The organism is Williamsia sp. M5A3_1d (assembly GCF_053345315.1).
Genome location: NZ_JBKEZX010000002.1, coordinates 1 through 230,686, shown reverse-complemented (window position 1 = coordinate 230,686; position 230,686 = coordinate 1). Strand labels below are relative to the sequence as shown.

The window sequence follows — 230,686 nt, the reverse complement described above, 5'->3', positions numbered from 1 at the left end:
ACACCGGGCTTATGGCGTGGACTTGAACTCAACCGCGGTCGAACTCGCTGAAGTCTCGCTTTGGCTCAACGTGATGCACCCCGGACTACAGGCGCCGTGGTTTGGACTTCATCTTCGTCGCGGCAACTCTTTGATCGGCGCGCGCCGTGCCACCTACAATTTCACATCACTTGGCAGGGCGAAGAAGAGCTGGCTGAAGACTCCGCCGGTCGACCGCCCGCTGTCTGAGGGGCCCATCGGCGATGGCGAGATTCATCACTTCCTTTTGCCCGCGGACGGTTGGGCCGCGGTCGCAGATGCCAAGCAGGCCAAGGAATTGGCGCCGGACGAGGCTGAGGCGTTGAGGAACTGGCGCAAGTCGATCACCAAGAAGCCCGATGCGAAGCAGCTCAATCGTTTACGTGCGTTGGCCACGCGCGTCGAGCGACTGTGGGCGCTGGTTCTTCGACGCCTCGAGATCAGCGAGCAACAAATCTCGCGACAAGTTGACGTGTGGGGCGCCGACTTCCCTCTGGTTTCAAACTCGGTCGACCGTGTCAGGGTCGAAGAGGAGCTGCACGACCCGGAAGGCCCCTACGAAAGATTGCGTCTGGCCATGGACGCCTGGTGCGCTCTCGGGTTCTGGCCAATTACCCGTTCGGGGAACGACGACGCCACTGGCCAGGCCCGACCACCCGACATGAACGAGTGGATTCTCACTTTGGAGGAGCTTCTCGGTGCTGCGGGCGTGAAGAAGGTGGACAACGCTCAGGGGACGTTCCAGGACATGGCGGAGGGGTTCGACGAGCTCGCGCTGATCGATGATCGGGATCGCGAATTCTCTGGGATGCGGAGAATTCCGGAATTGCTAACGCGGCATGATTGGCTTGGCGCCGCACGGCAGGTCTCGCAGGAACAGGGGTTCTTTCATTGGGAATTGGACTTTTCAGCCGTATTCAGGAATGGGGGTTTCAATCTGCAAGTCGGAAATCCTCCTTGGGTCCGGCCGACATGGAACGACGGGAATTCGCTGGCAGAGAAGGACCCGTACTTTAGCCTTCAGGAGAAGATCTCTGAACGAGTCTTCAACGCGCGTAGAAAAATTGCTCTAGCTGAGACTGCTACTTCGAAAGTATATCTCGAGGATCTTGCAGGCTGGGCTGGAACATCTGCTGCGTTAGCGTCACCTTCGGAGCACGCTACACTTTCTGGCCTGCAGACCAATCTTTATATGACGTTTATGGAGAGATCGTGGCGAAGCCGCGCCAGGGGCGGCGTGGTTGGACTGGTTCATCCTGAAGGCCATTTCACAGATCCGAAGGGCGCGACTCTCCGACGCGAGACCTATCGCCGACTTCGGCGTCATTGGCAGTTCGTAAACGAAATGCCAATGTTCGAAGAGGTTCACCACATTACATACTTCGGTATTCATGTTTACGGTGACTCGCGCGAACCTAAATTCACGCAAGCATGTGGACTTATAGAGACAGCAACGCTCGACGCCTCGTTTGATGCGCCCGGAGGCTCGCAGCCGCCTGGAATCCAATACCCTTGGGGCGGCTGGGACATGCGACCGCATCCTTCCCGTATTTACACAGTGGCAGAACAGCAATTGGCCGAATGGGCAAAATTGTTCGATCCGCGAGGCGCGTCTGGTGCATCGGCTCGTTTGGTGCGACCACTCACGCGAGAGCACGTCGAGGTCCTTGGGATCTTATCGCGGCAAACCGCGAAGCGACTGTCGGAAATCGATTATAAATGGACAGGGGGATGGCATGAGAAGGGTGCTAAGCAAGACGGATATATCGAATGGCGCACTGAGACGCCAGTCGTGATGAATGACTTGGTTTTGCAGGGGCCGCATTTCACGGTCGGAAACCCCTTCGCGCGTCAGCCGAACGAGAACTGTCAGAACAGTAGCGACTACTCAACATGGGATCTCGAAGATCTTTTGCCGTCGGCAATTCCCAGAACCAATTATCAGCGAAGCTGCGATGCCGACGTTTATAAGGCGGGAATTGCGCAGTGGGATGACCGGCCCGCAACCGACTACTGGCGCGTCGCGTGGAGAAATATGACCCAGCCGGGACTTGAGCGGTCATTTCACGCGGCGCTTATTCCCCCCGGTCCTATGCACGTTCACACCGTCTGCTCGTTGGCAATGCGCGGTGCAAGCGGGTTGCTCGAACAGTTCAACCAGGGGCGAGGTACCTCATCTCTACGTAATACGGCGATTGTGGCCGGACTCTGGGCGTCACTCCCGTACGACTATCTGGTGAAGGTGAGCGGTGCGAGCAAAGTCAATACGGAGATGGCTGATCGGCTTCCGGCGCCAGTTGACCATCCGGCGATGGTGTACTTACTGCTTAGATCGTTGCGACTTAACTCGCTTACTCACGCGTATCAGACTTTGTGGGATGGTCTCTACCATAGTGATTTCGCATCTGATAGTTGGACTTCTGCGTTCGCACTGATGCTGGGCCCGTTAGGGGTTGAAGACCGGGAATGGTCGGTCAGCTCTGCTTTGCGCACCGATTTGGAACGCCGCGCCGCTCTGGTTGAGATCGACGCTCTCGCCGCGTTAACGCTGGGGCTCAGTGCCGATCATCTGGCGCTCGTGTTCCTTACGCAGTTCCCGGTGCTCCGAAAATACGAGTACACCATGTTCTTCGATGCGAACGGGCGGAAGATCGCTAAAGATCATCAGACACACGGAGTTCGACAACTTAAGGACGATTACAAACTCCTGCAGGAATGGATGAACGGAAACGACAGTGGAGACCTGCTGGAGCGTTACACGCCGTTCGACCCTGACGAGGATCATGACGAACCGTGGTTCTACAAGCCGGACCGTGAGGCCGAGATGCGCGCTGCCTACGCCGACTTCGAACAGAGACTTGCCGAGGCATGACAGTTCACGAACCCACGTTTCCGTCCCTCCTCGCTGAGGACACGCGTAGCTCGATCGTCGAATATCTGTCGACGACTTTCGCGTTGTCGGACCCTACGGCTCAAGTTGCATTGCGCGGCTTCCTGGCCAGCCCGGAGACCGGAATTTTTCGTGGCCCGTACGTGAAGATCCGAACGCCCTACCAATCCGTTGGCCAGGGTTGGCAGTCCCCGCTTGAATGGCTTCCTGAGGGGTTCAGGCCTTTTCAGCACCAAGCCGAGGCCTTCCAGCGGTTGTCGACGAAGGGCAAGCCTGCGCAGCCCACCATCGTCACAACAGGTACGGGCTCGGGAAAAACCGAGTCGTTCTTGCTTCCAATACTCGATCACGCACGTCGAGCTGCGGCCCGCGGCGAAACGGGCATCAAAGCGATCATCTTGTATCCGATGAACGCTCTCGTGACCGACCAGGCACGCCGGCTGGCCGAGTACATTTACGACGATCCGCGTCTCGCGGATGTGACTGCTGGCGTCTACATCGGCGGCAACGGTAAGCGTCGCCGCCCTACCCAGCACGCTCTGATTGACCACCGAGACACGTTGCGGCAGAACCCTCCCGACATCCTGCTCACCAATTATCGGATGCTCGACCTGCTGTTGTTGCGCGCGGCTGACACAGGCCTATGGTCTGATGCCGCGACCAGCCTTCAATATTTGGTGCTCGACGAGTTCCACACATACGACGGCGCTCAAGGAACTGATGTCTCGATGTTGCTCCGCCGGTTGGGTGCCAAGGTTGGAGTCGCGGGCGAGGGAAGGCCGCTCGGCCGCGTGACGCCGGTCGCCACGTCGGCAACGTTGGGAGGTGGCTCGCGAACGAACGAACTCCGTGCGTTCGCCGAGACCGTCTTCGGGACGCCGTTTGAAGCCGAAGCGCTTGTAACTGAGACCGCGCTGACTGCTGTCGATGTTGTTGGCGACGTTGACTTCACGCTCGAGATCCCGACGGTCGGCGACATCTTGAATACGCCGACACCAGAATCGTCCGACCCTCAATCATGGGTGCCGTTGGCAGAAGCTGTCCTGAACGCGGCAGGTCACCCTGTAAACGGGAAAGGCCCGGATTTCACGGACCCCGTGGTGGTGGGCGAGAGTCTTCGTAGGCATTTCCTCACCAGGGTGGTGATCGACGTACTGGGTGGTCACCCCCGGTCCATCTCAGATGCCGTGACGGGGATCGCGCAAGCGGGCATCCTGCCGTGGGGAGTCCACAACACCTCTCGGCCAGAAGAAGTTCAGGCCGCTTTGTTGAAGTTCCTCGCCTTGCTGTCGGTCGCCCGCGTACAGGATCCGCACGGCACGCTCCGGCCGTTGGTGAATGTCCAGGTACAGGTCTGGGTTCGCGAGGTCAGCAGATTACTTCGCGCCGTGGCTCCGGATCCAGAATTCCACTGGTGGCACGACGGACCCGGCGAGGGGCCGCGGACGTTGCCCGCGGCCTACTGTCGGGTCTGCGGTCGCGCCGGGTGGACGGCAGCGACCACTGAACTCGGCGACAGCCTCTCCGGGGAGCCAGTGGCAGTCTGGCGCAACAGTGCTCGACCGACATCTCGAGCGAAGACGCGGGTGTTGCTCGCTGCTGACGCCACGGAAGACGGAGTTTCGCACCTCGATCCGGAAACTCTCGAACTACAGCCCAAGCCAGGGCATGGGTTGCTGCCGGTGCATGTCTCAGCGACAGGTGAGGACGCAGCGAATGAGGTGTGCCCTTCGTGCGGGGCCCGCAACGCGATCCGATTTGTCGGCTCGAGCGTTGCCACGCTGCTGAGCGTCGGATTGACGACCGAGTTCGGCTCGAGCGTCCTGGCGGATGACGAGAAGAAGACGCTGGTGTTCACCGACTCTGTCCAAGATGCCGCTCACCGGGCGGCATTTATCGAAGGCCGCGCATTCGCGTTCAACTTCCGATCTGCTCTGTTCCGATCGGTGTCCGCCGGCGGATCCGATCTTGCTTCCGTGGCCGAACGTCTCGCTGACAGCACCTCGACCGACGATCTCTATGCCATCACGCCTCCCGACTTCGCTCGCCGCCTAGCGGTCGATGCCGACTGGCTCGACCACGATTCCGGCGGTCGGCTTCGTTCACTCCTCGCAACGCGATTGGCCTTCCAAGCGCATCTGGAGGCGGGACTCAATGCACGCACCGGTCGGACCCTCGAACTTACGTCGGCTCTATCGGTGGAAGTCGATGTCGATCTGACGTCATTCGCCGGCTATAGCCGCGAAGCGCATCAGAATCTCCCGCAGCTCAGCTTGGCCAGCGCACTGCCGACTGGACGTTATGAGCCGTGGTTACTGGGTCTGCTCGATCACCTCCGCGTCAACGGCGGGATAGTTCATCCCTGGCTGCACACCTACATCAAAGAAGAAGGTAAGCGCTGGTCGATCTGGGGCGGGAGTCCCGACGGCATGACGAATTTCCCCCGCGGCCGGCCTGCACCATCGTTCTACACGACGGGCGTCGCCGGCGACAGCGACCTCCAGTCACTCAATCCGCGCGGCGAATCCTGGCTCACTGACTGGACGAAGCGCTGCCTCGCAGTGACGCCGGGCGAGGCGCGAGCGTTGCTCACCGCTGTCGTCGATCAGCTAGCGAACGCCGAAGGACCGCTGCAGCGTCGTGCAGGTGAACGCGGTGCGCACATCTACGGATTGGACGCTGCAGCTGTACTCCTCGACGGCGCCGACGTCGCCCGTCTGGAATGTCCTGTGTGTCATCATGTCCAGCCATCCGCTGCCACCCGCGTAGCGATCAGGGAAGGTGCGCCGTGCCCACGGATGCGGTGCACCGGCCGACTCGGCGCCGTGGAGATCGAGCCCACGAACTTCTATCGCGATCTCTACCGCAGCGGAAGGATCCGCCGCATTGTCAGTGCGGAGCACACCGGGCTCCTGGACCGGGACGAACGAGAACTGGTCGAGGCTCGATTCAAAGATGGTGGTTCTGCCTCGGACCCCAACATCTTGGCGTGCACTCCAACACTCGAACTCGGTATCGATATCGGCGATCTGAGCACAGTTGCCCTCGCCTCGCTGCCGCGGTCGACGGCCAGCTACCTGCAGCGTGTAGGACGTGCAGGGCGATCGACCGGTAACGCCTTCGTGCTCGCCGCCGTCCCCACCTCTCCGCGCGACCTGTATTTCTTCGCAGAGCCGGAACACCTCCTCGCCGGCGAGGTCTTGCCAGCTGGCGCTTACCTCGACGCGACCGAGCTTCTCCAGCGCCAATACTTGGCGTTCTGCCTGGACAGGCTCGCCACGGGAATCATTTCGCTCCCGCAACCCATGCCCGCCAGACTGGCCGAGTGCCTCGACGACGGCATGGCTGCTGGTCACTGGCTGCGATCCGTGGTCGACGAATGCATTGCCCAATCTTCCGAACTCGGTTCTGAGTTCCTGGCGCTCTTCGGCGACCATGTCGGCGAGGACTCCCGCGTAGGACTTCGCATGTTCGCTGATGGCGGTCTCCGTACCGTTGTCGCGGAGACGGCGGCACGGTGGGCGGGTGAGAGCGACGAGATCCGTTCGCGCCGTAATGAGCTGGCGAAGACGATGGACGAGATAGACAAGCACGGACATCTCGGCGATCTCGAGAAAGAAGATCGCAAGCGCTGTGCCGGCGAATTCAAAGCCCTCAGCGATCAGCTCTACGAACGAAGCAAACTCGAGACGTTGACCGGCCTGTCGGGCGTGGGGCTGCTGCCGAACTACAACCTGCTGGACGACTCGACCACTCTCGACGTCCACCTGTGGTGGACGACCGGCACCACACCCGGTGGCAAGCCGCAGGCCGAAGCGCTGGACCTCACCTACGAGCGAGGTAGCTCAACCGCGCTCACCGAACTCGCTCCCGGCGCCTTCTTCTATGCCGGTGGGAAGCGGGTGGAGATCGACGCGGTGGACATCGGCCCGTCGTCCCGACCCCACTGGCTCGCCACTCGCCTGTGCCCTGACTGCGGATGGGGGACAACCGATTCAGCATCGGTGGCTTCATGCCCGCGGTGCCATTCCGCGGCGGTGTCGGACTCCGGCGCCGTGCACGACGTACTCGAACTCCGAAAGGTGTCCGCGGTACATCGTCTCGACGACGTCCTCATCGACGAGGAGGCCGAAGACCGCACACGAACCTTCTTCAGCACGACCACCAGCGTGGACATTGATCCCACGACGATCACCAAGGCGTGGCGACTGAAGAACAAGGCATTCGGCGCCGAGTACGCGCGGACGGCGGTGGTCCGCTCCATCAACACCGGACTCGGCGACGCGCCCGGTGAGGATGTCACCATCGCCAGCGAAACGAAGAACGCCGCCGGCTTCACCACCTGTGCCCACTGCGGCGTCGTCGTACGTCGAGCGTCCGCAACTGCCGATGCCCGTCATCGCGGGTATTGCGCAACGCGTCGCGGCACCGCCGAGAAGTGGACTCGACTGTTGCTCTCCCATGAACTCAGCACGCAGGCAGTTCGGCTACTGCTCCCGGTGTCGTTGCTGCACTTCGAAACAACCCTTGCCTCGTTCAAGGGTGCACTGTTGCTGGGGCTTCGAAAGGACTTCGGTGGAGACCCGCAACACCTCTCGGTGGTCGCCTCGAGCATGACGGACTCGACCGGTGCAATCCGGCGGTTTCTAGTACTTCACGACACCGTTCCGGGTGGCACCGGCTATCTTGACCGCTTCGGCGAGTCAGACCGGCTGAAGCACATCCTCGCCCTTGCGCGAGATGCTCTGACGCAGTGCCCGTGCCGAACCGAGGAGCGCGCCGCATGTCACCGCTGCCTCTATGGAGTGCTTTCGCCGCGCGAGATGCCCAACGCGTCGCGTGCGTCCGCCCTGCGGTTGCTGGACGACTTCCTCTCTGAGTGGGACGTCGAGACCATCCCAACCGTCGCCGGCGTGGACATCGGGAAGGTCCAACTGAGTGAGCTCGAAATCCGGTTTCGTGAGGCACTCAAGATGCACCTTGACCAGCGCGAGGGCGCGTCGTTCGAGGTGTCGATCGGCTCGAACGGGGAGGAGCTCGACATCCGCCTCCCTGGCGACGGCGGCGACCTCCGACGCTGGAGGATGCGCCCACTCGTGAAGGTCGTCGAGCTGGGGGTCGCCACCGAACCCGACTTCATGCTGACTCGCGTGGACGCGCAGACCGCTGACGTCGCGGTCTATCTGGACGGAAAGCAGTTCCACGCCAGTCCAGCGCACAACCGGACGGCCGACGACGCGGTGAAGCGGGACGCGTTGCGTCGCGCGGACAAGCGCGTCTGGTCGATCTCGTGGGACGACGTCGCGGCGTTCGAGGGACTGTCCGCAAAGCTCACCACGCCCGACATGCTTCACCAACATGTCAAGAACGAAGCCGCCGCGTCCCTGTCCGACAATCGCGTCCGCCACATGTGGGATAACCCGATGACCTTCCTGGTCGAGTATCTGTCAGACCCGGACGTAGATGTGTGGGGCGCAGGTGCAGCCGCCACGGTGCTGCAGATGGTCAGCGGATCGGCGAAACACGGAACTGAGCCGCCGGTTCAGACCACGGGAGCCGAACTCGGCGCGACGCTTGTCTCCTTGGCGGAGGGCGACAAGGCCGCCGGGGACGCGAACGGAAACGTGCTCGTCGTCCCGCGCGTTGGGTTGAGTGGCCTTCCGCTCTGGATCTGCGCTGAACCTGAGAACTTCGAACACACCCTGGGGGTGGCAACTGTTCTCGACGATTCTGATTCGGTGGTCGGGGGTCCGATCCACGACGCGAGATGGCGGGACTGGCTGCGGTGGTCGAACATACTGCAGTTCCTCACCATGCCAAAGTTCGCCGACACGATGCCGCGTCGAATGGCTGCCGTCTGGACCATGCAGTCGCTGGGGAAACTGACCGAGCAGCCGTTGCCGCTTGCGGGCGGTGGATCAGGTCGCACCGACTTCGGATTCAATTTGCCCCGGGAGTGGGAGGTGGTGCTCAAGTTCACGGATCCAGTTGCGGCAGATTTGATCTCGTCACTCGCGCGCCGTGGAGTCACCCCGCCCGAGCCTGGATTCGAGATCGGGCCGGACGACTCGGTGTGGCAGGTGGAGATGGCCTGGGAAAGTTCGAAGGTGGCCGTCGTGGTCGATGCGGACGCCGAGCGTGAGAAGTGGCTGTCAGACCATGGATGGACAGTCACGAAGATCGGGGACGTCGCCGACCCGGCGCAGACCGCGGCGGACCTGGACGCATCGATCACGGAAGGAGCGCGATGACGACCCACGTCCTCATCCACAAGCAGTTCGAGGATTCCTACGATCGCCTGGACGGGAGCATCAAGAACAAGGTGCTCAACTTCATGGTGCGGTTGCAGAGAGAGCCCGAATCTCCGGGCCTGGATCTGAAACGCCCCCAGGGTGCACCGAGCTACGTCCGAACGGGGCGGGTCTCGGACAACTTCCGCGCCGTCCTCGTCACGTCCGGAGCCGATGGTGACACCGAGATGTTGTCGCTGATCGCGGTTAAGAAGCACGACGACGCCTACGAACTCGCGAACTCGCTTCGGCTCGAGGTCAACTCGAAGACCGGTGCCGCTGAGGTCTACGAGCCCTCCGTGCTGCAGCGCGCCGTCGACAGCGCCCCCACGACTGCGACGGAGTCCGAACCCACCTTCATGCCGCGTTCCGTGCGTCAGATCGACCTGGAGCGCTTCGGCGTCGAGCCGGAAATTGCCGCCAAGTTGCTCACCGTCGTTGGTGAGGAACCCTTCCTTGCCATCGCAACCGCCCTTCCCGATACGCAGGGGAGTGCGGTCCTCGACCTCGCATTCGGCAAGAGCCCCGACGACGTTTGGCGGGACTACGGGATCGACGACTCCGGTCCGATCGATGTCGACGATGTCGAGAAGGCGTTCCAGCGTCCCATCACGCGTCTCAACTTCACCGCGGCCGCAGCCGACAACGAGGAGGAGCTCCGGGCGGTGCTCGAGGGCGACTTCGCCAAGTGGCGAGTTTGGCTCCATCCGCTCCAGCGGAAGTTGGCGTATCACGATGGGTGGAACGGCCCGTTCCGAGTCACAGGTGGCGCCGGCACCGGAAAGACGGTGACCGCGGTCCATCGCGCCCGTCATCTGGCCGAACGGCTCGATGCCGGCAAATCTCCGTCCAAAGTGCTTCTGACCACCTTCACCACCAACCTCTCTAAGGCGATCGAAGCCCAGCTCGTACAGCTGGCAGGCGCAGATGTCGTGAAGCGCGTCGAGACGTTGAACGTGGATTCTCTCGCCCGCAAGATTTTCGCGGCTACGGATGCGGGACGCGAGATCCTCAAGAACGCGAGAGTGCTTCCGGACTCGGATTCCGGTGTTTCCGAACTCTGGAGGACGGCAGCCAAAGTCGGATCAGAAGATTGGGATGCGGAGTTCCTGGCGGATGAGTGGTCGCTTGTGGTCCTGGGTAACGCGATCGACGACGAGGCGTCTTACCTCCGCGTGGCGAGAAGTGGACGTTCGCGAAGGTTGAGTCGTCCGCAGCGCGCCGACGTGTGGCTTGTCATTGAGCAGTTCCAGAGGCTGATGCGGGCAGAGGGTCGAATCACCTTCACCGAACTCGCCGCGCGCGCCGCGACTGCGCTTGAGAAGGACCAGGGACTTCGGAACCTGTTCGCATACCGCCACGCGGTGATCGACGAGGCGCAAGACCTCCACCCCGCCCACTGGCGGATGCTTCGGGCTCTGGTGGAGCCGGCCACCGACGACCTGTTCATCGTCGGAGACGCGCACCAGCGAATTTACGGCCGACCGACCCCGCTGTCGCGCTACGGCATCGAGACTCGTGGCCGCTCACGGCGCCTCACGATCAACTACCGGACGAGCCGCGAGATCCTGCAGTGGACCCTGAAGGTCGCGGACCCGGACGTCGACGATCTCGACACCGAAGCCGACACGCTCCAGGGCGCGCGATCAGTCTTCGGTGGTCCGGAGCCCGAGACCGCCACCTTCGCGAATGCGGCCGCTGAGAGCGCGGGCATCGTGGAACGCATCCAGCGTTGGCAGGCCGAAGGCGTGAAGAAGGCTGACATCGCCGTGTTCGCCTACGAGAAGAGGCATGTCGACGAGGTGTCGGACGCGCTGCATGCGGCGGGGGTCGAACGCGCTGTCGTCGGGCCCGACACACGCGAGGAGAAGCTGGGTGACGTGGTCCGGGTCATGACCATGCACCGCGCGAAAGGTCTCGAGTACAGAGGGGTGATCCTCAGCCATCTAGGCGCTCGGGACTTCCCCCCGAAACGTGTGGCGCGGCTGACTGGTGAGGCCAAGGGTCGCGAGCTGAAGAAGCTGCGAAGCGTGCTGTACGTCGCAGGATCTCGTGCAAGGGAACGAATGGCCATCACGTCCACTGGAGCGCCGACAGACATCATCGCGAATGCTCATGAAGGAGGTTGAAGGCGGCGCCGTCGAACTCGACGCTGACCAGCTAGCGGTTGTCGAGAAGCCAGCTGAGTCACGGATATTGGTGACCGCTGGCGCAGGCCAAGGGAAGACTGAGGTGGTAGCAGCAAGAATCGATTATCTCGTCGAAGACGAAGGTCTCTCGCCCTCGCTGGAGATCCTCGTGCTGAGCTTCTCGCGAGCTGCGGTCACCGCGGTTCGACGTCGTGCCGCGGACCGGGCCTTAGGTACGCCCAACGTCCGTACGTTCGACGCGTTTGCGTCTTTTCTGCTGGTCGAGAACGACGTTGAACTTCACGGTAGCTTTGACCACCGCATCAGGGAGGCCACGCGTCTTCTTCGTGATCGCGATGACGTAACCGGAATCGACGACCTCCGTCACGTGGTGCTGGACGAGGTGCAGGACCTCGTCGGAGATCGGGCGGAGCTGGTCATCGCGCTGTTCGACAGACTCGATCATGAGGTCGGGTTCACCGCTCTTGGTGATCCGCTGCAGGGGATCTACGACTTCACCCTTGATGACTCCAGAAGCAAGCGGACATCAGAGAAGCTTCGCCACGAGCTGGTCGAGACCTACGGCGCGAACAACATGTCGTTGTCTGCGCACTACCGAGCCCAGGGATCGCGCCCGAAAGATGTTGTCAGACTCGGCAAAAAAATGCGCGCCGAGTCGTCGAACAAGGCCGCCGCGACCCACCTCACCAACATGGCCAACACGCTGCCCCATTCCGGCGTAGTCGCGGACTGGTCGTTCCTCGCAGAACGCGAGGGGACCGCCGCAATTCTGTGTGCCACCAACGGCGAGGTGTTGAGAGTCTCCAGATTGCTCGCTGCTCAGGATATTCGGCATGTGGTTCGCCGAAACGCGCAGGACTTCGGGGCGGCCCGCTGGATAGCAGACGTGTTCGACGGAGTGGCCGGCCCCGAGGTTGCTCGGTCGGACATCGAGTCACGGATCGAAGATCAGCTCGACGGTCTTCTCCAGGAAGAGGCCTGGTTTCGGCTGAAGGCTGCCGAGGCGCGGCCGAGATCGATGAACCAATTGAATCTGCAGCGTATTCGCGGCCTGATCACCAGCGGCGGTCTGCCCCTGAATCTGACCGAACCTGATTCGGTCGACATCGTCGTCTCGACCATCCACCGGGCCAAAGGCCTGGAATTCGACGAGGTTTTTTTCGTCCATCCGGACTGGGTCAACGGTGACCCGGCAGCGTGGGTTCGTCTGCGCCAGCACTATGTCGCTCTGAGCCGAGCGCGACACGAGATCGCAGTGGTCGACCTCCCGCGGGATTACACATGGTTCAAAGAACATGAGGGGCGGCTGCGAGAACACAAGAAGAGCAGGAACGGAAAGCGATACACCCGGGCGTTCGAGGCCAAGCCGTTCGACGCGGTCGTCGTTGATCTTGCGCACCTGAGTTTCGTGCCTGTTGTAGAAATTCAAAACGCGCTCAGGGAGGTCGAACTCGGGACGCCTGTGACCGCGGTGGCAGAGCCGGCGCTCTTTCACGGCGAGGATGTTCCGGTGTTCATCTTGACCTCGGCGTCGGGTGCAGAGATCGGTGTAACCGGGAAGTCATTCGGTCGATACATCAACTACGAGTTCGGGTACCGGTTCAGGGACAAGGGGTGGGAGGGCATCTCTGTCGAGGGCTTACGCCTCACGTCTGTGGAGACGGCGGCCGGGGATCCGCGGGTGACCGAAGCTGCCGGCCTGGGGCCATCCGGTCTCTGGCTGGTTCCGCGTCTAGGCGGTCTGGTCGCACCGGTGGACAAATAGATCGCTCTGAGATGATCGAAACCCACACCTACACCGCCGACGTCGAAGCCACACGGCGCAGGCAGACCGCGTACGACAGCTACATGGCGTCGTCGGTGTTGACTCGCGAACACGAGTTCGTCTGTCGGTCGCAGGCGGCATGCCGGACGCAGGCACGCAATGCCAGTGAAGTGGGTTTCTTCCACCCGGCACAGCTCGGCTTCATAGGCGATCGATTCGACCTCGCCATCGATGGGACACCGTTCCGGATTCTCTGTGTGGGAATGGATCTCGGTGGATCATCCGACCCGCCGTCGCTCATCGACAGGGCCACGCGTGCAGCTGGTCACGACCGGGCTCGCGACCCTGAGGTGCGGGGACACCACCCGCACATGCGTGGAATCGTTCTGGCCCTGCGTTATCTGCTCGGCTTGGGAGTCATGTCGGATGCAGAGGACATTGCTGTGAACGGGGACGTGGCTCACCTGCTCGAGTGCTACGCAGCGGTGAATGCCCGCCTGTGCTCGGCGACGACGACCGAGCGCGGGCGGACGTCGATCGGCACCACGGGGATGACGCACAACTGCTTCCCGCACCTGTCAGCCACCATCGCGATTCTGCAGCCGCATGTCGTGATCGTGCAAGGAGCGAAGATCCGGGACGACTTGCAACGTGTCGTAGGCGGTTCTACAGAACTACAGATCGACAAGGCCAGTCTCGTCAGGGCGTCGATCGACGGGCACCAAACGTCCGTCGCATATTTGACCCATCCGTTGGGACGCCACGACGACCGGATGGGCGCCTGGAATGAGGCGGCTGATCCGTACGTGCATGAGGTGTTGCGGCCTATTCTGCGACGCGCAGTGGAGGTCGTGCGGTTCGGTCGATAATGACGTTACTTTTGCTTGCAGCGGTCGATCAGCTCTGACGCCGTCGAAACCGTGTTCGCAACTGGTCCAACGTTTCGTTGGTCCGGCCCACCCGCCAATCACGCCAACCGTTGCGTGACGTACCGGTGGCTTGTCCGAGTGCCATCGACGGGCTGGTGAATTCGCGCCCGCCGAGCAAAATCTTGCCGCCCGGGCCAATCCGCGCGGTCACGGAGGTGCCTTTTCGAACCTGATCGTGGAAGATCTCATCGCCTTCGGCAAGCAGTCCCGCGTCGATGAGGTCTGCGATCGATTCGCCCGGTGGATTTCGCGTCGATCGCGGAGTGCTCGTTTCGTTCTGGTTTCCAGAGATCAGCGGTCGCTGGCTTCCGACGACTTCGCCAATCTTTTCCAGGAATTGTTTGTCGCCGATCGTCAGCAACTCCACGCCATCTACTTGCGAGATCAGCGTAGCTTCGAGATCCGCCAGTTCGTCGGCTGTCAGTGCCAACGCGTCAACTCGCAGGGCGGTGCCGATCGGGAGGTCCGCCAGACGATCGCGTATGTCGTCGACTGCCTGCCGCGCGACCGACGAAACAGCTGATCGCGCATCGCTGCGGTTCAAGACGGTCTGAGGGTGCGGCCAGCGTCGGCAGAATGCATCAGCGAGAGCTGCGGCGCGGGCCGCGACGGCAGCATCTGAGACCTCTGATAACGCCACGGCATTGACCAGGAATCGGTCCGTGGCAAAAAACGCGCGGCGCTCCTCCCATGCGACGGCGTTCGCGATTCCGCGTGGGCGAGGCGAGGCAACCAATCCCAGGTTTCCGAGCGACCCGCGCAGATTCTCGTTCAGTCCGTCGTCGCCGACGCTGAGCTGCGCGACCTCGAACGAGTCCTGCGGTGGCTCGTCGCCAGTACCCGTCGCGAGCAATAGGCCCGCCTCGCAACCGCGAAGCACGAGCTTGCTGCGCGCGCGGGTGAGGTTCTTGTAGAGCGGACTGGAGATCAGGACTTCGCGCATCTCGTCGTCTGTCGGCCATCGGCCGGACTCAGACGTGTTCGACAGCAAGAACGCTTCGACCATCGGCCCGAACGGAGCTTCGGCGTCACGGAGAGTCTTCAGGAGGTCGAGCAGCATCCTGTTGTAGTTCTTGCTTGTGGAGCGCAGTACGGCGCGGCGAACCAGCCAAGACTCGATGTGCGCGTATGCCGCAGATCGGTCGCCGGAATCGGCATGCTGTTCCAGGTAGAGGACGACAGGGGCGAGCACTGAGGTGTCCAGTGCATCTGCGACCTCCATCAGCTTCTGGTGATCCGCGCCGGCCGACGGCACGATGATGCGTCGGTACGCCTCGCTGTTGGCCGCGATGTCTCGCACTCGTGCGATGAGCTCGTCACGACTGGACTCTGCGGTCAACGTCTTGAACGCTGTGAAGAGCTCAGTCGACAGGATCTCGTTGCCGGTGCACATGGTCAGGTAATGCGCGAAGAACGCATCCAGCCGCGATCGAATGAGTCGCCCCTGTCGGATCTCTTCCCGCCAGAAGTCTGTTTCGAGACGGCGCCAATGGTCGTCGAATACCTGCTCGACGTCGGCGCCGGAACGTTCCAGGAGCTGAAACAGCGAGTTCTTGACCAGGTCGCTGGGGAGCAGCGGCGTCCCACGGTCGTTGAGGCTCTCGAAGATGACCTGCGCATTGTCGGTCGCCGAGAGTTCGATGACCACAAGCTGCAGCCCGGTTCGAAGCACCTTGACCAGAGCGGCGACCCGCTCGGGCTCTGCTCGAGACTCCTCGAGCCATCCCAGACAAGCTTCCAGGAAGTAGTCGTACGCGTCTCGCAGCCGCGAGTCGGCCGGCTCGGAGTCATCGCCGTTCACGATCGATTGAAAGGCGGCACGGTCTCGAAGCGTGGGCCACACCTTGAAGGGCGCGAAGTCCGCATCAGACAGACCCTCGTCATTGCCGGTCAGGGAGCGCAGGACGCGAACGAACTTCGGCGGCACGTCGGTCGTGGTCATCGCGTCCCGGACTGCGCACAGAGCGATCTGAAGCGTTGTGACGCGCTGCTGACCGTCGATGACTTGCCTGACGCTTATTTCCGCCGAATCCTTCTCTGTGGCATCCAGCACGACGGCACCGAGGAAGTGTGGCTCCGCGTTGACATCTGCGGCGAACCGGTCCGCCATCTCGACGATGTCGTTCCAGAGCGGTTCCCAGTTTCGAGTGCGGGTCCACACATAGGGTCGTTGGAAGACCGGGACGACGAGACATTGTTCTCCCTCAAACAACTCTCGCAGAAGAAGGGCTTCGGCCTTCAAATCGATGACTCCGTCGGTGGTGACTGATCTAATCCAAGAGGACGGTATCCGACTGATCGGACAAGGGAGTGGCAATGCGCGGTGTCGCGATCGCACTCCTCACGGAGCTGACCCGCGTAGGGCCTCTGGCTGTCGAGGACCTCGCGGGACGTCTGGGGCAGCCTTCCGCGGCTGTCGAACAAGTACTGGTGGACAACGACTTCGTTTTCGAACCCACCGGGCCCGATCAGATGTGGCGGGTTCTGTCGACCGAGTCCTTCGGAAGGGCCCTGTCCCTGAACCGACCGCTTCGACAATGGCAGGTGGAGGCTCTCCAGAAGTGGTTCCTGAGTGGGCGCGCCGGTGTGGTCGAAGCGGTCACCGGAGCCGGCAAGACCGATGTGGCGCTCGCTGCGATCGTCGAGGCTCGCCGCAGGGGGTTGGCCGCGCTGGTGGTCGTTCCCGATCGGCAAACAGCCGACGCCTGGTTGCGTGCTCTGGCAATCGCTATCCCGTCGTCGATCGTGCACCGTGTGGATGCAGGCACTGGTCCGGTTGATGCGTTTCCGATCTTGGTGGCCGAGTCGTCCATGTTGGGGGACAGGAGATTGCGTTTCGGATCACGGGAGCGGCTACTGGTGGCCGACGAGGTCCACCGGCTCACGGTTGCCGACTACGCGAGTCTCTCGACGATCGGAGCGACCCGGGACAAGCTTGCGCTCACCGCGACCTATGAATGGCCCGACCTTCGCGCAGAGCGGGTTCTCAAGCCGTTTTTCCGCGAGGTGATAGACGGCTGTGACTACCAGCGAGCAGTCAAAGACGGCCTTCTCGATCCCCCCGGAGTGATCAATGTGGGCGTCCACTTCTCGACAACCGAGTCAGACGACTACCGCGCTGCTTCCGACAAGGTCTCCGCCGCAGCGCGTGTCCTGCAAGATGCCGGGGACGGCGCGCCTGACGGCGTGGTCGTCCTGGCGCGAAGGCTCGACGCCGATGCGGCACCCGGGCCGCTGACGGCGACGGCGCGGGCTCTGCTGCATGCAGACCGCGACAGGCGGCTGATCCTCAGCCGATGCGCTCAGAAGGTCTCCGTCGTCGCAACCGTTCGACAAGTGATCCGGAGAACGGGATCGATCGGTGTCTACTTCGACTACAACGGCACCGAGGTCACTGACCGAGCCGAGGTGCCCGCGTTCGGGACCGAGCCGGGTCAGCATCGAGTCGGTGTCATCACCGCTGCACCCAAGACTCGCGCAGCGATGACGTCTCAGATGTCTCGAGTTCTTTCCCTCACGGCTCACACTCCATCATTGTTTGTCTGCGTGTACGTCAACGGGACGATCGAAGACCCCGAGGTCGACTCGCACGCGGTTGATTTCTCCCCGTTGCGCGAGATCGCCGGCGCAGTCAGCGACGTGAGCACCAGCGACGTCGCCGCGACGCTGACAAGTCGAATCTACGAAACGCCGTCTGGTTCGGAACGAGCCGACAAACCGGTCGCTGATAAGGAGGTGCCGCTCGAATCTGCGGACACGTGGTCGGTGACCGATGCGATCTACGACATATTTGACGAGCATCAAGGCTTTCCTCTGTGGAGCGAGGTCAAGGAGCTCCTGCCGGACATCGAAGCGGACCAAGCGCTTCGGGGCGGTGTTGATGGAGTCTCGTGGATGCCTATCGGTGCGGCGATCGTGGGTTCGGGTGGACTGAAGAAAACAAGTCGTTCCGAACGGTTGATCGCACTGGCAGCCCTAGCAGAGTTGTTCGAAGCTCTTGGCCACAAAGACGTCGAACTCAGCGATCTGACCGACACGCTGGTGGGCGAGTCCCGTCTCTTCGAGCGTCTGAAGACGGGCAGGATCACCGAGCTGTGGCGGGCGATGGGAGGACAGCTCGTCGCCCCTCGAGCCCGACAACGTGACCCTTTCGTGGCTGCTGGGGAGGACGTGGCTGGAGCTTTCGCCGAAGCGGATCTGGACCCTGCGCTACGACGCGTACTTGTCGCTTTCACGACAGCGGTCCAGGCGCGCGGTGGGACGGTTCGGGATCTGGGCGGCTCACGCAAGGACGAGGTCGAGGTGACCGATGCGCGCGGTGTCCGTCGCCACGTCCGGCTCGCAACGGACTCAGGCGGTACGTGGAACCTGCCGAGGTCAGAGCTGAACCAGGCCAGTGGCGCTGTGCGCGTGTTCGTGAACCCCCTCAACCACAAGACTTTCTACATATTCACCGCCGCCGAGTTCCGCGAAGTCGCACGTGATTCTGCCAGGAGGTCGTCCGCTCGTCCGCAAGGGAAGGCGAAGTCAAAGTTCGTCAATCTAGAAAAGAGTGCCCTCGTCGCAGGACTCGACCGCTGGGACAAATTGGGAGCGTTGGCATCAGAGGGCGCTGTCCCGAATGTCCGTGATGACCAATCGCCCGAGAGATCCACCCCGGCGAGAGTTCGTGTGACACCAGTGGTCGTCGATTCGCCCCGTCCGACCGGTAAGCCGCGGAATGCACCCGTTCCCCGTGTTCCAAAACCGGCAGCCCCTGAGTCGTCTGGTCATCCCGTCTTCGACAGTGTGGGCCGTGTCCACGTCTCCTTGACGACAGAGGCGGGCACTGTGCGCGGGTTGTTCGACACCGCTACGGGTCATCTGGACGTCTCCGAAGCGCCGGTCGCCAGCAGGTACGGCGGCAAGCAGTTCAGAAACGCTGCGACCGCCAGCGCTGCGATCAGATCGATGTCAGAGCGACGAACCGTCTTCACAGACGGCCTGACCGACTGGCTTGTCGAGGGCACGAATGGCCAGCGTCTTGTTGACTACTTGTCGCCGGAGAGTTGGCTCGTCAAGGTCCCGAGGAAGTAGCCCGTCCTACCAGCTTAGGCCGTCCAGGTGCATCTGATGAGCCTGCGCCACCGTGATCAGCTGGCCCACAGTCAGCCCGCTGGCGTTGATGTAACGGTATATGAACGCAGGATCGAATCTGTTGAAACCGGTGGCCGGCTTGACGATCTTCGACTCGCCGGGCCAGACTTCTTCGGCAAAGTCGAACGCGAACAGGCGCACGTTATCGATTCCCCACGTGACGCGCTCGTTCTGACGATCGGTGGTGCGTCCCGCCTTCGTCGGGATGTTCGCGAACAGGCGCAGCTGATTTCCTTGCAACTGCCAACCAACGGCTGTCGCCAGTTTCGTGTTGCTTCTGCGATAGAAGGTCTCCACGATAGGTTGGGAATTGGTCATCCCTGAGCTGGTGGAACGCGGCTGTGTCGACGGCGTCAACGTTCGAGCAACGTACTGGGCGACGGCATCTGCGCGGAGCTTTCGTAGAGATCCGTATATCTGATTCGCGAACGGATCCGATTGGTTCGAAGGGAAATTCGGAAACACAAGCGATTCCGGTTCGATGGCGGCCATATCCTCCGCAACCGACGAGAGTGTCTCGACAAGCGCGCAATACCGCGCGACCGTGGACCACTCGTATGAGGTCGACGAACTCGGGATTGAGCTGCTCATCAGTTCGGCGACACGGCGGTATGAGACGTAGTGCCAAACGACTGCTGGGTCGCCACGGCGTCCTCTGGACTCGTAGCGACCGTCAGGCCACGACGGATCAGCAAGACTGAGGAGAACCGGTCGTGCGTGTCCCAAACTCTTCATCGAGCGTAGCTTGCCCGAGTACTCATCCAATTGCTCGGTTCGCGGAATGCTGAACACCTTGTTCTCGATGACTACGCCACGCGCCTTGTCGTCGAGGATCAGCAGATCAAATCGGTTCTTTTCTCTTTCTATCCGTGAGATCTGAGACGGGGGGTCGGCCAGCCCGGCCAGCGCCGCCAGCGTTCTCCTGGCGGGTTCTCCCATGGTCTCGAAATACCATGCCAGCAAGTTCGAGTGAAAGAGTTCTCGCGACCCGGGCATGAGTCGTGCAAGCGTGTTGGAGCGAAGCTGCTCGATTGCCACCTGGGTCCGTTCGACCACGGAGTCCGCGCCATTCTGAGCGGTGGTGGCCGCGACACCTACTTCACAGCCGCGCGTCGCGTCTTGCGGCTGTAGGCGACTGGTGAGGGACTCGAGTGGCCTGCCGGGACCACGTCTGCGTGGTTCTGGGCCCTGTTGGGACGCAGTCATGCCGACGACCATGTCACATCCGTCCCAGAAATGCGGAGACACCTGTCGACCGGGTCCGGACACCCGGGGAACCTGGCCCGAGATCTCGACCCGTGCGAGGATCGAAAGATGGCTAATCGCAGACCGACCGGTGTCTTTTGTCTCGAGGGCGAATGGGAGGAGGCATTGGAAAGCCGACTGAGCATGGAGCCTGCCCTGCAGCTCCTGCAGGACAGCGGCGACATTCGACTGGTTCACCGCGACGTTGCGACCGAAGCGGAGTTGCGCTATTACCTGGAGCGACTTTTCAAGAACAAGCGGGCTGGCTTAGACATTCTTTACCTCGGATTTCACGGCAGTTCCCAAACCGTGTACCTAGGCCGGGACGAAGTTTCCATCGGGGATCTTCAGGAAATGCTGGAGGGTCGATGCGACGGGCGGGTGATCCATTTCGGTTCGTGCGGCGTCCTCCGCGCCAGTGATGAGCTACTGAAAGATTTCTGCAAAGTCACCAAAGCTCGTGCAGTGCTAGGTTACACCCGTGATGTTGATTGGGTGGAAGCTGCGGCCTTCGAGCTTCTGCTCGTGAAGCGTCTTGCATGGTCAACGAATATGAAGCCGGTCTATGACTGGTTGACCGCCACCTATCCAGATCTGACCAGCCGTCTCGGCTTCAGGATGGCTCATTCGAAATGGGCGTCAGATCGCAACGTCGCAGTCAGGGCCGCGCGCGATGCGTAAGCTCATGTGGTTTTCGGAACCTTGAGATGGTGGAGTGCCTGCAGATGCAGTGGGCTTGCGATGAGTCACCGCCTCGTTCAGTGCCTGCAGAACCGAACGACCCACGGTTGCCGGCATGGCGACGGCGACACGGAGAACTTGTTCCGCGAGCTGGATCGTGCGGGCGGTCGCAGGTAGGCTCCGGAGTGTTGTTTGCACTGTTATGAGAACGGCAAGAATTCGTGCCGTCGGATTTTGGGAATATGATCAAGCGGTTGTAGACGCATCCCTTCGAAGGTCTCGGAGGTTTTCTATTTTAGAAATGACTTCGCGCTCTTTGCGGTTGGGTTCGCCGTCCACTTTGGCAACGTCGTTTGCAAGCTCGGCAATATCGTCAAAGGTTCCGGACTCGGCTGCGAACATCTTTAAAACATCCGCCTCGGACACCTCGACCAGTTGCGAGAGTTCCTCGTCGATGACTTCGTGCTGATCGCCCACGACTCGAACCAAGTGCCTCATCAAGAGGGCCTCTTCGTCCGATATCTTTCCGTCTGCTTTGATGACAAGCCATGCGACCCACAGTGCCAGCCTTGGATGCGCTGTGCGCATCGAAAGCTTATTTGCAAGCTCGAGTATTTCTGCCTCATTGCGAAACACTACACGGGCGTGGCGGCCCGCCACGAGGGTTGTATATCGATTCACCACCACAGAAGTGGGCACCCCAACCAGTGGGATGCCAATTTTGATGACGTTCCGTTGCAAAAGAAATTTTCCGACAAAGGGAAGTCCTCTTGCCGCATTCAATACGCCCCTGGCGTAGAAGCGTTTGATCAGGGGGCGAATTGCAACCGGAACAGCCTTGACCACGCCTTCGCGAGCTACCTCTCCACCTTTTATGGTGAACGCCACACGTATTAGTTTCCACAGATCATCGGGATCGTCGAGGTCCAACGGAACGCGATAGAGAACCGCGATGTCGTAGGCAAGGTGTAGCTGGAGTCGCGTGATATAGGCGACGTCTATCATCACAGTGACAATTGCGGCCGGTACCGTCGCGGGGGACGCGCCGCCCAAAGACCCTATCGTTGCAGCGATTACCGCAGTGTAAGCGCTTGCGGACAGACCGCCTTCAATTGCGGCGTACCGCGAAGCCATCTTGATTCGTTGATCGACAATGGCGTCTGCGGGGACATTCTTATACTTTGTCTGAAAGTACTTCCAGTCAACTTGTTCGGAGTAGGCGCTCAAAGAAGAAGCAAGCAACTTTGTGAACCAGCCGCCCGACTTGATGTCGTCGCCACTCAATTTCCCTACGAACTCTCGAATTTCCGTACGATCGCGTTCTACAGCTTCGCGGTCTTCGGCATCGATATTCACCAATTTGACACCGTCATCTACCCGTCGACCAACCCTTGCCACGTCGGCTCCTCATCTACCTACTGCGCCTGAGATTTCGCGGGCGATCAGCCCTGCAACAACTCCCACGCTACATAGTGGGCCGCCCGACCGGGCCACCTTGGGATAGGGCGGCTTGCCCGACCGTCCGTCGCCTTCCGCCTTCTGGCGTCATACGTCCCCGGGCGTGGGATTTTCATCGCTCGGGCCGTGGAGCTGTCGGTGGCGATGCCTGCCATTCTCATCTGCATGACCACGCCGCTTCTTTGGACGCACCGCCAGCCGAGACAACCGCAGTGTTGACCTCCTGGCGCCGCTGGCGAGACGCGCTGGCCGCAGCCGCGCGAGCCCGAGCCGCCGGCGATGCAGTGCCGCCGGTCGAAGAGATGATCACCATGCTGCGCACACGGACCGCGGACCGTACTGCCAGGTCTCGAGTCGATGCTCGACGCATGTCAGGTCGCGTGCATGGATGCGGCGCTCGTGGATCAGCCGTAACGCGACCTGTAGGTCCGTGGGTCGGGGGACCTCATATCGGACTTCTCTCCGCTTGGTCGACCCGCCGCCGTCGTTCCGAACGAGTACTCAAGGCCGCGGTCAGAAGCGTGACGATTATCGGGATAATCAACGCTGCTCCCACGAGCAAGATGTAAGGCCAAATCGGTGCCGCGCATGCGACGAGAATGCCTGCGCCGACTTGGCGCACGGGACCTCTTATCAGCAACAGAGCGCACGCCCCGGCGGCGATGCTGATGAACAACCCTCGCGACATCCACTCATTCGGTGCGGTGAGTAGCAGCGCGACAATCACCACCGCTGACGTGGCGATGCCTGTCCACCCGAACCACTTGCGCAGAACCAAGGCCGCCCGTCGGAACGGGTTGCCGCGCGCCGCAACAGCTCGGTCTCGCACTCCTCGGGTTGCGATGGTGACGCCGATCGGGGTCCAGATCAGCCACAACCCGGCGACTCGCCCGGCGAGTGAGCCGTCGGCTCCCGCCACCGCGATCAGTGCCGAAAGTGCCCCCGCGATTACGAACGTGGGGAGGAGCAACATGTCCACTGCGCGCGTCGACAAAAGCGGTGGTGCGGCTGCGGACCGCTCGGGGTCGTCAGATGTCATGCCGGGGGTTCCTTCGGCTGCTGGGGAAAATACAACTCCCCAGGTCTCAGAACACGCCCGTCGGGAGTGACGATGTCGGGGATCCACTTCGGGTCGGACAGTGCAGCCCCGCCCGCCCCGATGTCGTGGTGGCCCTGCAGGTTGATGAGCGGCCCGTAGCTCGAGCCGGTTCCAAAACCCTGCGGATTGTCCAGCGACAGCGTCGCCTCGCGGCCGTCAGGAAACGACTGATACGCCTCGAACCACGGGAAATCGGTGCGCGTACCTCCGATTTGGGCCCCTTGCGCTGTGGGAGTAAAGGTCATGTCCCCGTTGACCGACCATCCTGCAGAGCGGGAGGGGCCCCCGGCTCCAATCGGATCAGCGGCGTCGAAGCGCATTCTCACGGCGCCGTCGTCAGCTTGCTGAACAGAAACATGAGGCTCACCCGCTTCGACGTGGCCGGAGCTACCGTCCGCCTGTTGAACCACAGAGGGATTCTGCCTAAAAACGACGAGACCTCGCTCGTAGTCGATGTAGGCAGCGACTCGTGAGTTCTCAGGATCGAAGTCTTGTTGGAAGTCCCTGTTGTCGCCCTTGTTCCTGCCGGCGGCGTTGTCCATCGAGGGGTCGACGACATCGCGCTGTTTGATGAACTGGTTGGTTCGCACGACTCCCTGACCTGGAACCGGCTTGATCGGAACCGTGACGATGTTCGCGTTGACGCCCTTGCTCTTGGGGTCGTAGCTGTGGGGGTCGAGGACTGCGGCCATACGCCAATCATTCGTGGTGGTCGGATCCTTACCGTAAGTCTTTCGATACGCCGCAACCTGGTTCGCGCGGCGGTCGGCGAGGTTGACGTTGGTGCCCTCACCCTTGGGTGTCAGAGGAATCGAACCGTCGGCCGCGTTGATGGCGGCGGCGAGGTCATCGTCGAAACGCTCGGCGGCGGTGATGATGTCGTTGACTCGTGCCTGCACTTCGTCGATCTCCGCGTAGTAGGTCGCCTTGTCGGCATCGGCCCAGCCGCGCATCACCGGCGGGTCGGGGTCGGTGACCGTTCCGGACACGGAGTCGATGACGAAGCCCTTGGCGTCGGCATCAGCCTGTACTCGGGTTGCTGACGCCTTGAGTTCCACCGCCTCGTTGTAGCAATCGCGTGCTGCCGCAGCGACCTTCCACACCTCGTTGCCGTGGGCGTCGAGGTCGACGCGGGCTCGCCCGGCCGACTTCTTGGCGGCGTCAGCGGCGTCGCCCTGCCACCCTTCGAGGTCGGACAGTTTCTTCACGTGACCATCGAGCGTGGTGCATGTCTGCTGACGAGCATTGCAAGCGGTGAAGATCTCCTGGATCTGCTCTGGGTCGAAGTTGAGGATCTCGCCGAACGCGACCACGTCAGGCTTTGAGGTTCAGCTTCGGTTGGCCGTCGTCGCCGGCCCGATATAGCGCAGTACTCGTGTCGCCGTCGGTGGTCTCGTAGAGCGCCGCACTGGTGTGAAGGCGGGTTCCGTGGTCGTCGATGGCGGAGGTGATGTCGGCGGCGCGAGTCCGCCAGGTGTCGGCCTTCTGCTCCATGGCCGAGCGGGCTTTCCCGAACAGGCCCGCAGCGGCAGCGGTCAGCTGACCGTGCTGGGCAACGAACGCCTCTCCGCCCTCTTCGGCGCCCTGATTGAGCTGACGACCGACGTGACGGAGCGACACGGGATCGACCTCGAGATTGTCCGGCATCTGACCTCCTGACCTGGATGAATCGATACCCTATCGGACGTACGGGACGTGTCGGCGACGATGGCTGTACCTCGGGACCAAATCACGTAGCTCGTACGTTGGTAGAGGAGATGCCGCAGCCAGCGGTGTTCCAAGGAGGTATTGATGACCACGAAGTACGCGAAGACGAGCGAGGCCGTGAGCCGGCTGACGCCCGATCAGTACCGGGTGACTCAGAAGGACGGCACCGAGCCGGCGTTCGCCAACGAGTACTGGGACAATCACGAGCCCGGGATCTACGTCGACGTCGTGTCGGGTGAGCCGCTGTTCTCCTCGACCGACAAGTACGACAGCGGCACCGGTTGGCCGAGCTTCACCAAGCCGATTGAGTCCGACGCGGTGACCACTAAGAGTGACCGCAAACTGCTGATGAAGCGCACCGAGGTCCGCTCTGCGAACGCCGACAGCCACCTGGGCCACGTCTTCGGCGACGGCCCGCGCAGCGAAGGCGGACAGCGATACTGCATGAACTCCGCGGCGATGCGGTTCGTCCCCGTCGACGAGCTCGAAGCCCAGGGCTACGGCGAGTACCGCACCCTGTTCACCACCCCCACCACCACTGAGGAGCACACACGATGAGCACCGACACCGGCCAGGTCACCACCGCCACCGGCACCGAGACCGCCGTTCTGGCGGGCGGCTGCTTCTGGGGCATGGAAGACCTCATCCGTCGCCGCCCGGGCGTGATCTCCACGCGCGTCGGCTACACCGGCGGCACCAACGCCAACGCCACCTACCGCAAGCACCCCGGCCACGCCGAGGCCGTCGAGATCGTGTTCGACCCGTCGCAGACCAGCTACCGCGACCTCCTGGCGTTCTTCTTCCAGGCACACGATCCGACCACCAAGGACCGTCAGGGCAACGACCGCGGCTCGAGCTACCGCTCGGCGATCTTCCCGCAGTCACCCGAGCAGGAGAAGGTGGCGCGCGAGACCATCGCCGACGTCGACGCCTCGGGCCTGTGGCCGGGCAAGGCCGTCACCACGATCGAGCCCGCGGGCCCGTTCTGGCAGGCCGAGCCCGAGCACCAGGACTACCTGATCCGCAACCCCGGTGGTTACACGTGCCACTACGTGCGACCCGACTGGGTGCTGCCCAAGCGCGACGAGGCCAACGCCTGATCCGTCGCATCGGCGATTCGACGACGCCCATCGTTCCCTCCGGAACGGTGGGCGCTGTTGTGTGGCAAGCGACGCGCGCGGCGGCACGAGCCACCTGAAGGTCCTCTGAAGTTCTCGCGGACAAATCCGGCGTTCTCAGGTCCGACTCAGCTTCGCGGGCGAGGTTGGCCGTGCATCACAGCGATGACACGTGAGGAGAACGATGACAATCACCGGACACACCACACTCTGGACCCGACGGGTGGGCGCCGCGGCGGCCATCGCGGTCGGTGTGGGACTGGCCGCGGGGATCCCCGCCGCCACCGCCTCGGCCGCTCCGGCGCAGTGCACCCCGCAGGCTCGCGCGGCCGCTGTCGCGCAGGCCGCACCTGCGATCGCCGGCGTCCTCGCCCGCCACCCGGACCTGGCCGCTGAGCTCGCCCACGTACGCACCCTGCCGAAGGATCAGCGGCGCAACGAGATCCGCGCGTTCCGCAAGACCCACCGCGAGGAGTTCAAGGAACTCCGCCAGGCCCGCACGCCGATCCGCGACCACCACCGGGAGTGCCACCCCAAGAAGTGACACGCCACCGCTGCGCCCGGTCGACCTCCGTCGGCCGGGCGCAGTGCTGTCCACTCAGGCCTCCATCACCTTCTCCGCGGGCAGATCGCCCAGCGGACACTCGGCGACGCCGATGGTGTCGCGGGTGATGGCCTCCACCGCCCGCTGCGTGGCCTCGGCGTCGGTGACCCAGTTGCGGTAGAAGTCGAACGGGCACTCCGCGACCCCCTTGTCGCCGTCGCCGCCGGCGAAGACGCCGGTGTATCCCCGGTGTAGCAGTTTGAACAGATGGTTCTGCGACTGATCGTATTTGCGCGCATCGCGGATGGTCGACAGCGACAGCTGCGCGTACTGGATCCCGTACTCCTCCTCGCCGCATTCGCCGAGGGTGCGCCCGTCGAACCCGATGATCGAGCTGTGGCCGAAGTACGAGTAGACGCCGTCGAAGCCGGTCGCGTTGGCGACCGCGACGTAGCAGTTGTTGGCCCACGCCATCGCCTTGGCCATCAGCACCTGCTGCTCCTTGGCCGGATACATGTAGCCCTGCGGACGCACGATCAGCTCGGCGCCCTTCATCGCGCAGTCGCGCCAGATCTCGGGATAGTTGCCGTCGTCGCAGATGATCAACGAGATCTTCAGACCTTTCGGTCCGTCGCTGACGTAGGTCTGACCACCCGGATACCACCCCTCGATCGGCGTCCACGGCAGGATCTTTCGATACTTCTGCACGATCTCGCCCTCATCGTTGATGAGCACCAACGTGTTGTAGGGCGGCTTGTTCGGGTGGTCCTCGTGCCGCTCACCGGTGATCGAGAAGACGCCCCACGTCTTCGCCTCGCGGCACGCCGCGGAGAAGATGTCGGTCTCGTCGCCGGGGATCACCGACGCCGTCTCGTACATCTCGTCGGAGTCGTACATGATGCCCTGCGTCGAATACTCCGGGAACACAACGAGATCCATGCCCGGTAGACCGCTCTTCATGCCGACCACCATCTGAGCGATGGACTGCGCGTTCGCCAACACCTCGGCGCGGGTGTGCAGCCGCGGCATCTTGTAGTTGACCACCGCCACGCCGACGGTGTCCGGGCTGGAAGAGATGTCTCCGTGTCGCATGTGCGCTCCTGACGAGGCCGTGGATGGACGTGCACCTCACGCTAGAGCGACCGCCATGACCGTGTTGTTACCGCGAGGTTTGCGGTGGGTGAACGACTTTCACCCGCTGCGCACGCGTGGCGACTGCTCTAGGTTCGAGGGGCAGGGAACGGAGGTCGCGATGTCGGGTTATATGAACGAGCGGTTCCGTGCTCTCGACCCGACCGCCGGATTCCGGCTCGGTGACCTGCGCTCGCCCGAGGCACTCGGCGACGGGTTGCGCGCAGCAATCATCGGCCAGGACCATGCCGTCGACGCGGTGGTGCGGGCGATGACCATTGCCGCGGTCGGCCTGCGCGACCCGCGACGACCGATCGCGTCGCTGCTGCTGGTGGGACCCACCGGTGTCGGGAAGACCGAACTCGCTCGCCAAGTGGCGCTGCACGTGCGCGGCAGCGCTGACAACCTCTGCCGCATCGACATGAACTCCCTCGCCCAGGAGCACTATGCGGCGTCGCTGTCGGGGGCGCCGCCCGGGTACGCCGGCTCGAAGGAACAGTTCTCGCTGTTCGACCGCGAGACGGTGGAGGGCACGGTGTCGCGGCCGGGAGTGGTGCTGTTCGACGAGGTGGAGAAGGCGCATCCGACGGTGCTGCGGGCGCTGCTGCAGATCCTCGACACCGGCACCCTGCGCCTGGCGTCGGGGACGTCGACGATCGATTTCCGCAACGCGATCATCCTGCTGACGTCGAACCTCGGCTCGCGCGAGGTGCACGACATGCGGCGGCCGGTTGGTCGCTCACCGGTTCGGCTGGCCGAGTCGGTGCTGCGCCGCGTCCGTGACGGGTCGCGATCGGAACGCGACGTGGTGCTCGATGCGGTGCGCAGCTTCTTCGATCCGGAACTGCTCAATCGCTTCGACGAGATCATCACGTTCACATCTCTCGACGACGGGCACGCGCGTCGTGTGGTCGATGCCGAGGTCGATCAGCTCGTGACGGCACTCGCGGCCCGCGGGGTGAGCGTCACGATCACCGATGCCGCCCGCGTCCACCTCGTCGAGTCGGGTTTCGATCCTCGTTACGGGGCCCGCGCTCTTCACCGCGTGGTCCGCACCGAGCTGATCGCGCCGATCGCCGCGATACTCGCCGCGGATGAGGGACATTCGTGTGCACACGTGATCGTGGATGTGGATGCGACCGGGCTGTCGGTGACGGAGTCACCTGCGCTGGTTCCCACGCCCGACCGATTCTCGTGACAGACGACGACGCCCACCGACCTGGAGGCCGGTGGGCGTCATCGGTGAACCTGTTGCGTATCAGGCGTTCTGGGTCTCCAGCGACGGGTAGTCGGTGTAGCCCTCGGCGCCCGGTGCGTAGAAAGTGGCCTGGTTAGGCTCGGTGAGCTCGGCACCCTGCTTGAGGCGCTCCACAAGGTCGGGGTTGGAGATGTACCAACGGCCGACCACGACGGCGTCGGCGGTGCCGTCGGCGACGAGCTTCTCGAGCTGCGAGAAGTCGGACTCGATGGCGAAGCCGGTGTTGAGCAGGAACGGGACCTTGATCTCGGGACGCAGCGTCTCGAGCACCGGGTCGGTCGGCTCGATGAGGAAGTGCACGTACGCCAGCGGGATGTCGGCGATGGCGCGCAGCAGCTCCTGGTGCACGGGCACGGTGTCGGCCTCGTTCATGCCGTTGGCCTTGTGGCCGGGGCTCAGGCGGATGCCGACCTTGTCGGCGCCGATCTCGTCGACCACAGCCTTCACGATCTCGACGACGATGCGGGCGCGGTTGGCCGGCGAGCCGCCGTATTCATCGGTGCGCTGGTTGCTGTCGTCACCGAGGAACTGGTGCAGCAGGTAGCCGTTCGCTCCGTGGATCTCGACGCCGTCGAGACCCGCGTCGATGGCGCGGCGGGCCGAGCTGCGGAACGCGTCGACGATGCCTGCGATCTCGCTGGTCTCAAGCGCACGCGGCGTCACCAGCGGCACGCTGCCGTTGGGTCCGTGGGCCTTGCCCTCGGCGGCGATGGCCGACGGTGCGACGGGGTCGCCGCCGGGCAGGTCGGGGTGCGCGACGCGACCGACGTGCCAGATCTGCACGAAGATCTGACCGTTCTCGCTGTGCACCGCGTCGGCGATCTCGGACCACTTGGCCTGCTGGGCGTCGTTGTGGATGCCCGGGGTGTTCATGTACGCACCACCGGCGGAGGCGCTCGACTGGGTGGCCTCGGTGATGATCAGTCCGGCACTCGCGCGCTGGCGGTAGTACTCGGTCTGCAGATCGGTGGGCGTGCCGTCGGACTCGGCGCGAAGGCGGGTCAGCGGCGCCATGAACGCGCGATGAGGCGTGTGGATGACACCGGAGTCGAACGGCTTCAGCAACGGTGAATCAGCATTGAGCGTGTAGGTCATGCACGGGTCAACACGCCGGGGGTTCGCGGACAATCCCCGATGCGACGCACGTCACGTTCGTGTGGATCGCAGCGGCCCTGTTCACCGCGTCTCGCCGGTGACCGCCGGAACAATGCTCGCGACGGTATCGAGAAGGGAATCCGAGAGCGGGAGCAGCGCAATCGGCGGGTGGCCAGGTCGGTGATCGGCGACCCACTGAGCTGCGTGCGACATCGCGGTGTCGATGTCGATGTCGACAGACTCCCGCAGGACAATGCCGAGTACCAGCTCCGAGGCCTCCTGGGTTCCGAGGCCCATCTGGAACAGGTAGGCCCGATCGATCTCTGCAGTCGCAGCGACCAGATCGCGGACCACGCGGCGCAGCTCGATCGGAGGCTCCTCGGCGGGCGCGCCGATGAACGTCTGGCTGCCGGCCGGCACCACGCGCTGGAGGCCGTCGCTCGCCATGCGCTGCACTTCAGCCGGCGGGATCATCAACCCCGGCGCGTCATCGGTCGGATTCAGCGACAACACGAGATCGCTCGGCCACTGCTCGGCGAGTTGCCGGCCCGTCAGCATGGCTGCAGGACGGTCCCGAAGATGGGTCAGAATGCGTTCGGGAGTCGTGAACACTGCTGCGCACGAATGTGATCCGTACGCGAAGACGCTCAGCGCCGAGCCACTCTGGTGCGTCTGTTTCACTGGAACCGCCACCTCGGCAGTCTGCAACTCGCGCAGGAAGTCGTCCTGTGACAGTGCTCCCGTGTCGAGCATCGAGACCGCGTCATCGAGGTGCATGTCTCGCCTTTCGTCTGGTTGTTGTGGTGCGGTGGAGACGAGCACGGCGATGCTACTGAAACTGGTAGCTGAACGACCGCGCGATCCAGTGTGCCGCGGGTTGGCGCGGGCCCGGAGTGAGCTCTCGAAGGCGACGTTCTCTGTGACTTGTGCCTCGGCGAGAGCCTTTGCGATCCAGTCGATCTCGTTCTCCACCGACCTGCTCTGCCTGTGTAGCAGGTCGATCATCCCAAGAATCTCTCCGTCCCGTTCTGGGCCGAGTCGCAGGTTCGCTCACACCGCGTTGACACCCGGGGCGCGTGTACGTGTTTTCTGGCGCGTGAACGCATATGCAATTCCCGCGTTCCGACAGATATGACATAGACGCCCGCAGGCTCGGTCGTCATACCGGTCTAGTCGTAGGCTCCGTCGCGTGAGTGCTTCGCCTAATTCACCCGGTAGGTGAACCATCGGGCGATTCATTGTCCGGCGCGCTCGGACAGGCCTGCGTCGTCCTCTTGAAGGCGGCGTGCGACGAAATGCTGCGCCCATCCCAAGTCATGGGGATACCAATCGGTCTCCTGTTCGATCGGCGTGGTTTGCTCGCACAGTGCGTGGATCACACCTGCGACCTCGCGCGCCCTGTGCCGTCCTTACTCGTCCACCATGTCCACCATGTCGATCGTTGGCACCGCACCGACAACATGAGAAGCGTTGGCGAAGGACCACTCGATCTCCCCCGAGATCCCGCTAATCAGCTTCATCGCTTCACGAGCCGCCGGGGAGCGGTAAACCCTCGATGCCGACAGCGTTGAGTTGCTCGAACGTCATTGTGAGGAAGTGGGTCGGACTCGGGAAACGAGAGTCTCCGACGTAGTAACGGTCCGAGGTCTCATCGCTGCCATAGATGAATTTCTTGACAGCGGTGCCCGGGACCGTGTCCATTTCCCGCCAACCCTTCGCCACACCCTTCTTATCGAATTGCGCGGGAAGGCTGGGTAATGAGTGAATGCTGCCTCTCCGGATCGTGTTCATGACGTGGATCGGCAGGACGTACTTTGCTGCGAACTCGAACGTGCCAAACGCTGCGATCTGCTCGCCCAGTGCATCGACTCCGCGTGTGCGGCGATCGCGGCGGAGGCTGTACCCGTCGGCCTCGCGGCTGATGAACAGCAACTCGTACCCGTCGGAATCTTCGGCTCGTGACGGGCCATTGGTGAGGACGATGCGATCATCTTCGATCTGAGGATCCGCGAAGAAGAGACCCTGATGGCCTCGGGGTCGACTGCCGCTCAGTTCGGAGTCAATTCTCCGCCATAAGGCGAGGGCGTCCGTGAATTCCGGCACGCCGGACCAGCCGTCAGCCGTCATATCTGCATCAGTGCACCCTTCAGTTCGGTACCGCGCGTATCAGTTTGTCGACCAGTTGCTCAACTGGAACGGGGACTGCGGAACCCCCCGATGTGTCCACCACGAGCCATTGGAAGCCACCGCCGGGTTTGCCGAAAGCTGGTGCGATTGGTCCACTCCGAACCTCCCAGCCCGGCACGGAGTCTCCGGTTCCTTCGTAGCGATAATACGGAGCCGATTTGCCCGGGCACAGAGCGCGCTCGCCATAACTATCTCCCTGCCGACCGAGAAACTCGCCCCGCTCACCGCCGATGCGGTCGATCTGGGTCCCGCTCGGGATCGAGTGAGAGGTGCTGGGCGGCCCGTCGAAGCCTGATTCCTTGGGATACTGCCAACCACCATCTTCTTTGTTCCAGTATTTCTCCACGATCTGAGTCGGGGAGTCGTGTGCGTAAGGGTTGTTTCGCAGAGCATCCTCCGCCGTCTGTCTTGGTACACCATTGGCGACCAGATCATCGTGCAACTTTTGTGGGTTTAGCGCCCTGTCGAGTTCAGGGTGGGCCCACTCGGGTAACGAGGACTTCGCACGGGCAAGATCGTCCGCGAAGGCTTGGCCAGACCGTGCTGCGCTTGTCTCTGTTCTGGCGGCGAGGCCGACCTTCTTCACCGCGCCCTCGGCCAGCGGCTTGAGCTTGCCCAAGACGTCGAGCGCTCGCGCGGCACCCGCTCGCACACTGGCCGCCACAGCGCGGGCGGCCTCGATCAACACCTCGATGACTCGGCGGATCTTTGCCGCCGCGCTGGCGATTCGGGCTGCGACCGCCGCTTGGGCGGCGATCTCGTCGAGACCCGCTGTGAAGAACGCGAGCGCGGCGCCGCCGGCCTCGATGGCTGCGGTCTCGACGATCAGTTCCTTCAGCGTGGAGATGATCTCGTGGTGCGCCTCGTCGAGGTGCGCCGCGTACTCCGAGCACGATGCGCCGATCTGTGTGAACACCGATGACAGCTCGCGAAGATGGTTGCCGGTGTCGGTACACGCCTGTGCGGCGGCCGCGGCCTCGGGGCTCTTCTGGGCCGCCACCGCCGAAGCGGCAGCGCTGGTGGGGGCAGCGGCTGACTCCAGCTGCGCTGCAGCCGCTTTCCAAGCGCCGTCGGCGGCATGCAGACGGTCCTGATGACCGTTGGGCCAGACGTAGCCGACGACACCCTCGACGAGTGACCAGCCCGGAGGTTCGCCACCACCGCCACCACCGCCGCCCGCGGCCGAAGGCGGAGACGGCGCCGACATCGTCGGGGGAGTGGGGGCACCGGGAAGCCCACTGTCGCCGCCGCCGATGGTCGCCGATGCATCGGCGTGCGCGTGATTCTCGCCGGTGGCATGCAGGCGGGTGGCCACATTTCCTGAGGCGCCAACCGCCGCCGCCGCAGCCTGAAGTGCCGCTCGAGCGCCATCGTCATAGCTGTTCGACCATTCGACACCGGCGTTGTCGGAGCCACCCATCCCCGACGACGCGCCCAACTCACCGGCGAGAGAACCGATCGCAGCATGTGCCGATCGGGCCACCTCGGACATGTTCGAGGCGGCCTGCGCATACTGCGCCGGGTCGACGACGAGAGTGGGCACCTACCCCCACATCTCCGTGTTCGCCGTGACCGCAGCGGTGTAGTTCGTGTGCGCGGTGTCGCCGGCCTTGCGGAGATCGGCCACCGCCGAACGCATCTCGGCCGCACCCCTTGTCCAGCGGTCGTGGGCTGCGCGCTGGGCGTCGGCGGCCTCGCCGGTCCAGGTGGTGTGCAAGGAGGCGACGGTCTTGTCGACGTCGGAACAGACCGACTCGGCGTCGGAATCGAAGCGCGCCATCGCGGAGACGATGTCGGCGAGTTCGTCGGTGTTGACCGTGAACGGTTGCGCCATCAGAAGTCCAGGTTGAGCAGTGCCGAACCACTGGCCCCGATGGACGATGCGTTCGACGACTCCTGGTCGGCGTAGCGGCTCGCGCTCGAGGCGAGCAACGACGACGTCGAGTCGAGACCGCCGACGACGTCTTTCGCGCCGTGCAGCCATTGCTCCCAGTCTTTGCGGAACGCGTCGGCGGCCTGTCCCTTCCACCCACCGTTCAGCAGTCCTTCGACGCGTTCGGTCAGCGAGCGGACACGGTCGTCGAGGTTGTCTGCTGCTGCGCGAACGCTCTGCGAAGCGCGACGGACCTCGTCGGTCGACACCTTCAGTTCGGACATCGGGCCTCTTCTCGCGTCTGCCGGGCATACGTGCGAATCGTGTACGGAGAATACGGTATGCAAGGCGAAGGAGCGACCCTGACCTGCGGCGATTCAGGCAAACCGGACGCAACTCGTCTGGTCTGGACCGCGACACCGCGCGTACTGCGTGCCGTGGGCCGGAGCCACCTCGAATCCGAGAGGATCCGGGTAATCTCTCGGGTCGTGACGACTGACTGGCGCGAAGACCTGGTCGCGACCCTGCGGGGTCTCATCACCGATGCCCATGGCGATATCAAAGAGGAGATCAAGTGGCGCAAGCCCTCGAATCCCGATGGCGTGCCCACATTCTCGTGCGACGGTCTCCTCTGCACGGTCGAGACCTACAAGGACAAGGTGAAGGTGACCTTTGCGAAGGGCGCGTCGCTGCCTGATCCGGCGAAGCTGTTCAACGCGAGTCTCGACGCCGGGACCCGCCGTGCCATCGACATCAAGGCCGCCGACGCCCTCGATCAGGCCGCGTTCGGTGCGTTGATCCAGGCTGCGGTGGCGCACAACCGCAGCTGACCTGAGATCAGCTCAGAGCAACGCCGACACCAGTCGGCCGGCCTCCAGTGACAGCGGGTCGTCGTAGAGGGCGGCCAGGGCGTCGCGCAAGCGGACGACGTACTCGGTGGTGGCCTCGTCGGGCGTGGTGAAGACCGGACGGTCGTAACCGTCGGGATTGATGCTCGCAGTGGTCATGGTCGGACCTCGAATCGCTCGTCGAACGCCGTCGATGATGCAGCCCGGCGGCGTGAGTGGGCAGATCGCTTTCCGTCCGACGCCGTCGTGGGCAAGCGTCGGGAATGTTCCCGACGGTAACGAAGTCCAGGTCAGGCCGCAAAGGGATACGCGCCCGGCGCGCTCAGAGTCCCGGGTGACCGGTGTCCTCGGGCGGCACCGGGTCGGGCTCGTCGGACACCCCGCGCGTCACCATCTGGATGATCACCAACGGCGGATCGGAGCCGTCGACCACCTCGCCGGCCGCATCGACCACGAGCCACCCGCCGTCGAGAAGTCGCAACCGGATGCCGTCGAGTGCTGCTCGACGCTCGGTTCCGCTGAACACGCCGCTCGCGACCTCGAAGATGCGTCGCACGTCGTCGGGATGCGGCGCGTCGCGGTTGTCGCGGCGCCCCTTCCACGCGACGCCGCCGGGCGGATCGGTGAGCCAGCGCAGCACCCGCATCTTCTCCACGTCCATCACCACCACGTGGATGTTCGACACCCGCGCGATCGAGTTCATCGCCAGCGATTCGACCCGCGTGGTGACCGGCAGGTTCGGTGCTTCGAAGATCACCCCCGACAACGACGTCGGGCTCGTCGGCAGCATGCTCGTCGACACCCGCGTCGAGTCGCTGGAACCCGGTCGCAGCGTCGCGGTTCCCGTCCATGGGCCACGGTCGGGGACGAGCAGCGTCTGCACCAGCCCGATGGTGTCGTCGACCTCCACGAATCGCAGTGCATCAGCGCTGAGCACTGTCGACGGTTCGGTGCCCGTGACCTGTCGGCCGACCAGCGCCGCCGATTCGGCGGGGACGCAGAAGCGGCGTTCGCCTGAGTCCCAGGTGAAGGCGGCGGCCGCGGGCGGCTGCGAGGTCTCCGAATCGGCCGCGACCCAGGCCGCGGCGACCTCGAGGGTGGTGCCCGGCACCGGTACACACCGGACGGCGTCGACGACCAACTCAGCGGGCTTCTCCGCGCGGGACACCCGCGCCCACCGGTCGAGTTCCGTCGACACCGACCGCGCGCGGCGGGCGCCGAGCTGTTCGGTCAGCGCGCGACTCAGCGACGTCCGTGCCCGCGGCAGCCCGTCGCGGCTGAGCACGGCCGGACGTCCCGGCTCGCGGAGATCCGCCAGCACCCAGTCGACATTCGCCATAGGAAAGAAAATACGTGAGTCTCGGCAAGGACTCGGGATGCGGTCGGTCATCGGTACGGCACAATCGGAACGCGTGACGCCCCAGGCACCCCTCGAGGTTCGCACCGCCCACTCGACCACCGAACTCGATGCCTGCGCGGCTACCCTGGCCCCGGCGTTCGCCGACGACCCGCTGATGTCGTTCATCTGGACACGGGCCGAGCAGCGGCACGCGGCGCTCCCGCGATACTTCACGGCGACACTGCGATACGAACACAGCCGCATCGGCGTGGTCGATTACATCGCCGACGACACCGGGCAGCCGATCGCGGTCGCGGCGTGGGACGGCCCCGACCGCGGTGGCACGGTCGCCGGTCTGGCCCGCACAGTGCGTGCCGCGCCCCGAACGCTCACAGCACTCCGCGGTCGGGTGGGCGCCGGTCTCGATGTGCGACGCCGTCTCGACGCCCACGCGCCGCCCGAACGACACTGGACGCTGGTGAACCTCGGCGTCACACCGACCGCGCAGAAACGGGGACTCTCGCGTGTCCTGATCAACCATCGCCTCGCCATCATCGACGCCGCCGCGCACCCCGCGCACCTGGTGTGCACCCGCGCTGAGAACGTCGCGCTGTATCGACGATTCGGGTTCACGGTGGCCGACGAGTTCGCCCTCGCCGACGGGACACCGCTGTGGTCGATGGATCGCCCACCCGCACAGCGGTGATCGGCGGTCACCACTCGTGGCCGCAGGCCCCGCAGTGGCGGGTCGGGTCGTCGCCCATCACAACGCACCCCGCGGCGATCGTGCCGTAGGGCGGGGGCCCCACCGGCATGCCCCGCAGCACCCAGAACGTGCGCTGCTCATGACAGGCAGGGCACGCCGGCCGGTTGCTGAACATCAACTCGTCGAAGCTCGGCCCGAGCGGCTGGTGCACGATGTCGTGGCAGCTCGGACACAGAGCGACATCGCGGAGGTCGCCGAACGGCTCGTCGACCATCCGTTGTCGTTGCAGACGCGGACCGGTCTTCCGGGCCCACTCGCGACCACACCCGTTGCATCCCCACGAACTGTCCATCGAGTCCACACCCATCGTGTCGACATCGGCACAGGGCGACGGGAGCGCGAACCACGGGGTGGGTGAGGTGTTCTCGGCCGCGATCGCGGCGATCACCGCTGCGCCCTCGGTGCGATGCAGCGACCGCGGTTCGACGGTGACCGCAGTACCTGCGCGTCGGGTGATCGCGGCCGCGGCCAGCGGCGTGGACACCCGGGGCTCGGCGGTGTCGAGATCCCGGTCGTCCTCGTCGTTCCCCATGCGCAGCACCGACACCCCCAGGACCGCGGCTTCGCGTCCCTGCACCACGGTGACGACGGTGTCGCCGTCGGCGACGTCGTCGGGGAAGGTCCACCAGGTCTCGTCGGTGGTGCGTCCGGATCCGTGGCTGTCGATCGACTGCCACGGCGCGGCGAACACGATGTGCACAGGCCGGTGGGGATCGACGGTGGGCTGGGTGCTGATGGCTGGGCTCCTCGGGGTGGGCTGCTGGTCTGGGCCTCGGGGCGCCGACGATACGGCCGAGGTCCGACAAACTGCCCTGTGAGAGTGTGAGTCGATGAAGCCGTTCTTCGAGGTCATCTCCCACGATGGTGAGGTCGCCTACCGCGCCAACGATCACGCCCAGAGCGCCTGGGGTGACGACCACGTCGCCGGGCCCGCGGTGGTCGGTCTGCTCGCGCAGGTCCTCGAGGACGAACAGCACGTCGACGGGTTCATGCCGGCGCGCACCACCTTCGAACTGCTGCGAGCGTTCAAGACCGCACCCACCGTCGTGCGCACCGAGGAGATCCGCACCGGCTCGCGCATCAAGGTCGCCCGCGCCGAGGCGTTCCAGAACGACACCCTCGTCGCCACCGCGATGTACGTGCAGTACCGCATGTCGCAGAACGCGCCCGGCGACCGGTGGCGTGCCGACGCCACCGTGCCCGCGCCGCCCGTGGACACCGAACCCGACGCCGTCACCTGGTACCACTCCGACGCGACCGGATGGACCAGCGAACTCGAGAAGCACCTCGACGCCGACCGCAGCACCGCGTGGTGGAACGTACTCCCGATGACCCCCGACCGCCTGCCGAGCCCCTACGTCCGGGCCGTCACCACCGCCGAATGGACCAGTCTCGTGACCAATCTGGGGACCGAGTGGGTCGGGTACATCAATGGTGATCTCACCGTCGCGCTGTCGCGACTGCCCGAGGGGGACTGGGTGGGTGTGCGCGAGGACTCCCACATCGACACCGCGGGCATCGCCGTCGGCACCACCACGATCTACGACCGCCACGGACCCATCGGGTCGGGAATGGTGACCGCGCTCAACAACACCCGGGCGTTCTCGTGATGCCACGTCCGGTCGCGGCGTTCCTCGATGTCAACGACACCCTGTCCGACCTCGCCTCGGTCGGTGGCGCGTTCGAGGCCGCCGGCCTCGCCGCCGCCGATGTCCGCACCTGGTATCTCTCGGTGCTCCGTGACGGTTTCGCGGCAACAGTGCTCGGCGACAACGCCTCCTACGCGGCGATCGGCGCCGACGTCGCACGATCGATGATCCACGCCGCCGATCCGAACCGGTCCGACGCCGATCTCGACGCCGCGGCGCAGTCGATCATGACGGCCATGGTCGCCGCGCGACCACACGACGATGTCGTACCCGGGATCATTGCGTTGGCGCAGACCGGTGTCCGCGTGATCACCCTGAGCAACGGGTCGACCGATGTCGCACGAAAACTGTTGGGCGACACACCGGCCGGCGAGTTGATCGACTCGTACCTCTCGGCCAACGACGCCGGCGGGTGGAAGCCGTCCGCGGCCGCGTATCGACACGGGTTGCGGTCAGCCGGTGTCGCCAACATCGAGGCGCTGATGGTCGCGGTGCACCCCTGGGATCTCGAGGGCGCCCGCCGCGTCGGCATGCGCACCGCGTGGATCAACCGCACCGGCGCAACGTATCCCGCGCACTTCGGCACCCCCGACATCGAAGTGGCGTCGTTCGTCGACCTCGCCGATCGCCTCTGACAGAACGCGCCGAGTCGGTCGTCAGACCGCAGGCGGGCGCCGCTGGTCGGGCGGGGTGTCGCGTCGCGGTCGATCATGGCCCCGCATCGTGCGCAGTGCTCGGGTCATCAGCGCGATCGTCTGGCGCCAGACCTGCGCCTCGTCGCGACAGGCCTTCGCCTCGTCGACATCGCCCTCGGCCGTGGCCCATTCCGCCGAGGCGGTCAGGGAGCGCACCTGCTTCAGGCAGAACCTGGCGTAGGTCATTGCTCGCCGGCGGTTGTCGTCGCACAGCCCCATCACCGTCTCCGGCGTCGGCGGCGGACCGTAGCGGGCGAGGTGGTGCAACCGCGCCAGGGCGGGAGGTATGGCCCCGGGCTCGAGGGCAGGTGTCGGCGATCTCATCGCCGACACCGCGGTCTCGATCGTCGGGACGTCGTCGGTGAGGAATTCGATCCATGTGCCCAGCGCGGCAACCAGATTTGCGGGATGGAACGTCGCGCATCCCACACGCAGCGTCGCGTACATGTGGGTGTCGATGAGACGGAGTCCCACGCGGGGCCACCGGGCGGCGTGCGTGGCGAGGTAGAGCGCCGCACCCGCGACATCGGGCAGATCGTCGACGATGCACGCGAAGAACTCGAGGTCCGGTTCGTCGTCGCACACGCGCAGCCACGTCCCGATCCTCTCGACGGGGACCTGGATGTCGCCGTCGGAATCGACCACCACGGCATGATCGGACACCTCGGAGAGTGCGTCGACGGCCAGGGCCCGGAGTTGGTCCTTCGTGCGCACCACGACGCCGACGGCGATCTCGGACTCGCGGGGGACCGGGGTGGGATCGCCGACGAGGAAGCCGGGGTGCAGGACCTCCCAGATCTCCCGCAGCGCGGTCTGCGCCTGTAGGGCGAGGGCGTCGACCTCGCGACGACCGCACTCGATGACGTGGCGGCCCTTCGCACCACGCAGCCACCGCCATCCGGCCGTCTCGAGTCGCTGCACCTGATCGAGGTGGCAGTCGGGGGTGGTGTGCAGATCGGCGGCGTCGATGGTGCACCGCACGCGATGACGGGAGGTCACCGTGAACGTGAGCCGACCGTGGGGGCCATCGGGCAGCTCACGCGTCGACTGCACGACCTCGAGTTCGTCACCCCGCTGCAGCCGGGACAGCCGATCGGCGAGATCGATGCGGAACGTGCGCCACGCGGACTCGACGGCGGTGTCGTAATCGAGTTCGTCCACGCCTGCCTCCTCCCGTCGTGTCCCGCCGATGGTCGGCCGCGGATCGTCGGGCAAGAGTACGACCGCGCTACGACAGGTCAGGCCGGACGCACCGGCGACGGGTAGTCGGGCAGATCGATCTTGTCGGCGGGCGGCGAGGAGAAGCGCGCGGCGATCGATTGGACGGGCTTCGAGGCGGCCACACCCGCGGCCGCGTTGAGCACACGGACACCCAGGCGCGACCTCGGGTTCGCGACCCGCGGCGTGCCCGGCGGAAGCTTCTGGGCCTGGTCGACATAGGGCCGCATGATCGACTCGTACCGGCTCAGCGCATCGCCGCCGGCGATGATCTCGTGGGCCAGCACATACGCACCGACCAGCGACAGGCTCGTCCCCATGCCGCTGACCGGGGACGCGCAGTACGCCGAATCCCCCAGCAGCACAACGCGCCCGTGTCCCCACCGCGGGAGTCGCACCTGGCCGATGCCCTCGAAGTAGAAGTCGTCGGCGGCGTCCATGCCGTCGAGCACACGGGGGATCTCCCACCCCGCGTCGGCGTAACGCCTGCGCAGCTCGGCCTTCTGTCCGTCGATGTCGAGGGCGTCGAGGCCGCGGTCGTCGGTCATGAACGACAACGCCGCCCGGGTGGTCCCGTGCGTGTCGGGTCGGATCAGCGCCGAGCGACTGCCCGGGAACGAGCACCACGAGGCCCACTGCGTGTCGGATGCGGCCCGCGGGATCGTGAAGTACGAGGTGTACATGCCCAGCGACCGGATCGCGTCGGAGTCGTCGACGACGAGTCGTCGTGTGCGCGAACGCATCCCCTCGGCGATGATGACGTGGTCGAACGTGCGGGCCGTGGCGTTCGCGAACGTGACGTGGACCGCGGTGCCGTCGTCGTCGAGGTCGGTGATGGTGTCGCCGAAGACGGTCTCGGCGCCGGCGGCGGTGGCCGCGTCGAACACGATGCGCGCGAGGTCGCCGCGCAGGATCTCGAGCTCGGCGGTCGGTCCGTTGCCGTCGGCGAAGTCCGAGGCCGCGAACGCCGCCTTCACGTTCCCGCGGGTGTCGACGAACTGCAGGCCCTCCTCGCCGGTGCCGCCGGCACGGATCAGGTCCTCGACACCCATGCGTCGCGCGACCGTGCGGCCGGCGCCGCGGACGTCGACCGATTGACCGCCGGGGCGGAGTTCGGCGAAGCGTTCCACCATGGTCACCTCGAACCCGGCGCGCGCCAGCCAGTAGGCCGCGGTGGGTCCGGCGATGGAGGCGCCGGAGATCAATACTGTGGTCATCGCCCTCGTCCTGACGTCGGCTAGTAAGCTTCTCGATGAAGTAACTTCACAATCAAGGTATCTAGGGCGGGCGAGACTGTCAACGTGGACGAACGGAGGTGGTGATGGGCGAGGGCACCGGCGGTCACCGCGAGCGACTGCTCGACGGATTGCAGAGGTATGGGGCCGATTTCAACCAGTTCGGACGTCGCTTCGCCGATTCACTCGGCCTGCACACCACCGATGCCGAGGCCCTCATCGACATCGTCTACTTCGAGGACCAGGGCACGCCGCTGTCACCGGCTCGGCTCGCCGAGCGCATCAACCTGACGTCGGGGGCGACGACGTCGCTGCTGAACCGTCTGGAGGCCGCGGGCCACATCGTGCGCACGCGTGAGCATTCCGATCGCCGGGTGGTCACCCTGCGCAGCGGCCGGTCGGTGCACGACCACGCCGACGCGTTTTTCGGCCCGCTCGGCGAGAGCATCGACGAGATGATGGCCGACTATACGCCCGAGATGCTCGAGCAGTTCGAGCTGTTCCTCGCCGATCTGCACCGCACGATGATCGAGCACATCGAACGCCGCGATCGCAGCTGATCGGTCGACCCGACGGGCGCGTTGGGCGCGTCCGATCAGTGTCGTTGCGCGACAGCGCGATCCTCGCGCAGTGCGGTCTCGGCCATCACGGCCTCGCCCTCGACTGCGGGGACCTCGGTGACCGCGCGCTCGGCGGCGGCGCGTTCGTGCGATTCGGGCTGTTGCTCCTCGGTGTCGGCGTCGGTCAGCGCACCGTGCACCGTCGACAGCACCACCGCGGCGACGAGGACGGCAGCGGCGCCGAGGATGAACGGCACGTGATCGTTGTAGTGCTCGACGAGTTTGCCGGCCGCGAACGGCGCGAGGCCGCCGCCGATGAAGCGCACGAAGCCGTAGGTGGCCGAGGCGACCGACCGCTGTACCGGCGCGATGCTCATCACCGCGGTGGTGACGAGGGTGTTGTTGAGTCCCACGAAGATTCCCGAGGCGATGGTCGCGCCGATGACGACGGCCTGACTGCCCGACCAGATGCCGATGACCAGGCAGGCCAGCGCCATGCCGACGAGCGCGCCGTAGAGGGTCTTCGGGGTGCCGAAGCGGGACTTGAGGACCGGGGCGCCGAACACGGCGAAGATCGCGACCAGGATGCCCCAGCAGAAGAACACCGCGCCCAACTTCAGGGCCGACAGGTTCATGAGGAACGGCGCGTAGCCGAGGATGGTGAAGAAGCCCCAGTTGTACAGCAGGCCGGTCACACTCGTCGTCGCGAGACTGCGGTGCCGCAGGGCTCGGATGGGTTCGAGGATCGACGACTTCTCGGCCGGTTTGGGCGTCGACGGGACGAAGGCGATGGTGGCGACCAGTCGAGGCGCTCTTGTGCGCGGCTCGAGCGGTGGACCAGATCCGCGCGCTCGAAACGGCGTGGAGTTCGGTGACGGCTTCGCTCCGCGACGACGCGTGGGTCGCTCTCGCAGATGATCCCGTGCGGTGGTCGAACGAGTTCGTGGCCGAGCGCATCGAGTCTCCGGTGGTCGCCAGGCCCGGTCGCGAGATGAGCGACACCCCCCACTCGCGGTACCTGAGCTTTTGCCTCGATGACCGGGATGTTCCGGCGCGCCGATCACAGATCTCCGGAGAGTGGCTTCCGGGCCTGACGTTCGATCGCATCGAACGCGCGGTCGCGGGCATGTCTGACGAGTCGATCATCGACTGTGCCTCACGATGGCGTTACTTCGCCGCGGTTCTCGACCGCTCGGTGGACCCCGTCGCCGACCTGCTCGATGCTCGCTGTGTCGGAGATGTGTCGGTGGAGTCGACCGGACTCGTCTCCATCACCGAGATCTCGAAACAGGTTGCTGCGCAATGGCGGATCATCGGTGACGCACTGCATTGTTTCGGCCTGGGAGTTCGCGGCGCGAGTGCTGCGGTCGCCGGTCTCGCCGCCGATCGCGCTGCGGCAATCGCGCAGTTCGCAAGCCATTTCGACCTGCTCGCCCAGCAGCCGATGGTGATGGAGACCTTCGAGCGTCGATCTCGGGCGGTGTTCGACGAGCACTACTCCGCCGGACTCTTCGCCTTCGCCGCGGGGATGCGAAGCGCCGGTGACCCCACTGTGGCGTTGTGCACAGACCTGTCCGGTGAGCGCGATGACTGAATCGTCGGCCTGGAAGATGTCAACCGAAGAGTTCGTAGCACTCTGGGAGACGCAGAGGGGTGCCGCCTTCCCCGTCGAGCTGGCCCCGATGGGGACGACCGAGTACGCCGACGCCGACGAAGAACATCTGGCTCGTCAGGCCACTCTCCAGCATCTGATGGGCGAGATGAACTCCGCCAAGCGTGAGGCGATGAGTGCGCTGACCCGCCCGCGCTACACGATCGCGATCTCCGGCCTGGATGCCCGTAAACCGCTGCAGGACACGAGTCACCACATCGGGATCGTCAGCGCGTGGGGTGGCAGCGGCGACGTGGCGTTCACGGCTCGGCAGCGACCGGGTCCGTCGGCTGCCAGGGGCGGTGCGGTCGAGGTGACACGACACGTCTTGACGAGGTGGAGCGCAGATCTCGTGCGAATGCTGCCGCGCCCCAGTGGCGCGGGTCGTCTACCGCGGGACATGGACGTCGCATTCGACGAGATCCCGGTCGAGTTCGGGACACTGCGGAAGGTTTCCCCCTCCGTGTCGACAGCGACAGCCGCCGCATCGTTCGCGCACCGATCGCCCACCACCTGTGGATCGATTCGGGTTCAGGTCGGCTCCGAGGCCGATGGGCGTCGGCCGACGACAACGATGCTGCATTATCGGGATGTCGCCGACGACGGTCGCTATCTGCTGGTGGAGGATTCGCCCGGCTCGGCTGCAGGTGTGGACGATGCGACGATGGCCTCTGCGATCAATCGAGTGATCAATGCGGCAAAGAGAGTTCATGATTCACGCGTGGGTGCGGGATGGGAGTGACGATGAATGGCGGTCGGGGCAAGATCACGGTGGCAAGTCTGGCGGCGGTGGTGGCCGTGGTGGCGAGCGCCTGTGGTGGCGGGGATCCGGGCGGGTCAGCTGCTTCGTCGGTGGCGCCGTCGGTGGCAGGCGTGTCGTCTGTGCCGGTACCTGCCGGCGTGGCCAAGGACTCTGTACTCGACCTCAACTCGACCAAGGACATGACCGGCGTCGTCACCACGGTCCCGATCGGCGAAAGCCCCTACGACGAGAACATGCCGGATATTTGTCCGTTTATTCCGCAATCAGCGATGGACCAGTTGGGAATGGGGCTGAAAGAAAAGAGTTTTTCTGGACGAAAGCTAGTTACACAGTCTTGTATCCTGAGCCGTCCGGGCGTTACTCAATACGATGAACAGTATGACGCGACTATCTCCGTAAACAACTTCGCAGAGTACAAGACCAACCCTCGTTTTGTCTTTGTGCGAGAGAATTTTCAGATATCGAGCAAGTTGACCGGTTCGGTGATCAGGAATCGCACAGTGGATTTTCCACCCAACGTCTCGCGTTGCGAAGTCTCCTGGGGGACCTTTTACGGCACTGCCTCAGTCGCTTTCCTGAACGCGAAGTCTGATTCTGAAATCTGCGAAAGAGCAGAGATCGCGGCCAAGGTTTTGGCGCCAGGTATGCCTAAGTCGCCGTCAGAAATGCGGGCCACGTCGTGAGCGGACCTTTTGGCGCGACCGAAACTCTTACCTTTGACCCGGTTGGTGCGTCGAGACTGGTTGCTGCCTGCTCCGACCTGGCGGGAGCGGTGACGAAACAAATCGGTCAGATTGCGCGTCTTACCGAGGTGTCAGCGAGCGGCGCGTTTGGGTCGGGGGGCGCAGTTGACGGACAGCTTTCTCACATCGGGCAGCTAGCGTCAATCGCTACAAATCGTTTGCGTCAACTTGCCGAGGAGGCAGCGCAAGCGGCACGCGCAGCTGGATTGCGGCTCATCGACCAAGACGACGAGAATCAGAAACAGATCGCCGCGGCTCTGAACTCGCCTGACGGTCGTGATCCGGCTGCATCGCAGCGTGATGTGTTGTCGTCGGGTGGCACGGATACGTCGCAACCGAGTCTGGTCGATCAACCGACGACGCCGGTTCGCCCCGAGGGCGAACCAGCTGCAGGAACGTATCCGTTGGGTGTGGCTCCGGAGAGCATCGGCAATTTCACCATCGACGCGGCCGCGGCGGCACTCGACCCTGCGCTGCCCGACACGCTCCACACACTCGCTCAGCAGTGGCTGCAGTTGGCGAACTCGCTGAACTCGGCTCTGTTCACTTTCGACAACCAGTACTCGTCCGTTCTGGGGTCGAAGCAGTTCTCCGGCTACGCCGCCGATCAGATGAAGAGCGCGCTGACCGCGTTCTCGGCGAGTGGCAAGCGCGTCGCGATGGAGGCTCAGGTGAACGCTGCGGGGGTCGCGATGTGGGCCGGTGCCGTGCAGCAGTCGAAATCGCAGATCGAGTCGATGAAGAACAGTCGTGACGTGGCATTGGCGACGCTGCCGGCGGAGCAGAAATTGACCGCCGTGCGTCAGATGGACGCCATGGCGCAGATGCAGCTGCAGACAACGTGGAACGCTCCGTTGGCCGCGCTGAACGGGGCGTTGGCGAACATCTCCGATCCGTCGAGTCCTGTCGCGGGCACACCGATCGGGATCGGCGTGTTCGGCGGTGGCGGCTCAGGGGGTGGGGCAGGCGGGGCATTCGGGTCCACGTCGTCCGCGGGCGGTGCCGGCGGCGGCGGCGGATCGGGTGGATCTGCAGCGTCGAATGCCACGAAGGCAGCGCAGGCGGGCGCGGGTGATCCGGCGGGAACTTTGAAACGCGCCGGCTCGGGCGACCCCGTGGCCGCGAGTGGCAATGCCGCCAAGAACGCAGCAGCACAGTCTGGTTCGCAGAACCCGGCATCGGCAGCGCAGTCCGCCATGTCGAAGGCGGGTGAGGCCGGTCGCGGACTCGGAGGTGCGTCCACTCGTTCATCCGGTCTGCCGTCGTCCATGTCTGAGGCGGAACGGAAGGCTGCAGCGGCCGCGTCGGCGGCGAAGGCCGGTGGTGCCGGCGGCGGCGCCAAGGGAGGCGGCGGTGCAGGTGGATTGGGCGGAAAGGTGGGAGCGGCCGGACCGGAGGGGTCTCTGAGTTCTCGTTCCGCGCCGGGACTGTCGGCCGCCGAACGTGCGATGGCGGGCGAGCAGGCGGCCACTCGGGCCACGCCGGCGGGCGCTTCGGGATCGCCGATGGGTGCTCGTGGTGCGGGTGGCCAGAAAGAGGAGGACGGCAAGCACAAGGCTGCCCGCTATCTGCAGTCCTCGGAGAACGGCGAGGAGATCGTCGGTGAGCTCCCTGATGTCGCACCGACGGTGATCGGTGGTCTCAACCTCGACACCACCGATGACACGGAAGAGAGAAAGAAGCCACCGCAGACGGAGTGAGTTCGCGGCTCGTCGCTTGCCGGCGAACGCCTCGCATGCTGCTGGGACCGTGCGAGACGTCAGCGAGCATGCGAGGGGTCAATCAACCTGCGAGACCCTGAGGAGACGCCACGGGCCGGCGTCTCCGCGTTGTGCAGAAGCCGCCGGCCCCTCGGTGGACGACAGTGGATGCCGTCGGGTCTGGTGTCAGATCAGCTGGAGACCTTGCGGCGTCCGGTGATCGAGACGTAGGCGAAGATCAGGACCGCGGCCACGATGATGCCGACGATGAACGGCACGACCTTCCAGCCGCCGTTGTCGTTGCTGTAGCCGAACTGGTAGGTGAGCCACGATCCGATGAGGGCTCCGAGGATGCCGAGAACGATCGTCATGATGACGCCGATGTTCTGCTTACCGGGCAACACGAGACGGGCGAGCGCGCCGATGATGAGGCCGCCGATGACGGCGGAGATGACAGTCCACATGGTGAGCTCCTTCGGGATTCGCAGCGATCGGAGATGCCGATCGCGACGAGGAAGGGGATCTCACTGCTGAACGCCCCGAGACTTCGTACTTCGTGTGCCCCTCGGTGTAGCACCTGCGAGCGCGTGACCGTTCGCGCTTCGCGCGGGTGACGCACAACCGTGTCGATACCGCGAGGTAGGTCACGAACGTATAGCGACTTACGGTCGGTGCCCCGTGGTGGATTCGGACATCGTTCATCGACCGCAGGCATAGTGGGGGAGACAGCATCACGCCACCAGTCGCGAGGACCGAGATGACCGAGTTCAAGCAGTACATCGCCGAAGAGATCGCCATCGACCACGCCGATGGCATGTTCGGGCGTCGAGAGGCGATGCGGCGCCTCGGGCTGCTGGGGCTCTCGGCCACCGCCGCGACCGCGGTGCTCGCCGCCTGCAGCACCGACAGCAGCGACTCCGGTACCGCCTCGGCGACGTCGTCGGGCAACGCCTCGGCCGCGACCCCGAACGCCGCGGGCACATCATCATCGAACACCGCCGGAGCACCGGGTATGTCGACCGCGGTCGACACCGAGTCGATCACCTTCGCCGGCCCCAGCGGAAACCTGCAGGGCGCGTTCGCGGCGGCCGCCGAACCCAAGGGTGCGGTGCTCGTCATCCACGAGAACAAAGGCCTCACCGACCACATCCGCACGATCGCCGGCCGGCTTGCCGGCGCGGGCTACTCGTCGCTGGCCATCGACCTGCTCTCCGAGGAGGGCGGCACCGGCACCTTCGACGACCCCGCGCGGGCCACCGCGGCGCTCGGCAACGTGCCGCAGGCCCGGTTCGTGGCCGACATGAAGGCCGGCATCGCCGAACTCCGCAAGCGCGTCCCCGGCAAGAAGATCGGCGTCATCGGGTTCTGCTTCGGCGGGGGACAGGTGTGGTCGCTGCTGGCCTCCGGCGACACCGACATCGCCGCGGCGGTCCCGTTCTACGGACCACTGCCCGAGGGGGCCGACTTCGCCGGGTCGAAGCAGGCCGCGGTGCTGGCGATCTACGCCGGTCTCGATCAGCGCGTCAACGCCTCGGAGCCGCAGGCGCAGGCCGCGCTGAAGGCCGCCGGTCTGGTCAACCAGATCGAGACGGTCCCCGGCGTCGACCACGCCTTCTTCAACGACACCGGCACCCGCTACAACCAGGCCGCCGCGGAGAAGGTCTACGGCCAGGTCCTCGACTGGTTCGGTCGCTACCTCGGCTGACGGGAACGCGCCCGCAGGGCGGCGAACGCGCCGGTGCACCACAGCGCCCACGCGATGAGCAGGGGCTGGAAGAACAGCCGGATGAGGCGACCGGTGTCGGTGTCGAGTCCGAAGGCGTCGGTCCCGGTCACGTACTGCGAGATGTTGCCCGGGAACACCGCGACGAAGAACGCGGCGACGACCCAACCGACGACGACCCGATGGCGGTACAGCGCGACGAGGGCCACCCCCAACACCAGTTCGACGACGCCCGAGGCGAGCACCACGAAGTCCTTGCCGAGCGGAACCCAGTCGGGGACCTGCGCCTGAAAGGTGTCGCGGGCGAAGAACAGGTGCGCGGTCCCGGCGAAGATCAGGAATCCGCCGAGCAGTCCGCGCGCGGCGTTGCGGGGCCATGAGCGGGTCCGGGCGTCACTGGGCTGGGTCACCCCCTGATCGTGCCCCACCGCGGTCACGAGCCGGAGTGCGACGAACACGTCACATGTTCCGGCCAATTTCAGTGAACAGTCGTACACTGAGCCCCATGAACGAACTGGCCCAGCAACGGCGCGCCGAGGTCCGCGAGATATCCCGCCTCGCGCTGGCCGAACTCGGCGACGCCACCGCCGGCATCGCCAAGGTCCACTCGGCCTTCTCCGAACACATCTTCGCCGGACTGCGCCTGGGTCTGGGCGACTTCGTGACACCGTCGAAGATCCTGCACGACTCCATCGCCGCCGGGACGTACTCGGTGATCACCGCGGTGTGCGACACCGCGTCGGAGATCGCCGGGCAGACCGCCGACGGCTGGGGACGACCGCCGTCGCAGACCTCGAAGGGCGCGTTCGCCATCGCTGCGGTCAACGGCCTCATCGGCGACCACCTCGACGCACAGGGCAGCCCCCTGGCCGAGGGCATGACGATCCGCGTCGACGGCGTCCCGATCGCCCCGACCCGATCGGCACTGGCCGAGGCGTTCCCGCGGGCCACCGGCCGCATCGTGGTGTTCCTGCACGGATTGATGGAGACCGAGCTCGCCTGGCGTATCGGCGGCCGCGCGACCTACGGCGAGCGGCTCGGCGACGACCTCGGCGCCACCGAGGTGCAGATCCGTTTCAACACCGGCCGCCACATCTCCGAGAACGGTCGCGAACTCGACGACCTGCTCTCCCGCCTGGTGGACAACTGGCCGACACAGATCGACGAGATCGCGTTGGTCGGCCACTCCATGGGCGGACTCGTGGTGCGCAGCGGATGCCACACCGCCTCCCTCGCCGACCACGAGTGGGTGTCGCGGGTGCGGCACGTCGTGTCGCTCGGTACGCCACACCTCGGGGCGCCGCTCGCGCGGTCGGTGCACTACCTGTCCGCAGCGCTGGACAAACTGCCCGAATCGCGGCCGTTCGCGCGTCTGCTGCGGCGTCGCAGCGCCGGCGTGCGTGACCTGTTCCACGGATCGTTGGTCGACGAGGACTGGTCGGGCCGCGATCTCGACGCGCTGCGGGTCGCCGCCGTGCAGGAGGTCCCGCTGCTCGAGGGCGCCACCCACTGCTTCGTCTCGGCGTCGGTGACCCGCAACCCGCGCCATCCGCTGGGTCGCATCATCGGTGACGGACTGGTGTTGGTGCCCAGCGCCAACGGGCGCGACAAGAAGCGACACATCGGTTTCCGTGACGAGGACGGCTTCGCGATCACCGCGGCCAACCACTTCACGCTCCTCAACCACGACGAGGTCTACGACTGGCTCCTCGCCCGCCTCGACACCTCGCCGAGCGTGCCCATGCAGAAACAGCTCACCGCGGGTGCCTCCGCAGGCCCGAGCCCGGTCAGACCGCCCTCGTCAGATCTGGGCCGCTGCTAGCGGTCGAGTTCCTCGGGATTGGGCCGCGTCTGATCGGTCCACGCCGACCCGTCGTGGAAACGCTCGATCGACGGGTCGTGCAGATCGGGGTACCAGCCCTCAGGGATCGGTGGCGGCTTCTCGCGTGACGCCCGAACCAAGGCGATCACCACCCCGACGGCGACCACCACGACCACGACGACGATCACCGTCACCAGCACACCCATGGTCGTGAGTATGTCCGCTCCACCGGCCCGCGCGCGGCCGCACCCACGAAGTCGCAGGTGACCGGCGGTGTCGTCGGTGGGCATCGCCGGGAGGTACCGAACGTGCGTCGACCGCGGTTCGATCGCGAGACAACGGCAATTCGTGCTGTACGCATGTTAAATTCACTCGTCTGTCACCAGAATCGAAGAGGGGTCCATTCCGTGCTGCGCAGAGTTCTCGCGGTCGTCGTCACCGGTTGTGCACTGGCACCCATCGCGATCGGGGCCCCTGCACTCGCGGCGCCGGCACCGCGGGTGGTGCTGCCGAGTTCGGGATGTGCCAACGATCTCCCCCAGCCGCCGAGCCCGGGCAGCCCGCTGCCGCAGGTGCCGCCGCGGATCGATTTCAACGTCCCGTACCTGAAGCTGCAGCCCGTCCCGCAGTTCGGGCCGCAGAACTCGCGCAAGCGCATCCCCTCGCAGCCGGCGCCCAAGGACCCCTGCAAGGACCCGTGCCCCGACATCACCGATCCGCCGAAGCCCGCGGCGCAGGTGCCGACCGGTTCGGGCAACATCCCGATCCCCAAGATCACGATCACCCCGCGGCCGTTCCTCACGCTGCCGGTGCCCGTCCCCGGTGGCACGCCGCCGCCCGGACAGGCCCGTCCGCCGCGTCTCATCCCCGGCACCACCCCGGGATCGGTGACGCCGAAGCTCGCGAACCCGCGTGCCGGCGGCCTGAACTACGTCGCGCAACTCACCGGTAAGGGCTCCACCAGCCGCACCGACAAGCGTTTCCAGGTCAACGGCACCGACCTCGGCATCATGTGGAAGGCCACTCCGGACAAGGTCGCCGTCGCGTTCGGCGACACCTTCGGTCGCGGGTTCCGCCCGCCGGGAGCCAACGGTGGCGACTGGCGCTCGAACACCCTCGGCTTCAGCGAGGACACGAAGCTGCGCGACGGCATGTCCATCGACACCATGGTGCAGGACAGTCGTTGCCACGCAGCCGAACTCATCGCCAGCCGCAAGGTGAACTACGCTGAGCAGACGACGATCCCGACCTCGGGCTTCGCCATCGGCAACCGGCAGTACATGAGCTACATGTCGATCAACAACTTCACGCTGCCCGGCCAGTGGTTCACCAACTACGGCGGTCTGGCGTGGTCGGACGACGGCGGCTCCACGTGGACCAACTCGCAGTATGCGCGCTGGGACAACATGTTCGGGCTCGCGAACTTCCAGGTGTCGTCGATGGTCCCGCAGGGCGACTACGTCTACATGTTCGGTACGCCCAACGGGCGGCTCGGCAGCACCGGTCTGGCGCGTGTGCCCACCGCGGACGTGTTGAACAAGTCGGCCTACCAGTACTGGATCAACGGCAACTGGGTTCCCACCAACAACGGCGAGAACGCCTCACCGATCTTCGGCGGCCCCACCGGTGAGCTCTCGGTGCGCTACGAGGAGAAGTCCAAGCTCTGGCAGGCGACCTACCTCGACGTGCTGCGTGGCGCGATCGTGTTGCGGCAGTCGAAGTCCCCGCAGGGACTGTGGTCGGAGCCGACGAACCTGATGTCGAGTGCGAAGTACCCGCAGCTCTACGGCGGGTTCATGCACCCGTTCTCGACCGACAAGGACTTGTACTTCACGGCGACGACGTACACCTCGTACAACGTCGACCTGATGCACGTCCGCACCAACTGAGAACGGTTCAGCCCAGCATCTTCTCGTCGGTGTCGGTCGTGTCGGCGGTCTGTGCCTTGGCCAGTCGCGCGTTGCGGCGGCCGTAGATCAGGTACACGGCGAGGCCGAGGGCGAGCCACACCAGGAACCGCGCCCAGGTCGCGACGACGAGGTTGAGCATCAGGTAGATGCACGCCAGCGCCGAGAGGATCGGGACCACCGGGCTCAGCGGAACGCGGAACGGCCGCTTCAGGTCTGGCTTGGTGTGCCGTAGGACGGGCACCGCGATCGACACGATGAGGAACGCGAACAGCGTGCCGATGCTGACCATCTCCGACAGGTCGGTCAGAGGCACCAGCCCGGCCAGGATCGCCACGAAGATCGTGGTGCCGATGGTGAACCGGAACGGGGTGCCGAACCGTGGCGACGACTTCGCGACCGACTGCGGCAGCAGACCGTCGCGGCCGAGTGCGAAACCGATGCGGCTCATCGCGATGATGTCGACCAACGTGACCGAGGTGAGCCCGGCGACCGCCGCGATGGCGATGAGGGTGCCCGCCCAGCTGGCGTCATTGGCGTCGAAGGCCTTGGCGATCGGGGCGCTGGAATCGAGGTCGGTGTACTTCACCATGCCGGTGACCACGAAGGCGACGAGAACGTAGAGCGTGGTGCACAACCCGAGCACGATGAGGATGGCGCGCGGGATGGATCGCGCGGGGTTCTTCGTCTCCTCGCTGAGGTTCGCGACGGCCTCGAAACCGGTGTAAGCGAAGAAGACCACGGCCGCGGCGGTGACCACCCCGGAGACGCCGAACGTGGCCGGCTCGAATCCGCCGATCCACTGCAGCAGAGGCTGATCGAGCGTCTTGACCTCGGTGGTCGTCTTCTCCGCGCTCGGGATGAACGGGATCAGGTTGGCCTTCTTGATGAAGAACGCACCCACGATGATGATGAAGACCGAGATCGCGACCTTCACCAGCACGAGCGTGTTGGTGACGCGCGCGGATTCCTTCACCCCGACCGCGGCGATCACCCCGAGTACCAGCACGAGGGCCACGGCGCCGACGTTGACCGTCGACTCCTCGGTGAACAGTGACGGGGGAAGGTCGAAGAGATCGGCGAGGTACCCCGACCAGCTGCGCGCCACCACCGCGGCGCCGAGGGCGAACTCGAGCACCAGGTCCCACCCGATGATCCACGCGAACACCTCACCGAGGGTCGCGTAGGCGTAGGTGTAGGCGCTGCCCGCGGTGGGGACCGACGAGGCGAGCTCGGCGTAACAGAGTGCGGCGAGCATGCTGACGACGCCGGCGATGAGGAACGAGACGACCACCGCAGGCCCGGCGTTCTCCTTGGCCTGGATGCCGGTCAACGTGAAAATGCCGGTGCCGATCACGATTCCGACACCGAAGCCGACGAGGTCCCGGGTGCGCAGCGACTTGCGCAGGCCACTGCCCTCGCCGTCGCCCGCACCGGCCGCGGCGTCGCGCGCGATGGCCTCGACCGTCTTGGTCCGCAACACGCTCATCTCTCTCATGCTCATCACCTGACGCTAGCCCGACGCCGATCGGCCCCGACACCGAACCGCCCGTCGGGTTCCGGCGCATGTCCGGTTCGCCTGATCTCAGGAGGCGGGGCGTGGGACGAACAGCTCCGCCGGACGACCGACGTCGGCGGAGGAGAACTCGCCGGTGCCGACGAGGAACGGGAGCATGCGACGCCGGAAGGTGTCCTTGGGCAGTTCGCGGTCGGCCACGGCTTCGTGCAGACGGCGCAGGTCGAGCAGTGTGAACCGTTCGCCCAGAACGTGATCGGGGTCGGGGCGGTCGGCGTAGCGGGCACGTAGATCGGTGACCGCAAGGGCGACCATCGCGTCGTGGTCGAAGGCTAGGTGCTGTGTGGGCCGCCCCTCGACGACCGCGACGAGACGCGTCTTCGGGGGGAGTGCTCCGGCGGAGACGACGGCGCCGTGGGCCATCGACAGCACCCACCCGCGGTCGTCGCGCTCGGGGTCGTCGTGCATCGCGAGTTGGTGGAAGTCGAGGTCGCTCACCCCGACCTTCGTCCGCAGTGCGCGCACGGCGGCGTCGGCGAGGCGCTCGCCGGGGTGCAGGAACGTGCCGGGGAGCGCGAGGCCGTGCGGGCCGTCGACCACCACGACGTGCAGGCGGTTCTCTTGCAAAGCCCCGTCGGCGACGGTGAGCACCGCGACGTCGACGGCGACCGAGGGGCGCGGGTGATCGGTCAGCGCCCTGCCGAGGTCGTCCCGCCACACCATCGCTGGACTATAGCGCGACTCTGCGCTAACTTTTGGCGCAGAGTTGAGCTAAAGCCGGTCGAGGTCGGCGGAGAAGAGGATCGGCATGGAACTGACAAGTACACAACGGGATCGCGCGATCGCGACCCTGATCGGTAGCGCGGCCGGCGATGCGCTGGGCGCCGGGTACGAGTTCACCTACCCGGCCGACGACGTCGTGATCGACATGATCGGTGGGGGTCCCTTCAACTGGGCGCCGGGGGAGTGGACCGACGACACCTCGATGGCGGTGTGTGTGGCCGAGGGGCTCTCGCCCGGTGTCGCCGACCTCGACACCATCGCCGCGGCGTTCGTGCGCTGGTACGACACCTCCCCGCCCGACATCGGGAACCAGACGCGGTCGGTGCTGAGCCGACGCAGCCCGTCAGCCGCTGCCATGACCGCGGCCGCCGCGGCGGTGCCCGGCCGCACCGGGGGCAACGGATCGCTCATGCGGACCGCCCCGGTCGCACTCGCCTTCCTCGCTGACGCACCCGGCTGCGCGCACGCCGCGGGAGCGATCAGCGATCTCACCCACGCCGACGTCCGCGCCCGCGAGGCGTGTCAGATGTGGTCGGCCGGGATCGCGCACGGCGTGCGCACCGGCGCCCGCGACGGGGTTCGCCTCTGGCTCGCCGCCGCCCCGGCCGACATCGGTGACTTCTGGAACCCGCTTCTCGACGCCGCCCAGTACGGCACGCCCGCGGACTTCCCGAACAACGGCTGGGTGGTGCACGCACTGCAGACGGCGTGGTGGGCGATCTGCGGGGCCGACGGCGACGTCGTCGAGACGCTGGAACGGTGCGTACGCGCGGGCAACGACACCGACACCACCGCGGCCATCGCGGGCGGGTTGGCCGGAGCGTGCGCGGGCACCGCCGCCATCCCCGAGGAGTGGAAGCGCCTGCTCCACGGATACCCGGGCCTGACCACCACCGATCTCGTCGCCACCGCCGACCGCATCACCGGCGCCGCGACCTCGAAGGAGACCCCATGACCGTCATCGACGTCGTACGAGGCGACATCACCACCCTGCGCAGCGACGTCATCGTCAACGCGGCCAACTCGTCGCTGCTCGGCGGGGGCGGGGTCGACGGCGCGATCCACCGCGCGGGCGGCGCCGCGATCACCGACGAATGCCGACTCATCCGGGCGACCACCCTGCCCGACGGCCTGGCCACCGGCGCCGCCGTGGCGACCACGGCCGGGGATCTCCCCGCGCGCTGGGTGATCCACACCGTCGGCCCCCGTCACTCGTCCACCCACGACCGGTCGCACGTGCTGCGCCTGGCCTACGCGCGGTGCCTGCTGCTGGCCCACTCGCTGGGCGCCACGTCGATCGCGTTCCCGCTGATCTCGGGCGGCTCCTACGGGTGGCCGATCGGTGACGCTGTCGCACAGCAGGTTCGCGCGGTGTGCGAGGCGGAGGTGTCGGTCGACCTGGTGAGCCTCGTCGCCTATTCGACGCAGATCGAACGCCTGACGCGCACCGCCGTCGACCGCGCCGGGCGGTAGGGGCAGAATCGAGCACATGGCTGGTGATAGACCGCATGTCCTGATCATCGGCGGAGGTTTCGCCGGCGTGTTCGCCGCTCGGCGCCTCAAGCGGGCGAACGTGTCGGTGACCCTGCTCGACCGGGGCACCTCGCACGTGTTCCAGCCGCTGCTCTACCAGTGCGCGACCGGGTTGCTGTCCGAGGGCGACATCGCCAGCCCGCTGCGGCACCTGCTGCGTCGGTGCCGCAACCTGCGGGTGTTCCTCGGTGAGGCCTCGGGTATCGACGTCACCGCCAGAACGGTGACGGCGCGCCGATTCGACGGGTCGACCTTCGACATCGATTACGACTACCTGATCCTCGCCGCCGGCGCGCGGCAGTCGTATCACGGCAACGAGCAGTTCGAACAGTTCGCGCCGGGCATGAAGACCGTCGACGACGCGCTGGCCATCCGCCGCAAGATCATCTCGTCGTTCGAGATCGCCGAGACCCTCCCGACCCCGGCCCTCCGCAAGCCGTGGCTCACCTTCGTGATCAGCGGCGGCGGCCCCACCGGTGTCGAGATCGCCGGGCAGATACGCGAACTCGCGATCCGCGCACTGTCGAAGGAGTTCGACTCGATGGATCCTGTCGAGGCGCAGGTGATCCTGGTCCATGGTGGCGAGCGGGTGCTCGAGTCGTTCCACCCGCGGCTGTCGGGCAAGGCGCAGAAGACGCTCGACAAGCTTGGCGTCACCACCGTCCTCGGACGCCACGTGACCGACGTGACCCGCGATCACGTGATCACCACCGACAAGAAGACCAAGGCGACCGAGCAGATCGACACCCACACCGTGCTGTGGACCGCCGGGGTGGAGGCCGTCCCGTTCGCGGGGGCACTCGCCGGGGCGACGGGTGTCACCCCTGCGCGCGGCGGGACGATCCCGGTCGGCCCCGACCTCCGCGTCGCCGGACACGAGAACATCTTCGTCGTCGGTGACGTGATGAGCCTCGACAAACTTCCCGGTGTGGCCGAGGTCGCGATGCAGTCGGGACACCATGCCGCGGTGCTGATCTCACGGGCGGTCGGCGGGAAGGCCAAGGCCGACAGCCCCTTCCGATACCGCGATCTGGGGACCGCCGCCTACATCTCGCGTTACCACGCGCTCCTGGAGTCGGGACCGATCCGACTGTCGGGTTTCCTCGGCTGGCTCGGATGGGGTGGCATCCACATCTTCTTCCTCGCCGGCAGCCGCAACCGCGTGTGGACCCTGGCGAGCTGGGCGTCGACCATCATCGGCGGCAGCCGCGGCGAACGGGCCATCACCTACGGCGACCCCGAGACCGCCCGGCGGCCCTACCCCTGATCGGAACCGGCGGACTCCCCGCTCCCGTCGGGGTGATCGACGATCTCGTAGGTCGGGTTGATCATGATGACGCCCTTGCGGCCCTGACGGGCCTTTCCGCTCGCGCGCACCACCTGACCCGGCACGATGTCGGTGCCACCCGCGGCCTGATCGTCGTCGGGTGCGAAGCGCAGCCGTAGCAACCCGCTGTCGTCGGTGATCTCGACGATGTGGACCTCGTCGTCGTCGATGGTGCGGTCGAAGGTGTCGCGCACACGACCCTCCACGGTGCCGCGGTGACCGGGCAGCAACCCGCCGATCGCCAGAGTCGACGCGGGCGTGGGTTCGTCGTGGTCGCGGCGCGCGGACTGGTCGTCGCGCGCGATACGGGCCTGCAGTTGCTCGACCCGGCGCGTGAGTCGTTCCTCCACCACATCGGGGAAGGCCTTGCGGATCTCGGCCTGCACGTCGAAGGGGATGATCGTCGCCGCGGCGTGCGGGATCTCACTCACCGCACGGGAGATCTTGTCGGCGCTGCGGTCGTGCAGAAGTCGACCCAGCAGCGGTGCGTAGGTGCGTCGCGGCAGCAGCACGGTGACGTGCGATCGCGGTGCGGCGCCGAGTGACTCGACCACGAGGCGCTGCACACCGCGGGTGAGACGGCGGTCGGGGCAGTCGATGATCGTCAGCGGCGTGCGCAGCCCGTAGTGCTCCCACCGCTTCCGGAGCTTGCGGGCCTGCTCGGCGTCGACCATCAGGTGCACGGCGGTGAGCTCGTCGGCGCGCAGACCGTGGCCGTAGCGCAGGGCTTCGAGGACGGCGAGGTCGACCGCGCTGACCAGCACGAACGCGGTGTGACGCGCGTAGTTGACCTGCTCGGGGCGGTTCGAGCGGAACTCCTCGAGGATCGCGGCCTCGGCCCGGTACTCGCGGTTGAGGCGGATCAGCCCGAACACGAGCAGCGGGAACACCACGACCACGAGCCAGGCGCCCTCGGTGAACTTCGCGATGGCGAAGATCGCCACCACCACCGTCGAGACGATGCCGGCGCCGAGGTTGATCGCCAGCTTGTGTCGCCACCCGTGTTCCCGCAGACGGAGGTGGTGCTTGGTCATGCCGTAGCCCGCCATGGCGAAACCGGTGAACACGCCGATCGCGTAGAACGGGATCAACGCGTTGACCGAGCCGCCCGTCGCGATCAGCAGGACGACGGCCAGCAGCGCGAGCACGATGATGCCGTTGGAGAACACCAGCCGGTGTCCGCGTTTGCCGAGCTGTCGCGGCAGGAACCGGTCGGCGGCAACGAAATTCGCGAGTGCCGGGAATCCGTTGAAGCTGGTGTTGGCGCCGGTGAACAGGATCGCCGCGGTCGCGATCTGCAGCAGGACGTACAGCGTGGAGCCGAGTGCACCGCCACCGAACACCCGCCGCGCGATCTCCGACAGCACCGAGGGGTAGCCGTCGACGTACGGCGTCGCGTGGGTCTCGTAGGCGAGCCACGCGACCCCGGTCAGCAGGATGCCCAGCACGCAAGCCATCACCGTGAGCACCCGGCGGGCGTTGGGGCCCTCGGGCTTGCGGAAAGATCCGACCGTGTTCGAGATCGCCTCGACTCCGGTCAGCGACGAGCCGCCGTTGGCGAACGCGCGCAGCAGGATGAGCAGGGTCGCGCCGGCGATCAGCCCGTTGCCCTGGTGGACCTCGACGGTGCCGGGCAGCTCGGACGGCACGTATTTCGCCAGACCGGTGGTGGCCTCGCGGACCACGCCGACCACGATCATCAGCAGCACCATGCCGGTGAAGAAGTAGGTGGGCATCGCGAACGGCCGACCGGCCTCGCGTAGTCCGCGCAGATTCGCCCAGCACATCAGCACCACCACGGCGATGGTGATCTCGAGGCTGTAGGGCCCGAGCACCTTCACCGCCGACACCACCGCCACGGTGCCCGCCGACGCCTGCACCGCGACGGTGACGACGTAGTCGATGAGCAGGGCGGCCGCCGCGATCTGCGCCACGCGCGGACCGAAGTTCTCGCGCGCGACCACGTACGACCCGCCCGCGCGGGTGTAGGCCATCACCACCTGTCGGTAGGAGGCCGCGACCAGGATCAGGATGCACAGGATCACCCCGGTGATCGGCAACAGCAGCGAGAACGCGGCGAGACCGGCGTAGGGGAGCAGCTCGACCAGGATCAGCTCGCTGCCGTAGGCGGTCGAGGAGATGGCGTCGGGGGCGAGCACGCCGAGCGCGACCGGGTTGGTCAACCGCTCGTTCTTGAGCTCGTCGGTGATCATCGGCTTGCCGAGCAGCAGACGTTTCGCGGCGTATCCGACGGACTCGGGCACGTTGCGCGACAACTCGACGGCGGGCGCGTCGGCCGGACTGCCGACGACGTGGGGCTCGGTGCGGTCGGACACGGTGACTTCCTCCTGCGACACGACGCCCGATCGCCATCGGTGCGGATGATCGTCAGCTTAGGCCACGACCGCCTCGCGACACCGCGGCAACGGTCGAGATCGACAGTGCGACAACGACAAAACGGACAGAACGCCTTCGTGTCGGGCGCGGGCGTGGGTGGACCCCGCGACACCGCCGCAACGGCGCCCCGCAGACGGATCGTCATGCGCCCTCGACCATCTCGCCGCGCTGCTACTCTCGGCTTTTATGTCTGCAGCCCCTTCCGTCGAGCGCCCGGAGACAGACCCTTCGAGCCCGTCGGGAACGTCCACACCGCGGCGCCGGGGGACCGGTAGAGGTGGTTCCGAGAGAGCCGCGTCGGCCCGGACGGTGGCCGCCGAGCGCATCGCGCAGTGGTCGGGGCGGCTGCTGACCCTCGCCGCGATCGTGTCGCTGCTGGCGATCCCGTTCCGCCACGTCCGCGTGTTCGACTGGGCGACCGACCTCGTCAGCGCGTTCAACGTCCCTGCCGACCCCAGCCTGTTCGTGGTGCTGTTGGTCCTCGCCCTCGCCGGGGCGGTGCGGCGCCGGTTCAAGGCCGCGCACACCGCGCTCGTCGCGGTGATGATCCTCGCGGTGATCGACGACGCGAACGTCGCCGTGCTGCTCACCTTCTATTCCGATCAGGTGTCGTTCCGCGCCGACCACGGCATCCACGTCGCGCGCGTCATCGCCTGGTCGGTGCTCGCGGTCGGCGCCGTGACGCTGATCGTCGTCGCGTGGTCGCGACGCGCGTACACCGCGGAACTCGCGCGGCGGTCGGTGCGGGTGGCCCTCGGTGTCCTGTTCGGCGGGTTGCTCACCTCGTTCGTGATCACCTTCGCGCTCACCTCGGTCTTCCCTCGGTCGCTGCGCGGACTCGACGAGGTCGCACTGTGGAGTTTCCGCTCGACCCTCGGTGACCGGGCCCGACTCGACACCCCGCTGCTCGAGGGTCACGAGGGCCACCACCTGATCTACGTCCTCGCCGGCTCGATGTCGGCGATCGCGCTCGTGCTGGCGATGGTCACCCTCTACCGGGCCAATCGCGACAACGAGTTCGTCGACGCCGACGAGGAACTGCGCGTGCGGCAGTTGCTGCTCTGCCACGGCGAGGACGACTCGCTGGGCTACTTCGCGACCCGCCGCGACAAGTCGGTCGTGTTCTCCGCCGACGGCAAGGCCGCGGTCACCTTCCGCGCCGTCGGCAGCGTCAGCGTCGCGAGTGCCGACCCGATAGGTGCCGTCGAATCGTGGCCCGGCGCGGTGCAGGCGTGGCTGGAGAACTGCCGGACCCACAGCCTGCACGCCGCGGTGCTCGCCGCCAGTGAGGCCGGGTCGAAGGTGTATCGCGCCGCCGGCCTCAAGTCGTTGTCGATCGGCGACGAGGCGATCATCGACGTCGACGACTTCACCCTCCGCGGGACGTCGATGAAGCCGGTGCGACAGGCCGTCAACCGCGTCACCGCGGCCGGCTACACCATCTCGATGCGTCGCCACAGCGAGTTGTCGCCCGACGAGCTCGCCGAGGTGCAGCGACTCGCCGAGGCCTGGCGCGGCGAGGAGACCGAGCGCGGTTTCTCGATGGCGCTCAACCGCGTCGGCGACCCGGTGGACGGTCGCTGCCTGCTCGTCGCCGCGCACGACGCCGACGGCACCATCCGCGGATTCCTGTCGTTCGTGCCGTGGGGCCTGCGCGGGGTGTCGTTGGACCTGATGCGTCGCGACCGCGCCGCCGAGAACGGCATCAACGAGTTCCTCGTGGCCCGGCTCATCGAGGCGGCCGGCGACCTCGGGATCCGCCGGGTGTCGTTGAACTTCGCGGTGTTCCGGTCGGTGTTCTCCGGTGCCGAACGCGAGGGCGCGGGCCCGGTCACCCGTGTCAGCGACGCGGTGCTGAGCTTCGCCTCGAAGTTCTATCAACTCGAGTCGCTGTACCGATCGAACCAGAAGTACCACCCGCAGTGGGTCCCCCGGATGCTCTGCTACCACCCGTCGTTGACGGTGATGCGGGCCGCGGTCGCCGTCGGTGTCGCCGAGGGTTTCCTCCCGCACATGGGACCGAAATTCCTGGTGGGCACCAAGACCCCCGACGAGCAGCCCGTCCGCGACGATCCCGCGTTCGTGCGTGCCGTTGCCGAACTCGAACGCGACCTTCTGGTGGCGCGCGCCCCGGCGCCGAAGCTCAACGATCAGCAGCGCACCCGGCTCGACAAACTCGCGACCATCCGCGCGTCGGGCCACGAGGCGTATCCGGTGTCGGTGGAGCGCACCCACCGGGTCGCCGAGATCTGTTCTGCCCACACCGGTCTCGCAGCCGGAGCGCGAACCGGCGAGACCGTGTCGATCGCCGGCCGCGTCCGCGCGATCCGCGACCTCGGCGGCGTCGAGTTCGCCGTGCTCGAGGACGACCGCGCCCGCATCCAGATCGTCTCCGACGCCGACATCGCGACGACCGGTGAACACGACCGTTTCCGACGCAGCGTCGACACCGGAGACCTGATCGCGGTGACCGGTGAGGTGATCGCGTCGCGCACCGGCGAACTCTCGGTCGCGATGTCGCGGTGGACCATGGCCGGCAAGTGCCTCAACCCGATGCCGCAGCTGACCGCGGAACTGTCCGACGACGTCCGCGTGCGTGACCGGCCGCTCGATCTGCTGACCAACCCGTCGGCGGTCGAGTTGCTGCAGAAGCGATCTCATGGCGTTCGTGCTCTCCGCGACACGTTGCACGCGCACGCGTTCCTCGAGGTCGAGACGCCGATGCTGCAGACGGTGCACGGCGGTGCCTCGGCGCGCCCGTTCAAGACCCACATCAACGCCTACGACCAGAAGCTGTTCCTGCGCATCGCCCCCGAGCTCTACCTCAAGAGGTTGTGCGTGAGCGGGATGGGCGCGATCTTCGAGCTCAACCGGAACTTCCGCAACGAGGGCGCTGACGCGACCCACAACCCGGAGTTCACCTCGCTGGAGGCGTACCAGGCGTACGGCGACTACAACTCGATGCGCGAACTGACCCGCGAGCTGATCCTCGCGATGGCCGTCGCGGTCAACGGAGAGCCGGTCGCCCTGCAGCGCAGCGAGTCCGGGGACGTCGAGAAGGTGCGACTCGACGGCACGTGGCCGATCGTGACGGTGCACGAGGCGGTGTCGCGGGCGTGCGGTACGTCGTTGTCGTCGGCGAGCACGGCCGCCGAGGTCGCCGCGGTGTGCGCGCAGCACGGTGTGGAGACCACCGGCGACATGCCCGCCGGGAAGATGGTGATGGAGCTCTATGAGGCGCTCGTCGAGAAGCAGACGCGGTTCCCGACGTTCTACTGCGACTTCCCCATCGAGGTGTCACCGCTGGCGCGCAAGCACCGGTCGGATCCGCGACTGACCGAGCAGTGGGATCTCGTCGGGTTCGGCGCCGAACTGGGCACCGCGTACTCCGAGCTGACCGATCCGGTCGATCAGCGTGAGCGGCTCACCCGGCAGTCGATGGCCGCGGCCGGCGGCGACCCGGAGGCCATGGCCCTCGACGAGGACTTCCTCCACGCGCTCGGCTACGCCATGCCCCCGACCGGCGGTCTCGGTCTGGGCGTCGACCGTCTGGTGATGATGCTGTGCGGTGTACCCATCCGCCCGACCCTCACCTTTCCCTTCGTCCGCCCCCAGACCTGACCGCCGAGCGTGCCAAAACCGGCCGTCGAGCGTGCCTAAACCGGCCGTCGAGCGTGCCGAAACCGGCCGTCGAGCGTGCCAAAAACGGCCGTCGAGCGTGCCAAAAACGGCCGTCGACTGTGCGACTGTCCGGGCCCGTTGCGTATCGGCACGGTCGGTGTCGTTCTTCGGCACGGTCGGCGGGTGTTTATGGCACGGTCGGCGTCGTATTTCGGCACAGTCGGCGGGTGTTTATGGCACGGTCGGCGGGACTTTTCGGCACGGTCGGGGCGTCGGTGGCGGTCGCCACTGCGTCGGGACAGATCCGCGTCGACGTCGGCGTCGAATCACCGGTATGAGTTCTGACACCCCGGGGGCGGTGCGGCCTGCGCTGCACTGGACACAGACCCCGCCCGCACCGACGGCGGTCGTGTTGGTGCTGCACGGCGGCAAGGTCGCCAGCACCGCACCCGCCGAGACCAGCCAGCTGTCGGCGGCCCGCCTGCGACCGTTCGCCCGCGCCATCGCGAAGAAGATGCCCGATGCCGCGGTGGTGACGCTGCAGTACCGGATGCGTGGCTGGAACGGTGCCGACCGATCCCCGGTCGCCGACGCGCGCTGGGCGCTCGAGGAGATCCGCACCCGCTTCGGCGACACCCGCGTGATCCTGCTCGGACACTCCATGGGCGGCCGCACCGCCGCCGCCGTGGCCGACGACGCGTCCGTCGACTCCATCGTCGCGCTCGCCCCGTGGTGGCCCGACGGCACCGAGACCGACACCCTCTCGACCGGCCAACATCTGCAGGTCCTGCACGGTCGACTCGACCGATGGACCAGCCCGCGACTGTCCCTGAGGGCGACGATGCGCGCGGCCGGTCGAGGCGTCGACGCGAGGTGGGTGTCGATGGGCCCGGCAGGACACTTCATGCTGATGCGATCGTGGGTGTGGACCCGCCGGACGGTCGCCGCCGTCGGCGCCGCGTACGCCCGCATCGCATCCGCGCACGACGACGACCGCTCTCGACAGGAGAACCGACGATGACGACCACCCCGACCCTGCGCGGTCGCACCACATCGGGGGCCGCCGGCACCGTCGCCGAGCTCCTCGCGCCGTACGTGGGCGGCGAGCTGCCGGTCCATCTGACGGCGTGGGACGGCAGCACGGCCGGCCCCGCCGACGCGCCGAAGGTGATCCTGCGCAGCCCGCAGGCGCTGCGGCGACTGCTGTGGAGCCCCGGCGAACTCGGCGCCGCGCAGGCCTACGTCACCGGCGAGATCGACGTCGACGGCGACCTCAACGAGGCACTGACCCACGTGTGGCGCGTGATCGGCGAACGCAACCTGTCGCGGATCGCGATCACCCCGACCCGCGTCGCGCAGCTCGTCCGCGCGGTGTCGAAGCTCGGCGTCCTCGGTCGGCCGCTCCCCGCCCCGGCCAGCCAGGCCGTGGTGAAGGGCAAGCTCCACACCCTCGCCCGTGACCGCGCCGCCATCAGCCACCACTACGACCTGTCGAACGACTTCTACTCGATGGTCCTCGACCCCAACATGGCGTACTCCAGCGCCTACTTCACCTCCGACGCACCGGATTACACCCTGGAGCAGGCGCAGCGCGACAAGCTCGACATGGTCTGTCGCAAGATCGGTCTCGACGCGCGTCCGGGCATGCGTTTCCTCGACGTCGGCTGTGGCTGGGGATCGCTGAGCCTCTTCGCCGCCGCCGAATACGGCGCGCAGGTCGTCGGTGTGACGATCTCGACGGAGCAGAAGGCGTTCATCGACGACCGCATCGCCGAACGCGGTCTGGGTGACCGCGTCGAGATCCGCATCCAGGACTACCGCGAGATCCCCGACGGCCCGTTCGACGCCGTCGCCTCGATCGAGATGGGCGAACACGTCGGGCAGGAGAACTACCCGACCTACACGAAGGCGTTGCACGACAACGTGATCGACGGCGGTCGGGTGCTCATCCAGCAGATGTCACGCAAGAAGGGCGACAACCCCGGCGGCGGCCCGTTCATCGAGCAGTTCATCGCCCCCGACATGTTCATGCGCCCGGTCGGTGAGACCGTCGCGATGATCGAGGAGTCCGGTCTCGAGGTCCGTGACGTGCACGCGATGCGCGAGCACTATGTCCGCACCGTCGACGTCTGGTACGACACCTTCGAGAAGCGGTGGGACGACGTGGTCGCCATGGTGGGTGAGGAGACCGCGCGCGTGTGGCGGCTCTACCTCGTCGGCGGTGGCATGGCCTTCCGCGACGGTCGCATGGGTGTCGATCAGATCCTGTCGGTTCGCCCGGACGCCCGTGGTCGCTCGTCGATGCCGCCCGTCCGGAACTTCTGACAAGCTGGTCCGATGACCTTCGACTGGAGCCAGTTCGGCATCGTCACCGGCGCGAGCCTGGCCGGTGTGATCATCCTGCTGGCGATCACCGCGGTGATCGGGTTCTCCATCGGTCGCCACAACGTCGTCGACGTGACGTGGGGGCTGGGCTTCGTGGTGATCGCGGTGATCACCGCGATCCTCGGAAACGGAGACCTGTGGCGCCGACTGCTGGTGCTGGTGCTCATCGGCCTGTGGGGCCTGCGGCTGGCGACGTCGATGTTCCGACGCTCGCGCGGCAAGGGCGAGGACCCGCGGTACGAGAAGCTCCTCGACGACGCCGGCGGCAACCGCACGCTGACGGCGATCACGAAGATCTATGCGACGCAGGGCCCGGCGCTGTGGTTCGTCTCGCTGCCGCTGCAGGTGTCCTCGGTCGCGCACGGCACCCTCTGGTACCTCGCCGTCATCGGTGTGCTGGTCTGGCTTCTCGGCGTCACCTTCGAGACCGTCGGCGACCTGCAGATGGATCGGTTCAAGGCCGATCCGTCCACCAAGGGCACCGTGATGGACAAGGGGCTGTGGCGCTACACCCGCCACCCCAACTACTTCGGCGATGCCTGCGTCTGGTGGGGGACCTTCCTCGTCTGTATGACGTTCTGGCCGACCGTGGTCACGTTCCTGTCGCCGATCGCGATGACCTACTTCCTGGTGTTCGCCACCGGCGCCCGACTGCTCGAACGCCACATGGAGCAGCGCCCGGGGTACCGCGAATACCAGCAGCGCACCAGCTACTTCATCCCCCTGCCGCCGAAGAAGGCCTGAGCCACCCCACGATGCAGCCGCCCACTCGACGAGGGGTGTGGGCGGGATGCCCGTATCCGCAGGAGCGTTCGTCCCTCGTTCACCGACCGGACACCTACCGATAACGGGCGTGCCCGGCGGGTGCCGTGATCTACATGCATGGTCGTGAATCCGTTCAGCAGTGGCACATCGAGGGTCAATCCGGCGGGGGAGACCGTCGACACGGGGGTGCCGATGTCCGCGGCGGCCACGATGACGACCGCCGAACAGTACGAGTGGCACCAGAACAACCTGAAGCGGCACTCGGTCTCGCGCCGTAACTTCCTCGCCGGCAGTGCCGCGGCCGCGGCGGCCGCCGGTGTCGGGAACCTCGCGTTCTCGGGCATCGCCTATGCCGCCGACGCGCCGCTCGCCGTCGGCGGACGCCACGTCTCGTTCGGCTCCGACGCCGCGAGCCAGCTCCGGTTCTCCGCGCAGCTGTCGCGGAACCCGGGCGCCACCAAGGTGTTCCTCGATCACGGTCCCACCCCCGCGCTGGGTGCGACGACGGTCGCCGAGGTCCGCAACCTCGTGAGCCAGGTCCCGATCAGCAGCGGCGGAATCCTCGGTGCCGAACAGTTCTACGTGCACGCCCCGGTCGACGGTCTGCCCTCGCGTGTCCCGCACTTCTACCGGTGGCGTACCGCCGACGGCCGCACCACCGACGTGCGCAGCGCGGCACCGGCTCTGGGCCGCGGACGCAGCGCGCCGTTCCGTTTCACCATGATGGGCGACCAGGGTGTCGACGAGACCCCCACGCAGCCGCCGGGTCTCAAGGCCGGCGACTACGACGACCTCTACTACAAGCCCGACAACCAGCCGAACGTGAAGCACGCGGCCAACATCGTCAACCAGATCGCCGCCCGCAACGGCGCGTTCCACATCCTCGCCGGCGACATCGCCTACGCCGACCCGTCGGGTGCGGGCAAGCCGCCGAACTTCGTACCCAGCGGCAGTGCGCCCACCGGCTTCGACAAGTTCAACCCGTATGTGTGGGACGGCTACTTCGCGGCCATCGAGAAGACCGCGTCGCGCACCCCGTGGATGTTCGCCACCGGCAACCACGACATGGAGGCCCTCTACGGCCCGCAGGGTTACGGCGGCCACGCCGCGCGCCTCGACCAGCCGACGAACGGACCGGCGGGTTGCCCGTCGGTGTACTCGGTGGTCTACGGCAACGTCGCGGTGCTCTCCCTCGACGCCAACGACGTCTCCTACGAGATCACCGCCAACACCGGTTACAGCGGCGGCCGACAGACCGGCTGGGTCGCGAGCACCCTCGCGAAGTTCCGCGCCGATCCGAACATCGACTTCATCGTCTGCTTCTTCCACCACTGCGCGTACTCGACCACCGACAGCCACGCCAGCGACGGCGGTGTGCGGGCGGCGTGGAGCAAGCTGTTCGACCAGTACCAGGTCGACGCCGTGTTCCAGGCCCACAACCACATCTTCGAGCGCACCGATCCGATCCGGAACAACCAGGCGCGCAAGCCCGCTCCCGACGGATCCACGGTCTCGGCCAAGACCGACGGCACCGTGTACTACACCGTCGGTGGCGGCGGACGGCCCCGTTACGGGTTCCAGCCCGGTGAGTCGGAGAGCTACCGCGGCAACGTGGTGAAGGACAACACCGTCCCGAACAGCTACGTGTGGACCGCCGACGGCAAGAAGCAGGCCGAGAGCGTCGAGTGGTCGCGGGTCCGTTTCCGGAACTACTCGTTCATCAGCATCGACGTGGTCCCGGGCATCCCGGGTATCACCAAGAGCCGCATGGACATCTCGGCCATCGACGAATACGGCCGCGAGTTCGACCGACTCACCTTCACCCGCGCCATCTCGATCGGCGGGGTCCCGTTCGGTTCCTGACCGTTCCTGTCGCACCCGCCCCGCCGCAGCGACACCGGCGCCCGCGAGGGGGCCGTAGTCTGTAGCCATCATGCGGAACTCGGTGCGGCCGGCGATCGATCGCGCACTGCGGTTCCTGGTGGTGTCCGATCCGGGGCAATTGCGGTTGCGCAGTGCCAGCCAGACCACGCTCACACTGGTGCTCGCGCTCAGCGTGCTCGTCGCCATGACCCGCGTCCTGGGCGAGGCCATCACCGTCGCCATGCTCGGTTCGGTGGTGGCGATGTTCTCCTCGTTCGTGGTGAAGGACCGCACCGCCCGCGGTCGCCTGCTCACCACGGCGCTGATCGCCCTGCCCGCCGCCACAGCGGTCACGGTCTCGACGTTCCTCGCCCAGTACGGCGTGCTCGCCGACATCGGCTTCGTGGCGGTGTTGTTCGGGGCGGTGTGGGTTCGCCGCTTCGGGCCGCGCGGGTTCGCCCTCGGCATGGGCTCGTTCATCGCCTACTTCTTCGCGCTGTTCCTGCGGGCGACCCCCGGCCAGATCCCCGAGCTCATCGGGTCGGTGCTCGTCGGTGTCGCGTGTGCGCTCACCGTCCGTTTCGCGTTCCAACACGAGTGGGCCGGTGCTGAACTCACCCGACTGACCCGCGCGCTGCGGGCATCGTCGCTCGTGGTGGTCGATCTCATCGCGCCGACGATCGCCCCCGGCGCCGCCCCGGTCGGGCGGCACGAGGAGTCCGCGTCGAGTAACGCCGTGCGCCACGCGCTGGAACGTCTGGCCAACACCGCGCTGATGATCGAGGACTGGCTCGATCGCAACGTCGCCTCGGCGCACGTGTCGGTGACCGGGAAAGATTTGTCGCGCCGCATCTTCGACGCCCAGCAGGCCACCGAACAGTTGGCGTTCGCGATGCGTCCGAGGGCGGGGACGGCGCGCTCGGTGCTCGCCGAGCACCCCGCGGTCGCCCAGGTGCTGCTCGCGGTGCGGTCGGTGCTGCGCAACCACCCCACCACCGAGGACCTCACGGTCGCGCGCCGCATCGTCACCCGCGCCGAGGCCGCGGCCACCGACAGCGACCAACACTCGATCGTGATCCGCGCCGCAGCGCGAACGGTGCGTGCGCACATCGCCGTTCACCGCGTGACCGCCCATGCGTTGGCCACCGCCGAGGCCCACGAGTCCGCTGCGATCCCGCCCACCCGCAACGCCACCACGCCTCCGGTCGAGGCCCCCGAGGGTCCCGTGACACCCGAGCACCGCGGCCTGCGCGCACGGTTCGATCGACTCGAGCCGAGCACCCGCACCGCGATCCAGGTGGCGATCGCGACCTCGGTCGCCACGGTGCTCGGCGAACTGGTGTCGCCGAACCGGTGGTACTGGGCGGTGCTGTCGGCGTTCGTGGTGTTCACCGGCACCACCACTCGCGGCGAGATCCTCACCCGCGCAGGTCATCGCATCGTCGGCACCGTCGGCGGCGTCTTCGCCGGTGTGCTCCTCGCCGCGGTGGTCGGCAACCGCGCGCCGATACAGCTGGCCCTGATCGTGGTGTGCGTGTTCTGCGCGTTCTACCTGGTGACGGTGGCCAACGGGCTTCTGGTCTTCTTCGTCACCGTGCTGCTGGCGATGCTCTACGGACTGCTCGGCACGTTCTCGATCGCCGTGCTCGAGCTGCGCATCGCCGAGACGTGCGTGGGCGCCACGGTCGGTATCGCCGCGGCCTACTTCATCCTGCCCACCCGCACGAGGGAGACGGTGCGCGAGAAGGTCGACGCCTACCTCGATGCGCTCGGCGACGTCATCGACGACTCGATCACCTCGGTCGTCGAGCCTGGCAGCGGTGTCGACCTCGTACCGGTGGCGCGTCGGCTCGACACCGCTCTGCAGGAACTACAGACCGCCGCACGGCCTCTCGGGATGGGACCGGCGAGCCGTGCCCGCCGCGGGACCGCACGACTGGTGCGGGTGCTCGAGGCCTGCGACCGCGCGGCGCATGCACTGGTGCGTGCCGGCATGCTCGCGGCGGCGGCCGACCCGGCCAGCGGACCCACCGGCGACCTCGCGCGTGCGGTGGTCGACGGCGCCGACGGTGTCCGCGCGTCGGTGATGTCGCTGCGGTCGGTGGTCCGCGGCGAGCAGGGGGAGTACGACGACGGCCTCGCCGACGCCAGCCCGGTCGCGCAGGTGCTGTCGCGTGACGCGCAGGAACTCTCGACCGCCACGATCGTGGCCGTCCGTGCGCTCGACCGACTCGATCACTCGGCCGCGCTCACACGCGTCCCGGTGTGACGCGAGGGTCAGGTCAGGACCGGCGGACAGCCGCCAGCACGAGACGCGCGATCGCGGCGTTGCCCTCCTGCGTGGGGTGATCGGACAGGCCGTCGCCGCGCGGGATCTTGCCGTTGAACCACCGCACGCCGTCGGGCGTGCATGCGTCGTGTCCGACCGCGGGGCCGGCGACGTCGACGAACACCGCGCCGTGGCGACGCGCGGCGGCCGAGAGCACGCCGTTGAAGCGGGTGAAGAAGTCACGCACGAACAGTGCGTCGGCGGAGCTGAACGGGGCGTCGGGGTAACAGCCGCGCAGTCCGTAGTAGCCGCCGTGACCGACGACGAGGACCCGGGCCCGCGGCGACTTCGCGTCGACCACGTTCAGCACGCGATCCATCGATCCGCTCAGCGCGGCGAGCTTCTCGGTGATGTTCGTCGCGACGGTCGCGTTGGTGCGGCAGCGCGCATCCTTGCCGGGCGTGAAGGTGAAGCACGGCCCGATCAGCGAGCCCCAGTTGATGTCGTTGCCGCCGATGGAGAGCGTCACGAGGGTGGTGTCGGGGCGCAGGGCCGCCGCCTGGACGGGCACGCTGCGCACGATCGGCAGCGGTGTGGTCTGGCGACGGTCGGTGATCTCGGCGGTCACCGCACCGCGGCACGCGACGGTGGTGAACGACGCCGGGCGCAACGCGCGGGCGACACGCTCGGGGTAGCCGCCGCCTCCGCGACCGCAGCCCTGGGGATCGAACGACTCGACGATGCCCGCACCGATCGCGCGCGAGTCACCGAGCGCGACGTAGCGGACCGGCGTGGCCGCCGAGGCGGGCGCGACGACACCGAAGCCGAGCAGCGCGGCGATCGCCACGACGACGGTGATGGCCGACCGGACGGGTGCACCCGACCGGATCGAACCGAGTGTTGAGTCCGTGCGCATGACGCTCCCCGCCATCTCGTCGAGCGACGACACTGCCACTCGAATCGAAGCAATGATGACTCATCGGCGGCGAATGATCACGCGCGGGCCGGGTGTGCCGCCGGAGGGGTCGATCGGTGCATCTGCACGCACGATGGGCTGGCCTCGAGGGACCGTCGTCGCACGGTTGCTAGCGTGGGTGATCCGGTGATGCAGGCCGCCGGGGAGAGCGTCCGGCGCGCGGCGAGAGCCGCCCGACCGAGGGCTCGAATCGAACCAGAGACACCGCCACAGGGCGCAGAACGGGAGCCGACATGTCACGGATCGCCATCGTGGGAGGCCACGGCAAGATCGCACTCATCCTGGCGCGCCTGCTGACCGACGACGGTCACCAGGTGAGTTCGCTCATCCGCAAGCCCGAACAGTCCGACGACATCACCGGCGCCGGCGCCGCGCCGGCGATCATCGACATCGAGAACGCCTCCACCGAGGAGATCATCGAGGCCTTCGAGGGGCACGACGCGATCGTCTTCGCCGCCGGCGCCGGTGGCGGCAACCCCGACCGCACCTACGCCGTGGACCGCGAGGCCGCGATCCGCTGCGTCGACGCCGCCTCGGCCACCTCCATCAAGCGTTTCGCGCTGGTGTCGTACTTCGGTGCATCGGTCGATCACGGTGTCTCGCCCGATGATTCGTTCTACGCGTACGCCGAGGCCAAAGGCGACGCCGATCAGTACCTGCGGGCGAGCGACCTCGACTGGACGATCGTCGCGCCGAGTTCGCTCGCCGACGGTGAGGCCACCGGCACCATCCGCACGAAGGAGGACGGTGCCGAGGCGGGGACCGAGGTCGCGCGCGCCGACGTCGCCGAGGTGATCGCCGTCGTCCTGCGCACGCCGTCGACCATCGGCCGCATGATCGAGTTCACCGGCGGCGACACCCCCATCGAGACGGCGCTGGGCGCCTAGACCCGCCCGGCCCCTCGGGCCATCACAGCCTCTCGATGATGGTGGCGTTGGCTTGACCGCCCGCCTCGCACATGGTCTGCAGGCCGTATCGGCCGCCGGTCTGATGCAGGGCGTTGACCATCGTGGTCATCAGCCGGGCGCCGCTGGCGCCCAACGGATGTCCCAGCGCGATGGCGCCACCGTTGACGTTCGTCTTCGCGAGATCGGCGCCGGTGTCGTGGGCCCAGGCGAGCACCACCGGGCTGAAGGCCTCGTTCACCTCGAACAGGTCGATGTCGCCGATGGTGAGACCGGCCTTCTCGAGCACCTTGTGCGTGGCCGGGATGATGCCGGTCAGCATGAGGATGGGATCCGAACCCACCACGGTGGTCGTGTGCACGCGCGCCAGCGGCGTCAGACCGAGTTGCTGTGCCTTCTCCGCCGACATGATCAGGAGTGCTGCGCTGCCGTCGGAGAGCGGGCTCGAGTTGGCGGCGGTGATGCGCCAGTCGATGTCGGGGAAGCGGCGTCCCATCGCCTCGTCGTAGAACGCCGGACGCAACTGCGCCAGACCCTCGATCGAGCCGCCGGGGCGGATCATCTCGTCGTGGTCGAGTCCGGCGATCGGCGCTAGTTCGGTGTCGAAGAGTCCGGCCTTGGTCGCGGCTGCCGCCTTCTCGTGGGAGGAGAGTGCGAACTCGTCGAGCTGGGTGCGGCTGAGATCCCATCGCGCGGCGATGAGTTCGGCGCTGTATCCCTGGGGGATGAAGCCGTCGGGGTAGCGCTGCGCCAACGCCTCGCCGAACGGGTTCGCCCCGGCGCGGATGTCGGACATCATCGGCACCCGGCCCATGGATTCGACGCCCGCGGCGATCACCACGTCGTACGCGCCGGACATCACGCCCTGCGCGGCGAACGACACCGCCTGCTGGCTGGACCCGCACTGCCGGTTGATGGTGGTTGCCGGCACCGACTCGGGGAAACCGGCCGCGAGTACCGCGTTGCGGGCGATGTTCTGGCCCTGCTCGTCGGCCTGGGTGACGGTGCCGGTGATGACGTCGTCGACCAGTGCCGGATCGATGCCGGTGCGGTCGATCAGCGCGCGCAGGCTGTGGGCGAGCAGGTCGACCGGGTGGACGCCGTGCAGTGCGCCCGAGGCCTTCCCCTTGCCGATGGGGGTGCGAACGGCGCCGACGATGACGGCGTCGGTGCGTGGGGTAGCGGCCATGGTGTGTTCCTCCACTCGATGTGTCGCCGGCCAGTGGTCTGACTAGCTCTATCACTAGACAACTGTCTACCACCTGACTTGCTTCCCGATTAGCCAGGGTCGCGTCTGTCGCTGTCATCGCCGGTACGGTTGTCGTCGTGATCCGCAAACTTGCCGCCACCGCGAGCGTCGGGGCCGTCGGGGCCTTCACCACCGGTCTCGCCGCCACCGGTTCGGCGACCGGTCGGGCCTTCGGGGCGTCGCCCGAGGCCATCGCCCCGCACATCAGCGCCTCGCCGAACCAGCGCGACGGGTTCTTCGCCAACCGCGAACCGTCGATCGCCGTCGATGTCGACCGCACCGGTGCCGTCGACATGATCCGGGCACGCCGCCGAGGTGACCCGGGATCGACGGTGCCGGTGTACGACCCCCTCTTCACCGCACCCGGGTTCGTCGACACCGCCGCCGCTCTCGCCGTCACCTGGCTCGGTCACGCCACCGCGCTCGTCGAGATCGACGGCCGCCGCGTGCTCACCGACCCGGTGCTGTCGAAGCGCTGCTCCCCGTCGCAGTCCATCGGCCCCGCCCGCATGCACCGCGCGCCGTGCACCGCGTCGCAACTGCCCGCGCTCGACGTGGTGCTGATCAGCCACGACCACTACGACCACCTCGACATGGCCACCGTGGTGACCATCGCGCGCGAGCAACCGGATGTGCACTTCGTGGCCCCGATCGGTGTCGGTGCGCACCTCGAGTACTGGGGTGTTGCCCCCGACCGCATCTCCGAGGCCGACTGGGGGCAACGCGTCACCCACGGCGACCTCACCTTCGATTGCGTTCCCGCCCGGCATTTCTCGGGTCGCGGCGTGGTCCGCAACCTCACCCAGTGGGGCAGCTGGGGCGTCCGCGGTCGGCAGCACTCGGCGTTCTTCACCGGCGACACCGGCTACACCGAGGCCTACCGCGACGCCGGCGGACCCTACGAGCTCACGCTGGTCCCCATCGGCGCCTACGACCGCATGTGGCCCGACATCCACGTCGACCCCGAGGAGGGCGTCGCACTGCACACGATGCTCGCCGGCGATTCCCTCGCCGACTCGCTGATGGTGCCGATCCACTGGGCGACCTTCAACCTCGGCCTGCACACCTGGGACGACCCCGTGCGCCGGATGCTCGCCGCGGCCGAGAAGGCGTCGGCGGTCACCGCGACACCGGCACCGGGAACCCGCATCGACGTCGTCACCCGCACCGGCGCCGGCATCGACCACCCCGACTGGTGGCACGGCATCGCCCAGAGCTGAGCGCCCCGGGAAGCGGCTGGGTCCTCGGTTCGGGAACCGGACATCGATGCTGATCGTTGGAGTGGCATCAGCGCCGCACCGCGGACGCGGCGCACCGACGAGAGGACACACACATGGACTTCAAGCAGCTGACCAACAAGGCCAAATCACTGGTGAGCAAGAACTCCCAGTACATCGACAAGGGTGCCGACGCGATCGACAAGGCGACCAAGGGCAAGTACACGAGCCAGGTCGCCAAGGGTCGTGACGTCGCCAAGGATGCCGCGAAGAAGCTGGGCGATCAGCCCAAGTAGGCGATCGATCCGGGTAACGGTCATCCATACTCTGCGACGCGGGCAGTCGGCGATCACTCGCCGGCTGCCCGTCGTCGTGTCCCTTGCCGCCGTGGTCGCGGTCGGCGTCGCGGGCTGCGCGGCCGAGGAGAACCCGGGCGTCCGACCGTCGTCACGGCCGAGCGCCCCTGCGACGGTCATCTCGGCACTTCCGCCCGCCCCCGACACGGCCGACCGTGGCGCGGTCGTGGCACGCTCGGCGATGACCGTCGATCCGGGCGGCCCCCTCGCCGACGTCTCGGTCACCCGCGTGGTCTATCGGTCCAGCGCCGGCTACGCCCCGGGTGATCCCGACGGAACGTTCGGCACGCAGGTGTCCGGGGTCGTCGCCGTCCCGTCGGGCTCGCCGCCACCGGGCGGATGGCCGATCGTCGCCTACGGCCACGGGACCACCGGCACCGCCTCGAACTGCGGCCCGTCCGGGTATCCCGACCTGCTCGGCGGCGCCTCCACCATCGCCTCGCTGGTGAACCGCGGCTACGTGGTCGCGGCATCGGACTACCAGGGCCTCAGTGGGCCGGGTGCGTCCGCCGACGCCCGGGTCACGAGCGTGCCGCACCCTTACCTCGACACCGACACCGTCGCCCGCAACATGATCGACATGGTGCGGGCCGCGCGCTCGGTCGTGCCGCAGGCCGGGACGCGGTGGGCGTCGATGGGTGCATCCCAAGGGGGACAGGCGGCCTGGGCCGCTGGTGAGGCCGCCGCCACCGACTACGGATCGGGACTGCAGTTCGTCGGTGCTGCAGCGCTCGCACCCGCGGCCGATGTGTCCCCGATCGCCGACGGCTACGACGTCGCGCCCTACACGGCACCGACATTCACCCAGATCCAGATCGCGTTCATCCCGCTGATCGTGGACGGTCTGCGCGCGGTGTTCCCCGATCTGCCGGTCGACGAGTACATGCGCGGCGGTCTCGCTGCGGGTGCGCAGGCGCTGACGTCGTGTGGGTCGGGCAGCGCGTTCTCGAAGTACTCGGCACTGACCGGGGTGAAACCCGGCGACGCCGCGATCCGATCGGCATCAGCTCTGCGGCAACTCCATTCGATGCTGGCCGCCGACGCTCTGCCTCAGCGGCGATCTGCTGCACCGCTGTTCGTCGGTTACGGCGACTCCGATCAGATCATCACCCCGAGCTGGACCGCCGGTGCCGTGGCGAGGGCGTGCGCGATGGGCGACACCATCGAGCGGACCGTCGCGGCGGGCAAGGGACACACCAACACCGGACTCACGCCGAGTGCGATCGACTGGATCGGTGACCGCTTCGCCGGCGATCCCGCCCCGAACACCTGCCCCCGCTGACCGCCGCTGCGCTCGCCCCACTTCGCCAGTTGGGCCGTTGTTTCCATGCGTTGGGCCCTTGTGGGAGTCGTCGCGAGACGACGGCCCAACTGGCGCGAACGACGGCCCAACTGGCGTGAACGACGGCCCAGCTGGCGGGGGTGGCGGGGGCGACTAGCGGGGGCGGGCGTCGGCGCGGCCGAGGGCGCGGACGACCGGTGCCAGACGCGTGTCGGCGATGCGACGCAGCAGGTAGGTGGTGAGCGCGTCGTCGAGGTCGTCGATCGGGAGCACGGCGTAGTCCTCGGGGTCGAGGGATGCCACGGCCTCGGATTCGATCGGGACGATCGTGAAACCGGATGTGCTGCGCAGGAACATCATCAGGCCGCTGGTGTCGCTGAAGACCGTGTCGGCGTCGACGACGGCGCCGGCCGCGGCGAGTCGATCGGCGCGACCCTGCCCCAGATCCCAGTGCCGGGGCCCGCGGATGTAGCGCATGCCGCGCAGGTCGCTCAGCGTCAGTGACGTCCGCCCGGGGAACCGCGACCCATCGACGACGGCACCCAGCGGCTCGCTGTAGAGCACGAGGGTGGTGAGACGCTCGTCGGTGGTGCCGACGTGTGCGATGGCGAGGTCGATCGAGTTGCTCAGCAGTGCCGATTCCATCTGCAGCGACGGCATCTGTCGGATGGAGAACGAGAACGTCGCATCGAGATCGCGGATCGATGCGCTCAGCGAGCGACGATGCGCCGGGTTGAGCACGTCGGGAATCGCCAGACGCACCTCCAGGCGGCCGGTCTCGGGGCCGACGAGTCCGGGGATGGCGTCGAAATCGGCGACGACCGACGACGCCAGCGGCACCAGCGCCTCGCCCGCCGCGGTGAGCCTGGTGTGGTGGGTGGAGCGCTCGAACAGTGGCGTGCCGAGTTCGTGTTCGAGGGTGCGGATCCGCTGGCTCAGCGGTGGCACCGACATGTTCAACGATTGCGCCGCCCGTGTGAAGTTCAGCTCGCGCGCGACGGCGAGGAAGTACCGCAGGTGATGCATCTCCACGGGACACGAGCCTAGACCGGTGTTATCGCTGTGGACATACCGATCTGAGCCAGACGGTAATTCTCTTACCTCGGGCAACGACCTACCGTCGAAGACATGACCACCACAGACATGAACGCAGAACCGACCTCCGGCCCCCTCGCCGGCGTCACCGTGGTCGACATCTCGACCGTGGTGATGGGCCCGTACGCGACGCAGATCCTCGGCGACTTCGGCGCCGACGTCATCCGCATCGAGCCGCCCTTCGACACCGCGCGGACCTCCCCGGCCAACACCGGTCGCAATCCCGGCATGGCGCCTCTCTACCTGCAGGTGAACCGCAACAAGCGCAGCGTCGCCCTCAACCTCAAGGACCCCGAGGGCCTCGCCGACCTGTTCGCGATCCTCGCCGATGCCGATGTGCTCGTCACGAACATGCGTGCCGGCGCGCTGGCTCGCCTCGGCCTCGACTACGACGCCGTCCACGAGCGCTTCCCCCACCTGATCTACGCCCACGCGCAGGGTTTCGCGCCGCAGTCGTCGCAGGGCAACCGCCCCGCCTACGACGAGGTCATCCAGGCCGTGTCCGGTCTGGTCAGCCTGCAGGACCGCGCGGGCGACTCCCTGCAGTTCATGCCTACGTTCATCGCCGACAAGACCGCCGCGCTGTACCTGCTCAACGGAATCCTCGCCGCACTCTTCCACCAGCAGCGCACCGGCGAAGGCCAGCACGTCGCGCTCGCCATGGCCGACGCGATGATCGCGGTGAACCTCGTCGAGCACATGGCCGGCGACGTGTTCGTCCCTGCCGCAGGCGATGTGGGCAACCCGCTCAGCCTCACCGGCGCCCACGCCGCGATGCGCACCAAGGACGGTGGCGCGATCGCCGCGGTGCCCTACACGAACGAGGCTGTCCGCAAGCTGCTCATCGGAGCCGGACTCGACGACGACGCAGCCGACCCGGCCTGGCAGTCGCCCACCATCGACCGGCCCGTCTTCACCGCGGGGATCGAAAAGGTGTTGGCGCACTCGACGAACAAGACCACCGCGGAGTGGGAGGCGTACCTCACCGCCAACGACATGCCCTACGGCGTCGTCGTCGACATCGCGGACCTGCCGAACGACCCGTACGTGCGGGAGATGGACCTCATCACCGAGGTCGAGCACCCCACGGAGGGCACCATCCGCGTGATCGCCAACCCGCTGCACTTTTCGGCGACCCCGACGAGCTACCGCCGTCACGCCGAACGCGCCGGCGCCAGCACCGACGAGGTGCTGAGCAGCGTCCGCGCGCACGCCTGACCCACAGCCCCCACACGACGACTCCGCCCGAACAAGCAAGGGAGAGAACCATGGACCTCGAACTCTCGAGCGCCGACATCGAGTTCCGCGACAGCCTGCGCGAGGTGTTCCTCGGCGAGATCCCCGCCGACATCCGTCGCCGCAGCGCGCTGAACCAGACCACCCACGACGACATCGTCACCAGCCAGCGCGTCCTCAACCGCCACGGACTCGCGGTGCCGCACTGGCCCGCCGAGTGGGGCGGCAAGGACTGGACCGCGACGCAGACCCACATCTACGGCTCGGAACTCCAGCGTGCCGCGGTGCCGCAACCGTTGGCGTTCAACGTCTCCATGGTCGGTCCGATCATCGCCGAGTTCGGTACGCAGGAGCAGAAGGAGAAGTTCCTCCCGGCGACGGCGAACCTCGACATCTGGTGGTCGCAGGGCTTCTCCGAGCCCGAGGCCGGCTCCGACCTGGCGTCGCTCAAGACCACCGCCCGGCGCGACGGTGACCATTACGTGCTCAACGGCCAGAAGACGTGGACCACGCTGGGCCAGTACGGCGACTGGATGTTCGTCCTCGCCCGGACGGATCCCGACGCACCCCGCAAGCAGCAGGGCATCTCGTTCCTCCTGCTCGACCTGACCACGCCCGGCATCGAGCGCCGGCCGATCCGCCTGTTCGACGGCAGCGCCGAGGTCAACGAGTTCTTCTTCGACGACGTCGTCATCCCCGCCGAGAACCTGGTCGGCGAGGAGAACAAGGGCTGGACCTACGCCAAGTTCCTGCTCGGCAACGAGCGCAACAGCATCGCGCAGGTCGGGACCGCCCAGCGGATCTACGCCGATCTCGCCGCGTCTGCCGTCGAGACCGACACCGGGACCGGCACTCTCGCCGACGATCCCGCGTTCCGTGGATCCATGCACGCGCTGAAGACGCGTCTGCTCGCCCTCGAGGCGACGCAGCTGCGGGTGACCGGGGCATCGGAGAACGGGCAGGCGAGCCCGGTGTCGTCGCTGCTGAAGATGGAGGGGACCCAGACACTGCAGGAGCTGACACGACTGCGGATGACCGCGGCCGGCTCCGACGGCGCGATGGTGACCGCCGACGGCGACCTCGTCGCCGACCCGGCCGCCACCGCCTCGGCGGCCCAGTACCTCAACCTGCGCAAGCTCTCGATCTTCGGCGGTTCCAACGAGATCCAGCGCGGCGTCATCGCCAAGACCATCTTGAACCTCTGATATTCAGGGGACTCTGAGGGATAGGGAGAACATCATGAACCTCGACTACAACGACGACCAGCAACTCCTGTTCGAGACCGTCGACTCCGCCGTCGGCCGCGACTACACCATGGGCGGACGCGCGAGCGCGACGTCGTCGAACCTCGGGTGGAATGCCCGCACCTGGTCCACCCTCACCGAACTCGGGCTGACCGGGCTCACCATCGACGAGGACCACGGCGGTGTCGGTGCCGGTCCGGTGGAGCTCTACGCGAGCCTGCAGGCCATCGGCCGGCACGCGGCGACCGAGCCCCTGCTCGACGGTGTCGCGATGCCCGGCTGGGTGATCACCGATCTCGCCACCCCGACGCAGGCGAAGGAACTGCTCGGCGCCCTGGCCGCCGGCGAGACGACCATCGCGGTCGCCCACGCCGAGCCCGGTCGCGCCTGGGATGCCGCACCCGCCGTCACCGTCGCCGACGACGGCACGGCCACGGTGTCCGGTGTAAAAGCACCCGTCGCGCATGCCGATCAGGCATCGCACCTGCTCGTCACCGCGGTCGACGCCGACGGGCGCACGCAGGTCGTCCTCGTCGATTCCGACGCCAGCGGCGTGACCCGGGCCGACGGACGTACCGCGGACTGGACCCACGCGTCCCAGGTGACGTTCACCCAGGCGTCTGGCGTCCTGCTCGGTGACGGCACCGCCGACGCCGCGAGCGCACTGCGTTCCGCCTTCGCGAAGGCGCGGATCGCCATCACCGGCGAGGCCGTCGGTCTCATGGAGTCCGGCCTGTCGATGACGGTGGACTACCTGAAGACCCGCAAGCAGTTCGGCGTCCCACTGTCGACGTTCCAGGCGCTCGTCCACCGCGCCGCCGACCTGTACGCCCAGGTCGAGCTCGCGCGGTCGATGGCCCTCTACGCCACGGCCACCGCCGAAGCCGTCGCGAACGGCACCGCCGACGTCGACGTCCTCACGTCGACCGCCGACGATGCGTTCGTCTTCGTGTGTGACGCCGCGATCGGCGTCGCCGAGGAGATCGTCCAGCTGCACGGCGGCATCGGCATGACCTACGAGTCGGAGATCGGCCACCACGCCGCTCGCCTCGTCGGGCTCACCGCGACACTGGGTGGACTGGAGGCCGCGCGCCGTCGGGCTGTCGCAGCCGACACCGTGCTCCGCGCACCGAGCGCGCTGCTCAACAACGCCGACGCAGCGTAGGAGGTAGAGATGTTCGACCATCTGTTGGTCCTCGACATCGTCGGAGGTGCCATCCGCCGGGTCGACCTCGACGGCGCCGTGAGCACCGTCGTCACCGACACCGGGCCCGCCCCGGACGGCATCGTCCGTGACGCCGCCACCGACCGGATCTGGTGGACCCTGATGGGCCGTCCGAGTCGCGGCGACGAGGGATCCGACTTCACCGCCCACAACGGTGGCCTGCGCTCGGCGCGGACCGACGGCTCCGAGGTCACCACCGTCCTCCCCGACGGTGCGATCACCACCGGCAAGCAGCTCGACCTCGCCGACGGCCACCTCTACTGGGGCGACCGCGAAGGCGGACGCATCAGCCGCGTGGCCGTCGACGGTGGTGCGGTCACCGACCTGGTGGTCCGACCACGTGATCCCGAGACCGGCCTCGTCGACATCCACGACCAATGCGTCGGTGTCGCGGTCGATGTCGCCGGTGGCCACCTCTACTGGACACAGAAGGGCCCGGCGAAAGGCGATGCGGGACGCATCTTCCGCGCCGGCATCGACATCCCCGACGGCGAGACCGCGGAGACCCGCACCGACATCGAGACGCTGTGGTCCGATCTGCCCGAGCCCATCGACCTGTGGTTCGACGCGTCGTCGTCGACCCTGTTCTGGACCGACCGCGGCGCGGCCCCGTTCGGCAACACGCTGAACAGCGCGCCCGTCCCCGCTGTCGGTGAGACCGGCGTCGAGCCGACGGTCCTCGCGAAGGACTTCGCCGAGGCGATCGGACTCGCCGTGGACACCGAAGCGGGTATCGCCTACGTGACCGCCCTCGACGGCAGCGTGCGCGCCGTGCCCATCCGCGACGGCGGCCCGGCCGAGCGGGTCGTCGCGACCGTCGACGGCAGCGCGTTCACCGGGATCGTGGGGGTGACGTCATGAGCCGCGGCAGCACCAGCCAGACCATGGCCATCGTGGGTGCCGGCGTCATCGGCCTGTCGTGGGCGCGCCTCGCCCGTGAGCACGGCTGGACCGTCGCCATCACCGACCCCCGAACCGATCTCGCCGAGACCGTCGCCGCCGAGTTCGGTGACGACCCGTCGGTGCGCGCGGCCGACAGCCTCGCCGACGCAGTCCGTGACGCCGACCTCGTCCAGGAGAACGGACCCGAGCGTCTGCCGGTCAAGCAGGAGCTGTTCGCCGAGATCGGTGCTGCGGCTCCGGCGACCGCGATCCTGGCGACCTCCAGCTCGTCGATCACCGCGTCGGAGATCGCCGTCGACCTCGACGCGGACGTCGCTGCCCGGCTCCTCGTCGGGCACCCGTTCAACCCGCCGGAGCTGATGCCGCTCGTGGAGGTGTTGCCCGGCACGCGGACAGCGCCCGACACGACCGAGCGGGCTGTCGCTCTCTACCGGGAACTGCGACGCGAACCGGTCGTCATCGCGAAAGAGCTCCCCGGCTTCGTCGCGAACCGACTGCAGGGGGCCATCTCCCGTGAGGCGCGGTACCTCGTGCAGCAGGGCGTGGTGTCACCCGCCGACCTCGACACCATCCTGCAGAACTCGCTGGGTCTGCGGTGGGCGACCATCGGGCTGTTCGAGGGCAACGTGCTCGGTGGCGGCCCGGGCGGCATCGCCCACCTGCTCGCCGGAGTGGGTGCGCAGACCGGTGGCATCGAACCCGGTGTTCCCGCGACCGATCCCGAGTCGATGCGTCGGCTCGTGGCAGCCGTCGAGGAGACCTACGGCTCCGGCCAGGAGGTGTACGAGACGCTCGCCCGGCGACGCGACCGCCGTACGCGTGCGGTGTTGGCGGCCCTCGCCGACACCGAGTGACCGCGCGCTGCAGTTGTCCGCCGACCAGCGATCCCGCCACCCGCAGATGGCAGCGAACCGTTTATGGTGTGCGACATGGCCTCAGTGAGTGACAGCGTCGTCGTATCCCTCAGCCCCGACGCGGCATGGACATGCGTTTCCGATCTCTCCCGCTACGACGAGTGGCTGACCATCCACGACGGGTGGCGCAGCGACGTCCCCACCGCGGATCAGCTCTCCAAGGGCACGAAGATCTCGTCGGTGGTCGCCGTGAAGGGCACCCGCGTGCGCTTCGAGTGGACCGTCGACACCTTCGACCCGCCGAAGGTCGTCAGCCTGAAGGGCAACGGCAAGGGCGGTGTGAAGGTCAAGCTGTCGCTCAAGGTGACTCCCTCCGGTGACGGGTCGACGGTGAAGTTCGATCTCGACCTCGGTGGTCTCCCGATGATCGGCCCCGCGGGCAAGGCAGCGGCGAAGCTGGTCTCCTCCGACCTCCACGAGTCGCTCGCGAAGTTCCAAAAGGTCTTCGCGGAATAGTCGCGCCCCGGCGGGTCACCGCCGGATGCGGTCGCCGCACGGCCCATCAAGGCCGGTCGCTGATCGGCGACCAATCCGGCGCGCAACGCTCTCCGAACCACACGACGTAACGGGTTCCTCCTCTGCGGCGACGTACGGGTGACCGAACGGCGTGTGACGAGGAGGGCGGGCATGGCTGGCTCTGTCGACAAGTCCTCCCTTTGGTCTCGTTCGACCTCGATCGCCGTCGACCTCCGCGGCTCCGTGGACCGGGAGACACTCGACGACGTGATCTCCGTCCACGCCCCGGTCTGCGCCGCGTCGGGGATCGACGCAGTCCTCATCGATGCGGTGGGTGCTGATCGCACCGTCGTGATCGTGACCCACCGCCACCCCGATCCGCTCGGACCGCTGCGCGCGATCGCCGCCGCCTACGCCGCCACCCGGACGGTGGGATCGCCGGCCGGTGACGCTGCCACCGGCGACGTCGACGCCGGATCGGCCTTCGCCTCGTATCGCCCGAGCGACACCGCGGCCGCGACCCTGTCGGCATCTGTCTCGCGGGCGCTGCGCCGGCACGCCCAGCACGACGGTGTCGATCTCGCCGACGTGATCGCGGCGTCCTGTGTCGACGCCGGCTTCGCTGCACGGGTGCAGGTGCTCTCCGATGTCGGTCCGGTGTCGTTCGGCGACCTGTGCGGAGAGGTCGCCGTCCTCAGGGGCGCCCTGGACACACGGACCGACCACCCGGTGGACGGCGCGTCGGTGCGGGTCTACCAGGCCCGCGGCGATCGCCTCCACATCGATCTCGTCGACGCGGACGCCGATCCGCGCCGCGGTCTCGATCGTCTTGTCGCCGTTTTCGCCTCGCCCTCCGCGGCACCTGTTCCGCTGTTGTGGAACGACGCCGACGAATTGACGGTGCCGGCGACCGTCGTCGACCTCGTGGACCTCGCGTTGGCGCGCGACCCCGACGCGGTCGCGATCGAGTTCGGCCGGGGCGGTGCACCCCTCACCTACGGCGAGTTGGACAGTCGCGTCAACCAGGTCGCTCGTGGTCTCGTCGCGAACGGGGTCGGCACCGATGTCGTGGTCGGGGTGATGTGCGCCGATCCGGTGTGGGCGACCATCGCGACCCTGGGCGTGTTCCGCGCCGGCGGGGGAGTGCTACCGCTACCCGTCGCCGGCGCTCCGGCACTGCTGTCAGGGTTGATCGGTGCGGCCGACCCCGCCTGCGTGGTCACCGACCGTCTGCTCACCGACGACGATCTGGACCCCGACGCGGTGATGGGTGAGTTCGTCCGGAACGCAGACGTCGCCGAGATCCTCGGCACCACCGACTCCGGATACGCCACCCAGGCACACGACGCCGCCCACCAGGGTCACGACACGTCGTTGGCGCGCAACGGGTTCGACGTCATCCCGCCGTGGGTGACCGTGATCGCCCTCGATCCCCTCGAGATCGCCGAGCACTCCGACGACCCGATCTGCCCGGCCGAGCTGCACGGGCCCGCCCGTCTCGGTTCGACCGCTCTGGTCGGTTGGGTCGGTCCGGGAACCGCTGCCCCCGTGATCATCTCGCATTCGTCGCTGGCCGCCCGCCTGCAGTGGACGGCGTCGCAGACCGGCGACGTCGCCACCGACCTACCCCACCCCCGGGACCTCGACGCGGACTGGGTGGCCGCGGTGCTCACGCCGTTGACGATGAGCGCGACGCTTCGCGCCGACGGCGAGTCCGTTCCCTGCGGCGTCACGCCGGAGCGGACGGCACGGTTGCGGGTCTCGCCGACCCACACCCTCACCCGGTTGGCCGAGGGGTGCGGTGCGATGTCCGCGTGGACCACCGAGATGTACGTCCTCGACGACAGATTGCAGGCTCTGCCCCCGGGTGGCGTCGGTGAGCTCTACATCGGCGGCGCCCACCTCCCGCGAGGGCACGCGGGACGCTCGGCGTCGACATCGTCGCGTTTCGTCGCCAACCCCTTCCGACCCGGCGAACGCATGCTGGCCACCGACATCCGGGTCCGACGCAGCCTCGACGGCTCTCTTGTCGAGGTCGAGTCGGGTGTGGTGGTGCACCCGACGGTGATGGCGCCGCAATCGCCTCGCCGGCTCGATCGGACAGACCGCGCCGTTCGCCGCCTCTGACGTCGAATCTGCCTGTCAGGCATCACGTCCTGCGAAGACGACACCGCCCGTGAGAACGACAACTCCTGCGAGAACGACAACGGCGGTGAACGCGGCGCTGTTGCGCCGGTCCACCGCCGTCGAGGTCGGTACCTGCCGAGCGGGTTACAGGATGGTCAGCATCTCGTTGTAGGTCGGCAACGGCCACAGGTCGTCGGCCACGAGGGTCTCGAGGGTGTCGGCGGCGACGCGGACCTCGGCCATGGCCGGGATGAGCGTCTCGAGGGCGTACGTCGACTCCTCGAGTTCGGACTCGCCGTGGAACGATTCGATGCCCTTCTCCAGCGTCGCGAGCGACGAGCCCAGAGCCGAGACCGCAGCGCTGAGATCGGTCAGCAACGGGTTCGACGCGTCGAGCCCTGCCGACTTCACGTTGACCGCGATGCCGGCCAGCTCACCCTGATAGCGCAGGGCGGCAGGGAGGATCATGGTCTTGGCGATCTCGACGGTCTCCTTGGCCTCCACGAGGATCGTGAGCGCGTACTGCTCGAGTATGACGTCCTTGCGGGCTTCGAGTTCGCGGGCGGACAGGACGCCGTACTTCTCGAAGAGGTCCTCGTTCTCCTTCTCCGCCATGAACGGCACGGCGTCGACGGTGGTGCGCAGGTTCTTCAGCCCACGCGAGGCCGCCTCCTCCTGCCAGGCGTCGGCGTAGCCGTCACCGTTGAAGATGACGGCGCCGTGGTCGGTGATGACCTGCTGCAGCACGGTCTGCACGGCCGTGTTGAACTCGGTGCCGTCGGCGGTGAGCTTCTCCAGCTCCGTGGCGAGGTAGTCGATCGAGTCGGCCAGGATCGTGTTGATCGCGACCATCGGATCCGAGATCGACTGGTTGGAACCCGGCGCACGGAACTCGAACCGGTTGCCGGTGAACGCGAACGGGCTGGTGCGGTTGCGGTCGCCCGGGTCGGCCTTGAGCGGCGGCAGGCTGTCGACACCGAGTTCGAGCACGCCGGATTCCTTGGATTCCGTCGCGCCACCCTTGGCGATCTGATCGAAGACATCCATCAGCTGCTCGCCGAGGAAGATCGAGATGATCGCCGGGGGAGCTTCGTTGGCGCCGAGGCGATGGTCGTTGCTCGCCGACGCGACCGATGCGCGCAGCAGCCCGCCGTACTTGTGGACGCCGCGGATGATGGCCGCGCAGAACACCAGGAACTGGACGTTCTCGTGCGGGGTGTCACCCGGGTTCAGCAGGTTGCCCTGGTTGCTGTTGCCGAGCGAGAAGTTGACGTGCTTGCCCGAACCGTTGACCCCGGCGAAAGGCTTCTCGTGCAGCAGACAGGTCATGCCGTGGTTCTCGGCGACCTTCTTCATGATGGTCATCATCAGCTGCTGGTGATCGTGAGCGAGCACCGAACGCTCGAAGACCGGGGCGAGCTCGAACTGGCCGGGGGCGACCTCGTTGTGGCGGGTCTTCGACGGGATCCCGTGCTTGAACAGCTCGCGGTCGAGATCGATCATGTAGCCCAGCACACGGTCCGGGATGGCACCGAAGTAGTGGTCGTCGAACTCCTGGCCCTTGGACGGCTTGGCGCCGAACAGGGTTCGCGAGGTGGTCATGATGTCGGGGCGCGCGTAGTAGAAGTGCTCGTCGATGAGGAAGTACTCCTGCTCGGCGCCCGCGTAGGACACGACCGTGTCGACATCGCTGTGGCCGAACAGCTTCAGCAGACGCATGGCCTGCTTGCTCATCGCCTGCTGGCTGCGCAGCAGCGGGGTCTTCTTGTCCAGGGCCTCGCCGGTCCATGAGATGAACACCGTCGGGATGCACAGCGTGTTGCCGGCCGGGTTCTCCAGGATGTAGGCGGGGCTCGTGACGTCCCAGCCGGTGTAGCCGCGGGCCTCGAAGGTGCCGCGCAGGCCACCGTTGGGGAAGCTCGACGCATCGGGCTCGCCCTGCAGCAGGGTCTTGCCCTGGAACTCCGCGAGCGAGGCGCCGGACGAGTCGGGCTCGAGGAACGAGTCGTGCTTCTCGGCGGTGAAGCCGGTCAGCGGGTAGAAGACGTGCGCGTAGTGCGACGCGCCCTTCTCGATCGCCCAGTCCTTCATCGCGTTCGCGACGACGTCGGCGATCGTCGGGTCGAGCGCCACACCCTCGTCGATGGTGGCCGAGACCTTCTTGAAGACGCTCTTGGGCAGTCGGTCCTTCATGGCCGACTTGTCGAAGACGTTGACTCCGAAGAGGTCGGCAAGCGGCGCTTGCGCCGTGGCGCACTCCGGCGTGCTGTGGGCCGTTACCGCTTTGATCGCCTCACGGCGGGAAATGCTGCCACTCATGGGTCACTCCTGGATGGTCCGATCCACCCCCGATGGGCTGGATGCAACGTGAAAGAACGCTCACGCGACGCTATGGGTGACCTGTCGCGGGGGCGTTTCCATCGTGTGACGCCCAGGAAACACAGGAGGCAGACCCCGTTTTCCGGCTCTCCGGGTGACGAGGAGGGGGCTGCGGGGGCCAGGATCGACCGAAGTGATTCGTGAGGCTATCGACAGCCGGCGGTCTCGGCAACCGCACCGAACTCGCTCGCGCGTCAGAACGGTGGTGGTTCGTCGTCCTCCGCCTCGCGGGCTGCCCGTTCCTGGGCCTCGGCTTCGCGGGTGCGGCGGTTGTGTTCGCGCTCTGTCTGTCGGCGGGCGTGTTTGTCTGCCAGGCGTGGGCGGCGTCTGGTCGGTGCAGGCTCTGAGCTGTCGGGGTGGGTGGCTGGTGGTGCGTTTTCGGGTGCGGTGAACTGGATGTCTTTCAACGCCGGGAACAGGTCGTCGCCGGTGAAGGCGGGGCCGTCGACGGTGAGGCCTTCCGGGGTGATGATCACCCGTTCGGTACGGCCATCCCGGCTGATGGTTTGGTCGTCAAGGAATGTGGTGTGGGTTTTGAGGTTGTGGCGGAACCGGCACTTCGAACCGGTGTTTCCTGGACACGTTTGTCCGCCGTGTTCGGGGTGGTCGTGGTCGTATTCGCGGGTGTGGTCGATGTCGCAGACCCATGCGGCGCGGTCGCAGCCCGCGACGTCGCAGTACAGGGATCGGGCCCGCACAACGGTGTCCAACGCCGTCGACGGCCGATAGGGGTTGCCGGGGGTGTGTGGGGCGATCGGGTCATCGAGATGCCCGATCGGTTTCACCGACACCCCGGGCTCTGCGAGTAGGTCGTCGAGGTGGGCGGGGGATATGACGCCGTAGCCGTCGAGGAAACATGGTGTCTCCCCGTCACCGGCGACGGTCTCGAGATCGCAGATGACGTGCAAGGTCATGTTGCTGCCGGTGCCGGGGACCTCGCGCACCGCGGGCGCATCCGGGTCGGGGACCGTCGGCGCGTCGCAGTCGTCGTTCCCGCACTGGCATTCCCAGGCGACACCCATGACGAGGCTGAAGTGGGCATCGGACTTCCGTGCCGCCAACGACCGATCATCGTTCTTGCAGACCGCGCGGGCGAGGGTGTCGACGCGTCGGGAGATCTGGATGGCCTTTTCGGCGGTCGAGGTGGCTTCGACGCGGGCCATGCCGTCCTCGAGGCGTTCAGTCCAGAACCCACGCGCATCCACCGCCGCTTTACGGCGGGCCCGGACGGCGTCGGGATCGACCCGGTAGACACTGCGGTCGACCATGTCCCGAATCCGTGACGGTGACCAAGAACCCCGCCTGCGCAACGCCGCCGCGACCTCGGTATCTACCGCCTCCTGCGCTTCGCGGTCGAGGAGGAGGTCGGTGCGTTCGACGATCGTCCGCACGTACCGCGGCGAGAGACGCCCGTCTCGCAAACACTCGGCGACTTTCGGCAGACGATCCCGTAGCGCGACTGCGGTGTCCACGAGTCGTTCGGCGGCGCCCTGCGACATCGAATGCGTCAGCGCGATCCGCGCGGCGCACTGCATCAAGGCATCGAACGTCCGCCGGTCCGATGTCTCTTCGGGCACCACCAGTTGTCGGTGGAGTTCCCCGGCGTCACGGTAGCGGGTCCACTCCAGGAACGCCTGACCTGCGGCGGCGTGAACCATGTTGCCCAACAACGAGTTCACCGGCGCGTCGACGTGGTCGGTGAGCAACCCCACCGACCCCGTATCCACCCCAGCCCAACCCCTGTCGACCATGAGCCAAGCCTAGAACAGGGGTACGACAACGAGCCGATGCTGTCGTGAAGGTGCAGAACGAGGGCGTGATTCCGCACTCGGTCGAATGCGCGGAAGGCTCCGATAGACTCAGGTCGTTCCGGGTGATGTCAGCCGATCCGGTGCATGCCTTCGTAGCTCAGGGGATAGAGCAACCCTCTCCTAAAGGGTAGGTCGCAGGTTCGAATCCTGCCGAGGGCACAGATACGACAAGACCCCCGCGTCACCGCGGGGGTCTTGTCGTTCGGGCGTCGCTGTCAGGCGGCAGCAGAGGTCGTCGGGGTCTCCGACTTCGTGGCGGTCGACGGTGCGGCGCCTGCCGACGGCGACGGGGCGGTCGCCGTGGGGCTCGGAGCCGTGATCGCCGGGCTCGACGCGCTGGGCGTCGTCGAGGTGGAGGCCGGAGCCTCGACGGTCGAGGTCGACGATGACGTCGACGACGTATCCGTGTCGGTCTTCGTGCCGGTGTCGGTCACCCCGGTACCCGCCGTGGTCGATTCGACGGCAGTCTGCTTCTGCACCGGTGCGACCTGTTCGGTCGACTTGCGTGCGCTCACCAGGGTGTTCGTGGTGGTCGTCGTCTCGACCGGAGTCTGGGTACCCGAACCGGATCCGCCGAAGAGACGGAGGTAGGTGTTCACCAGGTTCAGCAGCGGATCGTTCGCGGCAGAGACCGTCGACGGTGTCGGGGTGCCGAGGTTTCCGTTGCGGTCGTAGGCGGCCTCGATCTGCGGACGCAGGATCGCGTCGAGCGGGGCGGCCAGGAACGACGGCATGAAGCGCAGGATCGGCAGGGTGTTCTTCACCGTGATGAAGCGGGTGTTGCCGACCGTCTGATCGCGAAGGATGTTGTCCTTGTTGTCGATGTCGACGCCGAAGTAGTCGCCGTGATCGAAGTACATGCCGAGCGCGGTGTTGATCATGACGAGCATGTTGGTCGGGTTGCTCGGGTAGTCGCAGAAACCGTCGTACTGACGGCACACGTCGGTGATCTTGTAGTCCGACGCGCCGAGCGGCGGCTGGAAGTCGACACCCAGCGGTGGACCGATCTTGTAGCCGGGGTAACGGGTGAAGAAACCACCGTTGGGGCGCATCGGGTTACCGAAGAGAACGAAGCTCAGGTCATCGGTGGACGGCGTCGATGCCTTACCGGCGTCGCCGGTGTTGCGAGTCGCCTGCAGGGCGTTGATCTGCCGGCTGACCACCGAGGCGCTCGACGAGTAGCCGACGATGACGATCTTCTCGCCGGGCTCCTTGGTCGAGTTGGTCGAGTTGAGGGCCGCATTGATCTTCGCGAGGCCCTCGTCCTGCGACACATTGAACAGCGTGCCGTCGGCGCCGGTGCTGATCGGCGTCTGCGCCGACCACTTCACGGGTGTGAAAACGTAACCGGGGTAAGGGGTTCCCGGAAGACCCGTGAACCGGTTGTTCAGTTCCTTCTCCATGTTCACGGCGTCGGGATTACCGTTGCCGCCCATGACGAGGAGGGTGTTCGCGGTCAGCGCCACCGTCCCGGTCGACGGCGTCGTCGTCACCGTCTGGCCGAACAGGATGGCGGTTGCCGACATGGCCAGGACAGCGGACATGGCAGATTTGTTGATGAGCTTCATGTTTCCCCCACGATGTGCCGGCCACGCGTCGACCGGCTACCGATGTTGATGTGACTCCCCCGAACCGTGATCAGCATCTCACACCTAGAGATCGATGAACACCCAGTTCATCGGCGCTGTCCACCGTTCAGATGAATTGGCAGACTCTGACTGTTCGCTGTACAGAAGTACCGCTGCACCTGTTATAACTATGCTTAATCTGCGGCAAACGAGGTAATTACTAATCCGCAGTAAATCGAAAGCGGTATTCCTGTGTCCATGCTTCGTCCCCGCCCTTTTCCTTTCGCCAAGACTGTTGTCTCGTTATCTGCGCTCACCATGTTCGGTGCATTCGGCGGGCAGGCATTGCTGCCCAACGGTGAGCCGGCGTACTCGATCCTCAACGTGGCCAAGGTGATCGAGAAACCGACCACCCTCGGTGTCGCCGACAGCGACCTCACCAACATGAGCCAGGAGGATGTCAACAAGACTCTCGACAAGCTGCAGTCCATCGGTGTGAATGATGTTCGTCTGTTCATTCCCTGGGCCGATGTCGAGACGAGCAAGGGTCAATACGACTGGACCAAGATCGACAAGATCATGGACGCTGCAAAGAAGCGCGACATGGGCGTCATCGCGACCATCACGCACTCGCCGAACTGGGCGGTCGCCGGCCAGACGTATCCCGCGCGGATCAGCCCGCCCGACAACCCCGCGGATTACGGCGATTTCGCGGCCGCGGTGACGAACAGGTACAAGGGCACCGTCTCGGGGTACGAGATCTGGAACGACACGAACTCCGGTTTCGTCTACGGCGGCAAGGCGGATCCCCAGGGCTACACGGCTCTGCTGCAGAACGCCTACGAGAAGATCAAATCCGTCGATCCGTCGGTCACCGTGATCGCCGGTGTCTTCGGGGCGGTCCCGACCAGCTCGACCGATCTGAACGCGCCGACGTTCCTCGACCAGATGTACGCGAACAACGCGAAGGGGTACTTCGACGCGATCTCGTACCACCCGTACCAGTACACGACCCCGTACTCGCAGGGTGGTGACCTGCAGGGGTCCCCGCTCAACGAGGTCAAGCAGATGCGGGCGATCATGGCCGAGCGCGGCGACGGCACCAAACTGATCTGGGCCTCGGAGTACGGCTTCCCGACCTCGGCGACCGGCGGCGAAACACAGCAGGCGGCGTACATCGCCGACTTCATCAAGGCCTGGAGCACCCAGGAGGGTGCGGGCCCGATGTTCATCTACACCACGCGCGACACCTTCGCGTCGACCACGATCCCGGCCCCCGGCCCCAACGCCACGCAGGCCGAGAAGGACGCGTACTACGAGAACGTCTTCGGCATCTACCGGTATGACTGGTCGGCCAAGCCGGCGGCGCAGACGATCGCGGACTTCATCGCCTCGCAGAAGCCGGTGGCCGCGCCGCCGAACGTGCTGGCGCTGTTCCTGCAGAACTTCGTCAACTCGATCACGCAGGCGTTCACGAACTTCACGTCGATCTTCACCAACGCGATCAACTCGTTCTTCCAGGCCATCCAGCGGATCTTCGCGCCGCCGGTCGCGGGCCCGCCGGCGAACACCGGTGGCCCCGGATCGGGCGGTCCGGCGCCGCAGAACAAGATTGCCGCGAACACCTTGCGGATCGCGGCGACCACCGAGGCCGCCCCGGAGTCGACCGAGAAGTCCGCACCGCAGGCACTGATCGCTCCGACCGAGGAGTCCACGTCGGAGGCCCCGGCACCGCAGACGACGACCCCGCCGACCACGGAGTCGAGTGCCCCGGTCACGCCGAGCACGCCGGTCACGCCGATCACCCCGAAGTCGAAGGACCCGGTGTCGACCGGTTCGGGTTCGGCGGTCACCCCGTCGGCCACCGAGGATTCGACGACCCCGTCCACGGAGTCGTTGACACCGTCGATCATCTCGTCGCCCAGCACGACGCCCGAGAAGCAGACCGAGACGGTGGGCGCGGTCGGCTGACCCCGACGCAGAAGTGACGCCACGGGCGGTCACCGCAGCCTCACGGCTCGGTGGCCGCCCGTTCGCGTGCGAGCGCCTAGAAGCCGAGACCCATCCAGTCGGTCTCGGTGAACGTCTTCTCCAGGAACGCCGCCTCCACCTTCACCACATCGGCGTCGGGATCCTCACCCGCGGTGGCAATGTCGCGATCGGCGATGGCCTTGAGCGCGCCGGTGACGCCGGCCTCGTAGGTGGGGTAGGCGCCGATCACCTCGCTGTCGGTGTGCCGGTCGTCGGTGTCACGCCACCAGGCCCACAGGGACATGCCGTCGGGAGACGGGGAGAAGCCGACGGTGACACCGTCGCGGGTCAGCGTGGGGCAGTCGTCGGGGAAGCGCTCACTCATGGGCGAACGGTAGCGCGCACTTCGGACAGTTCTCGCGCGCACAGGGATTCATCCACAGGCGCGCTCAGATCAGGGTCGACCAGTAGTACCAGAACCGCTCACCGATGAGTGCGATCACGACGACGTAGTAGGCGATGAGCGCGAACCATGCCTTGTCGACCACGCGCCACAGGGCGGGCACCGATCCGAGGCGGGCGGTGGTCTGCGCGGCGATGACGAACAGGATCGGCGTGACCGTCCACACCGCCATGCAGTACGGGCACAGCGCGTTGATCCGGTACAGGCTCTCGACGATCAGGTAGACGACGAACACCATGCCCGCGCCCAGGCCGGCGGTGAGCCCACCCCAGAACCAGACCGGCAGATCGATGCGCGCAAGCATCAGTACGCCGATCACCAACACGACGCTGAACGCGCCGATGCCGATGAGCGGATTGGGGAAGCCGAAGAACTGCGCCTGCTTCGTCACCATCACCGACCCGCACGACAGCACCGGGTTGAGGCTGCAGCTCGGGCGGTACGACGGATCCTCGAGAAGCTTGAACCGCTCGATGGTGAGCGTGACCGCGGCCAGCAGACCGATGGCGCCGCACACGAGCAGCACGATCGCGGTCGCTCGTAGAGGCGCCCACGGTGGCTCGCCCGCGGGGGAGTCGGCGTCCGTCGACAACTCGTCGGACACCGCGATCGACTCGCTCACGAAAAGGCCTCCTCGGTTCCTGCCGCTGTGCCCCGGGTCGAGGGCGAGACCAGGCTACAAGTGCCTGCTGAGTCGCGGATGAGACGCAGCGGAGTCGGCTACAGGACCTTCTCGATCTTCCCGGTCAGCGCCTGCGGCTTCGTGGTCGGCGGGAACCGGTCGACGACCTGCCCCTCCCTGTTGACGAGGAACTTGGTGAAGTTCCATTTGATCCGGTTGCCGAGGATCGTCGACTTCTCCGAACGCAGCCACGCGAACAGCGGGTGGGCGTCGCTGCCGTTGACGTCGACCTTCTCGAACATCGGGAAGCTGACGTCGTAGTTGAGGTTGCAGAAGTTCTTGATCTCCTCGGCGTCGCCGGGCTCCTGGTGGCCGAACTGGTTGCACGGGAAGCCGAGCACCACGAGGCCCTTGTCGGCGTAGGCCTTGTTGAGCTCCTCGAGACCGGTGTACTGCGGGGTGAACCCGCACTGCGACGCGGTGTTGACGATGAGCAGGGGCCGGCCCCGGTACTGCTCGAGGCTGACCTCCTCACCGTCGATGGTGGTGGCGGTGAAGTCATACGCGGTGGTCATGACTCATATTCGTAGCGCATCTGCGGCCGGATGGCGTCATGGAGGTGCGCAAGGCCACCCCCTACAGTGATCGGCGTGACCTCACCACGCTCCACCAGCGCCGTGTCCAGGACCGTTCTCGTGACGGGTGTGTCCAGTGGGATCGGCCAGGCCGCCGCGCGTCTGCTCGTCGACGCCGGTCACACCGTGATCGGGACCAGCCGCAACCCCGAGGGCATCGCCGAGGCCGACCGCGTGCCCGGTGTCCGCTACATCGCTCTCGACCAGACCGATCCGGAGAGCATCGAGCGCTGCGCCCGCGAGGCCGGCGCCGTCGACATCCTCGTCAACAACGCCGGCGTGAGCCACATGGGTCCGCTCGAGGACACCCCGATGTCGACGATCCACGAGGTGTTCACCACCAACCTGTTCGGCCCGATCGCGCTGACGAAGGCACTGCTGCCCGGGATGCGCGAGCGCCGCTTCGGGCGCATCGTGATGGTCGGATCGATGCTGGGGAGCTTCCCGCTGCCGTTCCGGTCGGTCTACGGCGCCACCAAGAGCGCCATGCACGCGTTCTCCGACGCCACCCGCCGCGAGTTCGCGCCGTTCGGGATCGCGATCAGCACCGTGGAGCCGGGGACGATCGCCACCGGTATCGCCGACCGACGCATCTACACCGTCGCCGAGAACTCGGCCTACGCAGCCGATTACGACACCGTCGCCGCCGCGACCCGACGCAACGAGGCGAAGGGGCTCGCCGTCGACCCCGTCGCCGAACTCGTGGTCGCTGCGGCCCTGGCCGACAACCCGAAGACGCTCTACGCCCGCGGCAACATGGCGCCGATCGTGTTCGCGCTCAAACGGATCCTGCCGTCGCAGTCGATGCTCGACGTGATGGCCCGCTTCCACGGATTGAAGCGCGCCCGCCCGTGACCACGACCGAGACCGCGCGCACGCTCCGCGTGATCGGCATCGGCCCCGGCGACCCCCGACAGGTGACCATCGAGGCCGTCGACGCCATGGGCGGTGTCGACGCGTTCTTCGTGCTCGAGAAGTCGGCGCGCGGGAAGGGTTCCACCACCGACACGCTGATCGGGGTGCGTGAACAGATCTGCGAACGCCACCTCGGCGCCGGCAACTACCGCTTCGTCGAGGTCGTCGATCCGCCTCGTCGATCCGATCCCGAGGACTACGACGCCGAGGTCCGACGCTGGCACGACGAGCGTGCCACCCGCATCGAGGACGCGTTGGTCCGTGAGCTCCCCGACGACGGTGTCGGGGCGATCCTCGTGTGGGGTGATCCCGGGCTCTACGACAGCACCCTGCGCATCGCCGATGCGATCGTCGAACGCGGCCGCGTCCCGTTGCGGATCGAGGTGATCGCGGGCGTCACCAGTGCCTCGGCATTGACTGCGGCACACCGGATCCTGGCCAATCGCATCGGTGAACCGATCCTCGTCACGACCGGTCGGCGCCTCGCCGACACCCCGCCCGGGATCGACACGAACCAGATCGTGATGCTCGACGCCGACTGCACCTTCCGCCACACCGCCGCCGCCGAAGACCACATCTGGTGGGGCGCCTACCTCGGCACGCCGCACGAGATCCTGATCAGCGGCACCGTCGGCGAGGTCGGCGACCGCATCGCCGACGAACGCGCCCGCGCCCGCGCCGAACACGGCTGGATCATGGACATCTATCTCCTCCGCAAACCCTGACCCGGGCCGCAGGGAAGGTCAGAACAGGTCACCGAGGGCCGACAGCATCTCCTCGGCGATGTCGGAGCGACAGATCACGAAGTCGCGGACGTAGGGTCGCGACCGGTTGTAGACGACCGGCGACCCGTCGAAGCGGCTGCAGTGCAGTCCCGCGGCGAGGGCGACACCGATGGGAGCGCAGTTGTCCCACTCGTACTGGCCCGTCCCGTGTACGTACGCGTCGGCGTCGCCGCGCACCACGGCCATCGCCTTCGCGCCCGCCGAGCCGACCGAATACGGGGTGAGCGACAGCCGGTCGGCCACCCACGCCGTGTCGTAGTTGAGGCCGTACCGCGAGACGACGAGTCGCCCAGACGGCTCGACGGCCTGCGACACCTCGTCGGAGCGGAACAACTCGCCCGTGGCGGGCAGGGAGACCGCACAGTCGGTCGGCTCGCCGTCGACGGTGAGTGCGATGTGGACCGCCCAGTCGTCGCGTCCGGACGCGTATTCCCTCGTGCCGTCGAGGGGATCGATGATCCACACCCGTTCGCTACGCAGGCGTGCCCCCGAGTCGCGGGCTTCCTCCGACAAGATGGCGTCGTGGGGACGGTGGGTGGCCAACGCCGCGGCGATCCAGGCCTGGGCGACGGCGTCACCGACGTCGCCGAGCACGGTGCCCGTCAGGACCGAGCGGTGTCGTGCGGCGACGAGCACCTCGCCGGCTCCCTGGGCGAGACGCGCAGCCAGTTCCACATCGGACAGTCGCGATCCGCGCGGCGGTGCGGCGCTGTGCGATCGCATCGACGTCCTCTCCACCCTCGGCCCCGCTCTCGACCCGGCCCGTGACCCGGCCGCATGGGGCGTTCGGCGAACGTTGCCCGCCACCTTCGGCCAGACTAGTGACCATGCCGGAGTTGCCCGAGGTGCAGGCCATCGCCGACTACGTCGACGGACGTGCGGCCGGACTACCGATTCGTCGCGTCGACGTGGCGTCGCTCGCCGTGCTGAAGACGGCCGACCCGCCGTACTCGGCGCTGGCCGGCCGGATCGTCGCCGGTGTCCACCGCATCGGCAAGTACCTCGTCATCAGCACCGATCCGGCCGAACCGACACCCGCCGATCCCGGTGCCGAGCGCGACGTCATCCACCTCGTGATCCATCTGTCGCGCGCCGGGTGGTTGCGGTGGTCGTCGAACCTGTCGCAGACGCCGCCCCGGCCCGGGGGCAAGGGCCCCATCGCGTTGCGTGTCCACTGCGGGCTGCCGGGCGAGGGTTTCGACGTCACCGAGGCCGGCACCCAGAAACGTCTGGCGGTGTGGATCGTGCGCGACACCGCCGAGGTCGAACGGATCGCGACCCTCGGTCCCGACGTCCTGTCGTTGACGCGCGACGAACTCGCCGCGATCCTCGGCGGCACCGGGGCCCGTATCAAGACCGTCCTCACCGATCAGCGCGTCATCAGCGGCGTCGGCAACGCCTACAGCGACGAGATCCTGCACACCGCGCAGATCTCCCCGTTCGCGACGGCGAAGTCGCTGTCCGACGACCAACTCGATCGGCTCTTCGTCGCGGTGAACGCCGTCCTGTCCGACGCGATCGTGCGACTCGAGGGTGCCGAGGTCGCGACCATGAAAGGCGAGAAACGGTCGGGCCTGCGGGTGCATGCGCGCACCGGCATGCCGTGCCCGGTGTGCGGCGACACGGTGCGCGAGGTGTCGTTCACCGATCGGGCCTTCCAGTACTGCCCGACCTGCCAGACCGGTGGCAAGATCCTCGCCGACCGTCGGATGTCTCGCCTGCTCAAGTAGCCCTCGGCGCCTCAACACCCGTGCGTTAGCATTCTCGTCAGGTGCCGCACACTTTTGCGGTCGCGTACCGGCCGTGACGCGTCCTCGCCGGACGCCGCACGATCGGGACGCATCACGGGGGGCTGACGATGGTGGTGGATCAGCGGTGATCCGCGTCGGCGTCGCACTCGGTCAACTCGGGTGGGCCCTGTCGCACTGGTGGAAACGACAGGACCAGTACGCCTGGTTCAGCAGCTATCTCGCCGATCGCCAGCTCATCGAACCCAGTCGCATCATCCTGGCCCTGTCGGCCGCGATGGTGACGCTGGTGCCCGTCGTCGTGCTGATCGACGCCGACCTGACCCCGTCGCTGCTCGCCATGCTCGTCACATCGATCGTCCTCGGAGCGGGGCTGTCGTTGATGTGGCTGCTGCTCCCGTGGCCCTCGCCGGCGCGGTCGCGCGCGTGGGTGTGCGTCTGCGACGTCACGATCCTGCTGGGGTCGCTCGCGCAGTACAAGACGCTCGGCGGCCTCTACGGATGCGCGGTGTTCGGTCTCGTCGGCGGTTACATCGCCTTCTTCCACGGTGCGCGGCTGCTCGCCGCACACCTGGTGTTCTCCCTGCTCTCGGCGGGCGTCATCGCCGGCTTCATCATCGCCGACGACGGGGCGGCGACCTCGAGCGCCGCCGTCGGCGTCATCCAGGCCGTGCTGATCGGGATCTCGATCCCCGTGGCGACCCAGTTCCTCATGGAGGCGTTGGCGTCGGATGCCGCGGCGGCCGAACTCGACACGCTCACCGGTGTGCTGAACCGACGCGGTCTCGAACGCGCCCTCGATCGGCTCAACAGCATGGACCCCGACAACGTGCACGGTCTCGCGGTGATCGTCGCCGACCTCGACAACTTCAAGGAGATCAACGACCGGTACGGCCACCGCTACGGCGACCGTGTGCTCGCCGAGATCGCCACCCGCCTGCGCGCGGCCCTCGGTGTCAGCGGCGTCGTGTCGCGGATCGGCGGCGACGAGTTCGTGGTCGCCGACAGCCTGCGCTGGACCGAGCCGATGCGCCTGGCCAACCAGGTGCTGCACACCATCTCGACAACGAGCGATCCGCCCGTGACCGCCAGTGTCGGGGTCGTGCACCTCACCGGACGTCTCCCGGGGCATCGGTCGTTGATGACCACGCTCCTGTTCACCGACCTCGCCGACGCCGCGATGTACGAGGCCAAACGCGCGGGCGGCAACACCGTCCGCACCCGGTCACACGACTACGGCGCCGCCGTGGTCATCGACCCGTCGCCGCCGCCACGTCCGGCGCAATGGCCGCACTGACCGGCTGCGAGCGGAGAACTCAGCCCGTCGTGGCCGGCGAGGATGCCGGTGCGACCGGCGAACCGTCGGACCACACCACGGGCGCGGCCTTGTAGTCGGCCGAGGGATCGGTGGAGGTCTGCGCCCAGTAGATGACGCGGTCGAGGTCGACGCCCTTGTCGGCCACGGCGACGAAGCACGTCGCGTAGGAGTTCCCGCGTCCCAGGGTGCGCGGGGCCTTCGTCGCCCGGCACTTGTCGAAACCATCGGGCGGGGTCTCGGTGACCGAGGCGGTGCGGCCGTCGCTGCTGCCGGCCAGACCCACCACCGACGGCACGTCGAGTTGGCGGTTCGCGAGCTGGGTGACGGTGACGTGGACGTAGAACGGAGTACCGCCGTGGGTCACCGACTCCGGCAGTTCCGACGACGATCCGGGTTCGATGCCGGTGACGGTGAACATGGCGAGCTGACCGGCGGGGCGGAACGCGTCGGCGGGCAGGTACGCACTGGCGCCGAACGCGAGTGGCGTGCCGGTGGGGGTGCGATCGACCAGGCCGGCGGGGGCCACGACATTCGCCGACACCGGCACCGACGTGCTGGGGCGGGCCGGGGAATCGACACCCGCCGTCTCCGACCCGGACGAGCAGGCGGCCAGGACCGCGGCGGTGCCGACGAGCGCGAGCGCGGAGGTGACAGCGGTTCTCAACGTGACCATGTCAGTGATCGTATGCACCGGTCACCATGGATCGGCGACAAGTCCCCGCCGCGCCGCGACCGCGGCGCCGAGTTCACCCAGCCGATGGCGATCCATCGCGATGCCGCGACCCGACCGACCCGGCGTGACCAGGGTGAGCGTGATGCGTCCCGCCGACCGGCCCGACCACAGGCGCACGACCGTCCGCGACGGCGTGTCGGTGGGTCGGGGCGCCACCGACCGCACCGCCATCCCGGATGCGCGGTGCCCGCCGAGCTCGTCGAACACCCCGCCCAGGTCACCCAGCGGCGACACCAGCGCCTCACGGCCACCGGGATCGGGGACCATCGCGTGTGCGACACGGTCGCCGACGAGCTGCAGGAGTTCGGCGGGCATCCCGCCCGGCGGACCCAACCCGGATCCGGTCGCGCCGGCGCCGGCCGCCGCGTAGGCCGCACGGAGTTTGCCCGCGCAGGTGGCGGGGTCGTCGGCGGCGTCGATCACCGTCTCCGCCATCAGCAGCTCGCCTGCCTCGTCGCCGCCCGCCATGGGGACGGCGATCTCGACCGGTCCCGTGCCGCGGATCTCCTGCACGAGGTCGGCCGCGAGTGCGGCCGTGAGTGCGGTGGAGGTGGCGCCGCTCTCGGCGACGACCCGATCCCAGTGCGCCGCATCGACATCGAGCACCGCATGTACCTCCCGGACGGGCGGGCCGGATGCGGTCGGGGCCGGTCGCGACGGCGGTCGGGCGGCCGCCAGGAGCTCCGCCCGCACCTGCGGATCGACCACCGTCCGCGCGAGACTGCGCACCACACCCCACACGACGTGGATCAGCAGCAGCAGCGCGTCGACGAGGTCGTCCCGCATCCGTGGCGGTGTCGTGGGGGTGCGCACCGCGCTCGGGTCCGATCCGGACAGGGCCGCGCGGGCGACGCCGATCAGGCCGAGACCCTCGGTGACGACGTGCGAACAGCTGACCGTGACCGCCGAGCCGCCGTCGGTGACCGGACGCATCGCGATCTCCCACACCGGTCCGCGGTCGACGTCGAAACCCGCTGCGGCGCGGTCGTCGGCCCACGCCACCACCTCGTGCGGTTCCACCGGCTCGGTGTCGACCCGCAGCGGCGCCACCACGGCGTCGGCGACGAAACTGCGACGTGCGAACGGGATACGGGGGGTCGCGACCCGCCGCGTCAGGTCGCTGGTCGCGAGCAACCGGTGGAGATCGGCGAGATCGTCGGGCGCGATGGGTTCGGTGAAACGCCACACCCCCTGCATGACGACCTCGGCACCGCGGCCGTGGTTGCCGCGATAGAAGATGTCGTCGAGCACCGACAACCGGGCCGCCGCCGCGCGGTCGTGCAGGCGCGGTCGGCCGGTGCCGGTGGTGCGGTCAGACGTCGCGTCCACGCTCTCCTCGATACCACCGGATGAGGAAATCGGTGGACGAATCGTCCTGCGGGGCCGGGGCTGCCGGGTCGATGAGGACCTCGAGCAACTCCTTGGCCTGGGTCTTGCCCAGCTCGACACCCCACTGGTCGAAGGAGTTGATGCCCCAGATCGCGCCCTCGACGAACACCTGGTGCTCGTAGAGAGCGATGAGCTGCCCGATCACCGACGGCGTGAGCTTCGGCGCCAGGATCGACGTCGAAGGCCGGTTACCCGGCATCACCTTGTGTGCCACCACGTGCGAGTCGACGCCCTCGGCCGCGATCTCGTCGGCGGTCTTGCCGAACGCCAGGACCTTCGTCTGCGCGAAGAAGTTGCTCATCAACAGGTCGTGCATCGACCCCGACCCGTCGGCGTCGACGGGGAGATCGTCTGTCGGGGAGGCGAATCCGATGAAATCGGCGGGCACCATCCGAGTGCCCTGGTGCAGCAGCTGATAGAAGGCGTGCTGACCGTTGGTGCCCGGCTCGCCCCAGAAGATCTCGCCCGTGTCGACGGTGACGTGATGGCCGTGGGCGTCGACGGACTTACCGTTCGACTCCATCGTGAGCTGCTGCAGGTACGCCGCGAAACGCGCCATGTCGTTGGAGTAGGGGAGCACCACACGCGACTGCGCATCCCAGAAGTTGTTGTACCAGAGGCCGATCAGGCCCAGGATGACCGGCGCGTTCTGGTGCAGCGGCGCCGAGCGGAAGTGCTTGTCGACGATGTTGAAGCCGTGCAGGAAATCGGCGAACGCCTCCTTGCCGACGGCCGCCATCACCGACAGACCGATCGCGGAGTCGACCGAGTAGCGGCCCCCGACCCAGTCCCAGAACCCGAACATGTTGTCGGTGTCGATGCCGAAGTCGGCGACCTTCTCGGCGTTGGTGCTGACGGCGACGAAATGCTTGGCGACCGCGCCGTCCTCCGCGCCGACCCCGAGCCGCTCGAGCAGCCAGGTGCGGGCGGCGGTGGCGTTGGTGAGCGTCTCGAGGGTGGAGAAGGTCTTCGACGCGATCACGAACAGGGTGGTCTCGGCGTCGAGATCGGCGAGGGTGCCCACGAGGTCGGCGGGATCGACGTTCGACACGAAACGACAGCTGATCCCGGCGTCGACGTAGTGCCGCAGTGCCTGATAGACCATGGCCGGCCCGAGATCCGACCCACCGATGCCGATGTTGACGACGGTCTCGATGCGCTTGCCGGTGTGCCCGGTCCACTCGCCGCTGCGCAGCGCGTCGGTGAACGTGCCCATCGCCTCGAGCACCTCGTGCACGTCGCCGACCACGTCGCGGCCGTCGACCTTCAACGTCGCGTTCTGCGGCAGCCGCAGCGCAGTATGGAGCACCGCGCGGTCCTCGGAGGTGTTGATGTGCTCGCCCCAGAACATCGCGTCGCGCTTGCCCTCGAGATCGACCTCGCGGGCCAGCGACACCAACAGGTCGAGTGTCTCGCGCAGCACGCGATGCTTCGAGTAGTCGATGTGGAGATCGCCGACGTCGATGACGAGTTCGCGGCCCCGCTTCGGATCGACCGCGAAGACCTCGCGAAGGTGCATGGCGTACACGTGCGGCTGGTGGGCCGACAGTTCCTGCCAGGCGTGGGTACCGGTGATGTCGTGGTCGGTGGTGTCGCTCGTCATGGTGGACCTCTCGGCTCTGGCGTCGCGCGGGCTCGTGACCCTCTCCGCGATCAGCCTAGTGGCGACCCCGCGACCCCTTGACGGTGGCGCGCCACCCGCCCGAGCCCGCGCTTCCCTAAGGTGGTCGCCATGACGGGGTTCTCCGGCCGGGCGCAGGCGGGGCCCTGCTGCTCACCGGCCGCGGCCCGCGAGCGACCGATCCAGGAGCCCGCATCGATCGCGGCGACCGGTGACCATCCGGTGGCGCAACGCCCCCTGGCCGGGGGCGCCTTCGAGATGGGTGACCCCTATACCGAAGGCGTCGCCACCGACGGTGAGACGCCCTGCCATCCCGTCACCGTGGCCGCGTTCTCGATGGACGAGACCCCGGTCCGGAACCGCGATTTCGCGGCGTTCATCGATGACACCGGATATCGCACGACCGCCGAGAGAGCGGGATCGTCGGCGGTGTTCCACGCGCTCGTCGATTCGGCGTCGGCCGATGTGCTGGGTGTCGCACCGGCTGCGCCGTGGTGGTGGGAGGTGCGCGGTGCGCACTGGCGACACCCCTTCGGGCCCGGCCCACACCCCGACGCGGCCTCCTTCGAGCTCGCCGACCACCCCGTGGTGCACGTGTCGCACGACGATGCGCTCGCCTACTGCCGGTGGGCGTCGCGCGCGTTGCCGACCGAGGCGCAGTGGGAGTACGCGGCGCGCGGCGGACTCGCGGGCACCCGCTTCGGGTGGGGTGACGATCGCACGACACCCTCGGGCGCCGAGCTGTGCCACACCTACGACCCCGCGGTGTGGGGATCGCCGTTCCCGGCGCGACCGGGCTCGCGGGTGGGTGTCGCGCCGACGCTGGCCGTCGATGCCCTGCCGCCCAATGGGTTCGGGCTACGGCAGATGTCGGGCAACGTGTGGGAGTGGTGCGCCGACCGCTTCGACCCGCGGTGGTACCGACGCAGTCCGACGGCCGACCCCGCCGGTCCCGAGCGCGGCGCCACCCGGGTGTTGCGCGGTGGCTCGTACCTGTGCGACGACTCGTACTGCCGGCGCTACCGCGTCGCGGCGCGCTCGCACAACACCCCCGGATCGTCGGCGGGCAACACCGGTTTCCGCACCGTGTCCACACCCACGCCCCGGCGCTGAATCGTGCACTCGAGCGGGTGGGGCTACTCCGTCGAACGCAGTTCGCGCTGCTCGCCGCGGGGACGGCGGGAGGGGAGCGTCCGCCGGTCCTGGCGGGCGGCCTCGGACTGCAGCTGACGATGGTGTGCGCGCATGAACTCGGTCGCGATGGCATTGCCGACCGATTCCTCGGGGAGGTCGTCACCGGTGTCCGACCGCCAGCGCGCCAGTCGCGCGGCGAGGTCTGCGACGACCTCGGCGTACGCGGGGTCGTCGACGAGGTTCACCCGTTCGAGCGGGTCAGCGCGAAGATCGTAGAGTTCGCGCTCGGGGCGCGGCAGATCCTGCGAACCGTCGAGCGCCATCGCCGACGGACTGTCGAGGATGTCGAGCGGCAGACTCAGCGCCGGTCGGCGGGCGTAGTTCTCGATGTAGCTGTAATCCCGGGTCCGCACGGCGCGGATCGGGTCGAAGTTGTCGTGGTAGGTCTTCTCGGTGAACACCTCGGTGCGCACGGTCGAAGTCCCTGCCGCGCTGATCAGTTCGGCCGCGTGGGAGAAGCCCTCCATGTCGTCGGGCACGTCGAGGCCGAGGAGGTCGAGGATTGTGGGACTCAGGTCGACGCCGCTGAAAAGGTCGTCGTAGACCGCGGGGGCGATGTGTCGCCCGGTCGGCGGTCGGATGATGCACGCGACGCCGGTGCCCTCGGCGTACAGCGTCGACTTGGCCCTGGGGAAGGCCACGCCGTGATCGGTGATGAACACGACCCACGTGGTCGCGTCGAGTCCGAGGTCGGCGAGGGTGTCGAGGAGTCGTCCGACCGCGGCGTCGGCGGCGGCGATCGAACCGTGGAGGCCGGCGAGGTCCTCACGGACCGGCCACGCGTCGGGGAGGAACCCGGGCACGGTGATGGTCGCCGGATCGGCCGGCGGGTACTCGTCGGCCGGGTAGGGCCGGTGGGTCTCGAAGAACCCGGCCGTCAGCAGGAACGGCGACTCGCTGCCGTGCTCGGTGAGCCACTGCGAAGATCGGTCGACGACGTAGTCGCACAGGGAGTCCGAGACGTCGACGGTGTCGAAACCGAGTCGGGCCGGGTCGCTGCTCTCGTGCTGCATCCCGAACAGGGCGGTGGCCCAGCCGGCGCGGCCGAGGATCGCGGGCAGGGTGGCGACGTCGTCGTGGTACTCGAACCCGTGGTGGGCGAGGCCGACCAGCCCGGTCGAATGCGGATACCGGCCGGTGAACAGGGCTCCGCGCGCCGGCGAGCACAGCGGCGCCGCGGCGTGCGCGTCGGTGAGACGGATTCCGTCGGCGGCGAGTCGGTCGAGCACCGGGCTGTGTACGCCCGTCGCCCCGTAGCAGGCGAGGTGGCGTCCGAGATCGTGCCAGTGGACGAGGAGGATGTTCTCGCCGGACGTTCGCCCGGTCACCGGCCCAGGGGCCCGCGGCCGAGACGCAGCAGCATCATCGCGAGGGTGTGACCCTCCTGGCCGAGTTCGGAGAACCGCTGGAGGACCTTCATCTCACGGCTGTGCACCAGCCGCGGACCGCCCGACGCCATGCGGGTGCGTCCGACCTTCTTCGAGATGGCCGTGCGGCGTTTGATGGCGCCGAGGATGATCGCGTCGAGCCGGTCGATCTCGCGTCGCAGATCCTCGATCTCGTCGGGGAGGTCGTCGACGTCGGACGAGAGTCCGTAGCCGCTCAGGTCGATCGGCGAGCCGGCCGCATCGTCGGAGGCGTTCATCCGACCGATCTTGCCATGTGTGTCCGCCGATCCCGGGGTGGGCGACTGGTACCAATGAGCGATGGCGCACCCGACCCGTACGACCCCGGCCCGTCCGGTCGGCGTGCCCGTCGAGGGGTCACCGGTGCGTTCGGGTCGCGGACTGCTCGTCGCCCTCGGGGTGGTGCTGGGTGTCCACCTGCTGCTGCGCGGTTATGTGGTGGTGCGGGGCGACTTCTACTGGGACGACCTGATCCTGACCTCGCGCGCGGGCGCCGGCGGGTTCTTTGCGCCGTCTCTGCTGTTCGACGACCACGACGGCCACCTGATGCCGGCCGCGATGGCCGTGAGAGACATCGTCACCGCCGTGGCCCCGTTGAGCTGGCCGGTGGCCGCGGCGACACTGCTCGTCGGGCAGCTCGTGGCGTCGGCGTCGGTGGCGCGGATGGTCGTCGTCATCGCAGGGAGACGACCCGCCGCACTGGTCGCTCTCGCGTTCTATCTGCTGACGCCGATGGCCGTCCCGTCGTTCGCATGGTGGGCATCGGGTCTCAACAGTCTGCCGATGCAGGCGGCGATGGCATGGGTGGTCACCGACGCCGTGCTCCTCACGCGCGATCGGGGCACGACCACGGCACGCGGTCCTCGCCCTCCGACGATCATGGTTCGGACGATCGTCGTCCGGTCGACGGTGGTGTTCGCGCTCGGACTCGCGTTCTTCGAGAAGTCGGCGCTGATCCTGCCGGTCGCCTTCGCCGTCGCCGTGCTCGGCGTGCGGATGACCCAGCTCGCGCGCGATCCGGGAGAGCCGACCCGCGCATTGCCGGTGGTGTGGCGACGGGCGCGCGGTCTGTGGGTCTCGCTGGCGGTGGTGGCCGTGATGTGGGCCGTCGGCTTCGCGGTGATCGGTCGTCCGACCGCGGGCGAACACTCGCTGCGACAGACCGCCGCGCTCGTGTGGCGGTCGGTGTCACAGGGCATCGTGCCCGCCATCGCGGGCGGACCCTGGACGTGGGATCGGTGGATTCCCAGCCCGCCCTTCGGCACACCCACCGTCGGACTGCAGATCATCGGCTGGCTCATCGTCGTCGGGGCGGTCGTCGCGGCGATCCGTGCGCGTCGTGGCGCGGTCGCGGTGATGGCCTGCGCGGCCGTCTACATCGTGGTGGCCCAGGGGCTGGTCAGCTGGAACCGCAGCGCCACCACCACCGCGCTCGAGTTGTCGCAGACCCTGCGCTACCTCCCCGACACCGCCGTCGTGCTCGTCGCGGCGGCAGCGCTCATCATCGCCGCGCCTCCGCGTGCGGGCGGTGAGGCGACCCGTCGGGTCCGGGTGGTGGGAGCGGTGGTCGTCGCGTTCTCGGCGATCGGATCGGTGGTCTCGACGGTGACGTTCGCCGCGTCGTGGTCACACGACCCCACCGGCGACTACGTCGCGACCGCGAAGGCGTCGTTGGCCGCGTCGGCCGACACCCCGATGTTCCAGCAATCCGTGCCGCTGGAGGTGCTGACCCCGGTCGCCTACCCCGACAACCTCGTCGGGAACGTGTTCGCCGGCCTGTCGAAGCGACCCGAGTTCGGCGACTGGACGGGCGATCTGCGCGTGCTGAGCCCGAAGGGGACCATCACGCCGGGGGCGGTGACCAGGGCGCGGGTGTTCGCCGCCGGTGCGGGTGCCTGCGACCGCCCCGAGGTCACCGGACCGACCACCATCCCGCTCGACGGTCCGCTCATCCGGTGGCGATGGACGGTGCAGTTCGCCTACTGCGCGAACGCCGGCGGCGAGGTCGAGGTACGGATCGGCGACAGCACCCCGGTGATCGCGCCGGTCGAGGCGGGACTGCACGGACTGTGGGTGCAGGCCTCGGGCACCGGGACGACGGTCTCGGTGCGTCCCCGCACGCCCGGACTGGCGCTACATCTTGCCGCCGGTGTGGTCGGCGAGGTCTACGACCCCGCGCTCATCCGCTGATTGGTGGCGGGCCGCTCGCTGAGCGACTAGAACACCTGTGCGCATGGCGCGGGCATCGTGTCCGACCACGCGGGTAAGCTCTTGCCCTGATGACACCCCCACCGCAGCCCTCTCTTCCCGGCCTCACCAGGGGCGATCCCGCTGTCTCCGGGATGTCGGGCGACGCCCTCACCGATCGGGCCCGCGAGCTGCTGGAAGGCCTCAACCCCCAGCAGCGCGCCGCCGTGATGCACACCGGCGGCCCCCTGCTGATCGTCGCGGGCGCCGGGTCGGGCAAGACTTCCGTGCTCACACGACGTATCGCGTACCTGCTGGCGCAGCGCGACGTCTCGCCCGGCGAGGTCCTCGCCATCACCTTCACCAACAAGGCCGCCGCCGAGATGCGGGAGCGGGTGATCGAGCTCGTCGGCCCTCGCGCGAACCGCATGTGGGTGTCGACCTTCCACTCGACCTGCGTCCGGATCCTGCGCGCGCAGGCCGCGCTCATCGAGAGCCGCAACTCGAACTTCTCCATCTACGACGCCGACGATTCCAAACGGCTGCTGGCGATGATCGTCCGCGATCTCGATCTCGACCCGAAGAAGTTCAGCCCGCGCGGTTCGGGCATCCACATCTCGAACCTGAAGAACGAGTTGATCAGTCCCGAGTCGGCGGTGGCGACCGCAGCCGAGGCCGATGACGACACCGCGACCACGCTCGCCGACATCTACACCCGTTATCAGGCACGTCTGCGTGCGGCCAACGCCTTCGACTTCGACGACCTGATCGGCGAAACCGTTGCGCTGCTGCAGAATCACCCCGAGGTCGCCGAATACTACCGTCGCCGCTTCCGCCACGTGTTGGTCGACGAGTACCAGGACACCAACCACGCCCAGTACGTGCTGGTGCGCGAGCTGGTGGGCACCGGCGAGGGAGCGGTGACCCCGTCGGAGCTGTGCGTGGTCGGTGACGCCGATCAGTCGATCTACGCGTTCCGCGGTGCGACGATCCGCAACATCGAGGAATTCGAACGCGACTTCCCCGACACCGAGACCGTGCTGCTGGAACAGAACTACCGCTCCACGCAGACGATCCTCTCTGCAGCGAACGCGGTGATCGCGCGCAACCCCAATCGGCGCGAGAAGAAGCTGTGGACCGACGCCGGCGAGGGCGAGCTCATCGCGGGCTACGTCGCCGACAACGAGCACGACGAGGCGTCGTTCATCGCCCGCGAGATCGATTCCCTCTGCGACAGTGGCGAGTTCACCTACTCTGACGTCGCGGTGTTCTATCGGACGAACACCGGGTCGCGATCGTTGGAGGACATCTTCATCCGCCTCGGTATCGCCTACAAGGTCGTCGGCGGCGTGCGGTTCTACGAGCGCAAGGAGGTCCGCGACATCGTCGCGTATCTGCGGGTGGTCGCCAACCCCGATGACACCGTGAGCCTGCGGCGCATCGTCAACACCCCCAAGCGTGCCATCGGCGACCGCGCGCAGGCGTGTGTCGCGGTGTACTCCGAGAACGCCGGCGTCAGCTTCTATCAAGCGCTGATCGACGCCGCCGCAGGCAACGTGCCGCTGCTCAACAGTCGTGCTGTGAAACAGATCTCGGGTTTCGTCGATCTCATCGAGGGGCTGCGCAACGATTTCCTCGCGGTGTTCGGCGAGTCCGACACCCCCGACGCCGACACCACCACCATCGACGCCGGCTCGGAGAGTGCCGACATCGGTGAACTCGTCGAGGCCATCGCCCACCGTTCGGGGTATCGCGACGAGTTGGAGGGGTCGAGCGATCCGCAGGACGGGGCGCGTCTCGACAACGTGAACGAGTTGATCTCGGTGGCAAGGGAATTCAGTGCCGACGCGGCCGCCCTCGATCCCGCCGACCGTCCCGACCCCGAGGAGGGGCTCCCCGAGCCGGGTTCGCTCGCGGCGTTCCTCGAGCGGGTGTCGCTGGTCGCCGACGCCGATCAGGTGCCCGACAGCGCCGCGGGCATGGTGACGATGATGACGCTGCACACCGCGAAGGGACTGGAGTTCCCGGTCGTGTTCGTCACCGGCTGGGAGGACGGCCAGTTCCCGCACATGCGTGCCCTCGGCGACCCTGCCGAGCTCAGTGAGGAGCGGCGGCTGGCCTATGTCGGCATCACGCGCGCCCGCAAACGGCTCTACGTCACCCGGTCGATGGTGCGGTCGGCGTGGGGCCAGCCGGTCTCGAACCCGGAGTCGCGGTTCCTGCAGGAGATCCCGCAGCATCTCATCGACTGGCGCCGCACCGAGCCCCGACGTCGCGAGCGGTCGTTCGGCAGCTCCGGCGGCTTCTTCGGCTCCGATTCGTTCCGCTCCGGGGGTAACGGCAACGGCAACGGTGAGCGCAGTTCGGCCCGCGGTCGCAGCTCGTATTCGGCGAGTCCCACGCGGGGACGCAACAACCAGGTGTCGGTGGTCGTCGGCGACCGCGTGAACCATGCGAAATACGGCATGGGCAAGGTGGTGGCGAAAGAGGGTTCGGGGGCCACCGAGCGGGTGACGTTCGATTTCGGCAGCAGCGGTCGTATCACGCTGATGTCACTGGGCGGCCTGCCCGTCGACAAACTGTGAGGGCTGAGGCGGGCAAGCTGTAGAGCTGAACGGGGTGGGGCGGGTGCGCTATCCGGTGTAGTTCGACAGCGGCACGCCGTGCTCGGGGAACCAGGGCATCGGATCGACCTTCATGCCGTTCACCCACCGCTCCACGTGCACGTGCGGACCGGTGGAGAACCCCTCGTTGCCGACGCGTGCGATCACCTGGCCGGCCATCACCTTCTCGCCCTTGGTCACGAGCACTCCGCTCGACGCCATGTGGCCGTACATGAAGATGCTGCCGTCGGCCGCCTTCACCTGGATCCAGTTGCCGAAGCCCGACGCCGGTCCGGCCTCCACCACGACACCGTCGGTGGCGGAGTGGATCGGGGTGCCCAGCGGGGCGGCGAAGTCGATGCCGCCGTGGAAGGCGCCCCAGCGGTAGGCGAAGCCCGAGGTGAACTGGTAGAGCCCCATGTCGACCGGCGAGGCGTAGAGCGGGGTGCGTGAGGCCGCGTCGGCGGCCTTGGCGTCGCGCGCCATCTTGTCGCCGGTGGCGAGCTGGTCGGTGAAGTCGTGGAGATCGGTGGGCGCGGCGCCGGGTGCGACGGCCGCGTCGCCGGTGACCGACGGGTCGAGAGGGGTGACCGCGGCGGCCCGGTTCACCGAACCTGCGGCGGGTTGGGCCTTCTGCGGCGCCTCGGTGGTCGATCCGGTGTCGATCTGTCCGCTGACGGCGACCACGGCCGCTCCGGCGGCGACGGCGAGGAGTGCGGCACGGCCCTTGAGGGCGGTGGGCGGTGCGGCGACGCGGTGCTTGCCACGCGAGCGCGGGGCGCGGGTCTGCGGGAGGCGCTGGGGCGCGGGCTCGGCGTCGGCCGGATCGAAGTGGTCAGGTCGGGCGCCGGTGACCGAGAACGGGTGGTGATGAGCCGTCTCGTCGAATTCGATCTCGGCGATCAGGATGTCCTGGGTGACCTCGGCAGGCAGCGAGCGCCGGCGCGGGGTGTCGCGCACAGGGCGGTCGGTCTCGTCGGAGGTACGGGAGTACCGCTCGTTGGTGCGGGCGTTGGAGGCCGCGGTGTACGGGTGGGCGTCGGCTCGAGACGGGTCGGCGAACTCGGCGTCGAGGTCATCCCAGTCGATGGGGATGATCGAGGTGATCTCCTCAGGTCGCACCCGTACTCCCAAGACTGCACCTTCCGAATTCGACACACAGCCACCACCGAAATTTCTCGGTACTGGGCGTGAGCTGCGCCTTTCGGCGACGATCCCCGTTTGAGTTCCGTTGGCGTTCCCCGCGGGGGGATGTGGTCGTGACCACGTGCCTTGGAGACGGTAACGAAATGATTGCAGCGTGTGCAACCGCGCGCGAACAGTTCGTCATCGATGTGAGCTGCATCACAAGACCGGGTGGCCAGGGGGAATCGGGAGGAAACGGACCCGAACGATCGCTCGTGCGGCACCTCTCCTACGCTGGGTCAGTGATCTGGGGCACATGCGTCGGGACTGTCCCCGAGCGCTTCACACCTCGGCGATACAGTCCGTTGGGGCTCGCGACCGCAGACGATCCTCGCGGGAGAACAACTATCAGGAGCGGGCAAACACTAGAGATGGTGAGCTGAATGGATCTGTTCGAATACCAGGCGAAGGAACTCTTCGCCAAGCACGAAGTCCCCACATCGGCCGGACGTGTTACCGACACGGTGGCCGGGGCGACGCAGATCGCCGAGGAGATCGGCAAGCCCGTCATGGTCAAGGCTCAGGTCAAGGTCGGCGGCCGCGGCAAGGCCGGTGGCGTGAAGTACTCGAAGGATGCCGCGGAGGCCACCGCCAACGCCGAGGCGATCCTGGGACTCGACATCAAGGGCCACGTCGTCAAGAAGCTCCTCGTGGCCGAGGCCAGCGACATCGCGGAGGAGTACTACATCTCCTTCCTGCTCGACCGCACCAACCGCACCTACCTGGCGATGTGCTCGGTGGAGGGTGGCGTCGAGATCGAGGTGACCGCCGAGGAGAACCCCGACGCGCTCGCCCGTATCCCCGTCGACGCCGTCAAGGGCGTCGATCTCGCCTTCGCCCGCGAGATCGCCGAGGCCGGGAAGTTGCCCGCCGAGGTCCTCGACGCCGCGGCCAACACCATCCAGAAGCTGTGGGAGGTGTTCATCAACGAGGACGCCCTCCTCGTCGAGGTGAACCCGTTGGTTCGTACGCCGGACGATCAGATCCTGGCGCTCGACGGCAAGGTCACCCTCGACGCGAACGCCGACTTCCGCCAGGAAGGTCACGCCGAGTTCGAGGACAAGGATGCGACCGATCCGTTGGAGCAGAAGGCCAAGGAGAACGACCTCAACTACGTCAAGCTCGACGGACAGGTCGGCATCATCGGCAACGGCGCCGGGCTGGTCATGTCGACCCTCGACGTCGTCGCGTACGCCGGTGAGAAGCACGGCGGCGTGAAGCCCGCCAACTTCCTCGACATCGGAGGCGGTGCCTCGGCCGAGGTGATGGCCGCCGGTCTCGACGTCATCCTCGGCGACGATCAGGTCAAGAGCGTGTTCGTCAACGTCTTCGGTGGCATCACCGCGTGCGACGCGGTCGCCAACGGCATCGTCGGCGCGTTGAAGAAGCTGGGCGACGACGCCAACAAGCCGCTCGTCGTGCGCCTCGACGGCAACAAGGTCGAGGAGGGTCGAGCGATCCTCGCCGACGCCGACCACCCGCTGGTGACGCTGGCCGAGACCATGGATTCCGGCGCCGACAAGGCCGCCGAACTGGCGAGCAAGTAAAGGACTGCTGACTCATGTCGATTTTTCTGACCAAGGACTCCAAGGTCATCGTCCAGGGCATCACCGGCGGCGAGGGCACCAAGCACACCGCCCTGATGCTCAAAGCCGGCACCCAGGTCGTCGGTGGCGTCAACGCTCGCAAGGCCGGCACCACGGTGAGCCATGATGGCGGTGTCGAACTGCCCGTGTTCGGCTCGGTCTCCGAGGCCATCGAGAAGACCGGGGCCGACGTCTCCATCGCCTTCGTGCCGCCGAAATTCGCCAAGGACGCCATCATCGAGGCGATCGACGCGGAGATCCCGCTGCTGGTCGTCATCACCGAGGGCATCCCGGTGCAGGACTCCGCCTACGCGTGGGCCTACAACAAGTCCAAGGGCGAGAAGACCCGGATCATCGGGCCCAACTGTCCCGGCATCATCACCCCCGGCGAATCGCTGGTCGGCATCACGCCCGCCAACATCGCGGGCAAGGGTGAGATCGGTCTGGTGTCGAAGTCGGGCACGCTGACCTACCAGATGATGTTCGAGCTGCGGGACATCGGTTTCTCCACCGCCATCGGCATCGGCGGCGACCCGGTGATCGGGACCACCCACATCGACGCCATCGCGGCGTTCGAGGCCGATCCCGAGACCAAGGTGATCGTGATGATCGGTGAGATCGGTGGCGACGCCGAGGAGCGTGCCGCCGACTACATCAAGGCCAACGTCACCAAGCCGGTCGTCGGCTATGTCGCGGGATTCACTGCGCCGGAAGGCAAGACGATGGGCCACGCCGGCGCCATCGTGTCCGGCAGCTCGGGCACCGCCCAGGCCAAGAAGGACGCCCTCGAGGCGGCGGGGGTCAAGGTCGGCAAGACGCCGTCGGAGACCGCCGAACTCGCGCGCGAGATCTACAAGAGCCTGTAGCCCGACTCTCGTCCACGGCCGAGCCCCGATCGTCACCAACGACGGTCGGGGCTCAGTCGTCTCCTGATCAGGTCCGCGCGGCGAGGATCTGCTCGCGGAGGATCTCGGCGTGCCCGCAGTGCTGGGCGAGCTCGCGCAGCAGGTGGAGGTACGTCGTCCACAGCGGATGCGGTGTGCGGCCGCGTACCTCGGTGTCGAGGTCGAGTTCGGCGGCAACAGTTCTCGAGTGATCGCACGCTGCGCGGTGACCGGCTTGGATGGTCGCGATGGTGTCCTCGGGACCCAGCACCCAGGAGTCCTCGACCGATTCGGGCAGGCCGATCTCCGCGCGCGAACGGCCACTGATGTCCTGGTCGAACCAGACGCGCTCGGCGAAGGTCACGTGCTTGAGCAGGCCGAGTGGGGTGGTGGCCGACGGGACGAGAGACCGGCGCGCCTCGTCCTCGGTGAGTCCGTTCAGGCTGTCGTGCAGCATCGTCCGGTGTTCGTCGAGCAACTCGTCGAACCGGTGCCGGAAGCCGTCGGACGCAGGGATCGTCATCGCCCCAGCATCACCGACCGCCCGGCCCGTCGCAATGGGTGTGCGTCGACGACGCCCGGACGCTCTGCCCTTTCGATTCGACGGATCGAAACCTGCGCCCGCCGTGTTGCTGCTGGTCAGATCCGTGTTGCACTGTCGGGCAACGCATCTGTGACCGGTTGGATGTCCGCTTCGTGCCTACCATCTCCATGCGCCGCGATCATCGGCGCGCACGTGAGCCGGCGATCCCGGCGTGGAGAAGGACATGGCAGTGCATCTGAGAACAGCGGGTTGGAAGAAGTTGGCGGTCGCGGTGCTCGCGACCGTGTCGGTGGTGGGGAGTGTGGCGGCCTGCGGGTCCGACTCGGACTCCGACACCGTGAAGATCGGTGTCGCCGACGCCGCGGAGAGCTACTGGAACGTCTTCAAGGAAAAGGCGGCCGATGACGGCATCACCGTCGACCTGGTGAACTTCACCGACTACAACCAGCCCAACCCCGCGCTGGCCGAAGGCGAACTGCAGCTCAACGAGTTCCAGCACATGCTCTACCTCGCGACGTACAACCAGAAGAACAACCAGAAGCTCGTCCCGATCGGCGCCACCGCGGTCTACCCGCTGCCGCTGTACTCGACCAAGCACACATCGGTGTCCCAGATCCCGCAGGGCGGGTCGGTCGTCATCCCCAACGATCCCACCAACCAGGCCCGTGGGTTGCTCGTCCTGCAGCAGGCCGGGCTCATCTCACTCCGCAACGGTGGCAACGGGTTCTCGACCATCGCCGACATCGACAAGGGTGCGTCGAAGGTCACGGTCACCGCCGTCGACGCCGCCCAGACCGCGCAGAGCCTCGACTCGGTCGACGGTGCGATCGTCAACAACAACTACGCGACCTCGGCGAAGCTGGGCGAGGACAAGATCATCGCCAAGGACGACCCGAACAGCGACATCGCCAAGCCGTACATCAACGTCTTCGTCGCCCGCGACCAGGACAAGGACAACGCCACCTACAAGAAGCTGGTCTCGATCTACCACGATCCCGAGGTCGAGGCGGCGGTCAAGAAGTCGTTGGGCGGCAACGGGGTTCTGAAGAACAACGACCCCGCCGAGTTGCAGCAGCTGACCGTCGACCTGCAGAAGCAGGTCGCCAGCAACGGTGGCTGAGCACGCGAACGCCGCCGCGATCTCTTTCCGGGGCGCCACCCGCCGTTTCGGTGGGGGGCGTCGCCTGGGTCGGTCCGACACTCCGGGCACCGCAGCGGTCGACGGCGTCGACCTCGACATCGCGGCCGGCACCGTCACCGGCGTCATCGGCTACTCCGGCGCCGGCAAGAGCACCCTGGTGCGCCTCATCAACGGTCTCGAACGACCCGACTCAGGCCAGGTCATCGTCGACGGTGAAGACATCAGCACCGCGGGCGAGCAGCAGTTGCGACGCGTGCGTCGCGAGATCGGCATGGTGTTCCAGCAGTTCAACCTGTTCTCCTCTCGTACGGTCGCGCGCAACGTCGAGTTCCCGCTGCGCATAGCGGGTGTCGCGAAAGACGAACGGGCGCTGCGGGTCACAGAGCTCCTCGAGTTCGTGGGTATCGCCGACAAGGCGAAGCAGTACCCACGTCAGCTGTCCGGCGGGCAGAAACAGCGGGTCGGGATCGCTCGGGCGCTGGCCACCTCGCCGAAGATCCTGCTGGCCGACGAGGCCACCAGCGCACTGGACCCCGACACCACGTCGGAGATCCTGTCGCTGCTGCGTCGGGTGAACCGTGAGCTGGGCACCACGATCGTGGTGATCACCCACGAGATGGACGTCATCCGCGAGATCTGCGACCGGGTCGCGGTTCTCGACGGCGGCAGACTCATCGAGCAGGGAGACGTGTACGACGTGTTCGCGCATCCGCAGTCGGCGATCACCCGTCGGCTGGTGCGCAGTGCGGTCGGCGACGTCCCGTCCGACGAGACGCTCGCCCGGCTGCGAGAACGACACACCGGCCGGTTCGTGACGGTCGCCATCCGGGATTCCGGCGCCGACGGTGCCGGCACGGTGGACGTCGCCGACCACTTCGCGCAGGCCGGCGTGGGGGCGTCGATCGTCTATGGCGGCATCGTCGAGCTGTCGCGACGTCCGTTCGGTGCGTTCACCGTGGCACTGCAGGGCGACGACGCCGACATCGATGCCGCGGTCGCCGGTCTGCGCGCGGTCACCGACGTCATCGAACACACGAAAGTGGGTGTCTGACCATGTTCCTCGGAGACATCATCACCCCGGAACTGCGGCCCGTGTTGTGGGACGCGGTCATCGAGACCTTCCAGCTCGTGGGGTTCACGCTCGTGATCGGCGGCGTGTTGGGGCTCGGCCTCGGCGCGCTGCTCTACGCCACACGACCGACGAACCTGCTCGCGAGCCCGGTGGTCTACACGGTGCTCAACGTGGCGGTGAACATCGTGCGCCCCATCCCGTTCATCATCTTCATCACCGCGATGGCGCCGGTGACTCGCGAGGTGATGGGCACCCGGATCGGCACCGAGGCGGCGATCTTCCCTATGACGGTGATGGCCGTGTTCGTGATCGGCCGCGTGGTGGAACAGAACCTGGTGTCGGTCGACCCCGGTGTGGTGGAGGCCGCCCGTGCGATGGGGACGGGCCGGCTGCGCACGCTCGCAACGGTTGTCGTGCCCGAGGGGTTGGCGCCACTCATCCTCGGCTACACGTTCATCTTCGTCGCGATCGTCGACATGTCGGCTATGGCCGGGTACGTCGGCGGTGGTGGACTCGGTGACTTCGCCCAGCAGTACGGGTATCAGCAGTTCGACGCGAAGCTGACCGTCGTCGTCATCACGATGCTCGTGGTGCTGGTGCAGCTCGGCCAGTGGCTGGGTAACACGCTGGCCCGCCGGGCCCTGAAGCGCTAGCGAGCACACTGAGATCGTCCGGTCCGGGCGCCGCCGTGGACACTCCGTCCACGGCGGCCTCCCAGTCGGACGATCTCGGTGGGATGCGACAGGCCTAGCGCGGCGCCTCGTGCTTCGGATGGCGGATCGCTTCGCGCATCTCGTACTCGCGCTCCTCGTCGGCGAAACCGCCACCGAGGTTGTTGCCGTCGAACATCGGGTCGCCGCGGAACTGCGTCTCCATGTCGTCGACCGAGTAGCGACCGGCCTGCACGAGGGTGTCGGACTCGTCTGGGCGGTCGGTGTCCGCGACCTCGTCCTTCTCGATCGGGTTGGCGTCGGAGTCGAGGCCGTGTGCGGTGAGTATGCGTTCGCGGTCGGCCATGCCCTTGCGCATCATCGCGCCCTGGGCGGCGGCCATCATGGTCGTCTTGCCCGCGAGGATCCGGTCGAACTCCTTGCTCTCGCGCCACCGCTTGCCGACCAACATCGTCACGATGCCCAACAGGGCGTAGCCCGCCGCCAGCAGCAGCGGCTGCCAGAGCGGTTCGCCCACGCCGTAGAGCTCGCGCTTGATCATCTCGGTGATGCCGTGACCGACGACGAGAGGGTTGAGGTCGCCGAAGATGCGGGGCACCATCCACGTCGGGTAGGCCGCACCCGACGACGGGATCGACAGGAACACGAACATCAGCAGCGCGACGGCGGTGACGAAGCGGCCGAAGAAGTACGAGAGGCCGTTGACGGCGAGTCCGATCGCGAGAACCCACAGGAACGAGATCCCGATCATCGGCAGCAGGTGGTCGGAGGAGTACACACCGATCACCGGGCCGGCCAGCAGGTTGGTGAGGACCGATGCGACGACGGCGCCGCCGGCGAGGATGCCGACGCGCGTGCGGTGGCTCAACGGCGCACCCATCATGCCGATGAACATCGCGACCATGTAGCCGCCGATGCACCACGACAACATCAGGTACATCGCGCCCATGCCGTACGAGTCGCCCGCCGGCAGCGGGGCGATGTCGTTTATCTGCACCGATGAGCCGCTCTGGGCGAAGGTCTGGGTGAAGGCGCTCTTCATCAGCGAGGCGGCCTGGAACTGGTGCGCACTGGCGATGGTCACCATCGGCTTGCCGCCGGCCTGCGACGGAAGGCTCAGCGAGGCGGCGGCGCTACCGTCGCGCACGGCCTCGGTCGCCTCGTCGGCGGTCTGGTAGAGCCGGAAGTCGAACATGCCGGGCTGCGCCTTCGAGAACTGGTCGGTGAACGTCGACGCGGCGGGGGAGTTCACGACCGCGACCGGCGCATCGTGGATCTGCGGGGAGTGGAACGCTCCGAGGTAGCAGAAGCAGAAGGCGATCATGAAGAAGACCGGCAGCCACAGCTGCAGTCCGATCATCTGCAGCGCGGGAGGCAGCGAACCGTAGAACGCTCGCCACCGGGTGGTCAGGGCCTTGGTCATGGCAGCTCCCCTTGTCGCCGGAATAGTAGATGTATAGCCCAACTATATGCAGAGCGCATCTATTTCCGGATCGGGGGAGAACTTCTCACACGGCGAGCGAACCGCCGAAGATCTGCCACGCGAGGAGCGACTTCGCGACCAGGCTGAGCACCAGATACGTCTTCTCGCCGAACGCATAGCTGCGCCACGGGCCGATCTCCCGATACTGCAGCCACTGGTTGATCGCGAAGGTCGAGAAGAAGACGAGCAGCGACACGAAGATGCCGATCACGAACGAGGGCACCCTGTCGCCCGCACCCACGAAGTTGACGACGATCGCGACCCAGGGGGCCGCGCCCGCGACGCACCCGAACCAGAACGGCAGCATCGTGGTGCTCGCGCGGCCGGGTGGGTTCATACGTTCCTGCAGCCACCCGAACAGGATCATCGCGATGTTCGCGCCGCACACCGCGATCACCGTGCCGATGTCGGTGAGACCGAAGTAGAAACCGATCAGCACGATCATGATCGTCGCGCTGATCGAGTACTCGATCCACCGGAACCGGTTGATGCCGCGCCGCAGGTCCGATTCGTAGGCGCCGCGTGCGAGCGTCGCGGTGAGCAGGTGGTCGCCGGCGGCGAGGAACAGGAACACCGCGATCGCCGCACCGATCGAGACGTCGACCAACGACGACGGTGGCGGCTGGGCGGCACCGGGCGGACCGGTGGGGAACGACGAGTTGATGGTGATGGCGAAGCCGTTCCCCAGCAGCAGTATCGCCACGGCCTGCGCGGCGTGCAGCACGGTGAGGCCGACGTTCCACCGGCGCAACCCGGCGAGCGCGGAGTCGGTGACCCCGGTGGCGACCGGGGCGGCGGAGGTGCGAGGTGCGGACATGGTCGCGACGCTACGGCAGGAGCGTGCTGCGAACGCGTGAACAGTTCGCCGAATCCGGGCCGGAGGACGTCGGGGCCGTTACCGTGACGAACATGTCTGCGAACAATCGGCGCCGTGGTGTCGGAACCCTCTCGGCGCTGGCTGCGATGATCCTGGTGTGCGCTGCGTGCGGATCCGACGACGGCGCGACCCCCGCGCGCACCGTGACCGTCACCGCGTCGGCGTCGACGAGTACATCGGCGGGGGGTGACCCGACGGCATCCGAGAATTCGTCGGATGACTCGACCACCGGCGAGACGACCTCCGACGGCGACGCGACCACCGCTCCTGCGGCGGCAGGGCTTCCCGCGCAACCTCCGACGACCGGCTCCCCCTCGAAGTGCGCGGGCATGAAGGTCGCCGGATCCGGAGACATCACGCACCCATCGTGGGGGCCGACTCGCGTGTTCGCCATGATCGGAAACGGACTCGGTCCGCAGGACGCGTGCCTCATCGCGGTCGACGGGAACAATCGCGTGCGATGGAGTTTCGTCGACGGCAACGGCGAATCGCGGTGGGGCGTCGCCTCGCCCGCGACCGACTCGACCGGGAATCTCTTCGTGACCTACAACCCCGGTCGCTACGACGGGGTCATCGTCCTGCACCCCACTGCGTCAGGGTTCGCGCCGATCGGGACCACCTACAGCGACGGCCCGTTCCGCTACTACCACGCCGAACTGCAGGGTCCGGGTGCGTCGGGTCAGTACACGATCAAGCAGTCGAACAACGACTGCAACCCGGCGTGCGCGAACGGCACGATCACCTCGAAGATCCTGCGCTGGAACGGAACCGACTACGTCGGCTGATCGACGGCTTGTTCGTGGCGACCGTCGATTCACTGTGAACGGGGTTGTGGCTGTGCATGTTTCGACTGTTCCTGCGTTCTCCCGCAGGGATTGTCAGAGGGTGTCGCTAGGCTGAGGTCATGTTCGCGGGGGTGGATGTGACGGGGGTCGACGACCTGTTGGCGTCGCCGTCTGCCCATGTCGCGATCGCGATCGCCAGGGATGCGCAACGGTCGGAGAACCGTTGCGCCGCAGCCAAGGTGATCGCCGCCGGTCGTCTCCACGCGATCCGATTCGCCGCCATCAGTGCCGGTGAGGATGGCCTGGGCCCGCAGTTCGGCAACATCGCCGACAAAGGTGCGACCGTGGAGGTCGCGACCACGTTGGGCGTGTCGACGTCCAAGGCCACCACGCTCATCGGTCTGTCGATCCTTCTCGAGGGTCTGCCGGATCTCCGAGCCGCATTCCTCCACGGCGACATGGATCTCTACCGCGTGAACATGATCGCCACCACCATCGGCACCCACGAGCCCCTCGTACGCAAACAGCTCGAGGCGGAGGCTGTCCGCCTCGATGCCGATACGGCGATGTCGCACAGGCAACTCCGTGACCGGCTCGAGGAGATGAGCATTGATCTCGATCCCGAGCAGGCAGCACATGACCGGGAGGCGTTCGCCGAACAGCAGGATTTCCGGGTGAAGCCCGATCGGCACGGGCACTCGGCCATCACCGGATGTGTCCCGGCCCAGAACGGCGTCGAGATCGACGGCCGGATCGCTGCCCTGGTTGCCACGCTGTGCCCTGCCGATCCGCGGTCGATCGGCCAGAAGCGTGTCGCAGCGCTCCTCGCGATGGCCCGCGCCGAGAACACACTGTCGTGCTGGTGTGGATCCGACCACTGCCCGAGCGCGTCGGCCGATCGATCCGCCGAGGTGGAACCGACACGAACGATGGTCGTGCTGCACACCGACCTCGACACGATCATGGCAAGCGAGATCCCCGGCGGCCCGGCCATGATGACTCCGTGGATCGAGGGCCACGGCGCGATCGATCCGGCGTTGGCACGGGCACTGTCGACCGAGGCATCGTGGGAGACGCTGGCCGACGACGTCCTCACCGACCGCAACCAGTCGTCGGCGTCCGGGGCGCGGCGGGGACGCCGCCGCCCCCGGGGACGATCGGCTGCGTGCGGCAGGGTCACCGCCAGACATCGGGTCACACCCCGGCTCCGGGACCGCCCCGCGGTGCCCTCACCTACTCGCCGTCACAGTCGTTGCGCGAGTGGGTCGAGAACCACGATCAGCACTGCAGGTTCCCGTACTGCAACCAACCGCCCGGCGCCTGCGAGATCGATCACCAGATCCCGTTCGACCACACGAACCCGGCCGGCGGTGGGTGGACGATCCGGATCAATCTCGCGTTGCTGTGCGTGCTCCATCACCACGTGAAGACCGTGGGGCTCTGGCGTGTCCACATGCATCCCGACCGATCGATCACCTGGACCCACCGCGACACCGGCGTCGAACTCACCACCCACCCGGTGCGCTGACCCTGCTCAGATCCCCAGTGCATTCCTCTGTCGCGCCAGTTCCTGTCGGTAGCGGGCGACGTTGGCCATCTTGATCGACTCGTAACCTCGCACCATGTCGGGCAGCTCGGCGAGCGCCACGGCGGCGTCGAGGTGAGTGTCGTCGATCGCGCCACGCGTCACCGCCGCGACCATGCTGTCCAGCACATCCCGATACTCGACGATGAGTGCGCGTTCGGTGCGACGCACCTCGGCCCGACCGAACGGGTCCAATCGGGTGCCCCGCAGCCTCTTGGCCCCCGCCAGACCTGCGAGCGCGGGCCGCGCCCAGCCACCCAACGACAGCTTGTTCCGCATACCCATCGCACGCAGCGTCGGTGGGTGCAGGCGAACGGCGACCTTCGCGTCGTCACCGAACTGGCCGGCGACCTCCGCCGCGAACGCCGCGTCGGCGGTGAGGCGAGCCACCTCGTACTCGTCCTTGTAGGCCATCAGCTTGAAGAGGTTGCGCGCGACGGCGATCGTGAGACGCGGTGAGCCCAGGGCCGTCTCCGTCGCCCGAACCCCGGCGACGTCATCGAGGAAGGCCTGCGCGTACCGCCGATCCTGGTAGGCGACCAACTCGTCGACACGCCGGAGCAGGACGTCGCGCAGCTCCTCGTCGATGTCGCCGAACGGCGACAGCATCGCCGTGGCCGTCGGTGACGGGTCGACCGCCACGGGTGCCGGTCGGGCCTGCTCGATCGCGGCCGCGACACCGGCCGGATCGGCGACCACCTGACGGCCCCGCCGGAACGCCTGCAGGTTCGCGGCGACGGCGACGCCGTTCACGACGATGGCCCGCTCGAGCGATTCAGCCGAGATCGTCAGCGCACCGGTCTGATACGCCGCGCCGACCATCAGCATGTTCGCGTACTGCTCGTCGCCGAAGAGGCCGGTCGCCAACGACATCGGGTCGAGATAGACCGCCCGTCCGGTCGCGCGGTCGATCGCATCGTGGATCTGTCGGTCGGAGGGGAACCCGATGGAGGTGTCGACCACCATGGCGCCGGTCGGGATCGCACTCGTGGACACGACGGCCGTGGTGCGGTCCGGGCTCGCGACCTTCAGGTTCATCGGGTCGGCACCGACGAGCGGATCACACGACAGGTAGAGGTCGCAGTCACCTGAGGCGATCTTCGCCGCCTGCTCGATCGGGCCGTCGGAGGTCGATACCCCGATCTTGATGTCGCTCACCACCGCGCCGCCCTTCTGGGCGAGACCGGTCATGTCGACCGTGCGCGCGTCGTGACCGTCGAGCACACCCGCGGTTGCGAGCACCTGAGACACCGTGACGACACCTGTGCCCCCGATGCCGGTCACGCGAAGACGGAAACCGTTGGGTGCGAGGCGTCGACGAGCGGGTTCGGCGACGGCATCAGCGGCGATCTCGGCGACCACCCGCCGTGCCGGTGTGGTTCCCGCGGTGACGGTCACGAACGACGGGCAGTCACCCTTCAGGCACGAGAAATCGAGATTGCACGAGCTCTGATCGATGTGGGTCTTCCGTCCGAACTCGGTCTCCACCGGATGCACCGACAGGCAGTTGGACGTCTCGCCGCAGTCGCCGCAGCCCTCGCAGATGCGTTCGTTGATCATGACGCGCTGCGCGGGGACCGGTGCGTTGCCGCGCTTGCGCTTGCGGCGCTTCTCGGCCGCGCAGTGCTGATCGTGCACCAGGACGGTCACGCCCGCGACGGCGGCCAACTCGTTCTGCACGTCGAGCATGTCGTCGCGGTGCCGCACGGTCACCCCGGCCGGGAGTCCCAGCGCGCGGGTGCGGGTCGGATCGTCGGAGGTCACGACCACACGACGGACGCCCTCTGCGAGCAGCAGCGCCGTCAACTGCGGCAGTCCCTGCGCACCGACGGCGTCCTGACCGCCGGTCATCGCGACGGTGCCGTTGTAGAGCAGCTTGTAGGTGATGTTCTCGCCGGAGGCCACGGCGTAGCGCAGTGCGAGCGAACCGGAGTGCATGAAGGTGCCGTCGCCGACGTTCTGCACGAAGTGGCGCTCGGTGAGGAACGGCGCCATACCCAACCACTGCGCGCCTTCACCGCCCATCTGCGTGACGCCGGTGACGTCACCGACCTGCGCGGGATCCATCAGCAGAACCATCGCGTGGCAACCGATCCCGGCGCCCACGAGGGTGTCGTCGGAGACCTTGGTGGAGCTGTTGTGCGGGCAGCCCGAACAGAAGTACGGGCTGCGTACCGCCAGGGGAAGCTCGATGCGGGTGCGCTTGCGGCCCTGACGGTCGACCCAGTCGACCGCGGCGGGCACGCGGTGGCGGCGGGCGAGGCGCGAGGCCAGTCCTCGCACCACCGCGTCGATGTCGAGTTCGCCGAAGCGCGAGAACAACGTCGACCCGTCTTCATTCGCCTTACCGACGATGGCCGGTGCATCGGGTCGCCGGGAGACGGAGCCTGCGAAGCTCGACCCATGTGGGTAGTAGAGGATGTCACGCATCATCGTCTCGATGAAGTCGCGTTTCTCCTCCACGACGATGACCTCGTCGAGCCCGGCCACGAAGTCGTCGAGCACCTGACGTTCGAAGGGGTACACCATGCCGAGCTTGAGGATGCGGATCCCGAGTGCCCCCAGCTCGTCGTCGCCGATCCCGATGAGCCGCAACGCCTCCCGTACGTCGAGGTAGGTCTTGCCCGCGGCGACGATGCCGATGCGGTCGTCGGCCGTGCGCGACACGATGCGGTTGAGACCGTTGAGTCGCGCGTATTCCTGCGCCCGCGGCTTGCGGATGGTCAGCTGGTTCTGTTCGAGTTCCATCAGGTTCGCGCCGAGCAGCTTGCCGCTCGGGATGTGCGGGCTGGTGCCCAGATCGCCGTACACCGGGACGATCCGGTCGGGGTCGACGACAGCGGTCGAGGCGCCGTCGGCGACATGGGCGGAGATCTTCATCGACGTCCACAGCCCCGACACGCGCGACATCATCGCGGCGTGGATGCCGAAGTCGAGGATGTCCTGCGAGTCCGCGGGGTAGAGGATCGGCATGTAGAGATCGGCCAGGGCCATCTCCGACGCGCAGGGGACGGTGGAGCTCTTCGCGCCCGGGTCGTCGCCGACGAGGGCCACCGCGCCGCCGTGGTGATGGGTGCCGATGAGGTTCGCGTGCCGGAGGGCGTCGGTGGCGCGGTCGAGACCGGGGGCCTTGCCGTACCAGTAGCCGACGACACCGTCGCGGACCTGGCCGTCGGCGTCGGCGGCGAGGTGGCCGACCCGCGCGGCGACCTGCGAGCCCATCACCGAGGTCGCGGCGAGTTCCTCGTTCAGGGCGGGGCGGTGGGTGATGTCGAGCGGATCGAGGTGCCGCCGACGGCGGGCGATCTCGAGGTCGTAGCCGGCGAGTGGCGATCCCTCGTAGCCGGAGAGGAACGACGCGGTGCGCAGGCCCGCGCGGCGATCGAGTCGGGCGCGGTCTCCGACCATCCGGACCAGTGCCTGGATGCCGGTGAGGTAGATCGTGCCGGATTCACAGGTGTAACGGTCGTCGAGCGAGAAGGCGGTTGCGCTGTCTCGGTGCGGGTCGGTCGGGCCGTCGCTCGGACGGTCGGTTGCGAGGGTCATAGGGGTCACCTGGGCCTTTGCGTATGTGTCCGGCCGCGGCCCCGGGGGTGGTGGGGACGGCCGTCCTTTGTGATCGGTGGTGTCACCGGTGTCGGTGACACCACCGTAGGCGGGAATCGTGACCTGTGTCACGCAGGGATGCATCATGTCGGTATGACGCAGTCCGCCCCTCAGACCTCCTACGCCCGCGGCGAGGACGCACCGCCCCTGCTCGAGGAGACGATCCCGGCGACGCTGGCCGCCACGGTCGCCCGCGTCCCCGACAACGACGCCCTCATCGACTGCGCAGCGGACCGGCGGTGGACCTATCGGGAGTTCGCCGCGGTGGTGCACGCTCTCGCCGCCGGTCTCCACGCGCGGGGACTGCGCCCCGCCGATCGCCTCGGGCTGTGGTCGCCGAACCGGTGGGAGTGGGTGGTCACGCAGTACGCGTGCGCCGAGATCGGCGTCATCCTCGTCAACCTGAACCCCGCCTACCGGCAGCGAGAGATCGAATACGCCCTCGTCCAGTCGGGTGTTTCGACCGTCATCGCGGCGCCGTCGTTCAAGGATTCGGATTACCGCGCCATGCTCGCCACCGCGCGTACATCGTGTCCGGACCTGCGCGAGGTCGTCGTGATGGGCGACAGGGAGTGGGAGGAGCTGCTCGCCACCCCGACTCCCGAGCGGTCGGCGGAGGTCGCCGAGGTGACGGCGGGGCTGGCGGCAGACGACCCGATCAACATCCAGTACACATCTGGGACAACGGGTTTCCCGAAGGGGGCGACGCTGTCACACCGCAACATCGGCAACAACGGATACCTCGTCGGGGAACTCTGCGGGTACACCGCCGCCGACCGGATCGCGATACCGGTGCCGTTCTACCACTGCTTCGGGATGGTGATGGGCAATCTCGCGGCGACGAGTCATGGTGCCGCGATGGTGATCCCCGCCCCGGCCTTCGACCCCGATGCAACCCTGCGCGCAGTCGAACAGCACCGGTGTACCAGTCTGTACGGCGTGCCGACCATGTTCATCGCCGAGCTCGCCCTCCTCGACTCCGCCGGCCCGGACGCCTACGACCTGTCGTCGTTGCGCACCGGGATCATGGCGGGGTCGCCGTGTCCGGAACATGTCATGCGCCAGGTGGTCACGCGGATGAACATGGACGAGGTGTCGATCTGCTACGGCATGACCGAGACGTCGCCGGTGTCGACGCAGACCCGCACCGACGACTCCCTCGACCGCCGCGTCGGCACGGTCGGTCGCGTCGGTCCGCATCTCGAGATCAAGATCGTCGACGGGGACGACGCGACGGTCGACCGCGGTGTCGCAGGCGAGTTCTGCACCCGCGGCTACAGCGTGATGAGCGGCTACTGGGATGAGCCGGCGAAGACGTCGGAGGTGCTCGGCGACGACGGGTGGATGCACACCGGCGACATCGCCGTCATGGACGACGACGGGTACGTGCAGATCACCGGACGCATCAAGGACATGGTGATCCGCGGCGGCGAGAACATCTACCCCCGGGAGATCGAGGAGTTCCTCTACACCCATCCCGACATCCTCGACGCCCAGGTTATCGGCGTCCCCGACGAACGGTACGGCGAGGAGATCATGGCGTGGGTGCGGCTGCGCGACGGGGCGCCGGCGATGACGGCGGAGTCGTTGCGGGAGTTCGCGTCCGGGGTGATCGCGAAACACAAGATCCCGCGGTACGTCCACATCGTCGACGAGTTCCCGATGACCGTGACCGGCAAGGTGCGCAAGGTCGTGATGCGCGAGCAGGCCGCGCAGATGATCGCAGGAGACGCCGGATGAACACCGCGCCGGAGACCACCGCGATCGAACGGTTCGCGCACTGCCTGCCCGACGGCGTCGGGCGCGACTACGCCTCGATGTGGCAGTGGTCGATCGACGAACCCGCTCGGTTCTGGCGCGCCCTCTGGGACTTCTTCGACCTCGAGAACCGCGGCGCACCACTGGGTCCCGGTGACGACGCCGTGCTTCCCGACCCCACCATGCCCGGCGCCCGATGGTTCCCCGGCGTCGAACTCAACTACGTCGACCAGATCCTGCGTCACGCCCACGAGGGACACGGGCCGGCGTTGATCGGTATCGACGAGGCGGGGGAGCGGACCGTCATCGACCGCGCCGACCTGCCCGGACAGATCGGAGCCCTCGCCGCCGCACTCGCCGATGCCGGTGTGGGAAAAGGCGATGTGGTCGTCGGCTACCTTCCCGACATCGTCGAGGCCATGACCGTGTTCCTCGCGACCGCCTCGCTCGGCGCCATCTGGTCGGGCTGTGGCGCCGACTACGCACCCGACGGCGCCGCCGCCCGCCTCGGCCAACTCGCCCCGACCGCACTCGTCGTCGCCAACGGCTACCGCTACAACGGCAAGTGGATCGACAAACGCGCACACGTCGCTGAACTCGTCACCGCGTTGCCGACCCTGCGTGCCGTCGTCACCGTGCACATCGACGGCGGCCCCGTGCTGTCGACCGACGGATGGGACGCCCTCGCGGTCATCGACCACGGCGCAGTCGTCACCGAGCCCCGGACGCCGCAGGTCACCGACGTCGCCTTCGACCATCCGCTGTGGGTGCTCTTCAGCTCCGGCACCACTGGCCGTCCGAAGGGGATCGTCCACGGCCACGGCGGTGTCGTACTCGAACACCTCAAGGTCATCTCGCTGCACTCCGACCTCGGCCCGCGCGACGTCTTCTTCTGGCAGACCGCGCTCAGCTGGATGATGTGGAACTACCGCGTCGCCGGATTGCTCTGCGGCGCAACGGTGATCTGCTATTCGGGCTCCCCGCTGTATCCCGACGCCGACCGGCTGTGGTCGCTGCTGGAGCGTGAGGGCGTCACCTACTTCGGGACCAGTCCCGGTCAGCTGCAGGCCTCCCGCAAGGCGGGACTGCATCCGGGCACCGATCACGACCTGCGCCGACTCGCGACCCTGGGCAGTACCGGCTCGACGCTGGCCGCCGACCTGTTCGACTGGGTCGCCGAGAACGTCGGCGCCGACGTCGCGGTGTCGTCGGTCAGCGGCGGCACCGATGTCGTCACCGCCTTCGTAGGCGGATCCGTCGGCGAGCCGGTCGTCCCCGGTGAGCTCTCGGTGCGTTATCTAGGTGTGGCCCTGCACAGCTGGGCGCCCGACCGGACCGAACTCATCGACGAGGTCGGGGAGATGGTCATCACCACCCCGATGCCGTCGATGCCCGTGTCGTTCTGGGCCGACGACGACGGAAGTCGCTATCGCGCCGCCTACTTCGAGCACGTCTGGACCACCGGGGAGGCGCCCGGGGTGTGGCGTCACGGCGACTGGGTGACGGTCACCGACCGCGGATCGGTGGTGATCCACGGCCGCAGCGACGCGACCCTCAACCGTCACGGCATCCGTATGGGATCGGCCGACATCTACGAGGTCGTCGAGGCCGTGCCCGAGATCGCCGAGGCGTTCGTCCTCGGCGTCGACGGACCCGCCGGCGCCTACTGGATGCCGCTGTTCGTCACCCTCGTCGACGGCGCCACCCTCGACGACGACCTGATCTCGCGTATCGCCTCCGACGTCCGCACCCGACTCTCCCCGCGACACGTCCCCGACGAGGTGATCGAGGCCCCGGGTATCCCGCACACCCGCACCGGGAAGAAACTCGAGGTCCCGGTCACCGGCATCCTGGCCGGGCGGTCCGACGTCGCCATCGACCCGCGGTCGATGGACGACCCCTCGTTGCTGGAGTGGTACACCGCCCGGGGCGCCGCTCACCGTTGGTGAGCGGGACTTCAACTCACACGGCGCGCAACCGGTCACAAGTGCGGCAGGCGTTGCTGTCATGGTCGCCATGACATCGACACTCTCCCGTGACACCAGCACCCATCCCGACCGCAGCGCATGGACGCAGACGCCGAGCGACTCCGCCGGCTGGATCCAGCGCGCCCACGAGGTCGCCTCGATCCTCGCCGCCGACGCCGTCGAACGTGACCGTGCCGGGGCGACCCCGCACGCCGAGGTCGCCCTGCTCAAGGACTCGGGCCTGGTCACCCTCCTCGGCCCCGTCGAGCACGGCGGGGGCGGCCAGAACTGGGTCACCGCCTACCAGGTGATCCGTGCGGTCGCGGCCGGCGACGGATCGGTCGGCCAGCTCCTGGGCTACCACCTGCTGTGGTTCTGGGCGGCGCGCCTCGTCGGTACCCGCGAGCAGATCGAGGCCGTGGAAACCGCGGCGACACAGAACAAGTGGTTCTTCGGCGGCGCGGTCAACCCACGTGACAGCGACGTGAAGATCACCGACAACGGCGACACCATCAGCTACACCGGCGCCAAGTCGTTCTCGACCGGATCGCACGTCTCCGACGTCACCGTGCTCGAGGGCGTCCTCGAGACCACCGGCGCCCACGTCTTCGCGATCGTGCCCAGCAACAGCGAAGGTCTCACCTTCCACCACGACTGGGACAACCTGGGTCAGCGCCTCACCGAGAGCGGCAGCGTCACCATCGACAACGTGACCACCGAGTGGGCGTCGGCGGCGGGCTTCGTGGACAAGGAGTTCCAGCCCCGCGTCTACAACACGCTCAACGTGCCGATCATCCAGCTCGTGTTCGTGAACTTCTACCTCGGCATCGCCCGCGGCGCCCTGCAGACCGCCGCCGACTACACGCGCGACGTCACCCGTCCGTGGCTGCACGGCGGCCACGACCGCGCCGTCGACGAGCCCTACGTCATCGACACCTACGGGGACCTGACCACCAAGCTGTGGGCCGCCGAGGCGCTCGCCGACGCCGTGGCGCTCGAGCAGCAGGAGATCCACGACAACGCCTGGGACGTCACCGCCGAGGAACGCGGCGCACACGAGGTGCGGGTCGCCGCCGCCAAGGCCGCAGCCACCGACGTCGCGCTCGAGATCACCACGCGCATCTTCGAGGTCACCGGCGCCCGCTCGACCTCGTCGAAGGTCGGACTCGACCTGTTCTTCCGCAACGTCCGTACGCACACGCTGCACGATCCGGTCGCCTACAAGCGTCGCGAGGTCGGTCGCCACCAGCTGATCGGCGAACTGCCGGAGCCCACCTGGTACAGCTGACGCGTCCGACATCATCGGTCCGTCCGACATCGTCCGACTCGCCCGACACGACCGCTGAACCCGCCGGTCGTGTCGGGTTTCGTCGATGTCGGAGGGGATGCTCGCGGACATCGGTACGTTAGCGTGGGCAGCGATGATCGACCGCCGGTCGATCGCGGGAACGCGATCGCCTGAGGTCACGAGTGCACCAACGCGGTCACACGCGAACGAATCCGGTGAGGAGACACCACATGACGTATCAATCCGGCGGGGGCCACGACCGACCAGGTTCGGGCTCGACACCCGCGAGCGGCTCGGAGTACGGAACCCCGGGTTCCTACGGCCAGCAGGGCCAGCAGTGGGGCCAGCAGGGCTATCCCCAGGGCTATGGACAGCAGGCCGGGCAGCAGCCCACCTACGGGCAGCCCGGTCAGCAGGGCTACCAGGGCTACGGCGCGCAGCCCGGTCAGCCGAGCTACGGGCAGCCGCAGCAGCCCGGTCAGCAGGGCTACGGCCAGCAGCCGACCTACGGGCAGCCCGGTCAGCAGGGCTACCAGGGCTACGGCGCGCAGCCGGGCCAGCAGGCCGGGCAGTCGGGCTACGGTCAGCAGCCCGGTCAGCAGGGCTACGGCCAGCAGCCGTGGGGCCAGCAGGCCTGGGGCCAGGGCCAGGGCCAACAGGGCGGCCAGCAGCCGTGGGGTCAGCCCACTCCGGTGAAGAAGCCGAGCCAGGGTCTGCCCGCGGCGATCGGCACCTACCTCGTCTACATCCTCACCGCGCTCGGTCTGGTGAACCTGTTCCTCGGCTTCGCCAACGGCATCAGCTTCGGTGACACCGCGGGCAGCAGCACCCTGTTCCAGTCGATCATCGGCGTCCCGCTGCTCGTGTTGGCCGGCGCCGGTCTGATCGCAGGCACGACACTGTTGCCGAACATCACCGGGAAGGTCTCCCACGTCGTTGCGCCGCTCTCGGTGGTCGCCGCGCTCATGGCGCTGTTCCAGATCGTGACCCTGCCCGAGGGTGTGAGCGCCGGCATCGGCGCGATCCTGCTCCTGGTGTTCGGTCTCATCCAGGCCGTCGTGGCCGTCGTGCTCCTGCTCGTCGACGCGAAGGTCCTCAAGACCGCGCCGCTGCAGGGGTCGACCGGTTCCGACACCGACCGCACCGCCGACACCGGTCGTCAGTCGGCCACCGCCGACTCGGCCGCGCAGACCGCCGTCACCCCGTCGGCCTACGGCTACGGCCAGTCAACGGGCCAGTCGACGGGCCAGGCAACGGGTCAGTCGACCGGTTCGAGCGATGCGCACGCCAGTGGTTCGGCGAGCCAGACCGCAGCCACCCCGGCGCACGGGCAATCGGCCCAGGCGCAGCCCTCGCAGCCGACATACGGGCAGTCGGCGGGCACCACCGAATCCGGCGCGGGCGCGTCGGCGACCGGCGGCGACGCCGCCAGTGGGCTGCCCACCGCGGGAACGCAGCCCGGTCCCTCGCCGTACGGCGAGCGCACCACCTCGTTCCAGAGCCCGGACCACCCGGGGTCGTCGGACGCACGCTGATCCACCGGTCGGGCGCGTCGAGGTGACTCGGCGCGCCTGACCCAGGTCAGGGCCCGTCGATGACACCCTGATCGTCGATGGTCATCTCCACCGGCGACACCCTGTCCACCCGTCTTCGGGAACTGCGCCGTGCGCAACGTCGACACGACGCGCACAGTGCCGGTTCCACACGCGAACTCGTCGTCGTCGCCTTCGGTGTCGGCGCCGCGACGATGCTGCTCATCGTCGTCCTCGCCCTTGCGTCGCTGCTCGCCGCGGGCAGCTCCATGACCGGGCTGACCGCCGCCGTCGGCGCCATGTGGCTCTCCGCCCACCAGGTCCCGCTGACCATCAGCGAGGTGACCATCGGCATCCTCCCGCTGCTGCCGACCCTCCTGATCGTCGCGATCGTCGCCCGTGTGACGGCAGGCGCCGCGTCCCGTCGCGGACGCTCGGAGATCACCGCGGTCCTCCTCGCCGCCGTCGCGGGCCCGCTCCTCATCACCGTCCTGAGTCTCGCGCTGGTGATGGACGGATCCACCGTCCTCACCGTGCAGAGCCCCAACGTCCTGCTCGCGCTGGCCTGCACGGTCGCCGTGCACGGTGTCGGTGCCGGCCTGGGCGTGAGCCACGGTCGGTGGGCCCGGATCGGTACCCGTCTCGGGGTCGCCGAATGGGCACCCAACGCGTTCCGCGCCGCCGCGGTCGCGGTGATCGGTCTGCTGAGCGCCGGTGCACTGCTGCTGGTGGTGCGGCTGATCTGGCAGTTCTCGGTCGTCGGCGACGTCCTCACCCAGGGCAACGGGTTCGCCGGGACATTGGGCCTCACCGTCCTGTCGGTGCTCTACCTGCCCAACATGGTGATCGGGGCGGCGGCCGTCCTCGTGGGCGCCGACGCCCACATCGGAACCGCGGGTGGCGACCTGTTCTCCGCGCACGGCGGTTCGGTGCCCCCTCTGCCGATCGTCGCCGTCCTCCCCTCGACGGTGTCGGTCGCTGCGCCCGGACTGATGCTCCTCACCGCGGTCGTCGCGATCGTCGCCGCCCGCCGCGCCGTCCACGTCGACCCGATGCGCGCCACGCGCACCGTGGCCGCGACCGCCGGGCTTGCCGCGGTCGCGATGGTGCTGCTCACCTGGATCGCCGGCGGTGAACTCGGCGAACTCGGCTCGGCCGGCGCGACGGTGCCCGCCGCCGGCGTCTTCACCTTCGGCTGGTTCGCCGTCGTCGGCATGGTCGTGACGCTGGTCCACGGACTCCTGCCGTCGACCCGCGCCGCCCGTCGCGCCTGGTACGCCGGCGACCTCGACACCGAGGGCCACGAGTTCGACGACGTCGATCACGACCTCGACGACCTCGACGATCAGGATCCGGACCCCGTCGACACCTCGCACGACGACGACACCGACCTCGTCGAGGACCGTGACGCCTTCCCCGGCGACGACGATCCCACCGTGGAGGTCGAAGCGGTGCGTGCACCGGCGTCGATGGTGTTCGGCGTGCAGTACACCGCCCCCGACGGTCGCGGCTGATAGCCGGCTGACGTCGTTCCGGGCACGCTGTCGGCCACCATCCGGTGCATTCGCCGCCGACGCAGCCCACTAGTCTCGGAAGCGCCACGAGCCCGTCCGCATCCCGGCGGGCTCGACACGTCATCGCGAGGAGTCGACCCTGAACGCCACGTCACCCGACGACCGCCCCGCGGTGGTCGTGCTGGCCTCGGGTACGGGTTCGTTGCTGGCGGCGATCATCGACGCCACCGCGGCCCCGAGCTTCCCCGCGCGGATCACCGGCGTCGTCGTCGATCGTGACTGCCGAGCCGCCGAGCTCGCCGCCGCGGCGGGAATCGAGCTGCGCCGCTGCATCGTCGCCGATCACGCAGATCGCAGCGCCTGGGACGTCGCGCTCACCGACACTGTCGCCGACCTCGGTGCCGATCTCGTCGTCACCGCGGGCTTCATGAAGATCCTGGGCGCGGCGTTCCTCGACCGGTTCACCGGACGGATCATCAACTCCCATCCCGCGCTGCTCCCGTCGTTCCCCGGAGCGCACGCCGTGCGCGACGCGCTGGCGCACGGCGTGAAGGTGACCGGCGCGACGGTGCATCTCGTCGACGACGGAGTCGACACCGGCCCCATCCTCGCGCAGGCGCCGGTGATGATCGACGACAGAGATGACGAGTTCTCCCTGCACGATCGCATCAAGACCGTCGAGCGTGTCCTGCTGGTCCAGGTCATCGCGGCGTTTGTGACCAGAACTGTTGTGTCCGAAGGACGAAAGGTCCGTTTCTCGTGAGTGAAGGCCCCCGCATCCCCATCCGTCGCGCGCTGATCAGCGTGTACGACAAGGCCGGTCTCACCGACCTCGCCGCCGCTCTGCACGGGGCGGGGGTGGAGATCGTGTCGACCGGCTCGACGGCGAAGACCATTGCCGCCGAGGGTGTCCCGGTGATCGAGGTGTCCGACCTCACCGGCTTCCCGGAATGCCTCGACGGGCGCGTGAAGACCCTGCACCCGCGGGTGCACGCGGGGATCCTCGCCGACTCCCGGAAGCAGTCACACCGCGATCAGCTCACCGAACTCGAGATCGCGCCGTTTGACCTCGTCGTCGGCAACCTGTACCCGTTCTCGGCGACCGTCGCCTCCGGCGCAGGCTTCGACGAGTGCGTCGAGCAGATCGACATCGGCGGCCCGTCCATGGTGCGAGGTGCGGCGAAGAACCATCCCTCGGTGGCCGTGGTGGTCGACCCCGAGGACTACGCGCAGGTGATCGCGGCCGTCGGTGACGGCGGCTTCACCCTCGCCGAGCGGACCGCGCTGGCCGCGAAGGCGTTCGCCCACACCGCCGAATACGACGTCGCGGTGGCCGGTTGGTTGGCCGCGCAGCTCGCCGGCGACGCCGCGCCCGCGTGGACCGGTCGGGCCTGGACCCTCTCGGCGCCGCTGCGCTACGGCGAGAACCCGCACCAGTCCGCGGCCCTCTATGTCGACGGCACCGGCTCGGGCGGGCTCGCCCGTGCCGAGCAGCTCCACGGCAAGGAGATGAGCTACAACAACTACACCGACGCCGATGCCGCGTGGCGCGCCGCACATGACTTCGATCGTCCCGCGGTCGCGATCATCAAGCACGCCAACCCCTGTGGCATCGCGATCGCCGGTGAGACCGGCGACATCGCCGAGGCGCATCGCAAGGCCCACGAGTGTGATCCGGTCAGCGCCTACGGCGGCGTCATCGCGACCAACACGTCGGTGAGCGTCGCGATGGCCGAGCAGATCGCGGAGATCTTCACCGAGGTCCTCGTCGCGCCCGGTTTCGACGACGGCGCCCTCGGCGTCCTCACCCGCAAGAAGAACATCCGCATCCTGTTGGCGACACCGCCGGAGCGCGCGGGAAGCGAACTGCGTCCCATCTCCGGCGGACTGCTCGTGCAGCAACGCGACATCGTCGACGCCGACGGCGACGACCCGCGGAACTGGCAACTCGCGACCGGTGAACCCGCCGACGCCGCCACCCTCGCCGACCTGCAGTTCGCCTGGCGCGCATGCCGTTCGGTGAAGAGCAACGCGATCCTGCTCGCCTCCGACGGCGCGTCGGTCGGGGTCGGGATGGGGCAGGTCAACCGCGTCGACTCGGCGCATCTCGCCGTCCAGCGCGCCGGTGACCGCGCCGCGGGCAGCGTCGGCGCCTCGGATGCGTTCTTCCCGTTCCCCGACGGCCTGACGGTGCTGACCGCCGCGGGCGTCCGCGCGATCGTGCAGCCCGGCGGGTCGATCCGCGACAACGAGGTCATCGACGCCGCCACCGAGGCCGGCATCACGCTCTACCTGACGGGATCCCGCCACTTCGCCCACTGATCGGACTGAACGCGCGCCCACCGCGCAACCGCGCGCTCCGTTCGGTGCGCGAATGAACGGTGGACGCGCGCCGGGCGGAGCGCGAACGCGGTCAGGTGGTGGGGTGGCGGAGGTCGTAGACCTCGTAGCTGCCCACCTTCTCGGCTCGGTAGTGCTCCTGGACCCACTGTTGGATCTGGCCGGTGACCGAGCGTGAGTTGTAGCGCGACAACAGTTCCTGCGCCTGGGAGGCCTCGCGGGTGGTCAGGCCGAGGCTTCGGCCGAGGGTGGCGTCGCTCGAACCGCGTCCCGACGACCCTCCGCCCGACGACGACAGCAGATAGTAGGTGACGTCGCCGTTGCGCACGTACTGCTCGAACTGCGCGAGCGTGGGTGCCGGGTCGTTGGTGAACCCGCCGATCGCCATCACCGGTGTGCGGGTGTCGAGTTCGATCTGTGCGGCAGCCGAGGACCGGCTGACCGCAGCCGACCAGCGCGAGGTGGTGGCGTCGAGCAGCGAGGTCAGCTCCGCCGACTTCCCACCCCCGCCGCCGAAGAACGACCCGAACCCGCCTGCGTCCTTCGAGTGATGGTCCTCCGACGCCGGGCTGACCGACGGGCCACCACCGGTGTGCGGTGTCGCGACGACCTCGGCGGCGTAGGCCGCGGGCGCGGCGAGCGCTGCGAACACCGAGACGGCCGCGACCCCGATCAGCGCCCGACGCCCCAGCAGACGCCGGTCACCACGGAGCCCGATCACCAGGATCGCGACCACCGCGACGACCGTCGCGGCCAGTGCGGCCCAGGTGATGCCGGGCAGCCAGCTCGACTGCCGCTCCATGAGGACGAAACCCCAGATGCCGGCCGCGGCCACGATCGCCGCGAGACCGACGGCGCCCGTCGCGCGGTGACGCTGCCGCCAGCACTCGACGACGCCGATGCCGACGAGCCCGGCGATGGGCGGTGCGATGGCCAGCGAGTAGTACGGGTGCGGGTTGGACTTCATGTACGACAGGACGATCCCGTCGACGATCAGCCACGTGCCGAAGAGGATGGCCCCGGCCCGGACGATGTCGGTGCGCGGACGCCGTCCCCGAAGAGCGATCACCGCGACGAGCGCGACGAGGGCCGCGGGGAGCAGCCACGAGATCTCGATGCCGAACTCGCCGGTGAACAGGCGGGTGATCCCGGGACCGTCGGCGAACATCGATCCGCCGCCGCGCGAACCGGCGCGGCTGCGCACCCGCTCCATCAACTCGGTCGCCAGTGGCGAATCGGCGATCGACCGGCCGGCGCCGCCGCCCTGCTTGCCCTCGATGCGGGCGAGACCGTTGTAGCCGAGCACCAGGTTCATGAAGTTGTTGTCGGTCGACCCCGCGAGATACGGGCGCGACGACGCGGGCCACAGCAGGGTCAGCAGCACGTACCAACCGGCCGAGACGACCATCGCGACTGCGGCGATGAGCAGGTCACGGACCCGCTTCCCGAGGCCGGCGGGTGCGGCGACGAGGTAGACGAGCCCGAGGGCAGGCAGCACCATCAGGCCCTCGAGCATCTTGGCGAGGAACGCGAACCCGACGGCGACACCGGCGAGTGCGAGCCAACGGGCCGAGGCGACGGCGGTCGCGCGGATGGCGCAGTACGCGCCCGCCGTCATCAGCAGCACCATCGCGGCATCGGGGTTGTTGAACCGGAACATCATGGCCGCGACCGGTGTCAGCGCGAGGGCGGCACCGGCGAGGAGTCCGGCCGGACGTCCCGCGACCCGGGTGCCCGCGGCGTACATCAGCGCCACCGATGCGACACCCATCAGCGCCTCGGGGATCAACATGCTCGCGCTCGAGTAGCCGAAGATCTGCCCCGACAGGCCCATCACCCATTGCGACACGGGCGGTTTGTCGACGGTGATGAAGTTCGACGGGTCGACCGACCCGAACAGCAGTGCCTCCCAGTTCCGCGATCCCGCCCACGCGGCGCCCGCGTAGAACACGTTGGCGCTGCCGTTGACGGTGATGTTCCACAGGTAGAAGACCGCGGTGGCGAGCAGCAGGACGCCGACGGCGACCCGGTCGAGGTTTCGCGCAGGCGTCAGGCCGGGCGGCGAGGACGACGTGCGGGTCACGGTCGGCCGGGTCTCGGGAGGAACGATGTCGGTGGTCACGACTGCACGCTGATCGGCGCTCCTGACAATCGGGTACCGGGTGTCTGTGAAAACGCTGTCAGAACACCTCGGAGAGGGATCATTCCGGCAATGTGCCCACGCGCGTGTCGGGTTCAGGGAGTTCGGAGTGCGGCCCGCGCCGGCGACAGGTCGTCGAACGACACCCCCAGCGTGGCCAGATAGGCGGGGACGGTCTCGCCGCGGACCGCGGCCGCGGTGATCCGCGCCATGGCGGCGCAGGTCTGGATCCCGTAGCCACCCTGTCCCGCGCACCAGAACAGTCCGGGCACGTCCGGGTCGGGCCCGACGACCGGGGTGCGGTCGGCCACGAACGATCGCAGTCCCGCCCACGACGACCGCACGTGTCGTGCGCCGATCGTGGTGCACTCGGCGATGACGTCGAGTGCGCGGGCGATCTCGAGTTCGTCGGGACGTGCGTCGTGGGGATCGACCGGGGTCTCGTCGGCCGGAGAGCACAGCAGCTGTGCGCCTTCGGGTTTGAGGTAGAAGGACTCGTCGATGTCGCTGACCGTCGGGATCGTCGCTCCGGTGAGATCATCGGGGCAGGCGACCATGAACACGGTGCGCCGGCGTGGACTCAGTCCGATCGCGCGTGCGCCGGCGATCGCGGCGACCGCATCGGCCCACGCCCCGGCCGCGTTGACGACTGCCGGCGCGCGATGGACGTCGCCCGAGGTGGTCGTCACCTCCCAGACGTCCCCGTCACGCACCATCGCCGACACCGCCGAGGAGGTGCGGACCTCGCCGCCGCGCTGCCGCAGGCCGCGCAGGAAACCCTGGTGCACGGCGTGGACGTCGATCTCCATCGATCCCGGCTCGTGGAGTGCGATCTCGACGGCCTCGACGCGCAGCGCGGGGAACAACGCGACGGCGTCGGTGGGGGAGAGCAGTTCGACATCTGGGGCGAGTCCGCGGACCGAGGCGAACATGTCCCGCACGGCGTCGCCACGGCCGGGGCGTGCGAACTGCAGCATCGGTCGCGGCGTGAGCAGCGGGCGGTCGAAGAAGTCGGGCGGGTCGAGGAGGGCATCGCGGCTGCCGGTGGTGAGGGCGCGGATGGGTCCGTTGCCGTAGGACTCGAGGAACAGCGCCGCCGAGCGGCCGGTGGAGTGGAACGCCGGCGTCGCCTCCTGGTCGAGCACGAGCACCGAACGGTCGGAACCGAGTTCACAGGCCGTCGACACGCCCGCGATACCCGCGCCGATGACGATCAGATCGCAATCCACCCGCCCCATTGTGCTCGGGGCGGGTGGATGTGTCGCGACTTTCCGCAGCGTCGAGGGTGGGATGCCTCAGACGTTCTGGGTGAGCAGGAACAGACCACCCGCGAGCGCACCGCCGATGATCGGGCCCACCACGGGAACCCACGCGTAGTTCCACTCGAGACTGCCCTTGCCCTTGATGGGCATCAGGGCGTACGCGATACGCGGCGCGAGATCGCGAGCCGGGTTGATGGCGTACCCGGTGGGGCCACCGAGGCTGTTGCCGATGACGAGGACCACGAAAGCGACTCCGGCGTAACCCAGTCCGGAGTTGCCCAGGTCGAGCGTGCCCCCGTTCTGCGAGATCGCCGGCGACCGCAGGATCCAGAACACCAGCACGAACGTGCCGATCACCTCGGTGACGGTGTTCCAGAAGTAGTTCTTCACCTGCGGTCCCGTGCAGAAGATGCCACGGGTGTTCTCCGGATGTGGATCCGCGTCGAAGTTCTTCTTGTAGGCCAGATAACAGAGCATGGCCCCGATGAACGCGCCGATCATCTGCGCGCAGATGTAGATCGGCACCTGCGACCACGGTGTCTTGTCCGCGATCGCGAGCCCGAGGGTGACCGCCGGGTTGAGGTGCGCACCGGACTGCCACGCGATCGACGCGCCCGCGAACACCGCGAGGCCCCAACCGAAGTTGATGAACAGGCCACCGCTGTTGTGGAAACCGGACTTCACCAGGTTGTTGCCCGCGACGACACCTGCGCCGAGGAGGATCAGCACCGCGGTGCCGATGATCTCCCACAGCCAGATCTGGCCGTCGGTCACCGTGCTCACGCGGAGACGTCCGCGACGGCGGCCGATCCGCGCACGCCGGGCGCACCCATGCGGGCGGCGTCGGCGGTCGCGTCGTCGGGCTGACGCTGCGACTCGATCTCCGCCGCGACACGCGCACGGTAGTTCTCGATCTCGCGCGCACGCTGCTCGGCGTCCCAGCCCAGCGGGCCGGCGACGATGTCGGCGACCTCCACCGCGGCACCGGTGCCGCGATCGGTCGTCTCGATCGACATCCGGGTGCGTCGGGCGAGGATGTCGACGAGGTGCAGCGCACCCTCGTGGGTCACCGCGTAGCGGATCTCGGCACCGAGGTACCGGTTGTCGCTCGCGGCGACGGGACGGGCCAGTTCGGGCTCGGCGTCGATGATCGCGAAGATCTCCGAGATCGCGCTGCCGTACCGGTGCAGGAGGTGCTCGATGGTCTTCACCGGCAGGTCGTGCTCGTTGGCGAGGCGCACCCGCGCCTCCCACAGGTCGTCGAACCCCTCGGCGCCCACCAGGGCGACCCGGTCGGTGCGCGAGGGTTCGACACTGCGACGACCGCTTCTGAGAACCCCCTCGACCGCGGCGTCGATGGCGTCGGCGGCCATCACCCGGTAGGTGGTGTACTTGCCGCCCGCGATCACGGTGAGACCCGGCGCGGCCGGAACCACGGCGTGCTCACGCGAGAGCTTGCTGGTCTGGTCGGACTCGCCGGCCAGCAACGGCCGCAGACCCGCGTAGACACCGACGATGTCGTCGCGCACCAGTGGCTTCTCGAGCATCACGTTGACCTCGGCGAGGATGTAGTCGAGATCGGCACTGCTCGCGGCGGGGTGCGCGAGGTCGAGGTCCCACTCGGTGTCGGTGGTGCCGATGATCCAGAAGTCGTCGCTCCACGGACACGGGATGACGAACAGCAGGCTCTTCTCGGTCTCGGTGATGAGGCCGACGGCGGAGTCGATGCGGTCGCGGGGTACCACGATGTGGACACCCTTCGACGCCTTTACCCGCAGACCGCTCGTGCTGCCCACCATCTCCTGCAGCTCGTCGGTCCACACGCCCGCGGCGTTGACCACGTGCTTCGCGCGGACCTCCACCTGCTCACCGGATTCGAGATCCTCGATGCGGGCACCGACCACCCGGTCGCCCTCACGCAGGTAGCTGGTGACACGTGCACTCGAGGCGCACAGTGCGCCGTAGCTCGCGGCGGTGCGCGACAGCATCATCGTGTGTCGGGCGTCGTCGACCTGACCCTCGTAGAACAGCACGCCACCGCGGATGGTGCCGCGCTTGGCGCCGGGGAAGATCGAGAACGTCTTCTTCTTGCCGATGTGTCGGAGGTGATGGGGCACACCGCGTCCTGCGCCGAGCAGATCGTAGAAGCCGATGCCGGCGCCGGCGTAGGCGCGGTCGTAGACGGGGGTGACGAGCGGGAAGATGAACTCGACCGGACGCACGAGGTGCGGTGCGACGGTGTTGAGCATCAGCTTGCGCTCCCGCAGCGCCTCGAAGACGAGCGAGAAGTTGAGCTGCTTGAGGTAGCGGAGGCCGCCGTGGAACAACTTCGAGCTGCGGCTGGAGGTGCCTGCGCCGTAGTCGATGGCCTCCACGAGGCCGACGCGCAGACCGCGGGTCGCAGCGTCGAGCGCGGCACCGCCACCGACGACGCCACCGCCGATGACGAGGACGTCGAGCTCCTGCGCCGCCATCGATGCCAATGCGGCGCGGCGTGATTCGGGGTTGAGGGCAAGGGGTTGCAAGGTCATGCGAATGTGCTCCTGATGATCAGATGTGGCTGGTGCGACGGTGTGTCGATCACACGTCGACCCAGTCGAGGGTGCGGGTGACAGCCTTCTGCCAGCGCCCGTAGTAGTCGGCGCGCTCGTCTTCGCTCCAGTGCGGCTCCCAGCGGGAGTCCTCTTTCCAGTGCGTCTCGAGCTCCTCGGTGTCCTTCCAGAACCCCACCGACAGCCCGGCCGCGTAGGCGGCGCCGAGTGCGGTGGTCTCGGCGACCACCGGTCGGCTCACCGGTATCCCGAGCACGTCGGACTGGATCTGCATGCACAGCGAGTTGGCGGTGACACCGCCGTCGACGCGCAGGACCTCGAGCTTCACACCGGAGTCCTTCTCCATGGCGTCGGCGACGTCGCGACTCTGGTAGCAGATGGATTCCAGTGTGGCCCGGGCGATGTGGGCGTTGTTGTTGAAGCGCGACAGACCGACGATCGCGCCGCGGGCATCCGACCGCCAGTAGGGCGCGAAGAGGCCGGAGAACGCGGGGACGAAGTAGACGCCGCCGTTGTCGGGGACCTCGCGGGCCAGCGATTCGCTCTGTGCCGCACCGGAGATGATGCCGAGCTGGTCGCGCAGCCACTGTACGGCCGAACCGGTGACGGCGATCGACCCCTCGAGTGCGTACACGGGCGGCTGGTCGCCGAACTGGTAGCAGACGGTGGTGAGCAGACCGTTCTTCGACCGCACCAGCTTCTCGCCGGTGTTGAGCAGCAGGAAGTTCCCAGTGCCGTAGGTGTTCTTGGCCTGCCCGGGGGAGAAGCAGACCTGGCCCACCATGGCGGCCTGCTGGTCGCCGAGCGCACTGGCGATGGGCACCTCCCCGGCGAGGGGGCCGGTGCGGGTGGTGTGGCCGTACGGTTCGGTCGGCGACGACGCGACGATCGTCGGGAGCATCTGCTTGGGGATGTCGAACAGGGCGATGAGCTCGTCGTCCCAGTCGAGGGTCTCGAGGTTCATGAGCATGGTGCGGCTGGCGTTTGTAACGTCGGTGACGTGCACTCCGCCGTCGACGCCGCCGGTCAGGTTCCAGATCACCCACGTGTCGATGGTCCCGAACAGGGCGTCGCCCGCCTCGGCGTCGGCCCGCACACCCTCGACGTTCTCGAGGATCCACTGCGCCTTGCCCGCGGCGAAATAGGTGGCCGGCGGGATGCCCGCCTTCTCGCGGATGACGTCGCCCTTACCCGAGCGCTCGAGCGCCGAGGCGATCTTGTCGGTGCGGGTGTCCTGCCAGACGATGGCGTTGTAGTAGGGCCGACCGGTGTTCTTGTTCCACACGACGGTGGTCTCGCGCTGGTTGGTGATACCCAGTGCGGCGAGGTCCTCTGCCTTGAGGTTCTTCTTGCGCAACCCGTTCTGCAGCACCGACGAGGTGCGCTCCCAGATCTCGATCGGATCGTGCTCGACCCAGCCGGCCTGCGGCATCACCTGTTCGTGCTCGAGCTGGTGGCGCGCGACCTCGGCGCCTTTGTGATCGAAGATCATGAATCGGGTACTCGTCGTACCCTGGTCGATGGCGCCTACGTAGCTGCTCATGGGTCCTTTTCCGCCGTTGGAAAGTCCTGGATCGGTGATCTGGATCTCACCGTGACATCGACGGTATGCACCCGTCCCGGTTGTGACGAGTGACGGCGTTCGGCATTGTCGAACGGCCTCCCGGGTCGCGACCGACGGGTAGCGTCGGCGACGTGCCGGGTCTCATCCAGTCGGTCGAACGCGCCACCGCGGTGATGCATCTGTTGGCCGCCCGCGACGAACCGATGACCCTCGCCGAGATCGCCACCGCCGTCGGCGTCGTGAAGTCCACCGCGCACGGGTTGGTGCGCACGTTGGTGGCCGGCGGGGTGCTCGAGCAGGACGAACGCAGCGGCCGATACCGTCTCGCCGACGATCCCTTCGGGCCGCGCCGCGACGTGTGGGATGTCAACGAGATCCGGTCGCGCGCCCTCAACTGGACCGACGCGCTCGCGTCACGATCGAGGATGGCCACGCAGGTGACGGTGGTGCGCGGCGGCACCGTTCAGGTGGTGCACGACGTGCTCGCCACCCGCGGTGGCGGCGCCCGACCGCTGATGACCGGCTCGGTGGTGCCCGCTCACGCCGGCGCTCTCGGTCGCGTGCACCTCGCCTACGACGCCCACCTCTCCCGATCGGTGCTGCGCGACGACCTCACCGCCCACACCCAGCGCACGATCGTCGACGCGGGACTCCTCGTCGCCGAACTCGCCCGCGTCCGCGACACCGGATGGGCGATCGCGGTGGGCGATCTGGTGCACGACCAGGCCACGGTGGCCGCCCCGATCCGTGACGCCGGGGGCACGGTGATGGCCGCGGTGGGTGTTATGGGCGGGGTCGACGACATCTGCGGTCGCGGCGAGATCCCGCGAACATCCATCGTGGACAACGTGATCGCCGCGGCCCGGTCGATCTCCCGCGAACTCGGTCACGGCGTCGCATCCGGCGGGTGGACCCGATGAGCACCCGCTACGTGGCCGCGATCGACCAGGGCACCACCTCGACCCGCTGCATCGTCTACGACCGCGGGGGTGTCCTGGTGTCGGTCGCGCAGCGCCGTCATCGTCAGTACTTCCCCCGGCCGGGCTGGGTCGAGCACGACGCCTCGGAGATCTGGTCGCTGGTACGCCTGCTGATCCCCGAGGCGCTGCGGTCGGCGGGCGCGGCGGCCGAACAGATCGTGGGCCTGGGCATCACCAATCAGCGTGAGACGACGGTGATCTGGGACCGCGAGACCGGGATCCCGTTACACCGGGCCATCGTCTGGGAGGACACCCGTACATCCGACCTCGTCGAGGACCTCCGATCCCATGGCGACGCCGACGATCTCCATCGCCGTAGCGGCACACCGCTGTCGAACTATGTCTCCGCACCGCGGCTACGGTGGTTGCTCGACACGGTGCCCGGGGCACGGGAGGGGGCGCAGGCCGGGAGCGTTCTGTTCGGCACCATGGACACCTGGCTGGTGTGGAACCTGACCGGTGGAGTCGACGGCGGCCTGCACGTCACCGACCCCACCAACGCCGGGCGCACCATGCTGATGAACATCGAGACCGGACGGTGGGACCGGGAGTTGCTGGCCGCGTTCGACATCCCCGAGCGGATGCTCCCCGACATCCGCCCCTCGCTGAGTGCGGTCGGCGTCACCACCGATCCGGTGCCCGGCGTCGCGATCACCGCGATGATCGGCGATCAGCAGTCGGCTCTGGTGGGGCAGACCGCCCTGGAGAGCGGCGAATCGAAGTACACCCTCGGCACCGGCGGGTTCCTGCTGTTCAACACCGGGGCCGAACTCGTGCGATCGCGCAACGGTCTGATCACCACCGTCGCCTACCAGATCGACGGCGAGCCGCTGTGTTACGCACTCGAGGGCTCCAACCCGACCGCGGGCGCGCTGGTGGAGTGGCTCAAGGAGAATCTCGGGCTCATCGAGACCGCCGCCGCCATCGAGACCCTCGCGGGCACCGTCGAGGACAACGGGGGTTGCTACATCGTGCCGGCGTTCTCGGGGCTGCACGCCCCGCACTGGGTGTCGGGTAGTCGCGGACTGATCGTCGGGCTCACCGCCTATGTCACCCGCGGGCACCTCGCGCGGGCGGCGTTGGAGACCAACGCCTTCGGCGCCCAGGCCATGATCGCGGCGGTCAACGACGACCTCGCCGCAGCGGATGCCGCGACCCGCCTGACCGAACTCGTCGTCGACGGCGGCATGACCGCCAACAACCTCCTGATGCAGATGATCGCCGACATCTGCGGGTTGCCCGTGGTGCGGCCGCGGATGGCCGAGGCCGTCGCACTCGGCGCGGCCTACGGCGCCGGTCTCACGGCCGGGTTCTGGACCGACACCGCTCAGCTGCGCCGCAACTGGCAGGCCGCCGCCCGGTGGTCACCGAAGATGCCGTCCGTCGAGCGCGACCGTCAGGTCGCGACGTGGGCACGTGCGGTCGAGCTGTCGTCGAACTGGCGACCGGCCTGAGGGCTCAACAACCGTCGGATGCCGTGGCGCGGCACACCTGCGCGGCGACGTCGCCGGTGCGCAACGACCAGAACTGTTGCGCGCCTCCGTCGCCGGTGACGAGGACGGTGTCGTCGCCGAGTGCGGTGAGCCGTGCCGGGCCCTGATCGGCGGTGCCGTAGAGGTTGCCGACCCGACGCACCGAACCGTCGGCGCCGATCCGGTGCACGGTGCCGTCGGCCGACGCCGTCGCCGTCGTGGTGCCGAGGGCCACGATCGAGGTGACCGCCCATCGGCCCAGCGGGGTGCGCGCCCCGACCTGACCGCCGGTGTCGGTCCGGTAGCGGGTGATGCCGCCGGTGCTGTCGCCGACGACCACGTCGCCGTCGACGTATCCGAGCGCGGTGACCGGTGAGCCCGGGGTCAGTCGGCCCGAGACCTGACCGGTGCCCGACGGGGTGAGGCGGGTGCGGACGACACCGGTGGACCCGCCGAGCGCGATCTGCCCGGCGTCGGCCGAGAACGCCACCGCGGCAATCGGCGCCCCACCGAGATCGAGATCGGTGACGGGTGTGAGTCCGCGACGATCGACGCCGTAGACGCCCACGGAGGTGTTGCCGCGCATGCTCATCGCCAGTACCGACGACGTGGGGCCGAACCGGATGGTGCCCACCGGTTGCGGTCCGAGCGCGATGGGACCACCGACCGCGACCGGCCCGCCGGGCCCCGAGACATCCCACAGCTGGGCGAGGTGGCGCGAGTCGACGGTCATCATCCAGCGGCCGTCGGGGCTCATCGCGGCACCGTCGAAGTGATCAGGGGCGTCGATGACCAGGCCGCCCCGAGGTACCGACGGATCCGCGGCGTCCCACACCTGCACCGGACCGTCGACGAACGACGTCGCACACGCCGTCGTCGCCGTGGAACACGCCGGGGTCGCGACGCCACCGAAACCGCCGTCGAGCAGCCCGGCGGGCAGCGACCACACTTGCGGCACACCGCTGCCCGTCGTGACCACCGTCGTGGCGTCGGTGAACCGTGCCGCGGAGATGGTCGTCGACTCCGACCGGAGGTCACCGGTGAGTACGCGGGGCAGATCGGCGTGGGTGACGTCCCAGACCCGGGTCGACCCGTCGGCCGAGGTGACCGCGAGCCGGTGTCCGGTGGGTGCGAACGACAGGCTCGACACGCCGACGACGGTGTCGTCGACACCGGGGTCGACGGCGCCCGACCGACCGAGGCCGGGACCGACCCGGGTCAATCCCGACGTCGACACCGCGGCGAGCATGATCGAGCCCGCGGCGTCGGCGACGGCGAGGGTGTCGCCTCCGGAGGACACCGCGACCGCCGCGACGGGGTTGTCGAGGACGAGCCGGTCGCCACCGGTGACGGGGGAGCGGGGATCGGACAGGTTCCACGCGGTGACGCGGCGGTCGGCCGATCCGACCACCAGGGTCGGTGCGACATCGGGTGTGGCCGAGGGCGCGAACACCGCTGTGCGCGCGGCGGATCCGCCGGTCAAGGTCGACAGGACGACCGGACGGCGCGGGTCGCCGACGTCGAGGACGCGTACCGCACCGGCGGCGTCGACGGTGGCGAGCCACGGACGGTTCGGTGCGAAGGTCAACGATTCGACCGGTGCCGATCCGCCGTCGACCACGACGGGCGCACCGGTGACCGCGCCCGAGGCATCGATGGGCCACAACCGCACGGCGCCGGCGGCACCGGCCGCGGCGAGCAGGGTGGCACCGGCGTCGAGGGCCACCGCCTGCGGTCCGCGGGCGGTGGTCGCGGCGTCGATCGTGGCGGTCGCCTGCGAGTCGAGGCCGGCGCCGATGATGCGGACGGTGCCCTCGGCGGAGGTGAGGGCCACCCGCTCCGAGCGTGGCGATCCGGTGGTGGCCACTGCGATCGACGGCGGCACGGCTGACAGCGGTCGGGCCAGCGGCGTCGACTGGGTCGCCAGCAACGCCGACTCGGCGCGGGGATCGCCGGGAGCGGAACGGTAGGCCTGCAGCGCCAGCCGCGCCGACGCGGTCGGGTCGGCGGCGGCGGTGGCGCCGATCCGGGCGAGGGTGGCGTCGGTGCGCGCGGTGTCGCGTTCGGATGCGGTCTCGCCGCCACGGATCACCGCGGTGACGGCGACGACGAGGGACACGACGGCGACGAACACCAGTACCCCGAGCAGCACGCGCCGTCGGGACCGGCGCAGGGCCGCCCGTTCCCGCGAGCGGGCGAGGAACGCGTCGGCGGGTGCACCGAGGACGTCGACCGGTTCGACGGCGCGGTCGGCCGACCGCAGTCGCGCGGTGTCGTAGAGCTCGTCGGCCGGATGGCCGCCGGCGTCCCAGCGCATGGCGTCGGCGAGCACCGCGGCCCGGACCGGGGCGCCGGCGCGGCGCTGGGCCGCCCAGTCGGCGAGCCTGGGCCACGCGGTGAGCAGCGAGTCGTGGGTGAGTCGGAGGCGATCGTCGACGACGCGGACGAGGTTCGCGCCGATCAGGTGGTCGATGACGGCGTCGAGGCGACGGTGTCGGTTCAGGCGTGCGCGCAGGTCGCCACGGGCGACGTCGACGGCGACCACGTCACCGTCGTCGGTGACGCGCAGAGTCGCGAGCAGGACGAGCCGTGCCGTGCGTCGGTCGGCCTCGGTGAGCCGGGTCCAGGCGCGTTCGGCGGTGGCCTCGACGATCGAGTCGAGCGGGTCCGACGCGCGGTAGGCCGCGAGGGTCAGGGTGTTGTCGGTGCGGGTGCGCCACAGATGGTCCATCAACATCCCGAGCGCGACGAGGTCAGGCGCGCCGGACCGGGCGGCGCGGAGACCGGCGACGACCTCGGCGCCGACGCCGGCCTCGACCGTCGCGCCGTATGCGCGAGCGGGTGAGGTGACGGCGGCGAGGAGTTCGGTGTCGTCCATGGTGCGCACGACGACCGCGCGGTCGTCGAGGGTGCCCACGAGTACCGGTTCGGCGACCGCGTGGGCGTAGAAGTCGGCGCGCAGGACCACGACCACGGCGAAACGGTCGTCGGTGGCCAGACCGTCGAGCGCGGTGAGGAATTCGGTACGGGTCGAGCGGTCGCAGAGGGTGAACAGTTCCTCGGCCTGATCGACCACCACCAGGCACGCCGTGCCGTCGGGATGATCATCGGGGTCGGCGGCTGCGCGCGCGGACTCGAGCGCGGCCATCGGCGTGGTGCCCGGGGTCATCATGGCGACGGTGGCGGTGACGCGTTCGCCACCACGGTCCAGTCCACTACGACGTAGACCGCTGCGGCGGACCTCGGGGATGAGTCCGGCCGTCACCAGCGATGTCTTGCCTGCACCGGACGGACCGACGACGGTGACCAGGCCTCCACCGGGGACCGCGCGGACATGCAGCCGACGCCACAGGTCGGTGCGGCCGAAGAAGATGTCGCCGTCGTGCTCGCCGTACGGCGTCAGACTGCGATACGGACCGGCATCGGCGACTGCGCCCGACACCGCTGCTCCGACGACGTCGCCATCGAGGGTGTCGGTGTCGGTGACGACCGATCCGGTGGTGTCCTCTCCGGTGACGGGGGTCCCGACCTCGCGCAGGTCGGCCCCGCCCCGTTCACGCCCGTCGTAGGACATGGTCGACCTCGTTCGCGGTCGGACGGGTCGCCGCCGGCGACCCCGCGTCCGAGTCCGGGCACGGTTGAGCTCCGTGGTGTGCGTTCACGAGGTTCCCCCCTCGATCCGGTGGTCTCGCGACCGCCGGGATGTCTCCTACGGTCGGCCGACCGGCCGGTACCGCGTGTTCCCCGCCCGCCATTGTGGGCACACCCACCGCGTTTGTCCAATGTCTGCGTGCCCGGCCGACATAGTTTGTGTCGCTACGGATTCGGTGGGGTGGGATCGTTCTGCGCCGGGCTGATCAGTCCGCGCCGCCAGATCTCGGTGAGCGTCATGATCGCGCTCTCCTCGTCGCGCCCTGAGTCGGACGTCGCCGATCGCTCCACATCCTCGTCGCCACCGGTGACGAACCATGTCCAACAGAAGGATTCGAGCATCGACACGATCGCCGACGCGAACAGGTATTTGTCGAGCCCGATCTGCACCCCGGTGGCCTCTGCGGAGCGGAAGACCGCGAGCACGGCGCGGATGCCCTCGGATCGGCGGTGGCGCCACCATCGGGCGAACTGTGGATCGGTCATCGACAGCTGGAACGCGCCGATCATCTCCGGCAGGTAGTCGCGGTAGGAACTCCAGTAGGCCCGCACGGCCCGCTCGACGTTCACCGCCGGATCGGGCGTGAGATTGCGTCGGGTCTCGTCGAGCACCTGGGCTGCGAACTCGCCGAGCAGCGCCTCGAGCAGCTGTTGTTTGCTGTCGTAGTAGTTGTAGAACGATCCGGTCGAACGTCCGGCGGCCGAGGCGATGTCGGCGATCTTGGCTGCGAGGTAGCCCTTCTCGGCGAACACGGTCCGCGCTGCGTCGAGCAGAGCCCGTTCGGTGCGGCGGCCCTTCGGTGTGCTCGCCGCGCCGGTCGTCCCTGCCCCCGCGGTCTCGGGCCCTGCCGTCACACCACACCCGCCTCGCGGAGGTCGGCGAGTTGCCCGGGGTCGAGGAAATCGGCGTAGACCTCGGCGTTGTGTTGCCCGGGCGTGGCCGGGCCGGCGCTGCGCACCGACCCGGGGGTGCCGAGGAGCTTCGGGACCACGCCGGGACCGAGGACGGTCTCACCGATCCGCTCGTCGTGGTGGTCGACGATCATGTCGCGCGCGAGCATCTGCGGATCGGTGACGACCTCGGCGACGGTGTTGATCGGTCCCACGACGACGCCTGCGGCACTGAGTGTCTCGATGAGGACGTCGGTGGCCACGGTGGACGTCCACGCCTCGATCTCCGCGTCGAGTTCGTCCTGATGCCGACCGCGTGCGGTGTGCGTCGCGTAGCGCTCGTCGTCGGCGAGTTCGGGTCGACCCATCGCCGTGCAGAGTCGCCGGAACAGGGTGTCCTGGTTGGCGCCAATCACCACGAGTGAACCGTCGGCGCTCGGATAGATGTTCGACGGGGCGATGCCCTCGAGGCGTGTACCCGACGGACCGCGCACCACTCCGCCCATATGGTAGTCGGGAATCGTCGACTCCTGCACGGCCAGGCAGGATTCGGTGAGCGCGCAGTCGACGACCTGACCCTCACCGGTCACCGTGCGGCGATACAGCGCCGCCAACGCACCCTGCACCGCGAACATCCCGGCGAGGGTGTCGCCGAGGGACAGCGCGAGACGCGGCGGCCGTTGTCCGGGATATCCGTTGAGATGGCGCAGACCGCTCACCGCCTCGGCGACCGAGGCGTATCCGGTGCGCGCCGAATCGGGTCCGGACTGTCCGTAACCGGAGACCCGTACGAGGATGATCCCCCGGTTGCGTTCGCGCAGAACGTCGTAGCCGAGCCCGAACCGCTCCAACGTCCCCGGCCGGAAGTTCTCCACGATGATGTCCGCGGTCGCCACGATGTCGAGGAACAACGCCCGGCCGCGATCGTCGCGGAGGTCGAGGGTGACCGCACGTTTGTTGCGCGCGTGCACGGTCCACAGGAAACGGTGGCCGTCGCGCTCGGCCTGTCCCCACCCGCGCAGCGGATCGGGGGAGCCCGGCGCCTCGAACTTGATGACGTCGGCCCCCATGTCGCCGAGGAGGCGGGCGCCGAACGGGCCCGCGATCAGCGTGCCGAGTTCGAGGACACGGATCCCGTCGAGCGCGCCGGTCCCCGCGGGGGTCGGCGACGTGTCCTGCGGGTGCGAATCGGTCATGGTGCAAGCCTGCCACCCGCCGTCGGCAGACCGCGGTCGGTGTGTGGTTCGGACGTCGTCACGACCGTCCGGACGGTTCCCGGTCAGGCGTCCAACGAACCCCACCAAATGAAGTAAAAGTCACATCGCAACCACTACAGTTGCCACGGTCACAGCGGCGGATGGCGTCGAGAACAGCAGGGAGCGGTGGATGGCGGGTTCGGTGGGAGTCTCCCCACGCGGTTCGTCCGCCCTCACGCGGGCGGTCGACACCGGCGCCGATGCCGTCGCGACCCTGGGCCGGCTCATCGAGCTCACCGTCTCGGCATTCGTCCACCTCGTCCGCGACGTGGTGACGTTCCGACATCCCTGGCGCGAGACGATGACCCAGACCGGATTCTTCGCCGGGGTGGCGGGGATCCCGGCGGTGTTGGTGGCGATACCGTTCGGCGTCATCTTGTCGGTGCAGGTCGGCGGCCTCACCCAGCAGCTGGGCGCCACCTCGCTGGCCGGTGCGGCCGGAGCGCTCGGCATCCTGCAGCAGGGCGCGCCGATCGCGTCCGCGCTGCTCATCGGTGGTGCGGTGGGGTCGGCGATCGCCGCCGACCTCGGTGCCCGCACCGTCCGCGACGAGATCGACGCGATGCGGACCATGGGCATCGACCCCGCGCGACGGATGGTCGCGCCGCGACTGCTCGCGGTCGTGTTCGTCGCGCCGCTGGTCTGTATGGAGATCATCTTCGTCGGCGTCACCGCCGGCTACTTCATCAACGTGTCCTTCCAGGGCGGGTCGCCCGGCAGCTACCTGGGCGGGTTCGGTCAGTTCGCCGGGGTCGGCGATCTCGTCATCGCGCTGGCCAAGTCGATCCTGTTCGGCATCGTGGTGGTGGCGATCGCCTGCCAACGCGGACTCGAGGCGCGTGGCGGGCCCCGCGGCGTCGCCGACGCCGTCAACGCCGCCGTGGTCCTCGGCGTGGTGGCGTCCTTCCTGCTCAACCTCGCCGTCACCCAGCTGGTCACGATGTTCGTGACGACGAAGGCGGGCTGACGCGCATGGTCGGATTGCAGACGTACGCGAAGTCGCGGCGGTGGACCACCAATCTCGGCCGCGCCGCGGTGGTACCGGTGTCGGTCGTCGAACGTATCGGCCACCAGGCCTACTTCGTGTTCGACGTGATGCGCTCGATCCCGCATGCCCTGCGCGTCTACCGCCGACAGACCCTCGCGACGTTGTCGGACCTCATGTGGGGATCAGGTGGACTCGTCGTCGGCGGTGGCTCGGTCGTGGTGCTGGTGGTGCTGGGCCTGTCGGTGGGTGGGTCGATCGGCATCGAGTCGTTCGCGACCCTGAAACTGTTCGGCATCGGGCCGCTGACCGGGTTCCTCTCGGCGTATGTCAACACCCGCGAACTCGGGCCGATCGTGGTGGCGATCGGATTCGCCGCGCAGGCGGGATGTCGCATGACCGCCGAGATCGGGTCGATGCGCATCTCCGAGGAGATCGAGGCCCTCGAGGCGCAGGCCATCCGGCCCATCCCGTTCGTGGTGAGCACCCGCGTGATCGCAGGGATCGTCACGATCATCCCGCTGTTCCTCATCACCCTGGTCCTGAGCTACCTGTCGTGCGCGTTCGTGGTCAACACCGTCAACGGGCAGTCCTCGGGCACCTACTACCACTACTTCAACGCGTTCCTCGTACCCGTCGACATCCTGTTCTCCGTCATCAAGGCCGTCGTGTTCGTCGTCGCGGTCATCCTCATCCACTGCTATCAGGGCTTCTACGCCAGTGGTGGCCCCGAGGGCGTCGGCGTCGCCTCGGGCCGCGCGATCAAGAACAGCTTCGTGATGATCGTGGTCCTGGACATGCTCCTGACCCTGGTCTTCTACGGCGCCGACGTCGGCTTCAGGTTCTCCGGCTGATGGCGTACCACGATCCGTCCGGGCGCGGCCCCTCACGGACGGCACTTCTCGCTCTCGGTGCGGCGACCCTCGTCGTCCTGCTGGTCCTCGCGATCCCGCTCACCCTCTACGCCCGAGGCGATTTCGACAGCACGGTGCGGGTGTCGGCGGTCACCGACTCGGTCGGTGACGGACTCGCCGCCGGCGGCGACGTGAAGTACCGCGGGCTCATCGTGGGACGGGTCGACGGGGTCACCGTCACCGACGACGGCCGCCAGGAGATCGCGATGTCGATCGACGCCGACCAGGCGTCGTCGATCCCCGACCGGGTGTCGGCGGCGTACGCGCCGTCGAACCTGTTGGGCGTCACCGGGATCGAATTGCAGGCGGCCACCTCCACCGCGTCGGGGTCGACACCGGCCGCGGGGCGTCTGCGTGACGGTGAACAGATCACCATCGGTGCCGACTCGACGAACGTCTCCGTCGCCGACCTGTTGCGTCAGGTGGGTGAGATCTCGACGACCATCACCGGCGACGAGTTCAGCCGCACCATCGACATCGCCGACCGACTCGTCACCGCAGTGCAGCCGCTCGTGCGCTCGGGGCTCGACCTGCTCAACCTCGCCGCATCCCGGCAGCAGATGCCACTCGCAGACTTCATCCGCATCCTCGGCCCGGTCACACGCGGTGTCGCAGACCTCGAGGGGCCCTTCGACTCGGTGCTCATCAACCTCACGAAGCAGACCGCCGCCTACACCGACCCGAAGGTGGTGACGGCGGTGAAGGATTCCCTGTCGGGGCTGGTCAACACCGTCGGCGGGCTCGGTGGACTCGTGGGCGACAACTACGACGGTCTGGCCACCCTTCTCGACCTGCTCATCGTCACCGGGTCGCCCCTGGGGCGGACGCTGCGGTCGATCCCGCCGGCGGTCGGCGACGCTCGAGAACTGCTGGGGCGCCTCGAGAAGTCGATGCCCACCCAGAACGGCAAGGTGACCCTGCAGGTCGGGCTCACCGTCGCGCAGATGCCGCAACTCGCCCCCTTCCTGCAGATGCTCGCGCCCCCGGCGCCCAAGGCGGGTGGACGATGACGCTGCGTCGCTCGTCGATGGTGTATCTGGCCCTGTTCGTGGTGGTGATGATCGGTGCCACCTGGGTCGTCGTCGGGGCCCTGTCGCCCTCGGTCTCCGGTGACCAGCGCACCGTGACCGCCGACTTCTCCGACGCCTCGGGCCTGTCGCCGGGCAACGACGTGCGCCAGATGGGTGTGCGCGTGGGAAAGGTGTCGTCGGTGGAACTGCACGACGACATCGCCCGGGTCACCTTCTCGATGCAGAAGTCGGTGCCCTTGTTCGACAACACCGACATCGCCATCCGCTACCTGAACCTGGTGGGGGAGCGCTACCTCGACGTGTTCACCGACGGCCCGGGCAGCGGCCGCGCCGACACCGCCGAGGTGATCCCGCGTGCCAGGACCATCCCGTCGTTCGACATCACGGCGTTGTTCAACGGTCTCCGACCGGTGTTCAAGGTGTTGAACCCGGCCGAGATCAACGAGTTCACCGAGAACATCCTCGCCGTGGTCCAGGGCCGAGGCCCCGATCTCGGGTCCATCCTCGACAAGTTGAACCAGGCGACGGCGCTGGTCGCCGACCGGTCGGACATGGTGGCCGCGTTCGTGACCGGTCTCGGTTCGGTGGCCAAGGAGATCGAGTACAAGTCGCCGCGGCTCAACGAGCTGATCAGTCGCACCGGAGACGCCCTGGGTGCGTTGGCGTCCGACCTCGACGGCACCGAACGGTCACTCACGTTGGCCGCGAAGGCGCTCACCCCGCTACGACTGGTGCTGCAGAGCCTCAACGGGGTCTACTACGGCAACTACGCCGACATCGACCGACTGCTGCGCAAGTACATCCCCGCCACCAACGACGCCTCGAACCTGCTCGCCCGCATCCCCGGTGTCCTCGATTCGCTGTTGGCGTCGGTGAACTCGGCGACCAAGGCCTCCTACAGCTGTGGTCGGGGCCAGTCGGTGCCCGGACCGATCACCAGCGTGCTGCTCGCCGGCGCCCCGGTGGTGATCTGCCGATGAGCCCCCTGGTGACCGCGCGTCGAGACGCCGCCTCCGTACGCCGTCGGCAGGTGGTCTTCGGGCTCGGTGGGGTGGTCGTGATCGTGATCATCGCCGTCGTCGCCGGGCTGCTCTATGTCGTGCCGTTCGGGAAGTCCGCTGTCACGGCCGATTTCACCTCGAGCGGACAGATCCGTTCCGGGGACGAGGTGCGGGTCGCCGGTATCGTCGTCGGCTCGGTGCGATCGGTGGAGGTCGTGGGCGACCACGTCGAGATCACCTTCGATGTCGACGACTCGGTGAACCTGCGCGACGAGTCGAGCGCCGACATCCGACTCTCGACGGCCATCGGCGGGCACTACCTCGCGGTGACGCCGAAGGGGTCGTCGCCGCTGCGCGGTCACATCCCCACCGAACGCACCTCGACCCCGTACGAGCTGACCGACGTCATCCGCGATTCCGGCGACGTGGTCGACAAGGTCGACGCACAGACCGCACGCGAGACGTTCTCGCAGGTCAACCTCGCGCTACGGGGACGGTCGGATGCGGTGCGCGACATCATCTCCCAGGTGTCGCAGGTGACGACCACCCTCGGTGACCGTGACGAGGATCTGGACCGGGCGATCGCCGTCACCGAGGAGTACCTCGGGGCCCTCAACAACGGTCGGGCGAAGCTGGTGAACCTGCTCCGACTGGTCGGGGTGATCGGGTACCGCTTCTTCCAGTTCCGGGAACAGGGACTCGAGACCGTCCGCGGCGTCGACGCGCTGTTCGCCTTCCTCCAACCGCCCGTGGAGGCGCTCTCGGGCACCATCGACCCGCAAATCGACAAGATCAAGGCCATCGTCGCCGAACTACGGAAGACCCTCACCGGGTCGGGTCCGGTGCTCGACAAGCTGACCGCGATCGCCAACCAACTCGGGTCGGCGCTCGGTGTGTCGGGCACGCCCACCGTCGATCTGTCGAAGACGGTCGCCGACGCGCCCGCCCTGTGCATCCCGATGCCGGATCGGCGGTGCTGACATGACCACTCCCATGACTCCGCCCGCATCCCCGGTGCCCAACTCATCGGCACCCGCGCCGTCCGGACTGCGCCGCTGGGCGACCCGGTCGGTCATCGTGATCGCCATCGTGGCCGTGATCGTCGGCGGCGTCGCCGCGGTACGGGCGGGCGAGGACGCGTCGAGCACCTCGGGATGCGCGATCATGTCCGACTCGATCGGGCTCTACCAGGGCAGCAACCTCACCCTGCGCGGCGTCACCATCGGCACGGTGACCGGAGTGGCACCGTCGGACGGCCATGTCCGCGTGAACTTCTCGATGGACTCGTCGATCAAGCTCCCGGCCGACGTGTCGGCGGTGACGACCTCGGACTCCATCGTCACCGACCGGCGCCTGGAGATCCCCACCAGCTACGTCGGCGGCGCCACCTGGGACCCCGCGAACTGCATCCCGCTGGCGCGCACCCGCACCCCGAAGAGTCTCAGCGAGGCGTTCTCGGCGTTCGACAAGCTCTCGGCGCAGCTGACCGACGCCGGTGGCCGCTCACCCGAGCAGCAGCAGGCGGTGCGCACGGCGCTGGCGTCGGTCGACGACAGCCTCAAGGGCACCGCACAGGATTTCAATCGTGCCGTCCAGGGACTCGGTGCGGCACTGGGCGATCCACAGTTGCGCGACACCCAGCTGCGGTCGCTGATCAGCAACGGCCAGCAGCTCGCCGACTTCTTCGTCCAGAGATGGCCCGACGTGCAACTCGCGGTCGACAACGTCGGCAAGTTCGCGACGGCGCTGGGCGACCTCACCCGCGAACTCAACCCGGCGCTCGTAAGACTGACCTCGGTCGTGCCCAAGCTGGCGTCGAACCTGGAGCGTTTCGACCCGATCCTGTTCACCCTGCTGGGCCTCATCACACCTCTCGTCGAACTCCTGCCGACCGACCAGATCGTCGCGCTCCTCAAGTCGCTGCCGCCGGTGATGTCGGCGCTGCAGGCGATGGCGCGCGACAAGCAGGCCGGCCTCGCCATCACGGTCAAGCCCCCGCGCGTCCGGGTGCCCGTCGCCTCGGCCGGCGTGACCTGCGCCGCCCTCAACCGGGCCCTGGCCGGATCGTGCCGACCATCCCCGGGCGCACAGGCGTCGGTCGACACCGACCTCGTTGCCCTCGTCCTCGGATCGGGAGGTATCCGATGATCGGCGACCGGCGCCGGGCTCGGCGCACCGTGCTGGTGATGGCGACGCTGCTCGTCGCATGGATGACGGCCGCGTGCGGACTCCAGGTGACCGACCTGCCGCTGCCCGGTACGCGGGTGTCGGGGGAGAGCCGCGCGTTGAAGATCGAGTTCAGCAACGTGTTGAACCTGCCCGCGCGGAGCAAGGTGTTGCTGAACGGTACGAAGGTCGGGGTGTTGCGGTCGGTGGGCATCGGCGGCTCGGCCACGTCACCGGTGGCCGTGGCGACGGTCGACATCGAGAAGAACGTGGACGTGCCGCAGGGTACCCGTGCCGCGCTCGAGCAGTCGACGTTGCTCGGCGACATCTACATCTCGCTGACCCCACCCACATCCGGTGGCGGCGCACGGCTGGGTGACGGCGCGACGATCGGGCTCGCGCAGACCACGGTCACCCCGGCCGTCGAAGACCTGTTGGGTGGCATCGCGGCGCTGGCCAACGGCGGCACACTGGAGAAGATCCAGCGCACCGTCGACAAGGCCAACACCGCCTTCCCGCAGAACAAGGGCGAACGCGACAAGGGCATCGAGACCTCCCGCGAACTGATCGCCCGCATCGCCGAGAACTCGTCGTCGGTCGGCGAGATCCTCGACTCGCTCGGTGTGCTGGGCCGCTCGGTGCAGGAGCAGGGACCGGGCCTCGGATTCGCGCTCGACGTGGGGCCCGAACGCATCGGCGGGGCACTGGTGTCGTTCGTCGGGTTCACGAAGGTGTTGACCTCGTTGGGTTTCCAGCTCACCAGCGTCACCAAGCTCCTCGGACCGCGCTACGAGCAGCTCGTCGGTCTGATCGACACCGCCAATCCGCTCGTCGATCTCGCCGTGTCGTTGGACGCGTCGGCGCCGTCGGACATCGCCCGTCTCGACACACTGGTCAACGACAAGATCCTGCCGCTCCTCGCGAGCCCGTCTGTGAACATCGTCGACATCACCTCCCCGCGCGGCCTGTCGACGCCGACGGCCTCGAACGACCAGATCCGCACGGTGGCATCGACACTGCGGATGATCGGGGCCATGCGATGACCGATGGGGCGATGAGGATGCGGCGATGAGGATCGGGGTGCGCACGTCGCTGGTGATGCTGCTTGTCGTCTCGGTGGCGTTGGCGGCCTACCTGGGGATCGGGATCCTGAAGCTCAAGCCGTTCGCCGACACCGACACCGTGACCGTGGAGATGGCGTCGTCGGGTGGTCTGCTCCCGCGTTCGCGGGTGCTCTACAACGGCATCGAGGTCGGCCAGGTCACCGACATCGCGGTCCGCCCCGACGGTCTGCGCGCGACGCTGTCGATCGACGCCGGATACGACATCCCCGCCGACGCCGAGGTGACGGTGGCCAACCTGTCGCTCGTCGGCGAGCAGTACGTGGATTTCAGCTCCACCCGGGCCGCCGGCCCGTACCTGCGCGACGGCGCGGTGCTCAGCCGGAACGTGGCCACCGAGGCCACCGTCGGGGAGACGCTCACCAACCTGCAGCGACTGGTCGGCCAGATCGATCCCGAGCGACTCACGAGCATCGCGAACACCATCAACGCCGGATACATCGGCCGCGACGACGACATCACCAAGCTCGGGGAGTTCTCGAACCAGTTCTCCCGCACGGTCACCACGCAGCGCACCGAGTTCTCCGACTTGTTCGACACCGCACAGGAATTCGTGCGGAAAGCCGACGGCATCGGCCCGCCGCTGTCGTCGGGATCGCGAGCTCTCGGCGTCAACGGACCGGGGATCACCGCACTGTTCGGACTCTTCCCGGGTCTCGCGAGTGCGACGAACGGCGCGGTGGCGTGGGATCAGGTGATCAACCCGTTCGTCACGAAACTCAGCGATTACCTGCAGCGCATCCTGCCGAAGGTGACGCCGCCGCTGGCGGTGCTGTTGCCGCTGATCTCACAGATCGCGCCTGCCACCGACATCGACATCGCGTCGTTCGTCGAACGCGGCCTGCAGGTCGTCGACGAGAACGGTGTCGTACGGTTCCGCGTGGCCACCAAGTAGCCTCGCCCGCATGCACAAGGAGATGACCGCCAGTGTCTGAGTTGGGTTCACCGGACGACGACTCGACGACATCGGACACCGACAGGGCCGCCTCGGAGTTCTCCGGACTCGACGGCCGCTCACCCCGCACACGTGAGCCCGCGAAACCGGCCGAACCTGCTGCGGCAGTCGAGCCCGCTGTCGCAGAGGAACCCGCGTCGCCGGTCGGCGCTCCCAAAGCATCGAGTACGCGCGCCGAGAAGGCATCGTCGGCATCAGCGTCGGGTCGGCGCCCCGGCCGCGGACTGCTGATCACCGCGGCCTTGGTGGTCGTGGTGTTGGCCGTGGCCACGACGGTCGCGATCGTCTCCGCGCTGGGCTACCGCGACGACTACCGGAGCCTGCAGTCGCAGAACGCACAGGCCCAGCGGGCGCAGGACGTCGCCAGTGACTACGCCGTGAAAGCCGCCGAGATCGACTACCGCAACTTCGATCCCTGGTTCGCGGCGCTCAAGACCGGTGTCGACGACGCGATGATCAAACAGTTCGCCGACACCGAACCCGTTCTGCGGCAACTGCTGGGACAGCTGCAGTGGGTGTCGAAGGGCACGCTGGTCGGCAGCGACATCAAGTCGCAGAACAACGGTGTCTACGTGGTGCAGGTGTTCGTCGACGTGCAGGTCACCAACGTCCAGTCGCCCGGTGGCGTGAAAACCACTGCGCTGTACCCGATCACGGTCGACAAGAACAAGAACTGGGCGATCACCGACATCAGCGGCGGCGTGGCGCCGCTGGCCACGAAATAGGGTCCCGCGCACAGCACCCGGCCCCCGTCCGCGATGTGGTCGCGGACGGGGGCCGGGTCGTGTCTGGCGTGTCTGCTGCCGTCAGATCACCCTGATCGGCAGATCAGAGGGGCAGCAGGATGTTCTTCACGGTGGGATCGGTCGCGAGGTAGTTCTGCACGGCCGGGTCTTTGAACACCGAGACGAGCTTCTTGATGTTCTCGGAGTTCTGCCAACGGGTGCCGATGGTGAGCTGGCCTGCGAACTCGTCGGGTGCCGCCGGTGCGAAGATCTGCTTGCTGATCGGGATGTTCGCGGCGAGGTAGTACTCGGTGTAGCCGACGGTGGCGTCGAGGTCGGGCAGAGCTCGCGACTGGGCCGCGAAGTCGAGCAGCGTGAACTGCAGGTTCTTCGGGTTGGTGGCGATGTCGTTCTGGGTGGCCCGCGACTTGTCGATCCCCGACTTCAGGGTGATCAGACCGGCACGCTCGAGCAGCCACAGGCCCTGGGCCTCGTTGGCCGGGTCGGAGTAGAGCGAGACCTTCGCGCCGTTCGGCAGCTGTGAGACGTCGGTGTACTTGTCCGACCAGATGCCGAAGCCCCAGCGGAAGACCGGCGTCGCGGCCACCTCCTTGAAGTCGGGGTTGGCCTCGAGGACCTGCGACAACCACCGCTTGTGCTGGTAGATCGTGCCGGCGACCTCGCCGTCGCTGACCGCACGGTTCAGCGTGGTGGAGTCCGCGAGACCCTTGAACGCGACCTTGATGCCGTACTTCGGTGCGACGTTCTTCGCGATGTAGTCGACGAGAGCCTGCTCGTTCGCGTTGCCCTCGGCGGTCACGACGGTCAGGGTCGCGCCCGCGGTGTCGTTGGGGGACTTGTCGTCCGATCCTGCGATGCGCCAACCGATCACGGCGGCGACGATGACGACCACCAGCACGACGGCACCGATGATCAGCGGTCGGCGACGATTGTTCTTCACCTCGAATCCCGAGTTGTCGTCACGCACGGGTGCACTGGGTGTCTGGGTCATGTTCTCTTCTTCCGGGCAGGGATGATCTGCGCAGACCGGGTTCGGCGTGCGCGGTGTGTCGGGTCGAACGGGTGGGTCAGACGGGGGCGGAGACCTTGTCCACTCGGCGTGTGGTCGAGCGGCTGGATTTCTCCGGGGTCAGGAACCGTACGAGGGCGTCGCCGATGAGCTGGATGGCCGCGACGGTGATCACCAGGGTCACGATGGTCGCGATCATCACCTGGTGGTCGAAACGCTGGTAGCCGTAGGTGACCGCGATGTAGCCGAGACCGCCGGCGCCGATGGTGCCCGCGATCGCCGAGTACTCGATCATCGCGATCGTGTTGATGGTCAGACCACCGACGATGTTCGGCAGGGCCTCGGAGATCTGCGCGGTCCAGATGATCTGGAGGTTCGAGCCGCCCGATGCGGTCGCCGCGGCGACCACCGACGTGGGTACCGCCCGAAGCGAGTTCTCGACGATGCGGGTGAAGAACGCGATGCCCGCGATCGACATCGGGACGACGGCGGCGGGGATGCCGATGTTGGTGCCGGTGATGAAGCGGGTGAACGGGATGATCGACGTCATCAGCACCAGGAAGGGCAGCGACCGGCCGATGCTGATGATCCACGACAGCGGGGTGTGCAGTCGGCGGTTCTCGAACAGCCCACCGGGAGCGAGGTTGTGGACGATCGCGCCGAGTGGCACGCCGACGAGCAGCACGATGACCATGACGATCCCGACCATGATGACCGTGTCGCGGAAGGCGGGGATGAGCAGGCCGGGGATCTCGTTGGTCGGCACCGTGATCGATGCCAGCACCGATGTCGTGGCGCTCATGCCGCGACCACCGAGGCCGAGGAGACGTCGGTGCGGACCGACAATCCCAGTGCGCTGACCGCGCCCGGGACCTTGGCTGCGGCAGAGGAATCCACGGCGAGGGTCCACTGACCCACCGACACCCCGGCGACGTCGCCGACATGGCCACCGAGGACCGACACCGGGGACCCGATCTCGGTCGACAGTCGCACGATCCAGTCGGCGGGGACCGCGACCGAGCTGTGGGTGACCTCGAGGACGACCTGTCCCGGCGCGGCGGCCGAAGCGGCGCCCTGCGGGCGGAGGGCCTCGCCCAGAACGGATCCGGGGTCGAGGAGCAGGTCGACGACGGCGCCCTGCTCGGCGATACGCCCGTGATCGAGCCGACCGACGCGGTCGGCGATCTTCACGATCGTGTCCATCTCGTGCGTGATGAACACGACCGCGAGATCGAGGTCGTCGCGCACCTCGCGGAGCAGTTCGAGGAACGATTCGGTCGCTGCGGGATCGAGACCCGAGGTCGCCTCGTCGGAGAGCAGCACCGACGGCCGTAGCGCGAGGGCCCGGGCGATGCCGACCCGCTGTCGCTGCCCACCGGAGAGCTGATGCGGGTATTTGTCTGCGTGCGCGGACAATCCGACTCGGTCGAGCAACTCCGCGACGCGGGCCTTCGTCTGCGCGGACGTCACGCCGAGGTACTCCAGCGGCAGCGCGACGTTCTGCGCGGCGGTGCGTCGGCTCAGCAGGTTCGCCGACTGGAACACGGTCCCGATGCGGCGTCGTGCCACCCGCAGCGCTCTAGGGTCGAGATCGGTCAGGCGTTCGCCGTTGACGACCACCTCGCCCGACGTCGGACGTTCGAGCAGGTTGATGCACTGCGCGAGCGTGGATTTACCCGCACCCGACGGCCCGACGACAGCGAAGATCTCACCGGCGGCGACGGTGAAGTCGATGCGGTCGAGCACGGTCACGGCATCGGCGCCGCGGCCGTATGTCTTCGTCAGGTCATGGATCTCGATCACGCCGAGAATCATCGGCGACCGGGGGCCGATGTCCCAAGTGTTCAAATCAGGGTGAACCCTTTACCCGCGCGTACTGTCATCGGTGATGACGATCCTCACCCTCGCGCTGCTGGTGGCCGCCGGTTTCGGCGCCGGACTGGTCGGCTACATCACCGGTCTCGCGTCGATCGTGAGCTACCCAGCGCTCCTTCTCGCCGGGTTGCCACCGCTGGCGGCCAACGTCACCAACACCGTGGCGCTGGTGTCGGTCGGTGTCGGCAGCAGCGCGCAGTCGGGTTCGAAGCTGCTCGACGAACCCCGGCGACTCGTCGCGCTCGGGCTGCTCGCGGCGGCCGGTGGTCTGGCCGGGGCCATCCTGCTGCTGCGATCATCGCCCGGCTCGTTCGAGACCGTGGTGCCCTATCTCGTCGCGCTCGCCTCGGCGGCCGTGCTCGCCCAGCCCTGGCTGCGGCGGATGGCGGGTCATCGCGAACTGCCCACCGTCTTCGCCGTCGGCATCGCGATCGTGTCGGTCTACGGCGGCTACTTCGGCGCGGGTGCGGGCACCATCTTCCTCGCGTTGGCGTTGGTCACCAGCGCCCATCCGTTGTGGCGCGCCACGCTGCTGAAGTCGGCTCTGCTCGGCATCTGCAACCTCGTCGCCGCGATCGTGTTCGCCGCCACCGGCCCGGTGCACTGGGTCGCCGCGGTCGCGATGGGTGTCGGCTGCCTCGCCGGCGGGTACGCCGGACCTCCCGTCGTCGCCCGCCTCCCCGAGACCCCGCTGCGCATCACCATCGGCATCCTCGGCTTCGCCCTCGCCGCCTGGCTCGCCGTCCGCTGACCCCGGCGCCACCCCGCCGACCGTGCCGAAAACCCCCGCCGAGCGTGCCGAAACCCCCCGCCGACCGTGCCGAAAACCCCCGCCGACCGTGCCGATCCGGTGGGTCGCCGCGTCTGATGGCACGCTCGGCGCACAGTTTCGGCACGGTCGGCGGTCAGTTTCGGCACGCTCGGCGGGACGCCGGGCGCCGCGCGGGAGGAGCAGTAGACCCGCCTCGACCAGGGTTCGAGTGCACGGACATACAAAGGCTCGTAGCGTGGAGTGGTGACGTCTCAGCAAACCGCTCATCCCACGCCGCGCACCCTCGGAGAACTCCGCGCCTCCGGACACATCCAGCGATCGATCAAAGACGAGATCCGCAACAACCTCCTCACCGCCCTGCGTACCGGCGCCGACCCGTGGCCCGGCATCGTCGGGTTCGAGACCACCGTGATCCCGCAGCTCGAGCGCGCGCTGCTCGCCGGTCACGACGTGGTCATGCTCGGCGAGCGCGGTCAGGGCAAGACGCGACTGCTGCGCACCCTCGTGGGCCTCCTCGACGAGTGGACGCCGGTTATCGAGGGCGCCGAGCTCAACGAGCACCCCTATGAGCCGATCACCCCGGCGTCGATCCGCAAGGCCGCCAACTTGCAGGACGACCTGCCGATCGCCTGGAAGCACCGCTCCGAGCGCTACGCCGAGAAGCTCGCCACCCCCGACACCTCCGTCGGTGACCTCGTCGGCGACGTCGACCCGATGAAGGTGGCCGAGGGTCGCAGCCTCGGTGACCCGGAGACCATCCACTTCGGACTGATCCCGCGCGCGCACCGCGGCATCGTCGCCATCAACGAGCTCCCCGACCTCGCCGAGCGCATCCAGGTGTCGATGCTCAACGTGATGGAGGAGCGCGACATCCAGGTCCGCGGCTACTCACTGCGCCTGCCGCTCGACGTGATGCTGATGGCCAGCGCCAATCCCGAGGACTACACCAACCGCGGTCGCATCATCACCCCGCTCAAGGACCGCTTCGGCGCCGAGATCCGCACGCACTACCCACTCGAGCTCGACGACGAGGTCGCCGTCATCGAGCAGGAGGCCGATCTCGTCGCCACCGTGCCGACCTTCGTCACCGAGATCCTGGCGCGTTTCACCCGCTACGTCCGCGACCACCCGTCGGTCGACCAGCGCTCGGGCATCTCCGCGCGTTTCGCGATCGCGGGTGCCGAGACCGTGGCCGCGGCGGCACTCCACCGCGCCACCGTGGTCGGCGAGGAGGCCGCCGTCGCCCGCGTCGTCGATCTCGGCTCGGTGATCGAGGTGCTGCGCGGCAAGGTCGAGTTCGAGTCGGGTGAGGAGGGTCGCGAGATGGAGATCCTCGAGCACCTGCTGCGCAAGGCCACGGCCGACACCGTGCGCGAGCACCTCGCCGGCATCGACATGGCCCCGCTGGTCTCCGCGCTCGAGAGCGGCGAACCGGTGGTCACCGGTGACCGCGTGACGGCGAAGGAACTGCTCGGATCGATCCCGGCCCCCGACACCACCGGCAAGGTCATCGACACGATCGCCGAGCGCCTCGAGGCAACAGACGACGGGGAACGTGCCAGCGCACTGGAACTCGCGCTCGAGGGATTGTTCCTCGCCCGCCGGATCGGCAAGGAGGCCGACGATTCCGGCCAGACCATCTACGGCTGACACACACCTCACGGACAGAGACTGAAGATGGCCCGCAACAGATTCCATCGCTCACGCTATCGGCGGTACACCGGTGGGCCCGACCCGCTGGCACCACCGGTCGACCTGCGCGACGCGCTCGACGAGATCGGCGCCGACGTGATGGCCGGCGTTTCGCCGCAACGCGCCATGCGCGAGTACCTGCGCCGTGGCACGAGTGAGATGCGCGGTCTCGACAAGCTGCGGGAGGAGATCAACCGCAAGCGGCAGGAGCTGCTGAAGAAGCGCAACCTCGACGGCACGTTCGCCGAGGTGAAGGAGCTGCTCGACAAAGCCGTTCTGGCCGAACGCAAACAGCTCGCCCGCGACCTCGACGACGACGCGCGGTTCGCCGAGATGCAGATCGAGAACCTGTCTCCGTCGACCGCGCAGGCGGTGCAGGAGCTCGCGAACTACGAGTTCCGCAGCCCCGAGGCCAAGGCCGACTACGACAAGATCAAAGATCTCCTCGGTCGGGAGATGCTCGACCAACGGTTCGCCGGCATGAAGCAGGCGCTCGAGGGTGCCACCGACGAGGACCGTGCCGCCATCACCGAGATGCTCGCCGATCTCAACGAGCTGCTCGCCGCGCACAATCGCGGCGAGGACACCACCGAGGCATTCGACGAGTTCATGGGCAAACACGGTCAGCACTTCCCCGACAACCCGCAGTCGACCGAGGAACTGATCGATTCGCTGGCCAAGCGGGCCGCCGCGGCGCAGGCCTTCTACAACTCGCTCTCACCCGAGCAGCGGGCCGAGCTCGACCAGCTGTCGCAGCAGGCCTTCGGTTCACCCGACTTGATGAACCAGTTGAGCCAGATGGACTCTGCGCTGCGCGAGGCCCGACCCGACGCGGGCTGGGGTGACTCGCAGGACTTCGAGGGTCAGCAGGGCATGGGGATGGGCGAGGGAGTCGGCGCCCTGCAGGATCTCGCCGAACTCGAATCGCTGTCGGAGCAACTGTCCCAGCAGTACAACGGATCTCAGCTCGACGACATCGATCTCGAGGCCCTGGCACGTCAGCTCGGTCCCGAGGCCGCTGTCGACGCACGCACACTGGCCGAGCTGGAGAAGGCGCTGGCCGAACAGGGCATGTTCCACCGCGACGCCGACGGCAACCTCCGCCTGTCGCCGAAGGCGATGCGGCAGTTGGGTCAATCGATCTTCCGCGACGTCGCCGACCGACTCTCGGGCCGCTCGGGGGACCGCCAGACCCGCCGTGCGGGGGCCACCGGTGAATCGACCGGGGCCACCCGTGAGTGGGAGTTCGGTGACACCGAACCGTGGGACGTGACCGCGACGGTCGGCAACGCGGTGCGGCGCACCATCATCGAAGACCCCGAGAGGTCACTCGCCGCAGGCGATCTCGCCCGTCACGGTGTGCGCATCGACGTGCGAGACGTGGAGGTGTCGGAGACCGAGTCGCGTACGCAGGCCGCGGTGGTGTTGCTGGTCGACACCTCGTTCTCGATGGAGATGCAGGGTCGGTGGTTGCCGATGAAACGGACCGCCGTCGCGCTCAACCACCTCATCAGCACCCGGTTCCGCAGCGACGAGCTCGAGATCATCGCGTTCGGGCGCCATGCCCGCAGCATCGACATCGCCGAGCTGACCGGGTTGCAGGCAGTGGCCGAGCAGGGCACCAACCTGCACCACGCCCTGCTGCTGGCGGGCAGGCATCTGCGCAAGCACCCGAACGCGCAACCGGTGGTCCTCATCGTCACCGACGGTGAACCGACCTCGCACCTCGAACCCGACGGGCATGCCTTCTTCGACTGGCCGCCGCACCCGGCGACGCTGGCTATGACGGTGCGCGAACTCGACAACATCTCCAGACTCGGCGCGCAGGTCACCATCTTCCGGCTCGGCGACGATCCGAGTCTCGAGCGGTTCATCGACCAGGTCGCCCGCCGTATCGGTGGCCGCGTGGTGGCGCCTGATCTCGACGGACTCGGTGCGGCCGTGGTCGGCGACTACCTCGGGTCGCGTCGGGGCCGCCGTCGGTGAGTGCGGCCGGCAGCATCCGGATCGGGACGTCGGGGTGGGTGTACCCGCCGTGGCGGGGCACGTTCTACCCCGAGGGTCTGCCGCAGCGACGCGAGCTCGAACACCTCTCGCGCACACTGAACTCGGTCGAGATCAACGGATCGTTCTACGCGCTGCAGAAGCCCGACAGCTACCGCAGATGGTCTGAGGCCACACCCGACGACTTCGTGTTCTCGGTGAAGGGTCCGCGGTTCATCACCCACATGAAGAAGTTGGTCGACGTCGAGACCCCGCTGGCCAACTTCTTCGCCTCGGGCATGCTGTCCCTCGAGCACAAACTTGGGCCCGTCCTGTGGCAGCTACCGCCGACCATGCGTTTCGATGCCGCTGTCCTGCAGGCCTTCGTGGAACGCTTGCCGTCGACCACTTCGGCCGCAGCCGAACTCGCCCGGGCGCACGATGCCCGCCTCGACGGACGGGCGTGGACCACCGTGGAGGTCGATCGACCGATGCGGCATGCGCTCGAGGTACGTCACCCCAGCTTCGTCGACGACACCGTGACCGAGATCCTGCGAGCGGCGGGAGTCGCGGTGGTGCTGGCTGATTCGGCCGAGAAGTTTCCCGTGATCGACGAGATCACCGCTGACTTCTCCTACGCCCGACTCCACGGCGACGCGGAGATCTACGTGAGCGGCTACACCGACGATGCGCTCGACACGTGGGCGGGGAGGTTCGCCGAGCGTGCGCACCACGGCGACGTCCACGTCTACTTCGACAACGATGCAAAGGTCCGCGCACCGGTCGATGCCCGCGGACTGCTCGACCGCCTGACCTGATTCAGCGGCGGGAGATCGAGGGCGGTTTGCGTGACACCTCGACACCGCCCATGAGGGCGAGTCCGTTCACCACGATGGTGGGTGCTCCGGGCCGCCCACGGCCGGCAGCATCGTGGGAGAAGCCGCCCATCACGCCGATCCCGTTCACCTGTAGGTGCGCATCCTCGGGGACGAGGATCTCGACGCCTCCCATGATCGCGACCGCCTGGATGGTCAGCACGGGCGAGGTGAACTCGACACGGCGCAGATCGATCTCGGCGCCACCCATCACCGCGACGACGTTCAGGCGCTCGCCGACCGGGACGGTGCCGGTCAGTTCCGTACCGCTCATCACCGCGACCTTGGTGCCCACCGCCGCGGGACCGGGCCCCGCAGCGATCGTGTAGGCCGGTGCGACAGCGTTTTTGGTGAGCGACAGCTCGCCTGCGCGTGCGGTGATGTCGTTGACCGGGAGGTCGTCGGTGAGGGCGTCGAGCTCGCCGAACGTGGTCGCCGACACCGCCGTCGATGCCCGCGTCTCGTATTCGACCGGGGTGAGGTGTCCCTGGGTCATGGCGGCGGCGAGGATGTCGTGCACCAGGGCCCGGTCGGCATCGGAGGCGCGAAGCCGTGCACGTTTGTCGAACGAGGGCGACGGTTCGGTCATGTGACCGACGGTAACCAATGCCGCGGCGTCGCCGCCACGACATATGTCATGAATCTGCTCAGGCGAGCAGGAGGGCCACGATCGCGATGACGGGGATCGACGCGACCGTGGTGACCAGTGCGGTGTCGCGGGCGAGGACCTCGCCGCGTCGGTAGCGGGTGGCGTAGACGAGCACGTTCTGTGCTGTGGGCAGCGATGCGATGACGACCTGCGCGAACAGCATGTGGCCGCGTTCGCCGAACAGCCAGTACGCCAGCGCGAACACCAGCAGCGGCTGCACGATCATCTTGAGCACCGACGCCAGCGCGACATCGCGTCGCGGACTCTCGCCCTTGCGGAGGACCGACACGCCGGTCAGCGACAGGCCGAACGCGAGCAGCGCGCCGGGGACCGAGGCGTTGCCGAGCATCGAGACCGGTTCGGCGACGGCGTGTGGGAGGTGCCAGCCTGCGATCGAGATCACCAGGCCGGCCGCGCCGCCCAGCACGATCGGGTTGGTGAGCGGCGCGATGACGGTGTCGCGCAGGGTGATCCGGCCCGGTGTGTCACGCAGCGCGGTGAGATCGAGCGCGGTCAACGCGATCGGGGAGTAGATCATGATCTGGAACAGCAGGAGTGGGGCGACGAACGAGGCGTCGTCCAGCACGAAGATCGCGATCGGGATGCCGAGGTTGGCGCTGTTGACGTACGACGACGCCAGTGCGCCGATCGTGGCCTCGGGGATCTCGCGGCGCAACACGAACCGGGCCAGCACGAAGTAGACCAGCCCGATCATCAACGCACTGCCCCCGGCGATCACCAGGGTCGAGGAGAAGATGACCGAGACGTCGGTGGTGGCGAGGGAGTCGAACAGCAGCGCCGGGGTGAACACGAAGAACACCAGGCGGGCGAGCACCTGCTGGGCGTCGGGCCCGAGGACCTCGGTGCGACCCAACACGTATCCCACCGCGATCACGATGAAGATGACGGTGAAACCCTGGACGACTCCGGACACCGGGGCCGTCTAGGGTGCGGCGATCATGGAACGAGAAACCGACCGGTCGACCATCGCGATGGGTGGCGTACCGGTCGGCCGACGATCACCTACCGGTGGTGACGAAGGGGAGCAGGGCCATCTCACGCGCGTTGCGGATCGCGGTGGCGACCTGTCGCTGCTGCTGCGGGTTGAGGCCGGTGACGCGACGGCTGCGGATCTTGCCGCGGTCGGAGAGGAACGTGCGCAGCAGGGCGACGTCCTTGTAGTCGATGTGGTCGATCTTGCGCTCGCGCAGGATGTTGCGCTTCGCGGCGACCTTCGTCGGCTTCTCGTTGCGCTTACGGGTGGGCTTGGCAGCCATGATCGCTTCCTCAGTTCATTGTCGTTCGGTCAATCGCCGATTGTCCATCTTACGCGAGATCTGACCCGCTCTTGACCACCGGTCGACGCAGCCGTCACCAGCTCGACTTCGTGACGCCGGGAAGCTCGCCATTGTGGGCCATCTCCCGAAAACGGATCCGGGATACGCCTGCCTTACCGATGAAACCACGCGGACGACCGTCGACCGCATCGCGATTGCGCACACGGGTGGGGCTGGCGTCGCGGGGCAGCCGCTGCAGCGCCAGCTGCGCGGCGGCGCGTTCGTTGTCCGACGATCCGGGCCTGCGCACGATCTCCTTGAGTTCGGCGCGCCGGGCGGCGTGACGTGCGACGACCGCGCGTCGGTGTTCGTTGCGGTTGATCTTCGACTTCTTGGCCATCGCTGCTCAGCGCTCCTCTCGGAAGTCCACGTGCGCGCGGATCACCGGGTCGTATTTGCGGACCACCAGGCGATCGGGGTCGTTGCGGCGGTTCTTTCGTGTCACGTAGGTGTAGCCCGTGCCCGCCGTCGACTTCAGTTTCACGATCGGCCGGATGTCGGTGCTCTTGCCGGCCATCAGATCTTCTCCCCCCGTGCGCGGATGCGAGCCACGACGGCGTCGATGCCGTCACGGTCGATTGTCTTGATGCCCTTGGCCGAGACGTGCAGCGTGATGTTGCGTCCCTCACCGGGCACGAAGTAGCGACGCCGCTGGATGTTCGGGTTCCAGCGGCGGTTGGTGCGCACGTGTGAGTGCGACACCTGTTTGCCGAAACCGGGCTTGCGCCCGGTCACCTGGCAGTGGGCGGACATGGTCCCTCCGATCGTGGGCCGCCGCGGCGACGGCCTTGTTGGAAACGATTGTCGATACGGTCTACGCTAGCACCATGATGACAATGGTTATCAACAACGAAGGGAGCGGTCGGTGGCCGTGAACCGCACACCCGTCGTGGTCGTCGCCGGCTTCGACCCGCTGGCCGTCGATGCCGTCGCCTCGGTGATGGCGACGCCCGGGACGGTGGTGATCCACCATGACCTGGCCGCACTGTCGCGGGGCTCGATCACCCGCACGATGCGCGCCCACGACACCGCCGGTGCCCCGCTGACCCGCGTCACCGAGATCGACCTGCCGCACGGGTGCGTGTCGTGTGCGCTGCGGGAAGACCTGCTGCCACTGCTGCGATCACTGCACCGCCGCGGCCGGGTCGAGCGGATCGTGCTGGCCCTCGACGCCCTGATCGAGCCCGAGCCGCTGTGCTGGGCGATCGAGCACGTCGTGGTGGCCGACGTACCGGGCCAGATCGACGGCCCCGCCGGTCGCGACGTGGAGATCGCGGCGGTGATCGGATGCGTCGACGGCGCCACCTGGCTCGCCGACGCCACAGGTGACGAGACCCTCGCCGAGGCCGGACTGCTGTCCCGCGACCGTGCGGACGAGGGGGACGAGGACGAGCGGACGATGGCGCAGGTCGCGGTCGGCCACGTCGAGTTCGCCGACGCCCTCGTCGTCGGTGCGACCGCCGGCGACAGCTGGGAGGCGGCGCGATTCGGGGCGGTGGTGGCGCGACTCGCGCCGCGGGCCCCGGTGCTCCTCGAGACCCCGCAGCGTCCGGTGTCGGCGCCGATGATCGAGGCCCTGCTCGCGGCCGTCCCGTCGCAGGCACGCCGTGGCCGGAGCATGGGCGCCCACGACCCCCTGCTGCCCGGACAGCCGCCGCTCGACGACGACTGTGGAGTGCAGATCGTCGAGTTCACCTCCGATCGACCGATGCACCCGGGTCGTCTCCACGAAGCGATCGACTGCCTTCTCGACGGCGTCGTGTGCTCGCGCGGACGGCTGTGGGTGGCGACCCAACCCGACGAGGCGTTGTGGCTCGAGAGCGCGGGTGGCGGTCTCCGGGTGGCGACCGGTGGTCCGTGGCTCGCGACGATGACCTCCGACGAGGTGGCCCGGTGTGCGCCCGAGCGGGTGTCGATGGCCTCGCTGCGGTGGCATCCCGACTTCGGTGACCGCGACACCAGCCTCGTCGTGCTGACCCATCGCGCCGACCCGCGCCACATCACCGACACCCTGCGCGGCGCCTGCCTCACCGACGCCGAACTCGCCGCCGGTCAGGACGCCTGGGACCGCTGGCCCGACCCGTTCGGCACCTTTCACCGGGAACCGTGCGACCCCGAGTTCGATCCGACCGATGTGTTCACCGACTCCACCGATAGTCCCGCCACCCACCCGCGAGAGGCAGACCGACCATGAAGCCAGGACTCCACCCCGACTACCACCCCGTGCTGTTCCGCGACTCCGCGACGGGGAAGACGTTCCTCACGCGGTCGACGCTGCACTCCGATGTGCTTTTGGAGTGGGAGGACGGGAACCGGTACCCTCTTGTGGTTGTCGATGTCACGTCCGACTCGCACCCGTTCTGGACCGGGGCGACCCGCGTGATGGACACGGCAGGACGAGTCGAGAAGTTCGAGCGCCGTTACGGGCGCCGAGCGCGTCCGACCCAGACGTGAGTGGAATTCGAAGAAGGGCTTGATCATGGCTGTACCGAAGCGCAGGATGTCGCGGTCCAACACCCGCAGCCGTCGTTCGCAGTGGAAGGCGGAGAACCCGCCGTTGCAAGAGGTGAAGGCCGGTGGCGTGAGCCAGCGTGTGCCGCGTCGCCTCGTGAAGGCAGTGAAGCTCGGGATCATCGATCTCGACCGTCGCTAGGCACTTCTCCCACAGCACCGAACAGGGCTGGTCGTCGCAATTGCGGCGACCGGCCCTGTGTCGTGTCGTGAGACGGATCGAACTCAGCGTGTTCCGGGCCACCAGTTGCGGGAGCCGAACAGGGTCATCATCGCGGGGACCAGCATCATCCGGACCAGGATCGCGTCGAAGACGACCGCGACCGCGAGGGCGAAGCCGAACTGTTTGAGTTCGAGCACGTCGGCGCTGAGGAACGCACCGAACACGACGACCATGATCGCCGCGGCGGCGGTGATGGGTCGTGCGGTGTGTTCGATGCCGTCGACCACGGCGGCGTCGCTGTCGCCGTCGCGGCGGAACACCTCACGCATGCGTCCGATGAGGAACACCTCGTAGTCCATCGACAGGCCGAACACGACCGCGAACACGGTCACCGGTAGATACACCTGGATGTAGCCGGCCGAGGTGAAACCCAACATGGACTGCAGCCACCCCCACTGGAACACCGCCACCGTGAGCCCCAGGGCCGCGCCGGTGACGAGGACGTTCATCACCACGGCCTTCACCGGGATCACGACGCTGCGGAACACCAGTGCGAGATAGAGCAGCGAGAACCCGAGGATCAGCGCGACGACCCACGGCATCTTCTGCGAGATCTCGTCGGAGGCGTCGACGACGAGCGCCGTGGTCCCGCCGACATAGGCGCGCGGACCGCCGTCGGCGGTCATCGTCGCGGCCTTGTCGCGGATGCTCGCCACCAGCTCGATGGCGTCGGTCGAGTCGATCGCGACCGCGGGTATCACCACCATCAGCGACCGGCCGTCGTTGCTCTGCGAGTACGTGTACGACACCCTCGGGTCGGTGCGCAGGCCGTATTCGAACTCGACGGCGCGTTCGGCCTGGCCCTCGGAGAGCTGCCCATCGCCCGACCCGCCGGTGAACACCGTGGTGATCGGTGAGATGGTGCCGGCGGCGAACTTCTCCGACAGCACCGTGTTCGCCGGACCGCTCGGCTGGTCACGCAGCGCCGCGGTCCCGATGTCGACGCCGTACCGGATCGAACCGATGGGGATCATGCAGATCACCAGCAGCAGCACCCCGGCGACGGCGTGGCGCCAGGGGTTGCGCATCACGTGTCGCGCCCAGCGGGCCCACCAGCTGCCGCCTGCGGTGAGCGTCTCGGGGGAGCGGGCGTCGGCGGGGCGGTAGCGGGCGGGCAGCCCGATGCGATCGACCGCGGGTCCCAGCACCGCCAGTGCGGCGGGCAGCATCGTCCACGCCACCGCGAGGACACACACGATGGTGACCGCCACGACGAGGGAGATGGTGCGCACGGCGGGCACGTCGACGATGGTCAACGACGCCAGCGCGATCATCACCACCAGGCCGGAGACGGCGATGGTGTGCCCGGCGGTCGCCATCGCGACACCGACCGACCGTCGGATGCCCTCGGTGTCGTCGCGCGTGGTCACCCCGCGGCGCGCGAGTTCCTCGCGGAACCGACTCACGATGAACAGTGAGTAGTCGATGCCGAGCCCGAGCCCGATCATCGACGCGACCGTGGTGACGAGGATGTCGAAGGTCATGACGTTCGCCAGCAGTGCGATCACACCGAAGGCGATGAGCAGCCCGAAACCGGTGGAGATCAACGGGATCAGGCCGGCGACCAGACCGCCGAGGGCCAGCACCAACACCAGCAGGGCCAACGGGATGCCGACACTCTCGGCGCGGGTCGCGTCGTCCGACTCCACCCGTGTGAGGTCGACCGTTATGGGGGAGTACCCCGTCATCGCCACCGTCACGCCGTCTCGGGAGGCGTCGGCGAGGCGGTCCTGGAGGCGTTCGGCGACACCGATGCGTTCGCTCGCGTCGCCGCGGACCCCGACGAGGGCGACCGCCGAGGTCTTGTCCTGAGAGATCTGCGGCGCGAAACCCTGTGTCTGATAGGGGTCGACGACGCTGACGACGTCGGGTGAGGTGCGAAGGTCGTCGACGACGGCGGTGACCCGCGACCGGAAGGCCGGGTCGCCGGTCGAGAGCGTGGTCGAGGAGAAGGTCACCGCGAGTTGTTCGGTGCCGTAGTCGGCGAAATGTCGTGCGACCAGGGCATCGGAGCGGCTCGAATCGGTTCCCGACACCGAGAAGTCGACACCCACCAGTTTCGACTGCAGCGCCGGGTACAGCGCGGCCGAGCCGAGGGCGAGCAGCAGGCCGACGACGATGACGCGGTGGCGGTGCCGTGCGACGAACTCGCCCCACCGCCGGCCGATCGGTGTCCGACCGGTGGGCAGTTCGCGTCCCTGCCGCTCTCCGGGATGCTGTGCGGTGTCAACCATGCGTTCTCGCCACCTGCGATCGTCTCCTGCTGTCCCCGCGCCACCGGCTCACGCCGGGTCCAGGTCCCGGCTGTAGATCCGATATGTCCGGTACGGGCCCATCTCGACGCGCGAGAGGACCGACCCTTTCATCCACTCGCTGTCGTCGAGGACCGGCGCGCCCTCCATCCGCGTGTAACCGCGTTCTTCGATGCGGCGCCACATCTCGACGATGACCTGGGAGGCGACCGACCGGTCGGGGCAGGTCGAGTCGACGAGCATCATGTCGACCCGGACACCGTCCATCAGGCGGGTCCGTTTGGGGCCCTTGACGTACCAGAGCGTCGCGACGTCGCGGACCCAGCGGAACCGGAACCTCGACGCGCGCTCCATCGCCTGGTTCGCATCAGGGATGCCCATGAAGAACGCGACCGGCCTGCCCTGGTACTCCGCCAGCAACGTCAGATGCGGGTCGAGGATCGGCAGCATCATCTTCTGCAGGTCGCGCATCTCGGGTCGCGACAGCGGAGAGAAGCCCCAGAAGTCCCGAAACGTCGTGTTGTACAGCTCGCGGATGATCTCGGTGTCGCGCGCCAGCGTCCGGTATCGCATGCGCCGGAAGGTGATCTCCGACCGAGCACTCACCCGTTCGTAGAGCTGCTTGTGGCGGGCGAACTTCTCGCTGCAGAACATCTGGTACGGCTCGTCGAACCGGTAGCTGTAGAAGTCCTTCATACCCACCAGTCCCCACTTCTCGAACTGTTCTGCGTAGTGGATCGGGTTGTGCGGCATCCCGATCAGGGGCAGACGTGGCTGCGGGTCGACCACGATGCCGGCGCTGTAGAACATCGACGGGCTGAACGGCCCGGCCATGGTGGCGAGCCCGCGCACCGACAGCCACGCCGACGCGGCGTCGAGCAGGTCGGTCGCGACGACGTGGTCGTCGATGGCCTCGTAGAAACCGAAGAATCCCAACGATTCCCCGGTGTACCGGGTGAAGGCGAGGTCGTGGATCGCGACGACACGCCCCACCGGTCGGTCGCCGTCGCGGGCCACGAACGCCTGGAATCGCCGCTCCTGAGCGAGTTCCGGGTTCGGTCGACGCAGGATCGTCAGGTCGATCGGTTCGTCGGGCAGTGCGTGCGGATCGTCGCGGTAGACGGTGCGGTACACCGCGGCGAAATCGTCCCAGTCGCGTGCGGACTGCACCGGGCGGACGGTGATCACGAGTGGACCTCCTGCGGTGTCCGTGCCGAGGTGCGGGGCGTCACGGGCGGCATCTGCGCGACCGACACCGGTGACAGTGCGACCGTGGTCTTGCCCGCGAACACGTATTGCCCCGGGCTGACGGTGATCTCGGCGACGAGGGAGTCGGGGAGGAACACGTCGCACTGCGAGCCGAAACGGATCATCCCGTACTGCTCACCGCGATCGAGGGTGTCGCCGACCTCGACGTGGGCGACGATCCGGTCGACCCACAGGTCGGCGATCTGGGTGACCGTCGCGACCGCGCCGTTCGGGTGCTCCACGCCGATCGTGAGTCGCTCGTTCGCCAGCAGGTAGTCGCAGCCCTCGTCGTATGGGGAGTGGCGGGCGATGAGGTTGGCCCCGACACGTGCCATCGACCGGTTGGAGGGGTCGGCACTGCGGTGTCGGCGGAACACCACCGACCCCGCGATGGGCGAGCGGTTGCGGTGCACCGAGTACTCCGACATGTAGATGCCCACGAGATAGCCACTGGCATCCGGTGATCCGGGCTCGGCGTGCACCGCGTCGGTGAACTCCGAGAGCTCGATGGTGCGGCCCTTCTTCACCGCGAAGGGCACCTGACCGTTCTCGACGCGTTTGACGTAGGTGACGAATCCGTCGGCCGAGGCGACCACCGCACGTGGATCGGTCGGTGGGGTGCGCTGCGGGTCACGGAAGAAGAACCGCAGACGCCAGTAGACGACCGCTCCCACGAACGCCGCCGCCGCGGCCACGACGCCGACGAGCCACCGACGCAGGGTGGTCGTCAATGCGATCGGCCCTCGTCCATCGAGGCTGCCCATGACACATACCTTTCGAGCAGGGGTGACCCCACTCGGCGAGGGAGCAGTCCGATGCCCGCGCAGGCGAGGTAGAAACCCACCGAGTACGTGGCGTTGACGAGCTCCCCGGCGAGCGGGGTGTCGGACAGACGCACCGACACGGGTTCGACCCGCCGGGTGCGTCCACCGTCGTGGGTCATGCGGAGGCGGCCATGTCCTTGAGCTTGACCGTGCTGAAGTACAGCTCGAACAGGCGGCGGTGGTCGCACCACGTCGCGTCGTGGTCGGCGGGCAGGATCGCCTCGGGCTTGTGCACCTTGCGCATCAGGATGTCGATGTTGTCACCGAGCATCGTCTGGGCGAACCGCGTGCCGACGAGATCGGCGACCTTGCCGAAGAACTCGTCCCAGGTGACCAGCTCCAGTCCCAGCAGATCGGCGTAGAGACCGTGGTCGTAGTCCTCGGGATTGCTCGGCAGGAGGCGTGTCATCGGCTGCTCGGAGGTGGCGTTGCGCGCCATCACCTCGCAGATGACGTCTACGGGTACGTAGTTCATGCCGGGTCCGTCCCAGATGGCGCCGACGGCGATGGCGACCTCGACGATGCGCCAGAAGCTGTATGCCCGACCGGGATCGAGTCCACGCTGGGTGCTGCCCAGGATGTAGGGCGCCTCGCACAGCGTCACCGAGTAGGTGTCGGACTGCGACAGCCACCCGAGCAGCGCGGCGTTCACCCACTTCATCTGTGCGTAGCCGGAATACCACCACGAGTCGGCGCGTCGGAAGTCCTCGGGCCGCTGGTAGAGGTGCGCGCCGATGCTGCCCACGTACGTGACGTGCTTGCGGGTGTGGGTGATCGAGAACTCGAGGGTGCGCAGGAGGCTGATGAACCAGTCCTGCCGCAGGTCGAGGTAGCTCGAGACGTAGTCGGTGGAGCTCGCGCAGTTGTAGACCAGGCCCACGTCGTCGGCGAGCTCGAGGTAGCGCTCCTTGACGAGGCCGAAGCGGCGTTCGGTGACGTTGCCCTCCACGAACACGACCTTCGCGGTGTTCGCCGAGATCTCGTACTGGTCGAGTGTCTCCTGCAGTCGCTGCTCCACCGTCTGGGTGTCGGTCGGCCGGATCATCGCGTAGACGCGGGTGATCGACGGGTCGCGGGTGAGGGTGCCGATGAGGTGGGCGCCCAGGAACCCGTTGGCGCCGAGGATGAGTGCGGTGTCGCGACGCGGTGCGGGCATCGTCGCGACGCGCTTGCGGGTCTCCTCGTCGATGGTCGGCCGCAGCGCGGTCGGGTCGCCGGTGCTGAGCGCGACGACGTCGGCGTACTTGCCGTTGAAGCGCAGCCCCCGACATTCCGAGGTGATCAACGCGTCCGCGTGCGGCCAGATCGGACGCAGCGACTCTCCCGGAACTCCCACCCCTGTTGCCATGATCCCCGAACCCTTCATCTCCGACTGTACGAACGAGTACGGACGCTAGGGGTTCGGGACGTGGCTTCGAGGCGAAGTGTGCGAGGTTTGTGAGCTTCCACAGATGCGTACATGACAGACGTTGAGTACATCCGATTCGGTGATCGCGCGAAGCAGTTGCGCGCATCAACCTTCTCGCGTCGATGCGACGTGTCTCAGCGAGGTCTCAGCAGTTCACGTCACACTGGTGCGTATGCGCATCCTGGTGGTGGACGACGACCGCGCGGTCCGTGAGTCCCTTCGCCGTTCCCTGTCGTTCAACGGCTACACCGTGGAGACCGCCGGTGACGGGGTCGAGGCGCTCGAGCAGATCGCGTCGACCCGTCCCGACGCCGTCGTCCTCGACGTGATGATGCCCCGTCTCGACGGCCTCGAGGTCTGTCGACGACTCCGCAGCACCGGCGACGACCTGCCGATCCTGGTCCTCACCGCCCGCGACAGCGTCTCCGAACGGGTGTCGGGCCTCGACGCCGGCGCCGACGACTACCTGCCGAAGCCGTTCGCGCTCGAGGAGCTCCTGGCCCGACTCCGCGCGCTGATGCGCCGGGCCGGCGGCGAGGTCGACGCCGACTCCGAGGCCATGACCTTCTCCGACCTCACCATGGACCCCGTGACCCGCGACGTCAGCCGGGGTGAACGGTCGATCAGCCTCACCCGCACCGAGTTCGCGCTGCTGGAGATGTTGATGGCCAACCCGCGTCGCGTGCTCACGCGCAGCCGCATCCTCGAGGAGGTGTGGGGCTACGACTTCCCGACGTCGGGCAACGCGCTCGAGGTCTATGTCGGTTATCTGCGGCGCAAGACCGAGGCCGACGGGGAACCGCGTCTGATCCACACCGTGCGCGGCATCGGTTACGTGCTCCGCGAGACACCGCCGTGAGCGGGACGCATCGGTGACCTCAGGCCACGGGCGGATGCGCGACGCCACCGCGCTCACCCGCTCCATCTCGTTGCGACTGCGCGTCACCCTGCTCGCCGCGACCGTCGTCGGCATCGCGGTCGCGGTGATGGCGGTCAGCGCCTACGCGGTGGTCTACCGCGCCATGTACGCCGACGTCGACGCCCAGTTGCTCAACCGCGCCGACGGCATCACCCAGCTGGCCCGCTATGGCGTGCTCGACGACTCGCCCGAGAGCCTGGTGGCCGGCACGCTGTTCTCCACCGACATGTCGGTCGCGCTGGTGCTGCCCAACGGCCGCGCCTTCCAGATCGGTGACGTGCCGTACGGCCCCACCGAGAAGGCGGTGGTGGCCGGTGACAGCGGGACCTCCTCGACCCTGCGGACGGTTGACAACCAGCGTGTGATGGCGCGCAAGCTGGTCGACGGCAACACCCTGATCATGTCGCAGAGTCTGGGCCCGACCGACAAGGTGCTGGGCCGCCTCGCGTGGGTGCTCGCGATCGTCGGGGGGTGCGGTGTCATCCTCGCCGCCGTCGCCGGCACCACCGTCGCGCGCGCCGGTCTGCGCCCGGTCGCCCGCCTCACCCAGGCCGCCGAACGCGTCGCCCGCACCGACGATCTCAATCCCATCACCGTGACCGGTAGCGACGAGCTCGCCCGTCTCACACAGAGTTTCAACCTCATGCTGCGTGCGCTGGCCGAATCGCGGGACCGACAATCGAGACTGGTGGCCGACGCAGGGCACGAACTGCGCACCCCTCTCACGTCGTTGCGTACCAACCTCGAGTTGTTGATCGCGAGCAGCGCCCCCGGCGCACGGGCCCTCCCCGAGGCCGACATGGCCGACCTGCGTGCCGACGTGATGGCGCAGATCGAGGAGATGTCCACCCTGGTCGGCGATCTCGTCGACCTCGCGCGCGACGACGCGCCGCAGGTGGTGCACGAGGAGGTCGATCTGTCCGAGGTCCTCGAGCGTTCTCTGGAGCGGGTCCGGCGGCGGCGCAACGACGTCGACTTCGCGGTCTCGATCACGCCGTGGTTCGTGTTCGGTGAGTCCAACGGCCTGTCGCGCGCGGTGCTCAACGTGCTCGACAACGCCGCGAAGTGGAGTCCCCGCGACCGGCCGGTGGTCGTGACCCTGCGGCCGATCGGCCCCGACCGCGTGGAACTGGCCGTCGGTGACGCCGGACCGGGCATCCCGCCGGAGGACCGTGAGCTCGTGTTCGACCGCTTCTACCGGTCGACCGCCGCCCGCTCGATGCCCGGATCCGGGCTCGGGCTCGCGATCGTGCATCAGGTGGTGAGCAAACACGGGGGCACCGTCGTCGCCGGTGAGTCCGACATGGGCGGCGCCCTGATCCGCATGGAACTCCCGGGCCGTCCGACGCCCCTCGAGTCCGCGCCGCTCGAACCGTCGCGCTGAAACCCGCGCGTGTCGCACGCGTTCTCAAAGGAAACCGGGGGCTGGGGTCTCAGTCCCCTCTCAGGACGGTCGCGCACCGTTAGGGTCGAGCAGTCAGATATCGCGCGCAGCCGCGACGGACACGGGTCCGCAGCGCGGCGCCACGCCACACGGCGACACGACCACGATTGGGGCATCGAAGGCATGACCGACAGCCAGCACGGGTCGGAATCGGGACAGGGATCGACGCCGGGGGACCGGTCGTCGTCCGAGTCCGGTTCCCCCGATCAGCACGGTTCGACCAGCCCCGCATCCGATCAGTACGGGTCGGGCCGGTATGACTCGGGTCAGCGGTACGACTCTGGCGATCAATACGGGTCGGGCAACCAGTCCGGGTCGGGTCAGCAGTACGGATCGGGCCAGCACGAGGCGGGCGCGTCCGGCACCCAGTCCTTCGGGTCGGGGCAGTACGGCTCGGATCAACACGGGTCGGGACAGCAGTACGGCTCGGATCAGTACGGGTCCGGCCAGTACGGCTCCGGCCAGTACGGATCGGACCAGTACGGCTCGGGTGGCCAGCACGGTCACGGGCAGCAGGGCGCAGGTCCGGCCTATTACCCCGCCGCTCCCTACGGTGGCTCGTCGTACCCGGCGACCCAGACGGCGACGCGCGGCGGTTCGCGCGTCGGTGTGGTGATCCTCGTGGTGGTGCTGTGCGCACTGGCCGGCGGCATCGGTGGTGTCGTCGGCGCCGGGTTGGAGAACTCGACGTCGAGATCGGTGTCCGGCGGTGTCGTCAGCGGTCCACGCGACAACTCCCAGCCCGCCGCGGCGGCGGTCGGCTCGGTGCAAGAGGTGGCGGCCAAGGTGCTGCCGTCGGTCGTCTCGATCGACGTGCGCATCGGCAACCGCGAGGGTGAGGGCTCGGGCATCGTGCTGAGCCAGGACGGCTACATCCTCACCAACAACCACGTCGTCACCGCCGAATCGTCGGGTACCGGTCAGCTCACCGTCAGCTACAACGACGGCTCCACCTCCGGTGCCACCGTCGTCGGCGCCGACCCGATCTCCGACATCGCCGTCATCAAGGCCTCGAAGAGCGGACTGACCCCGATCACCCTCGGGCAGTCCGGGAACCTCGCGGTCGGTCAGAGCGTGATCGCCGTCGGTTCGCCGCTGGGTCTGGCCGGCACCGTCACCACCGGCATCATCAGCTCGTTGAACCGGCCGGTGTCCACCCAGGGCGAGGACAACAGCACCGCGTCGGTGATCGACGCGATCCAGACCGACGCCGCCATCAACCCGGGTAACTCCGGTGGCGCGCTGGTCAACGCCAACGGTGCGCTGATCGGCGTCAACACCGCCATCGCGAGCCTGTCCGACAGTGCCGGCGCGCAGGCGGGCAGCATCGGGCTCGGTTTCGCCATCCCGATCGATCAGGCCATGCGCGTCGCACAGGAACTCCAGCAGACCGGTCGCGCGACGCAGGCCGGCCTGGGGGTGTCGGTGCAGTCGGCGTCGGCCAACGCCCAGACCCCCGGTGCCCAGCTCTCCGCGGTCACCCCCGGCGGCGCGGCGGCGAAGGCGGGTATCCCGTCCGGCGCCGTGGTCACCAAGGTCAACGACCGCGTCATCGCCTCGGGCGACGCCCTCGTCGCGGCCATCCGGTCGCACGCACCCGGCGACCAGGTCGCCATCACGTTCACCGTCAACGGCGCCAGCCGCACGGTGAACGTCACCCTCGACACCCTCGACACCGGAGGCCGCTGATGCGCACCATCGACACCGACACCCCCGCCACCGACGGCGGAGTGCTGCGGATCCTGCCCTCGGTACACAGCAGTACTGTCATCCCCGAGACCAGTCAGGATGTGGCGGCGGCAGATGTCGCGGCCGCTCGCCTGGCGGCCGACGCGAGAGGACAGAAGATGAACGCGGTGAGCCTGGAGTCGCAGGAGCTCGGTCGCGCGCTGGTCGTCGTGGTCGACGACCGTGCCGCCCACGGTGAGGACCAGACCCTGATCGGACCCCTCGTCGGTGAGCTGCTCACCGAGGCGGGATTCCACGTCGACGCCACGGTCGCCGTCTCGGCTGACGAGGTCGAGATCCGCAACGCCCTGAACACCGCGGTCATCGGTGGCGTCGACCTCGTGGTGTCGGTCGGCGGTGTGGGCGTACGTCCCCGCGACGTGACCCCCGAGGCCACCGCGGGTCTGCTCGACCGCAGCCTGCCCGGCATCGAGGAGGCCGTGCGCAGTTCCGGTCTCGCCGCCGGTGCCGCCGACGCCGGGCTGTCCCGCGGCGTGGCGGGCATGTCGGGTCAGACCCTGGTGGTCAACCTGGCCAGCTCGCGGGCCGCGGTCCGCGACGGCATGGCGACGGTGACCCCGTTGGCCAAGCACATCATCGAATCGATCACCGAGTTCTGAGGTCGCGGGCGTGACCGATGGCGACGAGTGGGAACGACGTCGGCGAGTCGCCGAGGTCTTCGGTGACGACCTCCCCGCGGTGACGACGGACGAGGCTTCGGTGTCGAGTGATCGAGATCACCAGGCGGCACGCTCGGCCGACGACCGTTGGCTCCTGGACAACCGCCCCCCGCATCACGGCTGAGGCTCCCCTTCGCAGGTGGACGCGTTCTGCACGGCAACGTCCGACATGTCGGTTCCGGGCTCCCTGATCAGACCGGTTGCCCGACCGTGACCCATTGCTTTTCCGACACGGTTGGGTGCATGTGTTGTCGCGGTACGGCGGTACCGCTAACCTCCCCGGAAGACGACGCACCACGCCGACCTCGGGGGGTGCGCAGTCGTGCAGGACGATCACGTGGATCAGGTCGGCGCGGTCAGAGGGCGAAATTTACCTGTCGGTAACTCTTCGCAATCTGCCTGTTAACGATCCGCGACACCATTCTGCAGAACCGTCAGGTCACTCCGGGCTAACATTTCGATGTCGTCGGGATAAACGCACTTCCTTGAGAGGGAACGAATGAGCAAGATGAGCAACTCCGGCCTCCGCCGCGTGATCGGTGCGAGTGCCGTCGCCGCGGTTGCCGCCGTCGGTCTGGCCAGCATGGGCGCAGGTAACGCTGCTGCCGGCCCTCTTCCCGGAGGTACGAAGACCACCGTCGGCATCGACGGGACCGCGGTCACGATCTCGCGCACCGCCGAGAGCGCGTACCCCGTCGCATCGGTCGCCAACAACGGCGCGGGCCGTTCGGCCGAGGTCTCGGCCAACGTGTTCGCCCGGGTCAAGGGCAACGCGACGGGCATCCTCACCACCGGCTACATCGTCGGCTGCCAGATCGACATCACCGGCCTCACCGGTGGACTGTCGGGCAGCCTGAACATCGTCGGTGGCGGCACCGTCGCCGGCAGCATCAGCGTCCCGCTGAAGCCCGGCCAGGCCGTCAAGACGCCGATCCGCGTGAAGAACATCAAGTCGGGCGTCTCGGCGATCCAGTACAAGCGCTACGAGATCGCGGTGCAGCAGTGCGGCGGCTATGCCTCCGCCCGCGCCTACACCGAGGTCCAGCTGACCGGCGACTACTACATCAAGTCGACCCTGTACGGCAACGTCTTCAGCATCGGCTGACGCAGCAGATAATCCGCCCTCACTCTCCATTCTTTATCTGCCGCAAGCAGACTGACTTCCGCTAAGGGGAATCATGAACAACACCAAGATGCGCTACGTGGCCGCGGCCGCGAGCATCGCCTCGGTCACGGCCGTGGGCCTGGCCAGCATGGGCGCGGGCGCTGCCGCCGCGGCCTCGCTGCCCGGCGCATTCACCTCCACCACGCTCGTCGACGGCACCAAGGTGACCGTGGAGCTCAAGAACCAGTCGTACGGCGTCCAGCGTTCGACGGTCGCACTGCCGACAAGCCGTAACGTCACGGTCTCGGGCCAGGTCATCGTCACCATCGGCGGCAAGGCCGTCGGCGCGAACGTGCTCGCCGGCTACCTCGTCGGCTGCCAGCTGAGCTTCAGCTCCAACGGCGGCATCGACGGCGGCGCCGACATCGATCTGACCAACCAGACGACCCCGGTCGTCCCGGACGACGACTCGACGAACGGTGCCACCGGCGCCTTCGCCATCGCCCCCGGACAGGCCGCCTACGTGCCGATCGTCGACACCACCGACGAAGACGGCAACAAGGTCAACTCGTTCTCGATCACCGGCAAGCGCGGCGGTATCGCCTACAGCGGCGAGCGCTTCTCGGTCGACGCGTGCGCCGGCTACGCCTCGGCCAAGCCGAAGATCGTCGTCACCGTCTCGACCGACGCCGTCGACGGCGTCGTGACCCTGTACGGCAAGCAGTTCAACCTCTTCTGATCTGCTGATCTGACAGTTCTCCCGACACAGGGGGAGTGGCCTTCGGGCCGCTCCCCCTGTGTTGCGTCCGGGGCATGTGCGCCTACTCGTCATCGAGGGTTCGGCACGGTGTCACACGGTCTCTCTACAGTTGGGCGCGTCGGTGCGCGAATTGGTGGCGCGCCTCACCTTTCGCATGCACAATGATCTGGTTGTCCACGCGGGGGCGTGGCATCGACACACTTTCCTGCGATGGACGAAACGGGGTGACCGACATGACTGTTGACACCGACATGGGCCGAGCGACCGGCCAGTTCGACGACGACCGACTGGTGCAGTTCGAGCTGGGCTGGTTCCAGCGGGGCGGCGGTCCCTCGGAGGCGATCCGCGCGCAGTTCGGGCTCGGCGACGTCGAGTTCTTCACCCGCCTGCGGTCGCAGCTCGACTCGGGCGACACCGGTGCCCTCCCGCCACGCGTGGCCGAACAGATGCGCGCGGTGTGCCGCAAGCGTCTGTGGCTGGCGCGCGCGAGCTGACTGTCCCCGCTCCACATCCGCCCGGCCCTGCGATGATGACGGGATGACCGGTCCGGGGCGCCGCCACTGATGTCCGCCCTCGCGTGGGTGGGAGTGATCGTGGCGGTGCTCGCCGCGGTGGCGGTGGTCGCGGTGCTGCGGACCCGCACCCGACCCACCCTCACCACACCCACCGAACGGGCGGTGCACGCCACCCTGCACACGGCGTCGCTGGCCGCCGCCCCGCTCCGCGAGGGGCTGACCACCGAATCGGCGGTGCTGGCCGCGCCGCATCTGCGCACACTGATCGCCGCCGATGCGGTCGGTGTCGCCGATGCCGACGGCGCGGTCCTGGTGTGGGACGGCCCGCACGACGTCCTCGCCGGGCGGTTCGCCGACGCGGCGGTCCGCTGTGTGGCCGATGGTCGGCGCATCCTCATCACCTCGGGTCTCGGCGAGACCGGTGTCCGCGCACTCGTCGTCGAACCCCTCGTCGGCACCGAGGTGCTCGGGGTGCTCGGCGTCGCCACCCGCACCGCACCGGGTCCGGGTGCCCTGTCGGCGATCACCGACGTGGCCCGATACGCGGGCAGTCAGATCCAGCTCGCCGAACTCGACGCCTCCCGCGCGCGACTCGACCGTGCCGAGGTCCGCGCCCTTTGCGCACAGATCAGCCCGCACTTCATCTACAACGCGCTGAGCACCGTGGCGTCGTTCGTCCGCACCGATCCCGAGCGGGCACGCGAACTCATCCTCGAGTTCGCCGACTTCACCCGCTACTCGTTCCGCGCGGCGGGGGAGTACACGGTTCTGGCCGACGAACTGCGCAACATCGACCGTTACCTCACCCTCGAGCGCGCCCGGTTCGGGGAGACCCTGAACGTCCGACTCCAGGTGGCGCCCGAGGTGCTCAACGTCGTCCTACCGTTCCTCGCCCTGCAACCCCTCGTCGAGAACGCCGTCCGGCACGGGATCTCGGGCACTTCCGCCGGCGGCACGGTGAGCATCGTCGCCGACGACGAGGGTGCCGACTGCGTGATCAGCGTGGAGGACGACGGCGTCGGCATGGACCCCGAGATGCTGCGTTCCGGGCTCGACGGGGTGACCGCGCCGGGCTCCGGCGTCGCCGAGACCGCGCATGTCGGGCTGGCCAACGTCGACGACCGTCTGCGGGCGGCCTTCGGCGACGACTACGGTCTCGTCGTCGAGACCGCCCCCGGCGCAGGGACGAAGGTCAGCATGCGTGTGCCGAAGTTCCGTCCCGGGATCACCGTGTGATGGCAGCATGGCTCCTGCCGTGACCCAGATCCCCGATTTCGCCGCGTCGCCACCACGTGGTGGGCTGACCGTCCTCGCCGTCGACGACGAACTCCCCGCACTCGACGAACTCGAATATGCGCTCCTGCACACCGATCCGGTGACCACGGTGCTCACCGCCTCCGACGCGACGACCGCGCTGCGGCTCATCACCGATTCCCCCACACCCATCGACGCGGTGTTCCTCGACATCAACATGCCAGGACTCGACGGCCTCGAACTCGCGCGGGTACTCGGCGCGTTCGCCGATCCACCGTCGGTGGTCTTCGTGACCGCGCACGACGACCGCGCGGTGCGCGCCTTCGATCTCGGTGCGGTCGACTACCTCCTCAAACCGCTGCGCACCGAACGTCTCGCCGAGGCCGTCCGCAGGGTCGTCGACCACCGCACCGCGCCGTCGCCCTTCCCCGGGTCGACCGATGCCCGCGACACCGACGAGGTGCTCGCCGTCGAGATCGCCGGCATCACCACCCTTGTACCGCGCTCGGAGGTGCGGTGGGCCGAGGCCGTCGGCGACTACGCGCGCCTGCACACCGATCGCGACGCCCATCTCGTGCGCACACCGTTGACCACGCTCGAGAACCGTTGGCAACACGTCGGATTCGTGCGTGTCCACCGTTCGTACCTGGTGCACCTGCCGTCGGTGACCGGGATCCGTACCGCCGGTTCGCAGACGGTGGTGTGCCTGCGCCCCGTCGGCGACGCCCCGGCCGTCGAACTCCCGGTCAGTCGGCGACACACCCGCGAACTCAAGGACCGACTCGTCGGCGGCCGCTCGCCGGGACACCGGTGACCGGTCCCCGCGACCGTCGCCCGCCACCGCGCGAAAGGGTCGTCCTCGCCCAACGTCGAGGTGCCCGGCGGGTGCGCAGTCGCGTCGAGGTGCAGGAGCAGACCGAGATCGGCGACGCCTTCGTGCGCGGCCTGATCCGCGCGCAACTCGGACTCGCCCTGCGCGTCGGTGGTGTGGCCGCGACGGCGCTCGCCGCGCTGCCCGTCCTGTTCCTGCTCATCCCGTCCATCGCCGACATCACCGTGGCCGGGATCGGGCTGCCCTGGCTGATCCTCGGTGCGGTCGTGTACCCGGTGTTGTTCGCCGCGTGCCGGTTCTACGTCCGCCGCGCCGACCGCAACGAACAGGAGTTCGTCGACCTCGTCGACGACTGACGGCAGTGACGACCATCGCCGGACACCCCGTACCGGTCGCGACGGCGATCGCGCTGATCGCCGCCGCCGTGGCGACCGTCGCGATCGGCGCCTACGGCGTCCGCCTGGCGCGCACCACCTCCGATTTCCTGGTCGCCTCGCGCAGCGTCGGATCGCGGTGGAACGCCGCGGCGATCTCGGGCGAGTATCTCTCCGCGGCATCGTTTCTCGGGGTGGCGGGGTTGATCGCCAAGTACGGCGCCGATGCGCTGTGGTATCCGGTGGGGTTCACCGCGGGCTATGTCGGTCTGTTGCTGTTCGTCGCCGCCCCGCTGCGGCGATCGGGCGCCTACACCGTTCCCGACTTCGCCGAGTTCCGCCTCGGCTCGCGGCGACTGCGTTCGCTCGCCACGGCGTCGGTGGTGCTGATCTGCGTGCTCTACCTCGTACCCCAGCTGCAAGGCGCCGGACTCACCCTCGACATCCTGCTCGGTGTGCCGCCATGGATCGGGGCGACCGTGGTCGGGCTCATCGTGATCGCGAACGTCGTCGGCGGCGGCATGCGGTCGATCACCTTCGTGCAGGCGTTCCAGTACTGGCTGAAGATGACCGCCATCGCGATCCCGGCGCTGGCGCTCGCGATCCACTTCTACGCCGACGACCGGCGCCCCGACGACCTCGGATCCGCAGCGCCACCGGTGGTCACCACCGCGACCACGGTCGACGTCACCACCGACGTCCGTGTCACCGTCGCGACGCCGCTGCGCCTCGACGCCGACGGCCGGATCGACGGCGCGCCGATCGCCGGGCCGCTGCTCCTGCAACCCGGCGAGCACGAGGTGGCGGCGGGCACCTCGCTGGAACTCGCGGCCGGGTCGCCGGTCCCGGTGGTGGCCGGTGCACCCACCACCCACTCCGAATGGATGCGCCCGGGCTGGGGGTTCGGCGGCCCGCATCCGCTCTTCCAGGTCTACTCGCTCATCATCGGGATCTTCCTGGGCACCATGGGTTTACCGCATGTGCTGGTGCGGTTCTACACCAACCGCGACGGCCGTTCGGCGCGCGTGACGTCGATGGCGGTCGTCGGTCTGCTCGCGGCGTTCTACCTGTTCCCGACGGTCCTCGGCGCGTTCGCGCGCCTCTACGTCCCGCAGTTGCTGATCACCGGCACGTCCGACGCCGCGGTGTTGTTGCTGCCGGGCTCGGTGCTCGGCGGGATCGGTGGGCAGCTGTTGGCCGCGCTCGTCGCCGCGGGCGCCATCGCGGCGTTCCTCGCGACATCGTCGGGCCTGCTCGTCAGTGTCGCGGGGGTGGTGAGCACCGACGTGTTGCGTGGCCGCGTCCGCGACTTCCGCGTCGCATCGGTCGTGGCCGGGGTGGTGCCGGTGCTGATGGCCGTCGGCGTGACGTCGGTCGACCTGTCGCGCACGGTTGGTCTGGTGTTCGCCGTCGCGGCCTCCACCCTGTGTCCGCTTCTGGTGCTGGGCATCTGGTGGCGAGGACTCACCGCGGTCGGGGCGGCGAGCGGCTTGCTCGTCGGGGCGTCGGTGTCCGGTGCGGCCGTCGTCGCCACCACGTTCGGCGGCGTCGACGACACCGTGCTCGGCGGGTGGCCGTCGGTGCTGGTGGGATACCCCGCCGCGGTCAGTGTGCCGCTCGCGTTCGCCACCATGATCGTGGTGTCGCGCGCGACACCGTCCCGCATCCCGAGCGATGTCGGCCGCATCCTCACCCGACTGCACGTCCCGGAACGACTCGGCGTCGGCCGCGACCGCGAGATCGGGCTGCGTGACGGGGTGTCGGGCGACGAATGACCGGCTCGGCGACCCACCGTTCGTCGCGCCGATGCGACCGTTCGTCGCACACTGCGACCCCTCGCCGTGTGACCGTCGCCACACGCCCCTGATGTGACCTGGGTCTCGCTACCGTCTGCTCACACCGCATGCCCTCGGCGTGCCCGAACAGACATCGGAGTCCTCGATCATGACCGCAGCCGATCTCGACCCCCACGGGTCCGACGCCCCGGGTGCACCCCCGCGTCGCACCCCCGACGCACAGGCGTTCACCGACATGCAGGCCACCCCCGAGTTCCAGGAGCTGCGTCGGCGCCTGCGCACCTTCGTCTTCCCGATCACCGGATTCTTCCTCGCCTGGTACGCGGTGTACGTGCTGCTGGCGACCTACGCCGCCGATTTCATGGCCACCAAGGTGTTCGGCAACGTCAACCTGGGCATCATCCTGGGCCTCGGCCAGTTCGTGTCGACGTTCGTGATCACCGCGATCTACGTACGCTTCGCCAACCGTGAGCTCGACCCGCGGGCCGCGGCCATCCGCGACGAGCTGGAAGGGCCGCAGTCATGAGCACTCTCGCCGCAGGCGCGTCGGTGGGCAACCCCGCGCTCAACATCGCCATCTTCGTGGCGTTCGTGGTGGTCACCATGACCATCGTGATCCGCGCGAGCCGCACCACGAAGAAGGCCTCGGACTTCTACACCGGTGGCGGACAGTTCTCCGGCCCGCAGAACGGGTTCGCGATCGCCGGCGACTACCTCTCGGCCGCGTCGTTCCTCGGTATCGCCGGCGCCATCGCGGTCTACGGCTACGACGGCTTCCTCTACTCCATCGGGTTCCTCGTCGCCTGGCTCGTGGCGCTGCTGCTCGTCGCCGAACTGCTCCGCAACACCGGCCGTTTCACCATGGCCGACGTGCTGAGCTTCCGTCTGTCCGAACGGCCGGTCCGCATGGCCGCCGCGCTCTCGACGCTGGCGGTGTCGCTGTTCTACCTGTTGGCGCAGATGGCCGGGGCCGGTGGGCTCGTGTCGCTGCTGCTCAACATCGACGGCAAGTTCGGGCAGGGCGTCGTGGTCGCCGTGGTCGGACTGCTGATGATCGCCTACGTGCTCATCGGGGGCATGAAGGGCACCACCTACGTGCAGATGGTGAAGGCCGTGCTGCTCATCCTCGGTGCCGGCATCATGTTCGTCCTCGTGCTGGTCGCCGTGAAGGGCAACTTCTCGACACTGCTGGCCGACGCGCAGGCCAACTCAAGCAAGGACATCCTCGCGCCGGGCGCGAAATACGGGATCAGCGCGATGTCGCGGTTGGACTTCATCTCGCTCGGTATCGCCCTCGTACTGGGCACCGCAGGCCTGCCGCACGTGCTGATGCGGTTCTACACCGTGCCCACGGCCAAGGAGGCGCGCCGCTCGGTCACCTGGGCCATCGGCCTCATCGGCGCGTTCTACCTGTTCACGCTGGTGCTCGGCTACGGCGCGGCCCGCATGGTCGGTCCCGACGTCATCCAGGCCGCGCCGGGCAAGGAGAACGCCGCCGCACCGCTGCTGGCGTTCGAACTCGGCGGCACGATCTTCCTGGCGGTGATCTCGGCGGTCGCCTTCGCGACCATCCTCGCCGTCGTCGCCGGTCTCGCGATCACCGCGTCGGCGTCGTTCGCCCACGACATCTACGCCAGCGTGATCAAGCGCGGCACGGCCACCGAGGAACAGCAGGTACGTGTCTCCCGGATCACGGTGGTGGTGATCGGTGTGGTCGCCATCGTGCTCGGCATCCTCGCGATGGGTCAGAACATCGCGTTCCTCGTGGCGCTGGCGTTCGCGGTCGCCGCCTCGGCCAACCTGCCGACGCTGCTGTTCTCGCTGTTCTGGAAGCGGTTCAACACCACCGGCGCGCTGTTCAGCATCTACGGCGGTCTGCTCACATGTATCGGGTTGATCGTGATCTCGCCCGCGGTGTCGGGTAAGCCGACGTCGATGTTCCCCGACGCGAACTTCGACCTGTTCCCGATGTCGAACCCGGGCATCGTGTCGATCCCGGCCGGGTTCCTGCTCGCCGTGATCGGTACCTACATCGGTGGTCGCCGGCAGGAGAACGCCGCACGCCAGGCCGAGATGGAGGTCCGCTCGCTCACCGGGGTCGGCGTCGAGAAGGCCGTCTCGCACTGATCGACCATCCCTGGTGCGGCGACCCACCGCCGCACCAGGGTGAGCCCTACAGCTCGTGCTTGGGCGCAGTCGATGTGGCGCTACCCGAGCCCTGCGAGGCGATCAGATCGCGGATCTCGGTGAGCAACTCGGCCTCGGTGAGCGCGGCTGCGTCGTCACCCTGCTTGGCGCGCAACGCCTTCAGCTTCTCGAACGGCATCACGATCACGAAGTAGACGACCGCGGCGATGATGAGGAAGTTCAGTGCGGCGGTGATGAGCGTGCCGAAGTCGACGAAGGTGTTGTCCTGGCCGCTGCGGATGAGGAAGCCCAGGCCCTGGGCCTGATCGGTGCCGCCGATGGAGTTGATGAGCGGCTGGATGATGCTGTCGGTGAACGCCTTGACGATCGCGCTGAACGCGGCGCCGACGACGACCGCGACCGCCAGGTCGATCACGTTGCCGCGCAACAGGAATTCTTTGAAACCCTTGATCATGTCGATGACTCCTCACTCCGGTGATGTGACGCTGCCCCGGTCACATCGTGTGGGCAGATCGTAGCCACCCGACCTCGCACACGTGCGGATGTGCGGCGACGATCAATGGAACACGACGGTCACCGGCGCGGCGAGCGCGGTGCCCGCGACGGCATGGGCGTCGCGTTCGGGCATCGCGAGCATCACCACCGGCGCCCGGCCTCCACGATCGCGGGAGTCGTGCGCGGGCACCACCGCCACCACCGCACCCCTCACCAGCACACGACCGTCGGCCGGTCCGTTGCGTGCGGGGCCGCCGGCGTCGGTGTCGGCCGATTCGGTGAGGACGTCGACCACGTCGCCGGAGCGCAGCAGGTCGATGACGGCGTCGTCGGCGAGGCGGATGGGGACCAGCCGGGCCTCGGGGTCGCCGACGAGCTGCGCGGGCAGCCGCGCCGACAGCAGGCGCCAGTCGGTGATGATCTCCCCACCGCGCACCGGACCGGTGACCGTGCGACCGACGCCGTCGCGGTCCATCCGCAGGGCGCCGTCGGGGACCGACCCCGGAGCGACCTGTGCGTCGACGAGGTCACCGGCCACGAGGGTGGAACCGGGGGTGAGATCGTGCGCGGCCACCAGCACCGTCGCGAGCTGCTCGCCGCGGTGGGCGACCACGGCCATCACGATCGACGCGGTGAGCAACATTATGGCCGCGACGCGACGCACGGCCAGCGTGCGGATCCACCCGGGCCGCGCCGCGGTGCGCAGACGGTCGGTGAGGGTGGGGGACAGACGGTTGCGGTCGGTCATGCCGTCAGACGGTAGGGGCGACGCGTGACCGCGACGAGACCCGCGGCATTCACCCTGGGGAGCGACCCCACCTGTGGATCAGTGGGGCGTGTGGATCAGGAGGCGGCGGCCGACGACGTCGATCCCGAGCTGCCCGATCCCGAGCCGCCGGAACTCGAGCCGGAACCACTCGAGCCGGAACCGTTGGTGCTCGACGAGGTGGAGGTCGACTCCTTCTTCGTCTCCTTGGTGGAGCCCGACGACGAGTCCGACCCCGACGAGTCGCTGCCGGCGCTCTCCGACGCGGTCGATCCCGACCGGCTGTCGGTGCGGTAGAAGCCACTGCCCTTGAACACGATGCCGACCGAGTTGAACAGCTTGCGCAACCGGCCGCCGCACACGGGGCACTCGGTGAGCGAGTCGTCGGTGAACGACTGGACGATGTCGAATTTGTTGTCGCACTGCGTGCAGGCGTACGAGTAGGTCGGCACCGGGTACCTCCGAGGGTGAAAGAGTCCAACGAGTCGAGAAAGAGTGCGCTCGCGCCGCGAGCCGGGCTTCATTCTAGCGCTGGTCTGGCACTCGCCGCGTTTGAGTGCCAACTCCTGGCCGGTCGGGTCAGCCTGGTGAATCCCGCGTGCGGCGTGAGCGCCCACCCCATCGCCACGTCGTGACCGTCGCCGGGCACCTCACCGATGAGTTCGGCGTCGTAGACCACCGCGACGAGGTCGGCCTCCGTGGTCGTCAGCGACCTGTCGTAGTAGCCCGCTCCGCGACCGAGTCGCGTGCCCGCGCGGTCGACGGCCAGCGCGGGCACGAAGACCATGACCGCGGTGTCGATGGCGTCGGTGGGAAGGCGCTCACCCATCGGTTCGCGCAGGCCGAACCGGCCCTGTGCGAGATCGTCGCGGCTCGTGAACTGCGCCCAGGTCAACGGTGTCGCCGGGCCGTCGGCGGTCACGGGCACCAGCACCCGCAGGTCCCGGTCGACCAGGGCCGACAGGAGCGCGGAGGTGTCGGGTTCGGTCCCGATCGACACGTACGCGCCGACTGTGTCGCCCGGTCGCAGTGGCACCGGCGACGCGTCGAGCCATCGCGCGATCGCCTCGCCGTCGGCGATGCGCCCTTCGGGGTCCAGTTCGGCGCGCGCGGTCACCAACCTGCTGCGCAGGGCCCTTTTGGCGTCGGTGACGGCAGCGTTCGTCGATCCGTGACCGATCGATCGCCCGTCCATCCGATCGCGTGAACCACTCCCACGGCCCATGGGTTCCACCTCTCACGTTCACCGTCCAACCGTTAGATTCACAGTAGGTCGTCAGTTCGGGGACATACGGTGACGTGCACGCCGCACGGTCACACGCCATGGGTACGACGAAACGGTCGCGCGTTCGCGCGAGGAGAAGGGTAGGGAATGGGATCCCAAGGGGTCGAGTACGAGTCGGTACCGAACACACCACCGCTGCCGCGGACGGCCATCGTGCCTGCCGCCGGTCTCGGTACGAGGTTCCTCCCGGCGACGAAGACCGTCCCCAAGGAACTGTTGCCGGTGGTCGACACCCCGGGGATCGAACTGGTCGCCGAAGAAGCCAAATCGGCCGGGGCGCAACGCCTTCTCATCGTCACCTCGCCCGGCAAGGACGGTGTCGTCGCCCACTTCGTCGAGGACCTGGTGCTCGAGGCGACGCTGGAGAAACGCGGCAAGAACGCGATGCTGGCGAAGGTGCGCAACGCGCCCACCCTGATGGAGGTCGCCTCTGTCGTCCAGGACAAGCCGCTGGGTCTCGGTCACGCCGTGGGTTGTGTCGAGCCGCTGCTCGCCGACGACGAGGACGCCGTCGCCGTGCTGTTGCCCGATGACCTGGTGCTGCCCGGTGGCGTGCTCGAGGTGATGGCCCGTACCCGCGCGCGGCGCGGCGGCACGGTGCTGTGTGCCATCGAGGTCCCGCCGGAGAAGATCAGTGCCTACGGCGTGTTCGACGTCGAGGAACTGCCCGACGCCCACAACCCGAACGTGATGCGCCTCAAGGGGATGGTCGAGAAGCCCGACGCCGCCGACGCCCCGAGCAACCTCGCCGCGGCGGGCCGCTACATCCTCGACCGTGCGATCTTCGACGCGCTGCGGCGTATCGAGCCCGGCGCCGGTGGCGAACTGCAGCTCACCGACGCCATCGCGTTGCTCATCGCCGAGGGCCATCCGGTGCACGTGGTCATCCACCACGGCACGCGACACGATCTGGGCAACCCCGGCGGCTACCTGAAGGCGGCCGTCGATTTCGCCCTCGACCGCGACGACTACGGTCCCGACCTGCGCGAGTTCCTCGTGGAACGGCTGAAGCAGGACTGACCGATCACCCTCGACCCGGCCACCACACCGCGTCGCGCACCGATTTGGTGCGTCCGACCGGTTAACGTCACACGACGTCAGGAGGCGAGATGCGGTCGGTCGAAGATCAGTTGACCCGGGTCACGGCGGCTGCCGTGGCGCCCCGTCCGGTACGTGTGGCCATTTCCGAGGCCCAGGGTCTGTTGTGTGCCGAAGAGGTGGTCACCGAGAACCCGCTGCCCGGGTTCGATCAGGCGGCGATCGACGGGTACGCCGTGCGCAGTGTCGACGTGGCCGAGGCGGGGGTCGTCGCGTCCGACGACTCCGAGGCGCCGGGCGAGCATGTCGTGGTGGTGCTGCCGGTCGTCGGTGAGGTCGCCGCCGGTGCCCGGACCCCCACCCGGTTGCAGCCCCGGCAGGCGGTGCGCGTCGAGACCGGTGCACCGCTGCCGACTCTGGCCGACGCGGTGTTGCCGCTGCGGTGGACCGACGGCGGTCTGTCGAAGGTGAAGGTGGGCCACGCCGTCGAATCGGGCGACTACGTGCGCCGCGTCGGCGACGACGTGCAGCCCGGCGACGTCGCGGTCCGCGCGGGCACCATCATCGGCGCCGCCCAGGTGGGACTGCTTGCCGCCGTGGGTCGTACGCGTGTGCTGGTGCATCCCCGTCCGCGGCTGTCGGTGATCTCCGTCGGTGGCGAGCTCGTCGACATCGACCGGACCCCCGGCGCCGGCCAGGTCTTCGACGTCAACAGCTACTCGCTGGCCGCCGCCGCCCGCGACGCCGGCGCCGACGTGAACCGGGTCGGCATCGCCAGCCGTGAGGCCTCGCAACTGCGAGATGTGGTCGAGGGACAGCTGATCCGCTCGGAGATCGTGGTGATCTGCGCTCCGCTCGGCGGAACCGCCTCGGACAACATCCGCGACGCACTGCGCCCGCTCGGCGACATCGATGTCGGCCGTATCGCGATGCACCCGGCGTCGGTGCAGGGGTTCGGCCAGCTCGGGCGCGACGAGGTCCCGACCTTCCTGCTGCCATCGAACCCGGTGAGCGCGCTGGTCGCGTTCGAGGTGATGGTCCGCCCGTTGGTGCGCATCGCGCTCGGCAAGCGCAAGCCGATGCGGCGGGTGATCCGGGCCCGTACCGTCGGCCCGATCGCGTCGGTGGCCGGCCGCAAGGGCTACCTGCGTGGCCAACTGATGCGCGACGAGCAGACCGGCGAGTACCTCGTCCAGGTGATCGGGACGTCGGAGAGCGGGTCGTCGCACCTGTTGGCCGGGCTGGCCGAGGCGAACTGTCTGGTGATGGTCGACTCCGACGTCGACGAGGTGCGCACCGGCGACGAGGTGGATGTCGCCTTCCTCGCCCAGCGCGGGTAATACAGTTCCCCTTGTGATCCGACGGTTGTCTGGTGGCAGCGGTGCCTCGCACCCCGGGTGGCCTGCTGCGTTGGGTCCGCTGATCACCCGCGCCGGCGCGGTGAGCCTGCGCGGGGTACGGATGCGGGACGCCCGCCCCTGGAGCAACCTCCGCATCGCGAACCAGAACACCCTCATGCCATGGGAACCCACGGGCCAGGGCGACTGGGCCGACCGCCACCACATCACCTCGTGGCCGGCACTGCACTCGGTGCTGCGCCGCGAGGCCAAGGCCGGGGCCATGCTGCCGTTGGTGATCGAGGTCGACGGTCAGTTCGCCGGGCAGCTCACCGTGGGCAACATCCAGCGGGGTGCGCTGCGCAACGCGTGGATCGGCTACTGGATCGACAACGCCCTCGCCAACCAGGGGGTCGCCACCGCCGCGGTGGCGCTCGGCGTCGACCACTGCTTCGGCGCCGTCGGACTCCACCGACTCGAGGCGACCGTGCAACCGACGAACCTGGCGTCGCGGGCGGTGCTCACCAAGGTCGGGTTCCGCACCGAGGGCCTGCTGGAGCGGTACATGGACGTCGATCGCGGATGGCGCGACCACCTGTTGTTCGGACTCACCGTCGAGGAGATCTCCTCCAGCGCCGCCGAGGCGCTGGTGCGCAGTGGGCGCGCGGCGTTCCCCTCCTGAGGTTCGGATTCGTGAAGTGGCCGTGTCGTCGGCGCGTCTGCGCTGGTCCGCGCCCGTGCCGACTTAGCCTGGGACCCAGCCTGTGACTGATGTGGTTGCGGTGACCTGTCGCGAACCGTTCGCACGGAGAGGAGAGCCCCGATCATGCCGAATTCGGTTCTGTGGGTGTGTCTGGTGGCGATCTGGCTGTTCGTGCTGGTCCCGATGGTCATCAAGGGACGTCCCGAGGTGCGTAAGACCACCGAGGCGACGCTCGCCACCCGCGTCATCAACCGTGGCGGGCGGGCCATGGCCCGCGCCACCAGCAAGGTCGCCAGCGGCCGCCACCCCCACGACGCCGAGTGGGTAGCCCCGGCGCGCGAATACCGCAAGCGGGGCGAGCTGCTCAACGACGCCGACGACCACGCCGATGCGCGTGCCGAGGTCGCGGCCGACGAGACCGAGGCCGAGACCGACGTCGATGTGGACGCGACCGAGACGGTCGAGACCACTCACGCAGGCACGTCGAGCGACACCCGTGTCGCGGCCGACGAGACCGAGGCCGACACCGAGGCCGATGAGACCGACTCCGGCGCCACCGACCTCGAGAGTGATCACGACGAGGACGACATCGACGAGACCGACGCCGTCGACGAGGTGGACGATGACAACGCCGTCGATGACGATGCGGACGACGACTACGAGGTGGTCGCCGAGCCCCTGACCCGCCGCGGCCGCGGGGGATACGACGCCGACGCGGACTCGCGTCGCAGCGAGACCCGGTACCGCCGCCGCCAGCGCGTGGTGATGGTCCTCGCGGTGCTGGCCGTCGCGAGCATCGGCGTCGGGGTGTTCCTCGGCGGGACCGGCTGGGCGGTCACCGGTGTCGGTGTGGCGCTCCTCGTCGGGTACATGGCCTTCCTGCGTCGCGCGGTGCGGGTCGAGGAGCGGATCCGTCGGCAGCGTGCTGCCCGCGCTGCGCGGGCCGCCCGGCAGATGCGACCCGGTGTGCGCGACCACGATGCCGCGGGACCGCTCGCCGACGAGATCCCGCTGCACCTGCGCCGCCCCGGTGCGGTGGTGCTGGAGATCGACGACGAGCACCCCGTGTTCGAGCACCTTCCCCCGTTCCAGCGCCGTCGCGTGATGCGCGAGGATTCCGACCTGGCGCGAGTCGTCGGGCAGTGACCCTCACCTGGGAGTCGTTGTGCGCCCGCGCCATCGAACTCCCGGAGGTCACCGTCGGTGACCACCACGGGATGGGTGCCATCCGGTTCCGGAAGAACGTGCTCGCCACGGCGCCCGACGATGCCGTCGCGCGGATCATGGTGACCGACGAGCAGATCGACGAGGCCGTCGCCGAATTCGACTGGTGCACAACGGTGATGTGGGGTGCGAAGCCGTCCGCGGTGGCCGTGACCCTCGCTGATGCCGCCCCCGCCGTCGTGGTCGAGCTGCTGATCGACGCCTGGCGTCGGCGGGCCCCCAAGACCATGGTCGCTCGTTTCGACGGCGCCTGACCTCGCGTTTTTCCGGTGGTGCCACCCTTTGCTAGAGTTGACGAGTTGTACCAGGGGCTATAGCGCAGTTGGTAGCGCGTCTCGTTCGCATCGAGAAGGTCGGGAGTTCGATTCTCCCTAGCTCCACCCTTGAAACCCCCTGTCGACTGCATACACGCAGTTCGGCAGGGGGTTCTCTCTTTCCCGTCGGAACTGTGCACGTCGGGCGTGGCACCATCGACGAGGTGGAGTGCTGCGAATGAGCGAGATCGTCGTGATCGGCGCCGGGGTGGGTGGCCTCGCCGCCGCGGTACGTCTGGCCGCCGCCGGTCATCAGGTCACGGTGTTCGAGCAGGCGCAGACCGTGGGCGGCAAGCTCGGGGTCATCTCTCACGATGGTTTCGTCTTCGACACCGGGCCGTCGCTGGTGACCCTTCCCGACATCCTCGAGGACCTGTTCGCCGCGACGGGGGTGTCGGTGCACGATGTCCTCGATCTCCAGCGCCTCGACACCGCCGCGCAGTATCGCTTCCCCGACGGCACCGTGCTCGACATGCCCGGTGACCTCGCGCAGATCCCGGCGGCCATCGACGCGGCGCTCGGCGCCGGCCGCGGCAGCGAATGGATGACGTTCCTGCGTCGCGCCGAACGCATGTGGGACCTCTCGCGGGAGATCTTCCTCGAGTCGCCGCTGACCGTCTCCGCGATGCGTCGCCGGCCGCCCCCGCCGCTGTCGGCGCTCGCCGCGATCTCGCCTTTGCGCAGCATGCGGGGTCTGGGGCGTCGATACCTGAAGGACGAGCGGCTGCGCATGCTGCTCGATCGCTACGCGACCTACACCGGATCCGACCCTCGACGCGCCCCGGCCGCGCTCGCGACCGTGCCGTGGTCGGAGCAGGCCTACGGTTCGTGGTACGTGGCAGGTGGTTTGGGTCGGATCGCCACTGCGCTGGAGGAGCGGCTGATCGCGCTCGGCGGACGTGTCGAGTTCGGCGCCGAGGTCACCGCCATCACCACCGATGCGTCGGGTGCTGCCGACGAGATCAGCCTCGCCGACGGGCGACGGATCCCCGCCGACGTGGTGGTCGCCGACGCCGACGCACGCACTGTCTACGGGAAGCTGATCCGCACCCCGACGGCCGCCCGCCTCGCGAAACGTGTTCGCACACCGACACCGTCGTTCTCCGGTTTCGTGCTGTTGCTCGCGGTCGACGATCCGCCTGCCGATCAACCGCACCATCAGATCCTGTTCGCCGAGGACTACGACGCCGAGTTCGATGCGCTGTTCGGCCGCAAGGGCGGGCCCCGACCGGTCGAGCGACCCACCGTCTACATCAGCGCACCCGACGACCCCGCGATCGTCCCCGGGCCCGGCACCGGTGCATGGTTCGTGCTCGTCAACGCCCCGCGCCACGACCCCGACGCCGGGATGGACTGGGATGCACCCGGTCTGGCCGAGAGTTACGCAGACCGGATCGTGGCCATCATGGCCGACCGCGGAGTCGACGTGCGCTCGCGGATCCGGCGGCGCGAGATACTCTCACCGGCCGAACTCGAGCGCCGCACCCTGACCCCGGGCGGCTCGATCTACGGATCGTCGTCGAACGGGCCGCGGGCGGCATTTCTGCGGCCGGGCAACGAGTCCCGGATCCCCGGGCTGTACCTCGTCGGAGGGTCGTCCCATCCCGGCGGCGGTCTGCCGCTCGTGATGCTCTCGGGCAAGATCGTCGCCGATCTGATCGGACCCGCGAAGGCGTCGGTCAGCGACGTGTGAGATCGGCGACCGCGGCGAGGAGATCGTCGATGTCGTTCTCGCGGTGGACGAACGAGGTGACCAGTCGGACCGTGCCCGGCGCCCATCGGTCGTGGTAGAAGCCGTAGCCCCGATCGAGCAGACCCGCGATGAGGTCGTCGGGGAAGTGGCAGAACAGGATGTTGGCCGCGAGGTCGCCGAGGATCCGTACGCCCGGCGCCTGCGCGAGTCCCTCGCGGAGCCGGGCGGCCATCGCGTTGGCGTGGCGTGCGTTGCGTAGCCAGAGATCATCGTCGAGGTACGCGTACAGCTGCGCGGTCTGGAACCGCATCTTCGAGGTCAGCTGGCCACCGCGCTTGTGGCGGTAGGCGAGTTCGGTGTGCAGCGACGGATCGAACGAGATGATGGCGTCGGCGGTGAGGGCGCCGTTCTTGGTGGCGCCGAACGACAGGACGTCGATGCCGCTGCGCCACGTCATCTCGGCCGCAGTGACGCCGAGTGCCACCAGGGCATTGGCGAATCGCGCGCCGTCCATGTGCACGCGGAGCCCGGCGTCGTGGGCGATCCCCGACAGCACCCGGATCTCGTCGAGTCCGTACACGCTTCCCGATTCGGTGGCCTGGGTGATGCTCAGGACACTGGGCTGGACGCTGTGGACGTCGCCGCGCCGCCGCATCACCGCGGCACGCAGGACGTCGGGATCGATGCGGGAGTCGTCGCCGTCGAGGCCGACGATCTTCGCGCCGTCGGCGAAGAACTCGGGTGCACCGGCCTCGTCGGTGTCGATGTGGGCTGTGCGATGCCCGAGCACCGATCCCCACGGCGGCGTGAGCGCGGCGATCGCGATGCCGTTCGCCGCCGACCCGGTGCCGACCGCGAACACGTCGGCGGGCCGCTCGAAGACCTCGGCGACCTTCTCGGACAGCGCTCGCGAGTGCTCGTCGTTGCCGTAGGGGGCCGCGAGTCCCGCCGACGCCGCGGTGACCGCGGCCAGGATCTCGGGGGACCCGCCGGCGGCGTTGTCGCTGAGGTACCCCTTCAGGATCGTGTCGGTGCCGGGCATTCCTCCAATTTACGCAGCGGCGGGGGGAGTACGGTCGGCACGATCATCCGTCGATGTGAGGAGCCGGTGTGCAGGCATTTCGAGATGCGGTCGAGGCGGCCGACGTCGACGCGATGGAGCGACTGCTCGCCGACGACGTCGTGTTCCGGTCGCCCGTCGCCTTCAAGCCCTACTCCGGTCGCGCGATGACCGCCGGGATCCTGCGCGCGGTGTTCCGGGTGTTCGAGGATTTCCGCTACGTGCGGCAGGTCGACGACGGCGACGACCACGTCCTGATCTTCGAGGCCGAGATCGACGGACGCAGCGTCCACGGGTGCGACATCCTGCACACCAACTCCGACGGCCTCATCGAGGAGTTCACCGTCATGGTGCGGCCACTGTCGGCGGCCAACGCCCTCGCCGAGCGCATGGCGACCGAGTTCGCCCTCGAGATGAAGCGGATGGACGCCTCCGCGCAGTAGGCTCCGCGCCATGAGGCGTGCGGTGATGGTGCTGGTCGGGCTGATCGTCGCGCTCGCCGCGATGTTCGCCCCCGTGGTGTTCGCGTCGAGCGACGACGCCGCGTCGGGCACCGAGAGCGCCACCATCAGCGACTATCAGGCCCGATTCGACGTCGCCCGCGACGGCACACTGCGCGCCACCGAGACCCTCCGCGTCGACTTCCCGCTCTACCGCCACGGCATCTTCCGGTTCTTCGACGTGGTCGACCCGAACAACCCCGATGCGCGGCTGGTCCCGAAGGACATCGGCGTCACCCGCGACGGACGCCCCGACGGCCTCGACGTGAGCACCGAGAGCGGCGGACGGTACGTAGTGGCGAAGATCGGCGACGCCGACGAGTCCATCATCGGATCGCACGTCTACGTGATCACCTACACCGTGCCCGGCGCGCTGTCGGCCCCGCTGAGCGGCCGCGACGGCGCGCAGTTCTACTGGAACCTGATCCCCGGCGGCTGGCAGATGCCCATCGAACGCAGCACGCTGACGGTGAACCTTCCTGCCGCGCCGCAGGACACGCGCTGCGCGGTGGGTTCGGCGTCGGACACCGGGTGCACCGCGACGGCCACCGGCAACACGTTGATGGTGGTGACCGGTGCCCTCGAGCCGCACACACCCGTCACCGTGCAGTCCTCGCTGGACGTGCCGGCGCCCGACCGTGTGACCGTGCCGTGGTCGGTGACGCTCGATCCCGTCCTCGGCCGGTCGGTGTGGCTGGTCGTGGTGGTCGGCGTCCTCGCGGTCCTCGCCGGGATCGCGGCCTGGCTCATCGTGCGCACCACCCGCGAGAGCTCGCCGGCCTTCCCGCTGATGTACGGCCCGCCCGAGGGCATCGGACCGGCACAGGGCGCCTACCTGCTGACCGAGACGGTCACCGATGACCACTTCGCGGCGACCATGCTCCAGCTCGGCGAGGCCGGGGTCGCGACGCTGGAGAAAGACGGCGCGACGTGGCGCATCAGCGGCAAGGACGGCAACTGGGATGCCCTCGACACCGTGACCCGCCAGGCGGCCACGGCGTTGGGGATCGCGCCGGGGCAGACCTTCGTCGCCGATCCCGATGACGCCGAGGGCGGCAAGTCGCTGCGGGAGTCGCGCCGGGCCTTCGACGGCACGGTGTCGGGGTGGGCTCGTTCGGCCGGACTGATGGAACGCGCCGGTCTCGGCGGTGCAGGACGGGTGCTGTTGGTGATCGGGGTGATCGCCGCCGCGGTGTTCTATTTCATCAACCCGTTCGACCGCTCGATGTTCGGTCTGCCGTTCGCGGTCTTCGCCGTGGTCGCCGTGCCGGTCCTGGCGCCGGGGGCGATGACGTTCCGCACGAAGCGCGGTCGGGACGTGTGGTCGCAGCTCGGCGGTTTCCGAAGGGTGCTGGGTACCCCGTCGAGCGAGGCCCGATTCGATTTCAGCGGGCGCCACGAGCTCTACACCAAATACATCCCGTGGGCGGTCGCGTTCGACGTCGCCGACGAGTGGGCCGAGAAGTATCGCGTCGCGAACCGACAGGAACCGCCCACACCCGGATACTTCAACGCCGGGCACGGAATCGGCGTCGGGTACGGGCTGGGCTCGATGAGCTCTTTCTCGTCTGATTTCAGCTCATCGGTCGCGTCGTCGATCTCCTCCTACGAGGCCACCCAGCAGTCGTCGAGCAGCAGCAGCGGTGGCGGAGGGTTCTCCGGCGGCGGGGGAGGCGGCGGTGGCGGCGGCGGATCCTGGTAGGCGGATCGGCGAAAACTCAGCAACAGCTTTCGAGAAAGGGAAGTCCTCGTGCTCATCGCTCTCATCGTGATCGTGGTGCTCATCGTCGCCGTCGTGGCGTTCGGTGTCATCGGCTACAACAAACTGAAGAAGGCCGACATCGGCGCCCAGGAGGCGCTCGGCGGCATCGACGTCCAACTCACCCGTCGAGCCGATCTCATCCCGAATCTCGTGAACACCGTTAAGGGATATGCGGCGCACGAGAAGGGCGTGTTCGAGGCGGTCACCGAGGCCCGTTCGAGGGTCGCGGCCGCCGCGCAGGGCAACGCGGTGCCCGAGAAGGCCGCCGCCGACGCGCAATTGAACAAGGCACTCGTCGATGTGATGGCCGTGGCCGAGGCCTACCCCGACCTCAAGGCCAACCAGGGATTCCTGGATCTGCAGGGCCAGTTGGCGGAGACCGAGAACCAGATCTCCTTCGCCCGCCAGTTCTACAACGACGCGGTCACCACGCTGAACACCCTGGTGCAGACCATCCCGTGGATGTTCTTCGCCGGCTTCGCCAAGGTCTCGACCCGCGAGTTCTACAAGGCTCCTGAAGGCCAGGCTGCGCCGCCAACGGTGAGTTTCTAGGCGAGGAAACGCTCGATTGCGTCCGCGGCAGCGGTGACGCCTCCGTGGGCACGGACCTCGGCACTGATCTCGAGGGCGCGTGCGGTCAGGGACTCGGCCCTGTCGACGGCGTCGGACAGTGTCTGCGTGGTCGCCTCGGTCTGGGGGAGCTGCACCCCCACTCCGAGTTCGACGAGCATGTCGGCGTTGCCGAACTGGTCCACGGCCTGCGGGATGGCCACGGTGGGGACACCGAACCACAATGATTCGGTGCAGCCGCCCATCCCGGCGTGGGTGATGAACACCGTCGCGGCGTCGAGGACCGCGAGCTGCGGAACATGCTGGTGCACCGTCACGTTGGGCGGTAGCGCACCCAGATCGTCGGGGTCGACGCGGTGGCCGATGGAGATGACCACCTGCCAGTCGGTGTCGGTGAACGTCTCGATGCACAGGCGATAGAAGTCCGGCTGTTCGTTGAAACCGGTGCCGAACGACACGTACAGGATCTTCCCATCGGGCGGGGTCCAGCTGTGATCGGCCAGGCGCACCGGGTCCAGACACGGTCCGACGAACTGCACCTGATCACCCACGCGTTCGGCCTGCGGCTGCATCACCCTCGGGATCAGTGCGAGGCAGTGCTCGGGATAGGTGATCCAGTCCCACGGATCGGCATCGATCCCGTTGTTGCGCAACCACTGTGCGTACACGTCGTGGTACCGCTCGCCGGTCGCCGAGGAGCGCAGCGGACCGATGACGTCGGCGAGGTCGTCGGCGTAGGTGTCCCACGCCACGTAAGCAGGTGACAGCTGGACCGCAGGGACCCCGTAGCGGACACCGAGCACCGGTGCGGCCATACCGCCGATGTCGTAGAGCAGGAGATCGGGGCGGTCGCCGTCGTAGAAACCGGTCAGCACCGGGAACGCCGCCATCGTCTCGTCGAGGAACACGTGCATCGCCGACGCCGGATCCTCCGGCCACGCATCCTGCCCCTGCGGGAGAATCGAATCCCACGAGACGATCTCGACGCCGTACGGTTCGACGATCCCCGCCGCCGACCGGCCCACGGCGTAGGTGACCCGATGCCCGCGTCGGACCAACTCGGCGATCACGGCCAGCGACGGGTAGATGTGACTCGGAGCTGTCGTGCCGATCATCGCGATGTGCATGACCCCGACGATAGGTGTCCGGTCGCAGCCCGTGCGACCTCTTTTCGACGGGTTGCTACAGGCGCCGGCCGATGGTGGCGACCAGTGTCCAGTCGCCGGCGCGCGCGTACCTTCCGGCGATTCCCTCCGCGGTGATCTCGGTGGCGAGAACGACTCTCGGGTCGGTGAGTTCATGACGCCTGCCGGCGCGTCTGATCTCGCCCCCGTTCGCGGCGATCACGTTCTTCACCCACTGGGTGCGCGGACCGTAGAGGATCGGGATCGCGAAACCCTGTGGGGTGTGGAAACCCAGGATTGGTGTTCGGTACGTGCGACCGGACGTGCGACCTGTGTGCACCACGACCGCCCACGGCGGTATCAGCCACGCCCACAGCCCCTGAACACGATTCGTCACATGCTTGTTCACCGTCGCCACCGCACGTGGGATCTGCATGGCGCTCAGCCTAGTCCGGACGAAACCGCCCGTGGCGGTTGTCGGTGTACGGATGTACTATCGAACACATGAGCGAAGGCGGGGATGCGACAGTGGTTGCGCTGCAGTCGTTCTTGTCGTTCCTCGGCGATCTCGACACTGCTGATTCCGAATCCGCAGCGGTTGATCGAATCAGTCTTCTCCAAGCCATGAAGGCGGGATGCGCTGCGGCGCAGGCGGTCGAGACGATGCGGCTCGAAGAACTCCGTGTCGAAGCCGAGACCGCCGCTGGGGTGCCGAAGAGTCGTCAGGGTCGCGGGTTGGCCTCCGAGGTCGCGTTGGCACGTAAAGCGTCGGGTTCCTCGGGTGGTCGGTATCTCGGGTTCGCGCGGGCGTTGATGCGGGAGATGCCCCATACCCGTGCAGCGTTGGCGGCCGGTGTGCTGACGGAGTGGCGGGCGACGATCCTGGTGCGCGAGACCGCGCACCTCACCCCACGCGACCGTAGCGAGATCGACCGACGCCTTTGCGCCGACCTCTCGACGTTGGAGGGAGTGGGTGACCGGGCGTTGGATGCCGAGGTCAAACGCCGCGCCTACGAACTCGACCCGCAGGCTGTCGTCGACCGACACGCTCTCGCGAAGTCCGACCGCCGAGTGTCGACCCGTCCCGCCCCGGATGGGATGGTGCGGCTGTCGGCGTTGCTGCCGCTCACGTCGGGGATCTCGGTGTACGCGACCTTGAAGAAGCACGCCGATGCCGCCGTCGGTGGCGATGACCGGACGCACGCCCAGGTCATGGCCGACACCCTCGTCGAACGGGTCACCGGCACGGCCACCGCGGACGCGATGCCGGTCGCGGTGAACCTCGTCCTCTCCGATGAGGTGCTCCTCGGGAACGGCGCCGCCGCCGCACACGTCACCGGGTACGGCCCGATCCCCGCCGACGCCGCGCGAGCAGTGGTGAATTCCGCTCTCGACGCCGAGACCCGATCAACGCTGCGAAAGATCTACGCCGCGCCATCGAGTGGCGCGTTGACGGCGATGGAGTCCACCGCCCGTCTCTTCCCGACCGGCCTGAAGACGTTCTTCGACCTCCGCGACCAGACGTGCTGGATCCCCTATTGCGACGCCCCGATCGCCGAATACGACCACGCCGACCCCCACGCCAACGGCGGCGCCACCTCAGCAGCCAATGGCGGCGGCATGTGCCTCGGCCACAACCGGGCCAAACAGAACCCCGGATGGCGGGTCATCAACCGCGACGGCACCGACATCGCCCGCCACACCGCGACCATCACCACGCCCACCGGGCACAGCCATTCCTCGCGAGCACCCGCGCCACCAGGCCACCACGATCACCCCGTCAGCCCCATCGAACGACAGCTCCGAGCGCTCCTCGACGCCGCTTAGCTGCGTGCGCGCTTCGCCAATTCGACCGTGGCGGAACGGAGATCGTCGATGGAATCGATCGGCGCCGCGTAACCGACGCGGGTGTAGGCGATCCCGCGGGGTGTCGACACCTTGAGGTCCAGCCCGTAACGATCGGCCGCGGTGCACGAAGCGCCGGTGGCGTCGGGGAAGCCACCGAGGTTCTGGGCCATCGCGGTGAGCGAGTCGGCGTGGTCGTCGTTGAGGTGATCGATCGCGCCGGCCGCCCTCGGCGCCACCGGATCCGGTTGTGCGGCCAGATAATCGGCGGCCGACGCGGAATCCATCCGGCCGTACCCGCCCACCCAGCGGATGCGTTCCACGCGCAACACCCACAGGGTGAAATCGCTGTAGTCGATGTAGTACTTCGCGGCCGACACCGCCGCGAGGTGCGCCTCGCGGGCCGCCGTGTACTCGTCACCCGTCGGTCGTCCGACCCGACCGGCCAGCGTGATCCGTCCACTCGCGAGCGGGTCGGGATCGGTGGTGGGGGCGACGATGGCGAGGCTCGCGCGAGCGTCACCGGAGAGGTTGCGGCCGTGCTCGGCCATGTGCGAGACACACAGCACCGGTTGGCCGTCGAGCAGCCCGTAGGTCACATACGAGGCCCAGGGCTCACCGTCGGCGGTGAGGCTGGCCAACGTCGCCGTCGACGTCGAGGCGGCGATGGTGCGCGCCTCCTCCGCGGCACTGGGTCGGGCGGCGTTCGTGACCGGCGTCAGGGGTGCGGGCACCGAGGGTGCGTCACCCGGATCGCCGTGATCGCGCAGTGTCTCGGCCACGATGTCAGACACCCCCGAGTGCGGATGCGGCGGCGCGACCCGCGGTGCGCCCCGAGAACAGGCAGCCTCCGAGGAACGTGCCCTCCAACGAGTTGTACCCGTGTACCCCGCCGCCGCCGAACCCGGCGGCCTCCCCGGCCGCGTACAGGCCGTCGATCGCGACGCCCTCGGAATCGAGGACACGCGAGTCGAGGTCGGTCTGTATGCCGCCCAAAGACTTCCGGGTGATCACGTGGAGCTTCACGCCAATCAGCGGGCCGTCCTCGGGATCGAGGATCTTGCCGAGCGAGGCGGTCCGACCGAGCCGCTCGCCGATGAACGCCCGCGAATTTCGGATGGCCATGATCTGACTGTCCTTGCTGTAGGCGTTGTCGAGCTGGGAGTCGCGCGCCTCGATCTGTTCACGGATCGCCAGCGAGTCGAGCAGTTCGGTGTCGGTGAGCTTGTTCATCCCCGCCACCAATTCCTCGAGGGTGTCGGCGACCACGAAGTCGGCTCCCCGCCGCATGAACGCATCGACCGGTCCCGGGGCCGACGAGCTGAGGCGCTCGCGGGCCATCGCGATCTTGCTCTTGCCGGTGATGTCGGGGTTCTGCTCCGACCCCGACAGCGCGAACTCCTTCGCGATGATCCGCTGGTTGAGGATGAACCACGAATGGTCGTGCTCGGCGATGTCGGGCGTCGTGCGCAGATGTTCGAGGGTGGCGAGGGTGTCGAAGCCGGGCAGGCACGGATCGGGGAGTCGCCGTCCCAGGGCGTCGAACCACATCGACGAGGGCCCCGGCAGGATCCGGATACCGTGCGACGCCCAGATGGGATCCCAGTTCTGGACGCCCTCGGTGTAGTGCCACATGCGGTCCCGGTTCACGAGGCGCGCACCCGCCTTCTCCGCGATACCGAGCATCCGACCGTCGACGTACTCCGGGACACCGGTGATCATCGTCGTCGGCGCGGTACCGAGACGCTCGGGCCAGAACTCGCGCACCAGATCGTGGTTGCCGCCGATCCCGCCGGTCGTCACCACCACCGCCTGCGCCCGCATCTCGAAGTCACCCACCGCCTCCCGCGAGGTCGGCGCGCCCCGCACGGCGCGGTCGGGTGCGAGGACGGTGCCGCTGACACCCACCACCGTCCCGCCCTCACGGATGATCGCGTCGACGCGGTGACGATGGTGGAAGGTCAGGGTGCCCGCTGCCGCCGCGCGGTGTGCGTGGGCGACGAACGGCTCGACCACACCGGTGCCGGTACCCCACGCCACGTGGAAACGCGGCACCGAGTTGCCGTGCGCATCCGCCCGCAGGCCACCGCGCTCGGCCCATCCGACGGTGGGCAGGAACTTCACGCCGTGGCCGTCGAGCCACGGCCGTTTCTCCCCGGCGGCGAACTCGACGTAGGCGCGGGCCCACTGCACGGCCCACGAGTCCTCGTCGTCGAGTCGGTCGAAGCGTGCGCTGTTGCGCCAGTCCTGCCAGGCGAGATCGAACGAGTCCTTCACCCGCAGTCGGCGCTGCTCGGGGCTGTCGACGAAGAACAGTCCCCCGAACGACCACCAGGCCTGGCCACCGAGGTTCTCGGCGTTCTCCTGATCGAGCAGCGCGACGCGGTGCCCGACGCTGGTGAGTTCGTGGGCTGCCACGAGCCCGGCGAGGCCCGCTCCCACCACGATGACGTCGACGTCCACGCTGTACCCCTGTCGCTAGCTCGCGTACCTGCGATCTCCGGTCGACACTACTGCGCGGGGCGGCGGCCGTGAACGGGCATGATCGCTCCCATGGCGGGCGCAGCGCACGACACCGGGACCGTGGCGGTGGTCGGTTCGATCAACGTCGACGAGGTCGCCGAGGTCGAGAGGATCCCGCGTCCGGGGGAGACCGTGCTGGCCACGGCGTCGCGACGCAACCTCGGCGGCAAGGGCGCCAACCAGGCCGTGGCCGCGCGCATCGTCACCGACGACGTGGCGTTCATCGGACGGGTCGGCACCGATGTGCACGGCGAGTTCCTCCGCGAGGGCCTGCACGATCACGGCGTGGACGTCGACATGCTGGTCGCGGTCGACGGTTACGCGAGCGGCGCGGCCCACATCACCGTGGCCGACGGTGAGAACACCATCGTGGTGGTCGGTGGCGCCAACCGGGCATGGGACCGTCTCGAGGCCGACGAGGTGACCCGCGTCGCCGGTGCGGCGGTCGTGGTGTGTCAGCTCGAGATCCCGCAGACCGTCGTCGACGACACCGCCGCCCACACCCGCGGCCGGTTCATCCTCAACGCCGCACCCGCCGGGCCCGTCTCGACACCGACCCTGCGGCGATGCGACCCGGTGATCGTCAACGAACACGAGCTCGCCGCACTCACCGGCCATCACGTCGACGACGTCGCGTCGGCGACCGCCGCGGCCACCGCGCTGCGCGGGCAGGGTGCGCTCAGCGTCGTCGCGACCCTCGGCGCGGCCGGGGCCGTGTGGGTCACCGACGACGGCGACGGGCACTGTTCGGCGCCGACGGTGTCAGTGGTCGACAGCACCGGCGCGGGCGACCTGTTCGTCGGCGTCCTCGCTGCACGCCTCGCGACGGGGACGGCACTGCACGCGGCGGTGGCGGATGCCGTCGCCGCGGCGTCGATGTCGGTGGGTGCGGTCGGCACCCTCGACTCGTATCCGTCGCGCGCCGACGTGTGAGTTCGGCGCGCCGACGTCGGATTTGGTCCACGGGCCGAGGCAGTTCAGGATGATGCGATGCTGACTGTGATCGTCCTCACCGCGGTGGGGTCGTGGGGTGTCGTGTCCCCGGTGGCGGCGGTACTCGTCGGCTCGATGATCTCGCTACGCGACGTCGGTCCGCTGCCCGCGACGGCGCCCCCGGCCACCGTGAGTGACCTGCATGCCCCGGCGTAGCGCCGGCCTCCTGATCCACCGCGGCACCGGCGACGGCATCGAGGTCCTGCTCGGACACCCCGGCGGCCCGTTCTACGCCCGCAAGGACGACGGGTCGTGGTCGATCCCCAAGGGCGAGTACACAGACGAGGACCCGCTCGAGGCCGCCCGACGCGAGTTCGTCGAGGAGGTCGGCATCGCGGTGCCGCAAGGCCCGGCGGTCGATCTCGGCGAGGTGCGGCAGTCGAGCGGGAAGATCGTGACCGCGTGGGCCGTGGCCGGCGACATCGACGTGGCCGCTGCGGTCAGCAACACCTTCGAGATGGAGTGGCCGCCCCGGTCGGGAACGCTGCGCAGCTTCCCTGAGATCGACCGCGTCGAATGGTTCGACCTACCGACCGCCCACACCAAGATCCTTGTCTCGCAACGACCGTTCCTCGAGCGACTGCCCGACGCGCTCGCCTGAGCGGCCCTCGTGGATCAGATGGTCGCCGGCTCGAGGCGGTGTCGGATGAGGCGGGAACTGTTGGTCACCACCGCCACCGACGACGCGTTGTGCAGGATCGCCGCCAACACCGGCGACAGCGCCCCGCCCGCACCGACGAGCAGGCCGACGGCGTTCACCGCGATCGACATCCCGTAGTTCTGTCCGATGAGATCGACGGTGCGACCCCCGAGTTCACGCACATCGACCAGGCGGCGCAGATCGTCGCCGGCCAGGGCGATGTCGGCGGCCTCGACCGCGACATCGGTGCCACCGAGACCCATCGCGATACCGATGTCCGCGGCGGCGAGAGCCGGCGCGTCGTTGATGCCGTCGCCCACGACCGCCACCACGTGGCCCGCGTCCTGCAGCGCACGCACCGCCTCGAGCTTGTCGTCGGGCAGCACCTCCGCGCGCCATTCGTCGATGCCCAGTTCCGCCGCCACCGCTGCCGCGGTCAGCGGGTGGTCGCCGGTGAGCATGACGACACGTGTCACCCCGACCGCGCGGAGATCGCTGATCACCTGCGCCGCCTCGGCCCGCACCTCGTCACGAAGGCTGATCAGCCCGACGAGCTCGCCGTCGACGGCGAGCAGGAGCGGCGTTTCGGCGCGGTGGCGCAGATCGTCCACCCAGCGGTCGGCGTCGTCGGTGACCGCGACGCCCTCACCCGACAGGAACGACGGGCTGCCCAGCAGCAGCGTGCGCCCGTCGGCGCGTGTCCGCATGCCCAACCCCACGAGGACCTCGCATTCCTCGTGCGGCGGGATGGCGATCGCGCGTTCCTCGGTGGAGCGGATCACCGCCTCGGCCAACGGATGTCGCGAATGGATCTCGGAGCTGGCCGCGTAGGCGAGCACCTGTTCGGGTTGCCACGCATCGTGGAACGAGACGACGTTGGTGACCACAGGGCGTCCCTGGGTGAGGGTTCCGGTCTTGTCGAACACGACGGCGTCGAACCGGCCGGCCTGCTCGAGATGTGACCCGCCCTTGATCAGGATGCCGCGGCGCGCACCGTTGCCGATCGCCGCGCTGATGGCGGTGGGGGTGGCGAGCCCGACCGCACACGGGCACGCGATGAGCAGCATCGTCATCGCGCGACGCACATCGCGGGTGAGCAGCAGGGTGATGGCCGACACCGCGAACGACGCAGGCACGAAACGCCGGGAGAAGTTCTCGCCGACCGTCTGGATCGGGGCGCGGTCGTGCTGGGCCTCCTCGACCCGGGAGATGATGCGCCCGATCGTCGTGTTGTCGCCGACGGCCTGTGCCCGCAGAACGAGGCGACCGGTGACCACCACCGATCCCGCGAAGATCTTGTGGCCCTGTGTCACCGCGACCGGCAGGCTCTCGCCGGTGATCGCCGACTGATCCACCAGGGCGTCACCTTCGACGACGACACCGTCGATGGGGACCGCGACGTGGTCGTGGACGACGACCTCGTCGCCGACCTGCAGTGTCTCGATGCCGACCTGGACCTCGGTGCCGTCGGCACCCCGGACCCAGGCCGTGTCCTGGTTGCCACGCAGCAGGTCGGAGATGGCGCGCCTGGTGCGCCGCAAGGTGAGGTCCTGCAGGAACTCACCGATGTTGAGCAGCCACAACACCGTCAGCGCGACGACGTTCTCGCGCAGCAGCAGACTGGCGACCGTCGCCGCCGACACCAGCGCGTCGGTGCCCGCGGCGCGCCCACCCCGCAACGATCGCAGGGCGCCGCGCAGGAACGGGTAACCGGTCACGATGGTGACGCCGGTGGCGGCCAGGCGGCTGGTGGGGCCCAGCAGTTGCGGGCGACGCAGGCCGTAGCGTCGGAACCCCAACAGCACCAGCGCGATTCCGCCGATGCTCATGCGCAGGATGTCGCCGCCTGCGACCTCCGCCGAGTACGGGGCGCGGGCGGGCAGCAGATCGGTGGGGGTGTCGCGGGCGTCGGCGATCGCGGCGATCACCTCGGAGACGGCGACCTGTCCCGTGCGATACCAGACCACCACCGACGCCGATCGGGGATAGGCGTGCACGGCACGGACGCCGGGGAGTCGGAGCGCCGATTCCTCGATGGCCACCGCGCCGGTGGTGGTGCCGCGTAGCCAGTCGACGCGGACACGCAGCCGACCGGCGGCGTCGGACAGGACGACCGGAGACGTCACAGCGGCGAGGGGGCTCAGTGTTCGTGTCCGTGGCCGGTGTCGGCCGCCCCGGGAGGGGTGACCTCCTCGCCGATCCGACCCTTCGCCTCGGCCACGACATCGGCGACTGCGAGTCGGGCGTTCTCGGCGGCGGCCTCGGCCCGGCGGGTGCCGCGTAGCCCCCACGAGGTGAGGACCACCGCGGTGTCACGCGGAGAGGACTTCGCGACAGCCTTGCGGGCCAGGTCGTAGGCCGCCGCACCGACCGCGCCGGTCACCACCGTGGTCGCCGCTTTTCCGAGAAGACCGTGCAGGGGCATCGTCGTGCATCCTTTGCTCGCAGTGGGTTCGCCGATGACCGGACGGTCCCGCGATGTGCTGCCAACGTAGCCGATCCTGCACCGCAGCTCCGTTGTCGGAGCGCCATATTAGGGTATGTGCATCAGCTCATGACTCGCGGCGACCGCCTGTGGGCGCCACCGATCGACAGCGACGGATCAAGGGGAATCGATGATCGAGAACACGGGTACCGCCGGCACCACCGACACCGGCCGGCGAATCGTCGTCTTCGCCCCCGATGACCGAAGCGATTCCTACGCAACCACTTTGCGTTCGGTCGCGGGCTTCTCCGAGGTCGCCTCGACGCGCGATTTCGCGGGTCAGGTGCTCGACGTCGATCAGAGTCGCTCGGCGCAGGCCACCGTCTTCGCCGAACTCGGTGTCGCCATCGTCGACGCCGACGCCGATCAACTGGCCGCGCTCGATGCGCAGTGCTCCCCGCAGGGTGCCATCCGATTCATCGAACCCGAACGGATGCAACGGATCCGGGCCGCATCGCCGGATTACCTCCGGGGCTACCGCGACGGTGTGAACGATCTCACCGACCGTCTCGCGGGTGCGGGTGTCACCGCGGTGTCGGCGACCGGTCCGTTCGCCGACACCGACGAGTTGACCTGGGGGCTGCAGGCGACCCGGGTGCCCGCATCGACGGCAACCGGGGCGGGTATCAAGGTCGCGGTGCTCGACACCGGTGTCGACCTCACCCACCCCGACCTCGCGGGCCGCGCCATCACCGCGCAGTCGTTCGTGTCCGGCGAGCAACCGCAGGACGGCCACGGGCACGGCACGCACTGCGTCGGCACGTCGTGCGGACCGCAGCGCCCCACGACCGGCCGTCGCTACGGCATCGCGTTTGAGGCGGAGATCTTCGTCGGCAAGGTCCTCTCGAACTCCGGTGGCGGCCCCGACGCGGGCATCCTCGCGGGACTGAACTGGGCGCTGGCGAACGGGGTCCACGTGGTGTCGATGTCGCTCGGTGCCGATGTGGACCAGGTGTCGCAGGCGTACGAGACCGTCGGCCGCCGGGCCCTGGCCGCCGGCACCCTCATCGTGGCCGCGGCGGGGAACAACGCGAACCGTCCCACCGATCCCGGGTTCGTCGGCGTGCCCGCCAACAGCCCGTCGATCATGGCCATCGCCGCGGTCGACACCGCGCTCGCCGTCGCCCCGTTCTCGGCGCGCAGCAGTGCCGTCGACGGCGGCGGTGTCGACGTGGCCGCGCCCGGTGTGGACGTCTACTCGTCGTGGCCGGTCGCGGTGGACCCGACGCGCTACAACACCATCAGCGGCACCAGCATGGCGACACCGCATGTGGCCGGCCTCGCCGCGCTGTGGGCGCAGAGCACCGGTCGCCGCGGCCGTGATCTGTGGTCGACGCTGACCCAGCAGACACTTCGGCTCTCCGCCCCGGCATCGGATGTGGGTGCCGGAATGGTCCTCGCCCCCTGAACGACTCCGTGTACACAGACGGACTCAGTACGATCGGGCCCATGCCCGACGTCACCATCACCGTCGACGACGACCACCTCGACACCATCGACGAGGTGGTCGCCGCCGTGCGCGCGAGCGGGGTCCAGGTGACGCACGTGCACGCGGCCATCGGCGTCATCTCCGGGACGATGGCCCCCGACGCCCGCCATGCGCTCACCGCGATACGGGGAGTGGGAGCGATCGAGGAGTCGCCGCAGTTCGGTGTGGCGCCGCCGGATTCGCCGATCCAGTAGTTCGTGTCCGACTGCGGACCGCGCCGCGTGCGCACCCGATGATCACCGCTCCGCCCACGATCATCGCGGCCGTCACGGGCTCGCCGAGGAGTACCGCCGACCACACGAGGGTCAGGATCGGTTGGATCAACTGGACCTGGCTGACCGCGGTCATCGGTCCCAGCGCAAGCCCCCGGTACCAGGCGAAGAACCCGAGGAACATGCTCACCACGCCGAGGTAGGCGAACGCCGACCACTGGCCCACGGTGGCGTGTGGAGGGTCCAGGACCCACTCGACAGCGGTGGCGCTGACCATTGCCGGCAACGCGACGACCAGCGCCCAGCTGATGGTCTGCCACGCGCCGATCTCGCGGGCCATGAGGCCGCCCTCGGCGTAGCCGACCGCGGCGAGGACCACCGCGCCGAGCAGGTAGAGGTCGCCGATCGTCGGTGCCGACAGCGCGCCGTGCGCGGCGAGGGAGTACCCGACGACCGCGACCGCGCCCACCGCGCTGAACGTCCAGAACCGTGGGCCGGGCCGTTCGCCGGTGCGCAGGACGACGACCGATGCGGTCACGGCGGGGAGCAGGCCGATGATGACCGCGCTGTGGCCCGCGGTGGTCGTCTGCAGCGCCAGCGACGTCAGCACGGGGAACCCGGCCACGATGCCGGCGGCGATGACGACCAGTCGCGCCCACTGGCCGCGGCGGGGAGCGCGGCTGCGGGTGACGCACAGGGCGACGGCGGCGAGGACACCGGCGACGACGGCCCGCGCGGTGCCGACGAACAGCGGGTGCAGTCCCTCGACCGCGATGCGGGTGAACGGGACGGTGAACGAGAACGCCAGCACGCCGAGGAATCCGAAGGCGATCCCCGACGACGGCAGCCGCGATAACGGACTGCGCAAAGAAACGATAGCGCTATTATCTCTGTTCATGGGTAATGATAGCAGTGAGCGGATAGTGCGTCATCTGCGTGCGGTGGTCGCCGAATCCGGGCCGGGCGGGCGGCTGCCGTCGACGCGGGTGCTGGCCCAGCGGTTCGGCGCCGGACCGGTCACGGTGCAGAAGGCCATCGGTCACCTGGTGGCCGAGGGTTCGGTCGAAACCCGACCGGGGGCAGGCAATTTCGTCATCCGACCACCGGCTGCACGACGCACCCTCGACGTCGACTGGCAGACCACGGCCTTGGGCCCCGAACGCAGCGGCCCGTCGCCGATCGGGTCGACGCTGCGCGGGATCGACCCCGACACGATCGCCATGCACGGCGGCTACCCGGCGATCGACCTCATGCCGATGCGTGACGTGCGATCGGCACTGGCGCGGTCGGCGCGGTCGGACGAGGCGTTCGACCGTCCGCCGGTCAGCGGGGTGGCCGAACTCCGCGCATGGTTCGTGCGGGAGTTGTCCGCCGACGGCGCGTCCGGATCCGGTGGCGGACAGCCGTGGCGGGACTCCGACGCCGTCATCACCTCCGGCGGCCAGAGCGCGTTGTCGGCGGTGTTCCGGGCGCTCGCCGGGCCCGGGGAGGCCATCGTGATGGAGTCGCCGACGTACTGGGGTGCCATCGCCGCCGCCCGACAGGCGGGGCTGGTCATCGTGCCGGTCGCACGCACCACGCGGGCGCCGTCGGCCGACGACCTCGACGAGGCCATGCGCGCCTCCGGTGCGCGCCTGTTCTACGCGCAACCCAACTTCGCGAACCCGACCGGCGCCCTGTGGACCGCGGACGAACGACGCGCCGTCCTCGACGTCGTCGCCGACCGGCGCGGGTTCCTCGTCGAGGACGACTGGGCCCACGATTTCGCCATCGACGCCCCGATGGCTCCGGTCGCCGCCGACGACACCGACGGTCACGTCGTCTACATCCGGTCGCTCACCAAATCGGCGTCGTTGGCGCTGCGGGTCGCCGCGGTGATCGCGCGTGGCCCGGCCCGCCAGCGCATCTCCAACGCCCTCGCCGTCAGTGATCTGTACGTGTCACCGATCCTGCAGCGCGCCGCGCTCGACGTGGTGACCCGACCTGCGTGGCGCACCCACTGCACCCGACTGCGGCGGGAACTCGCCGAGCGACGCGACCGACTGGTCGCCGCGATCGGCGACCATGCACCGCATCTGGAGATCACCCACATCCCACGGGGTGGACTGAATCTGTGGCTGAGGTTGCCCGAGGACGTCGACGCCGAGGTGTTCGCCGCACGCAGTCTCGCTGCCGGGGTGTCGATCTCACCGGGAGCCGAGTGGTTCCCGGCCACCGTCGCGGGACCCTACATCCGGCTGAACTACGGCAGCGCCGACCCGGCGCGGCACGTCGAGGCCGCCCGCATCCTGGAGTCGCTGCTGTTGTGAGGCGCGCTCGTCAACGTTCGAGCAGGGCGCTGCCCGTGCCGGTGAGCGCAATCATGAAGAACGCCAACAGCAGCCAGCTCGCGCCCTGCCACACCTGCCACTTCCCGCCGGACTTGTAGCAGGTGTACGTGCGGCGCAGGGCGCCGATCCCGCCGGCCAGGACGATGAGCGGGAACACGATGATCATCACCGTGGGCACCTGGTCGTACAGCAATGCGGCGACACCGATGAACGCGAGCGCGACCAGCAGCACCGCCAGTACGTAGAGACCGGCCGAGCGGATGGTGGTGGTGTTCACGGGGAGGCGCCTCCAGGGGTGGGTGATGCGATGGTCGCGTCGGCGGACAGCCCGGTGCTGCGGTGCCCGAGGACGGCGACGTTGACCATCAGCGCCACCATCGCCGCGGCCACCAGGCTGAACACGGCTCCTGATCCGTTCGCGTCGAGGAACGGGAGCAGGATGAACGGCAGCACACCGGTGGTCAGTTTCGACAGGGAGTACGCGGCTCCGGCCGCGGTACCCCGGATGGCTGTGGGGTACGAGTCGGCCAGATACACATGGTAGGCGTTCGAGAAGAGGTTGCTGGCCATCGTGTACAGCACACCGGACACCACGATCGCCCACGCCGCGCCGGCGACACCGAACCAGATGCCGAACGCCGCCATCAGCCCCGCCGACCCGATCACCAGCCACTTCCGCTCGACGCGCTCGACGATCGGGATCGCGAGGATCGACCCCAGGGGATAGCCGAGGTACGTCGCGGCCACGAAACCCAGCGAGGTGACGAGGTCGAATCCCTTGTCGAGCAGCACGATCGGTGCGAGGGTCCCGAACCCGTAGTAGCCGAAGACCTCGAGGATCGACAGGATCCACAGCATCGTGGTGCGTCGGCGCAGCGGCGGGCGGAGCAGCGCGGCGGGTGACACCTTCCGCAGGGGTGTGATCTGGAGGTGCGGGTCGGGGTCGGCGAGGGTGTGCCCGGCGTCGATCGCCTGCTGTTCGAAGCGTCGGCAGATCTCGTCGGCCTCGGCGTGCCTGCCCTGGGTCTCGAGCCATCGGGGCGACTCGGGCAGGCCGCGGCGGACCAGCCACACCGCGAACGACCCGAACGCGCCGAGGACGAACAGCCACCGCCACCCGTCGATTCCGAACGGGTCGATGGGGACGAGCCAGCGCGCGAGCAGTCCCACGGTCGGCACGCCGAAGAACGCGATCGTGTACGCCCACGAGATGAACTTGCCGCGCACGTTCTTCGGCAGCAGATCCGAGAGGTACGAGTCGGCGAGTGCGAACTCGGCGCCGATTCCGATGCCGGCGATGAACCGTGTGACCACCAGGAACGTCGCGTTCGGGCTGAATGCGCCGAGCAGCGAGAACAGCGAGTACACGGCCAGGTTGATCATGAACGCGCGTCGCCGACCGACGCGGTCGGCGTAGCGGCCCATCACCGCGGCACCCAGGAACTGCCCCAGGAAGGCTGATCCGAGCAGCAGGTTCAGCTCGGTGCGGCCGAGGTCGAGTTCGGTCTTGAGTACCGAGGAGATCGTCGCGGCGAGGAAGTTCTCGTAGAGGTCGAAGAACAGTCCGAGGCCGATGACGCCCGTCGCGACCCAGTGGGCGCGCACGATCGGCAGGCGGTCGAGACGGGCGGCGACGCTGACGGAGGGGGTCTGCAGGTCGGTCACTTTCTCAGACTAAACACCCGCCCGGGTCACACGGCGGCGACGGCCGCCTCGAGGTCGGCGACGACGATGCGGGTCATCGTCATCATCGCGCTCATCGCCGCGCGCGCCCGGACGGGATCGGGGTCGGCGAGCAGCTCGGGCAGACGGGCGGGCACGATCTGCCAGCTGAGTCCGAAGCGGTCTTTGAGCCACCCGCATTGCGACTGTTCACCGCCGTCGGCGAGCAGTGCGTCGTAGTACCGATCGGCCTCGGCCTGATCAGCGCAGTCGATGGTGAACGACACCGCTTCGGTGAACGGGAACATCGGGCCGGCGTTCATGGCGAGGAACCGCTGGCCGTTGATCTCGAAGCTCGCCGTGGTGACAGCGTCACCAGCTTTGCCGATGTGGTGGACGGTCATGTCGTCGAAGACACCTCGATAGAAGTCGAGGGCGTCCTCGAGGTCGTCGTCGAACCACAGTGACGGGGTGATGGCGGCCATGGCGGGGCTCCTGTCGGTCGTGATCGCTGGGGGGTCGTGTGTTGTCACCGATATCGACTCGCCTCGACCGCCGAACTCATCGCCGATCGCAGGCCCACGTTCCGGGAACATTCGCGGGCGGCGACTGCATCCAACCCACCATGAGCAGAAGCGGTTGGACCATCGCGGATCGGGTGGCCACGGGCGTGTTGATGATGGCGCAGTGCCTCTTCGTCGTGTGGGCACTGTTCCCGACCACTCCGTCGGGGTACACCGCCACGTTCGGTGTGTACGTGCTGGCCGGGATGGGAGTCGTGGCGATCGCGGGCCCGATTGTCATCCTGGTGACGGTCGTCCTCGTCATCGTCGCCATCGACCGCAGGCGGGTGGCGTACCCGATTCCGCTGGCGGGTGGTCTGCTGCTGATCGTTCTGTACATCTTCCCGATCATGGTGTTGGCCGCGACCCGCGGCTGAGTGTCTCAGCCGGTCACGTGGCGGTCGGCGAGGTCGAGGACCTCGTCGAGAACTCCCATCGCGTGGGTGAGGTCGTCGTCGGAGGTGACCAGCGGCGGCGCGAGGTGGATGCGGTTGAAGTGGGTGAACGGCCACACGCTGCGCTCCTTGAACGCACCGACGAGTTCGGTCATCGGCGCCGCGGCCGTACCGGAGGCGTTGAACGGCACCAGGCCCTCGCGGGTTCTCGGGTCGCGGACGAGCTCGATGGCCCAGAAGAATCCCATCCCGCGGATCTCGCCGACCGACGGGTGGTTGTCGGCGATCTTCTCCAGGGTCGGGCGGATGAGGTCCTCGCCGGTGGCGCGGACCCGGTCGATCACGCCGTCGGCCTCGAACGCCTTGATCGACGCCACGCCCGCCGCGCAGGCCAGGGGATGCCCGCTGTAGGTGAGGCCGCCGGGGTAAGGGGTGTCGGCGAAGTGGTCGGCGATGCGCGAGCCGATGACGACGCCACCGAGTGGGACGTAGCCGGAGTTGACGCCCTTGGCGAAGGTGATGAGGTCGGGGGTGACGTCGAAGGCGTTGACGCCGAACCACTCTCCGAGGCGGCCGAACCCGACCATCACCTCGTCGGCGATGTAGACGATGCCGTATTCGTCGCACAGGGCGCGGACGCCGGCGAGGTAGCCCGGCGGCGGGACGATGACGCCGTTGGTGCCGATGACGGTCTCGATGATGATCGCCGCGATGGTCGCGGGGCCCTGGAGCTCCACCACCTGCCGCAGATGGTTCAGTGCCGCAATGCCTTCGGCCTCGATCGAGTCGGTGTTCCACGGCGACCGGAACGGGTACGGGCCGAAGAACCGGGCGACGTCGTTGCCCGTGGGCTCGGCGCGCCAGCGACGGGGATCGCCGGTGAGTCCGATCGTGGTGCCCGACGCGCCGTGGTAGCTGCGGTACATCGCCAGCACCGTCGAGCGGCCGGTGGCGACCCGCGCCATGCGGATCGCGTGCTCGTTGGCTTCGGCGCCGGCGTTGGTGAAGAACACCTTGTCCAGATCGCCGGGCGCGCGCTCGGCGATGAGCCGGGCCAGTTCGCCGCGTTTGTCGTTGGCGAACGAGGGTGCGATGGTCGGCAGGATGCGGGCCTGTTCGCAGATCGCGTCGACGATCGCGGGGTGGCCGTGGCCCGCGTTGGCGTTGACCAGCTGCGAGCCCAGATCGAGGTAGCGGTTGCCGTCGTAGTCCCAGAACCAGGAGCCCTGCGCCCCGGCGATCGGCAGCGGATCGATCTGCGCCTGCGCCGACCACGAGTGGAACACGTGGGCGCGATCGTCGGCGCGGACCTGCGCGCCGGCCGCCGGATCGGGTGTGGGGACTCTCGCGTCGGTCATGCGCTCATTGTGCCCCGCGACAGGGCCGGCATCACATGCGCTCCGTATGCCTCGAGTGTTGCGTCGTTGGCGTCGTGTTGCAGGTAGACGGCGAACTGGTCGACTCCGAGTTCACGGAGTTCGGTGAGGCGGGCGACGTGTGTCGCCGGTGGCCCGATGATGCAGAAGCGGTCGACGATGTCGTCGGGGACGAAGGCGGCGTGGCTGTTCCCGGCGCGGCCGTGCTCGGTGTAGTCGTATCCGGTGCGCCCGGCGATGTAGGTGGTGAGCGCCTCGGGGACCTCCGACGTCGCGCCGTAGCGGGTCACGATGTCGGCGACGTGGTTGCCGACCATGCCGCCGAACCAGCGGCACTGCTCGCGCCCGTGGGCCAGCGCATCGGGGGAGTCGTCGGAGGTGACGTAGGCCGGTGCCGCCACACAGAACCGGATGGCGGCGGGATCACGTCCGGCCCGCTCGGCGGCCGCACGCACCTGCGCGATCATCCACACGGCGATGTCGGGGTCGCCGAGCTGCAGGATGTAACCATCGGCGACCTCGCCGGTCAGCGCGAGCGCCTTCGGCCCGTACGCCGCGACCCACACCTCGAGGGCCGAGCCGCTACTCCACGGCAACCGCAATGTGGTGCCGTCGATGTCGACCTCGCCGGAGTTGCCCAGCGCGCGGATCACCCGGATCGACTCGCGCAGGGTCGCGAGTGTGCTGGGGCGGCCGTCGAGGGTGCGGACCGCGGAGTCGCCCCGGCCGATGCCGCAGATGGTGCGGTTGCCATACATCTCGTTGAGTGTCGCGAAGGTCGACGCGGTGACCGTCGGTTCTCGGGTCGCGGGATTGGTCACCATCGGCCCCACCACGACCCGTTCGGTGGCGCCGAGGATCGCCGAATGGATGACGTAGGGCTCCTGCCACAGCAGATGGGAGTCGAACGTCCAGACATGGCTGAACCCGAGCTGTTCGGCGCGCACGGCGAGGTCGATCACCTGCGACGCGGGCGGATTGCACTGCAGCACGACACCGAGATCCATATCTGGTGATCCCTTCCCGTCAGATGAGGTTCTGCGACAGGCCGCGCTTGACGAACGAGCCGTGGCCGGGGGTGCCGCGGTAGGCGCCGCCGTCGATCACGACGCGGCCGCGCGAGATCACGGTGTCGACGTGGCCGTCGATCTCGAAGCCCTCGTACGCCGAGTAGTCCATGTTCATGTGGTGGGTCTTGTCGACACCGATGCTGGTGTGCCCCTTGGGGTCGTAGATCACGATGTCGGCATCGGCGCCGGGGGAGATGATGCCCTTGCGGGGGTACATCCCGAACATCCGCGCCGGTGTCGTGGCGCAGACGTCCACCCAGCGTTCGAGTGAGATCTTGCCGTCTCGCACGCCCTGGAACATCAGGTCGATGCGGTGTTCCACCGAGCCGATCCCGTTGGGGATCTTGGAGAAGTCCCCGACACCCATGTCCTTCTGGTCCTTCATGCAGAACGGGCAGTGGTCGGTGGCGACGGTCGTGACGTCGCCCGTGCGGATGTACCGCCACAGCTCGTCCTGGTGGCCCTCGGCACGAGGCCGCAGCGGTGTCGAGCAGACCCATTTCGCGCCGTCGAAACCTGGTGCGCCCAACTGTTCCTCGAGCGAGAGGTACAGGTATTGCGGGCAGGTCTCGGCGAACACGTTCTGGCCGGCGCCGCGGGCGGTGGCGATCTGCTCCAGGGCCTGCTTCGCCGAGACGTGCACCACGTACAGCGGTGCCCCGGTGAGGTGGGCCAACATGATCGCGCGATGTGTCGCCTCCTCCTCCATCTGCCAGGCCCGCGAGGTGCCGTGGAAGTACGGCGCGGTGTCACCGCGGGCGAGGGCCTGCTCGACGAGGACGTCGATGGCGATGCCGTTCTCGGCGTGCATCATCATCAGTGCACCGAGTTCGGCCGCGGACTGCATCGCCCGCAGGATCTGTCCGTCGGTGGAGTAGAAGACCCCCGGGTAGGCCATGAACAGTTTGAAGCTCGTCACACCCTCGGCGACGAGTTCGTTCATGGCGGAGAGTGATTCGGCGTCGACGCCACCCATGATCTGGTGGAACCCGTAGTCGATGGCGCAGTTGCCGGCGGCCTTCTCGTGCCAGGTGGCGAGGGTGTCCTGCAGTCGCATTCCCGGGTTCTGGACGGCGAAATCGACGATGGTGGTGGTGCCGCCCCACGCCGCGGCCCGGGTGCCCGTCTCGAAGGTGTCGCTGGCGTTGGTCCCTCCGAACGGCATCTCCATGTGGGTGTGGGCGTCGACCCCGCCGGGGATCACGTAGCGGCCGGTGGCGTCGATGGTGGTGTCGGCGGTGGTGGCGAGATCGGCGCCGAGAGCGGTGGATCCCGGTGCGAGCAGGGCGACGATCGTCTCGCCGTCGACGAGCACGTCGAGTTCCTGTGTGCCGGTGGACGAGACCACGGTCCCACCGTGGATGAACGTGGTCGACATGGTCGTCCCTTCGATCGTGGCTGCCGGTGAGGGGTGTCAGGGCGCGGTGAGCGGACCGTAGGCGTCGGGGCGCCGGTCACGGTAGAACGCCCACCGGTTTCGGACGGTCTCGATGAGGCTCAGGTCGAGGTCGCGCACGATGAGTTCGGGCTCGGTGTCGGAACCGACGTCACCGACGAATTTCCCCTCGGGGTCGACGAAGTAGCTGGTGCCGTAGAAGTCGTTGTCGCCGTACTCCTCCTCGATCCCGACGCGGTTGATCGCCGCGACGAAGTACTCGTTGGCCACCGCGGACGCGGGCTGCTCGAGCTTCCACAGGTAGCTCGACAGTCCTCGGCTCGTCGCCGACGGGTTGTAGACGATCTGCGCACCGGCCAGTCCGAGCGCGCGCCACCCCTCGGGGAAGTGCCGGTCGTAACAGATGTAGACGCCCACCTTGCCGACGGCGGTGTCGAAGACGGGCCACCCGAGGTTGCCGGGGCGGAAGTAGAACTTCTCCCAGAACCCGGGCAGCTGCGGGATGTGGTGCTTGCGGTACTTCCCGAGCAGCGTCCCGTCGGCGTCGATGACCACCGCGGTGTTGTAGAGGAAACCGCCCTGCTCCCGCTCGTAGATCGGCACCACCATCACCATCGACAGTTCGCGCGCCAGGTCGCAGAAGGTGTCGGTGGTCGGTCCCGGGATCTCCTCGGCGAAGGCGTAGTACTTCTGTTCCTGCACCTGGCAGAAGTAGGGGGCGTTGAACACCTCCTGGAAGCCGATGATCTGCGCTCCCTGCAGCGCCGCCTCGCGGGCGTAGTCGATGTGCGCTGCGATCATGGTGTCGCGCTCACCGGTCCACCGGGTCTGGACGATGGCAGCCCGAACGGTCTCGTTCTCGCTCATCACGTGATTCTGCGCTCCGCCGGGTTTCCCCGGCATTGCATTCGGGTAAAACGATCTCGCGAACGGGCCGCGGTACTACTCCGTGGCGAGTCGGACGCCGAAGGCGATCAACGCCGCCCCGGTGACCCCGTCCATGATGCGGCGGATCCGCGTGCGGGTGAACAGTTCTCGCGCGCGGTTGACGCCGTAGACGACAACGGCGAGATACGCGGTGCCGATCACCGGGAACGTCACGGCATACATCGCGATCGCCGTCAGCGACGGGTCGCTCCCGAGGAACTGCGGGAGCACGGCGAGGTAGAAGGCGATGACCTTCGGATTGCAGATGTTCGAGATGAACCCCTGCCGCAGTCTCGCGATCGCCGGCGACGACCCACCCGCGGCGACGGTGTCGTCGGTGTAGACGCCCCGGCGCGCGCTGCGTAGTGCCTGCACCGCGAGGAACAGCAGGTACGCCGCGCCGACGTACTTGATGGTGAGGAACAGCGGTTCGACGGTGACGATCAGGACGCCGAGCCCCGCGGCAGCGGCGGTGCTCTGTACAAAACTCGCGGTGCTGATACCGACCAGGCACCAACCGCCCCGACGCCGTCCGCCCTGCAGCGTGTTCTTGATCGCGACGGCGGTGTCGGGTCCGGGCAGCAACGTCAGCAGCGCGGCGAGAGCGAGGAATGCCCCGTACGACGTCCAGTCCATGGCGTCACGGTAAATCCTCGAGGCGGACGCGGCCAGCCGGACTCGACCGGCGCGCCTCGCCCCGGCCCGCCGGGTTTCACACTGTGGAGTTGTCAATGTGCGTGCCGCGCCCGATATCGGGGGCGTTGGTTCTATGACGGCGCTATGCGGCGATCGGTTCCGCGAGTGTCAATGTTCTTCTGTTGTAGGCGGGTTGTGGTGTGCGGTGTGGGTCGATGGTTGCGGGTGGGATGAGCCAGGGGTGTCGGTCGTGGCCCATGACGATGTCCCAGCCGGTGGTGTGGACCGCGGTGTGGCAGGAGCGGCAGAGGAGGCATCCGTTGTCGACGGTGGTGGGTCCGCCGTCGGCGTGGTGGATGATGTGGTGGACGTCGCACCACGACGCCGGGGCACCGCATTTGATGCAGCTCTGGTCGCGGGTGAGGACGACTTTGCGTGCGGTGCCGGTGAACAACCGTTTCTGCGCGGCGACGGAGATGGGTGCGTTGTTGAGGTTGACGCCGATCCCGAGGACTTTCGCGTCGCAGGCCAGGAGTTTGGCGGTGAGGTCGGAGACTGGTCCGAGCCAGGTCAACCGCGCCGGGCTGGCTCCGTCGAGGGGCACCGTGACGACCAGTTCGGTGGACGGTGGACCGGAGAGGGCGTCGGGACACAGTCCGCGGCTAGCGGCCTCCACCATCTGGGCGAAGGCATCGGCTCGACGCTTGCTCACTGGCCTCCGGTCGGGGGTGCCGTCAGGTTCAGGGCGCGGGCGGGACGCAGTATCCAACGCGGTGATGAGTCGTTCGCCGGTGGCGACGTCGAGGTCGAATTCACCCCGCAACCGCCCGTCGCCGGCTTGATTCCACGCCACCTCGTTCAGTGCGGCGTCTTCGGCTACCGGCACGTTCGGCGTTTCGTCGGGGGTGTGGGCGATGGCGACGGCGCGGGCCTTGTCGACGATCTCCGCGGGTGTCTTCCCGGCGATCGCGTACCCGATCAGCCGTCGCTCAAGAGTCGACACCAGCTCCGAGTCGAGTGGTTCACCGGTGCGGCGGGCGACGTGGTCGATACCGCGGGCGACGGCGTCGAGGTGTTCAGCCGACACCGAACCATCACGGGAATGACGCGCCACCCCCGGCAAAACTTCGCGGGCACGCCCGAGGCGGATCAATCGTGACGCCACCGCAGGCGCGACTCCATTGGCACACAACAGTTCTCGCAGCGACATCCCCGAACGCCGGGCGACACCCACACGGTCGGCCTGGGCGGTCAATCGTGCGAGCAGGTCGTCGGCCACCGCCCGCAAGGCCACGCCGCCGCGGACGGCGGCCACGATCGCAGCGTCATCGTCGGCGACCACAGTCTGAAGTGTGCCGTAGTCGTCGATC

Annotated in this window: 202 protein-coding genes, 2 tRNA genes and 1 pseudogene (1 of these 205 cut by a window edge); 116 read left to right on the top strand and 89 right to left on the bottom strand. The window is 67.9% G+C overall.

What is annotated here, in order from left to right; all coding sequences use genetic code 11:
- The 5 genes in view from ACLBW1_RS08600 to ACLBW1_RS08580 are tightly spaced (at most 11 nt apart) and all read left to right on the top strand, a layout consistent with a single transcriptional unit that may run on beyond the window.
- Positions 1-2,890: the 3' portion of an Eco57I restriction-modification methylase domain-containing protein gene (locus ACLBW1_RS08600; protein WP_447811421.1), read on the top strand. It extends 1,829 nt beyond the left edge of the window; 2,890 of the gene's 4,719 nt are visible here — the last part of the coding sequence; its start codon lies off the left edge, out of view; it ends in the stop codon at positions 2,888-2,890.
- A complete protein-coding gene (locus ACLBW1_RS08595; protein WP_447811420.1) occupies positions 2,887-9,159 on the top strand; it encodes a DEAD/DEAH box helicase in 6,273 nt (2,090 codons plus the stop codon). The genes ACLBW1_RS08600 and ACLBW1_RS08595 overlap by 4 nt, the downstream gene beginning before the upstream one ends.
- Positions 9,156-11,327, top strand: coding sequence for a UvrD-helicase domain-containing protein (locus ACLBW1_RS08590; RefSeq protein WP_447811419.1), 2,172 nt, complete (start codon positions 9,156-9,158; stop codon positions 11,325-11,327). The genes ACLBW1_RS08595 and ACLBW1_RS08590 overlap by 4 nt, the downstream gene beginning before the upstream one ends.
- Positions 11,314-13,113, top strand: coding sequence for a UvrD-helicase domain-containing protein (locus ACLBW1_RS08585; RefSeq protein ID WP_447811418.1), 1,800 nt, complete (start codon positions 11,314-11,316; stop codon positions 13,111-13,113). Before ACLBW1_RS08590 ends, ACLBW1_RS08585 begins: the two co-directional genes overlap by 14 nt.
- A gap of 11 nt (positions 13,114-13,124) precedes the next feature.
- Positions 13,125-13,982, top strand: coding sequence for a hypothetical protein (locus tag ACLBW1_RS08580; RefSeq protein WP_447811417.1), 858 nt, complete (start codon positions 13,125-13,127; stop codon positions 13,980-13,982).
- A 28-nt stretch (positions 13,983-14,010) separates the two neighbouring features.
- On the opposite strand, the gene ACLBW1_RS08575 is transcribed toward ACLBW1_RS08580, so the two are convergent.
- Positions 14,011-16,284 carry a GmrSD restriction endonuclease domain-containing protein gene (locus ACLBW1_RS08575; protein WP_447811416.1) on the bottom strand — a complete coding sequence of 758 codons (2,274 nt, stop codon included), beginning with the start codon at positions 16,282-16,284 and terminating at the stop codon, positions 14,011-14,013.
- Between the two features lie 74 nt (positions 16,285-16,358).
- On the opposite strand from ACLBW1_RS08575, the gene ACLBW1_RS08570 reads away from it, so the two are divergent.
- On the top strand, positions 16,359-19,118 hold the full coding sequence (locus ACLBW1_RS08570) for a DEAD/DEAH box helicase (RefSeq protein WP_447811415.1): 2,760 nt from the start codon (positions 16,359-16,361) through the stop codon (positions 19,116-19,118).
- 6 nt (positions 19,119-19,124) lie between these two features.
- Here ACLBW1_RS08570 and ACLBW1_RS08565 read toward each other — a convergent pair whose 3' ends face one another.
- Positions 19,125-20,216, bottom strand: a complete 1,092-nt coding sequence (locus tag ACLBW1_RS08565; RefSeq protein WP_447811414.1) for a PD-(D/E)XK nuclease family protein — start codon at positions 20,214-20,216, stop codon at positions 19,125-19,127.
- A gap of 276 nt (positions 20,217-20,492) precedes the next feature.
- On the opposite strand from ACLBW1_RS08565, the gene ACLBW1_RS08560 reads away from it, so the two are divergent.
- Positions 20,493-21,104 (top strand): DUF6642 family protein, encoded by a 612-nt coding sequence (locus ACLBW1_RS08560; RefSeq protein ID WP_447811413.1) that lies wholly within the window; start codon positions 20,493-20,495, stop codon positions 21,102-21,104.
- Between the two features lie 246 nt (positions 21,105-21,350).
- Here the strand turns inward: ACLBW1_RS08560 and ACLBW1_RS08555 are convergent, their stop codons facing one another.
- The 4 genes from ACLBW1_RS08555 to ACLBW1_RS08540 form a co-directional block, all read right to left on the bottom strand.
- The gene (locus ACLBW1_RS08555) at positions 21,351-22,460 is read right to left on the bottom strand and encodes a hypothetical protein (RefSeq protein ID WP_447811412.1); all 1,110 of its coding nucleotides are present in this window, start codon (positions 22,458-22,460) and stop codon (positions 21,351-21,353) included.
- 547 nt (positions 22,461-23,007) lie between these two features.
- Positions 23,008-23,601 carry a hypothetical protein gene (locus ACLBW1_RS08550; protein WP_447811411.1) on the bottom strand — a complete coding sequence of 198 codons (594 nt, stop codon included), beginning with the start codon at positions 23,599-23,601 and terminating at the stop codon, positions 23,008-23,010.
- On the bottom strand, positions 23,598-24,974 hold the full coding sequence (locus tag ACLBW1_RS08545; RefSeq protein ID WP_447811410.1) for a hypothetical protein: 1,377 nt from the start codon (positions 24,972-24,974) through the stop codon (positions 23,598-23,600). The genes ACLBW1_RS08550 and ACLBW1_RS08545 overlap by 4 nt, the downstream gene beginning before the upstream one ends.
- A 1-nt stretch (position 24,975) precedes the next feature.
- Complete coding sequence (locus tag ACLBW1_RS08540) at positions 24,976-25,308, bottom strand: type VII secretion target (RefSeq protein ID WP_447811409.1); 333 nt, start codon at positions 25,306-25,308, stop codon at positions 24,976-24,978.
- A gap of 144 nt (positions 25,309-25,452) precedes the next feature.
- On the opposite strand from ACLBW1_RS08540, the gene msrB reads away from it, so the two are divergent.
- The 3 genes from msrB to ACLBW1_RS08525 all read left to right on the top strand — a co-directional run bounded on the left by msrB (position 25,453) and on the right by ACLBW1_RS08525 (position 27,030).
- Positions 25,453-25,926: a peptide-methionine (R)-S-oxide reductase MsrB gene (msrB, locus tag ACLBW1_RS08535; protein WP_447811408.1), complete on the top strand. Its 474-nt coding sequence runs from the start codon at positions 25,453-25,455 to the stop codon at positions 25,924-25,926.
- Complete coding sequence (msrA, locus tag ACLBW1_RS08530) at positions 25,923-26,468, top strand: peptide-methionine (S)-S-oxide reductase MsrA (protein WP_447811407.1); 546 nt, start codon at positions 25,923-25,925, stop codon at positions 26,466-26,468. The genes msrB and msrA overlap by 4 nt, the downstream gene beginning before the upstream one ends.
- 202 nt (positions 26,469-26,670) lie before the next feature.
- The gene (locus tag ACLBW1_RS08525) at positions 26,671-27,030 is read left to right on the top strand and encodes a hemophore-related protein (RefSeq protein ID WP_447811406.1); all 360 of its coding nucleotides are present in this window, start codon (positions 26,671-26,673) and stop codon (positions 27,028-27,030) included.
- A 54-nt stretch (positions 27,031-27,084) separates the two neighbouring features.
- Here the strand turns inward: ACLBW1_RS08525 and ACLBW1_RS08520 are convergent, their stop codons facing one another.
- Positions 27,085-28,122: an aliphatic amidase gene (locus ACLBW1_RS08520; RefSeq protein ID WP_447811405.1), complete on the bottom strand. Its 1,038-nt coding sequence runs from the start codon at positions 28,120-28,122 to the stop codon at positions 27,085-27,087.
- Positions 28,123-28,210: 88 nt separating this feature from the next.
- On the opposite strand from ACLBW1_RS08520, the gene ACLBW1_RS08515 reads away from it, so the two are divergent.
- On the top strand, positions 28,211-29,359 hold the full coding sequence (locus ACLBW1_RS08515; protein WP_447811404.1) for an AAA family ATPase: 1,149 nt from the start codon (positions 28,211-28,213) through the stop codon (positions 29,357-29,359).
- 60 nt (positions 29,360-29,419) lie between these two features.
- On the opposite strand, the gene ACLBW1_RS08510 is transcribed toward ACLBW1_RS08515, so the two are convergent.
- From ACLBW1_RS08510 to ACLBW1_RS08480, 7 genes are all read right to left on the bottom strand, one after another.
- Positions 29,420-30,514 (bottom strand): alkene reductase, encoded by a 1,095-nt coding sequence (locus ACLBW1_RS08510; protein WP_447811403.1) that lies wholly within the window; start codon positions 30,512-30,514, stop codon positions 29,420-29,422.
- 81 nt (positions 30,515-30,595) lie between these two features.
- Positions 30,596-31,519 carry an enhanced serine sensitivity protein SseB C-terminal domain-containing protein gene (locus ACLBW1_RS08505; RefSeq protein WP_447811402.1) on the bottom strand — a complete coding sequence of 308 codons (924 nt, stop codon included), beginning with the start codon at positions 31,517-31,519 and terminating at the stop codon, positions 30,596-30,598.
- Positions 31,520-31,749: 230 nt separating this feature from the next.
- Entirely contained in the window at positions 31,750-31,893 is a 144-nt protein-coding gene (locus ACLBW1_RS08500; protein WP_447811401.1) for a hypothetical protein, read from the bottom strand.
- Positions 31,894-32,038: 145 nt separating this feature from the next.
- Positions 32,039-32,641: a hypothetical protein gene (locus ACLBW1_RS08495; protein ID WP_447811400.1), complete on the bottom strand. Its 603-nt coding sequence runs from the start codon at positions 32,639-32,641 to the stop codon at positions 32,039-32,041.
- A gap of 19 nt (positions 32,642-32,660) precedes the next feature.
- Positions 32,661-34,244 carry a TNT domain-containing protein gene (locus tag ACLBW1_RS08490; protein ID WP_447811399.1) on the bottom strand — a complete coding sequence of 528 codons (1,584 nt, stop codon included), beginning with the start codon at positions 34,242-34,244 and terminating at the stop codon, positions 32,661-32,663.
- Complete coding sequence (locus ACLBW1_RS08485; protein ID WP_447811398.1) at positions 34,245-34,535, bottom strand: WXG100 family type VII secretion target; 291 nt, start codon at positions 34,533-34,535, stop codon at positions 34,245-34,247.
- Positions 34,535-34,858 carry a WXG100 family type VII secretion target gene (locus tag ACLBW1_RS08480; RefSeq protein ID WP_447811397.1) on the bottom strand — a complete coding sequence of 108 codons (324 nt, stop codon included), beginning with the start codon at positions 34,856-34,858 and terminating at the stop codon, positions 34,535-34,537. Before ACLBW1_RS08480 ends, ACLBW1_RS08485 begins: the two co-directional genes overlap by 1 nt.
- Before the next feature lie 204 nt (positions 34,859-35,062).
- Here ACLBW1_RS08480 and ACLBW1_RS08475 point away from each other — a divergent pair, with 204 nt between their 5' ends.
- Positions 35,063-35,404 (top strand): DUF1801 domain-containing protein, encoded by a 342-nt coding sequence (locus ACLBW1_RS08475; protein ID WP_447811396.1) that lies wholly within the window; start codon positions 35,063-35,065, stop codon positions 35,402-35,404.
- Positions 35,405-35,416: 12 nt separating this feature from the next.
- Here ACLBW1_RS08475 and ACLBW1_RS08470 read toward each other — a convergent pair whose 3' ends face one another.
- Positions 35,417-35,581, bottom strand: coding sequence for a hypothetical protein (locus ACLBW1_RS08470; RefSeq protein WP_447811395.1), 165 nt, complete (start codon positions 35,579-35,581; stop codon positions 35,417-35,419).
- A 163-nt stretch (positions 35,582-35,744) separates the two neighbouring features.
- Positions 35,745-36,761, bottom strand: coding sequence for a hypothetical protein (locus ACLBW1_RS08465; RefSeq protein WP_447811394.1), 1,017 nt, complete (start codon positions 36,759-36,761; stop codon positions 35,745-35,747).
- 73 nt (positions 36,762-36,834) lie between these two features.
- Here ACLBW1_RS08465 and ACLBW1_RS08460 point away from each other — a divergent pair, with 73 nt between their 5' ends.
- Complete coding sequence (locus ACLBW1_RS08460; protein ID WP_447811393.1) at positions 36,835-37,467, top strand: GNAT family N-acetyltransferase; 633 nt, start codon at positions 36,835-36,837, stop codon at positions 37,465-37,467.
- Between the two features lie 7 nt (positions 37,468-37,474).
- On the opposite strand, the gene ACLBW1_RS08455 is transcribed toward ACLBW1_RS08460, so the two are convergent.
- The gene (locus ACLBW1_RS08455; protein ID WP_447811392.1) at positions 37,475-38,227 is read right to left on the bottom strand and encodes a hypothetical protein; all 753 of its coding nucleotides are present in this window, start codon (positions 38,225-38,227) and stop codon (positions 37,475-37,477) included.
- A 130-nt stretch (positions 38,228-38,357) separates the two neighbouring features.
- Between ACLBW1_RS08455 and ACLBW1_RS08450 the strand changes: the two genes are divergently transcribed.
- Entirely contained in the window at positions 38,358-39,137 is a 780-nt protein-coding gene (locus tag ACLBW1_RS08450) for an acyl-CoA thioesterase domain-containing protein (protein ID WP_447811391.1), read from the top strand.
- Positions 39,137-39,811 (top strand): HAD hydrolase-like protein, encoded by a 675-nt coding sequence (locus tag ACLBW1_RS08445; protein WP_447811390.1) that lies wholly within the window; start codon positions 39,137-39,139, stop codon positions 39,809-39,811. Before ACLBW1_RS08450 ends, ACLBW1_RS08445 begins: the two co-directional genes overlap by 1 nt.
- 21 nt (positions 39,812-39,832) lie before the next feature.
- On the opposite strand, the gene ACLBW1_RS08440 is transcribed toward ACLBW1_RS08445, so the two are convergent.
- Positions 39,833-41,032 (bottom strand): TY-Chap domain-containing protein, encoded by a 1,200-nt coding sequence (locus ACLBW1_RS08440; RefSeq protein WP_447811389.1) that lies wholly within the window; start codon positions 41,030-41,032, stop codon positions 39,833-39,835.
- A gap of 77 nt (positions 41,033-41,109) precedes the next feature.
- Complete coding sequence (locus ACLBW1_RS08435) at positions 41,110-42,306, bottom strand: FAD-dependent monooxygenase (RefSeq protein ID WP_447811388.1); 1,197 nt, start codon at positions 42,304-42,306, stop codon at positions 41,110-41,112.
- 104 nt (positions 42,307-42,410) lie between these two features.
- Here ACLBW1_RS08435 and ACLBW1_RS08430 point away from each other — a divergent pair, with 104 nt between their 5' ends.
- Positions 42,411-42,884 (top strand): MarR family winged helix-turn-helix transcriptional regulator, encoded by a 474-nt coding sequence (locus tag ACLBW1_RS08430; protein ID WP_447811386.1) that lies wholly within the window; start codon positions 42,411-42,413, stop codon positions 42,882-42,884.
- Positions 42,885-42,919: 35 nt separating this feature from the next.
- Here the strand turns inward: ACLBW1_RS08430 and ACLBW1_RS08425 are convergent, their stop codons facing one another.
- Entirely contained in the window at positions 42,920-43,948 is a 1,029-nt protein-coding gene (locus ACLBW1_RS08425; protein WP_447811385.1) for an MFS transporter, read from the bottom strand.
- 62 nt (positions 43,949-44,010) lie between these two features.
- On the opposite strand from ACLBW1_RS08425, the gene ACLBW1_RS08420 reads away from it, so the two are divergent.
- From ACLBW1_RS08420 to ACLBW1_RS08405, 4 genes are all read left to right on the top strand, one after another.
- Complete coding sequence (locus tag ACLBW1_RS08420) at positions 44,011-44,478, top strand: hypothetical protein (RefSeq protein WP_447811384.1); 468 nt, start codon at positions 44,011-44,013, stop codon at positions 44,476-44,478.
- Between the two features lie 88 nt (positions 44,479-44,566).
- Positions 44,567-45,277 carry a hypothetical protein gene (locus tag ACLBW1_RS08415; RefSeq protein ID WP_447811383.1) on the top strand — a complete coding sequence of 237 codons (711 nt, stop codon included), beginning with the start codon at positions 44,567-44,569 and terminating at the stop codon, positions 45,275-45,277.
- Entirely contained in the window at positions 45,268-45,981 is a 714-nt protein-coding gene (locus ACLBW1_RS08410) for a hypothetical protein (RefSeq protein WP_447811382.1), read from the top strand. Before ACLBW1_RS08415 ends, ACLBW1_RS08410 begins: the two co-directional genes overlap by 10 nt.
- The gene (locus tag ACLBW1_RS08405; protein WP_447811381.1) at positions 45,978-47,741 is read left to right on the top strand and encodes a hypothetical protein; all 1,764 of its coding nucleotides are present in this window, start codon (positions 45,978-45,980) and stop codon (positions 47,739-47,741) included. Before ACLBW1_RS08410 ends, ACLBW1_RS08405 begins: the two co-directional genes overlap by 4 nt.
- Positions 47,742-47,932: 191 nt before the next feature.
- Here the strand turns inward: ACLBW1_RS08405 and ACLBW1_RS08400 are convergent, their stop codons facing one another.
- Positions 47,933-48,205: a GlsB/YeaQ/YmgE family stress response membrane protein gene (locus ACLBW1_RS08400; protein WP_447811380.1), complete on the bottom strand. Its 273-nt coding sequence runs from the start codon at positions 48,203-48,205 to the stop codon at positions 47,933-47,935.
- 293 nt (positions 48,206-48,498) lie between these two features.
- Between ACLBW1_RS08400 and ACLBW1_RS08395 the strand changes: the two genes are divergently transcribed.
- Positions 48,499-49,446, top strand: a complete 948-nt coding sequence (locus ACLBW1_RS08395; protein ID WP_447811379.1) for a dienelactone hydrolase family protein — start codon at positions 48,499-48,501, stop codon at positions 49,444-49,446.
- Here the strand turns inward: ACLBW1_RS08395 and ACLBW1_RS08390 are convergent.
- The gene (locus ACLBW1_RS08390) at positions 49,434-49,874 is read right to left on the bottom strand and encodes a DoxX family protein (RefSeq protein WP_447811378.1); all 441 of its coding nucleotides are present in this window, start codon (positions 49,872-49,874) and stop codon (positions 49,434-49,436) included. The genes ACLBW1_RS08395 and ACLBW1_RS08390 overlap by 13 nt on opposite strands.
- Positions 49,875-49,969: 95 nt before the next feature.
- On the opposite strand from ACLBW1_RS08390, the gene ACLBW1_RS08385 reads away from it, so the two are divergent.
- Complete coding sequence (locus tag ACLBW1_RS08385; protein WP_447811377.1) at positions 49,970-51,286, top strand: esterase/lipase family protein; 1,317 nt, start codon at positions 49,970-49,972, stop codon at positions 51,284-51,286.
- On the opposite strand, the gene ACLBW1_RS08380 is transcribed toward ACLBW1_RS08385, so the two are convergent.
- Entirely contained in the window at positions 51,283-51,492 is a 210-nt protein-coding gene (locus ACLBW1_RS08380; RefSeq protein ID WP_447811376.1) for a DUF2510 domain-containing protein, read from the bottom strand. The genes ACLBW1_RS08385 and ACLBW1_RS08380 overlap by 4 nt on opposite strands.
- A gap of 153 nt (positions 51,493-51,645) precedes the next feature.
- Here ACLBW1_RS08380 and ACLBW1_RS08375 point away from each other — a divergent pair, with 153 nt between their 5' ends.
- Entirely contained in the window at positions 51,646-53,175 is a 1,530-nt protein-coding gene (locus ACLBW1_RS08375) for a DUF4185 domain-containing protein (RefSeq protein ID WP_447811375.1), read from the top strand.
- A 7-nt stretch (positions 53,176-53,182) separates the two neighbouring features.
- Here the strand turns inward: ACLBW1_RS08375 and ACLBW1_RS08370 are convergent, their stop codons facing one another.
- Positions 53,183-54,697 carry an APC family permease gene (locus ACLBW1_RS08370; RefSeq protein WP_447811374.1) on the bottom strand — a complete coding sequence of 505 codons (1,515 nt, stop codon included), beginning with the start codon at positions 54,695-54,697 and terminating at the stop codon, positions 53,183-53,185.
- 81 nt (positions 54,698-54,778) lie between these two features.
- Positions 54,779-55,432 carry an NUDIX hydrolase gene (locus tag ACLBW1_RS08365; protein WP_447811373.1) on the bottom strand — a complete coding sequence of 218 codons (654 nt, stop codon included), beginning with the start codon at positions 55,430-55,432 and terminating at the stop codon, positions 54,779-54,781.
- An 85-nt stretch (positions 55,433-55,517) separates the two neighbouring features.
- On the opposite strand from ACLBW1_RS08365, the gene ACLBW1_RS08360 reads away from it, so the two are divergent.
- Genes ACLBW1_RS08360 through ACLBW1_RS08350 form a run of 3 tightly spaced genes read left to right on the top strand, consistent with a single transcriptional unit; the run spans position 55,518 to position 58,292 of the window.
- Complete coding sequence (locus ACLBW1_RS08360; protein WP_447811371.1) at positions 55,518-56,447, top strand: ADP-ribosylglycohydrolase family protein; 930 nt, start codon at positions 55,518-55,520, stop codon at positions 56,445-56,447.
- Entirely contained in the window at positions 56,444-56,965 is a 522-nt protein-coding gene (locus ACLBW1_RS08355) for an O-acetyl-ADP-ribose deacetylase (protein WP_447811370.1), read from the top strand. Before ACLBW1_RS08360 ends, ACLBW1_RS08355 begins: the two co-directional genes overlap by 4 nt.
- A gap of 16 nt (positions 56,966-56,981) precedes the next feature.
- Complete coding sequence (locus tag ACLBW1_RS08350) at positions 56,982-58,292, top strand: NAD(P)/FAD-dependent oxidoreductase (protein WP_447811369.1); 1,311 nt, start codon at positions 56,982-56,984, stop codon at positions 58,290-58,292.
- On the opposite strand, the gene ACLBW1_RS08345 is transcribed toward ACLBW1_RS08350, so the two are convergent.
- The gene (locus ACLBW1_RS08345) at positions 58,283-60,628 is read right to left on the bottom strand and encodes an amino acid permease (RefSeq protein WP_447812137.1); all 2,346 of its coding nucleotides are present in this window, start codon (positions 60,626-60,628) and stop codon (positions 58,283-58,285) included. The two genes, ACLBW1_RS08350 and ACLBW1_RS08345, sit on opposite strands and share 10 nt — an antisense overlap.
- A 421-nt stretch (positions 60,629-61,049) precedes the next feature.
- Between ACLBW1_RS08345 and lysX the strand changes: the two are divergent.
- From lysX to ACLBW1_RS08315, 6 genes and pseudogenes are all read left to right on the top strand, one after another.
- Positions 61,050-64,370 (top strand): annotated as a pseudogene (gene lysX, locus ACLBW1_RS08340) (bifunctional lysylphosphatidylglycerol synthetase/lysine--tRNA ligase LysX); the annotation flags it as partial.
- 334 nt (positions 64,371-64,704) lie between these two features.
- Positions 64,705-65,391, top strand: coding sequence for an alpha/beta fold hydrolase (locus ACLBW1_RS08335; RefSeq protein WP_447811368.1), 687 nt, complete (start codon positions 64,705-64,707; stop codon positions 65,389-65,391).
- Positions 65,388-66,695: a class I SAM-dependent methyltransferase gene (locus ACLBW1_RS08330; RefSeq protein ID WP_447811367.1), complete on the top strand. Its 1,308-nt coding sequence runs from the start codon at positions 65,388-65,390 to the stop codon at positions 66,693-66,695. Before ACLBW1_RS08335 ends, ACLBW1_RS08330 begins: the two co-directional genes overlap by 4 nt.
- A gap of 12 nt (positions 66,696-66,707) precedes the next feature.
- Entirely contained in the window at positions 66,708-67,499 is a 792-nt protein-coding gene (locus ACLBW1_RS08325) for a DUF1295 domain-containing protein (RefSeq protein ID WP_447811366.1), read from the top strand.
- A 138-nt stretch (positions 67,500-67,637) separates the two neighbouring features.
- Positions 67,638-69,383 carry a metallophosphoesterase gene (locus ACLBW1_RS08320; RefSeq protein ID WP_447811365.1) on the top strand — a complete coding sequence of 582 codons (1,746 nt, stop codon included), beginning with the start codon at positions 67,638-67,640 and terminating at the stop codon, positions 69,381-69,383.
- 70 nt (positions 69,384-69,453) lie between these two features.
- Complete coding sequence (locus tag ACLBW1_RS08315; protein ID WP_447811363.1) at positions 69,454-71,652, top strand: FUSC family protein; 2,199 nt, start codon at positions 69,454-69,456, stop codon at positions 71,650-71,652.
- A gap of 13 nt (positions 71,653-71,665) precedes the next feature.
- Here ACLBW1_RS08315 and ACLBW1_RS08310 read toward each other — a convergent pair whose 3' ends face one another.
- Entirely contained in the window at positions 71,666-72,568 is a 903-nt protein-coding gene (locus ACLBW1_RS08310; protein WP_447811362.1) for an SGNH/GDSL hydrolase family protein, read from the bottom strand.
- A 293-nt stretch (positions 72,569-72,861) separates the two neighbouring features.
- On the opposite strand from ACLBW1_RS08310, the gene ACLBW1_RS08305 reads away from it, so the two are divergent.
- A complete protein-coding gene (locus tag ACLBW1_RS08305) occupies positions 72,862-73,515 on the top strand; it encodes an SDR family oxidoreductase (RefSeq protein WP_447811361.1) in 654 nt (217 codons plus the stop codon).
- Positions 73,516-73,537: 22 nt separating this feature from the next.
- Here ACLBW1_RS08305 and ACLBW1_RS08300 read toward each other — a convergent pair whose 3' ends face one another.
- The gene (locus ACLBW1_RS08300) at positions 73,538-74,722 is read right to left on the bottom strand and encodes a thiolase family protein (protein WP_447811360.1); all 1,185 of its coding nucleotides are present in this window, start codon (positions 74,720-74,722) and stop codon (positions 73,538-73,540) included.
- Between the two features lie 137 nt (positions 74,723-74,859).
- On the opposite strand from ACLBW1_RS08300, the gene ACLBW1_RS08295 reads away from it, so the two are divergent.
- The 3 genes from ACLBW1_RS08295 to ACLBW1_RS08285 all read left to right on the top strand — a co-directional run bounded on the left by ACLBW1_RS08295 (position 74,860) and on the right by ACLBW1_RS08285 (position 77,637).
- Positions 74,860-76,002: an MBL fold metallo-hydrolase gene (locus ACLBW1_RS08295; RefSeq protein ID WP_447811359.1), complete on the top strand. Its 1,143-nt coding sequence runs from the start codon at positions 74,860-74,862 to the stop codon at positions 76,000-76,002.
- Positions 76,003-76,115: 113 nt separating this feature from the next.
- Entirely contained in the window at positions 76,116-76,295 is a 180-nt protein-coding gene (locus ACLBW1_RS08290) for an antitoxin (protein WP_447811358.1), read from the top strand.
- Positions 76,296-76,371: 76 nt separating this feature from the next.
- The gene (locus ACLBW1_RS08285; RefSeq protein ID WP_447811357.1) at positions 76,372-77,637 is read left to right on the top strand and encodes a lipase family protein; all 1,266 of its coding nucleotides are present in this window, start codon (positions 76,372-76,374) and stop codon (positions 77,635-77,637) included.
- Positions 77,638-77,790: 153 nt separating this feature from the next.
- On the opposite strand, the gene ACLBW1_RS08280 is transcribed toward ACLBW1_RS08285, so the two are convergent.
- Positions 77,791-78,663, bottom strand: a complete 873-nt coding sequence (locus ACLBW1_RS08280; protein ID WP_447812136.1) for a LysR family transcriptional regulator — start codon at positions 78,661-78,663, stop codon at positions 77,791-77,793.
- Between the two features lie 102 nt (positions 78,664-78,765).
- Between ACLBW1_RS08280 and ACLBW1_RS08275 the strand changes: the two genes are divergently transcribed.
- The 7 genes from ACLBW1_RS08275 to ACLBW1_RS08245 all read left to right on the top strand — a co-directional run bounded on the left by ACLBW1_RS08275 (position 78,766) and on the right by ACLBW1_RS08245 (position 86,837).
- On the top strand, positions 78,766-79,950 hold the full coding sequence (locus tag ACLBW1_RS08275) for a CaiB/BaiF CoA transferase family protein (RefSeq protein ID WP_447811356.1): 1,185 nt from the start codon (positions 78,766-78,768) through the stop codon (positions 79,948-79,950).
- A 50-nt stretch (positions 79,951-80,000) separates the two neighbouring features.
- Positions 80,001-81,173 carry an acyl-CoA dehydrogenase family protein gene (locus ACLBW1_RS08270; protein WP_447811355.1) on the top strand — a complete coding sequence of 391 codons (1,173 nt, stop codon included), beginning with the start codon at positions 80,001-80,003 and terminating at the stop codon, positions 81,171-81,173.
- Positions 81,174-81,207: 34 nt separating this feature from the next.
- Positions 81,208-82,377, top strand: coding sequence for an acyl-CoA dehydrogenase family protein (locus ACLBW1_RS08265; RefSeq protein ID WP_447811354.1), 1,170 nt, complete (start codon positions 81,208-81,210; stop codon positions 82,375-82,377).
- Positions 82,378-82,386: 9 nt separating this feature from the next.
- On the top strand, positions 82,387-83,298 hold the full coding sequence (locus tag ACLBW1_RS08260) for a hypothetical protein (protein WP_447811353.1): 912 nt from the start codon (positions 82,387-82,389) through the stop codon (positions 83,296-83,298).
- On the top strand, positions 83,295-84,194 hold the full coding sequence (locus tag ACLBW1_RS08255) for a 3-hydroxyacyl-CoA dehydrogenase NAD-binding domain-containing protein (protein ID WP_447811352.1): 900 nt from the start codon (positions 83,295-83,297) through the stop codon (positions 84,192-84,194). Before ACLBW1_RS08260 ends, ACLBW1_RS08255 begins: the two co-directional genes overlap by 4 nt.
- A gap of 75 nt (positions 84,195-84,269) precedes the next feature.
- Positions 84,270-84,710: a type II toxin-antitoxin system Rv0910 family toxin gene (locus ACLBW1_RS08250; protein WP_447811351.1), complete on the top strand. Its 441-nt coding sequence runs from the start codon at positions 84,270-84,272 to the stop codon at positions 84,708-84,710.
- 267 nt (positions 84,711-84,977) lie between these two features.
- Positions 84,978-86,837, top strand: coding sequence for an AMP-binding protein (locus ACLBW1_RS08245; RefSeq protein ID WP_447811350.1), 1,860 nt, complete (start codon positions 84,978-84,980; stop codon positions 86,835-86,837).
- Positions 86,838-86,981: 144 nt separating this feature from the next.
- Here ACLBW1_RS08245 and ACLBW1_RS08240 read toward each other — a convergent pair whose 3' ends face one another.
- The gene (locus tag ACLBW1_RS08240) at positions 86,982-89,156 is read right to left on the bottom strand and encodes a glutamine synthetase III family protein (RefSeq protein ID WP_447811349.1); all 2,175 of its coding nucleotides are present in this window, start codon (positions 89,154-89,156) and stop codon (positions 86,982-86,984) included.
- Between the two features lie 254 nt (positions 89,157-89,410).
- Positions 89,411-90,967 carry a DUF222 domain-containing protein gene (locus tag ACLBW1_RS08235; protein ID WP_447811348.1) on the bottom strand — a complete coding sequence of 519 codons (1,557 nt, stop codon included), beginning with the start codon at positions 90,965-90,967 and terminating at the stop codon, positions 89,411-89,413.
- A 146-nt stretch (positions 90,968-91,113) separates the two neighbouring features.
- On the opposite strand from ACLBW1_RS08235, the gene ACLBW1_RS08230 reads away from it, so the two are divergent.
- Positions 91,114-91,186: transfer RNA gene (locus ACLBW1_RS08230), tRNA-Arg, on the top strand.
- Positions 91,187-91,242: 56 nt separating this feature from the next.
- Here ACLBW1_RS08230 and ACLBW1_RS08225 read toward each other — a convergent pair.
- Complete coding sequence (locus ACLBW1_RS08225) at positions 91,243-92,571, bottom strand: PE-PPE domain-containing protein (protein ID WP_447811347.1); 1,329 nt, start codon at positions 92,569-92,571, stop codon at positions 91,243-91,245.
- A 342-nt stretch (positions 92,572-92,913) separates the two neighbouring features.
- On the opposite strand from ACLBW1_RS08225, the gene ACLBW1_RS08220 reads away from it, so the two are divergent.
- The gene (locus tag ACLBW1_RS08220; RefSeq protein WP_447811346.1) at positions 92,914-94,566 is read left to right on the top strand and encodes a cellulase family glycosylhydrolase; all 1,653 of its coding nucleotides are present in this window, start codon (positions 92,914-92,916) and stop codon (positions 94,564-94,566) included.
- 76 nt (positions 94,567-94,642) lie between these two features.
- Here the strand turns inward: ACLBW1_RS08220 and ACLBW1_RS08215 are convergent, their stop codons facing one another.
- The 3 genes from ACLBW1_RS08215 to ACLBW1_RS08205 form a co-directional block, all read right to left on the bottom strand.
- Positions 94,643-94,951 carry a hypothetical protein gene (locus ACLBW1_RS08215; protein ID WP_447811345.1) on the bottom strand — a complete coding sequence of 103 codons (309 nt, stop codon included), beginning with the start codon at positions 94,949-94,951 and terminating at the stop codon, positions 94,643-94,645.
- Positions 94,952-95,015: 64 nt separating this feature from the next.
- Complete coding sequence (locus ACLBW1_RS08210; protein ID WP_447811344.1) at positions 95,016-95,651, bottom strand: vitamin K epoxide reductase family protein; 636 nt, start codon at positions 95,649-95,651, stop codon at positions 95,016-95,018.
- A gap of 98 nt (positions 95,652-95,749) precedes the next feature.
- Positions 95,750-96,226, bottom strand: coding sequence for a glutathione peroxidase (locus tag ACLBW1_RS08205; protein WP_447811343.1), 477 nt, complete (start codon positions 96,224-96,226; stop codon positions 95,750-95,752).
- A 75-nt stretch (positions 96,227-96,301) separates the two neighbouring features.
- Here ACLBW1_RS08205 and ACLBW1_RS08200 point away from each other — a divergent pair, with 75 nt between their 5' ends.
- Both ACLBW1_RS08200 and cobF read left to right on the top strand, forming a co-directional pair.
- Complete coding sequence (locus tag ACLBW1_RS08200) at positions 96,302-97,141, top strand: SDR family oxidoreductase (protein ID WP_447811342.1); 840 nt, start codon at positions 96,302-96,304, stop codon at positions 97,139-97,141.
- On the top strand, positions 97,138-97,926 hold the full coding sequence (cobF, locus tag ACLBW1_RS08195; protein WP_447811341.1) for a precorrin-6A synthase (deacetylating): 789 nt from the start codon (positions 97,138-97,140) through the stop codon (positions 97,924-97,926). Before ACLBW1_RS08200 ends, cobF begins: the two co-directional genes overlap by 4 nt.
- An 18-nt stretch (positions 97,927-97,944) precedes the next feature.
- On the opposite strand, the gene ACLBW1_RS08190 is transcribed toward cobF, so the two are convergent.
- Entirely contained in the window at positions 97,945-98,709 is a 765-nt protein-coding gene (locus ACLBW1_RS08190; protein WP_447811339.1) for a 3'(2'),5'-bisphosphate nucleotidase CysQ, read from the bottom strand.
- 104 nt (positions 98,710-98,813) lie between these two features.
- On the opposite strand from ACLBW1_RS08190, the gene ACLBW1_RS08185 reads away from it, so the two are divergent.
- Complete coding sequence (locus ACLBW1_RS08185) at positions 98,814-99,716, top strand: Fpg/Nei family DNA glycosylase (RefSeq protein ID WP_447811338.1); 903 nt, start codon at positions 98,814-98,816, stop codon at positions 99,714-99,716.
- A 145-nt stretch (positions 99,717-99,861) separates the two neighbouring features.
- On the top strand, positions 99,862-101,031 hold the full coding sequence (locus ACLBW1_RS08180) for a GGDEF domain-containing protein (RefSeq protein ID WP_447811337.1): 1,170 nt from the start codon (positions 99,862-99,864) through the stop codon (positions 101,029-101,031).
- A gap of 19 nt (positions 101,032-101,050) precedes the next feature.
- On the opposite strand, the gene ACLBW1_RS08175 is transcribed toward ACLBW1_RS08180, so the two are convergent.
- Genes ACLBW1_RS08175 through pgi form a run of 3 tightly spaced genes read right to left on the bottom strand, consistent with a single transcriptional unit; the run spans position 101,051 to position 104,777 of the window.
- Entirely contained in the window at positions 101,051-101,725 is a 675-nt protein-coding gene (locus tag ACLBW1_RS08175; protein WP_447811336.1) for a hypothetical protein, read from the bottom strand.
- 21 nt (positions 101,726-101,746) lie between these two features.
- Entirely contained in the window at positions 101,747-103,114 is a 1,368-nt protein-coding gene (locus ACLBW1_RS08170) for a hypothetical protein (RefSeq protein WP_447811335.1), read from the bottom strand.
- A complete protein-coding gene (gene pgi / locus ACLBW1_RS08165) occupies positions 103,098-104,777 on the bottom strand; it encodes a glucose-6-phosphate isomerase (protein WP_447811334.1) in 1,680 nt (559 codons plus the stop codon). Before pgi ends, ACLBW1_RS08170 begins: the two co-directional genes overlap by 17 nt.
- A gap of 129 nt (positions 104,778-104,906) precedes the next feature.
- On the opposite strand from pgi, the gene ACLBW1_RS08160 reads away from it, so the two are divergent.
- On the top strand, positions 104,907-105,908 hold the full coding sequence (locus ACLBW1_RS08160) for a formylglycine-generating enzyme family protein (protein WP_447811333.1): 1,002 nt from the start codon (positions 104,907-104,909) through the stop codon (positions 105,906-105,908).
- Between the two features lie 23 nt (positions 105,909-105,931).
- On the opposite strand, the gene ACLBW1_RS08155 is transcribed toward ACLBW1_RS08160, so the two are convergent.
- Both ACLBW1_RS08155 and ACLBW1_RS08150 read right to left on the bottom strand, forming a co-directional pair.
- Positions 105,932-107,317 carry a sulfatase family protein gene (locus tag ACLBW1_RS08155; protein WP_447811332.1) on the bottom strand — a complete coding sequence of 462 codons (1,386 nt, stop codon included), beginning with the start codon at positions 107,315-107,317 and terminating at the stop codon, positions 105,932-105,934.
- The gene (locus ACLBW1_RS08150) at positions 107,314-107,634 is read right to left on the bottom strand and encodes a chorismate mutase (RefSeq protein WP_447811331.1); all 321 of its coding nucleotides are present in this window, start codon (positions 107,632-107,634) and stop codon (positions 107,314-107,316) included. Before ACLBW1_RS08150 ends, ACLBW1_RS08155 begins: the two co-directional genes overlap by 4 nt.
- Before the next feature lie 61 nt (positions 107,635-107,695).
- On the opposite strand from ACLBW1_RS08150, the gene ACLBW1_RS08145 reads away from it, so the two are divergent.
- Complete coding sequence (locus ACLBW1_RS08145; protein WP_447811330.1) at positions 107,696-109,585, top strand: hypothetical protein; 1,890 nt, start codon at positions 107,696-107,698, stop codon at positions 109,583-109,585.
- A gap of 89 nt (positions 109,586-109,674) precedes the next feature.
- The gene (locus tag ACLBW1_RS08140) at positions 109,675-112,167 is read left to right on the top strand and encodes a UvrD-helicase domain-containing protein (protein ID WP_447811329.1); all 2,493 of its coding nucleotides are present in this window, start codon (positions 109,675-109,677) and stop codon (positions 112,165-112,167) included.
- 48 nt (positions 112,168-112,215) lie between these two features.
- On the opposite strand, the gene ACLBW1_RS08135 is transcribed toward ACLBW1_RS08140, so the two are convergent.
- Positions 112,216-113,319, bottom strand: coding sequence for a M23 family metallopeptidase (locus tag ACLBW1_RS08135; RefSeq protein WP_447811328.1), 1,104 nt, complete (start codon positions 113,317-113,319; stop codon positions 112,216-112,218).
- 434 nt (positions 113,320-113,753) lie between these two features.
- Here ACLBW1_RS08135 and sucC point away from each other — a divergent pair, with 434 nt between their 5' ends.
- Together sucC and sucD are read left to right on the top strand one after the other, a co-directional pair.
- Entirely contained in the window at positions 113,754-114,917 is a 1,164-nt protein-coding gene (sucC, locus tag ACLBW1_RS08130; RefSeq protein WP_447811327.1) for an ADP-forming succinate--CoA ligase subunit beta, read from the top strand.
- Between the two features lie 14 nt (positions 114,918-114,931).
- Positions 114,932-115,822, top strand: coding sequence for a succinate--CoA ligase subunit alpha (gene sucD / locus ACLBW1_RS08125; protein WP_447811326.1), 891 nt, complete (start codon positions 114,932-114,934; stop codon positions 115,820-115,822).
- Between the two features lie 67 nt (positions 115,823-115,889).
- Here sucD and ACLBW1_RS08120 read toward each other — a convergent pair whose 3' ends face one another.
- The gene (locus ACLBW1_RS08120) at positions 115,890-116,363 is read right to left on the bottom strand and encodes a DinB family protein (RefSeq protein ID WP_447811324.1); all 474 of its coding nucleotides are present in this window, start codon (positions 116,361-116,363) and stop codon (positions 115,890-115,892) included.
- Positions 116,364-116,607: 244 nt separating this feature from the next.
- Between ACLBW1_RS08120 and ACLBW1_RS08115 the strand changes: the two genes are divergently transcribed.
- The 3 genes from ACLBW1_RS08115 to ACLBW1_RS08105 are packed head-to-tail and all read left to right on the top strand — an operon-like array spanning position 116,608 to position 119,250.
- Positions 116,608-117,504 carry a MetQ/NlpA family ABC transporter substrate-binding protein gene (locus ACLBW1_RS08115; RefSeq protein WP_447811323.1) on the top strand — a complete coding sequence of 299 codons (897 nt, stop codon included), beginning with the start codon at positions 116,608-116,610 and terminating at the stop codon, positions 117,502-117,504.
- The gene (locus ACLBW1_RS08110; protein ID WP_447811322.1) at positions 117,497-118,576 is read left to right on the top strand and encodes a methionine ABC transporter ATP-binding protein; all 1,080 of its coding nucleotides are present in this window, start codon (positions 117,497-117,499) and stop codon (positions 118,574-118,576) included. The genes ACLBW1_RS08115 and ACLBW1_RS08110 overlap by 8 nt, the downstream gene beginning before the upstream one ends.
- 2 nt (positions 118,577-118,578) lie before the next feature.
- Positions 118,579-119,250, top strand: coding sequence for a methionine ABC transporter permease (locus tag ACLBW1_RS08105; RefSeq protein WP_447811320.1), 672 nt, complete (start codon positions 118,579-118,581; stop codon positions 119,248-119,250).
- 94 nt (positions 119,251-119,344) lie between these two features.
- On the opposite strand, the gene ACLBW1_RS08100 is transcribed toward ACLBW1_RS08105, so the two are convergent.
- Together ACLBW1_RS08100 and heR are read right to left on the bottom strand one after the other, a co-directional pair.
- Positions 119,345-120,691 (bottom strand): ABC transporter permease, encoded by a 1,347-nt coding sequence (locus ACLBW1_RS08100; RefSeq protein ID WP_447811318.1) that lies wholly within the window; start codon positions 120,689-120,691, stop codon positions 119,345-119,347.
- A gap of 85 nt (positions 120,692-120,776) precedes the next feature.
- Positions 120,777-121,568 carry a heliorhodopsin HeR gene (gene heR / locus ACLBW1_RS08095; protein WP_447811317.1) on the bottom strand — a complete coding sequence of 264 codons (792 nt, stop codon included), beginning with the start codon at positions 121,566-121,568 and terminating at the stop codon, positions 120,777-120,779.
- Between the two features lie 92 nt (positions 121,569-121,660).
- On the opposite strand from heR, the gene ACLBW1_RS08090 reads away from it, so the two are divergent.
- Positions 121,661-122,413, top strand: a complete 753-nt coding sequence (locus ACLBW1_RS08090; protein WP_447811316.1) for a hypothetical protein — start codon at positions 121,661-121,663, stop codon at positions 122,411-122,413.
- Between the two features lie 119 nt (positions 122,414-122,532).
- On the top strand, positions 122,533-123,840 hold the full coding sequence (locus ACLBW1_RS08085; RefSeq protein ID WP_447811315.1) for a DUF222 domain-containing protein: 1,308 nt from the start codon (positions 122,533-122,535) through the stop codon (positions 123,838-123,840).
- Positions 123,841-123,947: 107 nt separating this feature from the next.
- Here ACLBW1_RS08085 and ACLBW1_RS08080 read toward each other — a convergent pair whose 3' ends face one another.
- Complete coding sequence (locus ACLBW1_RS08080) at positions 123,948-127,544, bottom strand: indolepyruvate ferredoxin oxidoreductase family protein (protein WP_447811314.1); 3,597 nt, start codon at positions 127,542-127,544, stop codon at positions 123,948-123,950.
- A gap of 153 nt (positions 127,545-127,697) precedes the next feature.
- Here ACLBW1_RS08080 and ACLBW1_RS08075 point away from each other — a divergent pair, with 153 nt between their 5' ends.
- From ACLBW1_RS08075 to purH, 7 genes are all read left to right on the top strand, one after another.
- On the top strand, positions 127,698-129,344 hold the full coding sequence (locus ACLBW1_RS08075) for an AMP-binding protein (protein WP_447811313.1): 1,647 nt from the start codon (positions 127,698-127,700) through the stop codon (positions 129,342-129,344).
- A complete protein-coding gene (locus ACLBW1_RS08070) occupies positions 129,341-131,311 on the top strand; it encodes an acetoacetate--CoA ligase (protein ID WP_447811311.1) in 1,971 nt (656 codons plus the stop codon). Before ACLBW1_RS08075 ends, ACLBW1_RS08070 begins: the two co-directional genes overlap by 4 nt.
- A gap of 67 nt (positions 131,312-131,378) precedes the next feature.
- Complete coding sequence (locus ACLBW1_RS08065) at positions 131,379-132,617, top strand: acyl-CoA dehydrogenase family protein (protein WP_447811310.1); 1,239 nt, start codon at positions 131,379-131,381, stop codon at positions 132,615-132,617.
- A gap of 230 nt (positions 132,618-132,847) precedes the next feature.
- A complete protein-coding gene (locus tag ACLBW1_RS08060; protein ID WP_447811309.1) occupies positions 132,848-134,152 on the top strand; it encodes a DUF5336 domain-containing protein in 1,305 nt (434 codons plus the stop codon).
- A 77-nt stretch (positions 134,153-134,229) separates the two neighbouring features.
- Positions 134,230-135,663 carry a cell division protein PerM gene (locus tag ACLBW1_RS08055; protein ID WP_447811308.1) on the top strand — a complete coding sequence of 478 codons (1,434 nt, stop codon included), beginning with the start codon at positions 134,230-134,232 and terminating at the stop codon, positions 135,661-135,663.
- Positions 135,664-135,802: 139 nt separating this feature from the next.
- Entirely contained in the window at positions 135,803-136,426 is a 624-nt protein-coding gene (purN, locus tag ACLBW1_RS08050; protein ID WP_447812135.1) for a phosphoribosylglycinamide formyltransferase, read from the top strand.
- Positions 136,423-137,985: a bifunctional phosphoribosylaminoimidazolecarboxamide formyltransferase/IMP cyclohydrolase gene (purH, locus tag ACLBW1_RS08045; protein WP_447811307.1), complete on the top strand. Its 1,563-nt coding sequence runs from the start codon at positions 136,423-136,425 to the stop codon at positions 137,983-137,985. The genes purN and purH overlap by 4 nt, the downstream gene beginning before the upstream one ends.
- Before the next feature lie 91 nt (positions 137,986-138,076).
- Here purH and ACLBW1_RS08040 read toward each other — a convergent pair whose 3' ends face one another.
- The 5 genes from ACLBW1_RS08040 to glpK (ACLBW1_RS08020) all read right to left on the bottom strand — a co-directional run bounded on the left by ACLBW1_RS08040 (position 138,077) and on the right by glpK (ACLBW1_RS08020) (position 145,500).
- Entirely contained in the window at positions 138,077-140,125 is a 2,049-nt protein-coding gene (locus ACLBW1_RS08040; RefSeq protein WP_447811306.1) for an ArnT family glycosyltransferase, read from the bottom strand.
- A 113-nt stretch (positions 140,126-140,238) separates the two neighbouring features.
- Positions 140,239-141,381 carry an NAD(P)/FAD-dependent oxidoreductase gene (locus ACLBW1_RS08035; RefSeq protein WP_447811305.1) on the bottom strand — a complete coding sequence of 381 codons (1,143 nt, stop codon included), beginning with the start codon at positions 141,379-141,381 and terminating at the stop codon, positions 140,239-140,241.
- Positions 141,382-141,438: 57 nt separating this feature from the next.
- On the bottom strand, positions 141,439-142,179 hold the full coding sequence (locus ACLBW1_RS08030; RefSeq protein ID WP_447812134.1) for an MIP/aquaporin family protein: 741 nt from the start codon (positions 142,177-142,179) through the stop codon (positions 141,439-141,441).
- A gap of 5 nt (positions 142,180-142,184) precedes the next feature.
- Positions 142,185-143,936 (bottom strand): glycerol-3-phosphate dehydrogenase/oxidase, encoded by a 1,752-nt coding sequence (locus ACLBW1_RS08025; protein ID WP_447811304.1) that lies wholly within the window; start codon positions 143,934-143,936, stop codon positions 142,185-142,187.
- A 49-nt stretch (positions 143,937-143,985) separates the two neighbouring features.
- Positions 143,986-145,500 (bottom strand): glycerol kinase GlpK, encoded by a 1,515-nt coding sequence (gene glpK / locus ACLBW1_RS08020; protein WP_447811303.1) that lies wholly within the window; start codon positions 145,498-145,500, stop codon positions 143,986-143,988.
- A 152-nt stretch (positions 145,501-145,652) separates the two neighbouring features.
- On the opposite strand from glpK (ACLBW1_RS08020), the gene ACLBW1_RS08015 reads away from it, so the two are divergent.
- Together ACLBW1_RS08015 and glpK (ACLBW1_RS08010) are read left to right on the top strand one after the other, a co-directional pair.
- Positions 145,653-146,441 (top strand): IclR family transcriptional regulator, encoded by a 789-nt coding sequence (locus ACLBW1_RS08015; protein WP_447811302.1) that lies wholly within the window; start codon positions 145,653-145,655, stop codon positions 146,439-146,441.
- The gene (gene glpK, locus ACLBW1_RS08010; protein WP_447811301.1) at positions 146,438-147,955 is read left to right on the top strand and encodes a glycerol kinase GlpK; all 1,518 of its coding nucleotides are present in this window, start codon (positions 146,438-146,440) and stop codon (positions 147,953-147,955) included. The genes ACLBW1_RS08015 and glpK (ACLBW1_RS08010) overlap by 4 nt, the downstream gene beginning before the upstream one ends.
- A 4-nt stretch (positions 147,956-147,959) precedes the next feature.
- Here glpK (ACLBW1_RS08010) and ACLBW1_RS08005 read toward each other — a convergent pair whose 3' ends face one another.
- The 3 genes from ACLBW1_RS08005 to ACLBW1_RS07995 form a co-directional block, all read right to left on the bottom strand.
- Positions 147,960-151,547 carry an nSTAND1 domain-containing NTPase gene (locus tag ACLBW1_RS08005; protein WP_447811300.1) on the bottom strand — a complete coding sequence of 1,196 codons (3,588 nt, stop codon included), beginning with the start codon at positions 151,545-151,547 and terminating at the stop codon, positions 147,960-147,962.
- Positions 151,548-151,789: 242 nt separating this feature from the next.
- Positions 151,790-152,479: a TetR/AcrR family transcriptional regulator gene (locus ACLBW1_RS08000; protein ID WP_447811299.1), complete on the bottom strand. Its 690-nt coding sequence runs from the start codon at positions 152,477-152,479 to the stop codon at positions 151,790-151,792.
- Entirely contained in the window at positions 152,476-153,711 is a 1,236-nt protein-coding gene (locus ACLBW1_RS07995; RefSeq protein WP_447811298.1) for a CaiB/BaiF CoA transferase family protein, read from the bottom strand. The genes ACLBW1_RS08000 and ACLBW1_RS07995 overlap by 4 nt, the downstream gene beginning before the upstream one ends.
- 190 nt (positions 153,712-153,901) lie before the next feature.
- On the opposite strand from ACLBW1_RS07995, the gene ACLBW1_RS07990 reads away from it, so the two are divergent.
- The 9 genes from ACLBW1_RS07990 to ACLBW1_RS07950 are packed head-to-tail and all read left to right on the top strand — an operon-like array spanning position 153,902 to position 162,669.
- Positions 153,902-154,738, top strand: a complete 837-nt coding sequence (locus ACLBW1_RS07990; RefSeq protein WP_447811297.1) for an MlaE family ABC transporter permease — start codon at positions 153,902-153,904, stop codon at positions 154,736-154,738.
- Between the two features lie 5 nt (positions 154,739-154,743).
- Positions 154,744-155,610: an ABC transporter permease gene (locus ACLBW1_RS07985; RefSeq protein WP_447811296.1), complete on the top strand. Its 867-nt coding sequence runs from the start codon at positions 154,744-154,746 to the stop codon at positions 155,608-155,610.
- The gene (locus ACLBW1_RS07980) at positions 155,610-156,680 is read left to right on the top strand and encodes an MlaD family protein (protein WP_447811295.1); all 1,071 of its coding nucleotides are present in this window, start codon (positions 155,610-155,612) and stop codon (positions 156,678-156,680) included. Before ACLBW1_RS07985 ends, ACLBW1_RS07980 begins: the two co-directional genes overlap by 1 nt.
- Entirely contained in the window at positions 156,677-157,681 is a 1,005-nt protein-coding gene (locus tag ACLBW1_RS07975) for an MlaD family protein (RefSeq protein ID WP_447811294.1), read from the top strand. The genes ACLBW1_RS07980 and ACLBW1_RS07975 overlap by 4 nt, the downstream gene beginning before the upstream one ends.
- Complete coding sequence (locus ACLBW1_RS07970) at positions 157,678-158,682, top strand: MlaD family protein (protein WP_447811293.1); 1,005 nt, start codon at positions 157,678-157,680, stop codon at positions 158,680-158,682. Before ACLBW1_RS07975 ends, ACLBW1_RS07970 begins: the two co-directional genes overlap by 4 nt.
- Before the next feature lies 1 nt (position 158,683).
- On the top strand, positions 158,684-159,850 hold the full coding sequence (locus ACLBW1_RS07965; protein ID WP_447811292.1) for an MlaD family protein: 1,167 nt from the start codon (positions 158,684-158,686) through the stop codon (positions 159,848-159,850).
- Positions 159,847-160,911, top strand: coding sequence for an MlaD family protein (locus tag ACLBW1_RS07960; RefSeq protein ID WP_447811291.1), 1,065 nt, complete (start codon positions 159,847-159,849; stop codon positions 160,909-160,911). The genes ACLBW1_RS07965 and ACLBW1_RS07960 overlap by 4 nt, the downstream gene beginning before the upstream one ends.
- Positions 160,912-160,936: 25 nt before the next feature.
- Positions 160,937-161,884 carry an MlaD family protein gene (locus ACLBW1_RS07955; RefSeq protein WP_447811290.1) on the top strand — a complete coding sequence of 316 codons (948 nt, stop codon included), beginning with the start codon at positions 160,937-160,939 and terminating at the stop codon, positions 161,882-161,884.
- Between the two features lie 32 nt (positions 161,885-161,916).
- A complete protein-coding gene (locus ACLBW1_RS07950) occupies positions 161,917-162,669 on the top strand; it encodes a hypothetical protein (RefSeq protein WP_447811289.1) in 753 nt (250 codons plus the stop codon).
- A 103-nt stretch (positions 162,670-162,772) separates the two neighbouring features.
- On the opposite strand, the gene ACLBW1_RS07945 is transcribed toward ACLBW1_RS07950, so the two are convergent.
- The 3 genes from ACLBW1_RS07945 to ACLBW1_RS07935 form a co-directional block, all read right to left on the bottom strand.
- Positions 162,773-163,681: a MetQ/NlpA family ABC transporter substrate-binding protein gene (locus tag ACLBW1_RS07945; RefSeq protein ID WP_447811288.1), complete on the bottom strand. Its 909-nt coding sequence runs from the start codon at positions 163,679-163,681 to the stop codon at positions 162,773-162,775.
- A gap of 76 nt (positions 163,682-163,757) precedes the next feature.
- Positions 163,758-164,501 (bottom strand): methionine ABC transporter permease, encoded by a 744-nt coding sequence (locus ACLBW1_RS07940; protein WP_447811287.1) that lies wholly within the window; start codon positions 164,499-164,501, stop codon positions 163,758-163,760.
- On the bottom strand, positions 164,498-165,502 hold the full coding sequence (locus ACLBW1_RS07935) for a methionine ABC transporter ATP-binding protein (protein WP_447811285.1): 1,005 nt from the start codon (positions 165,500-165,502) through the stop codon (positions 164,498-164,500). The genes ACLBW1_RS07940 and ACLBW1_RS07935 overlap by 4 nt, the downstream gene beginning before the upstream one ends.
- A gap of 85 nt (positions 165,503-165,587) precedes the next feature.
- On the opposite strand from ACLBW1_RS07935, the gene ACLBW1_RS07930 reads away from it, so the two are divergent.
- From ACLBW1_RS07930 to ACLBW1_RS07915, 4 genes are all read left to right on the top strand, one after another.
- Positions 165,588-166,325 (top strand): TSUP family transporter, encoded by a 738-nt coding sequence (locus tag ACLBW1_RS07930; RefSeq protein ID WP_447811283.1) that lies wholly within the window; start codon positions 165,588-165,590, stop codon positions 166,323-166,325.
- Between the two features lie 264 nt (positions 166,326-166,589).
- The gene (locus ACLBW1_RS07925; RefSeq protein ID WP_447811281.1) at positions 166,590-167,996 is read left to right on the top strand and encodes a sigma 54-interacting transcriptional regulator; all 1,407 of its coding nucleotides are present in this window, start codon (positions 166,590-166,592) and stop codon (positions 167,994-167,996) included.
- Between the two features lie 27 nt (positions 167,997-168,023).
- Positions 168,024-170,024: a VWA domain-containing protein gene (locus ACLBW1_RS07920; RefSeq protein WP_447811279.1), complete on the top strand. Its 2,001-nt coding sequence runs from the start codon at positions 168,024-168,026 to the stop codon at positions 170,022-170,024.
- Complete coding sequence (locus ACLBW1_RS07915; protein ID WP_447811277.1) at positions 170,021-170,839, top strand: DUF72 domain-containing protein; 819 nt, start codon at positions 170,021-170,023, stop codon at positions 170,837-170,839. The genes ACLBW1_RS07920 and ACLBW1_RS07915 overlap by 4 nt, the downstream gene beginning before the upstream one ends.
- A 1-nt stretch (position 170,840) precedes the next feature.
- Here the strand turns inward: ACLBW1_RS07915 and ACLBW1_RS07910 are convergent, their stop codons facing one another.
- From ACLBW1_RS07910 to rpmB, 6 genes are all read right to left on the bottom strand, one after another.
- A complete protein-coding gene (locus tag ACLBW1_RS07910; RefSeq protein WP_447811276.1) occupies positions 170,841-171,485 on the bottom strand; it encodes a DUF1707 SHOCT-like domain-containing protein in 645 nt (214 codons plus the stop codon).
- Between the two features lie 58 nt (positions 171,486-171,543).
- Positions 171,544-172,479 (bottom strand): AEC family transporter, encoded by a 936-nt coding sequence (locus ACLBW1_RS07905; RefSeq protein WP_447811274.1) that lies wholly within the window; start codon positions 172,477-172,479, stop codon positions 171,544-171,546.
- 85 nt (positions 172,480-172,564) lie between these two features.
- On the bottom strand, positions 172,565-172,822 hold the full coding sequence (rpsR, locus tag ACLBW1_RS07900) for a 30S ribosomal protein S18 (RefSeq protein ID WP_045824006.1): 258 nt from the start codon (positions 172,820-172,822) through the stop codon (positions 172,565-172,567).
- A gap of 94 nt (positions 172,823-172,916) precedes the next feature.
- A complete protein-coding gene (rpsN, locus tag ACLBW1_RS07895) occupies positions 172,917-173,222 on the bottom strand; it encodes a 30S ribosomal protein S14 (protein WP_447811271.1) in 306 nt (101 codons plus the stop codon).
- Positions 173,223-173,228: 6 nt separating this feature from the next.
- Positions 173,229-173,399, bottom strand: a complete 171-nt coding sequence (gene rpmG, locus ACLBW1_RS07890; RefSeq protein ID WP_447811270.1) for a 50S ribosomal protein L33 — start codon at positions 173,397-173,399, stop codon at positions 173,229-173,231.
- The gene (rpmB, locus tag ACLBW1_RS07885; RefSeq protein ID WP_447811268.1) at positions 173,399-173,635 is read right to left on the bottom strand and encodes a 50S ribosomal protein L28; all 237 of its coding nucleotides are present in this window, start codon (positions 173,633-173,635) and stop codon (positions 173,399-173,401) included. Before rpmB ends, rpmG begins: the two co-directional genes overlap by 1 nt.
- 112 nt (positions 173,636-173,747) lie before the next feature.
- Between rpmB and mrf the strand changes: the two genes are divergently transcribed.
- Genes mrf through rpmF form a run of 3 tightly spaced genes read left to right on the top strand, consistent with a single transcriptional unit; the run spans position 173,748 to position 175,535 of the window.
- Positions 173,748-175,076 carry a ribosome hibernation factor-recruiting GTPase MRF gene (gene mrf, locus ACLBW1_RS07880; protein WP_447811267.1) on the top strand — a complete coding sequence of 443 codons (1,329 nt, stop codon included), beginning with the start codon at positions 173,748-173,750 and terminating at the stop codon, positions 175,074-175,076.
- Positions 175,073-175,336 carry a type B 50S ribosomal protein L31 gene (locus ACLBW1_RS07875; protein ID WP_447811266.1) on the top strand — a complete coding sequence of 88 codons (264 nt, stop codon included), beginning with the start codon at positions 175,073-175,075 and terminating at the stop codon, positions 175,334-175,336. Before mrf ends, ACLBW1_RS07875 begins: the two co-directional genes overlap by 4 nt.
- A 25-nt stretch (positions 175,337-175,361) precedes the next feature.
- A complete protein-coding gene (rpmF, locus tag ACLBW1_RS07870) occupies positions 175,362-175,535 on the top strand; it encodes a 50S ribosomal protein L32 (protein WP_045824000.1) in 174 nt (57 codons plus the stop codon).
- A gap of 83 nt (positions 175,536-175,618) precedes the next feature.
- On the opposite strand, the gene ACLBW1_RS07865 is transcribed toward rpmF, so the two are convergent.
- From ACLBW1_RS07865 to ACLBW1_RS07845, 5 genes are read right to left on the bottom strand one after another with little or no spacing between them, the layout of a single operon-like run.
- A complete protein-coding gene (locus ACLBW1_RS07865; protein WP_447811265.1) occupies positions 175,619-177,850 on the bottom strand; it encodes an MMPL family transporter in 2,232 nt (743 codons plus the stop codon).
- Between the two features lie 48 nt (positions 177,851-177,898).
- Positions 177,899-179,056, bottom strand: a complete 1,158-nt coding sequence (locus ACLBW1_RS07860) for a hypothetical protein (protein WP_447811264.1) — start codon at positions 179,054-179,056, stop codon at positions 177,899-177,901.
- Positions 179,053-179,880, bottom strand: coding sequence for a phosphatidylserine decarboxylase (locus tag ACLBW1_RS07855; protein ID WP_447811262.1), 828 nt, complete (start codon positions 179,878-179,880; stop codon positions 179,053-179,055). Before ACLBW1_RS07855 ends, ACLBW1_RS07860 begins: the two co-directional genes overlap by 4 nt.
- Complete coding sequence (locus ACLBW1_RS07850; RefSeq protein ID WP_447811261.1) at positions 179,844-180,059, bottom strand: serine/threonine protein phosphatase; 216 nt, start codon at positions 180,057-180,059, stop codon at positions 179,844-179,846. Before ACLBW1_RS07850 ends, ACLBW1_RS07855 begins: the two co-directional genes overlap by 37 nt.
- Positions 180,056-181,288 (bottom strand): SDR family oxidoreductase, encoded by a 1,233-nt coding sequence (locus ACLBW1_RS07845; RefSeq protein WP_447811260.1) that lies wholly within the window; start codon positions 181,286-181,288, stop codon positions 180,056-180,058. Before ACLBW1_RS07845 ends, ACLBW1_RS07850 begins: the two co-directional genes overlap by 4 nt.
- A gap of 232 nt (positions 181,289-181,520) precedes the next feature.
- Here ACLBW1_RS07845 and ACLBW1_RS07840 point away from each other — a divergent pair, with 232 nt between their 5' ends.
- From ACLBW1_RS07840 to ACLBW1_RS07775, 14 genes are all read left to right on the top strand, one after another.
- The gene (locus ACLBW1_RS07840; protein WP_045823995.1) at positions 181,521-182,207 is read left to right on the top strand and encodes a response regulator transcription factor; all 687 of its coding nucleotides are present in this window, start codon (positions 181,521-181,523) and stop codon (positions 182,205-182,207) included.
- Between the two features lie 34 nt (positions 182,208-182,241).
- A complete protein-coding gene (locus ACLBW1_RS07835; RefSeq protein ID WP_447812133.1) occupies positions 182,242-183,651 on the top strand; it encodes an ATP-binding protein in 1,410 nt (469 codons plus the stop codon).
- A gap of 183 nt (positions 183,652-183,834) precedes the next feature.
- Complete coding sequence (locus ACLBW1_RS07830; protein ID WP_447811259.1) at positions 183,835-185,400, top strand: trypsin-like peptidase domain-containing protein; 1,566 nt, start codon at positions 183,835-183,837, stop codon at positions 185,398-185,400.
- Positions 185,400-186,059 (top strand): MogA/MoaB family molybdenum cofactor biosynthesis protein, encoded by a 660-nt coding sequence (locus ACLBW1_RS07825; RefSeq protein ID WP_447811258.1) that lies wholly within the window; start codon positions 185,400-185,402, stop codon positions 186,057-186,059. The genes ACLBW1_RS07830 and ACLBW1_RS07825 overlap by 1 nt, the downstream gene beginning before the upstream one ends.
- Positions 186,060-186,069: 10 nt before the next feature.
- Positions 186,070-186,243, top strand: a complete 174-nt coding sequence (locus tag ACLBW1_RS07820; protein ID WP_447811257.1) for a hypothetical protein — start codon at positions 186,070-186,072, stop codon at positions 186,241-186,243.
- Between the two features lie 375 nt (positions 186,244-186,618).
- On the top strand, positions 186,619-187,224 hold the full coding sequence (locus ACLBW1_RS07815) for an MspA family porin (protein ID WP_447811256.1): 606 nt from the start codon (positions 186,619-186,621) through the stop codon (positions 187,222-187,224).
- 73 nt (positions 187,225-187,297) lie between these two features.
- A complete protein-coding gene (locus tag ACLBW1_RS07810; protein WP_447811254.1) occupies positions 187,298-187,963 on the top strand; it encodes an MspA family porin in 666 nt (221 codons plus the stop codon).
- 254 nt (positions 187,964-188,217) lie between these two features.
- Positions 188,218-188,478, top strand: a complete 261-nt coding sequence (locus ACLBW1_RS07805; protein ID WP_447811253.1) for a DUF3263 domain-containing protein — start codon at positions 188,218-188,220, stop codon at positions 188,476-188,478.
- Positions 188,479-188,547: 69 nt separating this feature from the next.
- Complete coding sequence (locus ACLBW1_RS07800) at positions 188,548-189,735, top strand: sensor histidine kinase (protein ID WP_447811251.1); 1,188 nt, start codon at positions 188,548-188,550, stop codon at positions 189,733-189,735.
- Positions 189,736-189,742: 7 nt separating this feature from the next.
- The gene (locus ACLBW1_RS07795) at positions 189,743-190,567 is read left to right on the top strand and encodes a LytR/AlgR family response regulator transcription factor (protein WP_447811250.1); all 825 of its coding nucleotides are present in this window, start codon (positions 189,743-189,745) and stop codon (positions 190,565-190,567) included.
- Positions 190,564-190,941, top strand: coding sequence for a hypothetical protein (locus tag ACLBW1_RS07790; RefSeq protein WP_447811248.1), 378 nt, complete (start codon positions 190,564-190,566; stop codon positions 190,939-190,941). Before ACLBW1_RS07795 ends, ACLBW1_RS07790 begins: the two co-directional genes overlap by 4 nt.
- 5 nt (positions 190,942-190,946) lie before the next feature.
- Complete coding sequence (locus ACLBW1_RS07785) at positions 190,947-192,734, top strand: sodium/solute symporter (protein WP_447811246.1); 1,788 nt, start codon at positions 190,947-190,949, stop codon at positions 192,732-192,734.
- Between the two features lie 169 nt (positions 192,735-192,903).
- Positions 192,904-193,281: a DUF485 domain-containing protein gene (locus ACLBW1_RS07780; RefSeq protein WP_447812132.1), complete on the top strand. Its 378-nt coding sequence runs from the start codon at positions 192,904-192,906 to the stop codon at positions 193,279-193,281.
- Positions 193,278-194,882: a solute symporter family protein gene (locus ACLBW1_RS07775; protein WP_447811245.1), complete on the top strand. Its 1,605-nt coding sequence runs from the start codon at positions 193,278-193,280 to the stop codon at positions 194,880-194,882. Before ACLBW1_RS07780 ends, ACLBW1_RS07775 begins: the two co-directional genes overlap by 4 nt.
- Before the next feature lie 46 nt (positions 194,883-194,928).
- Here the strand turns inward: ACLBW1_RS07775 and mscL are convergent, their stop codons facing one another.
- The 4 genes from mscL to ACLBW1_RS07755 all read right to left on the bottom strand — a co-directional run bounded on the left by mscL (position 194,929) and on the right by ACLBW1_RS07755 (position 197,389).
- Positions 194,929-195,357, bottom strand: coding sequence for a large-conductance mechanosensitive channel protein MscL (mscL, locus tag ACLBW1_RS07770; protein ID WP_447811244.1), 429 nt, complete (start codon positions 195,355-195,357; stop codon positions 194,929-194,931).
- Positions 195,358-195,459: 102 nt separating this feature from the next.
- Positions 195,460-196,146: an SAF domain-containing protein gene (locus ACLBW1_RS07765; protein ID WP_447811242.1), complete on the bottom strand. Its 687-nt coding sequence runs from the start codon at positions 196,144-196,146 to the stop codon at positions 195,460-195,462.
- A gap of 95 nt (positions 196,147-196,241) precedes the next feature.
- The gene (locus ACLBW1_RS07760; RefSeq protein ID WP_447811241.1) at positions 196,242-196,616 is read right to left on the bottom strand and encodes an FmdB family zinc ribbon protein; all 375 of its coding nucleotides are present in this window, start codon (positions 196,614-196,616) and stop codon (positions 196,242-196,244) included.
- 68 nt (positions 196,617-196,684) lie between these two features.
- Complete coding sequence (locus ACLBW1_RS07755; RefSeq protein ID WP_447811240.1) at positions 196,685-197,389, bottom strand: 5-formyltetrahydrofolate cyclo-ligase; 705 nt, start codon at positions 197,387-197,389, stop codon at positions 196,685-196,687.
- A gap of 147 nt (positions 197,390-197,536) precedes the next feature.
- Between ACLBW1_RS07755 and ACLBW1_RS07750 the strand changes: the two genes are divergently transcribed.
- The 7 genes from ACLBW1_RS07750 (at position 197,537) to ACLBW1_RS07720 (ending at position 203,758) form a co-directional block, all read left to right on the top strand.
- Positions 197,537-198,469 carry a UTP--glucose-1-phosphate uridylyltransferase gene (locus ACLBW1_RS07750; protein WP_447811238.1) on the top strand — a complete coding sequence of 311 codons (933 nt, stop codon included), beginning with the start codon at positions 197,537-197,539 and terminating at the stop codon, positions 198,467-198,469.
- An 89-nt stretch (positions 198,470-198,558) separates the two neighbouring features.
- Positions 198,559-199,827 (top strand): molybdotransferase-like divisome protein Glp, encoded by a 1,269-nt coding sequence (glp, locus tag ACLBW1_RS07745; RefSeq protein WP_447811237.1) that lies wholly within the window; start codon positions 198,559-198,561, stop codon positions 199,825-199,827.
- Positions 199,828-199,840: 13 nt separating this feature from the next.
- The gene (locus ACLBW1_RS07740; RefSeq protein WP_447811236.1) at positions 199,841-200,506 is read left to right on the top strand and encodes a GNAT family N-acetyltransferase; all 666 of its coding nucleotides are present in this window, start codon (positions 199,841-199,843) and stop codon (positions 200,504-200,506) included.
- Positions 200,507-200,650: 144 nt separating this feature from the next.
- Entirely contained in the window at positions 200,651-201,673 is a 1,023-nt protein-coding gene (gene sepX, locus ACLBW1_RS07735) for a divisome protein SepX/GlpR (RefSeq protein WP_447811234.1), read from the top strand.
- Complete coding sequence (locus tag ACLBW1_RS07730; protein ID WP_447811233.1) at positions 201,670-202,005, top strand: hypothetical protein; 336 nt, start codon at positions 201,670-201,672, stop codon at positions 202,003-202,005. The genes sepX and ACLBW1_RS07730 overlap by 4 nt, the downstream gene beginning before the upstream one ends.
- A gap of 53 nt (positions 202,006-202,058) precedes the next feature.
- A tRNA-Ala gene (locus tag ACLBW1_RS07725) sits at positions 202,059-202,131 on the top strand.
- Positions 202,132-202,243: 112 nt separating this feature from the next.
- Entirely contained in the window at positions 202,244-203,758 is a 1,515-nt protein-coding gene (locus tag ACLBW1_RS07720; RefSeq protein ID WP_447811232.1) for a phytoene desaturase family protein, read from the top strand.
- On the opposite strand, the gene ACLBW1_RS07715 is transcribed toward ACLBW1_RS07720, so the two are convergent.
- Positions 203,745-204,800, bottom strand: coding sequence for a threonine aldolase family protein (locus ACLBW1_RS07715; protein ID WP_447811230.1), 1,056 nt, complete (start codon positions 204,798-204,800; stop codon positions 203,745-203,747). The two genes, ACLBW1_RS07720 and ACLBW1_RS07715, sit on opposite strands and share 14 nt — an antisense overlap.
- A 68-nt stretch (positions 204,801-204,868) precedes the next feature.
- Here ACLBW1_RS07715 and ACLBW1_RS07710 point away from each other — a divergent pair, with 68 nt between their 5' ends.
- Genes ACLBW1_RS07710 through ACLBW1_RS07700 form a run of 3 tightly spaced genes read left to right on the top strand, consistent with a single transcriptional unit; the run spans position 204,869 to position 207,632 of the window.
- Positions 204,869-205,261 carry a nuclear transport factor 2 family protein gene (locus tag ACLBW1_RS07710; protein WP_447811229.1) on the top strand — a complete coding sequence of 131 codons (393 nt, stop codon included), beginning with the start codon at positions 204,869-204,871 and terminating at the stop codon, positions 205,259-205,261.
- 10 nt (positions 205,262-205,271) lie between these two features.
- Positions 205,272-207,020, top strand: a complete 1,749-nt coding sequence (locus ACLBW1_RS07705; protein ID WP_447811228.1) for a DUF2207 domain-containing protein — start codon at positions 205,272-205,274, stop codon at positions 207,018-207,020.
- Between the two features lie 48 nt (positions 207,021-207,068).
- The gene (locus tag ACLBW1_RS07700; protein WP_447811227.1) at positions 207,069-207,632 is read left to right on the top strand and encodes a LemA family protein; all 564 of its coding nucleotides are present in this window, start codon (positions 207,069-207,071) and stop codon (positions 207,630-207,632) included.
- Here the strand turns inward: ACLBW1_RS07700 and ACLBW1_RS07695 are convergent.
- A complete protein-coding gene (locus ACLBW1_RS07695; RefSeq protein WP_447811226.1) occupies positions 207,629-208,777 on the bottom strand; it encodes a macrolide family glycosyltransferase in 1,149 nt (382 codons plus the stop codon). The two genes, ACLBW1_RS07700 and ACLBW1_RS07695, sit on opposite strands and share 4 nt — an antisense overlap.
- A gap of 55 nt (positions 208,778-208,832) precedes the next feature.
- Positions 208,833-209,210, bottom strand: a complete 378-nt coding sequence (locus ACLBW1_RS07690) for a nitroreductase family deazaflavin-dependent oxidoreductase (protein ID WP_447811225.1) — start codon at positions 209,208-209,210, stop codon at positions 208,833-208,835.
- 68 nt (positions 209,211-209,278) lie between these two features.
- On the opposite strand from ACLBW1_RS07690, the gene ACLBW1_RS07685 reads away from it, so the two are divergent.
- On the top strand, positions 209,279-210,601 hold the full coding sequence (locus ACLBW1_RS07685; protein ID WP_447811223.1) for a DUF222 domain-containing protein: 1,323 nt from the start codon (positions 209,279-209,281) through the stop codon (positions 210,599-210,601).
- Here ACLBW1_RS07685 and ACLBW1_RS07680 read toward each other — a convergent pair.
- Positions 210,598-211,413: a HugZ family pyridoxamine 5'-phosphate oxidase gene (locus ACLBW1_RS07680; RefSeq protein WP_447811222.1), complete on the bottom strand. Its 816-nt coding sequence runs from the start codon at positions 211,411-211,413 to the stop codon at positions 210,598-210,600. The two genes, ACLBW1_RS07685 and ACLBW1_RS07680, sit on opposite strands and share 4 nt — an antisense overlap.
- Positions 211,406-213,082, bottom strand: a complete 1,677-nt coding sequence (locus ACLBW1_RS07675; RefSeq protein ID WP_447811221.1) for an FAD-binding dehydrogenase — start codon at positions 213,080-213,082, stop codon at positions 211,406-211,408. The genes ACLBW1_RS07680 and ACLBW1_RS07675 overlap by 8 nt, the downstream gene beginning before the upstream one ends.
- 90 nt (positions 213,083-213,172) lie before the next feature.
- Between ACLBW1_RS07675 and ACLBW1_RS07670 the strand changes: the two genes are divergently transcribed.
- From ACLBW1_RS07670 to ACLBW1_RS07660, 3 genes are read left to right on the top strand one after another with little or no spacing between them, the layout of a single operon-like run.
- Entirely contained in the window at positions 213,173-214,075 is a 903-nt protein-coding gene (locus ACLBW1_RS07670) for a ribokinase (RefSeq protein WP_447811219.1), read from the top strand.
- A gap of 57 nt (positions 214,076-214,132) precedes the next feature.
- Positions 214,133-214,291, top strand: a complete 159-nt coding sequence (locus tag ACLBW1_RS07665; RefSeq protein WP_447811218.1) for a hypothetical protein — start codon at positions 214,133-214,135, stop codon at positions 214,289-214,291.
- On the top strand, positions 214,278-214,736 hold the full coding sequence (locus ACLBW1_RS07660) for an NUDIX domain-containing protein (RefSeq protein ID WP_447811217.1): 459 nt from the start codon (positions 214,278-214,280) through the stop codon (positions 214,734-214,736). Before ACLBW1_RS07665 ends, ACLBW1_RS07660 begins: the two co-directional genes overlap by 14 nt.
- 14 nt (positions 214,737-214,750) lie before the next feature.
- Here ACLBW1_RS07660 and ACLBW1_RS07655 read toward each other — a convergent pair whose 3' ends face one another.
- A complete protein-coding gene (locus ACLBW1_RS07655) occupies positions 214,751-216,901 on the bottom strand; it encodes a heavy metal translocating P-type ATPase (RefSeq protein ID WP_447811216.1) in 2,151 nt (716 codons plus the stop codon).
- A 14-nt stretch (positions 216,902-216,915) separates the two neighbouring features.
- Positions 216,916-217,200, bottom strand: a complete 285-nt coding sequence (locus ACLBW1_RS07650) for a DUF1490 family protein (RefSeq protein WP_447811215.1) — start codon at positions 217,198-217,200, stop codon at positions 216,916-216,918.
- 190 nt (positions 217,201-217,390) lie between these two features.
- On the opposite strand from ACLBW1_RS07650, the gene ACLBW1_RS07645 reads away from it, so the two are divergent.
- Both ACLBW1_RS07645 and ACLBW1_RS07640 read left to right on the top strand, forming a co-directional pair.
- Positions 217,391-218,668 (top strand): S8 family peptidase, encoded by a 1,278-nt coding sequence (locus tag ACLBW1_RS07645; protein WP_447811213.1) that lies wholly within the window; start codon positions 217,391-217,393, stop codon positions 218,666-218,668.
- A gap of 41 nt (positions 218,669-218,709) precedes the next feature.
- A complete protein-coding gene (locus ACLBW1_RS07640; RefSeq protein ID WP_447811212.1) occupies positions 218,710-218,943 on the top strand; it encodes a hypothetical protein in 234 nt (77 codons plus the stop codon).
- Here ACLBW1_RS07640 and ACLBW1_RS07635 read toward each other — a convergent pair.
- On the bottom strand, positions 218,864-219,829 hold the full coding sequence (locus ACLBW1_RS07635; protein WP_447811211.1) for a DMT family transporter: 966 nt from the start codon (positions 219,827-219,829) through the stop codon (positions 218,864-218,866). The genes ACLBW1_RS07640 and ACLBW1_RS07635 overlap by 80 nt on opposite strands.
- A 28-nt stretch (positions 219,830-219,857) precedes the next feature.
- Between ACLBW1_RS07635 and ACLBW1_RS07630 the strand changes: the two genes are divergently transcribed.
- On the top strand, positions 219,858-221,270 hold the full coding sequence (locus tag ACLBW1_RS07630; RefSeq protein WP_447811210.1) for an aminotransferase-like domain-containing protein: 1,413 nt from the start codon (positions 219,858-219,860) through the stop codon (positions 221,268-221,270).
- A 10-nt stretch (positions 221,271-221,280) separates the two neighbouring features.
- Here the strand turns inward: ACLBW1_RS07630 and ACLBW1_RS07625 are convergent, their stop codons facing one another.
- The 3 genes from ACLBW1_RS07625 to ACLBW1_RS07615 are packed head-to-tail and all read right to left on the bottom strand — an operon-like array spanning position 221,281 to position 223,438.
- A complete protein-coding gene (locus ACLBW1_RS07625) occupies positions 221,281-221,568 on the bottom strand; it encodes a hypothetical protein (protein WP_447811209.1) in 288 nt (95 codons plus the stop codon).
- Positions 221,565-222,956 (bottom strand): MFS transporter, encoded by a 1,392-nt coding sequence (locus tag ACLBW1_RS07620; RefSeq protein ID WP_447811208.1) that lies wholly within the window; start codon positions 222,954-222,956, stop codon positions 221,565-221,567. The genes ACLBW1_RS07625 and ACLBW1_RS07620 overlap by 4 nt, the downstream gene beginning before the upstream one ends.
- Before the next feature lie 26 nt (positions 222,957-222,982).
- Positions 222,983-223,438, bottom strand: a complete 456-nt coding sequence (locus tag ACLBW1_RS07615) for a VOC family protein (RefSeq protein ID WP_447811207.1) — start codon at positions 223,436-223,438, stop codon at positions 222,983-222,985.
- 140 nt (positions 223,439-223,578) lie between these two features.
- Between ACLBW1_RS07615 and ACLBW1_RS07610 the strand changes: the two genes are divergently transcribed.
- Positions 223,579-223,893, top strand: a complete 315-nt coding sequence (locus tag ACLBW1_RS07610) for a hypothetical protein (protein WP_447811206.1) — start codon at positions 223,579-223,581, stop codon at positions 223,891-223,893.
- A 5-nt stretch (positions 223,894-223,898) separates the two neighbouring features.
- Here the strand turns inward: ACLBW1_RS07610 and ACLBW1_RS07605 are convergent, their stop codons facing one another.
- The 6 genes from ACLBW1_RS07605 to ACLBW1_RS07580 all read right to left on the bottom strand — a co-directional run.
- The gene (locus ACLBW1_RS07605; RefSeq protein WP_447811205.1) at positions 223,899-225,269 is read right to left on the bottom strand and encodes an aminotransferase class III-fold pyridoxal phosphate-dependent enzyme; all 1,371 of its coding nucleotides are present in this window, start codon (positions 225,267-225,269) and stop codon (positions 223,899-223,901) included.
- Positions 225,266-226,294, bottom strand: a complete 1,029-nt coding sequence (locus ACLBW1_RS07600) for a TIGR03842 family LLM class F420-dependent oxidoreductase (RefSeq protein WP_447811204.1) — start codon at positions 226,292-226,294, stop codon at positions 225,266-225,268. The genes ACLBW1_RS07605 and ACLBW1_RS07600 overlap by 4 nt, the downstream gene beginning before the upstream one ends.
- Before the next feature lie 19 nt (positions 226,295-226,313).
- Complete coding sequence (gene hydA / locus ACLBW1_RS07595) at positions 226,314-227,735, bottom strand: dihydropyrimidinase (RefSeq protein ID WP_447811203.1); 1,422 nt, start codon at positions 227,733-227,735, stop codon at positions 226,314-226,316.
- Positions 227,736-227,771: 36 nt separating this feature from the next.
- Positions 227,772-228,620 (bottom strand): nitrilase-related carbon-nitrogen hydrolase, encoded by an 849-nt coding sequence (locus ACLBW1_RS07590; protein WP_447811201.1) that lies wholly within the window; start codon positions 228,618-228,620, stop codon positions 227,772-227,774.
- A 75-nt stretch (positions 228,621-228,695) separates the two neighbouring features.
- Positions 228,696-229,316 carry a LysE family translocator gene (locus ACLBW1_RS07585; RefSeq protein ID WP_447811200.1) on the bottom strand — a complete coding sequence of 207 codons (621 nt, stop codon included), beginning with the start codon at positions 229,314-229,316 and terminating at the stop codon, positions 228,696-228,698.
- Between the two features lie 142 nt (positions 229,317-229,458).
- On the bottom strand, positions 229,459-230,686 hold a 1,228-nt coding region (locus ACLBW1_RS07580), incomplete at its 5' end, for a DUF222 domain-containing protein (protein ID WP_447811198.1).

What these genes read in the sequence shown, in the direction of transcription:
- ACLBW1_RS08595 (WP_447811420.1), top strand. Translation starts at nt 2,887, where the DNA reads ATGACAGTTCACGAACCCACGTTTCCGTCCCTCCTCGCTGAGGACACG.
- ACLBW1_RS08590 (WP_447811419.1), top strand. Translation starts at nt 9,156, where the DNA reads ATGACGACCCACGTCCTCATCCACAAGCAGTTCGAGGATTCCTACGAT.
- ACLBW1_RS08585 (WP_447811418.1), top strand. Translation starts at nt 11,314, where the DNA reads ATGAAGGAGGTTGAAGGCGGCGCCGTCGAACTCGACGCTGACCAGCTA.
- ACLBW1_RS08580 (WP_447811417.1), top strand. Translation starts at nt 13,125, where the DNA reads ATGATCGAAACCCACACCTACACCGCCGACGTCGAAGCCACACGGCGC.
- ACLBW1_RS08570 (WP_447811415.1), top strand. Translation starts at nt 16,359, where the DNA reads ATGCGCGGTGTCGCGATCGCACTCCTCACGGAGCTGACCCGCGTAGGG.
- ACLBW1_RS08560 (WP_447811413.1), top strand. Translation starts at nt 20,493, where the DNA reads ATGGCTAATCGCAGACCGACCGGTGTCTTTTGTCTCGAGGGCGAATGG.
- ACLBW1_RS08550 (WP_447811411.1), bottom strand. Translation starts at nt 23,601, where the DNA reads ATGACATCTGACGACCCCGAGCGGTCCGCAGCCGCACCACCGCTTTTG.
- ACLBW1_RS08540 (WP_447811409.1), bottom strand. Translation starts at nt 25,308, where the DNA reads ATGCCGGACAATCTCGAGGTCGATCCCGTGTCGCTCCGTCACGTCGGT.
- msrB (WP_447811408.1), top strand. Translation starts at nt 25,453, where the DNA reads ATGACCACGAAGTACGCGAAGACGAGCGAGGCCGTGAGCCGGCTGACG.
- msrA (WP_447811407.1), top strand. Translation starts at nt 25,923, where the DNA reads ATGAGCACCGACACCGGCCAGGTCACCACCGCCACCGGCACCGAGACC.
- ACLBW1_RS08525 (WP_447811406.1), top strand. Translation starts at nt 26,671, where the DNA reads ATGACAATCACCGGACACACCACACTCTGGACCCGACGGGTGGGCGCC.
- ACLBW1_RS08520 (WP_447811405.1), bottom strand. Translation starts at nt 28,122, where the DNA reads ATGCGACACGGAGACATCTCTTCCAGCCCGGACACCGTCGGCGTGGCG.
- ACLBW1_RS08510 (WP_447811403.1), bottom strand. Translation starts at nt 30,514, where the DNA reads ATGACCTACACGCTCAATGCTGATTCACCGTTGCTGAAGCCGTTCGAC.
- ACLBW1_RS08505 (WP_447811402.1), bottom strand. Translation starts at nt 31,519, where the DNA reads ATGATCGACCTGCTACACAGGCAGAGCAGGTCGGTGGAGAACGAGATC.
- ACLBW1_RS08495 (WP_447811400.1), bottom strand. Translation starts at nt 32,641, where the DNA reads ATGACGGCTGACGGCTGGTCCGGCGTGCCGGAATTCACGGACGCCCTC.
- ACLBW1_RS08485 (WP_447811398.1), bottom strand. Translation starts at nt 34,535, where the DNA reads ATGGCGCAACCGTTCACGGTCAACACCGACGAACTCGCCGACATCGTC.
- ACLBW1_RS08480 (WP_447811397.1), bottom strand. Translation starts at nt 34,858, where the DNA reads ATGTCCGAACTGAAGGTGTCGACCGACGAGGTCCGTCGCGCTTCGCAG.
- ACLBW1_RS08470 (WP_447811395.1), bottom strand. Translation starts at nt 35,581, where the DNA reads ATGACCACTGCGAGCATCAATCCCGACGGTTACGACCGTCCGGTCTTC.
- ACLBW1_RS08465 (WP_447811394.1), bottom strand. Translation starts at nt 36,761, where the DNA reads ATGGCGAATGTCGACTGGGTGCTGGCGGATCTCCGCGAGCCGGGACGT.
- ACLBW1_RS08450 (WP_447811391.1), top strand. Translation starts at nt 38,358, where the DNA reads ATGAAGCCGTTCTTCGAGGTCATCTCCCACGATGGTGAGGTCGCCTAC.
- ACLBW1_RS08445 (WP_447811390.1), top strand. Translation starts at nt 39,137, where the DNA reads ATGCCACGTCCGGTCGCGGCGTTCCTCGATGTCAACGACACCCTGTCC.
- ACLBW1_RS08435 (WP_447811388.1), bottom strand. Translation starts at nt 42,306, where the DNA reads ATGACCACAGTATTGATCTCCGGCGCCTCCATCGCCGGACCCACCGCG.
- ACLBW1_RS08430 (WP_447811386.1), top strand. Translation starts at nt 42,411, where the DNA reads ATGGGCGAGGGCACCGGCGGTCACCGCGAGCGACTGCTCGACGGATTG.
- ACLBW1_RS08420 (WP_447811384.1), top strand. Translation starts at nt 44,011, where the DNA reads ATGTCTGACGAGTCGATCATCGACTGTGCCTCACGATGGCGTTACTTC.
- ACLBW1_RS08415 (WP_447811383.1), top strand. Translation starts at nt 44,567, where the DNA reads ATGGGGACGACCGAGTACGCCGACGCCGACGAAGAACATCTGGCTCGT.
- ACLBW1_RS08410 (WP_447811382.1), top strand. Translation starts at nt 45,268, where the DNA reads ATGGGAGTGACGATGAATGGCGGTCGGGGCAAGATCACGGTGGCAAGT.
- ACLBW1_RS08400 (WP_447811380.1), bottom strand. Translation starts at nt 48,205, where the DNA reads ATGTGGACTGTCATCTCCGCCGTCATCGGCGGCCTCATCATCGGCGCG.
- ACLBW1_RS08395 (WP_447811379.1), top strand. Translation starts at nt 48,499, where the DNA reads ATGACCGAGTTCAAGCAGTACATCGCCGAAGAGATCGCCATCGACCAC.
- ACLBW1_RS08385 (WP_447811377.1), top strand. Translation starts at nt 49,970, where the DNA reads ATGAACGAACTGGCCCAGCAACGGCGCGCCGAGGTCCGCGAGATATCC.
- ACLBW1_RS08380 (WP_447811376.1), bottom strand. Translation starts at nt 51,492, where the DNA reads ATGGGTGTGCTGGTGACGGTGATCGTCGTCGTGGTCGTGGTGGTCGCC.
- ACLBW1_RS08375 (WP_447811375.1), top strand. Translation starts at nt 51,646, where the DNA reads ATGTTAAATTCACTCGTCTGTCACCAGAATCGAAGAGGGGTCCATTCC.
- ACLBW1_RS08370 (WP_447811374.1), bottom strand. Translation starts at nt 54,697, where the DNA reads ATGAGCATGAGAGAGATGAGCGTGTTGCGGACCAAGACGGTCGAGGCC.
- ACLBW1_RS08365 (WP_447811373.1), bottom strand. Translation starts at nt 55,432, where the DNA reads ATGGTGTGGCGGGACGACCTCGGCAGGGCGCTGACCGATCACCCGCGC.
- ACLBW1_RS08360 (WP_447811371.1), top strand. Translation starts at nt 55,518, where the DNA reads ATGGAACTGACAAGTACACAACGGGATCGCGCGATCGCGACCCTGATC.
- ACLBW1_RS08355 (WP_447811370.1), top strand. Translation starts at nt 56,444, where the DNA reads ATGACCGTCATCGACGTCGTACGAGGCGACATCACCACCCTGCGCAGC.
- ACLBW1_RS08350 (WP_447811369.1), top strand. Translation starts at nt 56,982, where the DNA reads ATGGCTGGTGATAGACCGCATGTCCTGATCATCGGCGGAGGTTTCGCC.
- ACLBW1_RS08335 (WP_447811368.1), top strand. Translation starts at nt 64,705, where the DNA reads ATGAGTTCTGACACCCCGGGGGCGGTGCGGCCTGCGCTGCACTGGACA.
- ACLBW1_RS08330 (WP_447811367.1), top strand. Translation starts at nt 65,388, where the DNA reads ATGACGACCACCCCGACCCTGCGCGGTCGCACCACATCGGGGGCCGCC.
- ACLBW1_RS08325 (WP_447811366.1), top strand. Translation starts at nt 66,708, where the DNA reads ATGACCTTCGACTGGAGCCAGTTCGGCATCGTCACCGGCGCGAGCCTG.
- ACLBW1_RS08320 (WP_447811365.1), top strand. Translation starts at nt 67,638, where the DNA reads ATGGTCGTGAATCCGTTCAGCAGTGGCACATCGAGGGTCAATCCGGCG.
- ACLBW1_RS08315 (WP_447811363.1), top strand. Translation starts at nt 69,454, where the DNA reads ATGCGGAACTCGGTGCGGCCGGCGATCGATCGCGCACTGCGGTTCCTG.
- ACLBW1_RS08310 (WP_447811362.1), bottom strand. Translation starts at nt 72,568, where the DNA reads ATGCGCACGGACTCAACACTCGGTTCGATCCGGTCGGGTGCACCCGTC.
- ACLBW1_RS08305 (WP_447811361.1), top strand. Translation starts at nt 72,862, where the DNA reads ATGTCACGGATCGCCATCGTGGGAGGCCACGGCAAGATCGCACTCATC.
- ACLBW1_RS08300 (WP_447811360.1), bottom strand. Translation starts at nt 74,722, where the DNA reads ATGGCCGCTACCCCACGCACCGACGCCGTCATCGTCGGCGCCGTTCGC.
- ACLBW1_RS08290 (WP_447811358.1), top strand. Translation starts at nt 76,116, where the DNA reads ATGGACTTCAAGCAGCTGACCAACAAGGCCAAATCACTGGTGAGCAAG.
- ACLBW1_RS08280 (WP_447812136.1), bottom strand. Translation starts at nt 78,663, where the DNA reads ATGCATCACCTGCGGTACTTCCTCGCCGTCGCGCGCGAGCTGAACTTC.
- ACLBW1_RS08275 (WP_447811356.1), top strand. Translation starts at nt 78,766, where the DNA reads ATGACCACCACAGACATGAACGCAGAACCGACCTCCGGCCCCCTCGCC.
- ACLBW1_RS08270 (WP_447811355.1), top strand. Translation starts at nt 80,001, where the DNA reads ATGGACCTCGAACTCTCGAGCGCCGACATCGAGTTCCGCGACAGCCTG.
- ACLBW1_RS08265 (WP_447811354.1), top strand. Translation starts at nt 81,208, where the DNA reads ATGAACCTCGACTACAACGACGACCAGCAACTCCTGTTCGAGACCGTC.
- ACLBW1_RS08260 (WP_447811353.1), top strand. Translation starts at nt 82,387, where the DNA reads ATGTTCGACCATCTGTTGGTCCTCGACATCGTCGGAGGTGCCATCCGC.
- ACLBW1_RS08255 (WP_447811352.1), top strand. Translation starts at nt 83,295, where the DNA reads ATGAGCCGCGGCAGCACCAGCCAGACCATGGCCATCGTGGGTGCCGGC.
- ACLBW1_RS08250 (WP_447811351.1), top strand. Translation starts at nt 84,270, where the DNA reads ATGGCCTCAGTGAGTGACAGCGTCGTCGTATCCCTCAGCCCCGACGCG.
- ACLBW1_RS08240 (WP_447811349.1), bottom strand. Translation starts at nt 89,156, where the DNA reads ATGAGTGGCAGCATTTCCCGCCGTGAGGCGATCAAAGCGGTAACGGCC.
- ACLBW1_RS08235 (WP_447811348.1), bottom strand. Translation starts at nt 90,967, where the DNA reads ATGGTCGACAGGGGTTGGGCTGGGGTGGATACGGGGTCGGTGGGGTTG.
- ACLBW1_RS08225 (WP_447811347.1), bottom strand. Translation starts at nt 92,571, where the DNA reads ATGTCCGCTGTCCTGGCCATGTCGGCAACCGCCATCCTGTTCGGCCAG.
- ACLBW1_RS08220 (WP_447811346.1), top strand. Translation starts at nt 92,914, where the DNA reads ATGTTCGGTGCATTCGGCGGGCAGGCATTGCTGCCCAACGGTGAGCCG.
- ACLBW1_RS08215 (WP_447811345.1), bottom strand. Translation starts at nt 94,951, where the DNA reads ATGAGTGAGCGCTTCCCCGACGACTGCCCCACGCTGACCCGCGACGGT.
- ACLBW1_RS08205 (WP_447811343.1), bottom strand. Translation starts at nt 96,226, where the DNA reads ATGACCACCGCGTATGACTTCACCGCCACCACCATCGACGGTGAGGAG.
- ACLBW1_RS08190 (WP_447811339.1), bottom strand. Translation starts at nt 98,709, where the DNA reads ATGCGATCGCACAGCGCCGCACCGCCGCGCGGATCGCGACTGTCCGAT.
- ACLBW1_RS08185 (WP_447811338.1), top strand. Translation starts at nt 98,814, where the DNA reads ATGCCGGAGTTGCCCGAGGTGCAGGCCATCGCCGACTACGTCGACGGA.
- ACLBW1_RS08175 (WP_447811336.1), bottom strand. Translation starts at nt 101,725, where the DNA reads ATGGTCACGTTGAGAACCGCTGTCACCTCCGCGCTCGCGCTCGTCGGC.
- pgi (WP_447811334.1), bottom strand. Translation starts at nt 104,777, where the DNA reads ATGACGAGCGACACCACCGACCACGACATCACCGGTACCCACGCCTGG.
- ACLBW1_RS08160 (WP_447811333.1), top strand. Translation starts at nt 104,907, where the DNA reads ATGACGGGGTTCTCCGGCCGGGCGCAGGCGGGGCCCTGCTGCTCACCG.
- ACLBW1_RS08150 (WP_447811331.1), bottom strand. Translation starts at nt 107,634, where the DNA reads ATGAACGCCTCCGACGATGCGGCCGGCTCGCCGATCGACCTGAGCGGC.
- ACLBW1_RS08145 (WP_447811330.1), top strand. Translation starts at nt 107,696, where the DNA reads ATGGCGCACCCGACCCGTACGACCCCGGCCCGTCCGGTCGGCGTGCCC.
- ACLBW1_RS08140 (WP_447811329.1), top strand. Translation starts at nt 109,675, where the DNA reads ATGACACCCCCACCGCAGCCCTCTCTTCCCGGCCTCACCAGGGGCGAT.
- sucC (WP_447811327.1), top strand. Translation starts at nt 113,754, where the DNA reads ATGGATCTGTTCGAATACCAGGCGAAGGAACTCTTCGCCAAGCACGAA.
- sucD (WP_447811326.1), top strand. Translation starts at nt 114,932, where the DNA reads ATGTCGATTTTTCTGACCAAGGACTCCAAGGTCATCGTCCAGGGCATC.
- ACLBW1_RS08120 (WP_447811324.1), bottom strand. Translation starts at nt 116,363, where the DNA reads ATGACGATCCCTGCGTCCGACGGCTTCCGGCACCGGTTCGACGAGTTG.
- ACLBW1_RS08115 (WP_447811323.1), top strand. Translation starts at nt 116,608, where the DNA reads ATGGCAGTGCATCTGAGAACAGCGGGTTGGAAGAAGTTGGCGGTCGCG.
- ACLBW1_RS08105 (WP_447811320.1), top strand. Translation starts at nt 118,579, where the DNA reads ATGTTCCTCGGAGACATCATCACCCCGGAACTGCGGCCCGTGTTGTGG.
- ACLBW1_RS08100 (WP_447811318.1), bottom strand. Translation starts at nt 120,691, where the DNA reads ATGACCAAGGCCCTGACCACCCGGTGGCGAGCGTTCTACGGTTCGCTG.
- heR (WP_447811317.1), bottom strand. Translation starts at nt 121,568, where the DNA reads ATGTCCGCACCTCGCACCTCCGCCGCCCCGGTCGCCACCGGGGTCACC.
- ACLBW1_RS08090 (WP_447811316.1), top strand. Translation starts at nt 121,661, where the DNA reads ATGTCTGCGAACAATCGGCGCCGTGGTGTCGGAACCCTCTCGGCGCTG.
- ACLBW1_RS08085 (WP_447811315.1), top strand. Translation starts at nt 122,533, where the DNA reads ATGTTCGCGGGGGTGGATGTGACGGGGGTCGACGACCTGTTGGCGTCG.
- ACLBW1_RS08080 (WP_447811314.1), bottom strand. Translation starts at nt 127,544, where the DNA reads ATGACCCTCGCAACCGACCGTCCGAGCGACGGCCCGACCGACCCGCAC.
- ACLBW1_RS08075 (WP_447811313.1), top strand. Translation starts at nt 127,698, where the DNA reads ATGACGCAGTCCGCCCCTCAGACCTCCTACGCCCGCGGCGAGGACGCA.
- ACLBW1_RS08070 (WP_447811311.1), top strand. Translation starts at nt 129,341, where the DNA reads ATGAACACCGCGCCGGAGACCACCGCGATCGAACGGTTCGCGCACTGC.
- ACLBW1_RS08065 (WP_447811310.1), top strand. Translation starts at nt 131,379, where the DNA reads ATGACATCGACACTCTCCCGTGACACCAGCACCCATCCCGACCGCAGC.
- ACLBW1_RS08060 (WP_447811309.1), top strand. Translation starts at nt 132,848, where the DNA reads ATGACGTATCAATCCGGCGGGGGCCACGACCGACCAGGTTCGGGCTCG.
- ACLBW1_RS08055 (WP_447811308.1), top strand. Translation starts at nt 134,230, where the DNA reads ATGGTCATCTCCACCGGCGACACCCTGTCCACCCGTCTTCGGGAACTG.
- ACLBW1_RS08035 (WP_447811305.1), bottom strand. Translation starts at nt 141,381, where the DNA reads ATGGGGCGGGTGGATTGCGATCTGATCGTCATCGGCGCGGGTATCGCG.
- ACLBW1_RS08025 (WP_447811304.1), bottom strand. Translation starts at nt 143,936, where the DNA reads ATGACCTTGCAACCCCTTGCCCTCAACCCCGAATCACGCCGCGCCGCA.
- glpK (WP_447811303.1), bottom strand. Translation starts at nt 145,500, where the DNA reads ATGAGCAGCTACGTAGGCGCCATCGACCAGGGTACGACGAGTACCCGA.
- glpK (WP_447811301.1), top strand. Translation starts at nt 146,438, where the DNA reads ATGAGCACCCGCTACGTGGCCGCGATCGACCAGGGCACCACCTCGACC.
- ACLBW1_RS08005 (WP_447811300.1), bottom strand. Translation starts at nt 151,547, where the DNA reads ATGTCCTACGACGGGCGTGAACGGGGCGGGGCCGACCTGCGCGAGGTC.
- ACLBW1_RS07995 (WP_447811298.1), bottom strand. Translation starts at nt 153,711, where the DNA reads ATGACCGATTCGCACCCGCAGGACACGTCGCCGACCCCCGCGGGGACC.
- ACLBW1_RS07990 (WP_447811297.1), top strand. Translation starts at nt 153,902, where the DNA reads ATGGCGGGTTCGGTGGGAGTCTCCCCACGCGGTTCGTCCGCCCTCACG.
- ACLBW1_RS07985 (WP_447811296.1), top strand. Translation starts at nt 154,744, where the DNA reads ATGGTCGGATTGCAGACGTACGCGAAGTCGCGGCGGTGGACCACCAAT.
- ACLBW1_RS07980 (WP_447811295.1), top strand. Translation starts at nt 155,610, where the DNA reads ATGGCGTACCACGATCCGTCCGGGCGCGGCCCCTCACGGACGGCACTT.
- ACLBW1_RS07975 (WP_447811294.1), top strand. Translation starts at nt 156,677, where the DNA reads ATGACGCTGCGTCGCTCGTCGATGGTGTATCTGGCCCTGTTCGTGGTG.
- ACLBW1_RS07970 (WP_447811293.1), top strand. Translation starts at nt 157,678, where the DNA reads ATGAGCCCCCTGGTGACCGCGCGTCGAGACGCCGCCTCCGTACGCCGT.
- ACLBW1_RS07965 (WP_447811292.1), top strand. Translation starts at nt 158,684, where the DNA reads ATGACCACTCCCATGACTCCGCCCGCATCCCCGGTGCCCAACTCATCG.
- ACLBW1_RS07960 (WP_447811291.1), top strand. Translation starts at nt 159,847, where the DNA reads ATGATCGGCGACCGGCGCCGGGCTCGGCGCACCGTGCTGGTGATGGCG.
- ACLBW1_RS07955 (WP_447811290.1), top strand. Translation starts at nt 160,937, where the DNA reads ATGAGGATCGGGGTGCGCACGTCGCTGGTGATGCTGCTTGTCGTCTCG.
- ACLBW1_RS07945 (WP_447811288.1), bottom strand. Translation starts at nt 163,681, where the DNA reads ATGACCCAGACACCCAGTGCACCCGTGCGTGACGACAACTCGGGATTC.
- ACLBW1_RS07940 (WP_447811287.1), bottom strand. Translation starts at nt 164,501, where the DNA reads ATGAGCGCCACGACATCGGTGCTGGCATCGATCACGGTGCCGACCAAC.
- ACLBW1_RS07930 (WP_447811283.1), top strand. Translation starts at nt 165,588, where the DNA reads ATGACGATCCTCACCCTCGCGCTGCTGGTGGCCGCCGGTTTCGGCGCC.
- ACLBW1_RS07920 (WP_447811279.1), top strand. Translation starts at nt 168,024, where the DNA reads ATGGCCCGCAACAGATTCCATCGCTCACGCTATCGGCGGTACACCGGT.
- ACLBW1_RS07910 (WP_447811276.1), bottom strand. Translation starts at nt 171,485, where the DNA reads ATGACCGAACCGTCGCCCTCGTTCGACAAACGTGCACGGCTTCGCGCC.
- rpsR (WP_045824006.1), bottom strand. Translation starts at nt 172,822, where the DNA reads ATGGCTGCCAAGCCCACCCGTAAGCGCAACGAGAAGCCGACGAAGGTC.
- rpsN (WP_447811271.1), bottom strand. Translation starts at nt 173,222, where the DNA reads ATGGCCAAGAAGTCGAAGATCAACCGCAACGAACACCGACGCGCGGTC.
- rpmG (WP_447811270.1), bottom strand. Translation starts at nt 173,399, where the DNA reads ATGGCCGGCAAGAGCACCGACATCCGGCCGATCGTGAAACTGAAGTCG.
- rpmB (WP_447811268.1), bottom strand. Translation starts at nt 173,635, where the DNA reads ATGTCCGCCCACTGCCAGGTGACCGGGCGCAAGCCCGGTTTCGGCAAA.
- ACLBW1_RS07875 (WP_447811266.1), top strand. Translation starts at nt 175,073, where the DNA reads ATGAAGCCAGGACTCCACCCCGACTACCACCCCGTGCTGTTCCGCGAC.
- rpmF (WP_045824000.1), top strand. Translation starts at nt 175,362, where the DNA reads ATGGCTGTACCGAAGCGCAGGATGTCGCGGTCCAACACCCGCAGCCGT.
- ACLBW1_RS07865 (WP_447811265.1), bottom strand. Translation starts at nt 177,850, where the DNA reads ATGGTTGACACCGCACAGCATCCCGGAGAGCGGCAGGGACGCGAACTG.
- ACLBW1_RS07855 (WP_447811262.1), bottom strand. Translation starts at nt 179,880, where the DNA reads ATGGGCAGCCTCGATGGACGAGGGCCGATCGCATTGACGACCACCCTG.
- ACLBW1_RS07850 (WP_447811261.1), bottom strand. Translation starts at nt 180,059, where the DNA reads ATGACCCACGACGGTGGACGCACCCGGCGGGTCGAACCCGTGTCGGTG.
- ACLBW1_RS07845 (WP_447811260.1), bottom strand. Translation starts at nt 181,288, where the DNA reads ATGGCAACAGGGGTGGGAGTTCCGGGAGAGTCGCTGCGTCCGATCTGG.
- ACLBW1_RS07840 (WP_045823995.1), top strand. Translation starts at nt 181,521, where the DNA reads ATGCGCATCCTGGTGGTGGACGACGACCGCGCGGTCCGTGAGTCCCTT.
- ACLBW1_RS07835 (WP_447812133.1), top strand. Translation starts at nt 182,242, where the DNA reads ATGCGCGACGCCACCGCGCTCACCCGCTCCATCTCGTTGCGACTGCGC.
- ACLBW1_RS07830 (WP_447811259.1), top strand. Translation starts at nt 183,835, where the DNA reads ATGACCGACAGCCAGCACGGGTCGGAATCGGGACAGGGATCGACGCCG.
- ACLBW1_RS07825 (WP_447811258.1), top strand. Translation starts at nt 185,400, where the DNA reads ATGCGCACCATCGACACCGACACCCCCGCCACCGACGGCGGAGTGCTG.
- ACLBW1_RS07815 (WP_447811256.1), top strand. Translation starts at nt 186,619, where the DNA reads ATGAGCAAGATGAGCAACTCCGGCCTCCGCCGCGTGATCGGTGCGAGT.
- ACLBW1_RS07810 (WP_447811254.1), top strand. Translation starts at nt 187,298, where the DNA reads ATGAACAACACCAAGATGCGCTACGTGGCCGCGGCCGCGAGCATCGCC.
- ACLBW1_RS07805 (WP_447811253.1), top strand. Translation starts at nt 188,218, where the DNA reads ATGACTGTTGACACCGACATGGGCCGAGCGACCGGCCAGTTCGACGAC.
- ACLBW1_RS07800 (WP_447811251.1), top strand. Translation starts at nt 188,548, where the DNA reads ATGTCCGCCCTCGCGTGGGTGGGAGTGATCGTGGCGGTGCTCGCCGCG.
- ACLBW1_RS07795 (WP_447811250.1), top strand. Translation starts at nt 189,743, where the DNA reads ATGGCTCCTGCCGTGACCCAGATCCCCGATTTCGCCGCGTCGCCACCA.
- ACLBW1_RS07780 (WP_447812132.1), top strand. Translation starts at nt 192,904, where the DNA reads ATGACCGCAGCCGATCTCGACCCCCACGGGTCCGACGCCCCGGGTGCA.
- ACLBW1_RS07775 (WP_447811245.1), top strand. Translation starts at nt 193,278, where the DNA reads ATGAGCACTCTCGCCGCAGGCGCGTCGGTGGGCAACCCCGCGCTCAAC.
- mscL (WP_447811244.1), bottom strand. Translation starts at nt 195,357, where the DNA reads ATGATCAAGGGTTTCAAAGAATTCCTGTTGCGCGGCAACGTGATCGAC.
- ACLBW1_RS07765 (WP_447811242.1), bottom strand. Translation starts at nt 196,146, where the DNA reads ATGACCGACCGCAACCGTCTGTCCCCCACCCTCACCGACCGTCTGCGC.
- ACLBW1_RS07755 (WP_447811240.1), bottom strand. Translation starts at nt 197,389, where the DNA reads ATGGGCCGTGGGAGTGGTTCACGCGATCGGATGGACGGGCGATCGATC.
- ACLBW1_RS07750 (WP_447811238.1), top strand. Translation starts at nt 197,537, where the DNA reads ATGGGATCCCAAGGGGTCGAGTACGAGTCGGTACCGAACACACCACCG.
- glp (WP_447811237.1), top strand. Translation starts at nt 198,559, where the DNA reads ATGCGGTCGGTCGAAGATCAGTTGACCCGGGTCACGGCGGCTGCCGTG.
- sepX (WP_447811234.1), top strand. Translation starts at nt 200,651, where the DNA reads ATGCCGAATTCGGTTCTGTGGGTGTGTCTGGTGGCGATCTGGCTGTTC.
- ACLBW1_RS07720 (WP_447811232.1), top strand. Translation starts at nt 202,244, where the DNA reads ATGAGCGAGATCGTCGTGATCGGCGCCGGGGTGGGTGGCCTCGCCGCC.
- ACLBW1_RS07715 (WP_447811230.1), bottom strand. Translation starts at nt 204,800, where the DNA reads ATGCCCGGCACCGACACGATCCTGAAGGGGTACCTCAGCGACAACGCC.
- ACLBW1_RS07705 (WP_447811228.1), top strand. Translation starts at nt 205,272, where the DNA reads ATGAGGCGTGCGGTGATGGTGCTGGTCGGGCTGATCGTCGCGCTCGCC.
- ACLBW1_RS07695 (WP_447811226.1), bottom strand. Translation starts at nt 208,777, where the DNA reads ATGCACATCGCGATGATCGGCACGACAGCTCCGAGTCACATCTACCCG.
- ACLBW1_RS07690 (WP_447811225.1), bottom strand. Translation starts at nt 209,210, where the DNA reads ATGCAGATCCCACGTGCGGTGGCGACGGTGAACAAGCATGTGACGAAT.
- ACLBW1_RS07685 (WP_447811223.1), top strand. Translation starts at nt 209,279, where the DNA reads ATGAGCGAAGGCGGGGATGCGACAGTGGTTGCGCTGCAGTCGTTCTTG.
- ACLBW1_RS07670 (WP_447811219.1), top strand. Translation starts at nt 213,173, where the DNA reads ATGGCGGGCGCAGCGCACGACACCGGGACCGTGGCGGTGGTCGGTTCG.
- ACLBW1_RS07665 (WP_447811218.1), top strand. Translation starts at nt 214,133, where the DNA reads ATGCTGACTGTGATCGTCCTCACCGCGGTGGGGTCGTGGGGTGTCGTG.
- ACLBW1_RS07660 (WP_447811217.1), top strand. Translation starts at nt 214,278, where the DNA reads ATGCCCCGGCGTAGCGCCGGCCTCCTGATCCACCGCGGCACCGGCGAC.
- ACLBW1_RS07650 (WP_447811215.1), bottom strand. Translation starts at nt 217,200, where the DNA reads ATGCCCCTGCACGGTCTTCTCGGAAAAGCGGCGACCACGGTGGTGACC.
- ACLBW1_RS07645 (WP_447811213.1), top strand. Translation starts at nt 217,391, where the DNA reads ATGATCGAGAACACGGGTACCGCCGGCACCACCGACACCGGCCGGCGA.
- ACLBW1_RS07640 (WP_447811212.1), top strand. Translation starts at nt 218,710, where the DNA reads ATGCCCGACGTCACCATCACCGTCGACGACGACCACCTCGACACCATC.
- ACLBW1_RS07630 (WP_447811210.1), top strand. Translation starts at nt 219,858, where the DNA reads ATGGGTAATGATAGCAGTGAGCGGATAGTGCGTCATCTGCGTGCGGTG.
- ACLBW1_RS07615 (WP_447811207.1), bottom strand. Translation starts at nt 223,438, where the DNA reads ATGGCCGCCATCACCCCGTCACTGTGGTTCGACGACGACCTCGAGGAC.
- ACLBW1_RS07610 (WP_447811206.1), top strand. Translation starts at nt 223,579, where the DNA reads ATGAGCAGAAGCGGTTGGACCATCGCGGATCGGGTGGCCACGGGCGTG.
- ACLBW1_RS07605 (WP_447811205.1), bottom strand. Translation starts at nt 225,269, where the DNA reads ATGACCGACGCGAGAGTCCCCACACCCGATCCGGCGGCCGGCGCGCAG.
- ACLBW1_RS07600 (WP_447811204.1), bottom strand. Translation starts at nt 226,294, where the DNA reads ATGGATCTCGGTGTCGTGCTGCAGTGCAATCCGCCCGCGTCGCAGGTG.
- hydA (WP_447811203.1), bottom strand. Translation starts at nt 227,735, where the DNA reads ATGTCGACCACGTTCATCCACGGTGGGACCGTGGTCTCGTCCACCGGC.
- ACLBW1_RS07590 (WP_447811201.1), bottom strand. Translation starts at nt 228,620, where the DNA reads ATGAGCGAGAACGAGACCGTTCGGGCTGCCATCGTCCAGACCCGGTGG.
- ACLBW1_RS07585 (WP_447811200.1), bottom strand. Translation starts at nt 229,316, where the DNA reads ATGGACTGGACGTCGTACGGGGCATTCCTCGCTCTCGCCGCGCTGCTG.